The sequence below is a fragment of the Christiangramia lutea genome (assembly GCF_022489035.1).
GTDB lineage: Bacteria > Bacteroidota > Bacteroidia > Flavobacteriales > Flavobacteriaceae > Christiangramia > Christiangramia lutea.
Genome location: NZ_JAKVTV010000003.1, coordinates 1 through 230,686, shown reverse-complemented (window position 1 = coordinate 230,686; position 230,686 = coordinate 1). Strand labels below are relative to the sequence as shown.

Annotated in this window: 219 protein-coding genes, 9 tRNA genes and 2 other RNA genes (1 of these 230 cut by a window edge); 111 read left to right on the top strand and 119 right to left on the bottom strand. The window is 38.7% G+C overall.

Translation table 11 applies throughout. The features are described from left to right. The 6 genes from ML462_RS10430 to recR all read right to left on the bottom strand — a co-directional run. Positions 1-75, bottom strand: the 5' end (the start) of a protein-coding gene (locus tag ML462_RS10430; RefSeq protein ID WP_240713758.1) for a competence/damage-inducible protein A. 1,185 nt of this gene lie to the left of the window's left edge; the window shows 75 of its 1,260 coding nt (coding positions 1-75); it begins with the start codon at positions 73-75; the stop codon falls past the left edge of the window. Further along, entirely contained in the window at positions 75-413 is a 339-nt protein-coding gene (locus ML462_RS10425; RefSeq protein WP_240713757.1) for an Hpt domain-containing protein, read from the bottom strand. Before ML462_RS10425 ends, ML462_RS10430 begins: the two co-directional genes overlap by 1 nt. 8 nt (positions 414-421) lie before the next feature. Then, positions 422-1,036 carry a fumarylacetoacetate hydrolase family protein gene (locus tag ML462_RS10420; protein WP_240713756.1) on the bottom strand — a complete coding sequence of 205 codons (615 nt, stop codon included), beginning with the start codon at positions 1,034-1,036 and terminating at the stop codon, positions 422-424. Beyond that, positions 1,036-1,812 (bottom strand): 3'-5' exonuclease, encoded by a 777-nt coding sequence (locus ML462_RS10415; RefSeq protein WP_240713755.1) that lies wholly within the window; start codon positions 1,810-1,812, stop codon positions 1,036-1,038. The genes ML462_RS10420 and ML462_RS10415 overlap by 1 nt, the downstream gene beginning before the upstream one ends. A gap of 138 nt (positions 1,813-1,950) precedes the next feature. After that, positions 1,951-3,285 (bottom strand): dihydrolipoamide acetyltransferase family protein, encoded by a 1,335-nt coding sequence (locus tag ML462_RS10410; protein ID WP_240713754.1) that lies wholly within the window; start codon positions 3,283-3,285, stop codon positions 1,951-1,953. Between the two features lie 216 nt (positions 3,286-3,501). Then, entirely contained in the window at positions 3,502-4,119 is a 618-nt protein-coding gene (recR, locus tag ML462_RS10405) for a recombination mediator RecR (protein ID WP_240713753.1), read from the bottom strand. 77 nt (positions 4,120-4,196) lie between these two features. Between recR and ML462_RS10400 the strand changes: the two genes are divergently transcribed. Next, complete coding sequence (locus tag ML462_RS10400) at positions 4,197-5,642, top strand: sodium:solute symporter (RefSeq protein WP_240713752.1); 1,446 nt, start codon at positions 4,197-4,199, stop codon at positions 5,640-5,642. Here the strand turns inward: ML462_RS10400 and ML462_RS10395 are convergent. Continuing rightward, complete coding sequence (locus ML462_RS10395; RefSeq protein WP_240713751.1) at positions 5,613-5,975, bottom strand: CoA-binding protein; 363 nt, start codon at positions 5,973-5,975, stop codon at positions 5,613-5,615. The genes ML462_RS10400 and ML462_RS10395 overlap by 30 nt on opposite strands. A 299-nt stretch (positions 5,976-6,274) precedes the next feature. On the opposite strand from ML462_RS10395, the gene ML462_RS10390 reads away from it, so the two are divergent. Further along, positions 6,275-8,635, top strand: coding sequence for a TonB-dependent receptor (locus tag ML462_RS10390; RefSeq protein WP_240713750.1), 2,361 nt, complete (start codon positions 6,275-6,277; stop codon positions 8,633-8,635). A 136-nt stretch (positions 8,636-8,771) separates the two neighbouring features. Here ML462_RS10390 and ML462_RS10385 read toward each other — a convergent pair whose 3' ends face one another. Continuing rightward, positions 8,772-10,397, bottom strand: a complete 1,626-nt coding sequence (locus ML462_RS10385; protein ID WP_240713749.1) for an ABC-F family ATP-binding cassette domain-containing protein — start codon at positions 10,395-10,397, stop codon at positions 8,772-8,774. Between the two features lie 171 nt (positions 10,398-10,568). Here ML462_RS10385 and ML462_RS10380 point away from each other — a divergent pair, with 171 nt between their 5' ends. Further along, a complete protein-coding gene (locus ML462_RS10380) occupies positions 10,569-11,981 on the top strand; it encodes a hypothetical protein (protein WP_240713748.1) in 1,413 nt (470 codons plus the stop codon). A 57-nt stretch (positions 11,982-12,038) separates the two neighbouring features. Here the strand turns inward: ML462_RS10380 and fsa are convergent, their stop codons facing one another. From fsa to ffs, 3 genes are all read right to left on the bottom strand, one after another. Beyond that, a complete protein-coding gene (fsa, locus tag ML462_RS10375) occupies positions 12,039-12,695 on the bottom strand; it encodes a fructose-6-phosphate aldolase (RefSeq protein WP_240713747.1) in 657 nt (218 codons plus the stop codon). A 51-nt stretch (positions 12,696-12,746) separates the two neighbouring features. Next, positions 12,747-13,565, bottom strand: a complete 819-nt coding sequence (locus tag ML462_RS10370) for an SDR family oxidoreductase (RefSeq protein WP_240713746.1) — start codon at positions 13,563-13,565, stop codon at positions 12,747-12,749. A gap of 43 nt (positions 13,566-13,608) precedes the next feature. Further along, an RNA gene (gene ffs, locus ML462_RS10365) (signal recognition particle sRNA small type) lies at positions 13,609-13,707 on the bottom strand. Positions 13,708-13,794: 87 nt separating this feature from the next. Here ffs and ML462_RS10360 point away from each other — a divergent pair. The 3 genes from ML462_RS10360 (at position 13,795) to ML462_RS10350 (ending at position 15,725) form a co-directional block, all read left to right on the top strand. Further along, on the top strand, positions 13,795-14,847 hold the full coding sequence (locus ML462_RS10360; RefSeq protein WP_240713745.1) for a glutaminyl-peptide cyclotransferase: 1,053 nt from the start codon (positions 13,795-13,797) through the stop codon (positions 14,845-14,847). Further along, positions 14,847-15,251, top strand: coding sequence for an acyl-CoA thioesterase (locus ML462_RS10355; protein WP_240713744.1), 405 nt, complete (start codon positions 14,847-14,849; stop codon positions 15,249-15,251). The genes ML462_RS10360 and ML462_RS10355 overlap by 1 nt, the downstream gene beginning before the upstream one ends. Positions 15,252-15,362: 111 nt before the next feature. Then, a complete protein-coding gene (locus tag ML462_RS10350) occupies positions 15,363-15,725 on the top strand; it encodes a DoxX family protein (RefSeq protein WP_240713743.1) in 363 nt (120 codons plus the stop codon). Positions 15,726-15,775: 50 nt separating this feature from the next. Here ML462_RS10350 and glyA read toward each other — a convergent pair whose 3' ends face one another. After that, on the bottom strand, positions 15,776-17,050 hold the full coding sequence (glyA, locus tag ML462_RS10345; protein ID WP_240713742.1) for a serine hydroxymethyltransferase: 1,275 nt from the start codon (positions 17,048-17,050) through the stop codon (positions 15,776-15,778). 110 nt (positions 17,051-17,160) lie between these two features. On the opposite strand from glyA, the gene fahA reads away from it, so the two are divergent. Beyond that, a complete protein-coding gene (fahA, locus tag ML462_RS10340) occupies positions 17,161-18,450 on the top strand; it encodes a fumarylacetoacetase (protein WP_240713741.1) in 1,290 nt (429 codons plus the stop codon). Between the two features lie 135 nt (positions 18,451-18,585). Here the strand turns inward: fahA and ytxJ are convergent, their stop codons facing one another. After that, positions 18,586-18,984: a bacillithiol system redox-active protein YtxJ gene (gene ytxJ / locus ML462_RS10335; protein ID WP_240713740.1), complete on the bottom strand. Its 399-nt coding sequence runs from the start codon at positions 18,982-18,984 to the stop codon at positions 18,586-18,588. 180 nt (positions 18,985-19,164) lie between these two features. Here ytxJ and clpB point away from each other — a divergent pair, with 180 nt between their 5' ends. Continuing rightward, positions 19,165-21,771, top strand: coding sequence for an ATP-dependent chaperone ClpB (gene clpB, locus ML462_RS10330; RefSeq protein ID WP_240713739.1), 2,607 nt, complete (start codon positions 19,165-19,167; stop codon positions 21,769-21,771). A 66-nt stretch (positions 21,772-21,837) separates the two neighbouring features. Here clpB and ML462_RS10325 read toward each other — a convergent pair whose 3' ends face one another. After that, the gene (locus ML462_RS10325; protein WP_240713738.1) at positions 21,838-22,023 is read right to left on the bottom strand and encodes a CsbD family protein; all 186 of its coding nucleotides are present in this window, start codon (positions 22,021-22,023) and stop codon (positions 21,838-21,840) included. Positions 22,024-22,141: 118 nt separating this feature from the next. Here ML462_RS10325 and ML462_RS10320 point away from each other — a divergent pair, with 118 nt between their 5' ends. Together ML462_RS10320 and ML462_RS10315 are read left to right on the top strand one after the other, a co-directional pair. Beyond that, positions 22,142-23,242 carry an esterase-like activity of phytase family protein gene (locus ML462_RS10320; protein WP_240713737.1) on the top strand — a complete coding sequence of 367 codons (1,101 nt, stop codon included), beginning with the start codon at positions 22,142-22,144 and terminating at the stop codon, positions 23,240-23,242. 56 nt (positions 23,243-23,298) lie between these two features. Beyond that, a complete protein-coding gene (locus tag ML462_RS10315; protein ID WP_240713736.1) occupies positions 23,299-23,823 on the top strand; it encodes a SixA phosphatase family protein in 525 nt (174 codons plus the stop codon). Here the strand turns inward: ML462_RS10315 and ML462_RS10310 are convergent. Continuing rightward, the gene (locus ML462_RS10310; protein WP_240713735.1) at positions 23,820-24,581 is read right to left on the bottom strand and encodes a DUF6503 family protein; all 762 of its coding nucleotides are present in this window, start codon (positions 24,579-24,581) and stop codon (positions 23,820-23,822) included. The genes ML462_RS10315 and ML462_RS10310 overlap by 4 nt on opposite strands. A gap of 114 nt (positions 24,582-24,695) precedes the next feature. Between ML462_RS10310 and smpB the strand changes: the two genes are divergently transcribed. Next, on the top strand, positions 24,696-25,151 hold the full coding sequence (smpB, locus tag ML462_RS10305) for an SsrA-binding protein SmpB (protein ID WP_240713734.1): 456 nt from the start codon (positions 24,696-24,698) through the stop codon (positions 25,149-25,151). Between the two features lie 43 nt (positions 25,152-25,194). After that, positions 25,195-27,660, top strand: coding sequence for a DUF5686 and carboxypeptidase regulatory-like domain-containing protein (locus ML462_RS10300; protein WP_240713733.1), 2,466 nt, complete (start codon positions 25,195-25,197; stop codon positions 27,658-27,660). A gap of 260 nt (positions 27,661-27,920) precedes the next feature. Here ML462_RS10300 and ML462_RS10295 read toward each other — a convergent pair whose 3' ends face one another. The 4 genes from ML462_RS10295 to ruvX are packed head-to-tail and all read right to left on the bottom strand — an operon-like array spanning position 27,921 to position 29,839. Then, entirely contained in the window at positions 27,921-28,349 is a 429-nt protein-coding gene (locus ML462_RS10295; RefSeq protein WP_240713732.1) for a DUF5606 family protein, read from the bottom strand. A gap of 58 nt (positions 28,350-28,407) precedes the next feature. Then, positions 28,408-28,998: a peptide deformylase gene (def, locus tag ML462_RS10290; protein WP_240713731.1), complete on the bottom strand. Its 591-nt coding sequence runs from the start codon at positions 28,996-28,998 to the stop codon at positions 28,408-28,410. A 39-nt stretch (positions 28,999-29,037) separates the two neighbouring features. Then, positions 29,038-29,400: a four helix bundle protein gene (locus ML462_RS10285; protein WP_240713730.1), complete on the bottom strand. Its 363-nt coding sequence runs from the start codon at positions 29,398-29,400 to the stop codon at positions 29,038-29,040. Between the two features lie 31 nt (positions 29,401-29,431). Further along, complete coding sequence (gene ruvX / locus ML462_RS10280; protein ID WP_240713729.1) at positions 29,432-29,839, bottom strand: Holliday junction resolvase RuvX; 408 nt, start codon at positions 29,837-29,839, stop codon at positions 29,432-29,434. A gap of 86 nt (positions 29,840-29,925) precedes the next feature. On the opposite strand from ruvX, the gene ML462_RS10275 reads away from it, so the two are divergent. The 3 genes from ML462_RS10275 to ML462_RS10265 are packed head-to-tail and all read left to right on the top strand — an operon-like array spanning position 29,926 to position 32,867. Continuing rightward, positions 29,926-30,741 carry a 2,3,4,5-tetrahydropyridine-2,6-dicarboxylate N-succinyltransferase gene (locus ML462_RS10275; protein WP_240713728.1) on the top strand — a complete coding sequence of 272 codons (816 nt, stop codon included), beginning with the start codon at positions 29,926-29,928 and terminating at the stop codon, positions 30,739-30,741. 9 nt (positions 30,742-30,750) lie between these two features. Next, positions 30,751-31,800 (top strand): glycosyltransferase family 9 protein, encoded by a 1,050-nt coding sequence (locus tag ML462_RS10270; protein WP_240713727.1) that lies wholly within the window; start codon positions 30,751-30,753, stop codon positions 31,798-31,800. Next, the gene (locus ML462_RS10265; RefSeq protein WP_240713726.1) at positions 31,797-32,867 is read left to right on the top strand and encodes a CDP-glycerol glycerophosphotransferase family protein; all 1,071 of its coding nucleotides are present in this window, start codon (positions 31,797-31,799) and stop codon (positions 32,865-32,867) included. Before ML462_RS10270 ends, ML462_RS10265 begins: the two co-directional genes overlap by 4 nt. On the opposite strand, the gene ML462_RS10260 is transcribed toward ML462_RS10265, so the two are convergent. After that, entirely contained in the window at positions 32,860-33,621 is a 762-nt protein-coding gene (locus tag ML462_RS10260; protein WP_240713725.1) for a lipopolysaccharide kinase InaA family protein, read from the bottom strand. The two genes, ML462_RS10265 and ML462_RS10260, sit on opposite strands and share 8 nt — an antisense overlap. Before the next feature lie 122 nt (positions 33,622-33,743). Between ML462_RS10260 and ML462_RS10255 the strand changes: the two genes are divergently transcribed. The 9 genes from ML462_RS10255 (at position 33,744) to ML462_RS10215 (ending at position 41,421) form a co-directional block, all read left to right on the top strand. Then, complete coding sequence (locus tag ML462_RS10255) at positions 33,744-34,643, top strand: polysaccharide pyruvyl transferase family protein (protein WP_240713724.1); 900 nt, start codon at positions 33,744-33,746, stop codon at positions 34,641-34,643. A 163-nt stretch (positions 34,644-34,806) separates the two neighbouring features. After that, positions 34,807-35,055, top strand: coding sequence for a hypothetical protein (locus tag ML462_RS10250; RefSeq protein ID WP_240713723.1), 249 nt, complete (start codon positions 34,807-34,809; stop codon positions 35,053-35,055). After that, entirely contained in the window at positions 35,001-35,366 is a 366-nt protein-coding gene (locus tag ML462_RS10245; RefSeq protein WP_240713722.1) for a hypothetical protein, read from the top strand. Before ML462_RS10250 ends, ML462_RS10245 begins: the two co-directional genes overlap by 55 nt. Before the next feature lie 239 nt (positions 35,367-35,605). After that, complete coding sequence (locus tag ML462_RS10240) at positions 35,606-36,724, top strand: glycosyltransferase family 4 protein (protein WP_240713721.1); 1,119 nt, start codon at positions 35,606-35,608, stop codon at positions 36,722-36,724. Beyond that, entirely contained in the window at positions 36,699-37,268 is a 570-nt protein-coding gene (locus ML462_RS10235) for an L-threonylcarbamoyladenylate synthase (protein WP_240713720.1), read from the top strand. Before ML462_RS10240 ends, ML462_RS10235 begins: the two co-directional genes overlap by 26 nt. A gap of 3 nt (positions 37,269-37,271) precedes the next feature. Continuing rightward, the gene (locus ML462_RS10230) at positions 37,272-38,702 is read left to right on the top strand and encodes a CCA tRNA nucleotidyltransferase (RefSeq protein WP_240713719.1); all 1,431 of its coding nucleotides are present in this window, start codon (positions 37,272-37,274) and stop codon (positions 38,700-38,702) included. A 1-nt stretch (position 38,703) separates the two neighbouring features. Beyond that, entirely contained in the window at positions 38,704-39,720 is a 1,017-nt protein-coding gene (locus ML462_RS10225; protein ID WP_240713718.1) for a COX15/CtaA family protein, read from the top strand. A 33-nt stretch (positions 39,721-39,753) separates the two neighbouring features. Further along, a complete protein-coding gene (locus ML462_RS10220; protein ID WP_240713717.1) occupies positions 39,754-40,266 on the top strand; it encodes an IS1096 element passenger TnpR family protein in 513 nt (170 codons plus the stop codon). Positions 40,267-40,362: 96 nt separating this feature from the next. Continuing rightward, positions 40,363-41,421, top strand: a complete 1,059-nt coding sequence (locus ML462_RS10215; protein ID WP_240713716.1) for a nucleoid-associated protein — start codon at positions 40,363-40,365, stop codon at positions 41,419-41,421. 66 nt (positions 41,422-41,487) lie between these two features. Here ML462_RS10215 and ML462_RS10210 read toward each other — a convergent pair whose 3' ends face one another. Beyond that, a complete protein-coding gene (locus ML462_RS10210) occupies positions 41,488-42,552 on the bottom strand; it encodes a hypothetical protein (protein WP_240713715.1) in 1,065 nt (354 codons plus the stop codon). A gap of 94 nt (positions 42,553-42,646) precedes the next feature. Between ML462_RS10210 and ML462_RS10205 the strand changes: the two genes are divergently transcribed. From ML462_RS10205 to ML462_RS10175, 7 genes are all read left to right on the top strand, one after another. Next, the gene (locus ML462_RS10205; RefSeq protein ID WP_240713714.1) at positions 42,647-43,552 is read left to right on the top strand and encodes an ABC transporter ATP-binding protein; all 906 of its coding nucleotides are present in this window, start codon (positions 42,647-42,649) and stop codon (positions 43,550-43,552) included. Next, positions 43,552-44,388, top strand: coding sequence for an ABC transporter permease (locus tag ML462_RS10200; protein ID WP_240713713.1), 837 nt, complete (start codon positions 43,552-43,554; stop codon positions 44,386-44,388). Before ML462_RS10205 ends, ML462_RS10200 begins: the two co-directional genes overlap by 1 nt. Positions 44,389-44,400: 12 nt before the next feature. After that, positions 44,401-47,181 carry a T9SS type B sorting domain-containing protein gene (locus ML462_RS10195; protein ID WP_240713712.1) on the top strand — a complete coding sequence of 927 codons (2,781 nt, stop codon included), beginning with the start codon at positions 44,401-44,403 and terminating at the stop codon, positions 47,179-47,181. Positions 47,182-47,184: 3 nt separating this feature from the next. Beyond that, complete coding sequence (locus ML462_RS10190; RefSeq protein WP_240713711.1) at positions 47,185-48,792, top strand: T9SS type B sorting domain-containing protein; 1,608 nt, start codon at positions 47,185-47,187, stop codon at positions 48,790-48,792. A gap of 152 nt (positions 48,793-48,944) precedes the next feature. After that, entirely contained in the window at positions 48,945-50,366 is a 1,422-nt protein-coding gene (locus tag ML462_RS16135; RefSeq protein ID WP_240713710.1) for a T9SS type B sorting domain-containing protein, read from the top strand. A 154-nt stretch (positions 50,367-50,520) separates the two neighbouring features. Beyond that, a complete protein-coding gene (gene uvrB / locus ML462_RS10180; RefSeq protein ID WP_240713709.1) occupies positions 50,521-52,524 on the top strand; it encodes an excinuclease ABC subunit UvrB in 2,004 nt (667 codons plus the stop codon). Between the two features lie 93 nt (positions 52,525-52,617). After that, positions 52,618-53,841, top strand: a complete 1,224-nt coding sequence (locus tag ML462_RS10175) for a hypothetical protein (protein ID WP_240713708.1) — start codon at positions 52,618-52,620, stop codon at positions 53,839-53,841. A 48-nt stretch (positions 53,842-53,889) separates the two neighbouring features. Here ML462_RS10175 and ML462_RS10170 read toward each other — a convergent pair whose 3' ends face one another. Beyond that, positions 53,890-54,333: an Hsp20/alpha crystallin family protein gene (locus ML462_RS10170; protein WP_240713707.1), complete on the bottom strand. Its 444-nt coding sequence runs from the start codon at positions 54,331-54,333 to the stop codon at positions 53,890-53,892. 196 nt (positions 54,334-54,529) lie between these two features. On the opposite strand from ML462_RS10170, the gene ML462_RS10165 reads away from it, so the two are divergent. Together ML462_RS10165 and ML462_RS10160 are read left to right on the top strand one after the other, a co-directional pair. Next, a complete protein-coding gene (locus ML462_RS10165; RefSeq protein ID WP_240713706.1) occupies positions 54,530-55,825 on the top strand; it encodes a DUF2254 domain-containing protein in 1,296 nt (431 codons plus the stop codon). Between the two features lies 1 nt (position 55,826). Next, positions 55,827-56,063 carry a DUF1456 family protein gene (locus ML462_RS10160; protein WP_240713705.1) on the top strand — a complete coding sequence of 79 codons (237 nt, stop codon included), beginning with the start codon at positions 55,827-55,829 and terminating at the stop codon, positions 56,061-56,063. A gap of 80 nt (positions 56,064-56,143) precedes the next feature. Here the strand turns inward: ML462_RS10160 and ettA are convergent, their stop codons facing one another. From ettA to ML462_RS10145, 3 genes are all read right to left on the bottom strand, one after another. After that, positions 56,144-57,835, bottom strand: coding sequence for an energy-dependent translational throttle protein EttA (gene ettA / locus ML462_RS10155; protein WP_240713704.1), 1,692 nt, complete (start codon positions 57,833-57,835; stop codon positions 56,144-56,146). A gap of 62 nt (positions 57,836-57,897) precedes the next feature. After that, positions 57,898-58,377 (bottom strand): DinB family protein, encoded by a 480-nt coding sequence (locus ML462_RS10150; protein ID WP_240713703.1) that lies wholly within the window; start codon positions 58,375-58,377, stop codon positions 57,898-57,900. A 10-nt stretch (positions 58,378-58,387) separates the two neighbouring features. Then, a complete protein-coding gene (locus ML462_RS10145; protein WP_240713702.1) occupies positions 58,388-58,567 on the bottom strand; it encodes a CAL67264 family membrane protein in 180 nt (59 codons plus the stop codon). 185 nt (positions 58,568-58,752) lie between these two features. Here ML462_RS10145 and ML462_RS10140 point away from each other — a divergent pair, with 185 nt between their 5' ends. The 4 genes from ML462_RS10140 to ML462_RS10125 all read left to right on the top strand — a co-directional run bounded on the left by ML462_RS10140 (position 58,753) and on the right by ML462_RS10125 (position 63,427). Continuing rightward, positions 58,753-60,381, top strand: coding sequence for an acyl-CoA carboxylase subunit beta (locus ML462_RS10140; RefSeq protein WP_240713701.1), 1,629 nt, complete (start codon positions 58,753-58,755; stop codon positions 60,379-60,381). 3 nt (positions 60,382-60,384) lie between these two features. Continuing rightward, positions 60,385-61,269, top strand: coding sequence for a DUF2927 domain-containing protein (locus ML462_RS10135; RefSeq protein ID WP_240713700.1), 885 nt, complete (start codon positions 60,385-60,387; stop codon positions 61,267-61,269). Beyond that, on the top strand, positions 61,262-62,896 hold the full coding sequence (locus ML462_RS10130; RefSeq protein ID WP_240713699.1) for a M1 family metallopeptidase: 1,635 nt from the start codon (positions 61,262-61,264) through the stop codon (positions 62,894-62,896). The genes ML462_RS10135 and ML462_RS10130 overlap by 8 nt, the downstream gene beginning before the upstream one ends. Before the next feature lie 108 nt (positions 62,897-63,004). Then, complete coding sequence (locus ML462_RS10125; protein ID WP_240713698.1) at positions 63,005-63,427, top strand: DoxX family protein; 423 nt, start codon at positions 63,005-63,007, stop codon at positions 63,425-63,427. Positions 63,428-63,440: 13 nt separating this feature from the next. Here ML462_RS10125 and ML462_RS10120 read toward each other — a convergent pair whose 3' ends face one another. From ML462_RS10120 to holA, 8 genes are all read right to left on the bottom strand, one after another. After that, positions 63,441-64,772 carry a M24 family metallopeptidase gene (locus tag ML462_RS10120; RefSeq protein ID WP_240713697.1) on the bottom strand — a complete coding sequence of 444 codons (1,332 nt, stop codon included), beginning with the start codon at positions 64,770-64,772 and terminating at the stop codon, positions 63,441-63,443. A 40-nt stretch (positions 64,773-64,812) separates the two neighbouring features. Then, complete coding sequence (locus ML462_RS10115; protein ID WP_240713696.1) at positions 64,813-65,343, bottom strand: CIA30 family protein; 531 nt, start codon at positions 65,341-65,343, stop codon at positions 64,813-64,815. A gap of 7 nt (positions 65,344-65,350) precedes the next feature. Further along, positions 65,351-66,448, bottom strand: a complete 1,098-nt coding sequence (locus ML462_RS10110) for an AMP-binding protein (protein ID WP_240713695.1) — start codon at positions 66,446-66,448, stop codon at positions 65,351-65,353. 139 nt (positions 66,449-66,587) lie between these two features. Next, complete coding sequence (locus ML462_RS10105; RefSeq protein ID WP_240713694.1) at positions 66,588-67,502, bottom strand: CPBP family intramembrane glutamic endopeptidase; 915 nt, start codon at positions 67,500-67,502, stop codon at positions 66,588-66,590. Between the two features lie 7 nt (positions 67,503-67,509). After that, positions 67,510-68,544 (bottom strand): o-succinylbenzoate synthase, encoded by a 1,035-nt coding sequence (locus ML462_RS10100; RefSeq protein WP_240713693.1) that lies wholly within the window; start codon positions 68,542-68,544, stop codon positions 67,510-67,512. A gap of 3 nt (positions 68,545-68,547) precedes the next feature. Then, the gene (locus ML462_RS10095; protein ID WP_240713692.1) at positions 68,548-69,228 is read right to left on the bottom strand and encodes a metal-dependent hydrolase; all 681 of its coding nucleotides are present in this window, start codon (positions 69,226-69,228) and stop codon (positions 68,548-68,550) included. Positions 69,229-69,320: 92 nt separating this feature from the next. After that, entirely contained in the window at positions 69,321-70,223 is a 903-nt protein-coding gene (gene menA, locus ML462_RS10090) for a 1,4-dihydroxy-2-naphthoate octaprenyltransferase (protein ID WP_240713691.1), read from the bottom strand. Between the two features lie 3 nt (positions 70,224-70,226). Further along, positions 70,227-71,231 carry a DNA polymerase III subunit delta gene (holA, locus tag ML462_RS10085; protein ID WP_240713690.1) on the bottom strand — a complete coding sequence of 335 codons (1,005 nt, stop codon included), beginning with the start codon at positions 71,229-71,231 and terminating at the stop codon, positions 70,227-70,229. Between the two features lie 83 nt (positions 71,232-71,314). On the opposite strand from holA, the gene ML462_RS10080 reads away from it, so the two are divergent. From ML462_RS10080 to ML462_RS10065, 4 genes are all read left to right on the top strand, one after another. Continuing rightward, positions 71,315-71,764 carry a type I restriction enzyme HsdR N-terminal domain-containing protein gene (locus ML462_RS10080; RefSeq protein ID WP_240713689.1) on the top strand — a complete coding sequence of 150 codons (450 nt, stop codon included), beginning with the start codon at positions 71,315-71,317 and terminating at the stop codon, positions 71,762-71,764. Next, a complete protein-coding gene (locus tag ML462_RS10075) occupies positions 71,761-72,753 on the top strand; it encodes a glycosyltransferase family 2 protein (RefSeq protein WP_240713688.1) in 993 nt (330 codons plus the stop codon). The genes ML462_RS10080 and ML462_RS10075 overlap by 4 nt, the downstream gene beginning before the upstream one ends. 99 nt (positions 72,754-72,852) lie before the next feature. Beyond that, positions 72,853-73,698, top strand: a complete 846-nt coding sequence (locus tag ML462_RS10070) for an OmpA/MotB family protein (RefSeq protein WP_240713687.1) — start codon at positions 72,853-72,855, stop codon at positions 73,696-73,698. Positions 73,699-73,823: 125 nt separating this feature from the next. Then, a complete protein-coding gene (locus ML462_RS10065; RefSeq protein ID WP_240713686.1) occupies positions 73,824-74,924 on the top strand; it encodes a hypothetical protein in 1,101 nt (366 codons plus the stop codon). A gap of 58 nt (positions 74,925-74,982) precedes the next feature. Here ML462_RS10065 and ML462_RS10060 read toward each other — a convergent pair whose 3' ends face one another. The 3 genes from ML462_RS10060 to ML462_RS10050 form a co-directional block, all read right to left on the bottom strand. Then, positions 74,983-75,603, bottom strand: coding sequence for an L-threonylcarbamoyladenylate synthase (locus tag ML462_RS10060; RefSeq protein WP_240713685.1), 621 nt, complete (start codon positions 75,601-75,603; stop codon positions 74,983-74,985). Positions 75,604-75,664: 61 nt separating this feature from the next. Continuing rightward, positions 75,665-75,877, bottom strand: a complete 213-nt coding sequence (locus ML462_RS10055; RefSeq protein ID WP_240713684.1) for a hypervirulence associated TUDOR domain-containing protein — start codon at positions 75,875-75,877, stop codon at positions 75,665-75,667. Positions 75,878-76,204: 327 nt separating this feature from the next. Further along, on the bottom strand, positions 76,205-78,526 hold the full coding sequence (locus ML462_RS10050; protein WP_240713683.1) for an ATP-dependent helicase: 2,322 nt from the start codon (positions 78,524-78,526) through the stop codon (positions 76,205-76,207). A gap of 156 nt (positions 78,527-78,682) precedes the next feature. Between ML462_RS10050 and ML462_RS10045 the strand changes: the two genes are divergently transcribed. Genes ML462_RS10045 through ML462_RS10030 form a run of 4 tightly spaced genes read left to right on the top strand, consistent with a single transcriptional unit; the run spans position 78,683 to position 82,632 of the window. After that, positions 78,683-79,219 carry a DsrE family protein gene (locus ML462_RS10045; protein ID WP_240713682.1) on the top strand — a complete coding sequence of 179 codons (537 nt, stop codon included), beginning with the start codon at positions 78,683-78,685 and terminating at the stop codon, positions 79,217-79,219. A 51-nt stretch (positions 79,220-79,270) separates the two neighbouring features. Then, positions 79,271-80,503, top strand: a complete 1,233-nt coding sequence (locus ML462_RS10040) for an amidohydrolase (protein ID WP_423738480.1) — start codon at positions 79,271-79,273, stop codon at positions 80,501-80,503. Then, positions 80,503-82,098: an FMN-binding glutamate synthase family protein gene (locus ML462_RS10035; protein ID WP_240713680.1), complete on the top strand. Its 1,596-nt coding sequence runs from the start codon at positions 80,503-80,505 to the stop codon at positions 82,096-82,098. Before ML462_RS10040 ends, ML462_RS10035 begins: the two co-directional genes overlap by 1 nt. Positions 82,099-82,110: 12 nt before the next feature. After that, positions 82,111-82,632 carry a DUF7935 family protein gene (locus tag ML462_RS10030; protein WP_240713679.1) on the top strand — a complete coding sequence of 174 codons (522 nt, stop codon included), beginning with the start codon at positions 82,111-82,113 and terminating at the stop codon, positions 82,630-82,632. On the opposite strand, the gene ML462_RS10025 is transcribed toward ML462_RS10030, so the two are convergent. From ML462_RS10025 to ML462_RS10015, 3 genes are read right to left on the bottom strand one after another with little or no spacing between them, the layout of a single operon-like run. Beyond that, positions 82,616-83,539 (bottom strand): patatin-like phospholipase family protein, encoded by a 924-nt coding sequence (locus ML462_RS10025; protein WP_240713678.1) that lies wholly within the window; start codon positions 83,537-83,539, stop codon positions 82,616-82,618. The two genes, ML462_RS10030 and ML462_RS10025, sit on opposite strands and share 17 nt — an antisense overlap. Beyond that, on the bottom strand, positions 83,539-84,441 hold the full coding sequence (locus tag ML462_RS10020; protein ID WP_240713677.1) for a patatin-like phospholipase family protein: 903 nt from the start codon (positions 84,439-84,441) through the stop codon (positions 83,539-83,541). The genes ML462_RS10025 and ML462_RS10020 overlap by 1 nt, the downstream gene beginning before the upstream one ends. Before the next feature lies 1 nt (position 84,442). Further along, positions 84,443-86,557, bottom strand: a complete 2,115-nt coding sequence (locus ML462_RS10015; protein ID WP_240713676.1) for a M1 family metallopeptidase — start codon at positions 86,555-86,557, stop codon at positions 84,443-84,445. 126 nt (positions 86,558-86,683) lie between these two features. Between ML462_RS10015 and recG the strand changes: the two genes are divergently transcribed. From recG to pheT, 3 genes are all read left to right on the top strand, one after another. Next, positions 86,684-88,783, top strand: a complete 2,100-nt coding sequence (gene recG / locus ML462_RS10010; RefSeq protein ID WP_240713675.1) for an ATP-dependent DNA helicase RecG — start codon at positions 86,684-86,686, stop codon at positions 88,781-88,783. Between the two features lie 273 nt (positions 88,784-89,056). Beyond that, on the top strand, positions 89,057-89,962 hold the full coding sequence (locus ML462_RS10005) for a tetratricopeptide repeat protein (RefSeq protein ID WP_240713674.1): 906 nt from the start codon (positions 89,057-89,059) through the stop codon (positions 89,960-89,962). 139 nt (positions 89,963-90,101) lie between these two features. After that, positions 90,102-92,528 carry a phenylalanine--tRNA ligase subunit beta gene (gene pheT / locus ML462_RS10000; RefSeq protein WP_240713673.1) on the top strand — a complete coding sequence of 809 codons (2,427 nt, stop codon included), beginning with the start codon at positions 90,102-90,104 and terminating at the stop codon, positions 92,526-92,528. Between the two features lie 53 nt (positions 92,529-92,581). On the opposite strand, the gene ML462_RS09995 is transcribed toward pheT, so the two are convergent. Together ML462_RS09995 and ML462_RS09990 are read right to left on the bottom strand one after the other, a co-directional pair. Then, positions 92,582-93,163, bottom strand: coding sequence for a DUF4136 domain-containing protein (locus ML462_RS09995; protein ID WP_240713672.1), 582 nt, complete (start codon positions 93,161-93,163; stop codon positions 92,582-92,584). A gap of 142 nt (positions 93,164-93,305) precedes the next feature. Then, entirely contained in the window at positions 93,306-93,848 is a 543-nt protein-coding gene (locus ML462_RS09990; protein WP_240713671.1) for a fasciclin domain-containing protein, read from the bottom strand. A gap of 185 nt (positions 93,849-94,033) precedes the next feature. Here ML462_RS09990 and ML462_RS09985 point away from each other — a divergent pair, with 185 nt between their 5' ends. The 3 genes from ML462_RS09985 to ML462_RS09975 all read left to right on the top strand — a co-directional run bounded on the left by ML462_RS09985 (position 94,034) and on the right by ML462_RS09975 (position 95,276). Beyond that, positions 94,034-94,759, top strand: coding sequence for a hypothetical protein (locus ML462_RS09985; RefSeq protein ID WP_240713670.1), 726 nt, complete (start codon positions 94,034-94,036; stop codon positions 94,757-94,759). 72 nt (positions 94,760-94,831) lie between these two features. Beyond that, the gene (locus ML462_RS09980; protein WP_240713669.1) at positions 94,832-95,077 is read left to right on the top strand and encodes a putative signal transducing protein; all 246 of its coding nucleotides are present in this window, start codon (positions 94,832-94,834) and stop codon (positions 95,075-95,077) included. Then, the gene (locus tag ML462_RS09975; RefSeq protein ID WP_240713668.1) at positions 95,070-95,276 is read left to right on the top strand and encodes a hypothetical protein; all 207 of its coding nucleotides are present in this window, start codon (positions 95,070-95,072) and stop codon (positions 95,274-95,276) included. The genes ML462_RS09980 and ML462_RS09975 overlap by 8 nt, the downstream gene beginning before the upstream one ends. A 36-nt stretch (positions 95,277-95,312) precedes the next feature. On the opposite strand, the gene ML462_RS09970 is transcribed toward ML462_RS09975, so the two are convergent. The 3 genes from ML462_RS09970 to ML462_RS09960 all read right to left on the bottom strand — a co-directional run bounded on the left by ML462_RS09970 (position 95,313) and on the right by ML462_RS09960 (position 98,529). Continuing rightward, positions 95,313-96,323, bottom strand: coding sequence for a 3-oxoacyl-ACP synthase III family protein (locus ML462_RS09970; RefSeq protein WP_240713667.1), 1,011 nt, complete (start codon positions 96,321-96,323; stop codon positions 95,313-95,315). 217 nt (positions 96,324-96,540) lie between these two features. Next, positions 96,541-97,848, bottom strand: a complete 1,308-nt coding sequence (locus ML462_RS09965; RefSeq protein WP_240713666.1) for an ABC1 kinase family protein — start codon at positions 97,846-97,848, stop codon at positions 96,541-96,543. A 9-nt stretch (positions 97,849-97,857) separates the two neighbouring features. Continuing rightward, positions 97,858-98,529, bottom strand: a complete 672-nt coding sequence (locus tag ML462_RS09960; RefSeq protein WP_240713665.1) for a TetR family transcriptional regulator C-terminal domain-containing protein — start codon at positions 98,527-98,529, stop codon at positions 97,858-97,860. Between the two features lie 212 nt (positions 98,530-98,741). Between ML462_RS09960 and htpG the strand changes: the two genes are divergently transcribed. Next, positions 98,742-100,628, top strand: a complete 1,887-nt coding sequence (gene htpG / locus ML462_RS09955) for a molecular chaperone HtpG (RefSeq protein ID WP_240713664.1) — start codon at positions 98,742-98,744, stop codon at positions 100,626-100,628. Positions 100,629-100,728: 100 nt separating this feature from the next. Beyond that, positions 100,729-101,544 (top strand): DUF6503 family protein, encoded by an 816-nt coding sequence (locus ML462_RS09950; protein WP_240713663.1) that lies wholly within the window; start codon positions 100,729-100,731, stop codon positions 101,542-101,544. A 1-nt stretch (position 101,545) separates the two neighbouring features. Here ML462_RS09950 and ML462_RS09945 read toward each other — a convergent pair whose 3' ends face one another. Beyond that, positions 101,546-103,789 (bottom strand): tetratricopeptide repeat-containing hybrid sensor histidine kinase/response regulator, encoded by a 2,244-nt coding sequence (locus tag ML462_RS09945; RefSeq protein WP_240713662.1) that lies wholly within the window; start codon positions 103,787-103,789, stop codon positions 101,546-101,548. A 144-nt stretch (positions 103,790-103,933) separates the two neighbouring features. Here ML462_RS09945 and ML462_RS09940 point away from each other — a divergent pair, with 144 nt between their 5' ends. Further along, the gene (locus tag ML462_RS09940; RefSeq protein WP_240714073.1) at positions 103,934-104,293 is read left to right on the top strand and encodes a DoxX family protein; all 360 of its coding nucleotides are present in this window, start codon (positions 103,934-103,936) and stop codon (positions 104,291-104,293) included. A 3-nt stretch (positions 104,294-104,296) separates the two neighbouring features. Then, positions 104,297-104,881, top strand: a complete 585-nt coding sequence (locus ML462_RS09935; RefSeq protein WP_240713661.1) for an alpha-ketoglutarate-dependent dioxygenase AlkB family protein — start codon at positions 104,297-104,299, stop codon at positions 104,879-104,881. A gap of 4 nt (positions 104,882-104,885) precedes the next feature. Here ML462_RS09935 and ML462_RS09930 read toward each other — a convergent pair whose 3' ends face one another. After that, the gene (locus tag ML462_RS09930; RefSeq protein WP_240713660.1) at positions 104,886-105,668 is read right to left on the bottom strand and encodes a S1/P1 nuclease; all 783 of its coding nucleotides are present in this window, start codon (positions 105,666-105,668) and stop codon (positions 104,886-104,888) included. Positions 105,669-105,788: 120 nt separating this feature from the next. Between ML462_RS09930 and ML462_RS09925 the strand changes: the two genes are divergently transcribed. The 6 genes from ML462_RS09925 to ML462_RS09900 all read left to right on the top strand — a co-directional run bounded on the left by ML462_RS09925 (position 105,789) and on the right by ML462_RS09900 (position 110,759). Continuing rightward, the gene (locus ML462_RS09925) at positions 105,789-106,649 is read left to right on the top strand and encodes an SPFH domain-containing protein (protein WP_240713659.1); all 861 of its coding nucleotides are present in this window, start codon (positions 105,789-105,791) and stop codon (positions 106,647-106,649) included. A gap of 45 nt (positions 106,650-106,694) precedes the next feature. Further along, the gene (locus tag ML462_RS09920) at positions 106,695-107,633 is read left to right on the top strand and encodes an alpha/beta hydrolase family protein (protein ID WP_240713658.1); all 939 of its coding nucleotides are present in this window, start codon (positions 106,695-106,697) and stop codon (positions 107,631-107,633) included. A gap of 3 nt (positions 107,634-107,636) precedes the next feature. Further along, complete coding sequence (locus ML462_RS09915) at positions 107,637-107,807, top strand: type II toxin-antitoxin system antitoxin (RefSeq protein WP_240713657.1); 171 nt, start codon at positions 107,637-107,639, stop codon at positions 107,805-107,807. After that, complete coding sequence (locus ML462_RS09910; protein WP_240713656.1) at positions 107,807-108,616, top strand: HAD family hydrolase; 810 nt, start codon at positions 107,807-107,809, stop codon at positions 108,614-108,616. The genes ML462_RS09915 and ML462_RS09910 overlap by 1 nt, the downstream gene beginning before the upstream one ends. A gap of 66 nt (positions 108,617-108,682) precedes the next feature. Continuing rightward, positions 108,683-109,948 carry a DUF819 family protein gene (locus ML462_RS09905; RefSeq protein WP_240713655.1) on the top strand — a complete coding sequence of 422 codons (1,266 nt, stop codon included), beginning with the start codon at positions 108,683-108,685 and terminating at the stop codon, positions 109,946-109,948. A 55-nt stretch (positions 109,949-110,003) separates the two neighbouring features. Beyond that, a complete protein-coding gene (locus ML462_RS09900; RefSeq protein ID WP_240713654.1) occupies positions 110,004-110,759 on the top strand; it encodes a DUF4369 domain-containing protein in 756 nt (251 codons plus the stop codon). Positions 110,760-110,872: 113 nt separating this feature from the next. On the opposite strand, the gene ML462_RS09895 is transcribed toward ML462_RS09900, so the two are convergent. The 6 genes from ML462_RS09895 to ML462_RS09870 all read right to left on the bottom strand — a co-directional run bounded on the left by ML462_RS09895 (position 110,873) and on the right by ML462_RS09870 (position 114,301). Further along, positions 110,873-110,946, bottom strand: a tRNA-Thr gene (locus tag ML462_RS09895). Positions 110,947-110,952: 6 nt separating this feature from the next. Next, positions 110,953-111,219: a hypothetical protein gene (locus ML462_RS09890; RefSeq protein ID WP_240713653.1), complete on the bottom strand. Its 267-nt coding sequence runs from the start codon at positions 111,217-111,219 to the stop codon at positions 110,953-110,955. 62 nt (positions 111,220-111,281) lie between these two features. Further along, positions 111,282-111,734 carry a peroxiredoxin gene (locus ML462_RS09885; RefSeq protein WP_240713652.1) on the bottom strand — a complete coding sequence of 151 codons (453 nt, stop codon included), beginning with the start codon at positions 111,732-111,734 and terminating at the stop codon, positions 111,282-111,284. A 1-nt stretch (position 111,735) separates the two neighbouring features. Continuing rightward, complete coding sequence (locus ML462_RS09880) at positions 111,736-112,146, bottom strand: 6-pyruvoyl trahydropterin synthase family protein (RefSeq protein ID WP_240713651.1); 411 nt, start codon at positions 112,144-112,146, stop codon at positions 111,736-111,738. Further along, positions 112,143-112,661 carry an isopentenyl-diphosphate Delta-isomerase gene (gene idi, locus ML462_RS09875; protein WP_240713650.1) on the bottom strand — a complete coding sequence of 173 codons (519 nt, stop codon included), beginning with the start codon at positions 112,659-112,661 and terminating at the stop codon, positions 112,143-112,145. The genes ML462_RS09880 and idi overlap by 4 nt, the downstream gene beginning before the upstream one ends. A gap of 68 nt (positions 112,662-112,729) precedes the next feature. Continuing rightward, complete coding sequence (locus tag ML462_RS09870; RefSeq protein ID WP_240713649.1) at positions 112,730-114,301, bottom strand: OmpA family protein; 1,572 nt, start codon at positions 114,299-114,301, stop codon at positions 112,730-112,732. Positions 114,302-114,615: 314 nt separating this feature from the next. Here ML462_RS09870 and ML462_RS09865 point away from each other — a divergent pair, with 314 nt between their 5' ends. Continuing rightward, the gene (locus ML462_RS09865; protein ID WP_240713648.1) at positions 114,616-116,205 is read left to right on the top strand and encodes a peptide chain release factor 3; all 1,590 of its coding nucleotides are present in this window, start codon (positions 114,616-114,618) and stop codon (positions 116,203-116,205) included. 216 nt (positions 116,206-116,421) lie between these two features. Then, the gene (locus ML462_RS09860) at positions 116,422-117,792 is read left to right on the top strand and encodes an alanine/glycine:cation symporter family protein (protein WP_240713647.1); all 1,371 of its coding nucleotides are present in this window, start codon (positions 116,422-116,424) and stop codon (positions 117,790-117,792) included. A gap of 148 nt (positions 117,793-117,940) precedes the next feature. Here ML462_RS09860 and ML462_RS09855 read toward each other — a convergent pair whose 3' ends face one another. The 30 genes from ML462_RS09855 to ML462_RS09710 all read right to left on the bottom strand — a co-directional run bounded on the left by ML462_RS09855 (position 117,941) and on the right by ML462_RS09710 (position 146,514). After that, the gene (locus tag ML462_RS09855) at positions 117,941-118,261 is read right to left on the bottom strand and encodes a DUF3467 domain-containing protein (RefSeq protein WP_240713646.1); all 321 of its coding nucleotides are present in this window, start codon (positions 118,259-118,261) and stop codon (positions 117,941-117,943) included. A 41-nt stretch (positions 118,262-118,302) separates the two neighbouring features. Then, the gene (locus ML462_RS09850; RefSeq protein WP_240713645.1) at positions 118,303-118,758 is read right to left on the bottom strand and encodes a DinB family protein; all 456 of its coding nucleotides are present in this window, start codon (positions 118,756-118,758) and stop codon (positions 118,303-118,305) included. A 71-nt stretch (positions 118,759-118,829) separates the two neighbouring features. Further along, the gene (gene rpoC, locus ML462_RS09845) at positions 118,830-123,131 is read right to left on the bottom strand and encodes a DNA-directed RNA polymerase subunit beta' (protein WP_240713644.1); all 4,302 of its coding nucleotides are present in this window, start codon (positions 123,129-123,131) and stop codon (positions 118,830-118,832) included. A gap of 75 nt (positions 123,132-123,206) precedes the next feature. Then, entirely contained in the window at positions 123,207-127,019 is a 3,813-nt protein-coding gene (gene rpoB / locus ML462_RS09840; RefSeq protein ID WP_240713643.1) for a DNA-directed RNA polymerase subunit beta, read from the bottom strand. A gap of 132 nt (positions 127,020-127,151) precedes the next feature. Then, complete coding sequence (gene rplL, locus ML462_RS09835; RefSeq protein WP_156273609.1) at positions 127,152-127,526, bottom strand: 50S ribosomal protein L7/L12; 375 nt, start codon at positions 127,524-127,526, stop codon at positions 127,152-127,154. Between the two features lie 57 nt (positions 127,527-127,583). Continuing rightward, positions 127,584-128,105: a 50S ribosomal protein L10 gene (gene rplJ / locus ML462_RS09830; RefSeq protein WP_240713642.1), complete on the bottom strand. Its 522-nt coding sequence runs from the start codon at positions 128,103-128,105 to the stop codon at positions 127,584-127,586. A 9-nt stretch (positions 128,106-128,114) separates the two neighbouring features. Beyond that, positions 128,115-128,813 (bottom strand): 50S ribosomal protein L1, encoded by a 699-nt coding sequence (rplA, locus tag ML462_RS09825; RefSeq protein ID WP_240713641.1) that lies wholly within the window; start codon positions 128,811-128,813, stop codon positions 128,115-128,117. Between the two features lie 19 nt (positions 128,814-128,832). Continuing rightward, positions 128,833-129,270, bottom strand: coding sequence for a 50S ribosomal protein L11 (gene rplK / locus ML462_RS09820; protein WP_240713640.1), 438 nt, complete (start codon positions 129,268-129,270; stop codon positions 128,833-128,835). Between the two features lie 73 nt (positions 129,271-129,343). Continuing rightward, complete coding sequence (gene nusG, locus ML462_RS09815; RefSeq protein ID WP_240713639.1) at positions 129,344-129,895, bottom strand: transcription termination/antitermination protein NusG; 552 nt, start codon at positions 129,893-129,895, stop codon at positions 129,344-129,346. An 11-nt stretch (positions 129,896-129,906) separates the two neighbouring features. After that, on the bottom strand, positions 129,907-130,104 hold the full coding sequence (gene secE / locus ML462_RS09810; RefSeq protein ID WP_240713638.1) for a preprotein translocase subunit SecE: 198 nt from the start codon (positions 130,102-130,104) through the stop codon (positions 129,907-129,909). Positions 130,105-130,123: 19 nt separating this feature from the next. Then, positions 130,124-130,196 (bottom strand) — tRNA-Trp (locus ML462_RS09805). A 58-nt stretch (positions 130,197-130,254) separates the two neighbouring features. Further along, a complete protein-coding gene (gene tuf, locus ML462_RS09800; protein WP_240713637.1) occupies positions 130,255-131,442 on the bottom strand; it encodes an elongation factor Tu in 1,188 nt (395 codons plus the stop codon). A gap of 57 nt (positions 131,443-131,499) precedes the next feature. Continuing rightward, positions 131,500-131,571, bottom strand: a tRNA-Thr gene (locus ML462_RS09795). 195 nt (positions 131,572-131,766) lie between these two features. Continuing rightward, a tRNA-Gly gene (locus ML462_RS09790) sits at positions 131,767-131,839 on the bottom strand. Positions 131,840-131,974: 135 nt separating this feature from the next. Further along, positions 131,975-132,057 (bottom strand) — tRNA-Tyr (locus ML462_RS09785). A gap of 200 nt (positions 132,058-132,257) precedes the next feature. Further along, positions 132,258-132,331, bottom strand: a tRNA-Thr gene (locus tag ML462_RS09780). A 103-nt stretch (positions 132,332-132,434) separates the two neighbouring features. Continuing rightward, positions 132,435-132,737, bottom strand: coding sequence for a ribosome hibernation-promoting factor, HPF/YfiA family (gene hpf / locus ML462_RS09775; RefSeq protein WP_240713636.1), 303 nt, complete (start codon positions 132,735-132,737; stop codon positions 132,435-132,437). Positions 132,738-132,771: 34 nt separating this feature from the next. Continuing rightward, positions 132,772-133,662: a tyrosine-type recombinase/integrase gene (locus tag ML462_RS09770; RefSeq protein WP_240713635.1), complete on the bottom strand. Its 891-nt coding sequence runs from the start codon at positions 133,660-133,662 to the stop codon at positions 132,772-132,774. Positions 133,663-133,750: 88 nt separating this feature from the next. Continuing rightward, positions 133,751-133,945: a 30S ribosomal protein S21 gene (gene rpsU, locus ML462_RS09765; RefSeq protein ID WP_026933820.1), complete on the bottom strand. Its 195-nt coding sequence runs from the start codon at positions 133,943-133,945 to the stop codon at positions 133,751-133,753. A gap of 96 nt (positions 133,946-134,041) precedes the next feature. Then, on the bottom strand, positions 134,042-134,197 hold the full coding sequence (locus ML462_RS09760; protein ID WP_240713634.1) for a hypothetical protein: 156 nt from the start codon (positions 134,195-134,197) through the stop codon (positions 134,042-134,044). An 85-nt stretch (positions 134,198-134,282) separates the two neighbouring features. Beyond that, complete coding sequence (locus tag ML462_RS09755) at positions 134,283-135,449, bottom strand: acyl-CoA dehydrogenase family protein (RefSeq protein ID WP_240713633.1); 1,167 nt, start codon at positions 135,447-135,449, stop codon at positions 134,283-134,285. 89 nt (positions 135,450-135,538) lie between these two features. Further along, complete coding sequence (locus ML462_RS09750; protein ID WP_240713632.1) at positions 135,539-136,405, bottom strand: ComEA family DNA-binding protein; 867 nt, start codon at positions 136,403-136,405, stop codon at positions 135,539-135,541. Between the two features lie 13 nt (positions 136,406-136,418). Then, entirely contained in the window at positions 136,419-138,503 is a 2,085-nt protein-coding gene (locus tag ML462_RS09745; RefSeq protein WP_240713631.1) for an amino acid carrier protein, read from the bottom strand. 146 nt (positions 138,504-138,649) lie between these two features. After that, positions 138,650-139,660, bottom strand: a complete 1,011-nt coding sequence (locus ML462_RS09740) for a potassium channel family protein (protein WP_240713630.1) — start codon at positions 139,658-139,660, stop codon at positions 138,650-138,652. Further along, on the bottom strand, positions 139,657-139,887 hold the full coding sequence (locus tag ML462_RS09735; RefSeq protein ID WP_240713629.1) for a PspC domain-containing protein: 231 nt from the start codon (positions 139,885-139,887) through the stop codon (positions 139,657-139,659). The genes ML462_RS09740 and ML462_RS09735 overlap by 4 nt, the downstream gene beginning before the upstream one ends. A gap of 9 nt (positions 139,888-139,896) precedes the next feature. Beyond that, positions 139,897-141,180: a DUF2851 family protein gene (locus tag ML462_RS09730; RefSeq protein ID WP_240713628.1), complete on the bottom strand. Its 1,284-nt coding sequence runs from the start codon at positions 141,178-141,180 to the stop codon at positions 139,897-139,899. A 48-nt stretch (positions 141,181-141,228) separates the two neighbouring features. Then, the gene (locus ML462_RS09725; protein ID WP_240713627.1) at positions 141,229-141,924 is read right to left on the bottom strand and encodes an SGNH/GDSL hydrolase family protein; all 696 of its coding nucleotides are present in this window, start codon (positions 141,922-141,924) and stop codon (positions 141,229-141,231) included. Positions 141,925-142,060: 136 nt separating this feature from the next. Further along, a complete protein-coding gene (locus ML462_RS09720; protein ID WP_240713626.1) occupies positions 142,061-144,169 on the bottom strand; it encodes an alanine/glycine:cation symporter family protein in 2,109 nt (702 codons plus the stop codon). A gap of 48 nt (positions 144,170-144,217) precedes the next feature. Continuing rightward, on the bottom strand, positions 144,218-145,198 hold the full coding sequence (locus tag ML462_RS09715; protein ID WP_240713625.1) for a PLP-dependent cysteine synthase family protein: 981 nt from the start codon (positions 145,196-145,198) through the stop codon (positions 144,218-144,220). Positions 145,199-145,281: 83 nt separating this feature from the next. After that, positions 145,282-146,514 carry an ABC transporter permease gene (locus tag ML462_RS09710; protein WP_240713624.1) on the bottom strand — a complete coding sequence of 411 codons (1,233 nt, stop codon included), beginning with the start codon at positions 146,512-146,514 and terminating at the stop codon, positions 145,282-145,284. A 6-nt stretch (positions 146,515-146,520) separates the two neighbouring features. On the opposite strand from ML462_RS09710, the gene ML462_RS09705 reads away from it, so the two are divergent. Together ML462_RS09705 and ML462_RS16180 are read left to right on the top strand one after the other, a co-directional pair. Continuing rightward, the gene (locus ML462_RS09705) at positions 146,521-147,756 is read left to right on the top strand and encodes an exo-beta-N-acetylmuramidase NamZ family protein (RefSeq protein ID WP_240713623.1); all 1,236 of its coding nucleotides are present in this window, start codon (positions 146,521-146,523) and stop codon (positions 147,754-147,756) included. A 91-nt stretch (positions 147,757-147,847) separates the two neighbouring features. After that, positions 147,848-147,946 carry a PLDc N-terminal domain-containing protein gene (locus ML462_RS16180; RefSeq protein WP_423738479.1) on the top strand — a complete coding sequence of 33 codons (99 nt, stop codon included), beginning with the start codon at positions 147,848-147,850 and terminating at the stop codon, positions 147,944-147,946. On the opposite strand, the gene ML462_RS09700 is transcribed toward ML462_RS16180, so the two are convergent. After that, complete coding sequence (locus tag ML462_RS09700; RefSeq protein ID WP_240713622.1) at positions 147,947-148,438, bottom strand: YkgJ family cysteine cluster protein; 492 nt, start codon at positions 148,436-148,438, stop codon at positions 147,947-147,949. It lies immediately after the preceding gene. Between ML462_RS09700 and ML462_RS09695 the strand changes: the two genes are divergently transcribed. After that, complete coding sequence (locus ML462_RS09695) at positions 148,438-149,139, top strand: class I SAM-dependent methyltransferase (protein WP_240713621.1); 702 nt, start codon at positions 148,438-148,440, stop codon at positions 149,137-149,139. The genes ML462_RS09700 and ML462_RS09695 overlap by 1 nt on opposite strands. 106 nt (positions 149,140-149,245) lie before the next feature. Next, a complete protein-coding gene (locus tag ML462_RS09690; protein WP_240713620.1) occupies positions 149,246-150,016 on the top strand; it encodes a hypothetical protein in 771 nt (256 codons plus the stop codon). Positions 150,017-150,086: 70 nt separating this feature from the next. Here ML462_RS09690 and ML462_RS09685 read toward each other — a convergent pair whose 3' ends face one another. Next, positions 150,087-151,028: an FKBP-type peptidyl-prolyl cis-trans isomerase gene (locus ML462_RS09685; protein WP_240713619.1), complete on the bottom strand. Its 942-nt coding sequence runs from the start codon at positions 151,026-151,028 to the stop codon at positions 150,087-150,089. Between the two features lie 80 nt (positions 151,029-151,108). Here ML462_RS09685 and ML462_RS09680 point away from each other — a divergent pair, with 80 nt between their 5' ends. Genes ML462_RS09680 through ML462_RS09670 form a run of 3 tightly spaced genes read left to right on the top strand, consistent with a single transcriptional unit; the run spans position 151,109 to position 152,588 of the window. Further along, a complete protein-coding gene (locus ML462_RS09680) occupies positions 151,109-151,516 on the top strand; it encodes an RNA-binding S4 domain-containing protein (RefSeq protein WP_240713618.1) in 408 nt (135 codons plus the stop codon). Beyond that, positions 151,509-152,084, top strand: a complete 576-nt coding sequence (locus tag ML462_RS09675) for a TPMT family class I SAM-dependent methyltransferase (protein WP_240713617.1) — start codon at positions 151,509-151,511, stop codon at positions 152,082-152,084. The genes ML462_RS09680 and ML462_RS09675 overlap by 8 nt, the downstream gene beginning before the upstream one ends. 3 nt (positions 152,085-152,087) lie before the next feature. Then, positions 152,088-152,588, top strand: coding sequence for a phosphoribosyltransferase family protein (locus tag ML462_RS09670; RefSeq protein WP_240713616.1), 501 nt, complete (start codon positions 152,088-152,090; stop codon positions 152,586-152,588). Here the strand turns inward: ML462_RS09670 and ML462_RS09665 are convergent. Continuing rightward, positions 152,580-153,101, bottom strand: coding sequence for a shikimate kinase (locus tag ML462_RS09665; protein WP_240713615.1), 522 nt, complete (start codon positions 153,099-153,101; stop codon positions 152,580-152,582). The genes ML462_RS09670 and ML462_RS09665 overlap by 9 nt on opposite strands. A 126-nt stretch (positions 153,102-153,227) precedes the next feature. Here ML462_RS09665 and ML462_RS09660 point away from each other — a divergent pair. The 8 genes from ML462_RS09660 (at position 153,228) to ML462_RS09625 (ending at position 158,586) form a co-directional block, all read left to right on the top strand. After that, positions 153,228-153,300 (top strand) — tRNA-Lys (locus tag ML462_RS09660). Between the two features lie 33 nt (positions 153,301-153,333). After that, positions 153,334-153,406: transfer RNA gene (locus tag ML462_RS09655), tRNA-Lys, on the top strand. 70 nt (positions 153,407-153,476) lie between these two features. Continuing rightward, positions 153,477-153,560: transfer RNA gene (locus ML462_RS09650), tRNA-Leu, on the top strand. Positions 153,561-153,755: 195 nt separating this feature from the next. Then, a complete protein-coding gene (locus ML462_RS09645) occupies positions 153,756-154,658 on the top strand; it encodes a MerR family transcriptional regulator (RefSeq protein ID WP_240713614.1) in 903 nt (300 codons plus the stop codon). Positions 154,659-154,667: 9 nt separating this feature from the next. Then, the gene (locus tag ML462_RS09640) at positions 154,668-156,134 is read left to right on the top strand and encodes a phytoene desaturase family protein (RefSeq protein ID WP_240713613.1); all 1,467 of its coding nucleotides are present in this window, start codon (positions 154,668-154,670) and stop codon (positions 156,132-156,134) included. 1 nt (position 156,135) lies between these two features. Next, complete coding sequence (locus ML462_RS09635) at positions 156,136-156,975, top strand: phytoene/squalene synthase family protein (RefSeq protein WP_240714072.1); 840 nt, start codon at positions 156,136-156,138, stop codon at positions 156,973-156,975. Positions 156,976-156,986: 11 nt separating this feature from the next. Beyond that, complete coding sequence (locus ML462_RS09630) at positions 156,987-157,436, top strand: sterol desaturase family protein (RefSeq protein WP_240713612.1); 450 nt, start codon at positions 156,987-156,989, stop codon at positions 157,434-157,436. Between the two features lie 13 nt (positions 157,437-157,449). Next, positions 157,450-158,586 carry a lycopene cyclase family protein gene (locus ML462_RS09625; RefSeq protein ID WP_240713611.1) on the top strand — a complete coding sequence of 379 codons (1,137 nt, stop codon included), beginning with the start codon at positions 157,450-157,452 and terminating at the stop codon, positions 158,584-158,586. On the opposite strand, the gene ML462_RS09620 is transcribed toward ML462_RS09625, so the two are convergent. The 5 genes from ML462_RS09620 to ML462_RS09600 form a co-directional block, all read right to left on the bottom strand. Further along, positions 158,587-159,147, bottom strand: a complete 561-nt coding sequence (locus tag ML462_RS09620; RefSeq protein WP_240713610.1) for a TlpA family protein disulfide reductase — start codon at positions 159,145-159,147, stop codon at positions 158,587-158,589. An 85-nt stretch (positions 159,148-159,232) separates the two neighbouring features. Beyond that, positions 159,233-161,500, bottom strand: coding sequence for an aconitate hydratase (locus tag ML462_RS09615; protein WP_240713609.1), 2,268 nt, complete (start codon positions 161,498-161,500; stop codon positions 159,233-159,235). A gap of 251 nt (positions 161,501-161,751) precedes the next feature. Next, entirely contained in the window at positions 161,752-162,702 is a 951-nt protein-coding gene (locus ML462_RS09610; RefSeq protein WP_240713608.1) for an AAA family ATPase, read from the bottom strand. Positions 162,703-162,710: 8 nt separating this feature from the next. Continuing rightward, complete coding sequence (locus ML462_RS09605) at positions 162,711-164,159, bottom strand: peptidylprolyl isomerase (RefSeq protein WP_240713607.1); 1,449 nt, start codon at positions 164,157-164,159, stop codon at positions 162,711-162,713. Beyond that, entirely contained in the window at positions 164,122-164,982 is an 861-nt protein-coding gene (locus ML462_RS09600) for a peptidyl-prolyl cis-trans isomerase (protein WP_240713606.1), read from the bottom strand. Before ML462_RS09600 ends, ML462_RS09605 begins: the two co-directional genes overlap by 38 nt. Before the next feature lie 198 nt (positions 164,983-165,180). Between ML462_RS09600 and ML462_RS09595 the strand changes: the two genes are divergently transcribed. Continuing rightward, entirely contained in the window at positions 165,181-165,633 is a 453-nt protein-coding gene (locus ML462_RS09595) for an SRPBCC family protein (protein ID WP_240713605.1), read from the top strand. A 70-nt stretch (positions 165,634-165,703) separates the two neighbouring features. Continuing rightward, complete coding sequence (locus tag ML462_RS09590) at positions 165,704-166,249, top strand: OmpH/Skp family outer membrane protein (protein ID WP_240713604.1); 546 nt, start codon at positions 165,704-165,706, stop codon at positions 166,247-166,249. Between the two features lie 70 nt (positions 166,250-166,319). Here ML462_RS09590 and guaB read toward each other — a convergent pair whose 3' ends face one another. After that, entirely contained in the window at positions 166,320-167,792 is a 1,473-nt protein-coding gene (guaB, locus tag ML462_RS09585) for an IMP dehydrogenase (protein ID WP_240713603.1), read from the bottom strand. A gap of 227 nt (positions 167,793-168,019) precedes the next feature. Between guaB and ML462_RS09580 the strand changes: the two genes are divergently transcribed. Continuing rightward, the gene (locus ML462_RS09580) at positions 168,020-168,262 is read left to right on the top strand and encodes a hypothetical protein (protein ID WP_240713602.1); all 243 of its coding nucleotides are present in this window, start codon (positions 168,020-168,022) and stop codon (positions 168,260-168,262) included. A gap of 1 nt (position 168,263) precedes the next feature. On the opposite strand, the gene ML462_RS09575 is transcribed toward ML462_RS09580, so the two are convergent. The 7 genes from ML462_RS09575 to ML462_RS09545 form a co-directional block, all read right to left on the bottom strand. After that, the gene (locus ML462_RS09575; protein WP_240714071.1) at positions 168,264-170,729 is read right to left on the bottom strand and encodes a TonB-dependent receptor domain-containing protein; all 2,466 of its coding nucleotides are present in this window, start codon (positions 170,727-170,729) and stop codon (positions 168,264-168,266) included. Then, entirely contained in the window at positions 170,710-172,074 is a 1,365-nt protein-coding gene (locus ML462_RS09570) for an HTTM domain-containing protein (RefSeq protein WP_240713601.1), read from the bottom strand. Before ML462_RS09570 ends, ML462_RS09575 begins: the two co-directional genes overlap by 20 nt. Positions 172,075-172,084: 10 nt before the next feature. After that, entirely contained in the window at positions 172,085-173,173 is a 1,089-nt protein-coding gene (locus ML462_RS09565; RefSeq protein ID WP_240713600.1) for an imelysin family protein, read from the bottom strand. A gap of 54 nt (positions 173,174-173,227) precedes the next feature. Beyond that, positions 173,228-174,442, bottom strand: a complete 1,215-nt coding sequence (locus ML462_RS09560; protein ID WP_240713599.1) for a DUF4856 domain-containing protein — start codon at positions 174,440-174,442, stop codon at positions 173,228-173,230. Positions 174,443-174,576: 134 nt separating this feature from the next. After that, positions 174,577-175,440: a hydroxymethylglutaryl-CoA lyase gene (locus tag ML462_RS09555; protein WP_240713598.1), complete on the bottom strand. Its 864-nt coding sequence runs from the start codon at positions 175,438-175,440 to the stop codon at positions 174,577-174,579. Positions 175,441-175,549: 109 nt separating this feature from the next. Beyond that, complete coding sequence (locus ML462_RS09550) at positions 175,550-176,164, bottom strand: LysE family translocator (protein ID WP_240713597.1); 615 nt, start codon at positions 176,162-176,164, stop codon at positions 175,550-175,552. A gap of 3 nt (positions 176,165-176,167) precedes the next feature. Further along, entirely contained in the window at positions 176,168-177,190 is a 1,023-nt protein-coding gene (locus ML462_RS09545) for a quinone-dependent dihydroorotate dehydrogenase (RefSeq protein ID WP_240713596.1), read from the bottom strand. Between the two features lie 112 nt (positions 177,191-177,302). Here ML462_RS09545 and pepT point away from each other — a divergent pair, with 112 nt between their 5' ends. Both pepT and ML462_RS09535 read left to right on the top strand, forming a co-directional pair. Then, on the top strand, positions 177,303-178,544 hold the full coding sequence (gene pepT, locus ML462_RS09540; protein WP_240713595.1) for a peptidase T: 1,242 nt from the start codon (positions 177,303-177,305) through the stop codon (positions 178,542-178,544). A gap of 14 nt (positions 178,545-178,558) precedes the next feature. Beyond that, positions 178,559-179,152 carry a YdeI/OmpD-associated family protein gene (locus ML462_RS09535; protein WP_240713594.1) on the top strand — a complete coding sequence of 198 codons (594 nt, stop codon included), beginning with the start codon at positions 178,559-178,561 and terminating at the stop codon, positions 179,150-179,152. Between the two features lie 180 nt (positions 179,153-179,332). Here ML462_RS09535 and ML462_RS09530 read toward each other — a convergent pair whose 3' ends face one another. The 6 genes from ML462_RS09530 to ML462_RS09505 form a co-directional block, all read right to left on the bottom strand. Next, entirely contained in the window at positions 179,333-179,968 is a 636-nt protein-coding gene (locus tag ML462_RS09530; RefSeq protein WP_240713593.1) for a hypothetical protein, read from the bottom strand. Between the two features lie 135 nt (positions 179,969-180,103). Continuing rightward, a complete protein-coding gene (locus ML462_RS09525; RefSeq protein ID WP_240713592.1) occupies positions 180,104-181,288 on the bottom strand; it encodes a vWA domain-containing protein in 1,185 nt (394 codons plus the stop codon). A gap of 140 nt (positions 181,289-181,428) precedes the next feature. Beyond that, positions 181,429-181,722, bottom strand: coding sequence for a preprotein translocase subunit YajC (gene yajC / locus ML462_RS09520; protein ID WP_240713591.1), 294 nt, complete (start codon positions 181,720-181,722; stop codon positions 181,429-181,431). 8 nt (positions 181,723-181,730) lie between these two features. Then, on the bottom strand, positions 181,731-182,189 hold the full coding sequence (locus ML462_RS09515) for a DUF1573 domain-containing protein (RefSeq protein WP_240713590.1): 459 nt from the start codon (positions 182,187-182,189) through the stop codon (positions 181,731-181,733). Positions 182,190-182,243: 54 nt separating this feature from the next. Then, on the bottom strand, positions 182,244-183,188 hold the full coding sequence (nusB, locus tag ML462_RS09510) for a transcription antitermination factor NusB (protein WP_240713589.1): 945 nt from the start codon (positions 183,186-183,188) through the stop codon (positions 182,244-182,246). Positions 183,189-183,271: 83 nt separating this feature from the next. Beyond that, positions 183,272-184,375: a Glu/Leu/Phe/Val family dehydrogenase gene (locus ML462_RS09505; RefSeq protein ID WP_240713588.1), complete on the bottom strand. Its 1,104-nt coding sequence runs from the start codon at positions 184,373-184,375 to the stop codon at positions 183,272-183,274. Positions 184,376-184,508: 133 nt separating this feature from the next. Between ML462_RS09505 and ML462_RS09500 the strand changes: the two genes are divergently transcribed. From ML462_RS09500 to ML462_RS09480, 5 genes are all read left to right on the top strand, one after another. Then, positions 184,509-186,266, top strand: a complete 1,758-nt coding sequence (locus ML462_RS09500) for an ABC transporter ATP-binding protein (protein WP_240713587.1) — start codon at positions 184,509-184,511, stop codon at positions 186,264-186,266. Positions 186,267-186,341: 75 nt separating this feature from the next. Beyond that, on the top strand, positions 186,342-186,725 hold the full coding sequence (locus tag ML462_RS09495) for a PUR family DNA/RNA-binding protein (RefSeq protein WP_240713586.1): 384 nt from the start codon (positions 186,342-186,344) through the stop codon (positions 186,723-186,725). A gap of 81 nt (positions 186,726-186,806) precedes the next feature. Then, positions 186,807-189,323, top strand: coding sequence for a M14 family zinc carboxypeptidase (locus ML462_RS09490; RefSeq protein WP_240713585.1), 2,517 nt, complete (start codon positions 186,807-186,809; stop codon positions 189,321-189,323). 155 nt (positions 189,324-189,478) lie between these two features. Continuing rightward, on the top strand, positions 189,479-191,269 hold the full coding sequence (locus tag ML462_RS09485; protein WP_240713584.1) for a TrkH family potassium uptake protein: 1,791 nt from the start codon (positions 189,479-189,481) through the stop codon (positions 191,267-191,269). 10 nt (positions 191,270-191,279) lie between these two features. Then, the gene (locus ML462_RS09480; protein WP_240713583.1) at positions 191,280-191,987 is read left to right on the top strand and encodes a potassium channel family protein; all 708 of its coding nucleotides are present in this window, start codon (positions 191,280-191,282) and stop codon (positions 191,985-191,987) included. On the opposite strand, the gene ML462_RS09475 is transcribed toward ML462_RS09480, so the two are convergent. Next, a complete protein-coding gene (locus ML462_RS09475) occupies positions 191,988-192,326 on the bottom strand; it encodes a tRNA-binding protein (protein ID WP_240713582.1) in 339 nt (112 codons plus the stop codon). Positions 192,327-192,391: 65 nt separating this feature from the next. On the opposite strand from ML462_RS09475, the gene ML462_RS09470 reads away from it, so the two are divergent. Beyond that, positions 192,392-192,949 carry a thioredoxin family protein gene (locus ML462_RS09470; protein ID WP_240713581.1) on the top strand — a complete coding sequence of 186 codons (558 nt, stop codon included), beginning with the start codon at positions 192,392-192,394 and terminating at the stop codon, positions 192,947-192,949. Positions 192,950-193,048: 99 nt separating this feature from the next. Continuing rightward, positions 193,049-193,693: a peroxiredoxin gene (locus ML462_RS09465; RefSeq protein ID WP_240713580.1), complete on the top strand. Its 645-nt coding sequence runs from the start codon at positions 193,049-193,051 to the stop codon at positions 193,691-193,693. Between the two features lie 21 nt (positions 193,694-193,714). Here the strand turns inward: ML462_RS09465 and ML462_RS09460 are convergent, their stop codons facing one another. The 3 genes from ML462_RS09460 to ML462_RS09450 form a co-directional block, all read right to left on the bottom strand. Beyond that, on the bottom strand, positions 193,715-194,260 hold the full coding sequence (locus tag ML462_RS09460) for a YfiT family bacillithiol transferase (RefSeq protein ID WP_240713579.1): 546 nt from the start codon (positions 194,258-194,260) through the stop codon (positions 193,715-193,717). 144 nt (positions 194,261-194,404) lie between these two features. After that, complete coding sequence (locus ML462_RS09455; protein ID WP_240713578.1) at positions 194,405-195,337, bottom strand: peptidylprolyl isomerase; 933 nt, start codon at positions 195,335-195,337, stop codon at positions 194,405-194,407. A gap of 195 nt (positions 195,338-195,532) precedes the next feature. After that, positions 195,533-197,164, bottom strand: a complete 1,632-nt coding sequence (locus ML462_RS09450; RefSeq protein WP_240713577.1) for an amidohydrolase — start codon at positions 197,162-197,164, stop codon at positions 195,533-195,535. A 181-nt stretch (positions 197,165-197,345) separates the two neighbouring features. On the opposite strand from ML462_RS09450, the gene ML462_RS09445 reads away from it, so the two are divergent. Beyond that, positions 197,346-198,704, top strand: coding sequence for an amidohydrolase family protein (locus tag ML462_RS09445; RefSeq protein ID WP_240713576.1), 1,359 nt, complete (start codon positions 197,346-197,348; stop codon positions 198,702-198,704). A 75-nt stretch (positions 198,705-198,779) separates the two neighbouring features. Here the strand turns inward: ML462_RS09445 and ML462_RS09440 are convergent, their stop codons facing one another. Continuing rightward, complete coding sequence (locus ML462_RS09440; protein ID WP_240713575.1) at positions 198,780-200,504, bottom strand: TonB-dependent receptor; 1,725 nt, start codon at positions 200,502-200,504, stop codon at positions 198,780-198,782. 26 nt (positions 200,505-200,530) lie between these two features. Then, the gene (locus ML462_RS09435; RefSeq protein WP_240713574.1) at positions 200,531-203,551 is read right to left on the bottom strand and encodes a tetratricopeptide repeat protein; all 3,021 of its coding nucleotides are present in this window, start codon (positions 203,549-203,551) and stop codon (positions 200,531-200,533) included. A 246-nt stretch (positions 203,552-203,797) separates the two neighbouring features. Here ML462_RS09435 and ML462_RS09430 point away from each other — a divergent pair, with 246 nt between their 5' ends. Then, positions 203,798-204,481, top strand: coding sequence for a cell division ATP-binding protein FtsE (locus tag ML462_RS09430; protein ID WP_240713573.1), 684 nt, complete (start codon positions 203,798-203,800; stop codon positions 204,479-204,481). Between the two features lie 714 nt (positions 204,482-205,195). Continuing rightward, positions 205,196-205,942, top strand: coding sequence for a polyphosphate--glucose phosphotransferase (ppgK, locus tag ML462_RS09425; protein ID WP_240713572.1), 747 nt, complete (start codon positions 205,196-205,198; stop codon positions 205,940-205,942). 3 nt (positions 205,943-205,945) lie between these two features. Here the strand turns inward: ppgK and ML462_RS09420 are convergent, their stop codons facing one another. Continuing rightward, positions 205,946-206,191: a YgjV family protein gene (locus tag ML462_RS09420; protein ID WP_240713571.1), complete on the bottom strand. Its 246-nt coding sequence runs from the start codon at positions 206,189-206,191 to the stop codon at positions 205,946-205,948. 145 nt (positions 206,192-206,336) lie between these two features. Then, on the bottom strand, positions 206,337-208,139 hold the full coding sequence (gene typA / locus ML462_RS09415; RefSeq protein ID WP_240713570.1) for a translational GTPase TypA: 1,803 nt from the start codon (positions 208,137-208,139) through the stop codon (positions 206,337-206,339). 360 nt (positions 208,140-208,499) lie between these two features. On the opposite strand from typA, the gene ML462_RS09410 reads away from it, so the two are divergent. Next, complete coding sequence (locus ML462_RS09410; protein ID WP_240713569.1) at positions 208,500-209,051, top strand: hypothetical protein; 552 nt, start codon at positions 208,500-208,502, stop codon at positions 209,049-209,051. Between the two features lie 48 nt (positions 209,052-209,099). Here the strand turns inward: ML462_RS09410 and ML462_RS09405 are convergent, their stop codons facing one another. After that, positions 209,100-209,585 carry a DinB family protein gene (locus ML462_RS09405; RefSeq protein ID WP_240713568.1) on the bottom strand — a complete coding sequence of 162 codons (486 nt, stop codon included), beginning with the start codon at positions 209,583-209,585 and terminating at the stop codon, positions 209,100-209,102. A 129-nt stretch (positions 209,586-209,714) separates the two neighbouring features. On the opposite strand from ML462_RS09405, the gene kdsA reads away from it, so the two are divergent. The 10 genes from kdsA (at position 209,715) to ML462_RS09355 (ending at position 219,036) form a co-directional block, all read left to right on the top strand. Then, entirely contained in the window at positions 209,715-210,536 is an 822-nt protein-coding gene (gene kdsA, locus ML462_RS09400; RefSeq protein WP_240713567.1) for a 3-deoxy-8-phosphooctulonate synthase, read from the top strand. Between the two features lie 195 nt (positions 210,537-210,731). Then, on the top strand, positions 210,732-211,871 hold the full coding sequence (locus ML462_RS09395; RefSeq protein ID WP_240713566.1) for a porin: 1,140 nt from the start codon (positions 210,732-210,734) through the stop codon (positions 211,869-211,871). 17 nt (positions 211,872-211,888) lie between these two features. Continuing rightward, positions 211,889-213,514 carry a BCCT family transporter gene (locus ML462_RS09390; protein WP_240713565.1) on the top strand — a complete coding sequence of 542 codons (1,626 nt, stop codon included), beginning with the start codon at positions 211,889-211,891 and terminating at the stop codon, positions 213,512-213,514. A gap of 2 nt (positions 213,515-213,516) precedes the next feature. After that, positions 213,517-214,371 (top strand): universal stress protein, encoded by an 855-nt coding sequence (locus ML462_RS09385; protein ID WP_240713564.1) that lies wholly within the window; start codon positions 213,517-213,519, stop codon positions 214,369-214,371. Positions 214,372-214,472: 101 nt separating this feature from the next. After that, entirely contained in the window at positions 214,473-216,401 is a 1,929-nt protein-coding gene (locus tag ML462_RS09380) for a TlpA disulfide reductase family protein (protein ID WP_240713563.1), read from the top strand. 108 nt (positions 216,402-216,509) lie between these two features. After that, positions 216,510-217,154, top strand: coding sequence for a hypothetical protein (locus tag ML462_RS09375; protein ID WP_240713562.1), 645 nt, complete (start codon positions 216,510-216,512; stop codon positions 217,152-217,154). Beyond that, positions 217,151-217,462 (top strand): winged helix-turn-helix domain-containing protein, encoded by a 312-nt coding sequence (locus tag ML462_RS09370; RefSeq protein WP_240713561.1) that lies wholly within the window; start codon positions 217,151-217,153, stop codon positions 217,460-217,462. Before ML462_RS09375 ends, ML462_RS09370 begins: the two co-directional genes overlap by 4 nt. An 89-nt stretch (positions 217,463-217,551) precedes the next feature. Further along, on the top strand, positions 217,552-217,836 hold the full coding sequence (locus tag ML462_RS09365; protein ID WP_240713560.1) for a hypothetical protein: 285 nt from the start codon (positions 217,552-217,554) through the stop codon (positions 217,834-217,836). An 11-nt stretch (positions 217,837-217,847) separates the two neighbouring features. Beyond that, the gene (locus ML462_RS09360; RefSeq protein ID WP_240713559.1) at positions 217,848-218,618 is read left to right on the top strand and encodes an oxygenase MpaB family protein; all 771 of its coding nucleotides are present in this window, start codon (positions 217,848-217,850) and stop codon (positions 218,616-218,618) included. Between the two features lie 10 nt (positions 218,619-218,628). Then, entirely contained in the window at positions 218,629-219,036 is a 408-nt protein-coding gene (locus tag ML462_RS09355; RefSeq protein ID WP_240713558.1) for a ribosomal maturation YjgA family protein, read from the top strand. Here ML462_RS09355 and ML462_RS09350 read toward each other — a convergent pair. After that, on the bottom strand, positions 218,994-219,833 hold the full coding sequence (locus tag ML462_RS09350) for an endonuclease/exonuclease/phosphatase family protein (protein WP_240713557.1): 840 nt from the start codon (positions 219,831-219,833) through the stop codon (positions 218,994-218,996). The genes ML462_RS09355 and ML462_RS09350 overlap by 43 nt on opposite strands. Then, positions 219,820-221,043 carry an NAD(P)-dependent oxidoreductase gene (locus ML462_RS09345; RefSeq protein WP_240713556.1) on the bottom strand — a complete coding sequence of 408 codons (1,224 nt, stop codon included), beginning with the start codon at positions 221,041-221,043 and terminating at the stop codon, positions 219,820-219,822. The genes ML462_RS09350 and ML462_RS09345 overlap by 14 nt, the downstream gene beginning before the upstream one ends. 412 nt (positions 221,044-221,455) lie before the next feature. Between ML462_RS09345 and ssrA the strand changes: the two genes are divergently transcribed. Further along, positions 221,456-221,854, top strand: a transfer-messenger RNA (tmRNA) gene (gene ssrA / locus ML462_RS09340). Positions 221,855-221,977: 123 nt separating this feature from the next. After that, the gene (locus ML462_RS16175) at positions 221,978-222,220 is read left to right on the top strand and encodes a GIY-YIG nuclease family protein (RefSeq protein WP_423738476.1); all 243 of its coding nucleotides are present in this window, start codon (positions 221,978-221,980) and stop codon (positions 222,218-222,220) included. Between the two features lie 292 nt (positions 222,221-222,512). On the opposite strand, the gene ML462_RS09335 is transcribed toward ML462_RS16175, so the two are convergent. Then, complete coding sequence (locus tag ML462_RS09335) at positions 222,513-223,205, bottom strand: DsbA family oxidoreductase (protein WP_240713555.1); 693 nt, start codon at positions 223,203-223,205, stop codon at positions 222,513-222,515. A gap of 683 nt (positions 223,206-223,888) precedes the next feature. On the opposite strand from ML462_RS09335, the gene ML462_RS09330 reads away from it, so the two are divergent. Further along, positions 223,889-225,004 (top strand): DUF2914 domain-containing protein, encoded by a 1,116-nt coding sequence (locus ML462_RS09330; RefSeq protein ID WP_240713554.1) that lies wholly within the window; start codon positions 223,889-223,891, stop codon positions 225,002-225,004. A gap of 24 nt (positions 225,005-225,028) precedes the next feature. On the opposite strand, the gene ML462_RS09325 is transcribed toward ML462_RS09330, so the two are convergent. From ML462_RS09325 to ML462_RS09315, 3 genes are all read right to left on the bottom strand, one after another. Beyond that, positions 225,029-225,355, bottom strand: coding sequence for a hypothetical protein (locus tag ML462_RS09325; RefSeq protein WP_240713553.1), 327 nt, complete (start codon positions 225,353-225,355; stop codon positions 225,029-225,031). A gap of 109 nt (positions 225,356-225,464) precedes the next feature. Beyond that, on the bottom strand, positions 225,465-225,611 hold the full coding sequence (locus ML462_RS09320) for a hypothetical protein (protein ID WP_240713552.1): 147 nt from the start codon (positions 225,609-225,611) through the stop codon (positions 225,465-225,467). Positions 225,612-225,692: 81 nt separating this feature from the next. Then, positions 225,693-225,971, bottom strand: coding sequence for a hypothetical protein (locus ML462_RS09315; protein ID WP_240713551.1), 279 nt, complete (start codon positions 225,969-225,971; stop codon positions 225,693-225,695). A 284-nt stretch (positions 225,972-226,255) separates the two neighbouring features. Here ML462_RS09315 and ML462_RS09310 point away from each other — a divergent pair, with 284 nt between their 5' ends. The 4 genes from ML462_RS09310 to ML462_RS09295 all read left to right on the top strand — a co-directional run bounded on the left by ML462_RS09310 (position 226,256) and on the right by ML462_RS09295 (position 230,447). Further along, a complete protein-coding gene (locus tag ML462_RS09310) occupies positions 226,256-228,106 on the top strand; it encodes a tetratricopeptide repeat-containing sensor histidine kinase (protein WP_240713550.1) in 1,851 nt (616 codons plus the stop codon). Between the two features lie 8 nt (positions 228,107-228,114). After that, positions 228,115-228,780, top strand: coding sequence for a response regulator (locus ML462_RS09305; protein WP_240713549.1), 666 nt, complete (start codon positions 228,115-228,117; stop codon positions 228,778-228,780). Between the two features lie 1,073 nt (positions 228,781-229,853). Continuing rightward, positions 229,854-230,135: a type II toxin-antitoxin system RelE/ParE family toxin gene (locus tag ML462_RS09300; RefSeq protein WP_240713548.1), complete on the top strand. Its 282-nt coding sequence runs from the start codon at positions 229,854-229,856 to the stop codon at positions 230,133-230,135. 12 nt (positions 230,136-230,147) lie between these two features. After that, positions 230,148-230,447 (top strand): HigA family addiction module antitoxin, encoded by a 300-nt coding sequence (locus ML462_RS09295; RefSeq protein ID WP_240713547.1) that lies wholly within the window; start codon positions 230,148-230,150, stop codon positions 230,445-230,447. The last annotated feature ends 239 nt before the right edge of the window (positions 230,448-230,686 follow it).

Sequence of the window (230,686 nt, the reverse complement as noted above, 5' to 3'; positions counted from 1 at the left end):
AATGTAGGCTGAATTAGTATCAATGATCTGACCTATAAGAATTTCGTCGCCTATGGTAATTATCTCAGCGGTCATTATAACCCGAAATCACGTTTTAAGGCAATAGAAGCCACATCTACCTTTTTGGTAATTGCTTCCGCTGCCTGCGGCACCTCATCCTTTCTGCGCCCTTGCTTAGACCAGGCTTCGATCACTTTAATCTGATCCATCAGATTCAAGCCGAAAAGCTGAAGGTTAGGCTTCATTTTATGGGCATATTGATAAGCCAGAGAAGGATTATCGTTTCCAATAGCCTCGTTCATCGCTTCTACATCTGGGGGAATTTCTTCAAGGAAAGTTTGTACTACTACAAGCATGAATTCATCATCGCCGCCTGCCATTTCTTTAACTTCGTCTAGGTTATAGTTGCTCATTCAGTTGGTTATTTTACTCGAATTGAAAACATTTTTTGATCCTGCAGGTAACCTGTTAGTCGATCATCAGGAGACACTTTACCAACACCGGCAGGAGTTCCGGTAAATATGATATCACCTATTTTCAGGGTGAAATACGTCGAAATATAAGCAATTAATTCATCAATTTTCCACAGCATGTGGGAGGTATTTGCCTTCTGCACGATCTCTCCGTTTTTTTCCAGGCTAAAATCCAGATCATTGAGATCTCCTAGCTCTTTTTTGTCCAGCCAGTTGTTCCCAATTACTGCAGCACCATCGAAGGCCTTGGCTTTTTCCCAGGGCAAACCTTTTTCTTTCAGTTTTTGCTGAAGGTCCCTGGCTGTAAAATCGATCCCCAGGCCAATTTCATCATAATATTTAGGCGCAAATTTCGCCTGAATGTGTTTACCAATCTTCCTGATCTTAACCAGGACTTCAACCTCATAATGCACGTCATCGGAAAAATCTGGAATAAAGAATGGTTGTTTTTTTAATAATATCGAGGTATCTGGTTTCTGAAAAAGTACCGGATCATCGGGCTTCTCGTTCTTTAGTTCCTCAATATGATCTGTATAATTTCTGCCTACGCAAATGATCTTCATTAGCTAAGTTTATTATTCAGTTTTCTGAGCTTGATCGCAGTCAATACTTTCTTTGTATACAAGGGAAAATCGGCATTCTGGATCCATCCAAAATATCCTGGTTCTTCTTCCAGTACTTTTTCAACATGCTTGCCTTTATATTTTCCGAAAGCAAATACCTCTTTTCCTTTCTTATCATAGCTTATAAAGCCAGCAAAATCAGCAAATTTTTTCCTTGCACTAAAATTTGCCAGCCATTTCATATCATTTTCCAGATCCTCATATTTGTCGAGCTGAGACTTAAGTACCTCGTAGGTGGCTTCTGTATCTGCCTCGGCACCATGAGCACCCTCCAATTCCTTACCGCAATAGAATTGGTAAGCAGCAGACAGCGTTCGCTGTTCCTTTTTATGAAAAATGGTTTGAACATCAACTGCCACAACATTCTTCATTTCAAAATCTATCCCGGCTCGAAGCAGCTCTTCAACCAAAAGCGGAATATCAAATCGGTTAGAATTATAACCTCCAAGATCACATCCTTTAATCAAGTCATGTATCCTATTCGCCAGTTCCTTAAAAGTAGGTTCATTAGCAACTTTTTCATTGGAAATCCCATGAATTGCAATAACCTCAGCAGGAATATCTCTTTCCGGGTTAACCAGCCAGGTATGGCTTTCTTTATTTCCATTGGGATACACTTTTAAAATTGCAATTTCAACTATTCTGTCTTTGGAAATATTGGTCCCGGTAGTTTCCAGGTCAAAAAAACAAATAGGTTTGGTAAGCTTGAGGTCCATCTTTTAAAATTTGGGTAAAGTTAGCATAATTTGAGTTTTTTGCTTCAATTAAAGCAAAATCTAAGCTGCTCTTTTATTCACTTTTCTGAATAAAAAAGCCACGATAAACGTGGCTTCTTTCTTTATATTTCTAGGATTTTAAATCTCTCTGTTTTTATCAAATCCTTCCAGGTACTGAGCAACTCTTTGTACAAACTGCCCACCAAGAGCACCATTTACAACCCTGTGGTCGTAACTATGAGAAAGTATCATTTTATAGCGAATCCCGATGAAATCTCCATCTTGAGTTTCGATCACCGCTGGCATTTTTCTAATAGCACCAAGTGCAAGAATTCCTACCTGAGGTTGGTTGATAATTGGAGTCCCCATAATACTTCCAAAGGTACCAACATTAGTTACTGTATACGTTCCACCCTGAATTTCATCCGGCTTCAGTTTATTCTGTCTCGCGCGGTTAGCAAGATCGTTCACTGCCTTTGCCATACCAACCAGATTTAATCTGTCAGCATTTTTGATCACAGGAACAATCAGGTTTCCATCTGGCAGCGCAGCCGCCATTCCAAGATTAATATTTTTCTTCTTGATCACTTTCGTGGCATCCTCATTCACTGAAATGTTGATCATTGGGAAATCACGTATTGCTTTGGCAACCGCCTCCATAAAGATTGGAGTGAAAGTAAGCTTCTCACCTTCTTTTTTCTGAAATTCAGCTTTGTGCTTGTTTCTCCAATTCCAGATATTGGTAACATCTACCTCGATAAACGATTGAACGTGGGCAGATTTCTGAACGCTTTCCACCATATGGTGAGCGATCATTTTACCCATACGGCTCATTTCGATGATCTCATCTTCTCCTGAAACTACTGGCTCAGGTTGTGAAGAAACTCCTTTTTCTATTTTACTGGTGTCTACAGATTTTCCTGAAGATTTCGTTTTTTGCGGTTGAGAACCTCTATTCTCCACATACCCAAGAATATCATTTTTGGTAACTCTACCCTCTTTCCCAGTTCCTTCTATCTGATCTAATTCTGAAACCGGAATCCCTTCTTCCTTAGCAATATTCTTTACTAAAGGAGAATAGAACCTTGAAGAATCGGAATAATCTTCTCCAGTAGATCCGGATGCTGTCGATTTTGCAGCCTCGACTGTTTCTTCAACTTCCGCTACTTCTGCACTTTCTTCTTCATCTGCAGAAGATTCGTCACCGGCACCCGCATCATCTTCTATTTCTCCATCAGTTTCAATAATGGCAATTGTCTGCCCTACTTTAACTACATCATCAGCTTCAAAAAGTTTCTCTACTAATTTACCGTCTACTTCACTAGGAACTTCACTATCAACTTTATCGGTAGCTATTTCAAGTACCGGCTCATCCATTTCAATCGTATCTCCAACCTCTTTAAGCCAGCTAGTTATGGTTGCTTCTGCAACACTTTCACCCATTTTGGGTAATTTCAATTCAAATTTTGCCATATCGTTAAATCAGATGTGATTTTTGTTGTTTGAGTTGCGAATTTAATCAAAAAACCCCTCATTGAATATTAAAAAATCAATAAAAAAAGTTTTTACTGAATTTCTTACATCAGAGGTAAGAGATGAAATTCCCGCTAAAATTACAATTTCAGCTACGGAATTGAAAAAGATTTTGGCTTTTTTAAGGTTTGGATGCAGTAGCGCAGAGTCCGAATTTTATTCTTTCATGGAATCTTCGAACGGAATTCTGTTGGTGATACTTCTCCCAAGGGTTACCTCATCGGCATACTCCAGTTCATCTCCAACCGAAATTCCTCTTGCGATAGTAGAGGTCTTTATCCCTGTACCTTCCAGTTGCTTAAAAATATAGAAATTCGTGGTATCCCCTTCCAGGGTACTACTCAGAGCAAAAATGATCTCTTCTATCTTACCTGCTTTTACCTTTTCGATAAGAGGTTTGATGTTTAATTGAGAAGGACCAATTCCATCCATCGGACTAATTTTCCCACCAAGCACGTGATAATGCCCTCGATACTGCCCGGTATTTTCAATGGCCATTACATCCCTTATATCCTCAACAACACATACGATTTCTGAAATACGTGACGAATTTGAGCAGATCTCACATAACTCCGTATCACTAATATTATAGCAATTCTTACATAATTTAATGTTAGACCTTAGATTCTGTAAAGCATTAGCCAGCTGAGTGGTCTGGTCTTCCGGTTGTTTAAGTAAATGCAACACCAATCTAAGCGCAGTACGTTTTCCAATTCCAGGCAATTGAGACATCTCATCTACCGCCTGCTCCAGTAATTTTGAAGAAAAATCCATATGCGAATTTATGATTTTTTTGACTGATGAAATTACTTAAACCTTAATTTGTAAATTGCCGCGCAGAACTACTTACTATGCAACCATACCAGGTCCTCATTTTAATAGCTGCCTATTTCGCAGTACTTATTCTCATTTCTTATTTTACAGGACGCGGCGGCAGTAACGCCGAATTTTTCAAAGCCAATAAACAGGCTCCCTGGTATCTGGTAGCCTTTGGAATGATAGGTGCTTCTTTAAGCGGGATCACTTTTATTTCTATTCCAGGAACTGTAGAAACAGATTCTTTTAGCTATTTCCAGGTAGTGCTTGGCTATACCGCTGGTTATGCGGTTATTGGCCAGGTTCTACTTCCTCTTTATTATAAATTGAACCTTACCTCTATTTACACTTACCTGGGAACCAGGTTTGGCAACTCATCATACAAGACTGGAGCCTCCTTTTTTCTTTTATCAAGGGTGGTCGGTGCGAGTTTCAGACTTTTCCTGGTGGCTAACGTACTGCAATTAGTGGTTTTTGACGCAATGGGAGTCCCCTATTATGTTACGGTTACCATCACCATCTTATTGATCTGGCTGTATACTTTTAAAAGCGGAATTAAAACCATTATCTGGACAGATACTCTGCAAACATTTTTCATGTTACTTGCCCTGGGAATTACCATTTATTTTATTTCTGAAGATCTTGGATTCTCACTTAGTAATCTCATGGGATATCTGGCCGAAAGCGAACACTCACAAATTTTCTTTTTAGAAGATTGGAAGAGTAAGGATCATTTCGTAAAACAATTCCTTTCCGGTGCCTTTATTGCAATTGTGATGACCGGACTGGACCAGGATATGATGCAGAAGAACCTTACCTGCCGAAGTTTAAAGGATGCTCAAAAGAATATGTTCTGGTTCACCATCGTACTGGTATTCGTGAATTTTCTTTTCCTTGCCCTGGGAGTTCTGCTTACAGACTACGCGGAAATAAATGGTGTAACCGAAGTTCGTGATGATCTCTTCCCGGCGATCGCCACCAGCGGAGAACTTGGTTTTGCCGTAGCGGTATTTTTTATCCTGGGCTTGATCGCTGCCGCATATTCCAGTGCAGACAGCGCGCTTACCTCTCTTACTACTTCCTTTAGTATAGATATTCTGAATATTGAAGAGAAGTATGATGAAAAGACACAGGTAAAGATCAGGAAACAGATCCATATTGCAATTTCCGTGATCCTTATCCTGGTGATGCTTGCTTTCAAATACGCGATCGCAGATAAAAGTGTGATCAACAAATTATTCCAGTTTGCCGGATATACTTACGGGCCTTTACTAGGACTCTACTCCTTCGGACTTTTTACCAAATGGAAAGTCAAAGATAAACTGGTTCCTGTAATAGCCATCGGTGCACCTATTCTATCTTATATAATTAGCGTGAACAGCCTGAAATGGTTTGGTTTTGAATTTGGATTCTTTATCCTCATCCTGAACGGATTTTTAACCTTCCTGGGCCTAGTACTGCTGCGAAGAAAGCATGACTAACGTACAGGCATTTTCAAAATAGATCCCTTTCTTCTTTAAAAGATCATACAAATCAGGATTCTCGGTTCCCGGATTAAAAATCACTCTTTCTGGAGACAGGGATAGAATATAATCATAGTATTCCTGTTGCCGTTTAGCATTAAGATAAAGGGTAATTGTATCTATATCTTCAAAAGGATATTTTTCAGTTTTAATTTCAACACCAGCAACGTTACCCTCTCTGAGCCCGATAGCAACGGTTGGCTGTTCATGTCTAACGAGCCTGTTAATGGCCAGATTGGAATATCGATTAGGTTTCAATGAGGCTCCCAGAACCAAAGTTTTTTTCTTCATATCTCAAAGTTAAAGAAATTTTAGTGTAACAATCTATCTTATACACAGTCTTTAAAATAAGGTTCCGGACCTTGCGAGATCATCCTATTAATTTTGATGGTTAGTGTTAATAAAGATGATCTTGTTAACCTGCATTTCCTTACGGAAGTGCAGGTTCTTTTTTTGAATTTTTTTGTAACAATCCTATTTCTGGGTCGTCATTATAGTGTAAGGTCATCAAAATGCGGCGCATTGCGTCATATAATTATGCAATACAAAGTACCTTGCAATAACCATTAATCATCATAATCAATCAAAAAATGAAACAGTTATTTCTATTATTATGCTTATTAAGCGCAACCATCAGCCTGGCCTATAACGATCCGGCAGGACAAATCTCCGGAACAGTTATAGACCGGGAACTAAAAGAACCCATACCCTACGCTACGGTGATCATCAATGATGCTGAGGGAAATCTGGTTACCGGAGTTACTACTGAAGAAGACGGTAGTTTCATAATCCCGGGGGTCAGAGCTGGAAAATATGATTTTAGGGTTCAGTTTATAGGATACAAAACCTTCTCTAAGGAGATCGTTCTGGACCGGAATAACACGAAAATAAATCTTGGAGTCATAGAAATGGAACCAGACGTATCCATGCTCGATGAAACCGTAGTGGTGGCCGAAAGAACCACCATAGAACAACGAGTAGACCGTAAGGTTATAAATGTTGGAAAAGATCTTATGACTACAGGGGCAAGTGCATCAGAAATCATGGTTAATGTTCCATCTGTAAACGTAGACCAGGATGGAAACATTTCTTTACGAGGTAATTCAAATGTGAGAATTTTGGTTGACGGGAAACCAACCAATATGGACCCCGCTCAATTACTAAAGCAAATTCCTTCCACCTCCATTAAAAGTATTGAACTTATCACAAATCCTTCCGCTAAATATAATCCGGAAGGGATGAGCGGAATTATTAATATCGTACTGCACAAAAATTCAAATGAAGGATTCAACGGTACGGTGAATACCGGATCTACGCAAGGAGTAAATAATCGCCTTAACGGATCGCTAGACCTAAATTACCGAAAAGGAAAATTCAATCTTTACACGAACCTTGGAACCAATATGGGAGATCGTGAAAATGGCGGTAACATATTCCTTCCTGCACAGGATGCGAGTCAGGAATTCAGAATTGATAATGAACGCAATAATTATTTATATAAAATTGGATTGGATTTTTATATAGACGAAAAAAATACTCTTTCTTTTTATACAAATCAGAACAGATTTTTTGGCGGTCCCGTAGGTTATATAAGCTTTGAAGATCTAAATGATGCCTCCAATAGCTTCACCCAAATTCTGGAACTAAATTTAGACAACCTGAACTCCACCTACAATCTTCTATATGATCATGAATTTGAGAAAGAAGGCCATAACATCCAGGCTGAATTGGACTTTAATGATTTTGAAGGACAGGAAGACACGAATGTTGATTTCGAAGAAAACACCTTTGATTTTCTAGCTTATGAAGAGCTGGTTATGCAGAATAGAAGTAACCTAACTGCGAATATAGATTATGTAAATCCGCTGAATAACACCAGTAAGTTCGAAATGGGTGTTGAAGCAAGACTCCTGGATACAGATAATGATTATAACACCACTAATCCACTATTCTCTGATGCAACTTATCAATATGACCGTGATATCTACAGTGCATATTCAACTTTCAGCCAGAATTTTGAAAAATGGTCTTATCAGGTTGGGGCAAGAATTGAAAACTACCAGGTGAATGCTATATATAACGGCGAAGAAGTGTACAGGGATGATTATGTAACTCTTTATCCTTCCGGTTTTGTAAATTTTAATCAGAGTGAAAAGAATTCCTATCAGCTTAGTTATAGCCGAAGAGTAGATCGTCCTGGCTTTGGACAGTTGAATCCTATACGAGAAGTTGCTTCACCAAGACTTACCGTTGCCGGTAACCCAGAATTAGACCCGCAGTTCACCAACTCCCTTGAATTCAATTATACACGGAATTTCAAAAAGAAAGGAAGTTTAACTGCCGGACTATTTTACAGAAGAACTAAAGACGAGATCAACCAGGTCTTTAACCAGGTTGAAGATGAGCCGGGATCTATTTTCCTTACCTATCAGAATTTTGAAAACAACGATTCTTACGGGTTAGAATTCTCATCCAACTATAAGTTCACCGACTGGTGGAGCACCAATACTTCCTTAGAATTATATGGCCAAACGTTGAAGGGTGTTGCCGGCACCGAATTTATAGAAGTTGAGAATGAGGCTTTCACCTTCAGGACTAACCATAATTTCAGCGCTACTGAGAACCTGACTTTTTCGCTTTTCGGTTTTTACCGCAGTAAATCGAAAGATCTTCAGCTTGATGTAGATGATTTTTACTTTGTGAACATTGGGGCTCGATATACTTTCCTTGAAAATAAGAATGCGACCCTAAGTCTTAACTTCAATGATGTTTTCGATACACAGGAATTCCGTGTTACCGGAGGAAGGCCTTTTCCTCAACAAGGTAGATTTAAGGGTGAAACTCAAACCGTCTATCTTGGCTTTTCCTATAGATTTGGAGGCGGAAAAAACCTTGCCTTTAAAAGAAAGAACCGCGATAATAACGATGCAGGTGGTGGAGGCATCTTTTAAACATATAATTTGATAGCCAGAATAGCCCTTACCCGGTGTAAGGGCTTTTCTTTTTAGGGCAACTTTTACAGAAAAAAATAATAAAAAAAGCCTGAATATCAATTATCCAGGCTTTTACTAATTTTATAATACCAATCTATGCTTCTACAGCATACATTTTATCTCTTTGCTCTTTAATGCTCTTATCGCTCATATATTCATCAAAGCTTAAGTAACGATCTATTACTCCACCAGGGGTTAGCTCGATCACACGATTCGCTACGGTTTGAGCAAACTCATGATCATGAGTAGTAAAGAGAACAGTTCCTTTAAAGTTCTTCAATGAGTTGTTAAAAGCTGTAATAGATTCCAGGTCAAGGTGGTTAGTAGGCTCATCCAGCATAAGAACATTTGCTCTTATCATCATCATTCTACTTAACATACAGCGAACCTTTTCACCTCCTGAAAGTACACGACAGGTCTTTAGCGCTTCCTCTCCACTGAAAAGCATTTTACCAAGGAATCCTCTAATATAAACTTCCTCTCTCTCCTCTTCTGAAGTGGCCCATTGACGTAACCAGTCAACCAAAGTAAGATCGTTGTCAAAATAATCTGAGTTATCTGCAGGCAGGTAAGATTGAGAAGTTGTTACACCCCATTGATATTTACCATTTACAGGCTCCTGTTTCCCATTAATGATCTCGTAAAAAGCAGTTGTCGCTCTGGAATCTTTAGAGAAAACTACAACCTTATCACCTTTTGCAAGATTAATATCTACGTTTCTAAAAAGAGTTTCACCTTCAATACTTGCTTCCAGTTTTTCCACATTCAGGATCTGGTCACCGGCTTCTCGATCTCTTTCAAAAATAATTGCAGGATATCTTCTGCTGGAAGGTTTTATCTCATTGATATTTAACTTATCGATCATCTTCTTTCTGGAAGTCGCCTGTTTACTTTTTGCAACGTTAGCACTAAAACGCTGAATGAATTCCTGAAGTTCCTTTTTCTTCTCTTCAGCTTTCTTATTTTGCTGAGCTCTTTGTCTTGCTGCTAATTGTGAAGACTCATACCAGAACGTGTAGTTACCACTAAAATGGTTGATCTTACCAAAATCTATATCTGAAATATGCGTACAAACCGCATCAAGGAAGTGACGGTCGTGAGAAACCACAATCACCGTATTATCATAATTAGCAAGGAAATTCTCAAGCCAGCTTATGGTTTCATAATCCAGATCGTTAGTAGGCTCATCCATGATCAAAACATCCGGATTTCCAAAAAGTGCCTGTGCTAAAAGCACACGTACCTTTTGTTTACCATCAAGATCTTTCATCAAGGTATAATGAAATTCTGTTTTAATACCAAGATTTGATAGCATGGAAGCAGCATTACTCTCGGCATTCCATCCATCCATTTCTTCGAACTGAACCTGCAGCTCCCCTATTCTATCCGCATTTTCATCAGAATAATCGGCATAAAGGGCATCCATTTCTGTCTTTACCTCGAATAAAGGCTTATTACCTCTCATCACGGTTTCAAGTACAGGATAATCATCGTAAAGGTTGTGATTTTGTTCTAAAACCGACATTCTTTTTCCTGGTTCCAGATGCACATGCCCGGAAGTAGGCTCAGACTTCCCTGATAAAATCTTAAGGAATGTAGATTTACCGGCACCGTTGGCACCTATGATCCCGTAACAGTTTCCCTGGGTAAATGTGGTATTTACCTCATCAAACAAAACACGTTTTCCAAACTGTACAGAAAGGTTTGATACTGAAAGCATAAACAGATTAAATTAATTTTTTGCAAAAGTAGTTATTATCAACATCACTAAGAAAGATTAACGTTTTAAATATTCGTTTTAACGCACACTTAACATAGGCCGGAAATAGCAGCCTATATATTTGTTAAAAAATGAGGTTAACCGAAAAGGCCTCAGGACCTAATACCCCTCATGAAGAATATTATTTTCATCATTGCTGCCATGGCGTTTCTTATCACAGGATGCGATGATAATTCCGGTGATTCAGAATCGGTATATATTGGTGGGCAGATTAACAATCCAGAGACAGATTTCGTAATTATTTCCAAAGAAAATAAAAATCTGGATACGCTTTATCTTGATGAAAACAACCAATTTGGGCAAGATTTTCCGAGTCTGGATAGTGGCATCTACACTTTCACCCATCCACCCGAAAGTCAGATCATGTATGCTGAACCCGGCGACAGTCTTGTGATCTGGTTAAACACCCTTGCTTTTGACGAGTCCCTGAATTTCAGTGGAAAAGGTTCTGAAAAAAGTAACTTTTTATTGGATATGTTTCTGAAGAACAGGAAAAACAACGACCTTATTATCACCTATTACAAGATTGAGCCTGCCGAATTTGCAAGAATAACCGATTCTATAAAATCTAATAGGCTGGACCGGCTCGAAAAACTTAAGGAGAATAATGAATTTTCAGAAGATTTTCTAAAGATCGCCAGAGCCAGTATAGATTACGAATTTTATGACCTGAGAGAGCGATATACATTTTTGATAAAAAAATATTATAACAATTTCTCCGAAAAGATTCCGGATAATTTTAATGATTACAGGAAGGAAATAGATTTTAATGATGCCGAACTGCAGGATTATTATATCTACACCAATCTTATCGATGACTACCTCCGATCAAAATCTATAGAATATTGTGCAGAGAATCACGAGGATCATAAAAGATGCTTCAATTTAAATTCATATAAAAATATTGAAAGGAGGATCTTATTAATTGATTCGATTTCAGATATTGAGCAGCTCAAAAATGAATTTCTGGATCGCCTGGCCACGCAGGCAATTACTATGGCAGAGCGGGAAAGCCGGCTAGATTCAGTTTTAAACCTTCTTGAATCTATAAATTATTCAAATCTTAATGAAGCAAGGCAACTTGCAGAAATTCAAAAGAATTATTTTAACGGAAAATCTTTAAATGAATTTACGGCATTAGACACTAAAGGCAATCTTTTGAAATATAAAAATATTATTGATAGCCCAACTATTACTTTCGGCTGGTCTATATATTCGCCAGCCCATCATCGTTGGCAACATGATATTATATCTAATCTGAAAGAAAAATATCCAGAGATTAAATTCCTGGGTGTAAATATCGATTTAGGAGAACGCGAAGAATGGCTAAGGACACTGGAAACCTTTGGCTACAGTAAAGAAAATGAATTTCAGATTGCGCACAGGTCCACCTCGAGAGAAACCTATAAAAAATATTTGAACAAGGTTTTCTTTGTAAACGCTGATGGCACTATTGTAAAAGGAGATGTCAATTTTGGAAGTCCAGAATTCGAAGGAGAAGTGCTTGAATTTTTAAACAAATAAAAAGAAGGCCGCCTTTTCCAGACGACCTTTTATATCTCAATTATTTTAATCGGAAACCTACTGATTTCCCTTTTTATAATCAGCAAGGAACTTCTCAAGGCCAATATCGGTTAAAGGATGTTTTAACAAACCTTCAATAGACGAAAGCGGCCCGGTCATCACATCTGCACCAATCTTAGCACATTCCAGTACGTGCATGGTATGTCTTACCGAAGCGGCAAGTATTTCTGTTTCGAATCCGTAATTATCATAAATCAAACGTATCTCAGCAATAAGATTCAATCCATCTGTTGAAATATCATCAAGTCGCCCTATAAATGGTGACACATAAGTTGCACCGGCTTTAGCCGCTAAAAGAGCTTGTCCAGCTGAAAATACTAAAGTACAGTTCGTTTTTATTCCTTTGTCACTGAAATATTTTAAAGCCTTTACTCCTTCTTTGATCATAGGAACTTTTACGATAATCTGGTCATGCAGTTCAGCAAGTTCCTCACCTTCTCTTACTATCCCTTCAAAATCTGTAGCGATCACCTCAGCACTTACGTCACCTTCAACAAGATCACAGATCTTCTTATAATGCTTAAAAATATTATCCTTTCCGGTAATTCCTTCTTTCGCCATCAAAGACGGGTTTGTAGTTACTCCGTCTAATACTCCCAGATCCTGAGCTTCTTTAATTTGATCAAGATTAGCAGTATCAATAAAAAATTTCATAGTTGTGTGTTATTTGAATATTAATGAAATATGGTTCTCTAATTACTAAAATTACAATTTATAATGCTTCATGAGCATCTTTTCATATAGTTTATCTGGCAGTAAACCTTTTAACTTTACAGAAAATTTCTGTAGCCTCTCGCCTACTTTGTAATGCACCTTCGGTTCAGGATTTTCGATAATCTTGAAAATTTCCCTGGCCATCAATTCAGGATCCTGCCCTGCATCAACATGTTTGTTCATCAATTCCAGAGTACGGCCATACACTTCCTCATAAGGAGATCCCTTGGTAACCGGGGCGTGGTATCTCCCGGAAGCAATATTGGTCGCAAAATCTCCCGGAGCAACATTGGTCATTTTAATACCGAATTGCTTTAACTCCATACGATATGCCTCGGCCGTGATTTCCAAAGCACCTTTGGTTGCAGAATATATTCCACGATAAGGCAATCCCATATAACCTGCAATAGAGGTCACATTTATAATTAGACCGCCTTTTTGTTCTCGCATGATGGGAACCACATGTTTTATCATGTTCAGCGGACCAAAATAATTGGTCTCGAAAGCTTTCTTTATTTCGATTTCCGGAGTTTCTTCAATTGGGCCCGTAATCCCAACTCCGGCATTATTAATAAGGATATCTAATCTTTGTTCTTTTTTTGAAATCTTCTCTACAGCCTCTTTTATAGAGTCTTCATTAGTGACATCTAATTGCACAAAATTGAAATCTGGGGAAGAATTATTCTCTTTCCTGCTTGTTCCGTATACCTTAAAATTACGTTTGCTTAGATAGGTCGCGACTGACTTTCCGATCCCGGATGAAGCGCCGGTGATGAGCACCACTTTTTTTGAAGATTCCCCATTTTTCATATCGCACAAATATGCAATAAATTTAGGACTTAATAGAAACAAAAAATGGCAAGCGACCCACATCACACCGCTACGACCGCTTACCCTTGCTGCGTTCCCGCCCTGGGGGATTCAGCAGGAGCTGGTTGTGTGGGACTTGCCGGTGCAAATATACAATCTTTGTATATTTTGGCAAGCTTTTTTTAAAGTGAATTGGTTAATTTAGCCTTGCAAATAAGCCAATTTTACAATGAATAAATTTAACTTACTGTTTCTCTTCATTTTAAACTTTTTATTTTTTTCATGCGGAAGCAATAACGGGAATAAAAAATCTGATTTCAGCCTTAAAATTGCCGAAAATCAATCGGAATTTAACCTGAGTGAGAACCTGAAAGCAACGATCCTGAACAAAAAGAACAGAAGTATCGATTCTGTTTCTTTCTTTTTAGGAAATCAATATTTAAATAGTTCGAAAAATGGTGAATTCAGCCTGGAACTTCAAAACGCCTTACTGGGAAATCAAAGTTTAAAAGCGATCGTTTATTCTGAAGAGGGTACAGACACTCTTTCAGAAAATATAAAGATCCTGAACACTGAAGCTCCGACTTTATACACCTACGAAATTGTTAATTCATATCCACACGATATTACATCATACACCCAGGGACTGGAATTTCATGGCGACACTTTATATGAAAGTATTGGCCAGTACGGCAGTTCAAAATTGAGAAAGGTAGACCTTGAATCTGGTGAAGTATTAAAGGAAATCCGCCTGGACGACCAATATTTCGCCGAAGGCATTACTATTCTTGGAGACAAGCTTTATCAGCTAACCTGGCAGGAAGGTCAGGGCTTTATTTACGACCTGGATTCTTTTGAAAAAACCGGCACTTTTGGATACAACCAGAGTAAAGAAGGCTGGGGACTTTGCAACAACGGGGAAAAGATCTTTAAAAGCGACGGAAGCGAGAAGATCTGGATTCTGGATCCGGAAACACTGGTCGAAAAAAGCTATCTACAACCATCTACCAACAAGTCTACTTTTGAGAAATTCAATGAACTGGAATGGGTAAACGGATTGATTTATGCCAATACCTACCAAAGAGATGGTGTCGCTATTATAAACCCAAAAAATGGTGCGATAGAAGGACTGGTGAATTTCAAGAACCTAAGAAACAAGGTTACTCAACACGACAAGCTGGATGTGCTCAATGGCATTGCCTACAATCCTACAACGGACAAACTATATGTTACCGGAAAGAACTGGGACAAGATCTTTGAAGTAAAAATCGTAGAAAAATAATGGATAACAATCCTGAGATCTATGAGAAAAAACTGGTAGTTGAGGAGAAACACCTCGATAAGCAAAGGCATGTTAATAACGTTCAGTATCTTCAATGGGTTCAGGATGTGGCAGAAGAGCACTGGGAAGCGAGAGCTTCAGAAGAGCAAAAATCAAATGTTATCTGGGTTGTGGTAAGACACGAAATAGATTACAAAAAAGAGGCCTTTCTTGGAGCTAATATTTCACTTCAAACTTATGTAGGTGAAACCACACATGTAACTTCGGTAAGACACGTTATCATTAAAGATTCTGAAACCGAGAAACTTCTGGCAGAGGCTAGAACCACCTGGTGTTTACTCAATAAAAAAACCAAAAGACCGGTAAAGATATCTGAAGAACTTAAACGTGTTTTTCAGAAATAACCGAGAAATCTGGTTATCAGAATTTTGTATTTCTTTAAAGCTTTCTGCTAAACTTTGTTTAATCTTTTTATTTAAAGATTAAACATTTCTATATTGAGTAAAAATTCAATTATGGAAATTTTAAAGATTATTCTACAGCTTGTAGTTGGACTGGGAATTTTAAACGTCTGGCTTCTTAGATTTAACAAAGATACCTCCTACCGTGGTGGGGATGCCGGGAGTATGAAAGAAGAATTCAAGGCTTACGGACTACCAGAAACCTTGATCTATATAGTTGGTTTTATTAAAGTAAGTCTTGCCATCATGCTAATTGCAGGTATCTGGATAAAATCGCTTGTTTTTCCTGCCGCCTTGGGAATGGCCATAATGATGCTAGGTGCCATCATTATGCACCTTAAAATCAAAGATACTTTTAAACAAACTTTACCTGCATTGAGCCTTCTCGTTATTTGCGGATTGATCATCTGGTTGTAAAATAAAAAAGCCATTCTGTGGAATGGCTTTTTTATTCAATTTTATAGAAATTACATTTGAAAAAGTGGAAGACCATGCATCATCGCATTCACATCTTTTTTCACTGTTTCAATTTCTGAATCGTTATCTATATTATTAATTACACGATCAATAAGTTCAACGATCTTGTGCATCTCCTCCTCTTTTAAACCTCTGGTAGTCACTGCAGGAGTACCAATTCGAATTCCGGAAGTAACAAAAGGTGATTTATCATCAAAAGGAACCATGTTCTTGTTTACCGTAATATCAGCTCTACTCAAAGCTTCTTCAGCATCCTTTCCACTTACATTCTTATTTCTTAGATCAATTAACATGCAATGGTTATCGGTTCCACCAGAGATCACTTCATATTTTTTATCTACGAATGCCTGAGCCAGAACCTTGGCATTTTTCTTAACCTGAACCATGTAGTGTAGAAATTCATCTGTAAGAGCTTCACCAAAAGCGATTGCTTTAGCAGCGATAATATGCTCTAGAGGTCCACCTTGATTTCCTGGGAAGATTCCGGAGTTCAACATGGCCGACATTTTCTTTAGATTTCCGTTCTTCAGTTTTTCACCAAATGGATTGTCAAAATCTTTACCCATCAAGATGATTCCACCTCTTGGACCACGAAGGGTTTTATGCGTAGTAGAAGTTACAATATGACAATGCGGAACAGGATCACTTATCAATCCTTTAGCGATCAATCCGGCAGGATGAGCAATATCAGCAAGTAGAATAGCTCCTACACTATCAGCGATCTCTCTAAATCTTTTATAATCGATCTCTCTGGAATAAGCAGAAGCACCAGCGATGATCATTTTTGGCTTTTCCTTTTCAGCAATTTCAGCAACTGCATCATAATCTATAAGACCGGTTTCCTTATTTACACCATAAAATACAGGATTATACAATTTTCCTGAAAAGTTTACGGGAGAACCATGGGTAAGGTGACCGCCATGAGAAAGATCGAAACCTAGAAATTTATCCCCCGGCTTCATGCAGGTATGAAATACTGCTGTATTGGCCTGCGAACCAGAATGCGGCTGCACATTGGCATATTCAGCATTGAATAATTCCTTTAGACGGTCTATAGCGAGTTGTTCCACCTGGTCTACCACTTCACAGCCTCCATAATATCGCTTTCCAGGATAGCCTTCAGCATATTTATTTGTTAGGACAGAACCGGCAGCTTCAAGCACGGCTTCACTCACAAAATTTTCACTCGCAATAAGCTCCAAACCATTTAATTGGCGCTCTTTTTCTTTCGCTATTAAATCAAATACTTGGGTGTCTCTTTGCATTACAATCTTTTACGTTAAATATTCGGTAAAAGTAACAAATACATTCGGTTAATTACAGGAAAATAATATATTTGAATCAACTAGATTTTAACAAAAAACCAACACTTTTTATGTCAATTACCGCTAACGATCCAAATAGAAAAACCTGGTTGGATATCCCCGGCGACACCGATTTCCCTATACAAAATATTCCATTTGGAGTATTCCTTACTCGTGATGATGTGATCACTATTGGTACCAGAATTGGGGATTACGCGATCGACCTTGGAGCATTGCACCAATTAGGCTATTTTGAAGGGATCCCACTAACTGACGATATATTTTTACAGGATACTTTAAACGATTTTATCTCAGACGGAAAGAAGACCTGGAGACTGGTTAGAAATCGTATTGCAGATATTTTCGATGCCAATAATTCAAAATTAAAGGATAATCAGAAACATAGAAACACAGTACTTTTCACTCTAGACGAGATCGAAATGCAAATGCCGGTTCAGGTTGGAGATTACACCGATTTCTATTCTTCTAAAGAACATGCTACCAACATTGGAACCATGTTCCGTGATCCAGATAACGCATTACTGCCTAACTGGTTGCATATCCCGGTTGGATACCACGGAAGAAGTTCTTCAATAATTCCTTCGGGAATTCCGGTTCACCGCCCTCAGGGACAAACTAAACCAGCAGATTCTGATGCTCCCGTTTTTGGGCCATCTCAAAGAGTAGATTTCGAATTGGAAATGGCTTTTATCACTACAGATGCGAATCATCTTGGAGAGCCTATACCGGTTGACGAAGCCGAAGATTACATCTTCGGAATGGTTCTTTTCAATGACTGGAGTGCGAGAGATATCCAGAAATGGGAATATGTACCATTAGGGCCATTCCTTGCTAAGAACTTCGCATCTTCAATTTCTCCTTGGATCGTCACCATGGATGCACTGGAACCATTTAGAACTGCCAGCCCAAAACCTGAAAAAGAATTACTTCCCTATTTGAAGTATTCGGGCGAAAAAAGCTTCGATATTAATCTGGAAGTATTCCTACAGCCTGAAGGAGGCGAAGAACAGTCACTCTCAAAATCGAATTTTAAATATCTTTACTGGAACATGAGTCAGCAACTGGCTCACCATACCGTTAATGGTTGCCCTGTTAATTCAGGAGATATGATGGCTTCGGGAACTATTTCAGGTTCTTCTGAAGATTCTTTCGGGTCTATGCTGGAACTTACCTGGAGTGGTAGCAAGCCTATTAAATTGAATGACGGTTCAGAAAGAAAATTTATTGAAGATAATGACACCGTTATCATGAAAGGATTCTGCCAGAATGGAAATTCTCGAATTGGGTTTGGTGAAGTGAGATCAAAATTACTTCCGGTATACCAACCGAAGAAAAAATAAGTTCACAGGAACTATAAAAAAAGCCTCGCATTTTGCGGGGCTTTTTTATTTAGAAGCTGAAACAAGTTCAGCTTGACGTATTTCAATTGCTTTCTTGTCATCCTGAACTTGTTTCAGGATATTTCTGTTTCAATTCTATACTAATTCTTTCAATTTATCTGCAGAAATTCCCTGGTGAGAAGAGTGATGAACCACTTCCCTGTTCTTAAGAACAATTAGCTGCGGACTTTCATGTCTTACCTTAAAACGCTCTGCGATCTCATTAGAAATATCTCTGTGACTAATTAGATCAAGAAAATATAATTTTATGGGTGTGCTTTCATCCAGATCATAATCTGATTCGAACATTCTTAACACCATCCTGCTAATCCCACAACGAGTGGAATGTTTTAAGATCGCCACGGTCTTCTCTTCCGAAGCTTTTTCGATTTCATCTATTTGTTCCATCGAATTTAAATCTATCCAAGGCGTACTACTTTTATTTTCAGAAGTTTCCTTCTTTTCAGAATTGAAAATTTTATCAAATAATCCCATAACATTCTTTTCCGCGAAAATAAAACTAAGTAAATTTAATAGGCCAAAAATATCCACGAATTTTTAATACTATTCAACCAAACTGTCGTTTTGTCGTTTATTTTTTAATAATACACGTCATTTTGACATTTATTTTGAATGGTATATGTATTGCCATATGAATTTCAAAAAACAATACAGATGAACTTTAATAATTTTACCATAAAATCACAAGAGGCTATCCAGCAAGCCCAGCAGCTTGCTCAGGAAATGGGCCATCAGCAGATAGAGAACGAACATATTTTCAAAGCCATTACCATGGTAGACGAAAATGTAACTCCATTCCTGTTGAAAAAGCTGAATATCAACGTAAATCTGTTTACACAGATTCTCGATAAAAGTTTGGAAAGCTTTCCGAAAGTCAGCGGAGGAGATATCATGCTATCCAGGGAGGCCAGTAAAACTGTAAATGAAGCTTCTTCCATCGCCAAGAAAATGGATGATGAATATGTTTCAATTGAACATCTAATTCTGGCAATTTTTAAATCTTCCAGCAAAGTTGCCCAGATCTTGAAAGATCAGGGAGCCACTGAGAAAGGATTGAAAGCAGCGATTGATGAATTACGTCAGGGAGACCGGGTAACTTCACAGAGTGCAGAAGACACTTATAATTCGCTCGATAAATATGCCCGTAATCTAAATCAGCTTGCGGAGGAAGGCAAACTGGATCCGGTGATTGGTCGGGACGAAGAGATAAGAAGAATACTTCAGATCTTATCTCGTAGAACAAAGAACAACCCAATGCTGGTTGGTGAACCGGGAACGGGTAAAACAGCGATCGCAGAAGGTCTTGCTCATAGAATAGTAGATGGGGACGTACCCGAAAACCTTAAGGATAAAAGAATTTATTCTCTGGATATGGGTGCCTTGATCGCCGGTGCAAAATATAAAGGTGAGTTCGAGGAAAGATTAAAATCGGTTATCAAGGAGGTAACTTCCAGTGACGGAAATATTGTTCTATTTATCGATGAGATTCACACGCTGGTTGGAGCCGGTGGTGGCCAGGGAGCAATGGACGCGGCGAACATCCTTAAACCCGCCTTAGCTCGTGGAGAGTTGAGAGCAATTGGAGCAACTACTCTGGATGAGTATCAGAAATACTTTGAAAAAGATAAGGCTCTGGAACGTCGTTTTCAGAAAGTTACGGTTGAGGAGCCAGATACTGAAAGTGCCATTTCCATTCTTCGTGGAATCAAGGAAAAGTATGAAACTCACCATAAGGTAAGGATCAAGGATGAAGCTATCATCGCTGCTGTTGAATTATCTCAAAGATACATTACCAACAGGTTTCTTCCAGATAAGGCAATAGACCTGATGGATGAGGCTGCTTCAAAATTAAGAATGGAGATTAACTCCAAACCGGAAGAACTTGATGTTCTGGACCGTAAGATCATGCAGCTAGAGATCGAAATTGAGGCAATTAAAAGGGAAAAAGACGAGGCAAAATTAAAAGCCCTTCGAGCTGATCTGGCGAACCTGAAAGAAGAACGCAACGATCTTCATGCCCGCTGGATGAGCGAAAAAGAGATCGTAGATAACATCCAGACCGCAAAATCTGAAATTGAAGAATACAAACTTGAAGCTGAAAAAGCAGAGCGCGAAGGTGATTATGGAAAGGTTGCCGAGATAAGGTATGGTAAGATCAAGGAAGCTCAGGAAAGACTTGAAAACTTACAGGAAAAGGTAGCTGAAAATCAAAATGAGAAATCATTGATCCAGGAAGAAGTAACTAATGAAGATATAGCCGAAGTTGTTGCTAAATGGACCGGAATTCCTGTGACCAAAATGTTGCAGAGTGATCGTGAAAAATTGCTGAAACTTGAAGAGGAATTACACAAACGTGTTGTTGGCCAGGATGAAGCGATAATAGCGGTTAGTGATGCTGTTCGAAGAAGTCGCGCAGGATTACAGGACCAGAAAAGACCAATTGGTTCATTCCTGTTCCTTGGTACCACCGGGGTTGGTAAGACGGAATTAGCAAAAGCTCTTGCGGAATATCTATTCGATGATGAATCTGCAATGACCAGAATCGATATGAGTGAATATCAGGAAAGACATTCGGTAAGCAGACTGGTAGGTGCACCTCCGGGATATGTTGGATATGATGAAGGAGGCCAGTTAACCGAAGCTGTAAGAAGAAAACCTTACTCTGTAGTGCTTCTTGATGAGATCGAAAAAGCACATCCTGATACTTTTAATATACTTCTTCAGGTTCTGGACGAAGGTAGACTTACAGATAATAAAGGCCGACTGGCAGATTTCAAGAATACGATCATTATCATGACCTCGAATATGGGAAGCCATATTATCCAGGAAAAATTTGAAAATATCAAAGATCTTGATTCGGCTATGGAAGCCGCCAAATCGGAAGTTCTTGGTTTATTAAAACAGAGCGTGAGACCTGAATTCATTAACAGGATAGATGATATCGTAATGTTCAGTCCGCTTACTCAAAAGGATATCAAAGAGATCGTAGGTCTGCAATTGAAAGGCGTTAAGAAAATGCTTTCTAAACAAAATATTGTGCTGGATGCTACTGAAGAAGCCATAGATTACCTGGCAGCAAAAGGATTTGACCCACAATTTGGAGCCAGGCCGGTAAAAAGGGTTGTGCAGAGAGAAGTTCTAAACAAACTATCTAAAGAGATCCTTGCCGGTAAAATTCATACAGATAGTATTATTTTACTGGATGAGTTCAATGAAGAGCTTGTTTTTAGAAACCAGGAGCAACTTGCTCAAAACGATTAAAATAAATAATTGAAATAAAAAAGGCGGTAGATTAATCTACCGCCTTTTATTGATTTAGATCGAATGCTACCAGCGATCGATTTCTTTCTTCAATTCTTCTTTAGACTTACCAGTCTTCTCTTGCATGCGACCTAGCATCTCATCAAACTTCCCTTCAGAATAGGTTACATCATCATCGGTGAGTTTTCCATATTTCTGCTTGAACTCTCCGCGAATCTGTTTCCATTTTCCTTCAATCTGATCTTCATTCATAACATTTTGATTTAAGTTGTTAATTCATTAAAAGTACCTTTATACCACGGTTAGACCTCCCAAAAAACTCCCATTTTTGTCTTAAACATTTGTTATTTTTGAATCCAAAAAAATTCACATGAGAAATTTATTTATTCTGTGTTGTTTAGCTTTTCTCTTTAGTAGCTGCGCAGTAACTCGTAAAATTGAAAATGAGGATATTTCACTGAAGTTCTTGGATGAATATGTGCTGCCTCCGAATACAGAATTAGACAACACCGTGGTTGGTGGCTTATCGGGTATAGATTATAAAAATGGCAAATATTTCCTAATATGTGACGATGCAGCAAATCCCAGAATTTACCGTGCCTCGATCGAAATCAAGAGGGATAAGATTGAGAAAATTCAGGTAAAGCAATTAATCACTGTTAAAAAGAACAAATTACACTCTGATGAATTTTTAGACCTGGAAGCCTTAAGTTTTGACGAAGACAAGGAAGAGTTCTTTGTAGTTAGTGAAGGTAAAATCGATGACGGTAAAGATCCGGGCATTTTCAAGCTTTCCAACCTCGGGCATATCGAAGAATCCTACTCCATTCCAGTATATTTTAAAGCTGGAAACGAACAGCAGCCAAGAAACAACGGGGTTTTTGAAGGAATTTCCGAAAGTTATGATGAAACAGGATATTGGGTTGCTACTGAATTACCCCTTGAAAAAGATGCCTCTAAACCTAAAATATTTCCATCCAGGTCTCATATAAGGATCACAAAATTCGATAAAAAAAGTGGTGAGGCCGTAAGTCAGTTTTCATACCAGCTGGATGGGATCGCTAAACTTCCCATCAATTACTTTGCTGTAAATGGAGTTACCGAGATACTGGAATATGCCGAAAATAAATTCCTGGTTCTGGAAAGGTCTTATTCAGCCGGATACGGATCCCGCGGAAATACGGTAAAGATCTTCCAGGTAGATTCAAATCAGGCTAGCAATACTTTGGGAATAGATAGATTAAAAGGCGAAGAATATGAAGTTGCTGAAAAAAAACTAATCTATAACTTTAAATCTGTGAGGGATCAGTTATCCGATCGCATCATCGATAATATCGAGGGAATGTGCCTGGGGCCTAAACTGGAAAATGGTAAAAATTCCCTGTTGCTGGTTTCAGATAATAACTTTAACAGCTTCGCCAAACAGATCAATCAATTCATACTCATGGAAATTGATTTTAAGAATTTATAAATTGTAACAAACCTGTTTCCTGAACGTCAAACCTTTCGAAATCTAAATAACAAATCATGGCAGGCATCATCACTATCTTCTTTTCCTTAATTTTAGGAGTCAACAATCCTTCGGAAGAATTAAACATGGAAATCCAGCAAGAACTGGTATCGACTTATTACTTGATTCGCCACGCGGAAAAGGATCGTAGTGATAGATCCAACAGAAATCCAGACCTAACTAAAAAAGGGATGGAAAGGGCGCAGAATTGGGCAGAAGTTTTAAAGAATATCGATTTTGATGCCGTTTACAGTACGGACTACAATCGAACCATGCAAACCGCAAAACCTACTGCAGACGCAAATAAACTGGAGATCATTAAATATGATGCGAACAATCTTTTTGACGAAAACTTCGAAAAAACTACCGCTGGAAAAACCGTTCTAGTAGTCGGTCATAGCAATACGACTCCCCAGTTCGCCAATGCGATCCTGGCAGAAAAGAAGTATGAAGATATCGATGATTCAGAAAACGGAGCGCTTTTTATAGTTCAGGTTTTCGCCGACGGATCTACCCAAAGCCAGGTTCTTTATATCAATTAAGACCTGTCTTTCTTCGGGGTCAATTCTACATTTACACTTTTTGTTTCTATCAAAGACAACAAGTCCAACTCCCGCTTTTCATAAAGACTATCCAGGGATTTTAATGGAATATAGATGTCTTCATATTTGTAATTTTCGTAATCTACAAATCTTATCCCTTCAATGATACGGTGATTAAAAGCCTTTCTGAATCTAACTCCACCGTCGTTTTCTTCAAAATTATAGGCGAGATAATCCACCTCGAAATTCTGCGTATCGATCCAGTACATGTATTCATCTTCATGATCGGTTCCTCCTCCATTTTCAGAAAAAGTCACCTTAACTTCATAATATTCCCTACCGGCTATACTGTCTTTTCCAATAAGTTGCTTGTTCACTGCAGAATCATTCAATCCAAACGGCAACTGAGCGAAATAATGGACTGAATTCACTGAATTACCATACACCACTTTCATTGAATCTGACACCTTAACCAAACTATCATTCATCAGGCGCTTAAAACCTTCGTTATTCAGAATATCATGAACCTCATTACCCAGTGAATCTTGCAGTTTCCTTTCAAGCTGGTACTCTCCACCGTTCCTGATACTTTTATACTTGATATTCCTAAAAACAAAATCAATTTCGGCATTTTCATACCTTTCACCTCCGGCATTCTTGATGGCTTTATCTACGATCTGGCTTACCGAAAGTTCCTCATTATTGTTAGCGCAAGAAGTAAGAAGACCTAATAAAAGCAGCAAATGAATGTATTTCATAACGGGTAATTTGAAAGCTGCAAAAATAAAAATTTTTGTTCAGGAAGCAGTCGCCGGGAAATTTAAATTGGCTTTAGCATGAATTTAGCTTAAAGCTTGTATTTTTGTTGCAATATGAAGAATTCTATCAACATTAAAAACCGAAAGGCTAAGTTCAATTATGAGTTTCTGGATAAGTATACCGCAGGTATAAAACTTGCCGGAACCGAGATAAAAGCCATTAGAGAGGGCAAGGCCAATATTGCTGAAAGTTTTTGTGAATTCAATAATCATGAACTTTTTGTGATAAATATGCATGTTGAGGAATATTCCCATGCCACGCATTTTAATCATAATCCAAAAAGTGAAAGGAAATTGTTATTACAACGAAGGGAATTAAGAAAACTTGAAAAAGAAGTGACCAATTCTGGATTAACGATCATTCCTCTTCGATTATTTATCAATGACCGTGGTTTGGCAAAATTGCAGATCGCCCTCGCCAAGGGTAAAAAATTATATGACAAGAGAGAAACGATCAAAGACAGGGAAAATAAACGTCGTTTAGACCGAATTCAGAAAGAATACAAATAATTTCTGAATTTCTTCGTTCTTCTTTCAACCGAAAATCTTTCAAATGCTGAAAAAGCTATTGGGGTTATTGTTCATGTTTACAATTCCCCAGATGTATGCACAAATTACCGGGACGGTTAAGGACGAAAATGGCCAGCCACTACCCTATGTAAATATTTATACGGAATCTGGTTCAAAAGGCACTACCACTAATGAAGATGGTGTTTACGAGCTTAAAATCGATAATCCCGGAAACTACAGTCTGGTTTATCAATTCCTGGGGTATAAAACCATTAAAAGGAATGTGGAAGCAAACAGCTTCCCGATCAAGATCGATGTGATGTTAAATGCTGAAAGTACCAGCCTGGACGAAGTAACCGTACAAAGCGGAGAAGACCCGGCAATCAGGATCATTAGAAATGCGATTGATCAAAGAAAGATTAATTCAGCGAAACTGGAATCTTTCACCGCCGATTTTTATTCCAGAGGTTTATGGCGTATTAAGAACGCTCCAGAGAAAATTTTAGGTCAGGACGTTGGTGACCTTGGAGGAGGTCTGGATTCCACCAGAAGCGGAATTGTTTACCTCAGCGAAACCATTTCGAAAATCGCCTTTCAAAAACCTGACGATTTCAATGAAAAGATCATCGCTTCAAAAGTAAGTGGTGATGATAATGGTTTCAGCCTGAATTCTGCCCAGGAGGCATATTTTTCATTTTATGAAAACACGCTGGAAATAAACAGCGAAATGGTTTCTCCAATTGCCGAATATGGCTTCAATTACTATCGGTATAAGCTCGAGGGAACTTTCTTCGACGACCGAGGAAATCTGATCAATAAAATCAGGGTGATACCTAAAAGGAAGAACGACCGAATTTTTACCGGTTTTATTTATATTGTTGAAGACCTGTGGCAGATTTACGGAGTTGAATTAACCGCTACCGGACAGGCTATCCAGGTACCACCAATTGAAGAACTTGTCTTCAGGCAGAATTATAAGTATTCTAAAGAGAATGGTCTTTATATTCAAATATCGCAGAGCGTGGATTTCAGCTTTAAGATCTTTGGTTTTGGAGGCGACGGGAGATTTACTGCCGTTTACAGCGATTATAATTTCAAGCCAGATTTTGACGATGAAAGTTTCGGCAGGGAGATCCTGAGTTTTCAGGAACTTGCCAATAAAAAAGATTCGGTATACTGGGAAGAAAAAAGACCGGTACCTCTAACTACAGAAGAAATCGAAGATTATGTAAAAAAGGATAGCATCCAGGTAATTAGAGACAGTAAAAAGTACAAGGATTCTGTTGATGCAGTGAATAATAAGTTCAGTTTTACCGATATATTTTTTGGATATAGTTATGCAAATTCCTGGGAGAACAAATATTTCAGTATTGGTGCTCCTATCACTGGTGTTGCCTTTAATACGGTACAGGGCTGGAATACGAATATTGACATTGGTTATACTCAGAGACAGGGTGAAGACCAGGAGAATTACTGGAAGATCTCTTCCAATCTCAGCTATGGCCTCAGCGAAGATAGGTTCAGAATCAACGGGAGATTTGAAAAAAAATTCAATAATTACTCAAAACCTTATCTAAGAATTGAGGGCGGTGTTTCTACGGAACAAATCAACCATAGAGAGCCTATTTCCCGATTATTGAACAATGCAACAACGATCTTCTTTGAAAGAAACTATTTAAAGCTGTATGAGAAAAGTTTTATAGGAGCCGCTTATGCCCAGGAGATAACTAATGGAGTCCGTCTATTCAATGAAATAAGCTGGGAGAACCGGCAGGCTCTAGTGAATAATACAGATCATGTTTTCATTAATTGGGATGAAAGAAACTACACTTCCAATAACCCACTTGAACCTGATAATTTGGGGAGTAAGCCCTTCGAGGAACATTCATTGTTTAAATTGAATTTTATCGCTGATATTTCCTTTGGCCAGAAATATATGACCTATCCAAATGGAAAATATAATATTGAAGATCCAAAATATCCAAATTTGAAGCTAGGTTGGGAAAAAGGTTTTGGCGGTAGCGAACGGAAATACAATTACGATCAGTTTAAAGCGGAAGTTAGTCAGACCCTTAAATTTGGAAATAAAGGAGAACTAAAATACCTCATCAACGGAGGAATATTTTCCAACGCCGATGATATTAGCCTTGTAGATTACCGGCATTTTGACGGAAACCAGACCAGGATAGGTTTTGGGAGTTATGTAGGCAAGTTCAATCTAATGCCCTATTATGAATTCAGCACCAATAAGAATTATGCTGAATTTCATGCTGAGCACGATTTCCAGGGCTGGGCTCTGGGGAAATTACCGCTTATTAATAAGCTTAATTTTAACCTGATCCTGGGAGCACATCGCTTAACCACGGCAGACAGGAATCCTTATTCAGAATATTCTGTGGGGATAGATAACCTCGGCTTCGGAAAATACAGGTTCCTAAGACTGGATTACGTTGTTTCAGATTTTGGAGGAAGAAGAGATGGTGCCTTTATTTTCGGGCTGAAGTTTTAATTTCAAATCTTATGTCATTTCGAAGAAGTGCAATAACTGAGAAATCTACAAAATTAGAGATCTCTAATGTTGGTCGAGATTACTTTAGACCCTGAAACAAGTCCAGGGTGATGGGAAGTAAAAGAAACCATCATCATGCTGAACTGATTTCAGCATCTTATTTTAAGAATTCTAAATCTAATTCAGAGGTATTATAAAAAAACAAAAAAAGCTGAAATTTTAAAATTTCAGCTTTCATCTATAATGGAACGAATTAGAATCTATTCCTCTTCGCTACTTCCTTCTTCAACTTTTTCATCTTCTTTAGAAAAATCTGAAAAGCCATTCTTGATCAAAATGTTGTACCACTGGAAGATCTTTTTCATATCGCTGGCATACACCCTGTCTTCGTCATAATCTGGTAGTACTTCAGAAAAATAGTTCTCAAGTTCTTTCTTTGAAGATTTGTGACTAATAGTTTCCTCGCCATTCTCTTTTTCCTTGATCTTTTGAAAAACTTCTCCAAGAGGAATCTCCTCGGTATATGTATAAATTGCGATCTCACTCAAAATACTCACATTATGACGCATATTCACAGCGATCTTCTTTCCATCAAGTAAAGATTTTGCAACAAAGCCACCCCTGGTTTGAGCCGTAAGCTCGAATAAACCTGGTTTTCCCGAAATAGCAAGAATTTTATCTAATCCCATAGTAGTTTTTAAATTTAGGTTGGCAAATATCAATTGCCAGAATTAATTATCAAAGCCTTTAACGGGCTTTTTTAGCCAAAGGAAAACGCATTCTATATTCTACATTGATCTTACCCTTGGAAATACTGGCAAGCTTCCCTTTTATCAATCTCTTTTTGAGACTGGAAAGCTTATCGGTAAAAAGAATCCCCTCGATATGATCATACTCATGCTGAATTACTCTTGCCGCGAGACCTGAGTATTTTTCGGTATGCTTTTCCCAGTTTTCATCATAATACTCAATTGTGATATCTGGCTTTCTAAAAACATCCTCACGAACCTCGGGAATACTTAAACATCCTTCGCTAAAAGCCCATTCTTCTCCTTCTTCCTCGATAATCTGCGGATTGATAAAAACTTTTCTAAGGTCTTTTAACTGCTCTTTTTCATCTTCAGGAAGTTCCTCATCCTCGGCAAATGGAGCCGGATCTATCATGAACATTCTAATAGGCAATCCAATTTGCGGAGCAGCAAGTCCAACACCATAAGCATTGTACATGGTATCCCACATATTGTCGATCAATTCCTCAAGTTTTGGATAATCCTTATCTATTTCTTTTGCTTTCTTTTTTAAAACAGGATCTCCGTATGCTACAATTGGTAAAATCATTTCTTTTAATTGAATATTTTATAATTGATATTTTATAATCTATTTCGCCTGGTTGATGTTTTTAATCGCAGTAATTCTAGATGCAATAAATATGCTAGTGAGTTCTCTAGCTTCACCTAATAATATATTAGTTGTTTCATCGCTTCGCAGATTCTCATCTTTAAGAAATTCTATCCAAAAGATACATTCATCAGCTTCCTCAATCACAATCCCCAACTTGGAAACAAATGCTTTCTTAGACTGTCCAAGGCACGCTGCCCTGTAATTGGCCGCAACCGAAGTCGATGATCTAATTAACTGACCTTGAATATGATCTCCAAGTTTATTTTTAGGAAGACCTAATGCCAGTTTAACACATTCATGTGCAAATTTCTTAGAGCGAACTATTAAATCATTTTTCATGAATTATTATTCAATATCCATTATAAAATAATTATTCATACAGCCAGGTCTGCAAAATGATGGTCGCACTAATTTCATCTACTAAAGCTTTATCGCGCCTCTTTTTCTTTTTCAGCCCTCCATCTATCATGCTCTGCATAGCCATTTTACTGGTAAATCGCTCATCTACCCTTTCCAGTGGCATTCCCGGAAAACGTTTGGAGAATTCCTTTAAAAATTCCTGAATATGAACTTCACTTTGTGAAGGCGAATCATCCATCTGCTTTGGTTCTCCAACCAAAACGCGTTCCACCTTTTCATTATTGAAATAGTCTTCAAGAAATTTTATAAGATCTGGCGTTTGAACGGTAGTAAGACCAGAAGCGATCATCTTAAGCTCATCGGTAACCGCTATTCCTGTTCTTTTTGTTCCGTAATCCAGGGCTAAAATTCTGGCCATTTCAAAATTTTAGGCAAAGGTAAGGTTTATATTCGTTTGTCCATAAATATTGCCTTATAGCTGTTATATTTGAAAAAAATTAGAAAATGAATCAGCTAAAAACGAAAATCGAGGCCGCCTGGGGAAACAGGGACCTGCTTCAAGATACAGATACAACAGATACAATCAAAAAAGTAATTGACCTTTTAGACAAGGGTGAACTAAGGGTCGCAGAACCTACTGCTGATGGCTGGCAGGTGAACGAATGGGTTAAAAAAGCAGTTGTGCTTTACTTCCCTATTCAGAAGATGGAGACTCTGGAAGCCGGCATATTTGAGTACCACGATAAAATGCCTCTTAAAAGGGGTTATAAGGAAAAAGGAATTCGAGTTGTACCTAATGCTGTAGCTCGACATGGTGCCTATATTTCTTCGGGCGTTATCATGATGCCGAGTTATGTAAATATTGGTGCATATGTAGACGAGGGCACGATGGTAGATACCTGGGCAACCGTTGGAAGTTGTGCGCAAATTGGGAAAAATGTACATCTAAGTGGCGGAGTTGGAATTGGAGGTGTTTTGGAACCTTTGCAGGCTGCACCAGTGATCGTTGAAGACAATGCTTTTCTTGGATCCAGAAGTATTGTGGTTGAAGGAATTCGAATTGAAAAAGAAGCTGTTCTAGGTGCGAATGTAGTACTTACAGGTTCAACAAAGATCATAGATGTGACCGGGGATGAACCAAAAGAATTTAAAGGATACGTTCCGGCACGGTCGGTAGTGATCCCTGGCAGTTACACCAAAAAGTTTCCTGCTGGAGAATTCCAGGTTCCATGCGCCTTGATCATAGGAAAAAGGAAAGAGAGCACTAATAAGAAGACTTCCCTTAACGATGCCCTGCGTGAATATAACGTAGCTGTTTAGAAATAAGATTTGAAGATACTTGTAATACAAATGAAAATGATTGGGGATGTGCTTACATCCTCAATCCTATTTGAGGCTCTTCGGAAAGAATTTCCAGAAGCCGAATTGCATTACATGATCTACCAAAATACATTTCCTGTTGTTCAGAACAATCCCAATATCGACAGGATCATCATGCCCGAAAAAGATCAGAGCTTAAGAAGTCTGATAAAAAATGCCAAAAATGAGGGATATTATGCGGTGATCGATGTTTACTCCAATCTTCGAACTGCTCTGTTAACCGGGCTTTCCGGGGCTAAATTTAGGATCGCTTACAGTAAAAAATATACAAGACCGCTATGCACTCATGTTTTCAGCAGAAAAATCGAAGCGGAAACCTCTGCCGGTGCGGCAATTGAAAAAAGGCTCAGAATGCTCTCCCCTCTTTCTGATAATTTCCCGAAAGAAATAAAGCCTAAAATTTATCTGAAAAAGGAGGAAGTTGCGCAGGCAAAACAACTTATTACAGATACAGGGATAGATCTTTCTAAAAACCTTTATATGATTGGAGCCTTAGGAAGCTCTCCCCGAAAGACCTATCCACTACCCTATCTGGCTCCACTCCTGGATGGAATTATTGAAAAGACAAATGCAAATTTGTTATTTAATTATATCCCTTCCCAGAAAGATGATATTGAAGAACTTTATAAGCTTTGCCAGCCAGAAACCAGGAACAATATACATCTTGAAATTTATGGAAAAAGTTTGCGTGAATTTCTTTCCCTTACCTACCATTGCGATGGTTTAATTGGTAATGAAGGCGGATCGGTAAATATGGCCAAGGCTTTAAACATTCCAACTTTTGCTATTTTCTCCCCTCCTTTGAACAAAGAGAACTGGAATATTTATGAGGACGGGAAGCGGAACATTTCGGTTCACTTACGAGATTATGACAGTAGTATTTTTAAGGCTAAGCCCGAAAAGCAGCTAAAAAAGGATTGGGAAAGACTTTATAAAGCCTTTAAGCCTGAGTATATCACCGGGGAACTGGATAAATTCTTAAAAATCAATTCAAAATGAAATACCGTTTCCTCATTTATATAAACCACGCCTACGCCATTCCCATCGGCAAACCTTTACAGGAAGAAATTCAAAGACGTGGTTATCAGGTAAAATGGTTTTCTGGATTGGAGGATCCTAAAAACCTGTTTCCCCAAAATGGAGAGTTGATAGATCAAATTCAGGACGCAGTAGACTATAAGCCGCATGTTGTTCTGGCAGTTACCGATACCGTTCCAGATTTTATCTCTGGACTAAAGGTGCAGGTATTTCACGGTTTTCCGGCTAACAAAAGAAAAGGCACCGACCAGTTTACCATACGTGGTTTCTTTGACCTTTACTGCACTCAGGGACCATCGAGTACGGGTCCGTTCAAGAAAAGACAGGAAAAATATAAAAGTTTTGAGGTAAAAGAAACCGGCTGGTCCAAAATGGATCCACTTTTTCCTCTTGAAAAAACTGAAAACGAAAAACCCATTATCCTAATTTCTTCGACTTTTACCAGATATTACAGCCTGGCTTTGAAAGAAGATGTAGTCGCTGAAATTGAAAGGCTTTCCAGGACGGGAAAGTATCAGTTCATGGCGGTGTTACATCCTAAACTCGGAAATGAAACCAGGGAGAAATTCAGAAGCATGGAAAACGAGAATTTCAAGTTTTACGATACTACAGACCTTATCCCTTTATTCAAAAAGGCAGATATCATGTTCTCTGATACTACCTCAGCGATCATAGAGTTCCTGCTACAAAGAAAACCTGTGGTCACTTTCCAGAATAACATGCCGGGATCTTATTTGATTGATATCTCCAAGCCTTCAGAGATCGAGAAAGCTTTCGATAAAGCTCTGGAATATCCTACAGACTTAATCAAGGAGATCGATAAGTTTGCGGAGTTTTCCCAGCCTTTTACAGATGGTAGATCTAGTGGAAGAGTGATCCAGGCCTGTATAGACTTTCTGCATAAGGACAAATCTTATCTGAAACCTAAACCTTTGAACCTGATTAGGAAATATAAGATCAGGAAGCAATTGAATTACTGGACATTAAAAACTTACTCCAAAGCATATACCATCCCTGAATCTAATTAGTCTTTTTCCAGAATTTCAGTTTTTTCTTGATTCTTTTTTTCCGCTGGAATTTTTCCTGGAACTGGTTCGTATAAAACCACATCTTCGCGAACACTTCCGGTTTTGGCCTTCCTATTAACTTTGCATACTCATCGGCCATAATTTCAACCATTTCCTTTTTTGGGGTAAGCCGTGAGAAATTAAGCATTCGTTCTTCAAATGAAAGCTCTTTGAAGTTCATTCGGTTTAGGTCTACCAGAAAAAATTTATAATCCCCACCTTCCTTTTGAATTAACGTGTTTCCTGGAGAATGATCCAGGAACTGGACCTGTTTTTCATGCAAATCGAAAGTAAAACGGGTAAAAGCTCTAAGGATATACTCGTGATCTGGATAATCTGGCTCAGTGACCAGTTCACGATAAGTGAGGTCGTAATGCATTTGATTACTTATATAATAACTTTGCCCAAAGGTTAAAGCATGGTTTTTCTCGAAATATGCAATAGGCGTTGGGGTACCTACAGCTTTGGATGTCAACAGGCTTGCGTATTCAAATGATCTTTGAGCCTTAGATTTTCTGAAAAACCTATAAGCTATTTGGTTTACAAGATTTGGTATTCGAAAAGATTTAATATTGATATCCTTTCCATTTATCTGAACTATTTTCAAGGTATTTCGGGATTGAAAAATAGTTTCTCCTTCTTCATTGAAATTCTTAACCAGGTCGATAATTTCAGCCTGATGATCTTTATATTCCGGTGAAATCTTAAAATTCATGCTTCAAATTTAAAATAATACCGGATTATTCTACTTTTGGAAAGACCTAAAATGAATTATGTTTTATACTTCCAGACTTTAAAAGCAAAAAAATCTCTTAATTTTGAGGTCAACTCACTTATATGGTCAAAAAATTCCTGAATTCCTTAGAAAGGAAAAAATCACGTCGAAGATCTTTAAAAAGGATTCGCAATTCTGTTCAGTCTAACGAAGATGTAATAAACATTCACCGAATTAATAAACAGAATGTTGGTGATTTTTACTGCGCACCTCACCATTATTTCGACAGTCTGAAGAATACTGAACTCGATATCTTTTTATATCGAGAGACTGAAAAGGAAAAGCAAGATCACTTTGTGAACACTATCAATAAAAATTCTTTGATCGTAGGTGGCGGTGGCTTGCTGAACCGCGGGAGTTTTGAGAAGCAAATGAAGTTATTCGAGGAACTTGCACAGAGAGGTAAAAAAATTGTTTTTTGGGGTGCAGGGCACAATTCTAAAAAAACTGGAGATTTTAAAAAGCTCTCCAATTATAACATAGATATATCCAGGTTTGGATTATCGGGAACCAGGGATTTCACAGGCCCAGGGGAGTACGTCCCGTGTGTTAGCTGCATGCACCCGGTATTCGACAGGGAATATTCGGTCGAAAATGAAGTGGGTATCGTGTTTCACACTAAAAGCCTGAAAGATGAAAAACTTCTGCAGAAATTTTCGATTTTACCCAGTAGTGCTAATAACGATGATATTGAAGAATTATCAGGTTTTATTGGTTCCTGTGAACATCTTATCACGAATAGCTACCACGCCATGTACTGGGGAATGATATTAAATAAAAAAGTTACAGTTGTTCCCAACTCTTCAAAATTCTACGATTTCAAATATGCCCCTAATATTTCAACTTTTGAAGACTGCCTGGATGAATATAAAAAGGCCAGGGCATATACCGGCATAAGGGAAGAATCGATTGAAATCAATAAAAAGTTCTACATGAAGGTTGCCGATTATCTAAAACTCTAACAAGTTTTTTTTCCTGAAATATCTACCAACCAACGCCATAATGTTAAACAAAAGCCCTTATATCATTCAAATAGGAATATCTGAAATTAATTTTTTTTTATTTCGGTTAATTATTCTGAAAAAAACGTAAATTAAATTTTATTTACCTATAAAACAGATGATTATGAAAAATTTAATGTTGCTACTATTACCCTGTATCATTCTGTTGAGCTCAGAAATTGTACAGTCTCAGGAAACAGCATACGACCTTAGAGATCTTATTGGTGCAAGGGGGAGTTCTTCAGAAATTGCAATTGAAGACAGAGGTTATGATTTGATTAAAGTTGATAAAAGTTCTGGGCAGATTTACCAGTACTGGTGGAACACAGGAAAGACCGTTGTGCTATTGTTAGAATTGCCGATGGAAGAGTGAAATCTGCAGTTCGAGCCCCAGAGGCCGACTGTGACAAAGGAAGATACTCAGACTCTAGTTATAGAGATCGCGATAGAGGAAGAAATAGTGGAGGAAACCGTAATTATGTTCGTTACCAGGACCTTGAAGGTGAAATGGCTCTACGGGCCTATGATGAATTGGAATATAGAGGATTCAAGGAAGGTAAAAATCACTCGAACGATGGAAAAACTTATCGGGTTTGGTATAATAGCAGGACAGACCAGTGTATTAAAACCCTAAGCGTAAATAAAAGAATTAAGGAGATCATGGAGTCCAACAGATGTTATTAATTCTATTTTTTTGTTAATTCATTTCAGGAATTTAGATAATTCCCATTATTCTAAAAGAAAGTGTTTTTTCAGTTCTGATAGATTTTCATAATTATGCCCTTGTTAAAGCAGGGGCATTTTTTTTAAAAGGTCTGGATTGACAAATGTTATTATCTAAAAATTTCATGAAATTAAAGTAGTTCGAATACTAGAGTTAGGAATCCACATTATATTTACGGTTTCTAAAATCTAACCACCTGGTGAAAAAGTTAAAAATTCTGCATCTATCCGCTGCCAAAAACTGGGGAGGAGGTGAAAACCACCTTTGTAATTTATGCACAGATCTTAAAGATGCTGAACATTATGTTTTATGCCTGAGAAACTCTGAGGCGCATAAAAGACTTCCCAGGCTTGCCATCAGAACAATTATTTCACCTTTGCTGGTGAAATTTGATTTGAGATATGTTTGGAAAATTATAAGGATATGTAAAAAGGAAAAAATAGACCTTGTCCATATTCATGATACCACCGCTCTTACCCTTGCCGTTATGGCAACCTTCCTTTCAAAATTACCTCCTTTTGTTCTTAGTAAGAAGACCTCTTTTCCAATAAAAAAGAGAGAACAAACACTTTTTAAATACAACCATCCCCAGATTAAAAAGATTCTTTGTGTATCAAATTTCACCAAGGAAGTAACTGCAAATTGTATAGTTGAAAGAAATAAATTATCTACGGTTTATCATGGTACCAAAATTACGAAAAAAACCGGATCTGCTATTTCCCTAAGGGAAAGATATAACATTCCGGAAGAAAAGATCCTGGTTGGAACCATCGCAAACCATATCAGGGCCAAAGATCTTGACACCTGGATAGCTACCATAGATTATGTAGTCAACCGGCTGGGGATGAAAAATTTCTATTTCATCGAAATTGGAAAGATCACCGAAAGAACCGAAGATTTCAATCGACAGATCAGGGAAAAGAACCTTCAGGATTATTGTATGTTTACGGGCTTTTTAACGGAAGCTTCAGAATTGATATCCCAGTTCGACATTTCGCTTATGACCTCACAAAGTGAAGGTATCCCACAATTCATCTACGAAAGCTTTTATAACCGAGTTCCGGTGGTAAGCACCAATGTTGGGGGAATCCCCGAAATAATAACAGATGGTGAAAATGGTATGTTAAGCAATCCATTCGAAGCCTCCAGATTAGCAGATAAATTGATAGCTTTGTCCCAGGATAAAGTTCTTCAGAAAAAATTCACTGAAAGGTCGTATAAAAAGCTGATCGAGAACTTTACCACTACAGAAATGGCCAGGCAAACCCTGGCTGAATATAAAAAAGTGCTATATGGAGAAAATAGATCAGGAAGTTAGAAATTGTCTCGAAGTAATAAAAAAAGGAGGTATCATTTTGTATCCCACAGATACGGTTTGGGGAATAGGCTGTGATGCTACCAATGCGGAAGCAGTGGATAAAATTTATCAGCTTAAAAAAAGGGAAGAATCCAAGGCCCTGATCTGCCTGGTTTCTAATTTTAAAATGCTGGAGCAGTACGTGGAAGAAGTGCCAGAAATGGCCTACGACATTCTGAAATATGCTAAAAAACCAACTACAGTGATCTATGATAAACCAATTAGGATTGCAGAGAACCTGGTAGGTGAAGATGAATCACTTGGTATAAGGGTGGTAAGGGATACCTTTTGTTCAGACCTTATCAAAAAAATGAAACGTCCCTTGGTCTCTACTTCGGCAAATGTAAGCGGGCAACCTACACCACAATCATTCGATCAAATCACCCCGCAAATTTTAAAAGGTGTAGACTATGTAGTAAATTTGCAGCGTTCAAAAAAATCACCGCGACCTTCTGCCATCATTAAGTTGAGCAATGACGGTCAGGTGAGTGTGATACGCAAATAACAGATGCCGAAATACCACAATTACAGCAAAGCTTTACATCATAAAATTTTCAGTATAATTTCAGAGGCTGCAGATGAGCTATCTGTAGACGCCTATGTAATTGGTGGTTTTGTTCGCGATCATATTCTTGATCGTGGAGATCATAAAGATGTGGATATTGTTGCGGTTGGCAGTGGAATAGAACTGGCAAAAAAGGTAGCCGAAAAACTTCCCAATAAACCCAAGGTACAGGTATTTAAGAATTTCGGAACAGCGATGCTGCGTGCCTACGACATGGAAATAGAATTCGTGGGTGCCCGAAAGGAAAGTTATCGCCAGGATAGTAGAAAACCAATTGTTGAGGACGGTACCCTGGAAGATGACCAGAACCGCCGAGATTTTACTATCAACGCGCTTGCACTGAAGTTAAATAAAGATGGTTTTGGAGATCTGCTTGATCCTTTTGATGGTTACGAAGACCTCAAAAACAAGATCATTAAAACCCCTTTGGACCCAGACATTACTTATTCAGACGATCCTTTAAGAATGTACCGGGGGATTCGCTTTGCGACTCAGTTGAATTTTATCATTGAAACCGAATCCCTAAAAGCGATCCGGCGAAACAGGGATCGAATAAAGATCATTTCTAAAGAAAGGATTCTTGATGAATTGAACAAGATCATGTTAAGCGATAAGCCTTCCAAAGGTTTTGCTTTGCTTTACAAAACCGGATTATTAAATAAAATACTTCCCGAGCTTACTGCTCTTCAAGGAATAGACGAGGTGGAAGGACAGACTCATAAAGACAATTTCTGGCATACCCTGGAAGTGGTAGATAATATTGCTAAAAATACAGATGATCTTTGGCTAAGATGGGCGGCCTTGCTCCATGATATCGGTAAAGCGCCCACTAAAAAATTCCATAAGAAGATCGGCTGGACCTTCCACGGTCACGAATTCGTTGGCGCGAAAATGGTTTTCAAACTATTCAAAAGACTTAGATTACCATTGAACGATAAAATGAAATTCGTTCAAAAAATGGTGTTAATGAGTTCAAGGCCAATTGTAATTGCAGATGATAGTGTCACCGATTCTGCAGTGCGCCGTCTCATTTTTGACGCAGGGGATCATATCGAAGATTTAATGACCCTTTGCGAGGCTGATATCACCACTAAAAATCCAAAGAGGTTCAAAAAATATCATAATAACTTTAAATTGGTTCGAAAAAAGATCCAGGAAGTTGAAGAGCGGGATCATGTTAGAAATTTTCAACCGCCGGTTAGCGGTGAAGAGATCATGGAAACTTTTGGGATCAAGCCTAGCAGGGAAGTTGGCCTTATCAAAGATGCTATTAAAGAAGCGATCCTTGAAGGTGATATTCCCAATGAATATGAACCTGCCAGGGATTTTATGATCGCTAAAGGTGAAAAGCTTGGTTTAACCAAAGTAGAATAAAATGTACAGGAATTTTGTAAAAGTCTCTCTTATCCTGGTTTACCTGGTTATTATTGCCGGTGCGGTCGTGAGAATGACCGGTTCCGGTATGGGGTGCCCGGACTGGCCAAAATGCTTTGGTTATTATATCCCTCCTACAGAAATTTCTGAAATAGAATTTCAGCCAAACCGGGAATACAAAAAAGGCCAGGTAATTATCGTTGACGAAACTCTTAAAGTAGCCGCGAGCGACTTTGTTTCATCTGAAAATTACGAATCTGCTAACTGGGAGAATTACGAGAAGCACGATTATGCGATCTTTAACCCAACTCACACCTGGGTGGAATATATCAACAGACTTTTAGGTGCACTCGCCGGGCTGGCAGTTTTAATAATGGCTATTTTATCATTCAGTAAGTTCAAATCTCGTAAGAGGATTCCTATTCTTTCATGGATCTGCGTATTCCTGATGGGATTCCAGGCCTGGTTGGGAGCAACGGTAGTATATTCGGTGCTTGCGCCAGCAAAGATCACCATTCATATGGTTATGGCCCTGGTAATTGTAGCTGTATTACTTTACCTGTTGAAAATATCTTCAGAAAAAGAGACAGATCAGTTCAAAACAAAGACATTTCAAACCTTGCTCGCAGTTGCAGTGATCCTGACCCTTATCCAGGTAGTCTTAGGTACTCAGGTTCGCCAATTTGTAGATGAGCAAATACGTAGCCTTGGTTATGACACCAAAGAACTATGGCTAAATGATCCCAATATCACCTTTTACATCCACAGGTCTTTCTCCATAATTGTTCTTGCCCTGAATTTATTTTTATGGTGGAAGAACAGGAAATTAAACCTTAATCTGAACAGAATTAATATTGTAATAGCTTTAATATTGCTGGAGGTTGCAACCGGAATTGCTATGTATAATTTCGACTTCCCCTTTCTGTCCCAGCCTTTACACCTGGTGATCGCTTCACTCCTATTTGGCTACCAGTTTTACCTGTTAATGGAAAGCCAGTATGCTCAAAAGAAGATTTAAAAATTGTAACTTTGCCGCGTTAAAATTTTAATTATGGTTTATAGATTCCGAGTAATTCTCGATGCTGATGAAGATGTTTTCAGAGACATAGAAATGCTTCAGGAAAGTACCCTGGAAGACCTTCATAATACTATCGTTCAGTCCTTTGGATTTGATGGCACAGAGATGGCTTCGTTTTATATTAGTGATGAAGAATGGAACCAGGGCGAGGAGATCCACCAATTCGATATGAGCGGGAACGATACCTCCATAAAACTGATGAATGAAACTTCCCTGGATAGTATTCTTTCTGAAAAACAAACCAAACTTATCTACGTTTACGACTTTCTTAAAATGTGGACCTTTTTCGTGGAGCTGGGACAGATCGCCGATATCGAGGAGGGACGTGATTATCCTAACCTCATGTATGTTCATGGCCAAATTCCAGATAATGCTCCGGAAAAAGAATTCAAAGGAGAAACTGAAGGCTCTCTGAATGGTGATTTTGATGACGATTTCGACGTGGATGGATACGACGATTTTGAATTCGACGAGAACTGGAATTAATCAGATTTTTCTTTTTTACGCCGGTTAATTTCTTCTGAAAAAACTTCTTTCGGAATTCATTTTTTTCAACTTTATTTAGCAAAATTTCAGATATAGATGATCAATCTTTTTAATGCCCAAATCGAATCGCTTTCCATACATCGCGTAGGAAACAAGAATCGTGGTGAAAACATGTTCGTTTCTGCCTCTACATTTCATTTGAATGATGAAATCAAACCTTTGATCAAGGAATATTTTCTGAAACCTTTCCGTGAAAAAGAAGAATCCTATTATCGTTTTCATCATGAAACCGACATAGAGTTCAATGAATTATATAATTTATCGAACCAGATTTTTGACGATCCATTTAACACACATGAATATTCGAAGAAAATTGCTACTCTTTTATACGAACAGTCCACTCACCCACATATTAAAAGCGGTGAAGTGTATGTAGTGTATTTCGAAGGAATGCAATTGGATAATGAAAAAGTTTCCGCGATTGGGATCTTTAAGTCTGAGCTAAAACATGATTTCCTGCAATTCGAGCAGAAACAAAGCAATCTTGAGATGATCGTTCAGCAGGGAGTGAATCTTCAGAAACTGGACAAGGGAGCGATCATTTTCAACAAGAATCGCGACGAGGGTTATAAGATCCTTTCCGTAGATTCAAATAAATATGACACTAAATACTGGTTAGAGAATTTCCTGGGAGTAGATGTACTTGCCGATGAGAATTATTTCACCAAGAACTACCTGAATTTCGCCAAGAATTTCGCGAAGGATGTGGTACTTCCTGCAGAAGACAAGAAGCAGGAGGTGATGTTCATGAACAGAAGCATGGATTATTTTGCCAAAAATGATGATTTCGAAGAATCGAACTATATCAATTCGGTGATCGATAACCCTGCCCTAATTCCTGAATTTCAGAATTATAAAACTGAAAAAGCTCCAAAATACAAGGTTGAAGATCTTACCAATTTCCCTATCGCAAACAAGGCAGTTACAGATGCTCGAAAGAAGATCAAAAATGTGATCACTCTCGACACTAATATTCAGATCAAAATGGATTTTGTAAATGCAGATTCTGCCGAGAAATTCGTGGAAAAAGGTTGGGACGAAGACAAACAGATGTATTACTACCTGGTTTATTTTAATAAGGAAGAGAAAAAATAAACGTCATTCCGAATGAAGTGAAGGAATCACACTCTGTTGAGACTGCTTCCCTTTATTCGCGGTTACCTATTCCAGCAATCGTTGCATATTCACATTTTCATAATTACGCTTCACAAAATCCAGGGCGGTTCTTAGGATCTGTCCCATGGTACTCGCTCGCTTGAATTTCATATCCTTGGAAAATGCATAAAGGTCGTTCCTTAGCTCCTTGACATTCTCCTTGGTAGAAACATGATCATTGATCATACACCTAATTAGCTCCTTATACCTGCTTTGAGTATTGATCATTCTTTTGGCCAGGAGAGACCGTTCCTCCCTGCGATACTGGTCTATCGATGAATCTTCCAGTTTATCTGAAACCAGTTTCACCATAGTATAGTTCTCCTTGAAGAATTGAGGACGGTAGACCTTTAAATTCCCCTCGAAACATTGCTGATCAAAATCGATAGCCCTGATCTGATATTCCACGTGATCGAAATCATGGGTTGGGATCACTACATAATTATAAGATCTCATATCCCCTAACAAGCGTACGGTACATCTTTCATTAAACTTCACGAACTGTTTTGCGATCTGGGTTTGTGCTCTTAAGTCGCATTCAGGAAGATGATCTTCAATAAAGACATCCCCGGGAATTCCTGCAATATGTTCTTCAATAAGGGTGTCTTTATATACCAGGAAATTGATTCGGTGAGGAGAAAGAAGGTGTTCAAATTCAAGACCATAAAGCCTTGAAGCATCAGCCTTTTTTACATAAAAATAGGTAAAACTATCATTCAAAATGTTCCTTACCTTAATTCTGAAAGGTTTGGAATTCCCAAAGGTACAGTAGTCGATCGCATCTACGTTCAGGTAATCCAGGGAATCATCGCTACCATCGGAATGTAGAATGGTATAAACTTTCTTAAGACTATTATCGATCTCGATCCTTTCATGGTCTGGATAATAACAGCGCACCCAAAAGGTATCTTCATCATGTTGATCGTATACCACTATAGACCCTGAAAACCTCAAAAGATCGTCATAGAACACCGGGATTTTAGTGTTGCGATTATATTTTGCCAGATATCGGTTGAAGCGCTCATTTATAGGAAATGCCGGCTTTTTTTTTGACATCAGTTTTTCATCCATGTTTTACCTCGTTTTGCTCAAAATTAAGCTTATTATAGGGAAAGCTGTAACAAAATCCTATTTTAGACGTCGTATTTTAAACATCTAACCAATCTTGGAAACAATTTTAAGTTTAAATAACCTCACTAAAAAATTTGGCGGACTCACAGCTGTCGATAATTTAAGTTTTAGCATTGAAAAAGGGAATGTTTACGGTATCCTGGGACCAAACGGGAGTGGTAAATCCACCACGCTGGGAATGGTCCTGAATGTTGTAAATAAAACCTCCGGAGATTTTCAATGGTTCGACGGAAAAATGTCTACTCATCAGGCTCTTAAAAAAGTGGGTGCCATTATCGAGCATCCTAATTTCTATCCATACATGACTGCGGTGCAGAACCTGAAACTGGTATGTAAAATAAAGGGGACTAGTAAGGATAAGGTATTAGAAAAGCTTGAAATCGTAGGACTTTTAGATCGGAAGGACAGCAAATTCAGAACTTTTTCCTTAGGGATGAAACAGCGTCTGGCAATTGCCTCTGCCCTGCTTAACGACCCGGAAATTCTTATCCTGGATGAACCCACTAACGGACTAGATCCACAGGGAATTCATCAGATAAGGGAAATAATAAGAAAGATCGCAGCCGGTGGAACCACAATTTTATTAGCATCGCACCTTTTGGATGAAGTGGAAAAAGTTTGTTCACATGTGGTAATAATAAGAAAAGGGAAGAAATTATATAGCGGGCCGGTAGATGAGATCATTAATAGTTTTGGCTTCTTTGAATTGAAAGCTACAGATATGCAGAAGCTGGAAGAACTTCTGGGCACTCATCCCAAGATAGGTAAGATCACAACCAAGGAAGAAACTTTAACTGCTTTTCTGGAGGAACCAATGGAAGCGAACGAGATAAACAGTTACCTTTTTGAAAAAGGCCTTTCACTCTCTTACCTGAATAAACGCAAGGAAAGCCTTGAAGAACAGTTCCTGCAATTAACCAACCAAACTGAACAGAATTAATGTTACGATTACTGGAAATAGAATATAACAAATTACGCTATAGCCGCTCGGCAAGGATACTTATTATCACCTATTTTATCCTCATAACTTTTATAGCTCTTATAGCTTCCATAGAATTCAACATTGGTGAAATTGAATTCAGAGTGGCGGACCAGGGAATATTTAATTTCCCTTACATCTGGCATTTCAACAGTTACATCGCTGCTATTCTTAAATTATTCCTGGCCATTGTGATCGTTTCCATGATGTCTAATGAATATAGCAACCGAACCATAAAGCAAAATCTGATTGATGGGCTTAGCAAGAAAGAATTCATACTTTCAAAGTTTTTGACCGTACTGGTATTCTCCGGAATTTCAACCTTATTCCTTTTTATTGTCACTATGATTTTGGGTCTTTCATTTTCTGATTTTAATGAACTGTCCATTATCTTTTCTGACCTGGAATACCTGCTGGCCTATTTTGTAAAACTCACCGGTTTTTTTGCCTTCTGTATGTTTCTTGGAATTCTGGTAAAAAGGTCAGCTTTTGCCTTAGGTTTTCTCGTGGTATGGGCAATATTCGAAGGGATCGTTCATGCGATAATGGAATTTAAATTGTTTAAAGGAACCGATCTGGCTTCCAGTATCATGCAATTCTTTCCTCTGGAATCTATGAGCAATCTAATCGTGGAACCTTTTTCGAGATTGAATGCGGTACAGGCAGCCGCCACTCAAATAGGAAGTGAATTAAATAAAGACTACGGAATTCACTGGTATCAGCTTCTTATCGTAATAGCATGGATAGCCATATTTGTATATCTGTCTTTAATGCTTTTAAAAAAGAGGGATTTATAATATATTGGAGGTTTGGCAGGAGAAATGAGGATTATCTATTTTATCACATGTATTCTCTCCATCTTTATTTATTCCACTACTACAGCTCAACAGGAAGCTGCCAACTGGTATTTTGGGGATGGTGCAGGAATTTCATTCACTACAGGTAATCCTGTTCCTTTGACCGATGGGAGAATTCAAACTATCGAAGGTTGCGCCTCAATCTCAGACAGAAATGGCAACATGCTTTTTTATACAGATGGCTCTACTGTATATGACCGAAATCACGAAGTCATGCAGAATGGCTCTGGTCTTAAAGGAAACGTATCCAGCACACAATCGGCCATCATAGTTCCAAAACCAGCGAACCCGGGGTTCTATTTCATCTTTACCGTAGATAAACCAGATTATTTCAGAGTTTCAAATGATCCTATTGAAGGTGTACATTATTCTGAGGTAGATATGTCTTTGAATAATGGAAATGGAGGGATCATTTCCGGACAAAAAAATATTCACCTTATCACCTACGATCCTTCAGATCCTGTTGAAAATGAATTTAAAAGTTCAGAAAAGATCAGTTCAGTAATCGCCGGGGATTGTATTTCCTATTGGGTGGTTACACAATTCACCAATAAATTCTATTCTTTCAGGGTTACTTCATCAGGAGTTGAAATGAACCCGGTTGTTTCAACAATTATCAACAATTTCAGGCCATTAATTAACGATAATGACCTTAACGTTACCGCACCAGGTTATATGAAAATTTCCCCCGATGGTAAAAAACTGGCTGCAGCTTATAGTGGTACAGCCCTGGGTAGCCCGCGCTCTGGAGGTGGAAAAAAAACAGGAAAGGTGTTTTTATATGATTTCGATGACCTTAGCGGGCAGGTATCTAATGAAAGATTATTATTGGCCAATGCGTACCCCTATGGAATTGAATTTTCGGGTGAATCCAAGAAACTTTACGCTACTTCAAACACCTATAGTCAGGATGATATTCTGCAAAGTGGTGAATTATTTCAGTTCGATCTGGAAGCACCCGATGTACAGGCTTCAATTACACAAATTCACAGCTCCAGAAATGTTGCCGGAGCACTTCAGCTAGCACCTGACGGAAAAATTTACCGGGCCGGCTATCCAACCGATGCCGGCTATGTTTATTGGGATAAACTTTCAGTAATACATGAACCCGAAGAAGATGGAAATGCTGTGGATTATAGACATAATTCATTTGATATAGAACCTAAAAGCGTTAAATTAGGTTTGCCTCCATTTGTTCAGTCCCTTTTCAATACTAATTTCGAATTTGAGAATATCTGCCTTGGAGAAGTAACCGAATTCACTTTGTCTGGAGATTTACAGTATGATTCATTACTATGGGATTTCGGGGACGGTGCCACTTCAACAGACCCCAACCCGACTCATGAATTTGCCGAAGCAGGAATTTATACTGTGAGCCTTACCAGGACATTAAATGGGATTCAAAGGGATCCTGTTTGTGAGGAAGTAACAATATTTGGAATTCCGGAGGTGCCTTCTGGCTTCACGCTAAAGCAATGTGATGAACAGGATGATAATAGTCAGGATGGGCTGGCAGAGTTTAACCTTCAACTCGCCAAAGAGTATCTGGCAGATGGCAATCCCGGGCTTCAGCTATACTTTTATATAGACAGGCAATCTGCTGAAAATGATGTGGACAACCAGAATTCCCTTGATAACATTTTTCGAAATACCATACCAGACCAGGAGATTTTTGTAAAGATTAATGGTTTTGGCAGCAATTGCTACAAGATCACCAGCATGAGGCTTCAAACCACTGAAAGCGTAGATCTCAACTTAAATCCCGCAAGCGGTTGTGATCTTGGAAATGGCGAAGCTGAGTTCAACCTGGATATCATAGAAGAAAATGCGATTATAGACCTTGGGTTAGACGAGGACGTATCTCTTAGTTTCTATGAAAATGAAGGTGACGCTGCCCTTGGTGAGAATCCTTTACCGGAATTATATCAATCTCAGCCAAGAGAGATCTATATTCGTGCTGACAGTGAAGGTTTTTGTTACGGTTTCGGAAAAATGCAACTGGAAACGACGAGTTTACCTCAAACTCAGCAATTCAATGAATTTAGTGGATGCGCTGATATATTCCCGATTGAACTTGGCGCGGAAATGAACATTCCTAATCCGTCAGATTATTATTTTCAATGGAGTACAGGTGAAACAGGAGAAACGATCCAGGTGAATGAAGCAGGGCAATATACTTTAGATCTTATTCTGCGTGAGTCGGGATGTGGAAGAGAGATGACCTATAACATAGAAAAATACGAGCCTCCGCAAATAGACCAGATCGAGATCGAAAATAACGGAAAAGATAATGACCTGAATATTATCACCAATTCCTCTGAGGAAGCCACCTTATTCGCCCTTGATAACCCCAATGGACCATATCAAACAAGTCCTGAGTTCCGGAATGTTCCGGGTGGAAAACATACGGTCTATGTGAAAAATGAACAGGCTTGCGAAGTTGGAGAGGCGAATGTTTTTCTTTATGGATTTCCCGAGTTTTTCACTCCAAATAGTGATGGTTACAACGACCTGTGGAGACCATATGATATCCCTGACCCGGAATACAGATTGAAATTGATTTCTATCTATGACCGTTATGGAAAATTACTGGTACAATTACCTTATAACACCAAAGGCTGGGATGGTAATTTTAACGGCAATCCAATGCCCTCAGACGACTATTGGTTTGAAGTTGAACTGGCTAATGGCAAAGTATTTAAAAATCATTTCTCATTACTGCGTAAAAATTAATAATTGAAACCTTACAGCAATTTAATTTTATTCCTCGCTTTATTTTTTTTCACCACAATAGTGCTGGGCCAGAATTTTGCCAATGATTGTTCCGGCGCCATAAAAATTTGTGGAGATGGAGCAATTTCCAGTAATGCAGACGGAGTTGGAAATCAAGAACTGGCCGGGAGTAATAATTGTTCTAGCCAGGAGCATAACAGTTTATGGCTTGAAATTGAGATCACAAAGGCCGGTACCCTGGGATTCACATTAAAACCAACAAGTACCGCTTTAAATATAGATTACGATTTTTTCATTTTTGGCCCTAATGCATCCTGCGGTTACCTTGGTAATGCCATTCGTTGCTCCACCACCAATCCACTGGCCTCCAATTCTGTTTCTAATTTCACTGGAATGAACGACCAGGAAACCGACACCAGCGAAGGCCCTGGACCAGATGGAAACAATTTTATTAAGTCTATGGATGTTCTCCCCGGGGAAACCTATTTCATCGTAATAGACCGGCCTATTGGTAACAGTCCTTTCGAACTGGAGTGGACAGGAACTTCAACCGTTGGTGGCTTTCCGTTTCCGGAAGGTCCCGAGATCACCAAACCAAATGATCTTGAAACGTGTAATTCTGAAGGCATTTCAGATTTCGATATTTCCAGTACAGCTTCAGAAATTGTAAACCAGAACAATACCAGTCTATCCTATCACGAAAGTCTCGCCGATGCAGTGGAAAACAATGCGGCCCTGGGAAATATATACACCAGCACTATACCTGTAAAAACGATCTATGCAAGAGTAGAAAATGATCTTACCGGTTGTGCAGAAATTACCGAATTTGACCTGCGCATTAACCCGGGACCAACCATAAATGACAGCAATACAATTGAAAAATGCGATCTTGATCTTAACGGAAGTGAAGAATTCGTTCTGTCAGATCTCAATAGCTCCATTCTTGGTGGACTTGACCCAAATAATTTCCAAATCCAATATTTCAGGGATCCCTCCTCTGCTGCAAATGGAACAAACCCCATTTTGTCAGATTACAACTCCTCTGGAAATGAAATCATTTATGCAAAGGTCTCCGAAAAAATGAATCCAAATTGCTATAATATCGCTGAGGTGGAATTAATTCTGAATCTGCCTCCACAAATAGATTCCTATAATATATTTCAACCCCAGGTAAACTCCAATAGCAATACAATCACCCTTAATATTGACAATGCTTCTAATTATGAGTTCTCCATCGGAAATATTGATGGGCCATACCAAACAAGCAATATTTTTACAAATGTTGGTTCAGGATTCAAGACCATTTACATCAGGGATCTAAAAGGTTGCGCTATCGTAAGTACTGAAATTGCCGTGCTTGGGTATAACAATTTTTTTACCCCGAATAACGACGGTATTAATGATTACTGGCAGATCAAAGGGATCACTACTTCCAATAACTTCATTCATATCTTCGACAGATACGGCAAACTTCTGGCTAAACTTAATACTACCGAAAAAGGCTGGGATGGGATCTACAACGGCAGGGATATGCCCGCAGATGATTACTGGTTTCGGGTAACTCTTCAAAACGGACAGGAATTTAATGGACATTTTTCGCTCGTAAGATGATCATTAAAATTGATTAAGCCTTTATAATTCATTAATTTAATGCCCTATACACCTTAGGATTGATTTTATAGCTTTTAAGGCTGAATTATGATCTTAAAAAAACCTAAGTTGTTAAATGAACGTAAGCTTGTTGTGATTGAAAATAAAAACGGGTGAAAACATTTCTTGTTTTATTTCTGGCCTTTCAATTTACCAGTCTTCCCTTAAAAATTTCAGGGCTGGGAGATCGCCCTGTTCTGTTCACTTATCTGGCCAAAGAAAAGACCCGTGCAGAACCACAAATCAATTTCAAGGTAACTAACTATATTTTCCAAAGTACTTCAATAGAGGTCTGCGATTATGAAAGAGGTTTCGGACTTTCCTCCACCGATGGTTTTGCCTCCTTCAATTTACTTCTTGCCTACCCATCCAGAAACTCAGATATTGAGTTCTTCGAAAACAATAATGATCTGCAAAACGGTCTGGAAATAATGTCTCCCGAAAATTACAGGAACACCATAGCCTTCAATCAAACTATATTAGCTAGAAGGACGAATGGAAATGGAACCGAAATTATTGAAGATTTGAATTTGACGGTAATTCCAATTCCTGATGAACCAGTACCAATTGGTGAGTATTATGTATGCAATGCAAATACAGATGGAGGTCCGCCTACTGCAATTTATAATTTTGAAGAAATTGGCAGATCAATTTTCGGAAACGAGGAAGTTACTTTTCACGCAAATATCGATGAGGCCTTCGAGAATGACGAGAATTTCGTTTTCGGGGACGTTTTAGCACAGGAATTGATCGTTTATGTTAGAAAGCAGAATAAATGTGATCCTATATACAGTTTATCACTTAAGATCCTAGAAAAACCAGAAATTGAAATTGAAGATCAATATCAGGTTTGTAGAAACCAGGGTGTCCTGAATTTGGATCTCCCGGAAGAAAATCTATCTTACGAATGGTTCAAGGAAATTGATAATGAACAAATTAACCTGGGTGCAAATTTAGAGATTTCTGAATCTGGAACCTACATCGTGATTGCTACAGCAACTTATAACATCAACAACAGGTTGTATGAATGCGCTACCGAAAAAAGTTTTACCGTTGAGTTTTTAGATAACCCCGAGATTGAAAATGTAGAAGTAACCCAAGGTTCTAATAGTCAGGTTCTCGTACAAATGACTGAACCTGGTGAATACGAATTTAGCACCTCCTATCTCAATAATATTTATCAGGACAGCAATTTATTTACAGAAGTCCCTCCCGGAGAACATGAAATTTATGCTCGTGAAAAAAATGGGTGCGGATTAGATAAGGTTGAAATATCTATTCTGGCTTTTCCTCCCTTTTTTACGCCTAACAATGACGGAATAAATGATTTCTGGCAGGTAAAAGGCATCACCGTTCCTAATTATTCAGTGCATATCTATGACAGGTACGGTAAACTTCTTGTTAAACTTAACTCTAATGAAAAAGGCTGGGACGGGAATTTCAATGGAAGGAATATGCCTGCCGATGATTACTGGTTCCGGCTAAAACTTCAGAACGGCCAGGAAATCAACGGGCACTTTTCACTTGTTAGATGATTATTAAAAAATTGATTAAAGCAGGATAATTGTTTAATTTCGTGGGGCTATGAAATGAGCTGTCGATAAAACCGATCCTTTGGGAAGCCATCGGCGGCGAAACACTTCTGAATTCTCTGAGAGATTATTTCAGAAGCAAAAGAAAACCTGCTGAATGAAGTTTAATATCCAATCAGATTATCAACCTACGGGAGACCAGCCAAACGCTATAAAGCAACTGGTTTCTGGAATAGAGAAGAACGAACAGTACCAGACTTTATTGGGAGTTACCGGTTCCGGAAAAACTTTCACGGTGGCAAATGTGATCGAAGAAGTTCAAAAACCAACCCTGGTTCTCGCCCACAATAAAACACTTGCGGCACAGTTATATTCAGAATTCAAGGAATTTTTCCCTGAAAATGCTGTTGAATATTTCGTGAGTTATTACGACTATTATCAACCCGAGGCTTTTATACCTTCTTCCGGAACTTATATTGAAAAGGATCTATCTATCAATGAAGAAATTGAAAAACTAAGATTAAGCACTACTTCTTCCCTGCTTAGCGGAAGAAGAGATGTGATCGTAGTAGCCTCGGTTTCTTGTTTATATGGTATTGGAAATCCCGTTGAATTCAGGAAGAATGTGGTTTCGATTGAGAGAGATATGGAGATTTCCAGAACCAAGTTTTTACATAGCCTGGTTCAAAGTCTCTATTCCAGGACCGAGGCTGAGTTTAGCCATGGGAATTTCAGAATAAAAGGTGATACTGTGGATGTTTTTCCAAGTTATGCCGATAATGCCTTTAGGATCCACTTTTTTGGTGATGAAATCGAAGAAATTGAAGCTTTCGATCCTGGCACCAATGATGTCATTGAAAAATATGACCGATTGAACATATACCCGGCTAATATGTTCGTCACTTCTCCTGATGTTTTACAGAATGCCATTCATGAAATTCAGGATGACCTTGTAAAGCAGGTGAGTTATTTCCAGGATATTGGAAAAACTTTGGAAGCGAAACGACTGGATGAAAGAACGAATTTTGACTTGGAAATGATAAGGGAACTTGGTTACTGCTCCGGAATTGAGAACTATTCAAGATACCTCGATGGCAGAAAACCCGGCACAAGGCCTTTCTGCTTATTAGATTATTTTCCGCAAGATTACCTGATGGTGGTAGATGAGAGTCACGTAACCATCCCACAGGTGCATGCCATGTTCGGTGGTGACCGATCCAGGAAGGAAAATTTAGTGGATTATGGTTTCAGGCTTCCGGCAGCAATGGACAACAGGCCTCTGAAATTTGAAGAATTTGAAGCTCTCCAAAACCAGGTGATCTATGTTAGTGCTACCCCGGCCGATTATGAGCTTCAGAAGAGCGAAGGTATATATGTGGAACAGGTGATTAGGCCTACAGGTCTTTTAGATCCACTTATCGAGGTTCGTCCAAGCCTGAACCAGATCGATGATCTTATTGAGGAAATTCAGGTTCGAGTTGAAAAAGATGAACGTATCCTGGTCACTACCCTGACAAAAAGAATGGCCGAAGAGCTTACTAAATATCTAACCAGGATCGATGTTCGTTGTCGTTATATACATTCCGATGTAGACACCCTGGAACGGGTTGAAATAATGCAGGACCTTAGAAAAGGATTATTTGATGTACTCGTAGGCGTAAACTTGCTACGTGAAGGCCTTGATCTTCCCGAGGTTTCCTTAGTCGCCATAATAGATGCCGATAAGGAAGGTTTCCTTAGAAGTAACCGCTCCCTAACCCAAACCATTGGTCGGGCTGCCAGGCACGTTGAGGGAAAGGCCATACTTTATGCAGATAAGATCACAGAAAGCATGCAGAAAACCATTGACCAGACAGAATATCGCAGAAGTAAACAGATCGAATACAACAAGGAGCATAATGTCACTCCGACTGCCCTGGTCAAAAAATATAATAATGCCCTTATTAAGGAGAAGCTTGATATTTATGAGCATGAAAAACGGCCTGATCTTAAGGCTGCTGAAGAAGAGGTTGAATATCTGACCAAACCACAAATGGAGAAAAAGGTTCGCGAAAAAAGGAAGGCGATGGAAACGGCTGCAAAAGAACTGGACTTCATGGAGGCTGCACGTTTGAGAGATGAGATTAAAATGCTACAGGAAAAAATTGGTGAAATGAGTTAAAATAAAATCCTGGAAATAAATTTTTTATTCTATATTTAACTCATCCTAAAGCATTTAGTTCTCACTGCAATGACAAACGAAATTTGTTTGTCTATGAAGTTATTTATTATTTCTACTCTGCTGATATTTTATATTTCGGCATATTCTCAGGTTGGTATAGGAAATTCAGATCCACAGGCTCAGCTTGATATATCGGCAACTAGTATAAGTGATCCGGCCGCTATAGACGGCCTTCTTATACCACGAATAGAGAAATTTCCGAATGTAAATCCTGGTATCGGACAACACGGAATGCTCGTTTTTTTAAGCAAGAGCGTTAATAATTTCAGCCCTGGATTTTACTTTTGGGATGGAATAGAAATAAAATGGAAATCTATTGTTTCGGAAACACCTGTAGTAGTCTCTAACTTTTTTAAACCCGGTACTTCTTTAAGTCCAAATAACCTGACAGAACCAATGTACCGCGAGGCCAGTATTGGAATTGGAACTGACCAGATCACCTCCCGGCTACAGGTGGCTATAACTTCAGGTAAAGACCTCTCTCTGAAGAAAGGCCTGGAAGTAGATAATGCCAATTCCGCGACAGATAATCTCACAACTTACGGGATCGTAAATGATAACCGTAGCCAGACCAATGGAAATAAATACGGCATTAAATCGAATGTTGGCGGTGTAGGAACAGGTATTCACTACGGAATATTTAATGAAACCTATCAGAATACGGGAACAAATGACATCTACGGAATATATAACCGCGTGGGCAGAACCTTTGGCGCGAAAAGTAATAACTATGGATTCTATAATGAGATTGGGAGTATCCAGGGAGTAGGGAACATCTATGGTATATACAGCATTGCTCTCGGTGACTCGAATAGCAATGTATTTGCCGCCTATTTTGCAGGACGAGTTGGTATTGGTATTACCCCTGAAACCGAATACGTCCTCCCTTCAAATAGAGGAACAGAAGGACAGATCTTGATGACTAATGCTTCCGGCCAGGTATCCTGGAGCAATGCCGGATTCGAGAACTATTCATCTACCACCAGTACCACAGGTGATTTTGTGATCTCAGATGAAATTGGTTCATTGAGAATAAACAATCAAATCTCGGGATTAGTAATCCCAGCTTCTTCAACTAATAAGGGTAGAATAATAAGACTGATAAACTGGCCTGGAAATTCAGAAAAAAACTTAGTCTTCATGGGATCTGATGATCTTTTTGATGTAAGAACCAACACTAAAGTTCTAAGTATAAAACCACAACAAATACTAACCATTCAAAGCGCCGGTAACCGGTGGATACTTTTAAGTCAATAAAAAAGCGCTCGAAATGAGCGCTTTTTTTAACTAATCAAATTAATCAGGTTACGATATATCTATTAATCTTTTAGCCTGAACTTTTGCTTCTTCTTTCTTTGGAAGAGCAATCTCGAGAACTCCGTTATTATAGGAGGCTGAGATTTTAGCACTATCTACCGAGTCTGGCAAGCTAAATGCACGCTTAAAAGTACTATAGCTAAATTCTTTTCTGGTAAATCTTCCATTCTTATCGGTAGTTTCGTTTTCCTTCTTGACCTCAGAAGAGATAGTCAATACATCGTTATCTAACTCAATATTGAAGTCTTCTTTAGTTTTACCAGGGGCTGCTACTTCTACATTAAAACTGTCTTCAGTTTCCATGATGTTTACAGCAGGAATACTGGTTCCAATACTGTTTACATTTGTAGTTCCCCCTAACCAGTCAGTCCTGAACATATCATCGAAAACTGATGGCAACCAACCTGTTTCATTTCTCTTAATTAAACTCATAGCTTTATGTTTTATAGTTAATTTAATTTTTGAATTCATAAAGATTATAGCAATTCAAATACCAGTTCAGAAATCATGCCTTTTTGTCGTCTTTTACTGAAATATTAATGCCATTTTGTCGTTTTTATTAAATATTTGATAAAAAACTCCTGCTATACTGAGATTCCTTAACTTTAAAAATTGAATCAGCAACCACATGAAACAACTTATAAAGCGGACTATTTCTTTTTTTCATGTAATAGAAAGCAGGATTGCTTTCTATCCTACCCTATTGGCATTCCTTGGTTTCAACTTCGCATTTTTTATGCTCTATCTTGAAAACAAGGGCGTTTCAAAGTATTTAATTGAACATGTGCCGGTATTGGTGGTAGATAATGGAGATACTGCCATGACGATACTAAGTGCGCTTATTAGCGGATTGATTTCTATGATGGTATTCAGCTTTTCAATGGTTATGCTACTTTTAAGTCAGGCATCAAGTAATTTTTCTCCAAGACTCCTTCCAGGACTTATAAGCGATAAAAGGCACCAGGTAATTCTAGGTATTTACCTTTTTACTATTCTTTACTGTATTTTCGTTCTTTTTGCCATTCAGCCAACAGGAGACCAATATCAAATTCCTGGATTTGCCGTGCTACTGGGAATAATTCAGACTGTCATAAGCATTTATGCCTTTATATATTTCATTCATAATATTTCACAAAGTATTCAAATAAGTAACATTCTTCAGAATATATTCAGGATTGCAAAGAAAAGGCTGGACAAACTAATCGATTCAGAAGAGCATCAGTATGACGATTTTCCTTCTTCAGATGACTGGCCGGAATATCATAGTAAAAATAGCGGTTATCTTCAGAATATATCATTCACGAATCTGGTAGATATTTGTGAGTCAGAAGATATTAAAATTCATATCCTCCCTGTAAAAGGAATATTCGTATTAAACGGTATCCCTCTGTTTAAGGCAAGTAAAGAAATAGATGAAGAAGTAGAAAAAAAGATTCTCTCAAACTTCAATTTTTCGAGGGAAGAACTGGTTGCAGATAATTACACCCTGGCCTTTAAACAAATTACCGAAATTATTGTAAAGGCTATGTCTCCAGGAATAAATGACCCGGGAACCGCTATTAATGGAATAGATTACATGACCGAACTTCTTGCTTTAAGAATGCGAAAAAAGGATACCAGTGTAATAATTCGTGATGAAGAAGCTTATATAAAAATTAATACTGTGAATTTCTCTGAATTGCTTCACAACATTATGGCTTCAATTAGAACTTATTGTAAGCATGATATCATTCTGGTACAGAAGTTATTGCTCATGTTCTATTACCTGGAAAAACAGCAGAGTCATGATTCTTCATATTCTGAGACCCTGAGACACGAGGCACAAAATCTCTTAAAGGATGCAAAAGAATCTATAAAAAATGAGCATGATCTAAAAACTGCCACTAACTTGGCATCAAATTTCAACCTTCATATAGAAAACTGATATGGCACTTACGAACAACGATATATTCAAAAAATTACGCGTGGCGCATAAATTGAATAATGATGATATTGTAAAGATCTGCGAGTTAGTAGATTTTAAGGTTTCCAAAAGCGAGCTGGGTGCAATATTTAGAAGAGAAGATCACGAAAAGTATATGGAATGCGGAGATCAATTCCTTAGGAATTTTCTTGACGGGCTCATCATTCACTTACGAGGGCCAATGCCGAAGAAGAAATAGCCAATTAAAATCAAACTATAAAAAAAAGGAGTGTAATTAAATGATTCACTCCTTTTTTATCTAAAACTAATTGAAACTGACTATCTAACCAATTTCTTGTATTTAATTCGTTTCGGCATAATATCTCCACCAAGACGTTTCTTTTTATTCTCTTCGTAATCAGAAAAACTACCTTCAAAGAAATAAACCTGGGAATCACCTTCAAAGGCAAGAATATGGGTACAAATCCTGTCCAGGAACCAACGGTCGTGAGAAATGACCACGGCACATCCGGCAAAATTATCCAGACCTTCTTCCAGGGCTCGAAGTGTATTCACATCAAGGTCGTTGGTAGGCTCATCCAGTAATAAAACGTTACCTTCTTCTTTTAGGGTCATCGCTAAATGCAAACGGTTTCTTTCCCCACCAGATAACATGCTTACTTTCTTATTCTGCTCACTTCCACTGAAGTTAAAGCGACTCAAATATGCCCTCGAATTCACCTGGCGGCCTCCCATCATGATTAGTTCCTGCTCATCGCTGAAGTTTTGCCAAATGGTTTTTTCTGGATCGATATTCGAGTGGCTCTGATCTACGTAGGCAATCTTTGCCGTTTCGCCTACTTTGAAATTCCCTTTATCCGGTTCTTCCTCACCCATGATCATTTTGAAAATAGTGGTCTTACCTGCACCGTTTGGCCCAATAATCCCGACGATTCCGGCCTGTGGAAGGTTGAAGTTTAGATCTTCATAAAGCAATTTGTCTCCAAAAGCCTTGCTTACTCCATTGGCCTCTATCACATTGGTTCCAAGGCGTGGTCCATTAGGAATATAGATTTCCAGTTTTTCATCCATTTGTTTCTGATCCTGGCTAAGAAGTTTATCATAATTCTTAAGCCTGGCTTTTTGCTTGGACTGTCTGCCTTTAGGAGTCATTCTGGACCATTCCAGCTCTCGCTCTAGTGTTTTTTGACGTTTGCTTGCCTGTTTTTGTTCCTGGGCCAATCGTTTTGCTTTCTGATCTAACCAGGAAGAATAATTCCCTTTCCACGGAATTCCTTCTCCCCTATCCAGCTCCAGGATCCAGCCCGCAACATTATCAAGAAAATAACGGTCGTGAGTTACGGCAATTACGGTTCCCTTATATTGCTGCAAGTGATGCTCAAGCCAGTGAACCGACTCGGCATCCAGATGGTTGGTAGGCTCATCCAGAAGCAACACATCGGGTTCCTGTAAAAGTAGTCGACAAAGTGCCACCCTTCTTCTTTCACCTCCTGAAAGAACTGAAATCTTTTTATCTGGCTCTGGCGTCCTTAAGGCATCCATAGCGATATCCAGTTTGGTATCAAGCTCCCAGGCATTACTGGCATCGATCTTATCCTGAAGTTCTGCCTGCTTATCCATAAGCTTTTGCATCTTATCTGCATCTTCATAAACCTCAGGAAGACCAAACATATCATTGATCTTATTGTATTCGTCAAGAACAGCTACAGTTTCGGCCACCCCTTCCTTAACTACTTCCAGTACAGTTTTGTTTTCATCCAGTTCTGGCTCTTGCTCTAGCATTCCCACACTGTAATTCGGAGAGAATACAACATCACCCTGGTAGTTTTGATCCTTCCCTGCAATAATGCTTAAAAGAGTAGATTTACCGGAACCATTTAAACCAAGGATCCCGATCTTTGCTCCATAGAAGAAGCTCAAATATATATTTTTCAATACCGGAGTGTTCGCCTTCGGGAAGGTCTTGGTAACTCCAGACATTGAAAAAATTACTTTTTTATCGTCTGACATATATCTTAAAATTTAGTTTCTTATAATTCAGAACTGCAAATATCCTGAATTTTTCAGAGAATTCAATTATCATAAACTCCCAATAATCTCTGAATTATGAGCAACTGGCCGGTATGATAGGCGGTATGTTCTACTACTAAAAAGATCTCTCTAAGCAAACTGTGTTCATCGGAGTTTAAAACCGTCTTGGTGAGATCGTTATTTTCATCGAGAATTAAATCTTTGAGCTTTTTACGATCCTCGAAATAATCGAATTTCAGGTCTTCCCAAGCTTCCTCGTTTTCAGGCTCTGAACTATCGGGCCAGTAATCGACAGGCCAGTTTCTTTCTTTATAATTTTCAGAAGAAATATATTCCAGGATATCTTTTTGGGCGAAGGCTATATGGAAAAACACTTCGTAAAATGAATATGGTAGTCCCGGAGGCCTCTCACCAATGAGTTCGAACGGAACCCCGTCCAGAAAACTATCTATAGACACATAGGCTAGTCCATCTTCTAGATGTTTTACCAATTGCTCTCTGGTTGCCTTCTCCGAGATCATATAATTTAATTTAAACCCTACCCTTTAAAGCATTAAACACCCAGGAAATAAAAAAGAAGCCTATTCCCGTTACCGAAAAGCCAATTGCATATTCCTTATATTTCAATACACCTAAAAGTACCAGGGCAGCCCCAACTATGAAGGTAAGGAATGCTGCCCATCCAAAAATTGTGTTTTTATTCATCGCCATATATGCAGATTTATTACAATTTTCAAATAATTATTAACGCGACATTAAAGCCGGGAATTCCTCTGATTTTGTATTTTAGCCAAAGTCATTTCTAAAAGAAAATTCCTAAAATTTCTTTGGAAATGAGATTAATTTAAAAATTAATCATATTAAAGTAAACAAATTATTGTAAAAAGCTCAATAAAATGGATATCAACTTCAATAAAAATGAAGATCATAATAAGCTACTGGTTTCTTCACTGAAACAGAAGCTTGCCAAAATAAAATTAGGTGGCGGAGAAAAGCGAATTGAAAAACATCATTCCAAAGGAAAAATGACCGCCCGAGAAAGAATTGATTTTCTTCTGGACGATTCAGAAAAATCTATTGAAATTGGTGCATTTGCCGGTGATGGGATGTATGAAGAACATGGGGGCTGCCCCAGTGGGGGAGTCGTGGTTAAGATAGGTTACGTTTCCGGAAAGCAATGTATCGTCGTAGCAAATGATGCCACGGTTAAAGCAGGAGCCTGGTTCCCAATTACTGGAAAAAAGAATCTAAGGGCTCAGGAGATCGCAATTGAGAACAGACTTCCAATTATCTACCTAGTGGATAGCGCAGGTGTTTACCTGCCAATGCAGGACGAGATCTTTCCCGATAAAGAGCATTTTGGACGTATATTTAGAAATAATGCTGTTATGAGCAGCATGGGAATCACCCAGATCGCTGCGGTTATGGGAAGTTGTGTGGCCGGAGGGGCTTACCTCCCAATAATGAGTGATGAAGCTCTTATAGTTGAAAAAACAGGAAGTATTTTTCTTGCGGGAAGTTACCTGGTAAAGGCCGCGATTGGGGAATCTATCGATAATGAAACTCTAGGCGGAGCTACAACCCATAGTGAGATTAGTGGAGTAACCGATTATAAAGCCATAGATGATAAAGATGCTCTTACCCGCATTCAAAATATTATGGATAAAATCGGGGATTATGACAAGGCCGGATATAATCATAAAAAACCTGCAAAACCGAAAGAGAAACCTGAAGACATCTACGGCATACTTCCAAAAAAGAGAAGTGATCAGTACGATATGCATCGCATAATAGAAAGACTTGTAGATGATTCAGAATTTGAAGAATATAAGGAAGGTTATGGTCAAACCATCATTACCGGCTACGCTCGAATAGATGGCTGGGCAGTAGGAATTGTAGCCAACCAGCGAAAGATCGTAAAGACTAAAAAGGGGGAAATGCAATTTGGCGGAGTGATCTATTCAGATTCCGCAGATAAAGCCACCCGTTTTATCGCTAATTGCAACCAGAAAAAAATACCATTGGTATTCCTCCAGGACGTGACCGGGTTTATGGTAGGAAGCAAAAGCGAACATGGTGGAATTATTAAGGATGGTGCAAAAATGGTAAATGCGGTGAGTAATTCTGTAGTGCCTAAATTCACCATTATTATCGGGAATTCTTATGGTGCCGGAAATTATGCAATGTGCGGAAAGGCATACGATCCTAGGTTGATCGCCGCCTGGCCAAGTGCTGAGCTTGCCGTGATGGGAGGAACCCAGGCTGCAAAAGTTTTGGCACAGATCGAAACCGCAGCCATGGAGAAAAAAGGTGAGAAAGTAGATGAGAAAAAAGAAAAGGAAGTCTTTGAAAAGCTTAAAGCTAAATATGATGAGCAGACCTCAGCTTATTACGCTGCAGCAAGATTGTGGACAGATGCTATCATAGATCCACTGGATACCAGGAAATGGATTTCCATGGGGATTGAGGCGGCTAACCACGCCCCAATCGAAAAAGACTTTAATATGGGAGTAATCCAAACCTGATCCATGAAAAGAATATTCATTATAATTCTCCCGGTTCTAATTAGCTTTTCCTCATTTGGGCAGGATACCATTCAGAAAAAACTGATCAAAAAATATATTCCTCTTAAAATGTATGAGGAACTGATTGGCAAACCTAGCGACACTACGGAATTCAGATATTCAGAGGACGACACCCTTGTAAGTGTTCCGCTCGACTTTGACCCTTTTGAAAGAAGAGGTCTGGTTAAAGTACCTTATGAGGCAAAAGATTCTATTTTTTTAAAACTATATAAACAAGTAGTTTACAACCTTGGAGAAACCGGGAGCTCCAAAGAAAGAATGCACTACTGGAAAGATGATGTTAAGATTTATATTGATGAAAGCGTTCCAGATGACCATGCTAAGGAATTGATGGTTTTCGCAGAAAACCTTGCATCAGATATAGATTCCCTGAATATTTCGAGACAATATACCCGAGAAAAAGCAAATTACCTAGTGTATTATCTTAACAGGGATCATCTAACAGATTATGAACCTAGGATAAATGCTGCCGGAAATGGTTATTATATAAACTGGAATGGGAAGCAACAGATCTATAATGGAAAACTAAAGATCAATACAGAACTGGTGAAATCTGAGTTTGACCAAATTCAACTTTTGAAATCTAATTTTTTCAAGTCACTAGGCTTTTTTAAATCTTCTCAACAATTGCAATGTGGAAGTTTTCTTTCGCCATATCCGGGAGCAAAAAAACTCACGGACAAAGACATGGAAATTCTAAAATACCACTATTCCTATGGTGTTTGTAAAGGAGTTGACCTGAAAACTTTTACTGAAGTAACAAATAGCATGAACCAGAAACTTCAGGAAGATCCGAATGCCGTTTTATATATCGCACACCATGAATAAATTTTTTATCATAATTTGTCTGTTTGCATTTTCATTAGGTAATGCCCAGGTTGTTGGCTCCAACCATTCAGATTACACCCAGGCTGATACCCTAAGAGGTTCTTTAAGGCCTGAAAGAACTGGCTACGATGTCCAGAAATATCACCTAAAACTTAAAGTTGAGCCAGAAAAAAAATTCATTTCAGGTTCCAATATTATTAGCTTTAAGGTGACTGAAGATCTACCAGTGATGCAACTCGATCTTTTTGAAAATATGAAGATCGACTCAATTATTCACAATAATAAATCGCTGCAATATGAACGAAGGTTTAATGCGGTTTTTATTGAATTCCCGAAACCTCTTAAAAAGGGAACTTCAGACTCTATAGAATTCTTTTATCAAGGTAACCCGATAATTGCAGAAAACGCACCCTGGGATGGAGGTTTTGTCTGGGATACCGACGAGGATGGAAATCCCTGGGTTGGTGTTGCTGTTCAGGGAACCGGTGCCAGCCTTTGGTATCCAAACAAAGATCACCAAAGCGACGAACCTGAAGAAGCTCAAATCGATATTGCCGTTCCTAATGGATTGATGAATGTTTCTAACGGTCGTTTGATTTCAGAAAAAGATCTTAAGAACGGATTTACTGAATGGAGCTGGAAAGTGGTGAACCCGATCAATAATTACAACATTATGATCAACATCGGGAACTACAAGCATTTTTCTGAGAAGTATAAGGATCTGGACCTGGATTATTACGTTCTACCCTATAATCTGGAAAAGGCAAAAGAACATTTTAGCGAAGTTAAGGATATGATGGCCTGCTTTTATGAGAAAATGGGCCCTTATCCGTTTATAGAAGACGGCTTTAAATTGGTGGAAACTCCATACCTGGGAATGGAGCATCAAAGTGCGGTTGCCTATGGAAATGAATACCTTAAAGGCTACCTCGGCAATGATCTTTCGGGCACAGGTATAGGTCTTAAATGGGATTTTATAATCATTCATGAATCAGGTCATGAATGGTACGGCAATAGTATCACCTCAAAAGACATCGCAGATATGTGGATTCATGAAGGATTCACCAGTTATACTGAAGCTATTTATACTGAGTGCCGTTGGGGAAAAGTGGATGCGCTGAAATATTTACGAGGCATCAGGCAAAATATTTCAAATACCAGTACAATTATTGGTGATTATGGAGTAAACGCTGAGGGTTCCGGAGATATGTATTACAAAGGCTCCAATCTTCTTAATATGATCAGGAGTATTTACGATGATGATGAGTTATGGTGGGATACTTTCAGAGATTATACTAAAACTTATAAACACCAGACCATCACCACTCAGGAGACAGAAGAATTCTTTAACAATATGACTGAGGTAGACCTGCAACCTGTATTCGATCAATACCTAAGACATGCTTCATTACCAGTATTACAACTTAGACAGGGCGATGATAAGATACTATATCGCTGGAAGGCTGATGTATCTTATTTCAGGATGCCTGTGGATGTTATTATTGATGAGGAAGAGATACGTTTAAATGCTACCCCAGAATGGCAGTCTTACGAAACCGGGGAAGAACTTGATGAATTTCAGGTCAATGATCTTGAATTTTATATAGAAACAGAAATTCTGGATTAACAACGAATTGTATTTCTCGAAGCTCAAGGTACTTTCAAAACCTATTTCAAGCCCCTAAAAACAAGGTTATTTCGTTGTTTTTTAGTAACTTAATGTAAATTTTCCATTATGTTAAGTATTAAATCACTTAATAAATGGGCCAATGCACACACATACTATTGGCTTGACGTTTTGAGAGTTGCACTTGGTGTCTTCTTTTTTATCAAAGGCATTAATTTTATTTCTCAAACGGAAACGCTTGTGGAATTGATTGAACCTCTCAAGGGTTTCGGAGGCATTATGTTGGTAGTTCATTATGTGGCACCAGCGCATCTGGTAGGAGGAATCTTAGTTGCTTTCGGGTTGCTTACCAGATGGGCTTTGATTGCCCAGATACCTATTCTTATTGGAGCTATCCTTATCAATTTTGTAGGTGTAATGAATGCAGCTAATCTAATTCTAGCCTTGATAGTATTAGCATTTACCATTTTCTTTATCTTTTATGGTTCCGGGAAACATTCCGCAGACTATATAATGAAAATGGGATATTAGGCTTTGGCTCTTTTTAATTTTCAGCTTTATCCGAAGGGATTAGCATAAGATCTGTTTGTCTTTTATTTACATATCTGAACCCGTCTTCTCCCCAGAAACCAGCCTCTTCAAGCATAATTCTAACACTTTTCCCCCATTCAGGAATTTCTACTTCAGTATTCAACTCTATGGCGTAAACAGTATTTTCAAAAAGTGGGTAATCTCCGGTTCCCGGCACCCCATCCTGCTGATCCCACATTCCAATGGTGGGGCCTGCTGAATGTCCATAGAGCCCTAAAGGATGCGAATAGATTGAAGGTTTTAAACCTTTTTCTTTTGCCTGGGTAAGGCTTCTTCTTAGGATCTCGTTACCACTTAAACCTGTTTCGAAATTTGAGGTTAGTATATCCTGAAGTTGATTACCCTTCCTAAAGGCTTCCTGTAGAAATTCAGGAGCCTTAGTTTCGTCATCCTTTAATACATAAGCCATTTGCTGGCAATCTGTATTTAAATTCAGGTATGATATACCGAAATCACAGTGCACCAGATCTCCGGGTAAAATTACACTATCCCCATTTTCATCGGAAAAAGCCGCAATATGGTCTACAAGTTTCTCAGAACTTCTTTGAATATCCACGGTTGGATGAAACCAGGTTTCCATCCCCATATTAGTAACTTTCTGGCGCATCCACCAGACCACATCATCGGTTGTGGTAACTCCTGGCTGAATTACATTTGTACTGAAAGCTTCTTTAATAATATCATGAGTAATCTCTACGAGATCACTAAAAATAACCATTTCCCGAAGGGTTCGAGATTCTATCCAGCCGATAGCCAGCTTTTCCGCTGAAACTACCTTGTCATGATATTTTTCAGGCAACGCTTCTATGAATTCATCATAATCGGTTTTTACCAAACCATCGGCGATTCCGAAATTTTCTGAAATATTGATCCCAATTTTTGAAGGTTCTCTTTTCTCGATAATTTCAACCAGTGCCTTCCACTGGTCTGGCTGTTCCTCTTTATTCCAGGCAGATTCAATATTATCTCCAATATTATACCTCGCAATTGCCAGTTTTTCGATTGAATCATTCTTTTGATCTCTATAAAAAACCAGTATTGTTCTGCGACGGGCATTTAACCAAGTAGAAGGCAGCATGGTTCGCAACACAGGATCTTCGTTATATTCCCTTGAAATTATAACCCACATATCGATATCAGAGCGGTCCATTAATTCTGGTAAAAGTTCGTTAAAACGAACGGATAGCACTTCGTCTGCTACTTTAGATCGTTCTCTTTCGGCCAATACCTGTGCATGACTCATTCCAGTACATAGAACGAGGAGGACAAAAAATATTCTTTTCATAAATGGATGGAATAGGAATTAAACCCCTAAGATGAGAAAATTATTCCAATTCGATCTTATCTATTAGCAATTGGAAATCCTCATTTCTTTTATTGCTAATAAGAAAAGTAATCTGATCTAGTTGTGAATGATTGAAATCTGGTTTATTCAATTTCTTACCACGGAAAGTTGGAGACATTTCACTGATGGGAATTTTTACTTCCTGCCATTTACCGGTAGTTTCGAATTCATAATCATATGAATAGTAAACCTTGTCATCATTCTTAATCCTAAGTTGATAATTCTTCCCGTCGCCTTTTAACCTCACTAAAATAAATTTGTTTTCACCGATCTCCATCTGCGGCATATCATAATCTACTGAAACAAACCCACCATTATTTTCCAGAGAAACTGTTCCAGTAAAAACAGCATGGCCGTCTTCATTTAAAAAAAACTCTCCAGTGGAAACTCCTCCCATTACCCGGTCTTCAACAATCGTCCAATTGGAGAGGTTTGAGTTTCTATTAAAATCAAATATGCTTTCCATAAAGAAACCTGTAAGAATTGACAGAAAGAAGATAGCTTTTTTCATTGATGTCCTATGAAACTTTGCTTTTCAAAGTATTCTCTCTGTGTATTTTTCCGTTAGGCGTTTCTTCAAACTTTTCTATGAGATAAATCTTTTTTGGCTTTTCATATTTATCTAGTGATTTCACACCACTTATCTTATCCAGAAGCTCATCAATTTTTTTTTCTGAAAAGTCATCCTCTACGAACAATACGAGTTTATTTCCTAAAGATTCATCTGGCATCGAGGTTACAAAAAATCTATGGTCCAGAACCTTATTGAGTTTTTGCTCGATCTGTTCTGGATGCAGTTTAATACCCCCTGAATTTATCACGTTATCATATCTGCCTTTCCAGAAAAATTTCTTGTAGGTTACTATTTCTACCACATCATTAGTTACTATCTCCTCATCAAGAACATTTGGCGCTTTTATAATGAGACAGCCTCTTTCATCCTGTGCGATGCTCACATTAGGCATTAGTTTAAATGGCCTGTCCCCTTTCCGCTTCTTTCTTGAATTTAGCTTTTTGGCAGCAATATGACTTGAAGTTTCTGTCATGCCATAAGTTTCGAAGATCCTGGTGTCTACATCCTTCAACATATTTCTCAAACGAGGAGAAACCGCACCTCCACCTATTATTAGCTTTTTAACCAAATGTAGTCTAGCTATTGAATTATCCAATTGAAATGGAGTCATTGCAGAGAAATCATAAACCTTGAATAAATTATCTAATGGGTTTGACGATGGTGGAATTGTATCCAGGTCCCAACCCAGGAACATTGCCCTAACCAGCATCATCTTCCCTGCTATATATTCTGCAGGTAAACATAATAAAGCTGTTGTTTTTGCAGGCAGATCGAAAAACCTGGAAGTAGCCAGGGCAGAGTTTACCATATGCTGCTTCTTGAGCCTTATCTTTTTTGGTTTTCCTGTAGATCCGGAAGTATATACTTCTATAAAAGAGGATGGTTTTAACCAATCCAATAAGAAACTACCTATTTGCTGTTCGTATGGCTCTCCTTCCTTGATATAGCTGTATGCTACCTGTTTCAATTCAGAATTGGTAAAGTGCCTTTTGTTCAGCTGAAAGTTGGGATGCGTTTCAGGGATTTTGTAGCTGTTTGGCATATTTAGACAAAAATGGTTAATAAGTAATGACTTAAAGTTAACAAAATGAAATGAAATTCTTAAATATGTTCAGAAACATTTAGGAATTCCAATCCAATCTTGGCACTAAACCAATTTTAACCTATATGCTACAAATATTCTATTCGATCTCCAGGGCCTGAGGTTTTTCAACCTTGCCAAATAATTTCTCTTTCCAGTTCGTCCATTTATACTTTCTTGCCATGATAAACAGAAACAAAGGATAAATTATAAAGACCGGAATCAAGACGTCCCAGCCAGCAGATGGTTCAGATATATCCTTAAAGATCGAATGGGTTTGAAAAGCGGTCCAGTCGGCAGTCACCAGTAAAGCAGTTATCAGGTTATTGGCTGCATGAAATCCAAGAGCGAGCTCGAGACCTTCATCCATCAGGGTCATGATACCCAGCATAAAACCAGTTCCTATATAATAGATCATAATGATATCACCAAGTTTCGTCACTTCAGGATTAAAATAATGCAATCCACCAAAGATCACCGAAGTGAGTATCAATGGTATCCAGCGATTTCTAACCAGGATCCCAAGTCCTTGCATAAGATAACCGCGAAAGAAATATTCTTCGAAACTGGTTTGTATTGGAATCAAAATAACTGATATAAGCAGTAAATACAGGAAAGGTTCAAGCTGGAAATTAATGGCGAAATCCTGCGGATTGGAAAAATAATCAAAGAGGGTCACCACAATATTGAATACAGCAACAAGAATAAAAGCAAACCAAAACCTGCTCCAGTCTACCTCTTTACGGGTGGTTGTTAACGCCTTTAGCGGCTGATTATGGACATACTTCACCCATAAAAACAAGCCTGCAAGAAATATTACAAAAGCTGCGAGGTTTTCAACCAGAACACGGTTTGATCCCTTACGGGCAATCTCATCCCGCATTACCTGTCCAACATCTATATCCATCATCTCAATGAATACGTAATTAAGAGCCATAAGTCCGAAGAATAAAACCGGAATAACTAAATATCGCCAGAATGAATGCGAATACCTGAATGCCTGTGCTATATACATATATTTCCTATAGATTAAATTCCCAGTTTTTGGAGTTATTATATTTAATATTCCCGTTGTTTATTTCCAGGGGGCTATCAAAATTATTGGTATATAAACCACCAGTACCTAGTCCTTGTGGAAGATCAGGATTTAAAGTGTAGGTCCACTGAGAGATGGCATTAAGACCAATATTGCTTTCCAACGCACTTGTGATCCACCATTTTATCCCCTGAGTCTCACAAATCTCCTTCCATTCCTCAGTCCCTTTAAAGCCACCTATCAGGCTTGGTTTAAAGATTACATATTGCGGTTTAATAGTTTGTATCAGGATTTGTTTGTCTGTTACATCGGTTACTCCAATTAATTCTTCATCCAGGGCTATTGGAAGAGGCGTTTTTCTACAAAGCTCAGCCATCTCTTTGATTTGGCCCTGTTTTATTGGTTGCTCTATACTGTGTAATTTGAATTGAGAAAGCACCCCTAATTTTTCCAATGCCTCTTCTGGAGAAAAAGCACCGTTGGCATCAACTCTAAGCTCAATTTTATCTTCAGAAAAATTATCCCTTACAGACTTTAAAATATTAAGTTCGGTTTCAAAATCGATTGCCCCAATCTTTAATTTGATACAGTTGAAACCGGCATCCAGTTTCTGTGAGATCTGCTCTTTCATGAAGCCTTCGTCACCCATCCAAACAAGTCCATTGATTGGTATAGAATCTTTTCTGGCGGTAAATTCTGAAGGAAATAATAAAAAGGGATCTTTTGAATTTAGGCTTTTAAAAGCCATTTCCACCCCAAACTGAATACTGGGAAATTCCCTGAGTTCCTCCCAAAGCATATCTTTCCCTAAATTAATATTATTACAGACCCATTTTAGTTTTTCCTCATAATCTGGACGGTCATCATAGCTCAGGCTTCTCAGGATCCCACATTCCCCTATCCCAAAATTATTCCCATCAGAAATTTTAAGAAACCAGGTCTCTTTTTCAGTAAGAACGCCCCGGGAAGTTCCACTGGGGCGTTTAAAATTAAGTATGTACTTTTTATAGTCTGCTGTCATCTATTACAATTCTATTGCTTCACCTATTTCAAGAAGCATAAGATCCTTCCCTTTTTCATAGAATTTCCTTTTCGCTTCCTCGTGGTCTATTTCTATATAACCAAAAGTATCATAGTGGCAGCCTAAGATCTTATCGCACTCTATAAAGTCACTTGCGATAATAGCATCCTCTACTCCCATGGTGAAATTATCCCCGATTGGTAAAACGGCAAGATCAAGATTTGTTTGCATAGGGATTAGTTTCATATCCATGGTTAATGCTGTATCCCCTGCTATATATACGTTCTTATGCTCTCCTTCTATTACAAATCCTCCGGGTTGCCCTCCATAACTTCCGTCTGGAAAAGAACTAGTATGAATTGCGTTCACATATTTTACCTTACCAAATTCAAAGTCCCAGCTTCCACCATGATTCATGGGATGTACTTCAAAGCCTTTGGCTTCATAATGATTAGCGATCTCATAATTACTCACAATAATAGCGCCCGTATTTTTAGCAATAGCCTCGGCATCCAGCGTATGATCCTGGTGAGCATGGGTAAGTAAAATATAATCGGCTTTTATATCCTTTATATCCACCTTGTCCTTTGCAAGGTCATTACCGGTAACGAATGGATCTACCAATACATTAATATCTCCTATTTTCAATGCCAGGGTATTCTGGCCGTAAAATGTAATTTTCATGATCTAAAAAAAGTTGGTTTTCATAAAAATAAGCATTCACTAAAAAACCAAAATAAGACAGGGTATATAATTTTGTTAAACTTGGCCTATAGCTACCAAAGCAAACCAATTGAAAACAATACTGAAACTCCAAAAGTTGAAAGTGCCACGATCTTAAGTTCAGGATCTAAAAGTTTTGGATCCTTATTATTAAATACCCTGATCAAATGAAGAATTAGTGGAACAAAGGCAAAAATGTATATAAGATCGTTGAGTTCTGAACTACTTGTTACAGAATACATTAAAAAGAAAAACAAGGCGCCTATGATCAAAAAGTAATGATATGCCTTGGCCCTTTTCTCCCCTAATTTTACAACGAGAGTGAATTTACCTGCTTTTTCATCAGATACTCTATCTCGAAGGTTATTCAGATTCAAAACGGCTACACTTAGCAGCCCAATAGATATTGCCGGAAAGATACTGGTGAACTCATGGTCCTGACTATATAAATAATAAGAACCATAAACTGCTACCAGACCAAAGAAGATAAAAACGAAAATATCTCCCATACCCCGATACCCATAAGCTGAATTCCCTACAGTATATTTAATAGCCGAAACTATTGCTGCAACACCCAGAATAAAGAATATTAGAGCTGAAAGTAATTTTTCGCCGCCAAAAGCCGCGTAAATTAGTAGAATAGCAAGAACAAGGGTTGTAGCAGCAGTCACAAACATTGCTTCCTTCATTTCTTTTTGGGTGATTAAACCACTTTGAATGGCCCTTGCCGGCCCTATCCTTTCATCATTGTCGGTTCCTTTGACCCCATCACCATAATCATTCGCAAAATTTGAAAGCACCTGCAATCCTAAGGTGGTACCTATGGCCAGGCTAAAAATAGCCAGATTGAAATATCCTTCTTGCGCCGCAATCGCACTCCCTACAAAAATACCGGAAATGGAAAGTGGCAGGGTTCTAAGCCTCGCGGCATTTATCCAGGATGAAAATTTACTCATTTCTTAGTTCATTATTTTCACCAACAACTCTTTTAAAAGATCTCCCTGGGAAACGTTCGCAGCTCCAACACCTTTACTTTTCACATCGGTTTCCTGAAGTAAACTTATGGCCCGGCTAACTTTTTTCATTGGATAATTTCTGGCTGCCGTAACATAATCACTAACAAAATAAGGATTTACCTTGAGCTGTTTTGCCACTGCACCTTTAGACTTATCATGAAGTCCATGATATTGTAGTATTTGTGAGAAATATGAAAACAAAAGAGAAATAGTCACAACTAAAGGATTATCCTTCGGGTTTTGAGCAAAATAATTGATAATGCGATGAGCTCGTAAGGTATCTTTTTCGCCGATCGCTTTTCGTAACTCGAAATTATTGAAGTCCTTACTTATTCCAATATTCTCCTCGATGATCTCCGGACTAATCGTAGTTCCTTCCGGACAGATGAGCTGTAATTTCTGAAGTTCATTATCTATTTTTCCAAGGTCGGTTCCGAGGAATTCCACCAGCATCTGGGCTGCTTTTGGCGAGATCCCGAATCCACGGCTTTTCATGGTTTTAATGATCCAGTCACCTACCTGGTTTTCATATAAACGTTTCCCCTCAAAAATTACCCCGGATTTAGAGACAGCCTTATGCAGTTTTTTCCTCTTATCTATTTTCTTATACTTATAACAAACCACCAGAACAGTAGTTGGCTGGGGGTTGGCTGCGTAATCAACTAATTTTTCGATGGTTCTGGAAAGATCCTGTGCTTCCTTCACGATCACTACCTGCTTTTCTGCCATCATGGGATATCGCTTGGCATTACTTACAATATCGTCGATATTCGTATCTCTTCCGTAAATAACCATTTGATTGAAACCTCTTTCCTCATCAGAGAGAACATTTTCTGCGATGAAATCAGAAATCCTGTCTATATAATAAGGCTCCTCTCCCATTAGAAAATAAATTGGCTTTATATTTCCTTTTTGAATATCGGTTACAATACTTCTTGCTTCGTCCATAGGGAATTTAGTGCAGATTTAGCGAAGAGGAATTCGATACAAGTAAATTGCAGGGCTGTAATATTCTTTATTACTTTTGAAACATGCAAAAACTGAATTTCCCCTCATATTCGTTTCGGTTCAAAAATAGTCAAAATAAAATAGCCGTTTTTGACGATCTGAGGAAAAAATTTATCATTCTTACCCCTGAAGAATGGGTTCGCCAACATTGCGTGAAATACCTACATTCTGAGAAGAATTATCCACTTAGCCTGATAAATGTTGAAAAACAATTAAAGATAGCCGGTTTAACCAAAAGGTATGACGTGGTAATTTTCGAACCAGATGGGAATATTCAGTTAATCGTGGAGTGCAAAGCTCCTTCAGTAAAGATCACTCAGGAAACTTTCGACCAGATCGCGCGTTACAATCTTAGTTTAAAGGCTAATTATCTCATGGTGACCAATGGCCTTGAGCATTTTTTCTGCCAGATGGATTATGAAAATGAAAATTATGTTTTTCTAAAGGAAATTCCGACATATTCAAGATCATGAAAATAGCAGTAGTCATATTAAATTGGAATGGAAGAAATTTACTGGAGCAATACCTGCCTTCAGTTATGAAATATTCTGAAGAAGCAAAAGTTTATGTAGCTGATAATGCCTCAACCGATGATTCTGTTTCCTTTCTAAAGCAAAAATTCCCAGAAGTAACTATCATCACAAACTCCAGAAATGCAGGGTATGCCGGAGGTTATAATCTTGCCCTGAAATCGGTTCCGGAGGATATTCATATACTTCTTAACAGTGATGTGGAAGTTACCGAAGACTGGCTTGCTCCTGTCCTGGAAGTTTTTAAAAACGAACCAAAAACTGCGGCGGTCCAACCTAAAATCCTGGATTATAAAAGCAAGGATCATTTTGAATATGCCGGAGCGGCCGGAGGTTATCTTGATAAATTCGGATATCCTTTTTGCCGGGGAAGAATTTTCCAGGAACTGGAAAAAGATCATGGGCAGTATAATGAAGATGAATATATTTTCTGGGCAAGTGGGGCCTGCCTTGCTATAAGGAAAAAAGTCTATGATGAAATTGGTGGTTTTGATGAAGATTTTTTTGCGCACCAGGAAGAAATAGACTTATGCTGGAGGCTTCATCATGCCGGTTACCGTGTTAAATATGCCGGTGGTTCAAGGGTTTACCATTATGGTGGCGCCACTCTAGCAGAAATGAATCCAAAAAAAACCTATTATAACTTTAGAAACGGATTATTTTTACTGCTGAAAAACATTGAACCGGGTAAAGTTTTTCTCATCTTACTAAGCAGAATGATCATGGATGGCATTGCCGGTATCAAGTTTATTTTTGAAGGAAAATTCAATCATTTTTTTGCTATTCTTGAAGCTCACGCCAGTTTCTACAGGCATTACGGAAGAATGAGGAAGAAGCGACCTAAAGATTTCATTTTCAGCAATTATTATCTCATCTCTTCTATAGTTTTCGAACATTATCTACAGGGAAAAAAGAAATTCACTGAGCTTTAGAAGAAATTGGAAAATGAAAAGTTAAAATAAGCTTTCCCCTTATTATTTTTTTGATATTTTTGGGGCATTCTAACAAATTAAATTTATAAGAGACGAATTATGAAAAAAATCATGCTTTTGTCGGCAACAGCTGCCATTTTGCTTTCTTCATGTGTTTCACAGAAAAAATACAATGAACTGGAAGCCAAGCAAAGAGAAACTCAGGATCAATTGAATACCGCTACGGTTAAATTGAATTCTTGTCTTGATGAAAAAGATAGAATGAATGAGCAGATTACACGCCTTAATAATACAAATGCTGCCCTTTTAAATAATGTTGGAGATCTTGCTACTCTTTCTAAGAAAGAAGCTGAGAACCTTGAGCGTTCTTTAGAAAGCATTAAAGAAAAAGACCTTGCTATACGTTCTATGCAGGATGCGATGAATAAGAAAGATTCTGTAACTCTTGCATTAGTAACTAGCCTTAAAGGTGCTCTTGGAAATATGAGCGATGAGGATATCGAGATCAACGTTGAAAAAGGTGTGGTTTACGTTTCTATTTCAGATAAATTATTATTCGATAGTGGTCGTTACAACATCACTCCACGTGCGAAAGAAGTACTTGGAAAAGTTGCTACCGTTGTTAAGAACAAACCTAACATCGAGTTTATGGTAGAAGGTCACACAGATAACAAACCAATTAGCACTTCAATGTTCGAAGATAACTGGGATCTTAGTGTGAAGCGTGCTACATCTGTAGTAAGAGTTCTTCAGGATGACTTTGGTGTAGAGCCAGCTCGTATGACTGCTGCTGGTAGAAGTTACTACATCCCGGTTGCTACAAACGAAACTGCTGAAGGTCGTGCTAAAAACAGAAGGACAAGAATTGTTGTTCTTCCTAAGCTAGATCAGTTCTACAGCATGATCGAAGAAGGTATGGAAAAAGCTACTTCTGGTCAGGAGTAAGCAATCCCATCAATAATAATCAAAAGCCTCGCAAAAGCGGGGCTTTTTTTTTAACACATAAAAATCTTATAATCAGGTTTTTATAGTATTTTAGCGGTAACCAACCACACCTAAACTTAGATACTATGAAGAAGCCCGATGTTAGCATTTGGTGTTTTGGTGCGCTTTCATTTTTTTTCACCATTCTATCCTGTCAGGTTGAAGACATACCTTCTGAAAAAAAGGACGTTTTCACCACCAATCCCCAGAGTAAGGTTTTCAAAAATCCACAGTACAATTTTGTTAAACCTAAGACCGAAATTTATAGTTTAAACCAGCTTTATTTCGACGACGGAATTATCAATTCGCCCTGCCCTGTGACCAAATTTGGTGAAATTATTTCTAACCAATTTGATAAACTCATTGAGGATCCTTATTTCGATTTTAGACTTATAAACTATCTATCAGATCTAAACAGAAGATATGTAACCTATTATGAAGGCGAGAACTATTACGGTATAAATGGCGAATACAACCAACTAGCGAATAAAAGAATAAGAGAATTAGAAAAATTTTGGAAGCTTAATCGTGATATCAGGCTCAATGGTCAGCATACTTCAACACTTACAGACCGGGAGATCCTCACAGATATGATAGAAAGTTTTGACAGAACCGTTCGAAACAGAGATCAGGCATATGAAAAGGCCGATGGAATTCTGAAAACCACCTCTAAAAGCGCCAATATACCTGAAAACCCTTTATTTGCAATGGACGCATTTACCAGGTCTAACGGACTTCTGGTAATTGGGGACGGACTTCTGGAAAGCCTCGAAGCCCTAGGAATAGATGGTAAAATTGCTTTCACAGCAATAATTTCTCACGAATGGTGGCATCAGGCTCAATTCGAAAATTCTGATCACTGGGGTTTTATAGATCAATTGGAAACGAACAGTGAAAGATCCAGATTTGCTGAACTTGAAGCCGATTTTGCCGCAGCATATTTTATGACGCATAAAAGAGGAGCTACCTATAACTGGTGGAGAATAAAAGACTATTTCACATTATCATTTAATGTTGGTGACTGCCTGATCGATAGTGAACAGCATCATGGCACACCTACCCAGAGATTGGCCGCCGCTGAATTTGGCTATCAACTTGCCTCTGAGGCCCAGAAAAAAGGATTCATACTGGAGCCAGACGAGGTACACGAAGAATTTGTAAAATGGTATGTTTCGATAATACAGTAAAAATATAAAGAGGCCTATTTGAAAGGCTCTTTTTAAATTTGAAAATGTAACCAAAAAGCTACATAATATCAATACTTCCTTTTCCTTCTCTAATAACTTCAGGTTCTGGTGTGGTTAAATCTATAACGGTTGAGGGAATATTGTCACCATAACCTCCATCTATGACAATATCCACTAGTTTGTTCCATTTCTCAAGAATAAGTTCCGGATCTGTTCCGTATTCCAGAACCTCATCATCATCTCTTATGGAGGTTGAAACAATTGGATTTCCTAAACCTTTTACGATTGCCCTGCAGATATTATTATCGGGGACGCGAATTCCTACGGTTTTTTTCTTTTTAAAGACGTTTGGAAGACTATTCCCTCCCGGAAGAATAAAAGTATAAGGGCCGGGCAAACATCTTTTTAGGATTTTAAATGTTGCCGTATCAATTTGCTTTACATAATCTGAAAGATTGCTAAGGTCTTCACAAACAAATGAGAAATTAGATTTTTCAAGTTTTACATTTTTGATCTGAGCTATCTTTTCCAAAGCCGATACATTGGTGATATCGCAACCAAGACCATAAATGGTATCTGTAGGATAAATTATTAGTCCACCTTTTTTTAGGACGTCTACTACTTTATTAATATGTTTTGGAGCCGGGTTTTCATCATAAATTCTTAATAATTCAGCCATAATTCGTTTTTTTAAAACCTATTAATATTTAAAAGTTGGTATTGACTTTCACACAGACTTATTAATCTGACTTTTCAACTTCGCTTTCCAGTTTTAGAACCTTACTGCCATCATCCTGCTCAATATATAACGCCTTATCACCTTCTTCTCCTTTCCTGGTGATTTCACTACCGTCTATTTGTTTTGTGACTTCTTTGGTATAGGTAGAAATTACTTTTCCCGTGGCGGTTCCGTTTCCCCATTCCCATTTCACTTTACTTCCTTCTCGAATCATGTTTTTTCTTTTCAAGGTAAAGAATATTCAGAAATGTATTGAGGTTAAGTAGTAATTGAAGGCATTTTTTACAGCATTTTTAACAAAATTCAACTTTCCATAATTCAATTTTGAGAACTCGAAGTAAAGATTAAAAGATACTGAAATTGTTTTAAACAACTGTTTTACAGTTACTTAAAAATTTTCATCATACTGCAAAAAAAAGAGACCAGACTGGCCTCTTGAAAAATTGCTTTTTGCTTGGTTTGTGAAATTTAGATAAGTGTAGGGCTCTCTCTAACTATCAAAGCTAATATATGTAAAAAATACACTTTATCATAATTTATTTTATGAGAGCACTTTTAACTTGGCGAAACGGAGTAATAATTTCTTGATTCCTCCCTGTTCAAAATCTATCTCTGCCTTCCTGTCCTGGCCAACACCTTCAATCTTTAAAACCTTCCCTTTTCCAAATCTCATATGCTCAACTTCATTGCCTTCAGAAAGTTCCAAGGTATTTTTAGCTCTTTCTGGTTGAGAAGAAGCCGGTTTCAGTTTTCTGAGTTTTCTTAATTGTTCCTCAGACGGTTTATGTGCAGGTGGCGGAGTGCCACTTTTTGGCTTGGTTTGCCTTAATTTACTTTTATCAACTTCATCCCCGAATATATCGGTATTGATAAGTGGCTTATACTTATAATCATCCTGAGGCACCATCAGATCCAGGTATTGCTCATCGATCTCTTCGATAAACCTACTCGGCTCAGCATCCACTAGTTTTCCCCAACGATATCTTGATAAAGTATAGGTAAGATAAGCCTGCTTTTCTGCTCTGGTTAATGCTACATAAAACAGTCTTCTTTCCTCCTCTAGTTCACTCCTGGTGTTCATACTCATAGCCGATGGAAAAAGGTCTTCCTCCATCCCTACGATATACACATAAGGGAATTCAAGCCCCTTAGCCAGGTGAATAGTCATTAGAGCCACACGGTCTTCATCACCAGTATCATTATCGAGATCTGTAGCAAGAGCAACATCTTCCAGGAATTCAGCCAGTGATCCGCTCGCATCGGCCAGTTCCTTTTGTCCTTCAACAAAGTCGCGAATACCATTCAATAACTCCTCGATATTCTCTATCCTGGCAATACCTTCAGGAGTTCCATCCTTCTTGAGCTCCTGAACAAGACCGGTCTTTTTTGTTACCGTATCTGCAACCTGAAAGGCATCACTCGTCTCATTCATGATCGCAAAACTCTTGATCATGTTTACGAAATTCTCGAGTTTCGTCTGAGTTCCGCGGTTTATATTCAGGTTAAGATTTTTAAGGTTTTCGATCACCTCGAACATAGACCGGTTATGCTCCTTGGCGGCGATAGCAAGCCTGTCCATAGTAGTCATCCCGATCCCCCTGGAAGGATAATTGATCACTCTTTTCAACGCTTCCTCATCTTTAGGATTAAGGATAAGCCTTAAATAGGCAAGTACATCCTTTATCTCCTTTCTCTGATAAAAAGAAAGTCCGCCATAAATACGGTAAGGAATATCTCTTTTCCTCAAGGCATCCTCCATTGCTCTACTTTGTGCATTGGTTCTATAAAGAATAGCGAAGTCACCATTATTTAACTGATGCTGCATCTTATTCTCGAAAATAGAGCTGGCTACATACCTCCCCTCTTCCCCATCGGTAAGCAAACGGTTTACAATGATCTTTGGGCCATCGTCATTTGCAGTCCATACCACCTTATCAAGTTTGGTTTGGTTCTTATCAATGATCGAGTTAGCCGCACTTACAATATTCCTGGTAGAGCGATAGTTCTGCTCCAGCCTGTACATTTGCACATTATCATAATCTTTCTGGAAATTCAGAATGTTATTGATATTTGCTCCGCGGAAGGCATAGATACTTTGCGCATCATCCCCCACTACACATATATTCTGAAATTTATCAGACAAAGCTCTTACAATAAGATATTGGGAGTGATTGGTATCCTGGTACTCATCTACCAGGATATATTTGAACCTGCTCTGATATTTATGCAACACTTCCGGATATCGGTTCAGAAGCTCATTGGTTTTAAGGAGAAGATCATCAAAATCCATGGCTCCAGCCTTAAAACACCGGTCTACATATTCCTTATAAATCTCCCCCAGTCTTGGTTTTTTAGACATGGCATCTGCCTCCTGAAGCTCCCCATTCTGAAAATAAGCCTTTACTGTAATAAGACTGTTCTTATAAGATGAAATTCGATTGTAAACCTGCTTGTATTTATATACGTCCTTATCCAGCCGCATATCTTTAATGATAGCTCTAATCACTGAATGTGAGTCCTGGGTATCATAGATCGTAAAATTGGATGGATATCCAAGTTTATCTGCCTCAAACCTTAAAATTTTCGCGAATACAGAGTGGAAAGTTCCCATCCACAAATTCTTTGCTTCTGAACTACCCACGATCTGTGCGATCCTGTGTTTCATCTCCCTCGCCGCCTTATTGGTAAAAGTTAGGGCAAGAATATTAAAGGCATCTACCCCCTGGTTCATCAGGTAGGCGATCCTGAAGGTAAGTACCCGTGTTTTACCAGATCCAGCTCCGGCAATTACAATCATGGGTCCGTCTTTTTGCAGCACCGGAGCCCTCTGTGCGTCATTTAATCCAGCTAAATAAGCTTCCAAATTTTCTCCGTTTTTAAAAGCTGAAAGGTAACCAAAAAGCATAAAAAAGGAAACCCGATGCCGTGGCTTTTTTAAACAAATCCTTTCCCTTTCCCAAAGCTGATTTATATTTTAATATCTTTAAAATCCTGAAACTCTATATACCTCAAAATTCATATGAACAAATACTTTTTTCTGCTCATTATACTTTTCACATTTTCTTCCTTTTCTCAAAACCTTATTGAAGGAGAAATTATCCCGGAATATGGAAAAACCTATCCTGTTAAATCTCCCGGTTTCAAAACCGATACTGTTTCTAAAATGAAGGTTGTCTTTGATGTAAACAGAAGTTTTGCAGAAGATGAACCTAACAAATTGATCGAAACTGCAGCCAGGTACCTGAACATGCATGAAAACGCTGGTGTTTCACCTGAAAATATGGAAATTGCCCTTGTGATCCATGGAAAGGCTGTTCAGGATGTATTGAAAAATAAGCCTTACAACGAAAGATTTCCCGATGAAGCTGTTAATCCCAATATCCCCTTGATAGAGGCTCTTGTAAACAACGGTGTTCAGGTGATTGTTTGTGGTCAAAGTGCAACTCATTATAAGGTATTCCCAGAAAATTCTGATGATAACGTGAGTTTTGCTTTATCGGCCATGACTGCCCTAGTTCAGCTTCAGAATAAAAATTACAGATTAATAAAATTCTAAATAAACAATATGAGATTCAACCTTTTACTGTTTTCAACAATAATATGTGGAATGGCCTATTCTCAGAATAGCGTTCCTGAAAGGAAATTTAATGATATTGAAGCCCAGGTGATCGAATGGCGTAGAGATTTTCACCAAAACCCTGAACTTTCTAATCGTGAATATGAAACTGCCAAAAAAATAGCAGCTCACCTGGAATCATTGGGCATTGAAACCCAAACCGGCGTTGCCAAAACCGGTGTGGTGGGTATTTTAAAAGGAGATAATCCGGGCAGGACGGTCGCCCTAAGAGCCGATATTGATGCGCTTCCGGTAACCGAGAGGAACGAACTTACTTTTAAATCTGAGGTTGAAACCGAATTTCTGGGATCTAAAACCGGGGTAATGCACGCCTGTGGACACGATACACATACTGCAATACTTATGGGAGTTGCAGAAATTCTTTCAGAAAATAAGGATAAAATAAATGGAACGGTAAAATTCATATTTCAGCCGGCAGAAGAAGGGCCACCACCGGGTGAAGAGGGAGGCGCTAAATTAATGATCAAAGAAGGTGTTCTTGAAAATCCCGATGTCGATGCGATCTTTGGTTTACATATCAATGCAGCAACCCCCGTGGGAACCATTAAATATAAACCTGAAGGTACTATGGCCGCGGTGGAAAGATTCGTGATTAATGTAAAAGGGAAACAGGCACATGGATCAGCTCCCTGGAGTGGTGTAGACCCAATCCTGATCTCGGCCAAAATAATAGACGGGTTGCAGACAATAATTAGTCGGAATGCGGAACTAACAGAATCTGCGTCGGTAATTACAGTTGGTAAAATCACCAGTGGAGTTAGATTCAATATTATTCCTGAATCTGCAGAAATGATAGGTACTGTTAGAACTTTGGATCCGGAAAATAAAAAATTGATTCTTCAGCGTATGAATGACCTTGTTCCTACCATTGCCAAGGCTTATGGAGGTGAAGCCACTATTGAATTTCAGAACAATACTGCCATAACTTTTAATGATCCGGAACTTACCCAAAAAATGGTTCCTACGCTTGAAAGAGTTGCCGGACCCCAAAATGTAGTATTAACGAAAGCTACTACTGGTGGTGAAGATTTCTCTTATTTCCAGGAAAAAGTTCCAGGATTCTACTTCTTCCTGGGCGGTCAACCTCTAAATGCGGAACCAACAAGGCATCATACCCCGGATTTTTACATTGATGAAAGCGGTTTATTATTGGGTGTAAAAACAATGACACAACTTACCCTCGATTACCTAAACCAAACCTGATGCAGGAATTTTTTAACTTCTTAAATACTGTTCCCTGGTGGGCCTGGCTCCTGCTCATATTGTTTATCATTGCTGTCTCAGATATATTTTTTAATAAACAGCATACGATAAGGCATAATTTCCCTGTAGTTGGACACCTAAGGTATTTCCTGGAGAGCATTGGACCGGAATTACGGCAATATATAGTTGCCAACAATCGGGAAGAATTGCCTTTCAATCGTCGCGAACGGGGATGGATTTATGCTTCAGCCAAGAATGAAAATAATTATGAAGGCTTTGGAACCGACCAGGATATTTTTTCTACGCATTATATATTTATCAATAATGCCCTTTTGCCCTATAAGCTACCTGAAGGACATCCTAATATCAAGAATTCAGGGTTGATTCCTTCTGCCAAGGTTATGGGAGCCTGGAACAAACGTAAGCGTCCCTATAGGCCTGCTTCTATTATTAATATTTCAGCAATGAGCTATGGCTCTATATCGGCGAGAGCTATTGAATCCATGAATAAAGGCTGTAAACTGGCGGGTGCTTTCCATAATACTGGCGAAGGCGGGCTTTCCCCCTATCATCTTAAAGGTGCAGATGTCGTTTTTCAAATAGGAACTGGCTATTTCGGGGTGAGGGATGAGCATGGAAATTTCTCGATGAATAAACTCGTTCAACTGGTAAAAGAAAATCCTCAGGTAAGGGCTATCGAGTTGAAGTTATCACAAGGAGCGAAACCCGGAAAAGGTGGAGTTCTGCCGGCAGCAAAAATATCAAAGGAGATCTCTGAAATTAGAGGAGTTCCTATGGGCAGAGATGTAATTTCACCTGCCTACCACTCCGCTTTTGATAACGTAGAAGGCATGCTTAATTTTATAGAGGAAATGGCAGCCGCCACCAGGCTACCGGTAGGGATAAAATCTGCGGTAGGACAACTTAAGGATTGGGAAAATTTAGCCCGTCTTATGCAGGAAAAAGACCACGGGCCAGATTTTATTTCCATCGACGGTGGTGAAGGCGGTACCGGAGCTGCTCCACCAAGTTTTGCAGACCACGTATCCTTACCCTGGATCTATGCTTTTACAGATGTATATAAGATCTTTCAGAAATATAAACTGACAGATAGGATCGTATTCATAGCAGCCGGTAAACTTGGTTTTCCAGCAAAGGCGGCCATGGCTTTCGCTCTTGGAGCAGATATTATAACTGTAGCCAGAGAAGCTATGATGAGTGTTGGATGCATCCAGGCTCAAAGCTGCCATACCAACACATGCCCTACCGGAGTCGCTACCCAGAATAAGTGGTTACAATCGGGTATAAATATTGAAGACAAGGCGATGCGAACTAATTTTTATTTTGTAAAATTCAGAAAGGAATTGCTTCAAATTAGTCATGCCTGCGGTTATGAACATCCCTGCCAGTTCAAAACAGACGATGTTGATATCAATCTAAGTGACAAGAATCTGGCAAAAACTCTGGCAACTACTTTTTCTTACCATAAAGATGAAGTAAATTTCGCCTCAGTTCAGCAGCTTTTGGACTGCCCGCACCTGGGGGGAAACCTCAACCTGGAGAGTTTGAGAGAAACAGAGGATGCGATAGATTAAATTATAGATCAAATGAATGAAACTGAAGTATTAGACTTGCTTTACGGCGTTTTACCAGCGATTGTTGTTGGGCTGGTCTCTTTTTATTTTTTTAATACCTACTCGAAAAATGATGAACAGCGAAGAAGATTCATGCTGCTTCGAGAGAAACAAAAAACCGCTTTACCCATTAGATTACAGGCCTATGAAAGATTAGCCTTATTACTGGAAAGGGTTTCCCCGGGAAAAATACTTTTCAGGGTTAAACCCACTTCTGATGATGCTGGATTGTATGCGAATCTATTAATTGCCAATATTGAGCAGGAATTCGAGCACAACCTGGCTCAGCAGATATATGTCACTAATGATTGCTGGGATTATGTAAAGACTGCGAAAAACGCTACAATAACCTTGATAAGAAAGGCTTCCGAAAAGGGAGATGTAAATAATACCGATGAGCTTCGCCAGGTAATTCTAAAAAGTTTGATGGATAAGCAGGCTCCAACAGATGCAGCCCTTGCTTACATAAAAAAAGAGGTTAAAAGCCTAACTTAAACCAGGACGACTTCGCTGCTTTCTTTTCCATTTCTTTTTTTTCGGCGTATTCATAGCCCTGTTGCCACCATTCGGTCATGGCTTTTTTATTGAAAACTAGGGAATTTTCGGTTAATTTGGTGGGGGTATAGTAAATGTTGAGTTTAACTTTTTTGTTCATTGCAGCAAGCTTCCCTTCAACAATATCATGATACTCCACCTGATCCAATAAAAACCCGAATAGGTTTACCATTAGTGAAAATGGGTTTTTCCCGAGAATCTTGTTGTATTCCATATTCTCGGCCTCAAGAATAATCGCATCTACTTCGGTTGCGCCACGTTTTATGGCTTCCCTTATTGGCACAACACAACCCAGACCTCCATCGGCATATTCAAAACCGTCTTTTTCGGCAAGGCTCATAAATGGAATATAATTGCAGCTTATCCAGATCCAGTCACAGAAATCGTCATATTCAAATTCGTGGATCGATTTATACTCCACACGGTTCTTCGAAAGATTTGATACGGTTACCACTACATCTTCCACCTGGGCTTTCAATTCATTAAAATCCTGGTGAGAAAAGTTTTTCCTGATATTTCTCCTCAGTGCCTTACTTTCTCCAAAAGTCCGTCGCGACCTTATGAACTGCCATACCGTATTCAGGTAATTGATAGTAACATACTCCCTGCCGTCCTTTTTCTTTACAACAAATGGATTAACACTGAATATTTTACGCTGGGTAACATTGGTATAGATATCATAGACTTTCTGAATATTACCTGCCGCCAGGTGTGGAATTAGAAGACTGCCTGTAGAGGTTCCCAGATATAGTTTGTAATTACGCTTTTTCTCCTGAATAAGGTACTGAGCAACGCCGCCGGCAAAAGCTCCTTTACTTCCCCCTCCAGATATTACCAATGCTCGCATTAAGGTTCTATTTGATTCAGTTCTTTGTTTCTGTATTTGGCAAATTCAAAGCCACTCTCCCACCATGCCGTCATTTGTTCCTTATCAAAAATAAGAGAATTCGTGGTTAGTACGGTTGGGGTATAATAAAAATTAAGAATGGCATCATGGTTAGAGGCAGCAAATTTTCCTATCGTGATATTTTGCTTTTCAATACGGTCCAGCATAAATGCGAACAAATTTGTGATAAGGGAAAATACATTTTTTGAGGGCATCCTGTTAAAATAGGTTACCTCGGTTTGCAGTATAATTGCATCAACTTCGGTGGCGCCTCTTTTTATAGCTTCTTCAATAGGAACCATAGATCCCAGGCCACCGTCGGCGTATTCACAACCATTCTTCTTTACCAGGCTCATAAAGGGCGTATAATTACAGGATATCCAGAGCCATTCTATAAATTCTTCATAATCATAATCTTTTATCGATTTATATTCCACCTCATTTAATGAAATATTTGAAACCGTTGTGACTATATCCTTTTTCCCGGCTTTTAATTCTTCAAATTCCTCACGGGTAAAGGTATCTTTCAGCAATTTCTTGAGATTATAACTATCACCAAATGTCTTTTTCCCTTTCAGAAAATTCTTGGCTACATTAAAATGATTTATGCTAATATTTTCCCTTCCATGCTCCTTTTTAATCAGAAAAGGTCGGCTGCTGAAAATACTGGACTGGTTTACTGAGGTAAAAACCTTTTTAACCTTTTCAGCCTTATGCAAAGCGATATGAGAGATAAGCATACTTCCGGTGGAGGTACCAATAAATAGGTCATAATCTTTTTTTAGAACTTCAGTAAGATATTGAGCAACACCACCTGCAAAGGCGCCTTTACTTCCTCCCCCTGAAATTACCAAAGCACGCATATCAACCTGTGATTTTAGATCTCAAATAAGCAGTTTCTTCCTGATCCATATTAGCAGAAAGATCCAGGATTTCCTGCCGGTATTCTTCATTTTTAATAAGTTCTGAAAGCAACTGACGACAATAATTCCTGAAACTATAAGTATGATGCTGAGTCCCTTTTATCAAACTTTTCAAACTAATTTCATTGAACGCTCCTAACTGAAACAAATAGCCAAAAGCATTTTCCCTAAGCTGAAAGGGTCTAGATACATCGGTGTATCCAGCCAGTTCATCATAATATTTCTGATTTAGGTCAGCTTCAAATTCCGGGGTAACCAGACTTAAAGTTAACCAAAGCATACGAATATTTCGATTATAAAATCCGGTTAACTCGCGGGTTTGATCAAGATATTTCGATCTTTCATCAGGGAACTGTTCCCAAAGCTTATAAAGTGCAGCCTCTATGGTGAGGTAAGAATCATCCATCAAAAGGGATTCAAAATCCTTTTTTAGTTCCGTTGGAATTTGTTGCATCGTCATAGCAACAGCCTGTCTTACAAAAACATTATTGGTCTCAAAGGCCTTTTTATACAATAAATTCGAATTAGGTGATTGCTCACCCACCAGTTGATGAACCGCCTCCTGCCCTATATAATCATTCACCGGAAAATCGAGTGCTTTTTCCAAATTTTCATATTTCTGATCCAGGGTCATTTCCCGAAGTGCAGCCAGATCCAGATAATTGGTTATGAATTCCGATTTTTTTAAGGATTCCAGAGACTGGCCTGCCTTAAAAGCAGATTGCAGAATCCAGTCTTCTTTGAATTGGGTAAGATCCTGGCCTGATGCTGATTCTATTTCAGCTAGGAAATTATCGGTTTCTACATTCTTATATTTATAGAGTTCGAGATAATTTTTTACTCCTTCCCGGAATGCTTCGTGACCTACGAGCTCCCTTAAAATATGCAGTGCCCAGGCGCCTTTCTGATAAAAAGTTAAAGAATTTGCTTTTGGATTTAGTAAGGATTCTCCTTTACCAGAGTCACTTAGTTCTTTAAGTTTTTCAGCAGTCTCATATAGTTTCCAGTAATAATAATCCTCACCAAATATCTCCCGCTCTGCAAGCAGAGCATAATAGGTGGCAAAACCTTCATGCAACCAGTGATGCTTTGCCGATTTCTCAGTCACCAGATTCCCAAACCATTGATGAGCCAGCTCATGTGCATTCACATTTACATAATTCCTGTCCTTGAAGCCAACGGAATCTGTCAGGAAAGATTCTGAAAAGATAGTGGTGCCGATATTTTCCATTCCACCGTACAGGAAATCCTGGACAGGCAATTGTCTGTAATTCTGCCATGGATACTCTACACCTATTTCCCTTTCCAAAAAATCGAAAATTTCTTCAGTATGCCGATAGGTAGGTTCGGCCAGGTGTTCATCCTCCGGCTTATAATATAAGTGTATCTTATCTCCTGTGGATGAAGTAACTTCATTGAAGTCAAATTCTCCTGCCGCTACCGCTACCAGGTAACTGCTCATTGGCTGCTCCATATCGAACTTCCACAATCTGGTAGAGTCATTAATTTTATCATTGGAAAGCAGACGGCCATTTGAAACAAGTTCAAATTCTGCCGGAAAGGCAAAACTTAGATCAAATTCGGCTTTCTCATTCATATCATCAAAACTAGGTAGCCAGGTAGATGTATATTTTCCCTGTCCCTGGGTCCAAACCTGTTTTTCAGACTTATCAAGGTCAGAAAATTGCCAGTTAATAAAATACATTCCCGACCCGGGTTTGGCAGAATATTTTAATTCCAGCTTGTTATCCGGAGAAGGTAAAAAATGAGAAATAATGTAGATCCCTTTATCGTCACTTGAGTATTCAACCTCATCGCCGTTTAGAAATACGTCTGTAAAATTCATCTTTTTCCCATCGATGAACAACGTATCCTGTTGTGCCAGAATATCAAAAATAAAGTCTACAGAACCATTAAGCCTTTTTTCCGAAGGCAATATTTCAATTTGAGCGGAAACATTAGTGAAATCGAAAAATTCGGTTTGAGAAGGTCCCTTTTCCTGAGCCTTAATGATAACCGAACAAAAACTAAATAGGATAGCAAGGTTTTTTCGCATGTAAATAAGAGGAATAACTCCTGCAAAATACAAATTTGCTAAGTCAATCCATAAATTTTAAAGTTTAAAGCGCTTCCTCGATATGTGTTTCTATAAAAATCAATAGGTTTTAATATCTTCGTTTTTATGATCCAGAACCTGTTGCAAACCCCTATTGAGTATTTAAAAGGAGTAGGTCCTAACCGTGCCGAGGTATTAAAAAAAGAGCTCAATATTCAGTCTTACCGGGATCTTATCAACTTTTTTCCAAACCGGTATATCGACAAGACCGGTTTTTATAAGGTCGCTCAGTTGCAACGGAACTCTTCAGAAGTCCAGATCGTTGGGAAAATTGTTCACATGAAAATGGTGGAACAAAAAAGAGGAAAACGTCTGGTAGCCGATTTTGTAGACGATACAGGAAAAATTGAACTTATCTGGTTTCGAGGTCATAAATGGATCAAAGAGAATCTAAAGCTGAATACGCCCTACGTGATCTTTGGTAAGACCAATTGGTACAACGGCACTTTTAGCATGCCGCATCCAGAAATGGAATTGGTAGCTGATTATAAAAGGAATCTGCGTCCCGCCATGCAACCCGTCTATCCTTCTACCGAAATGCTGCAAAAAAAGGGAATTACCAACAGGGTAATCATGAAACTCATGCAGGCGGTTCTTCAGCAAACAGGTTTAAAGTTTTCGGAAAGCTTATCCTCTTCTTTGGGAAAAGAATTGAAACTCATCTCCAAAGCAGAGGCTTTATTCAATATTCATTTTCCTAAAAACCAGGAATTACTGGCCAAGGCTCAGTTCCGGTTGAAATTTGAAGAATTATTCTTTATTCAGCTACAGCTTTTGCGGAAAAACATGTTGCATAAGCAAAAAATAAAGGGCTTCAATTTTGACCAGATTGGTGATCATTTCAATCATTTTTATAATGATTACCTGCCCTTCGATCTCACCAATGCCCAGAAAAGGGTGATCAAGGAGATTAGAAGTGACATGGGAAGCGGAGCACAGATGAACCGTCTCCTCCAGGGTGATGTGGGCTCCGGTAAAACTATCGTTGCCCTAATGTCTATGCTTATCGCGCTGGATAATAAATTCCAGGCTTGTCTCATGGCGCCTACAGAGATTCTTTCCATTCAACATTATAATGGATTGAAGGAATTGTGTGAAAAACTAGACCTCAATATTTATCTGCTCACCGGCTCTACCAAAACAGCGATGAGGAGGGAAATACATGAAAAACTGGAGAACGGCGAAATAGATATCCTCATAGGCACCCATGCACTGCTGGAAGACAAAGTGAAATTTCACAATCTAGGCCTCGCGGTGATAGATGAGCAACATCGTTTTGGGGTAGCCCAAAGGGCGAAATTATGGAAGAAAAATCATATCCCTCCACACGTATTAGTGATGACGGCAACTCCAATTCCACGGACTCTTGCCATGAGTTTATATGGAGACCTGGATATTTCTGTGATCGATGAATTACCACCCGGCCGTAAACCTGTAAAGACAGTACACCGGTATGACAGTAACCGGCTTAAAGTATTTGCCTTTATTCGTGATGAGATCAAAAAAGGCAGACAGGTATATATAGTTTACCCACTTATCCAGGAATCTGAAAAAATGGATTACAAGGATCTGATGGATGGTTATGAAAGTATTGCCCGCGAATTTCCCGACAACCAGATATCGATCGTTCATGGGCAAATGAAGCCAGCCGATAAAGATTATGAAATGGATAGGTTCGTGAGGGCCGAAACCGAGATTATGGTTGCAACCACGGTAATAGAGGTTGGAGTAAATGTTCCGAACGCCAGTGTGATGATCATTGAAAGTGCTGAAAGGTTTGGGCTCTCCCAACTACACCAGTTAAGAGGACGTGTTGGTCGTGGCGCAGAACAAAGCTTTTGTATTTTAATGACCGGCCACAAATTATCCAATGACAGTAAAACCAGATTGGAAACCATGACCGGTACTAATGATGGCTTCGAGATCGCCGAAGTAGATCTAAAACTGAGGGGGCCAGGTGACCTAATGGGTACGCAGCAAAGTGGTGTATTAAACCTGAAGATCGCCGATATTGTAAAAGATAACTCCATACTACAGACCGCCAGATTTTATGCTTCAAAAATTCTGAAAGAGGATCCCAACCTCTCAAAAGAAGAAAACCTAGCCATCAAAAATGCTTATGCCCGCCTGGTGAAAAACAAAACGATCTGGAATTATATCAGCTAGAAAAAACCTGAAATAAATTAGCAAATTTTCCACCTCATGGAAATCCGCAATATTCATCCAGACATTGCTGATGAAGTAAACCCGGCATCGTTATGGTTCTTTAAAGATCAATATTGAACATCAGAAGGCTTTTTTGCTTATCTTTAAGTCCCTGCAAATTAAATTCAAATATTTAAATATCAACATCTTAAAATAATTTTGAATTTAATTTTTAACCTATAATGCTACAATCATAAAGTAACCAATTATTTAAACTTTAAAACATTGAAAATTATGGGTGCAATTATCAAATTAAGATGGGGTATCAGCCTGATACTTATCTTCTTCACAACCTCGATCGTGGCGCAAAAAGAAGAACAGGACATGGCCAAAAAGCTTTACGAAGTTTATAAGGATGATGGGGCAAAGGAAGTTCTAAAGGTCTACGAGAAAAACAATGCTAATAAGGATTATGAAGGAATGGCAGAACCATTAAATGTGTTGGCTTACCGTTTAATGCAGGAAGATAAGGACCTAAAGGCCGCCGAGATGCTTTTAGATGCCCAGATCAAGGAATATCCAAATGAGGCCAACCCTTATGACTCCTATTCTGATGTTCTTTTGGAGATGGGTAAAAAAGATGAAGCCAAAAAATACATCGAAAAATCGATGAAAATGGCTAAAGAAAAGGATACCGAGGAAAACCAGCTTGTTCTGGAAGCGGGAAGAGCAAAAATGGCTATCCTCGAAAATAAGGATAAACAGTTAAACTTTTTGGTGGGAAATTGGGAAAATACAACTACTACATTCCAAAATGGAGAAGAATTGACCAGCACAGTAAGTTCTAACAATGTGTCTTTCGATTCCAATGGTTCTATTATGATTGTAGACCACGATGATTCTGGGAAAAATCCTTGCTGCAAACGTGTAATGGTATACGACCCAAATGAAGATGAGTTCGACGTTGCATTTATTAGAAGAAATCAGCCAACTGGAATATGGAACTCAAAGATGCAGTTGAAGGAAGTTGAAAAAGATCATTTTGAATTAACAGAAAGCTACGTGGACAATGATGATAAAGAAGTGAAAGTAAAACATGAAGTGATCAAAAAAGCAAATGATGTCGAGTGGACCACTTATGCTTCAAATGACGGCGAATGGGAAAAAGTTAGAGCCATGACCCTTAAGAAGAAAAATTAAAAATTCTTAAATAACTGACAGACGAAAAAAGAGGTGTAATCACCTCTTTTTCGTTTTAAACATGCCCGCACAAATTTATTTTTCAGATTATGACAAAACCATTCGTAATACTATCTTTGCTGCCTGAAAAAGATTATTCATGAAGATTTCCTATAACTGGCTGAAACAGTTCATCAAACTACCTGAAGACGCTGAAAAAACAGGCGAATTATTAACAGATCTTGGTCTCGAAGTTGAAGGCATCGATAGCTTTCAGAGCATTAAAGGAGGCCTGGACGGCATTGTAGTTGGACACGTGTTAAAATGTGAGGCTCACCCTAATGCAGACAGACTTCAGCTTACCAAGGTAAATATTGGTAATGGCGAGGAAGTACAGATAGTATGTGGTGCTCCAAATATAGGTGAGGGACAAAAGGTACCGGTTGCAACGATTGGCACCGTGCTCTATGACGAGAAGGGAGAATCCTGGGAGATCAAAAAAGGTAAGATTCGTGGGGAAGTTAGTTATGGAATGATCTGTTCAGAAAAAGAACTAGGCCTGGGCCAGAGCCATGAGGGAATTATGGTGATGGATAATGAACTGGTTCCGGGAACCGCGGTTGCTGAGATTTTCGAGGTGGAAAACGACGAAGTTTTCGAAATCGGACTTACTCCTAACCGTGCAGATGCCATGAGCCACTGGGGTGTAGCCAGAGATCTAAAGGCTGGATACCAGCAACAAGGGCAACAACTAGAACTTATCACTCCTTCAGTGAGTAGTTTTCATGTAGACAACCGAAGTTTGAAAATTCAGATAAAGGTAGATGATTCTAATCTGGCACCAAGATACTGCGGTGTTACTTTATCTGAAGTCAAGGTAGCTGAATCGCCAAAATGGCTTCAAAACAGACTTAAGGCGATTGGCATAACTCCTAAAAATAATGTGGTAGACGCAACCAATTATGTGATGCATGAACTGGGTCAACCCTTACATGCTTTCGATGCCGGAAAGATCGCTGGAAATGAAATAAATGTGAAGACCCTAAAGGCTGGATCCAAATTCACAACTTTAGATGAGGTTGAAAGAGAGCTTCACGAAGAAGACCTTATGATCTGTGATGCAGAAAAGCCTTTATGCATAGCCGGGGTTTTTGGAGGAATAGGAAGTGGAGTTACAGAATCTACCACCCAGGTATTTCTGGAAAGCGCCTATTTCAACCCAGTAAGCGTACGTAAAACTGCCAAAAGACATGCAATAAATACCGATGCGTCCTTTAGATTTGAAAGAGGGATCGATATTAATTCGGTAGAATATGCTTTAAAACGCGCCGCCCTGCTAATATCAGAAATTTCGGGTGGTGAGATCACCAGTGATATCGATGACCTTTATTTTAAGAAGATCGAAGATTTCCAGGTTTTTCTAACCTTTGAGAAAGTAAATAAGCTTATCGGGGAAAACCTTGAAGAGGAGACGATAAAATCTATACTGGCTTCTCTGGAGATTAGGGTTAATAATGTAACCGAAACAGGGATGGGATTAACTATTCCGTCCTACCGTGTAGATGTTCAGCGGGAATCTGATGTTATCGAGGAGATCCTTAGAGTCTATGGTTATAACAATATCAAATTTGGAGATAAACTAAGCCTTTCTGTTGCTAATTCTTCAAAGTTTGAGGATTATAAGATCCAGAATCTCATTGCAAATCAGTTAATTGGACAGGGATTTTATGAAACCATGGCAAATTCTCTTACTACTTCAGGTTTTAATAAGCTAACCGAAGGAATTAAGGATGAAAACCAGGTAAAAATGCTTAATCCTCTAAGCCAGGATCTTTCCGTTCTTAGGCAAACCATGCTTTTTTCCGGTCTTGAAGCTATAAGCTACAACATCAATAGGAAAAGAGGCAACCTACGTATTTTCGAATTTGGAAAGACCTATCATTCTTACGTTAGCGGAAGAGAAGAAAATAAACATCTGAGTTTATTCATAACCGGTGAAAAAACTGCCGAAAGCTGGAATACGGCCGCGGGAACCGGAAATTTCTTTTACCTGAAAGGTGTGATCAAATCCATTTTCGACAAACTTGGCATCAAGAATCTTAAAATCAAGGCTGTCAAGAATGATATTTTTTCTGAAGGTTTGCAGTTTAGCGGCAAGAAATCAAAGCTTGTAGAATTCGGAGTTGTGAAAAAATCCATTCTCAAGAAAATGGATATAGATCAGGAAGTAATTTATGCCGATTTTAACTGGGGTGAAGTGATCGAACTGGCTAAAACCCAAAAGACGAGCTTCTCCTCTATTCCTAAATATCCAAGCGTAAGAAGAGATTTTGCACTATTGCTGGACAAATCGGTTTCCTATGCTGAAATCGAACAGATTGCCAGGCAAACTGAAAAGAAAATGCTTACCAGTGTAAACCTTTTTGATGTATATGAAGGTAAAAACCTGCCAGAAGGTAAAAAGAGCTACGCAGTTAGTTTTGTATTCCAGGATGAAAATAAAACACTTACCGATAAACAGGTAGACAAAATGATGAACAAACTACAGTTCAGATTCGAAAAAGAACTCAAAGCTGAATTGAGATAAATAAAAAAAGCTGTGCAGATCGCACAGCTTTTTTGTTTTACTAAAGGTTCATATTAGAATTGATCTTTAAAAATATCATCTATATAAGACCTGATCTGTTTTTCTATCCTTCGGTTTCCAATTTCATCTTCTGAAGTTCCCCTCCAAAGGATCTCATTGGTTCTTCTATCTACAAGATCAATTACAATAGACCTTTCTCTATAAGGGATTTGATCTACCCTTGGGCCATTTAATCGCTGAACGGTGAAATAGTTCTCATACATAAAATCCTGATAATAGGTACCTATATAATGCCCCGGGCGATAATATGCATAGTTCGTATATACCGGATTAGCATTTACAGCTACCTTTTCATCGAACATAGGATGAAAATGCACCAGAATATCCGGGTTTCTTTTGTTAAGGACAAACCCTTCATCTTCCATATTGGCATTAATGGTTTCAACTATGACCTGCTGAATCTCATCATTATCGAAATCCCTGCTTATGATAGTATCTTTGTTTGGCAAATAAGCATAAGAATTATAAGATTTTAATTTTTTCAGGTCATCTTTTGCTGTAGGACCGCTTGAGCCACAAGAGACCATAAACATATTAAATAGAAATATAGCTGAGAGGCATTTAATAATTTTCATAGAATCATTTTTTATTTCCGGCAAAATAACCTGAATGTTATATATTATAAAAGGCATGGCAGGCATTTGACTTTTATTTAACGAGAAAAAGCGGCTACATGCCGCTTCTTCTTAAAATCATTGTAATTCTAATATCCAATTATTATGGTAAAATTACAGTGTCTATCACATGAATTACTCCATTTGAAGCATCAAGATCTGCTGCTGTTACAGTAGCAACATTACCTGACTTATCCTTGATTTTTACTTTGTCACCATCTAACATGGCATAGATTTCTTCACCATTTACGGTCTTAAAAGAGGCTTTACCATTACCTTTTTTAATCGCTTCTACTACATCTGCAGCTTTAAAATCACCAGCCAGTACGTGATAAGTAAGTACAGCCTGTAATTTTTTCTGGTTATCCTTTTTCAGTAAAGTTTCAACCGTACCTTTAGGTAATGCTTCAAAAGCGCTGTTTGTAGGTGCAAAAACTGTAAAAGGACCTTCACTGGAAAGTACATCTACCAACCCGGCCGCTTTTACCGCAGTAACAAGAGTGCTGTGATCACTGGAATTGGAAGCGATTTCAACAATATTCTTAGAACTTGTCATATTCACTTCGGTCTTACTGGTTTGCCCCAGGGCTACGGTTCCTAAAAACATGAACATGGTTAAAACCGTAAATAATTTTAAATTTTTCATAACATCAATTTTTTATATTTTAAAGTTATCATGAAGCTTATTAGACGATTTTAAAAAATGAGCCAATTAGTATAGAATTAACAATTGCAATATGAATTCTGTGGTTTTTCCGCTAATTTTTAAAAGTTCATGAATTGCTATTCTAAGCTTAATTGTCTAATTTAGTGAGGCTAAAGAAAAAGAAAATGAAGCTGAAATTTCCCCGCACTAATATTGAACATCAATTACTTAAAGTTCGCAATAAGAAAACAACCGAAGACCACATCCTTTCAGAAGTACATAAGATTCTGCAAAGATCTGAGGAAAGAGACAGGACGGTTCTTGAAGAAATACAAAAGGGAAGCTATACTGGGAATAATGATTTTGATCCAGATCTTCTGGAAACGAACCGGATCTTCCATATCGATGATATTTACCAAATCTGTATAGATTATAGATTGAGATTTCTGGATTCTAAATTCTTCAAATCTGAAATTCCATACGAAGCTCTTATGGAAATCAAAAAACTTGAAAAAGCACACGAAACCACACTGAGGGGTTTCAAAATCGTAGCACCTTCTAAGCTATTCAAGTTAGAAAATGCCGATGATCCATTATTATTTGCACCTATAGGCAACGATTATTACTACCTTATCCACAAATGGGGAAATGACCTGCATCCATTCAGAAAAGTGATCATGTGGCCATTCAAGACCCTGGAAAATTTCATTGTGCTTTTACTTGTCACCAGTTTTCTTGCAGCACTATTAATTCCAGACGGTTTATTTACTCACGGCCAATCTACCACGGAATTCTTCATGGTATTCTTTTTTGTTTTCAAATGGTTTGCCGGTCTTGCAATTTTCTATGGTTTCAAAATGGGGAAAAATTTTAGTACAGCCATCTGGAATAGTAAGTTCTATAACGCCTAGAAAGTTAATTTCAGTCTAAAAAGAAGACTTGGAAGCTACCTTATTCGTAATTTAGAGCTTAATCTCTAAGTTATGCATGAAGACGACAACTATAAAAGGGTTTACACTGGCCCGGAAACCAATGTTCAATATCTCCAGGAATTATTTGAAAATGAAGGTATACATTCGAGGGTTAGAAATGATTTCGATTCAGGATTGAGAGCCGGTTTTGGAGGTGGCCTTCCGGGGCAGGTTCTTTTATTTGTACTGGAACATGAATATGAAACGGCCGTAAAGATCGCCAGATCCACTTTCCCAAAAGACTTCGAAAATGAATAATGAAGAAATCAAAACTTATGAGGAAAGACCGCAGCGCAATAAGTGGAATCTTATCCTGGGAATTCTATTTATTGGCTATGGAAGCTTTAGATTGTATCAAAAATTACAATTACCCGATTCAGATAATTTCGGAATCTTTCTTGCCGTAGGATTTATCCTTTTCGGAATCTACGATCTTTGGAAATATTTCAAAGGATGAAAATAAAAAAAGCCCTGAGATCTCAGGGCTTTAATTTTACCATTTAATTATTGCACTTCCCCAGGTAAATCCACTACCAAAAGCAGCCAATACCACAGTATCGCCTTCTTTGATCTTTCCTTCTTCCCAGGCTTCAGTCAAAGCAATTGGTATAGATGCAGCCGTAGTATTTCCATACCTCTGTATATTATTATAAACCTTATCATCTGTAAGTCTAAATTTCTGCTGAATAAACTGCGAGATCCTCAGGTTTGCCTGGTGAGGAATAAGCATATCGATATCAGAAACCTCCAGTCCGTTAGCCTTCAAGCCTTCATTAATTACCTCAGAAAAACGCTGAACTGCATTTTTGAATACAAACTGACCGTTCATATAAGGATAGTAAGGAATATCATCGCCTTGAGGATTTTCAGCAATGATCTCTGGAACCCAATGGTTCGTACTCGGCCCTTTTAAAGACAATTCCAAAGCATGTTTACCTTCCGAATGCAGGTGAGTAGATAGAATCCCCTCCCCATTGTGATCACTTCTGGTTAATACTGCCGCTCCTGCTCCATCACCAAATATTACAGACACCGACCGGCCACGGGTTGTAAAATCGAGCCCCCCACTATGGTTCTCACTTCCAATTACCAGGACATTTCGATACATACCTGTTTTAATGAACTGGTCTGCAACTGAAATCGCATATACAAATCCACTACATTGGTTACGAACGTCCAAAGCAGGACAGGTGTCTATTTCCAGCATTTCCTGAACCTGTACTCCACAACCTGGAAAATAATAATCGGGGCTTAGAGTTGCGAATACTATAAGATCTATATCGTCTTTTGATATCCCCGAACGTTCCAGGGCGATCTTAGCAGCTTTCACTCCCATCGTGGCAGTTGTATTATCGTCACCCTTCTTAATATGTCGTCTTTCCTTGATTCCTGTTCTTTCCGTGATCCACTCATCGTTGGTGTCCATCAATTTGGAAAGATCATCATTCGTAACAATATTTTCAGGGACATATTTTCCTAATCCTGCAATTTTAGTCTGATACATGGATAGTTTTTTATGATATTAAAAATTATTCTAATTAAATTTAGGTAAAATGTAAAAAAACCGACGCGCAATATAAGAAAGATTAACATTCTCCTGCTCGTAAAAACGTAGTATTTCTGTAAATAAAAAGAGTCGCAAATAGGCCTATCAAAAAAAAGGAAGCGCGATCACTAAGATGTGACCACGCTTCCTAACAACCTAACCAATAAATCAACCATTAGAGATACACTCTAAAATTTTGAATATCTACTTTCGCTTTAAGATCATGTAATAGATTGTAAAGGCCAAAAAAGGTCCTACTCATATAGAGAAAGTGCCTACTTCCCCTATTTCCATTCATTCTTCGTAATTCAGGGTCTTTCGAATATCTTTCACTTAAATCATTAAGATGTTTCCAAAACTTTTCATCAGTATAATCAAATCTTTCAGACTGAAAAGGGGTTGAAAACATGGTAAACATCTCATGAAACATTTCCGAAAAGAATTCCTTCTCCTTATCTGTATCATTCTCATTTAGTATTTCCAGCTCATACAGTCTATCGTAGAAAAATTCTTTATCATTTAATTTTTCTCTATCGGTTAAAGAGAAATAAGGTTCATAGAAATCATCAGGTATTTGTTTGATACATCCAAAATCTATTGCAATTAGGTTATTTTCATTATCCACCAGAAAATTACCAGGATGTGGATCTGCGTGTACTTGTTTTAATCCGTGGATCTGATACATATAAAAATCCCAGAGTGCCTGCCCTATTTTGTTCGCTAGTTCTTCATCTTCATTCTGCCTGGCAAATTCACTCAAATGTATACCATCCATCCAGTCCATAGTAATAATTCGCTCACTGGATAAATTTTCGTAATACTTCGGAAATTTTAAGTTCGGGATATGGGCGCAAGCTTCTGAAATTTCTTTACTTTGCTTTACTTCCAGAATATAATCTGTCTCTTCCAAAAGTTTACCTTCTACTTCGGCAAAATACTTTTCAGAATCTTTCGCACTTAAATTGAACATCTTAAGAGCGAAAGGTTTAACCATTGCCAGATCTGAACTGATACTTTCAGCAACCCCCGGATATTGGATTTTCACAGCAAGTTTCTTCCCTTCTTTAGTGGCCTGGTGCACCTGTCCGATGCTGGCCGCATTCACCGATTGGGTTGCAAAAGTATCATATAATTCTTCAGGGTATTCCCCATGGTATTTTTTAAAAGTTTTTCTCACTAAAGGCGCGGACAAGGGTGGAACACTGAACTGAGCTAAACTGAATTTCTCCACATATGCTCCGGGTAACAGATTTTTCTCCATGGAAAGCATCTGAGCAACCTTAAGAGCACTACCCTTCAGGCTTTTTAGACCATCATAAATATCACTTGCATTATCTTCATCAAGCTCGTCCCTAGAAAATTCTGGATTGAATGCTTTCTTTCCATAGTATTTAAGATAGTTTCCTCCAATCTTAACTCCCGTAGAAACAAGTTTTCCTGTCCTACCTATTTTTCCTGTTGGTATTTTATCTATTGTTTTCATAATTTCTACCTACGCCATTCTTTCCTTCCATAGGAATTTCCCAAGATCTACTACTCTTTCTAACGGAGTATTATCAAAAAGGTCAAATACGGTATTTACAGATTTCTCTATGGCCACATCTGTACTTTCAAATCCAGCCGAGTTATCGTCCATCCAGAATTTTAAAAGAAATAAAAACTGAACCCATACGCCTTCTGAAAAGATCATTTCATTTTGCTCGAATAATCTCAATGATTTTTCACTATTTCCATCCTGAATAAGGGTTTTTGCATATTTCTTCATACGTCTCCTCAAGTGTTTTAACTGATCCAGATTCTTCAATGATTGCTCATGCTCACTTAAAGCATATAATACGTAACTACGATTAGCAGTAAGCACTTCGAAAAAAGTATAAAAGAATGTCAGCAGCTTTTCACGGTTGGAAAAAGATTTATACTCTTTAGATTTTTCCATCACGCTCAAGCTATTGTCGAAAAACTTTTCCCATATGGTTTTTCTTAAACCTTCAAAACTTCCGAAGTGCTCATAGAAGTCTGCCTCGGTTAAATCATTATCCTTAGCAAATTTGTATACACTTCTTGGAGTTTTTTCATTTTCCAGAACATAATCCATATAAAGAGCGATCATCTGATCTGCATTTGGTTTCTTCTTTACTTTACTATTTCCTGTATTCTTTGCCATAATTTCTAATTCTGATATAAATTTACAACTTTGTTTAATCTTTTTACTTAAAGTTTAAACAATTTAATGTTAAATATTTTCTAGGTATCTGAAATCGATGTTCTTAGACGAGTTCGACAGGATTTAATTACAATCGTGTCAGTTTGACAGCAAATCGTAAATGGTATTTTTTTTGAAATCAGGTGAGTGAATTAAAATTTAAAAATATAAATATGGCAACCGGAAAAATAAATGTATCTGTTGAAAACATTTTTCCGCTCATCAAGAAGTTTTTATATAGTGATCATGAAATCTTTTTGAGGGAGCTTATATCAAATGCAACCGATGCAACCCTTAAATTAAAACACCTGAGCACCCTTGGGGAAGCGAATGTAGATTATGGAAATCCTGTAATTGAGGTAAAAATCGATGAAAAGAACAAGACGCTTCATATTACCGATCAGGGAATTGGGATGACCAAAGAAGAAGTTGAAAAATATATCAACGAAGTTGCTTTCTCTGGAGCTGAGGAGTTTTTAAATAAGTATAAAGATTCTGCCAAAGACAGTGGAATTATTGGTCATTTTGGCCTAGGTTTCTACTCTGCCTTTATGGTCGCCAATAAAGTGGAGATCATTACTCAATCACATAAAGATGAACCTGCGGCTCACTGGGTTTGTGAAGGTACTACAGAGTTCAAATTAGAAGAAGCTGACAAAAAAGAGCACGGGACAGAAGTTATACTTCATATTAACGAAGATGATAAAGAGTTCTTAGAAGAAAACCGTATCCAGGAACTATTGGTGAAGTACAACAAGTTCATGCCGATACCGATCAAATTCGGAACTAAAGAAGAAACTCTTCCTCTTCCTGAAGATGCAGCAGAAGATACTAAACCGGAAACTAAAACAGTTGATAATATCATCAACAATCCTGACCCGGCATGGACAAAGCAGCCAACAGATCTAGAAGAGAAAGATTACAATGATTTTTACCGTGAATTGTATCCTATGCAATTCGAGGAGCCATTATTCCATATTCACCTGAATGTGGACTATCCATTTAACCTTACCGGTATCCTGTATTTCCCGAGAATGGCTCAGGATATGAACATTCAGAAGGATAAAATTCAGCTTTACCAGAACCAGGTTTTTGTGACTGACAATGTTGAAGGCATTGTTCCTGAATTCCTTACGATGTTAAGAGGGGTGATAGATTCTCCCGATATTCCGCTGAACGTATCAAGATCTTATCTTCAGGCAGATGGTGCGGTGAAGAAGATCTCCAGCTACATCACCAGAAAAGTAGCAGATAAGCTGAAGAGTCTTTTCAATAACAACAGGGAAGATTTCGAGAAAAAATGGAACGATATCAAGATTGTTATTGAATATGGTATGCTTACCGAGGATAAGTTCTTCGAAAAAGCTGATAAATTTGCACTTTATCCAACAACCGATGGAGATTTTTATACCTATGAAGAGTTGGAAAATGCGATTAAAGAAAACCAGACCGATAAGGATGGCAATATAGTGATCCTTTACGCTTCAAATGAAAATGAACAGCATAGTTATATTGAAGCTGCTAAGGATAAAGGCTATAAAGTGCTGCTATTAGATTCACCAATCGTGTCTCACCTTCTGCAAAAACTGGAAACTTCAAAAGAGAAAATCTCCTTTGTAAGAGTAGATTCAGACCATGTAGATAATCTAATCAAGAAAAACGATGAAAAGATCTCGAAACTTTCAGATGAAGAAAAAGAAAAGCTGAAAGGTGATTTCGAAAAGGTAATTCCTTCAGAAAAATATACCATCCAGATGGAACCTATGGACAGTAACGCTGCTCCCCTAATCATCACCCAGCCTGAGTTCATGCGTAGAATGAAAGAAATGCAGCAAACCGGCGGTGGTGGAATGTTTGGAATGGGCAATATGCCAGAAATGTATAACCTTGTAGTTAATACAAACCACGATCTAATAAATACAATTCTAAATACCAAAACCGAGAAAAAACAGCAACGTCTAATCAAACAATCTTTAGACCTTGCCAGACTATCTCAAAATCTTTTGAAAGGTGAGGAACTTACCGCCTTTATCAAGAGAAGTTTTGATATGGTGAAATAAAAGTTTGTTCGAATTTAAGATTAAACCGCTTTCTTATTGGGAAGCGGTTTTTTTATTAGGATAAATTTTAATGTGTACATTTAGAAAAAATATAATTCCAATGAAAAAACTAATTTTCTTTTTTGCCGCTCTAATCATATTAGGTTGCAAACAACAGCAGCCTGATAAAAAGATTCCTGTAGAACCAAATGAAGGGATAGGAGATGGAGCTCAACCTCCTAATGTATTTTCATTTTCAGAGAATATTGAAGAAGCGCATAACAAAGCTGCCTTTATGAACAAGGAGGCTATTTCTTTTGACATAAAACTTGAGTTTGGCGGAAAAACCAGGCTGGAAGGAAAAGTTAGTATGACCACTAATTCTACAAAAGTAAGACTGGACAAATCTGATGGATCTTCCATTATATATGACGGAAAAGAGGTTTTTATTACTCCGAAATCAGCAAACGCTGAAGGCGCAAGATTTGATATTTTCACCTGGCAGTATTTCTTTGCCATGCCTTTTAAACTTACAGATCCTGGAACTGTTTGGGAAGAACAGGAAAAACGTGTCTTAGATAGTACAAATTATGAAACCGCTAAGCTCACTTTTCAATCGGACGTTGGTGATTCTCCAGATGACTGGTATGTGGTATATAAAGATCTGGAGTCAAACAGGCTAAAAGCGGCCGCTTACATAGTGACATTTGGTAAGGACAAGAGTAAAGCAGAGGAAGATCCACATGCAATTGTTTACTCCGATTTCAAAACGGTTGAAAATGTATCTTTTGCTACCAGCTGGGATTTCCATAACTGGAACGAGAAAGAAGGTTTTGGTAAAAAATTAGGTGAAGCCAATATCTCGAATTTAAAGTTCTTTAAACCTGAAAAAGCTTATTTTGAGGCTCCTACTGGTGCAAAACCTGTAACAAAGTAAATTAAACTTCTTCCTTATGGCCTTTTAAAAAAAGATTTTTATATACAATCTGGTAGAATTGCTGAACATCATAAGGTTTTATGATAATTCCGTTCATTCCGGCAGATTGAATCTCCTCCCTAATCTCCTCAACCTCAACAGCTGTAAGGGCGAGAATTGGAATGTCTTTATCAAATTCTCTAATTAATCTGGAGGCTTCAAGTCCCGATATACCAGGCATATTCACATCCATGAGAATTAGATCATAGTCTTCATTTTTCACTTTACCTATAGCCTCATTGCCATCACCGGCAACTTCACATTCAAAATCCTTCTTCTCAAGAATTCTCTTGGTAACTACCTGGTTAATGCGGTTATCATCCACAATTAGAATTCGTTTAGTCTTGGAACTCTCATAAACCTGGAATTCCTGAATTTTTGTTGGAGCTTCAGTTTTTAACTGATCTATTTTGAATGTAATGGAAAAACTAAAGGTCGCTCCTTCTCCCTCCCTGCTTACCAGTTTAATTTTCGAGTTAAAAAGTTTAAGTAACCTCTTTACAATTGGCAATCCCAGGCCTGTGCCCTGGTAATTGTAATTAGAATTATTCAGCTGCGAAAATTCCTGAAAGATCACCTTCCTTTTGCTCTCCGGAATTCCAGGTCCGTCATCGCTAATTTCAAAATAGACCTCCGACCTATCTTTTGAAGATCTGGATTGGTTCGCCTTTATAAAAATATTTCCTCTCTCGGTAAATTTTGTTGCATTGCCCACGAGGTTCATCAAAACCTGAGAGAGCCTTACCGAATCACCTATCAAATACTCCGGAATTTCCGGATCTATTTCCAAATGAATCTTATTCTTATTCTGAACCCTGGTAAACTCAAAACTGTTTACAATACTATTCATTAAGTCACGAAGGCTAAAGGATACATTTTCAAGCTTTACCTCATTGGACTCCATTTTATTCATTTGAAGTACATCATTTATTAAGGCCAGAAGGTAATCTGCGGAAAATTTCAGGGATTTAAGGTCGGCCTTATGCTTTTTCAAACTTTTATCTTCCAAAAGAAGGGAAGTCAAACCTATAACACCGTAAAGCGGAGTCCTAATTTCATGACTCACGGTACTAAAGAACCTGGTCTTTAAAAGCGATAATCGCTCTGCTTCCACCTTGGCATCCCTATATTGCACGTTACTAACCTTTAACTTTTCAATTAAATTTTGTCTATCGCGGTTAACCTTATATAAAAAGACTAGAATAAAGATCATCCCTATAGATGAAAAGACCATTACCACCACTTTTTCCTTAGATTTTTGAATGATATCGTCCTGATATTTCTTTTCTCTTTCAGCGATCTCCAGGTTCTTTCTATACTCATTTATATTGAACCTGGCATTAGCGATCTCCATTTCCTTAAGCTTTTCCTTTTCAAAAAGCCGGGAATTGAACTCCATATATTTTTCCTGTGCATCGTAGGCAGCTTCATAATCCCCTTTTTCTGCCAACATATCAGAATAAGCGGCATATACCTCTTCTGCAGCCAAGACCAAGGTATCCTTTAAAGCAAAATCTATGGATCTATTGAAGTAATAACTGGCAGTATCAAATTCCTTCAGGTGGGAATAATACCTACCGTGAAGCATATATATCTGTGAATTAAAATAATCATAAGTCTGCTGTTCGAACTTATCTTCAGCGGGACCTATTGTGTCCATGATAGCAAGAGCTTCATTAAGATAAGGATAAGCTTTTTCATACTGACCGTTGTCCAGGTAGGTCCAGGCAATATTAGATTTCGGCTGAATAAGTTCAAAGGGAATATTCAATTTATTCGCCAGATCGATCACCTTATTGTAATAATCAATTCCTTTATCAACGGTCTCCGGAATTTCCGAATAAATATTCCCCAGGTTATTATATGAATAGAGAATTAAAGTGTCGTTTTCGGCCTTCTGCGCATATTCCAGACCAAAAGTATAATTTTTCCGAGCACGAGCACTATCCTTTAAACTAATATAAATATATCCCAGACTATTATATGCCTTCGAAAGGAAGTAGGAATTATCGGTTTCTTTAGCCTGACTTAACAAGCTGTGAGAATTCTCAACAGCTTGAACATATTGATATTCATCAATTTGATCATGTATCTTTCTTAGAAGAACAATTAATGAATCTTCAGACGCCGGATTGGATTTTTGAGAATATCCCTGACTCGAGAAAATGACACACAGCAATGAGTAAAGAAAATAATTTCTTATCAAAAGTAGGTACAGGTTAAAAGTTAGATTTTGGGTGTTGAAATTACTCTAATTAAAGCACTTACACAACATTTTTTTTGTTTTGAAGCCATCTTTCAGATTTCTACTGTTGAGAAATTCTCTTATCTTCAACAAAAAATATTGTCCATGACCTATCCCTGGCATTTATACCTAATGGCTTTAATGTATGTTATTGCTGGTGTTTTTCATTTTCTGAAACCCAAGATGTATATGAGAATCATGCCTCGTTACCTGCCAGCTCACAAGACTTTAGTGCTTTTGAGCGGTGCCGCCGAAATACTTTTGGGAGTCGGTCTATGCTTCCCTGAAACTAAAGATCTCGCTATTTATGGGATCATTCTTATGCTATTGGTTTTCTTATTAGTGCATTTTTATATGCTCTCTTCTGAAAAGGCAGGAGCTGGATTACCTAAGTGGATTCTTATAGTAAGAATTCCCTTACAATTTATTTTGATTTGGTGGGCCTGGTTTTATTTGAAATTCTAGAATTTGGAAAAGGAGACAATAGATTTTCAGGATGGCGAAATAATCTATTATTCGAATTTCATCCGTCAGGAAAATGCAGATGATTATCTGAAATCTTTGCTTGCATATGAAAAATGGAGACATGATAAAATAAAAATGTTCGGTAAAGAGATATACCAGCCTAGGCTCAGCCAGTTTTTTGGAGAATCAAATAAGGATTACACATACTCCGGTCTCAAAATGAACCCGGTAACTTTTACGAAAGATTTAGAAGAAATCAGGAAGAAATGCAACAAAACCACTAATATAAACTTCAATGTATGCCTAGCTAATCTCTACAGGGATGGCTCAGACAGTATGGGGTGGCACGCCGATGATGAAAAGGAGTTAGGCAAAAACCCAACTATAGCTTCGGTGAGCCTGGGTGCTGAACGTATGTTTCACTTCAAGCATAAATTTATAAAAACGGCTAGGTATAAAATAAAATTAAAACATGGTAGTCTTTTAATAATGAAAGGTACTACTCAGGAATTCTGGAAGCATCAATTACCAAAAACCAAAAGGCAAGTTGGCCCAAGAATTAATCTAACTTTTCGAAAGATTCTTTGATAAGTTATGAATAAATATCATTCAGGATCTTAGCCAGACGAATTCCACCTTTCTGCAATTGATCCAAAACCGTAGGCATGTGTTCATACATATAGGAGTAACCAAGCTTTTCACCATTTTCAACTCCGGCGTAAAGATCTTCAGCCATTGCTCTGGATTCATAGACCCAATCCAGTAATTTCCCTTTTTTGATCGATTTTAATTCAGCTTTAGATAAATTTTTGGTGTTTATAGCCAGTTCGGTATAGCTCATTTGATAAAAATCAATCATTTCACTATCCCATACCCTATGGATATTAGAACCATCATTAAACCATCTCACCTGTATGTCATTTCCACCCTTATCTTCAGCATGTCCCGTGTGGAATGGCTGGTGCAAGTCTCCGACAAAATGAATTAACATCTTTAGATGAAATTCCTTTTCTTCTCGTGTTGAGCTTTTATTTTTTAAAACTTCTACACATTTCCTTATTGCCTGGACCAGGTCTCCTCTTTCGCTTGCATCTTCTAGTTTATATTCCTTTGATCCAGGATCTATATTCACATAATGCCAAGGTCCATATTTTTTATAATCAGGATCGCTTTTTATATCATCGGCATAATTTGCCACAAAAGCCAACCCATATCCATCCAGTAGAGAACTAATTGCCTTTTTAGCTTTTTCTGTTAGATGTTTCTCTGCTATCTCAGCTGTTGCCCTATGTCCTGTTTTACCCCAATCTCCTCCAGAAGCGAAACTAACATTAGAAACGATTATAAAAAATGCGATAAGTAGGAAATTCTTCATATTAATCTGTGATTTTCGGCAAAGATAGTTAAGCTCCAAAAAATAACTCTTAAGATTACTAAAATTTTAAATTTAATATTATATATTTATGATATCATTTTAATATCAATTATCAGAATTATGACACAAGAAAAAACTATTGCAGCTTTTAACGGCTATATTATGTTATTTGTCTTCCTCATCCTCTTTATTGGAAGTATAGCAGCCGTTTTAAATACAGGAAACCCAATCTGGGGAATTGCATTTCTCATCGCAATATTAATCCTTCCGGGACTAATACTGGTTAATCCAAATGAATCCAGAGTATTATTACTCTTTGGAGACTACAGAGGAACTGTAAAAAAGAATGGTCTTTTCTGGGTAAATCCATTCTATACCAAAAAGAAAATTTCACTCAGGGCTCGAAACTTTGACAGTGAACGCCTGAAGGTAAATGATAAACTAGGGAACCCGGTGATGATCAGCACCATTCTTGTTTGGCGTGTCATGGATACTTTCAAGGCTTCTTTTGATGTTGATGACTTTGAGAATTTCGTTGTGGTTCAAACAGACGCAGCGGTAAGAAAACTTGCCAGTATGTATCCATATGATAATTTTGCAGATGAAGGCCTCGACGAAGATATAACGCTTCGATCTAGCATGAATGAAGTGAGCGATGCCCTAGAGAAGGAATTGGAAGAAAGATTGCAAATTGCGGGAATAGAAGTTCTGGAGGCTCGTATTGGTTACCTAGCTTATGCCAATGAAATCGCCAGTGCGATGCTGAAAAGGCAACAGGCTACAGCAATCGTGGCTGCTCGGCATAAAATTGTAGAAGGTGCTGTGAGCATGGTTGAAATGGCATTGGAAGAATTAAGCCGAAAAGAAGTTGTAGATCTTGATGGTGAAAGAAGAGCCGCCATGGTAAGTAATCTTATGGTAGTTCTTTGTGGTGACAGAGATGCTGCACCCGTTGTAAATACCGGAACTTTAAATCATTAGAATTTCCCTTATCCTAATCTCTTTTGACCAAAAAATTGAAGAAACATGAAATACCTATTTATCGCTTTAAGCTTATTTATTCTCTGCCAGCCCGTAAAAAGTCAGGAGACTAATTTCGAGGAAAAGGAACTTAAGATCAATGAAGTTACTGAGGGAACTCTCACGCTACCTGGCTCGGGAGATGCCGAAAGCCTCATAATTTTCATTCAGGGTTCTGGTCCAACCGACAGAAATGGAAATCAATCCATGATGAAAAACGATGGTATGAAGCTGATGGCTAGAGAACTGGCTGCTAATGGCATTGCATCCTTTAGGTTTGATAAGCGAATCTTCAAGATGCAGGAACTAAAACTCAAGGAAGAAAATCTGCGCTTTGAAGATTTTGTCCAGGATGTAAAGGATATCTTGACCTACTTTGAAAATCAGGAGAATTTTGAAAACCTTATCATCGCTGGTCATAGTGAAGGATCACTGGTAGGTATGCTCGCTTCAGAAGAAACAGCAGACGGTTTCATTTCTCTGGCCGGCGCTGGAGAACCTATAGATAATATTATTGTAGAACAGGTTAACAAAATGGCACCTCAGCTCGGGGAAAATGCCCGTGCCGCTTTCGATGAGTTGAAGGAAGATGGGAAAACCACGAATTATAGTCCCATGTTGGAAAACCTTTTCAGAGAAAGCGTTCAGCCATACATGAACAGCTGGATGAAATATGATCCTTCCAAGGAAATAAGATCACTGGAAATTCCAGTTCTTATAATCAATGGCACCTCAGATATCCAGGTAGAACCGGAACAGGCTCAAATGCTTCACGAAGCCAGTGAAGATTCCAGGCTTTTACTAATCGATAAAATGAACCATATTTTCAGAAAAATGGAGAGCGATGATAAACTGGTAAATACAAAATCCTATAATGAACCTTCCAGGCCATTACATCCGGAATTGATCCCTGAAATTACCAATTTTATCAAAGAACTTGAGTAAATTATGGGCAAAAAGAAAGCATTCGCATTAAGAGTAGATGAAGATATGCTTAAAGCTATCGAGAAATGGGCTTCAGACGAGTTTAGAAGTACCAATGGGCAGATAGAATGGATGCTTAACAAAGCTTTGAAAGAAGCCAGAAGACACCCCAAAAATAAAAAGCAGGAAGAATAATGTTCAAGATCATATTTTCAGACATCGACGGCACTTTACTGAACGCAGACCGAGATCTTTCAGAACTAACGATAAACACCATTAAAAAACTCAATCAGGAAAATATTCCATTTATCCTTATTTCCTCCCGAATGCCTTCAGCAATGAGACATCTTCAGAAAAAGATGGACATTGAACATCTCCCCATTATCAGTTATAATGGCGGCCTGATCCTCGCTGACGGAAAGACACTGGATTCAACAGAAATTCCGTTGGAAATTCTTGAAAGCCTTCATGACTATAATTTAGATCATGACGTACATTTAAGTTTATTTCATAATGATGAATGGTATGTTCCACGGGATGATTTCTGGACTCGAAGAGAGATCAATAACACGAAGGTGCAACCGGAATTTCGGGAAAATAAGAAGGTTATTAAAAAGTGGGATGCAGAAGAGAAGGGAGCCCATAAGATCATGGCCATGGGAGAAGAAGAAAAGATAGATAAGATCTTCAATTTCCTAAAGGAAAGTTTCCCGAACGATCTCCACCTCTATCGTTCGAAACCAACTTATATTGAGATAGCTCCACGAGCCATCTCAAAATTAACGGCCGTAGAACATCTGTTAGACCATCATTATAGAATTCCACTTTCTCAAAGCATGGCTTTTGGAGATAATTACAATGATATTGAAATGCTTCGAGGCGTAGGTATGGGGATTGCCGTGGGAAATGCCAAGCCTGAAGTCCTGGAAATCGCCCATATGGTAACCTCTCCCGGGAAAGAGGATGGAGTTGCCAGAAGTATTTCTGAGATCCTTAAAATTTAAGTTCATATGAACCTGTAGCCGGAAATAATAAAAATTGTATTTTGCCGGCGATCAAGAACAAATTTTATGGAAGAATCTACCCTTTTCACCAATGACGCTATTGTTTTTGGACTATTAATGTTAGCCCTGGGCTTTGTTTTTTATACCTCTTCAAAAAAGAATGGATTCTGGGGTAAATTTTACAAAGTGGTACCAGCCTTGCTTATGTGTTACCTCATCCCTGCTATTTTCAACTCTTTTGGCTGGATAGATGACGAAACTTCCCAATTATATTTTGTAGCAAGTAGATATTTATTACCAGCCGCTCTCGTTTTAATGACTCTTAGCATAGACCTGAAAGCAATTTTTAATCTTGGCCCCAAGGCCTTGATCATGTTCTTCTCCGGAACGATAGGTATAATCATAGGAGGCCCTATTGCCATTCTTATAGTTTCGGCAATTTCTCCTGAAACTGTTGGTGGTGCCGGTCCCGATGCCATTTGGAGAGGACTATCTACCATTGCAGGTAGCTGGATTGGTGGTGGCGCCAATCAGGCAGCTATGCTGGAGATCTATGAATACAACCCTGATCTGTACGGAGGAATGGTGCTAGTAGATATTGTGGTTGCCAACCTTCTTATGGCAGGACTGCTAATGGGAATCGGGAAAAGTGACCAGTTAGATAACTGGCTAAAAGCCGATAACTCAGCCATCACCGAACTAAAAGAGAAAGTTTCGAACTACGCCGAGAGCGTTACAAGAAACCCTCAACTATCAGATTATATGATCATGCTCGCGCTGGCATTTGGCACAGTTGGTTTCGCACACTGGGGAGCTGATAATATGTCGGAATACCTGCTTGCTAATTTTGAAGTTTTCAACGATTCAAAAAGCGCCCTTTCCTCCTTCTCATCCCAGTTCTTCTGGATGATCACCATAGCAACCGCTATTGGAATCATCCTGTCATTTACTCCATTTAAATCTTATGAAGGAGCGGGAGCCAGTAAATTAGGAAGTATTTTCATTTATATCCTCGTTGCCACCATCGGGATGAAAATGGATCTTACCATGGTTTTTGATAACCCGGGATTAATTGGAATTGGGTTGATTTGGATGTTGATTCATATCATATTCCTGTTTGGTACGGCAAAAGCTATAAAAGCTCCTTATTTCTTTCTAGCTGTAGGAAGCCAGGCGAATGTTGGCGGTGCGGCTTCAGCCCCTGTTGTTGCAGCTGCCTTCCACCCTTCTTTGGCAACTGTAGGAGTACTACTTGCGGTATTTGGATATGTGGTTGGAACTTATGGGGCAATTTTGTGTACAATTTTAATGCAAATAGCCGCCGGCGGTTAGTAATAAATAGAAAAATATAAGATATTTGCGCTCCTTAAAAATCTGAATTCAAAAAATGAAAAAACTAGCTCTTCTTTTAGTCATATTAATAAGCATCACGGCTTGTTCGGAAAAAGAAAGCAATCTTATTGTGAGCGGGGAAGTAAAAGGTCTTAAGAAAGGAACCTTATACCTTCAGAAGATCCAGGATACTATCTTAGTGAACGTAGACTCTGTAGTTGTTGACGGTGAACCTAATTTTGCCATGGAGACATATATCCAAAGTCCGCAGATCATGTATCTGTATCTGGAAAAAGTAGACAACAATCAGTATGATGATCGTATAGAGTTTTTTGCAGATAAAGGAGAAGTTTCCATCAACACCAAACTGGAAAAATTTGAGACCAGTGCAAAAATCGTAGGTTCTGCAAACCAGGAGAAACTTGTTGAATATCGTAAAATGATTAGCAGGTTCAACGACCAGAACCTTGACCTTATCAAAGAAAGCTTTGACGCTGAAAAAGCCCAGGATGAGGAAAAGTTAATCGAGATAGACCAGAAATACGACCGACTTCTTAAAAGGAAATATTTATATACAGTGAATTTCGCGATCAACAACAAAGATCATGAAATAGCACCTTACCTGGCCCTTTCTGAAGTATTTGACGCGAATATCAAATATCTGGATACAATCTATACTTCCCTTGCGCCGAAGGTTAAGAAATCTAAGTATGGAGAGGAACTAAAGGAATTTTTGAAAGAAAGAAAAAAGCAGGAGAAACTGGAAGAAAAAGTCGAGGAACAAACCGAGGCAGAAAATCAAAATTCTTAGCAAGAGGAAAATATCAGGATAATTTAAGGGATCGAATGATCCCTTTTTTTATGCACGAATATGACTTAGTACATAAAAAAAGCCTCTTCATTTGAAGAGGCTTTTTAACCTTGAGCCGATGGAGGGACTCGAACCCACGACCTGCTGATTACAAATCAGCTGCTCTAGCCAGCTGAGCTACATCGGCAACTTATTAAAGCGCGTTCAGCTTTTCGATCAAAGCATTTGCTTTAGTCTCAAGTTCAGCCTGAACTTCCTTAAAATGTTTTTGTTTATTTTCTACGTCACGACGGTTGATCTTCGTGATCAATTCATCATATTCTTTTATAGCTTCATCTACGATCGCCTCAGACTTAGCCGGGTCTTCTTTTGGATTAGCCATCTGGTGAATGTAGGCAGCATCTATGATGTCTCCCATTACATAATTCACATCTTTTTTAAGCAATCTTTTACTCGCCATTTTCAATAAATTTCGGCTGCGAATTTAAACTATTTTTTGAAAGGAAAATGAATTCGGTAAAATTAATTCTGATTTTTTTTCAGAACGCTTAGAGCCTCGGGCATATGCCTTTTTGCACTCATACTATTGAATTTATGCAGCAGTTTACCTTCTCTATCAAAAACAAAGGTTTCCCGGCCGGGTATTAGCCCCAGCAAATTTGGTTTTACGCCGAAAGCCTGCCTGGCCTTTTTCTCTGGATCTGATAGAAAGATATATGGAAGATCATATTTATTGGCAAATTTTGAATGGGACGATGAAGAATCGGCACTAATTCCTATTACCTCGGCACCCAGATCCTTAAATTCTTCATAGCTATCTCTGAAACTACAGGCCTCTTTTGTACAACCCGGAGTAAAATCTTTGGGATAAAAGTAGACCACAAATGATTTTTCACCTTTCAAAGCCGAAAAATCAAAAGTTTTTCCGTCCTGATCCTTTAATTGTAATTGTGGAACTTCCTCTCCTATCTTCATATTATTCGCCTTTGTAGGTTACAAAATTCCTTGGTGTTTCATAAAGGGTTACTTCAAGGTCATGACCTTCCTTGATCTTACCTCGCAGCTTATTCCATATAACTACTGCTATATTTTCAGCGGTGGGAATTAAATCACTAAACTCCGGTACTTCAATATTCAAATTCTTATGATCGAATGGCTCTTCAACTTCCTTTAAAATGAGATTTTTCAGGTCTTTTAAGTCCATTACAAAACCGGTCCTGGGATCTGGCTGCCCGGTCACAGAAACAATTAATTCATAATTATGCCCATGGTAGTGAGGATTACTGCATTTACCAAAAACCTCAAAATTACGCTCGTCATCCCATTCCTTCCTGAAAAGACGATGAGCAGCATTAAAATGTGCTTTCCTGTGGACCGTTATTCTCATTGCTGTATATGTGAATAATATTTATCAAAAATGATCTTGAACCATTCAGTATAAACATGAGGGTTCTTCTTCATATCTACCTGAAGATCTTCTAATGAAACCCATTTCCAGGCAGCTACCTCATCAGGATTAAGATCTGGTTTTCCTTCAAAATTACCAACAAGAATATGATCGAATTCATGTTCGGTTAAACCATTATCAAAAGGAGCCTTATAAATAAACGATATCGTGTCTTTCAAGTCTGTAGAGAAACCCATCTCTTCCTGCAATCTTCTTTTTCCAGCTTCAATATTGGATTCTCCCTCTCTTTGATGACTACAACAGGTATTGGTCCATAAACCAGGAGAATGATATTTGGAAAGTGCCCTTTGTTGTATCATTAGTTCCTGTTTATCATTGAAAACAAAAACTGAAAAGGCACGGTGGAGCAATGCTTTTTCGTGGGCTTCGATCTTCTCCATGAGCCCTATTTGCTCGTCCTTTTCGTTAACTAAAATTACTTTTTCTTCTGCCATTTTTTTAATTGAGATTCAAATGTACAAAAACAGTGTTTCCTTTCACAAATAAGCTGATTAAGCAAATCCTAAAGTTTTAATCTACCGGTATAAATGTCACAGTTAATGGAAAGAATAAATTCAGACCTGCGGTTTTTCTCGTGCTGAACTTCAGAACATAAGATATTATTCCTGCAATTATTGACTAATTCAGTTTCACCATATCCCCTACCTGAGATCCTGCTCTCGTCCACTCCCAGATTTATCAGGTATTCGCGGGTTACATCAACTCGCTCCTGGGAGAGCCTGAGGTTGTAATCGTCATCTGCTCTGCTGTCTGTGTGAGACCTAATATCTATAAGCAATTCAGGGTATTCCGCCATATAGGCAGCGATCTCATCAAGTTGGCTGGCAGCCTGAGGCTTTATCTCTGCCTTATCAAGGTCGAATAGAATTGGATCCAGATTCAGCATTTTGGCCAGATCATCTCCAACTCGTGCCGCAAAGATCTTATCTCCTTCAAAATTTTGAAAGAGTATAATATTCTCCCTTCTTTTTACCTCTGTGGCGTAGAAACTCCAATTAAAGAATGCTCTCATTGCAGCAATATTCTCTGGAGTTTCTCCAGAAAAATCGTGAGATGCCTGGTACATTACAAGTCCGTTTTCTTTTCTTCCAAAGCCATTCCCGTATACTATAATCGCTCCGGGACCTTTGGAAAGCGACGGAACATCCGGAGCCGAAGGATCTACAATTATGGTTTTAGTGGTTTGCCTCCATACATTAGCCTTTTTCGGGTAGAAAATACGTTCAGATCCGTTGATCAGCGCTTTATCACTTTTCCCTAAATATTGTGAAACAGGATCGGCTGGAAGTTGATGAGTATATGGTGGTGTGGCATACCTGTGCTCATAAAAAGGTATTAGACCGGTAGTTCGGGCTCCAGCCGCTCCTTCAGACAGAAAATTCAATTGTAGTACTTCAGTTGTATCGCCGTTGGGAACCGTTCCGTATAAATTTTCAAGCAGACTTCCAGCATGACATCCCGCCCATATAGCTCCCTTCAATTTTCTATTCCAGAAATACAGGTTTTTATGAGTCTCAAATTTTGGTTGGGCATGAGGCATAACAAAAAGATCATCACATACCCCAAGCTCATCTGGGGTTTTCCAATTTTTAGAATCATAACCTCCATGGGCAGAACCGGGAATTCCAGCAGCCCGAAAATAAGTAAGAGCTATGCTACCATTTTGCTTGTCCAGTGTCCACTTTGGTGCAACTGAAAGATTTGTAAAAACTGGTAATTCCTGATCTTCTTCAAAATAGGTTCCAACTACGCCTCTATTTTCCCAAATTTCGATTCTTTGTCTTAGAGGTTCCGTAATATATGAGACCGGGATAACAAAAGAGCCCGATCTAAAAACCTCCTCTCCAATGACGAAATCGATCCCATCCTTTTGTTTTTCATTATTGATCACCCATTTTACTTCCACCGGAAACTCAAGCAGCAGATCATATATAAAACCATAAGGTTTTAAGGCATTTGCATGGGTTTGAGGAGTTAGCCCCATATTAATTGCATAACTCCCTTTGGCAATTATCTCTTTTCTATTCTGTGAAAAGCTGAAATTGCCATAAAGAAGGATTACCGCAATGAGCATTGCGAATATAGTTCGGTTTTGCAGGGAAAAACCCATAATTTCTTAGCAGGTAATTTTTATAAAGGTCGGACAAAAAGTGTAAAACCCAAATAATTTATTGAGTACAAAAAGATTACGAAACCACTATCATCTGTTTTTCGTAGGTATCTTCGAGTGATGATCGGGAGATCGTTGCTATGAGAAAGTTGATGGGATACGAGTGTGTCCCATCTTTTTTATACTGAGTATAGCCAAATAATAAACGATGAATGCCGGTCTGCATATAGAAAATTCCTGAAAATAATAGTATTTTTGCCGCTCCAATAGCAACAGGAATGAAGCATTATCAAAAAGAGATCAACAAAAGAAGAACATTTGGTATCATCTCACACCCCGATGCCGGTAAAACAACGCTTACTGAAAAACTATTACTTTTTGGTGGAGCGATACAGGAAGCCGGTGCGGTTAAATCTAATAAAATTAAGAAGGGTGCTACCAGTGACTTTATGGAGATCGAGAGACAAAGGGGGATCTCGGTTGCGACTTCTGTACTTGCTTTTGAATATAAGGATATAAAGATCAATATCCTGGATACTCCGGGGCACAAGGATTTCGCTGAAGATACCTTTAGAACTCTTACCGCAGTGGATAGTGTGATCGTTGTAATAGATGTTGCCAAAGGTGTAGAGGAACAAACTGAAAAGTTGGTGGAAGTTTGTAGGATGCGTAACATCCCGATGATCGTTTTTATAAATAAACTGGATCGAGAGGGTAAAGACGCCTTTGAACTTCTTGATGAAATTGAACAGAAGCTGAACCTTACAGTTACTCCTTTAAGCTTCCCTATTGGAATGGGATATGACTTCAAAGGCATCTATAATATCTGGGAAAAGAATGTAAACCTATTCACCGGTGATCCAAGAAAAGATATCGAAGAAACGGTTGAAATCAGTGACCTGAAATCTAAAGAATTAGATGAATTAATTGGTAATGAAGCAGCCGATACTTTAAGAGGCGAATTGGAACTTGCCCAGGGTGTATATCCAGAATTTGACAGGGAAGCCTATCTCGGCGGAAGATTACAACCTGTATTCTTTGGTTCTGCCCTTAATAACTTTGGAGTGCGTGAATTACTGGATTGCTTTATTAAAATCGCTCCTCCACCAAGACCTAAGGAAAGCGACACCAGAGTTGTAAAACCAGACGAAAAAGATTTTACCGGGTTCGTATTTAAGATCCACGCCAATATGGATCCAAAACACCGTGACCGCCTGGCTTTCGTAAAGATAGTTTCAGGGAAATTCGAAAGAAATAAGAATTACCTGCATGTTAGGAATAATAAAAACATGAAGTTTTCTTCTCCAAACGCTTTTTTTGCCGAAAAGAAAGAGATCGTAGATGTTTCCTATCCTGGTGATATTGTAGGGCTTCACGATACTGGGAATTTCAAAATCGGTGATACTCTTACCCAGGGAGAAACATTGATGTATAAAGGAATTCCAAGTTTCTCTCCTGAACACTTTAGATATATTAACAATGCCGATCCTATGAAATCCAAGCAACTGGAAAAAGGTATCGATCAGTTAATGGATGAAGGGGTAGCACAGCTATTTACTCTTGAAATGAACGGTAGAAAAATAATAGGAACCGTTGGAGCACTGCAATTCGAAGTTATTCAATATAGATTGGAACACGAGTATGGGGCAAAGTGTACCTACGAAAACCTGAACGTTCATAAAGCTACCTGGGTTGAACCCGAGGATGAAAAGAGCGAAGAATTCAAGGATTTCAAAAGGGTTAAATCTAAATACCTGGCTAAAGATAAATCTGGCCAACTGGTATTTTTGGCTGATTCTCAGTTCTCTTTACAGATGACCCAGCAGAAATATCCTTCAATAAAATTCCATTTCACTTCAGAATTTTAAGGCTTCAGTAATTTTTAGTTGAGATGCTGAACCAAATTCAGCAAGACAAATTAATTTAATTCAGAAAAATCCGTCACCCTGAACTTGTTTCAGGGTCTTTCCACAAATGCAAGACCAAGTTCGGCATGACATATTTATGTGCAAAACTAAAATTGGTCTATTTAAATCAATAGTTACACCCGCAAAATTTACTATTTTCGGGAGCAAAGTTTCTCTATGTCCCAAATTGATCAGTTTATTGCAGATTTTGCTTCCGCCGTATGGGGAATTCCCTTAGTTATCCTTTTAATAGGAGGTGGAATTTTTCTACTAATTTATTCTCGATTTTTGCCCTTCAGATATCTTGGCCATTCTATCGAGGTTCTTCGAGGTAAATATAACAATCCTGACGACCCGGGAGATATTAATCATTTCCAGGCATTGTCTACCGCTCTTTCCTCCACCGTGGGAATGGGAAATATTGCCGGAGTGGCCGTAGCGATAGCTTTAGGAGGCCCAGGAGCTATTTTCTGGTTATGGGTTAGCGCTGTAGTTGGAATGGCAACAAAATTCTTTACTAATAGCTTAGCGGTGATGTATCGTGGAAAAGATTCTGAAGGAAAGATACAGGGTGGGGTTATGTATTTTATCGTAGAAGGACTTGGAAAAAAATGGAAACCTCTGGCAATATTTTTCGCTGTTTCCGGACTCGTTGGTGCCTTACCGGTTTTTAACGTAAACCAATTGACCCAGGCGATCAATTATATTCTGCTGGAACCAAATAATATTGAAACTGGCTTTATGTCCAGCCTAATCATTGGAATATTCTTAACCATAATAACCACAATCGTAATAGTTGGAGGTTTGGACAGAATTAGTAAAACTGTGTCCAAACTTGTGCCCGCAATGGTGGCACTATACTTCCTTTCTGTTGTGACTATTCTTCTCGTTAATTATGATGTTGTTCTCCATTATTTTGGAATGATCTTTACCGATGCTTTCGCTGCAAACAATTATAAAGGTGATCCATTACTTGGCGGAGTTTTAGGTGGATTGATCTTATTAGGAATTAGACGGGGAGCTTTTTCAAACGAAGCAGGGATCGGAACCGCTACTATGGCTCATGGAGCGAGTAAAACTTCAGAACCTATCCGTGAAGGATTAATCGCCATGTTAGGCCCGGCTATCGATACACTGGTAGTTTGTACACTTACCGCCATGGCGATTCTGGTAACTGGAGTTTGGCAAAGCACAGACGTAAATGGTGTTAGCCTTACCGCCGCCGCTTTTGATCAGGCAATTCCTTATGTTGGGAATTACCTTCTATTATTATGTATTCTCGCCTTCAGTATTTCTTCACTTTTCTCATATTCCTACTACGGAACAAAATGTCTTTCATTTCTAATTGGGGCAGAAAACAAAAAATATTATAACTGGATCTACATTCTAAGTATTATCATTGGGGCGACAACCTCTCTAAGTTTTATTCTGAACTTGATTGACGGATTCTTTGCTTTAATGGCCATCCCAACGATGATCTCAACCCTAATTCTGGCTCCTAGAGTAATGAAAGCTGCGAAGATCTATTTCGCGAAATATACTCCTTGATAATTGATAATTGAATTTCAATAATCATCTTTAATTAGAAAAGAGATTTCTCGCTTCGCTCGAAATGACTTTACAAATCAGGTCATTTCGAATGAGTATAGCGAATGAGAAATCTCTTTTTTATAATAACTATTATCGTCGACTTAAATTAAGCCTGTCCCGTAGGCCCAAAATTCAATGGCAAGGGAGACTTGTCATAATCCCTAATTTCACCGTGAGCCTGTTCGAATTTATTGATATTATCGCCTAATGCTTTTAAAAGTCTTTTAGCATGTTGGGGTGTAAGGATAATTCTCGATTTCACCTTACTTTTTGGTCTGCCTGGCATGATATTCACGAAATCCACTACAAATTCTGAAACAGAATGGTTGATTATGGCAAGATTTGAATAGGTTCCTTCAGCCACCGCTTCATCTAACTCTATATTTATTTTCCCTTTTTGGTTCTTATTTTTTTTATCGTCTTCCATGATTGAGATTTTCTTCAATTTAATATTTATTATCTAAAATTCTATTTCCCTAGTTTATAATACACAAAATCTGATACAATTGGATCTATTCCCTGTGCCCTTAATTCCGTAGCGATCTGGCCACGGTGGTAGGTAGAATGATTCACTATATGAAAAATGATATCCTTTACTACATTCTGATAACTCTCGCCTTTAGTGTTCTTAAAACTCACAATTCTCTCAAGATCTTCCTTCTCAAGAATGTCTAGTGTTTCCTGAAAGTTCTCCTTTTCGAAGGTTTCAAGTTTATCAGCCTTCTGTACTTCCCAGACTTTTATAATATCACTATTACCCTTTAGGCGCTCATTCCATATCTTCTGAGCATTTAAAATATGAGATAATAACTCAATTGCTCTTTCTGGAATCATGAATTCTAAATCTCCATCATTAAACTTTTTAATGATCGCCAGATTGTAATAATGTGAATATTCCAGTAACTCTTTAAAATAATCTTTCATATCTCAAATATCGGTATAAATAAAAAAGGCCCCGCGGTGAGCGGAGCCTTTTTTCTTATTATTAACAGGAATTAGTTATAATTAACTTCCTGTTTTCTCTCAAGCATTTCGTCGAATTCTTCTTTAGAACCAACAATAATGCTATCGTATTTTCTCATACCTGTACCTGCAGGAATTCTGTGTCCTACAATTACATTTTCCTTCAATCCTTCTAGTTCATCGATCTTACCGCTTACTGCAGCTTCGTTCAATACCTTAGTTGTTTCCTGGAAGGAAGCAGCCGAGATGAATGACTTAGTCTGAAGTGAAGCTCTAGTAATACCCTGAAGTACCGGATTTGCAGTTGCCGTGATTACGTCTCTTGCGGTAGCAAGGTTCTTGTCTTCCCTTCTAAGAATAGAGTTTTCGTCTCTAAGATCTCTTGGAGTAATGATCTGTCCGGCTTTCAGCTTTTCAGAATCACCAGCATCTTCGATCACCTTCATTCCGAACAACTTATTGTTCTCATCGATGAAATCATCTTTGTGAACAAGCTGATTCTCTAGGAAGATTGTATCACCCGGATCAACGATTCTTACTTTACGCATCATTTGTCTTACCACAACCTCGAAGTGCTTATCGTTAATCTTCACACCCTGTAAACGGTATACCTCCTGAACTTCGTTCACAAGATACTGTTGTACAGCGTTAGGCCCTTTAATGTTCAGGATATCCTCCGGAGTGATAGAACCATCAGATAATGGCATACCCGCTCTTACGTAGTCATTCTCCTGAACAAGGATCTGGTTAGAAAGCTTAACAAGATACTTCTTAACCTCACCAAGTTTAGACTCAACGATGATCTCACGGTTACCTCTTTTGATCTTACCAAAAGAAACAACACCATCGATCTCAGATACAACAGCCGGGTTAGATGGGTTACGCGCTTCGAAAAGCTCGGTTACCCTTGGAAGACCACCCGTAATATCCCCTGCTTTAGAAGATTTACGTGGAATCTTAACCAAAATCTTACCAACCCCGATCTTCTCTTCATTGTCCACCATAAGGTGAGCTCCAACCGGAAGGTTATAAGAACGAATCACTTCGTCTTTCTTACCAAGAATATGAAGCGTTGGGATCAGTTTCTTGTTACGAGATTCAGAAATTACTTTTTCCTGGAATCCTGTCTGCTCATCGATCTCAACCTGATAAGTAACACCTTGCTCAACGTTTTCGTACTTGATCTTACCGGCGAATTCAGAAATAATTACACCGTTATATGGATCCCAAGTACAGATCACATCTCCTTTTGATACAGTTGCTCCGTCATTAATATTGATCTGAGCACCGTAAGGAATGTTGTTGTTACTTAATACAACTCCTGTTTTCTTGTCTTTTATCTTCAGTTCAGCAGTACGGGAGATCACGATGTCTGCAGTTCCACCATCAGGGGCTTCACCTTTAACAACTTTAAGATCTTCGATCTCAGCGATACCATCAAACTTAGCTTCAAGTTTGTTATCTTCAGAAATGTTACCTGCAATACCACCCACGTGGAAAGTACGTAGTGTAAGCTGTGTACCAGGCTCTCCAATAGACTGTGCAGCAACAACACCAACAGCTTCACCTGTTTGAACGATCTTGTTAGTTGCAAGGTTTCTACCGTAACACTTGATACAGATACCTTTCTTCGCCTCACAGGTAAGTGGTGAACGTACTTCAACACTCTCAATTGGCGCGTCCTCTATCTTAGCAACAATTTCTTCAGTTATTTCTTCATTCGCACCAACAAGAAGTTCATCTGTTGATGGATTTACAACATCATTCAGGGAAATACGTCCAAGGATTCTTTCTCCTAAAGATTCTACGATTTCTTCGTTTTTCTTAAGTGGTCTAACTTCAACACCTCTAAGAGTTCCACAGTCATCTTCATTTACGATCACATCCTGAGATACATCTACCAGACGACGGGTTAGGTAACCAGCATCGGCCGTTTTAAGTGCGGTATCGGCAAGACCTTTACGAGCACCGTGAGTAGAGATAAAGTATTCAAGAATCGAAAGACCCTCCTTAAAGTTAGAAAGAATCGGGTTTTCGATAATTTCACCACCACCAGAATTCGATTTCTTCGGCTTGGCCATAAGACCACGCATACCTGTTAACTGACGGATCTGCTCTTTCGAACCACGCGCACCAGAATCAAGCATCATATATACAGAGTTGAATCCTTGCTTGTCTTCACGAATTCGCTTCATAGCCAATTCAGTTAGACCAGCGTTGGTCGAAGTCCAAATGTCAATTACCTGGTTATAACGTTCATTATTGGTAATAAGCCCCATATTATAGTTACCAATGATACCTTCAACCTGCTCGTTAGCTTCATCGATCATAGATTGTTTCTCTTCAGGGATGATAATATCACCTAGGCTGAAAGAAAGTCCTCCACGGAATGCGAATCCGTAACCAAGTTGCTTGATCTGGTCAAGGAACTCAGAAGTTTCTGGTACACTGGTAATTTTAAGAATCTTACCAATGATCTCACGAAGAGATTTCTTAGTTAATACCTCATTGATATATCCTGCTTTTTCTGGTACTGCTTCGTTGAACAATACTCTACCAACAGTAGTTTCAATAATCTGGTAAACTAATTCACCTGCCTCATTATAATCTTTGGTTCTAATCTTGATTCCTGCATTAAGATCTACTCTCTTCTGGTTGTAAGCAATTACAAGCTCTTCCGCAGAATAGAAAGTTAGCCCTTCACCTTTTACAGTTTCCTCATCTGTAGATTTCTTGTGCTTGGTCATATAGTAAAGACCAAGTACCATATCCTGAGATGGTACTGTAATAGGAGAACCATTTGCAGGGTTCAATATGTTATGAGAAGCAAGCATCAATAGCTGTGCTTCCAGAATAGCTTCTGGCCCAAGAGGTAAATGCACCGCCATCTGGTCACCATCGAAATCTGCGTTGAATGCAGTACACGCAAGCGGGTGAAGCTGAATTGCCTTACCTTCAATAAGTTTAGGCTGGAATGCCTGGATACCCAGACGGTGAAGCGTAGGAGCACGGTTCAATAATACCGGATGTCCTTTTAATACGTTCTCTAGTATATCCCAAACTACAGGTTCTTTCTTATCGATAATCTTCTTCGCAGACTTCACTGTTTTTACGATACCTCTTTCGATCAGTTTTCTGATGATAAAAGGCTTGTAAAGTTCAGCTGCCATGTTCTTTGGAAGACCACACTCGAACATTTTCAATTCTGGTCCTACAACGATTACCGAACGCGCAGAATAATCCACACGTTTACCAAGCAGGTTTTGACGGAAACGTCCTTGCTTACCTTTCAATGAATCTGAAAGGGATTTAAGCGGACGGTTAGAGTCAGTCTTAACTGCTGATGATTTTCTAGTATTATCGAATAATGAATCCACAGATTCCTGAAGCATACGTTTCTCGTTACGTAAAATTACTTCAGGAGCTTTGATCTCCATTAATCTTTTCAGACGGTTGTTACGAATAATTACACGACGGTAAAGATCGTTTAAATCTGAAGTCGCGAAACGACCACCATCAAGAGGTACAAGAGGTCTTAGTTCCGGTGGAATAACCGGTACTACCTTCATGATCATCCACTCTGGGTTGTTCTCACGATTTTTGTTTGCGTCACGAAGTGCTTCCACAACCTGAAGTCTCTTGAGAGCCTCAGTTTTACGTTGCTTTGAAGTTTCGTTGTTTGCCTTATGTCTCAATTCATAAGAAAGATCATCAAGATCGATTCTCTTAAGAATTTCGATAAGACATTCAGCTCCCATCTTAGCGATAAACTTGTTTGGGTCGCTGTCTTCTAAATATTGATTTTCCTGAGGAAGTTCATCTAAGATGTTCAGATACTCTTCTTCAGTTAAGAAATCCATTTTCTTTAATGGTTCCCCTTCTTCATTCTTCGCATTACCTGGCTGGATCACTACATATCTTTCGTAGTAGATGATCATGTCCAGTTTCTTAGAAGGAAGACCTAGCAAATAACCAATTTTGTTAGGTAAAGAACGGAAATACCAGATATGAGCTACAGGAACAACAAGGTTGATGTGACCAACACGGTCTCTACGCACCTTCTTTTCAGTAACTTCTACACCACAACGGTCACAAACGATCCCTTTGTATCGAATTCTCTTATATTTTCCGCAGGCACACTCATAATCCTTTACAGGACCAAAAATACGCTCACAGAACAATCCGTCACGCTCTGGTTTGTGCGTACGGTAATTGATCGTTTCAGGCTTAAGAACTTCACCACGAGATTCCGCGAGGATAGACTCTGGAGAAGCTAAACCTATAGAGATCTGGTTGAACCTCTGTACTGTATTTTTATCATTATTTCTAGCCATACTTATAGTATTCAGTATTGAGTATTCAGTAGAAAGTCACTGCAGACTAGCTACTGAATACTACAAACTATTTTTTTATTCTTCAAGTTTAATATCCAATCCTAGACCTTTCAATTCGTGCATAAGTACGTTGAAAGATTCCGGCAATCCAGGTTCTGGCATTGGCTCACCTTTAACAATAGCCTCATAAGTTTTAGCTCTTCCGATCACGTCATCTGACTTCACGGTTAAGATTTCTCTTAGAGTACTAGATGCTCCGTAAGCTTCAAGAGCCCAAACCTCCATCTCTCCAAATCTCTGACCACCAAATTGTGCCTTACCACCAAGCGGCTGCTGAGTAATAAGTGAGTATGGTCCGATAGATCTGGCGTGCATCTTATCGTCGATCATGTGACCAAGCTTAAGCATATAGATCACACCAACAGTTGCACGCTGGTCGAATCTCTCACCGGTTCCACCATCATAAAGGTGAGTATGACCGTATCTTGGGATTCCTGCTTTATCGGTAAGCTCATTGATCTCATCGATAGTAGCACCGTCAAAAATAGGAGTGGCATATTTCTTACCATTCTTCTGTCCTGCCCATCCAAGAACTGTTTCGTAGATCTGACCGATGTTCATACGTGATGGTACCCCAAGTGGGTTCAACACAATGTCTACCGGAGTTCCGTCTTCAAGGAATGGCATATCTTCCTGACGAACGATTCTAGCAACAATACCCTTGTTACCGTGACGTCCTGCCATCTTATCACCAACCTTCAGCTTACGTTTCTTAGCAATGTAAACTTTAGCCAGTTTAAGAATTCCTGATGGAAGTTCATCTCCAACAGAAATGGTGAATTTCTCTCTCCTCAGGTTACCCTGAAGATCGTTTTCTTTAATCTTATAGTTGTGGATAAGGTCTGCAACAAGAGCGTTAAGATGATCATCTGTAGTCCATGTTCCACTAGTTAAGTGAGTGTAATCGTCTACAGCGTTCAGCATCTTAAGAGTATACTTCTTACCTTTTGGCATTACTTCTTCGCCAAGATCGTTCTGTACTCCCTGAGCTGTTTTTCCACCTATAATAGCGAAAAGTTTCTCAACAAGTTCAGCCTTAAGATTAGCGAATTTAGCATCGTATTTCTTCTCTAATGCCGCAACATCTTCTTTATCCTGTGCTCTCTTACGCTTATCTTTAATTGCTCTTGCGAACAATTTCTTGTTTATAACCACACCACTTAATGATGGAGAAGCTTTTAGAGAAGCATCTTTTACATCACCAGCTTTGTCACCAAAGATCGCACGTAAAAGTTTTTCTTCCGGAGTTGGATCGCTTTCCCCTTTAGGAGTGATCTTACCTATAAGAATATCACCAGGCTTCACTTCAGCACCAACTCTAATCATACCATGCTCATCAAGGTCTTTTGTAGCCTCTTCAGAAACGTTTGGAATGTCATTAGTTAATTCTTCGTTACCTAGTTTTGTATCTCTTACTTCAAGAGAGTACTCATCTATATGGATAGAGGTGAAAATATCATCTCTAACCACTTTTTCTGAAATCACGATCGCATCCTCAAAGTTGTAACCTTTCCAAGGCATAAAGGCAACCTTCATGTTCCTACCTAGTGCAAGTTCACCTGCTTCAGTAGCATAACCCTGGCAAAGTACCTGACCTTTAGTTACCCTGTCACCAACACTTACGATTGGCTTCAGGTTGATACAGGTTCCCTGGTTAGTCTTACGGAATTTGATAAGGTCATAAGTTTTAGAATCATCATCAAAACTTACCATTCTTTCCTCATCCGTACGATCGTACTTAATAATAATCTTATTAGCGTCTACATATTCTACTTCTCCTTCTCCTTCAGCATTGATCAATACTCGAGAATCTGTAGCTACCTGTCTTTCAAGACCAGTTCCAACAATAGGAGAATCTGTTCTTAAAAGCGGTACTGCCTGACGCATCATGTTGGATCCCATCAGTGCACGGTTCGCATCATCATGTTCCAGGAATGGAATCAATGAAGCCGAAATAGACGAGATCTGGTTTGGAGCAACATCGGTATAATGAACCTCTTTTGGATCCACAACCGGGAAGTCACCTTCCATACGTGCAATTACACGATCACTTTCTATAGTTCCGTCATCCTTTAATGGGATATTCGCCTGAGCAATCTTCTTACCTTCTTCCTCTTCAGCACTCAGATAGATTGGCTCTTCTGAAATGTTGATCTTACCGTCTGTTACACTTCGGTAAGGAGTTTCAATGAATCCCATGCCGTTCACTTTTGCATAAACAGAAAGTGAAGAAATAAGACCAATGTTCGGACCTTCAGGAGTTTCAATCGGGCAAAGTCTTCCGTAGTGAGTATAGTGAACATCACGTACCTCGAAACCTGCTCTTTCTCTGGATAGACCACCTGGTCCTAACGCTGAAAGTCTACGCTTATGCGTGATCTCTGCGAGAGGGTTAGTCTGATCCATGAACTGAGATAACTGGTTTGTTCCGAAGAAAGAGTTGATCACAGAAGAAAGTGTCTTCGCGTTGATCAAATCTATCGGTGTAAACACCTCGTTATCACGAACGTTCATTCTCTCACGGATCGTTCTTGCCATACGCGCAAGACCAACACCGAATTGCTGAGATAATTGCTCACCTACAGTTCTAACGCGACGGTTAGATAAGTGATCAATATCATCGATCTCAGCTTTAGAATTAATAAGCTCGATTAAATATTTAACAATGGTGATGATATCTACCTTGGTAAGCACCTGCTTATCCATTTCAACATCAAGACCAAGTTTCTTGTTCATTCTATATCTACCAACTTCTCCAAGGCTGTAACGCTGATCTGAAAAGAAAAGCTTGTCGATAATTCCACGAGCAGTTTCCTCATCTGGCGGTTCAGCATTACGAAGCTGACGATAGATATGTTCTACCGCTTCCTTTTCAGAGTTGGTAGGATCTTTTTGTAATGTATTATGAATGATCGCATAGTCCCCGGTCTGGTTATCCTCTTTATGAAGAAGGATAGTTTTACTTCCGGTTTCAAGAATTTCTTCTATGTGATCTTTCTCAAGTTCTGTATCACGGTCCAGAACGATCTCGTTACGCTCGATAGAAACAACTTCACCAGTATCTTCATCTACGAAATCTTCATACCATGTGTTAAGTACTCTAGCCGCAAGTTTACGACCAAGATATTTTTTAAGTCCTGTCTTAGAAACTTTAACCTCCTCTGCAAGGTCAAAGATCTCAAGGATATCCTTATCACGCTCAAATCCAATGGCACGAAAAAGAGTAGTAACAGGTAATTTTTTCTTACGATCGATATACGCGTACATTACGCTGTTGATATCGGTAGCAAATTCAATCCATGAACCTTTGAAAGGAATTACACGGGCTGAATACAATTTAGTTCCATTAGCATGGAAAGACTGTCCAAAGAAAACCCCCGGTGAACGGTGTAGCTGAGATACTACTACTCGCTCGGCACCGTTGATGCAGAAAGTTCCGCTAGGTGTCATATAAGGGATAGTTCCCAAGTATACGTCCTGTACGATGGTTTCAAAATCTTCGTGTTCAGGGTCGGTACAGTATAACTTAAGTCTTGCCTTAAGCGGTACACTGTAGGTCAAACCGCGTTCGATACACTCCTGGATGGAGTATCTTGGCGGGTCCACAAAATAATCTAAGAATTCTAGTACAAATTGATTACGGGTGTCCGTAATGGGGAAGTTTTCTAGGAAGGTGTTGTAAAGACCTTCATTTCCCCGCTCTTCTGATTTTGTCTCTAATTGAAAGAAGTCCTGAAAAGACTTAATCTGCAGATCCAGAAAGTCCGGATAAGCAGGCTTATTCTTAACAGAAGAGAAACTCAATCTTTCAGTTTGCTTTGCTAACATCAATGGACGGGATTATAATTTATATAAAAAATGCTGCGCTTTTAAACCTTAGGTTTCATATACGCAAAATGGTTTAGACCTCCAGGAGTAATTCCTGAGGTCTAAACCTAAATAATATTGCTTGTGTTAAGCTTATTTAAGCTCAACCTCAGCTCCTGCTTCTTCTAATTGCTTTTTAAGAGCTTCTGCTTCGTCTTTAGCTACTCCTTCTTTTACTGGTTTTGGAGCACCATCTACTAATTCTTTAGCGTCTTTAAGACCTAGTCCAGTAAGTTCTTTTACAAGTTTAACTACTGCAAGCTTAGATCCACCCGGAGCTTTAAGAATTACGTCGAATTCAGTTTGCTCTTCAGCTTCTTCACCACCACCAGCAGCACCGCCAGCAACAGCTACTGCAGCAGCAGCAGGTTCGATACCATATTCTTCTTTTAAAATATCAGCTAATTCGTTTACTTCTTTTACAGTAAGATTAACTAATTGTTCTGCGAAATCTTTTAAATCTGCCATTTTCTATCGTTTTTAAAAAGTTCTTTAATATATAATTGTTAAAAAGTGCGTACTATTTTATCCCTCTTTTTCTGAAAGAGTCTTAAGGATTCCTGCAAGTTTTCCTCCACCTGATTTAAGCGCAGAAACAACATTCTTAGCAGGAGATTGAAGTAACCCAACAATATCCCCGATAACTTCCTCTTTAGACTTGATATTAACAAGCGTTTCAAGGTAGTCATCACCTACATATACAGCTTCTTCTACAAAAGCTCCTTTTAGTAGAGGTTTATCAGATTTCTTTCTAAATTCCTTGATCACTTTCGCCGGAGCATTTCCGGTTTCAGAAAGCATGATTGAGGTATTGCCTTTTAAAACTGATGGAAGGTCTGCAAAATCTTTATCTGCAGCATCCATAGCTTTAGCAAGCAATGTATTTTTAACTACCGATAACTTTACATCAGCTTTAAAGCAAGCTCTACGTAAGTTAGAAGTGGTTCCAGCGTCCAGGCCAGAAATGTCAGCCAAATAGATAGTTGAAGTTCCGGCTAACTGGGCAGTTAAATCTTCTATAACTTGTGATTTCTCTTCTCTTGTCATAATCTTAAATTATTGCTCAGTAAACCTTTTAGTATCTATTGCTACACTCGGGCTCATAGTAGTGGTCATATAAATACTCTTTATATAAACACCTTTAGCTGCCTGAGGTTTCAATTTTACCAGCGTAGTTAATAATTCTCTTGCGTTACCTGCGATTTTCTCAGCATCGAAAGATGCTTTTCCAACAGCAGCGTGTACAATTCCAGTTTTGTCAACCTTAAAGTCGATCTTACCAGCTTTCACATCAGAAACCGCTTTTGCGATATCCATAGTTACAGTACCGGTCTTTGGGTTAGGCATTAAACCTCTTGGTCCTAGAACTCGTCCTAGCGGCCCAAGTTTACCCATAACGCTTGGCATAGTGATGATCACATCAACATCTGTCCAACCTCCTTTGATCTTATCCAGGTATTCATCTAATCCAACGTAATCTGCACCAGCTTCTTTAGCCTCTTCTTCCTTATCTGGAGTTACAAGAGCCAAAACCTTAACATCCTTACCAGTTCCGTGAGGAAGAGTTACAACCCCTCTTACCATCTGATTAGCTTTACGTGGATCTACGTTCAAACGAACTGCAAGATCTACAGAAGCGTCAAAGTTTTCGTTGGAAACTTCTTTTATCAAAGCTGAAGCTTCGGCAACTGTATAAGTCTTGCCGCTCTCAATCTTAGACTGAGCTTCTTTTTGCTTTTTAGTTAATTTTGCCATTTCTTAATATCTTTTTGGATTAAAACGGTGCATTACCTTTTACAGTTATTCCCATCGAACGAGCTGTTCCGGCAACCATTTTCATTGCAGACTCTACAGTAAATGCGTTAAGATCCTGCATCTTGTCTTCTGCAATCGCTTTAACCTGATCCCAAGAAACACTAGCTACTTTTTTTCTGTTCGGCTCACCAGAACCTTTTTTAGTCTTCGCCGCTTCCATCAATTGTACTGCTGCAGGTGGAGTCTTGATCACAAAATCAAAAGACTTATCTGAATACACAGTAATTGCAACTGGAAGTACCTTTCCTTGCTTATCCTGAGTTCTACCATTGAATTGCTTACAGAATTCCATGATGTTCACTCCGGCAGCACCTAAAGCAGGTCCAACTGGTGGTGATGGGTTAGCAGCACCTCCGCGAACTTGTAGTTTTACAACTTTACTTACTTCTTTTGCCATTTTTCAAATTTTTAAATGATCGTTTGTTGAGTGGAAGCTTAAAAAACAATCAAAAAATATGTAACAGTTATTATTAAACTTTTTCTACTTGCATATAGCTAAGCTCAAGTGGAGTTTTTCTTCCGAAAATCTTCACCATTACCTCTAGCTTTCGCTTTTCTTCATTTATCTTCTCCACTGTGCCATTAAACCCATTGAACGGTCCGTCAATAACTTTAATAGTCTCCCCTATTGTGAACGGAATTGCAACATTATCAGCTTTCACAGAAAGTTCATCTACTTTCCCTAACATTCTGTTCACTTCAGATTTCCTAAGTGGCACAGGATCTCCTCCTTTAGTTTCACCCAGAAATCCAATAACTCCATTAATTCCTTTAATAATATGAGGAATCTCTCCGGCAATATTCGCCTGTATCATTACATAACCAGGAAAGTAAACACGTTCTTTGTTCACTTTCTTTCCGTTACGAATTTGAATCACTTTTTCTGTAGGAACTAAAACCTGATCCACAAAATCTTCAAGACCCTGGTGAGAAATCTCCTTCTCTATATAGTCCTTAACCTTATTCTCTTGTCCGCTAACGGCACGAACCACATACCATTTTTTTTCCTTTGCTTCTGCCATCGCTATTTTAATTATGATTTAACCCATTCGAAGTATTGCTCGATAGCTCCACTAAAAAGCGTATCAACACCCCAAATTGCTAATGAAAAAATAATCGAGAACACAGCTACAAGCACTGTAAGCCTTTGCGCTTCAGACCAGCTTGTCCAGGTAACGTGGTTTCTTAACTCGTTATATGATTCTGATATGTAATTACCAATTCCTGCCATTTTTCAAAAAAAATATTTGCACGGGTTGAGAGGCTCGAACTCCCGACACCTGGTTTTGGAGACCAGTGCTCTACCAACTGAGCTAAACCCGTAAATATAAGTGAAGGTACCCCGCTCCTCACGGGATACCTTTATATATTAAGATGATTCTTAGTCTAGAATCTCAGTTACCTGACCAGCACCTACAGTTCTACCACCTTCACGGATAGCGAAACGTAGACCAACATTCATTGCAATTGGCTGGATAAGCTCTACTGTAATAGTAAGGTTATCACCAGGCATTACCATCTCAACTCCATCAGGAAGATTGATAGTTCCAGTTACGTCTGTTGTACGTACGTAGAACTGCGGACGGTAGTTATTGTGGAATGGAGTGTGACGTCCACCTTCTTCTTTCTTAAGGATATAAACCTCTGCTTTGAATTTAGCGTGAGGAGTTACAGATCCAGGCTTGGTAATTACCATACCTCTTGAGATCTGAGTCTTTTCAATACCTCTTAGAAGAATACCAACGTTATCTCCAGCTTCACCTCTATCTAGGATCTTACGGAACATCTCAACTCCAGTAATAGTAGAAGTAAGTTTTCCAGCTCCCATACCAATAATCTCTACAGGATCTCCAGTGTTAGCAACACCAGTCTCGATACGCCCAGTTGCAACAGTACCACGACCTGTAATAGAGAATACATCTTCGATAGGCATCAAGAAGTCTTTATCTACATCACGCTGAGGAAGTTCAATCCACTCATCTACAGCTTCCATAAGATCAAGAACGGTCTTAGACCATTTTTCATCTCCTTCTAGAGCTCCAAGCGCAGAACCTGAAATTACAGGACCATTGTCACCATCATACTCGTAGAAAGAAAGAAGATCTCTTACTTCCATTTCAACAAGCTCTAAAAGCTCCTCATCATCAACAAGGTCAACTTTATTCAAGAATACAACGATTCTTGGAATACCAACCTGGCGTCCAAGAAGGATGTGCTCACGAGTTTGTGGCATAGGACCATCAGTCGCAGCTACAACAAGGATAGCACCGTCCATCTGAGCAGCACCAGTTACCATGTTCTTAACATAATCGGCGTGACCAGGACAGTCAACGTGAGCGTAGTGACGATTTGCAGTCGCATACTCTACGTGAGAAGAGTTAATAGTAATACCTCTTTCTTTTTCTTCTGGAGCGTTGTCGATTTGATCGAACGCACTAGCTTCTGAATATCCAGCTTCAGCTAATACTTTAGTAATAGCTGCAGTTAAAGTAGTTTTTCCGTGATCTACGTGTCCAATTGTACCAATATTTAGGTGCGGTTTGGAACGATCATAAGTTTCCTTTGCCATAATTAATACTTATTTAATCTTAGTTATATATTAGTGTTCAATTTTATACAAAACTAGAGCCAACGACGGGAATTGAACCCGTGACCTCTTCCTTACCAAGGAAACGCTCTACCCCTGAGCTACGTCGGCCAGACAATTGACTGTTTTAAACAGCAATAACCATAAACCTACAAGGGTTTATGGAAAAGATCAGGACCGAGGTAATACTGCCGAGATAACCCATTATTAGATAACCTAATAAACAGCTCAAAATACAAAAGGAATAAAAACCTTTAAATTTGAACTATTCTACGACCGGGGAATATCCTGATTCAATTTATTTAGAGCGGGAGACCGGGTTCGAACCGGCGACATTCAGCTTGGAAGGCTGACGCTCTACCAACTGAGCTACTCCCGCATTTCCATTTCAGATCTAAGTCTCTGGATTATCTCGCTTTGCTCGATGATCCGTTCGGGTGGCCCCGAACACTGATTTTAAAAACGCAATTTTACAAAAGCAAGCTTTTGACAACCGCTTATTTTAAAATCTTTGTGGGGAGAGCAGGATTCGAACCTGCGAAGTCGAAAGACAACAGATTTACAGTCTGTCCTCGTTGGCCGCTTGAGTATCTCCCCAATTTTACCACTATTTCATAGAACCATAGCCGATAAAGCTAAGCTCTGGTGGTTTTTAAAACGGCTGCAAATTAAAGCAAATTATAAGCACCATCCAAAGCATTTTTTAAAATTTCTGAAGATTATTTCTCAATCACTTAAATCACAATGATTTAAATTTCAAATTACCTTCGAAACTTCGGTGTTTTCAGTATTTCAAGAGCCGATGGAGGGACTCGAACCCACGACCTGCTGATTACAAATCAGCTGCTCTAGCCAGCTGAGCTACATCGGCCTTTTATGCCACTTTTTCAGCATAAAAAAGTCCGCTATTTCTAACGGACTGCAAATGTATATAAATATTTCCTTTATCAAAAAATAATTTGAAAAAAATTCACCTAAACATGAGCACTTAATTTTTCTTTACGCTTAATAAGCTGTCGTTGTAATGCATTAACACATTCATCTACACATGCTTCAAATTTATTGCAGGTCTTTTTCACAATTAAATCTCCACCTGGAACACTGATTAAGATCTCTGTAATTTTATTTTCCTTTCCACTCGTGTTCTGCACTTTAAAAAACACATCAGCATAAATAATCTTATCAAAATAGTTTTCTAACTTATCGAGTTTCTTTTGCGTGAAGTCAATCAGTTTTTGATCGGCATTGAAGTTCACAGACTGCAGATTCATTTTCATATCCAGTAGAATTTAATTAAACAAAAAGATTAAATTATTTCTTATTGTTCCGGGGATGAGCCTTTTGGTGAATTTTGCTTAGCTCGGCAATATTGTTGTGAGTATATACCTGAGTCGCCGCAAGGCTGGAGTGCCCAAGTAATTCTTTTACCGCGTTTAAATTAGCTCCCTGGTTCAATAAATGAGTAGCAAACGAATGCCGCAGGATATGCGGGCTCTTTTTTAGTTTGCCAGACACCTCACTAAAATAATTATTTATAACTCTATAAACAAAACTTTCATAGATTTTATCACCGCTCGAGGTTAAAAAAAGATAATCGTTTTCCTCACTTCCCGGAAGCTGTTTTCGCACTTTCAGGTAGGCTTTACCGGTCTCAACCACCGAACCAATCAAAGGTACATACCTTTCCTTGTTTCGCTTCCCAAGAACTTTTAGCACTCTCCCTTCCAGGTCAAGATTACTAAGCTTTGTATTTATCAACTCAATCCTTCTTATTCCTGTAGAATAGAAAAGCTCAATCATGAACCTGTCTCGCGCTCCTTCAAAAGCAGTATCGTCGATATTTTCAAGCACTTCTACTATCTCATTTTCTGAAAAAGGAATCTGTACCTTCTTGGAAGTCCTCAATGCCTTATGCTTTATCAAAGGCGAAACCTCGATCTGCCCGGTTTTTAAAAGAAACCTATAATATGATTTTAGGGAAGATAATTTTCGGTTGATCGTTCTATTCGAGATACCCGATTCCGATAAAGTCACGATCCAACTACGTATTTGAGCATAATTAACTCTCTTCGGCTCTGTTTCAGAATAAGTTTCCTCTAAGAATTCCTGAAATCTACGGAGATCTGCTTCGTAAGCCGTAATGGTGTGAACAGAGTAATTCTTTTCAAGTTGAAGATAATCAAGAAAGGAAGAATAAGGCATAAAAAAACTGTTGATAAACAAAGTTAGCAAACTTTGATCTATCAACAGTTCTATAATTTTAGATCGATCTTACAATCTCTAGATAATACTAGATATCTTCTGCGTCTCTCAGGTGCTGGATGTACTCAGCTTTCTGAATTTGAGCTCTACGCTCTACAGAAGGTTTTGTAAAATGCTGACGATCTCTTAGCTGACGCATAGTTCCGGTTTTGTCGAACTTACGCTTAAAACGCTTAAGAGCTCTATCTATATTTTCTCCGTCTTTAACTGGTATAATTAACATAGTGTCATCACCTCCCTTCTTTTGGAATCGGATGCAAAGATAATGCATTTATATTAACCCCCAATATTTTTATTACTTATTTCATTCTGAATGGCCTCAAAAAAAGATCCCGGGATAACCCAGGATCTTTTTACTTCTAACCATTCTCTGGATATCGATTCTACTCAGACCAAATTTCTGATGAGACGCATCCATATATTCCTTCTGATCGATCACCATTTTGGAGATAATCTTGAAAACAATTTTCGCCAAAATTCTTACTTAGCAGCTGGCTTGCATTCTTTCTGATCGATCACCATTTTGGCGATAATCTTGAAAACAATTTTCGCCAAAATTCTTACTTAGCAGCTGGCTTGTATTCTTTCTGATCAATCACCATTTTGGCGATAATCTCTTTCAGGATTTCAGAAGTTCCACCTCCTATGGGTCCAAGTCTACTGTCTCTAAACATTCTTGCCATTGGATAATCTTCCATATATCCATAACCTCCCAGCATTTGAAGGCATTTATACATTACCTCATCTGCAATTTTAGTTGCCAGCATTTTAGACATACTTGCCTCTTTTACTACATATTCTCCGTCATTCAGTCGTTGAGCTGTCGCGTAGTTGAATTCTTTGATCACTTCCACTTCACTAACCATTTCTGCAATTGAATGCCTCAAGGCCTGGAATTGATCAAGTGTTTTTCCGAAAGCTTCTCTTTCTTTCATATAACCCATCGTATACTCCAAAGCAAACTCGGAACGAGCATGAGCATTAATACCCATAATCAAACGCTCCATTGCAAAATGCTGCATGATATAACTAAAACCTTTACCTTCTTCTCCCAGTAGGTTTGCTTCGGGAACTTCTACACTATCAAAAGCAATTTCAGCAGTATCTGATGCTCTCCATCCTAGTTTATTCAATTTGGTTGCAGAGATTCCTTTAAAATCTTTATCAAGGAGGAAAATACTCATTCCTTTGTTTCCTTTCTCAGGATCTGTTTTGGCAGCAACCACGTAAAAGTCGGCATAAACACCATTTGTGATAAAGGTTTTTGAACCATTGATAACATATTTATCACCTTTTTTAGTTGCAGTGGTTTTCATCCCTGCAACATCTGAACCTCCAAAAGGTTCTGAAACACAAAGACATCCAATTTTTTCACCTTCAATGGCAGGAGTTAAATATTTCTCCTTCAAATCGTGATCTGCTTCCACCTTTACATGAGTCATAGCCAAATAAGCATGTGCCCACATTGCAGCGGCGAAACCTCCGGAATTGATCTTCTGAAGTTCCTCCAGAAAAATTACGGTATAGAAAAGATCAAGACCCATTCCACCATATTCTTCAGGCTGATTCAACCCAAAATATCCCATCTCACCAAACTTCTTCCATATAAATCTTTCTATGGTTCCGGTCTCCTCCCAATTCTCTATATGAGGCACGACTTCCTTTTGCAGAAATTCCTGAAAACTCTTCCTGAACAATTCATGTTCCTCGGTAAAATATCTACTCATCCTAATATTTTTAAACCACTTTTATTTTGAAATAAGTGGTATTTCTGAATTATATTTTTAATAATCTGGATAGCTTTTTATTCCAAATTTTACTCTATGGCCAAATATAATTTAATTCTATCGATTTTATCGTAAGGAAACCCCTCAATTTCTATTAATTCCTCAAAACTAGTAATGCCTTCATGAAGCTTACGATAGCTTATTATTTTTTTGGCAACATCAGCTTTAAAATATGGTATTTCCGCCAACTCGGCTTCAGAAATTGAATTGATATTTTTTATGGTTCTATCAGGTTTTGAAAGTATCTTAAATTTTAGATTAATTCTGGAGATTACTTCAGGCGTTAAGCCATAAACATCATTTAGCTGAACGGGATCCATAAAACCATCGATACTATTTCTATATTTTACAATCCTTTCTGAAAGCACCTCACCTACCCCATTGACTCTTTTAATTTCTTCAGCAGAAGCAGAATTAAGATCAAGAACTACATCGTCTGTTTTGGGATCTTTTACTTCAGATTTGTAAATATTCCTTTTTTCTACCCATTCTGGAAACCTGAAATACGACGAGATCTTTTTCAAAAGACTATCAGACACGCCGGTTACTTCCTGAAATTCCCTGGCTGAGTTCACCCATTTTTCCTGCGCCCTGTAGGCAAGAAGCCTATCAATCTCTTCGACACTCAGGCCTAGCTGATATCCTTTAAAATCTGTCAGGTAATTAGGATTGAACGGATAAATTGTATCCTTTTTATTAATAACAGAGACCTGATTTAAAGAATCAAGTTCTTTTTGGAAAGCTTCAACCTGTGTAGTTTCTGCCGGATCTAACTCAGGTTCAGCGGAGAAATCTACAATGAGGATCACCTGTAGAGTGATAATGGCCAGAATTAAAACAAAAATCCCATTTTGCTGACTTCTGGAAAGCGCAAAATGGGATTTAAAGAATTTCATTATTTAAAAGGACCTAAGAGGCCGCTTCAGCTTCTTTCTTTTCAGTTTTGTGAAATAACTCCCCAGCTTTTAACCTGTGGGTGTATTCCTTAAGATCATCACTAACCTCACCAATCATGAAGTATAATCCGATGATATTAGGGAAAGACATAGCAAGGATCATCATATCTGAGAAGTCAAGGACAGCTCCTAAACTAACAGATGCTCCAACAACAACAAACACAAGGAAAAGAGATTTATAGATCATTTCGTTTTTCTTGCTTTTTCCGAACAGATAAGTCCAGGCTCTCATTCCGTAATAAGACCAAGAAATCATGGTAGAAAAAGCAAAAAGGAATACTGCAGTTGCAAGTACATATGGGAACCAAGAGATCACACTTCCAAATGCAGTAGAAGTAAGTTCAACTCCTCCTACACCTTCAACTTCGTGCATACCGGTAAAGATAAGCACTAAAGCTGTTAGGGTACATACTACCACGGTATCGATAAATGGTTCAAGAAGAGCAACAAAACCTTCAGATGGAGGATAATTTGTTTTTGCTGCCGAGTGAGCAATAGCTGCAGATCCAACACCGGCCTCATTTGAGAAGGCCGCTCTCTGGAATCCAACGATCAAAACTCCGATAACTCCACCTTTTAATGCACTAGGACTAAATGCTCCATCCCAGATCGCAGAAAAAGCAGGACCAATATTTCCGAAGTTCACTCCAATAACCACAAATGCACCAATCACATAAACCGCCGCCATAATAGGTACGATCTTCCCAGTTACTTTTGCAATACTACTAATACCACCTATAATAACAATCCCTACAAGAACTGCTACTACGATACCAAACCAGAATCCATTTCCAGCCAACATCGGGAATTCCCCTGCAAGGATTGAGAAAGACTGGTTAGCCTGGAACATGTTTCCTCCACCAAAGGAAGCACCAATTGCCAGGATGGCGAAGAAGCCGGCAAGAAATTTACCAAGGCCTCTTTTATTTCTTTTTTCAAGACCGTATCTAAGGTAGTTCATTGGCCCACCAAAAACACGTCCTTCAGAATTAATAAACCTGTATTTTACACCCAGGGTACATTCTACGAATTTCGAAGACATCCCTAGAAGTCCCGCAAGGATCATCCACATAGTTGCTCCAGCACCTCCAAGTGAGATAGCTACAGCTACACCGGCGATATTACCAAGACCTACGGTACCAGAAACGGCAGTTGCCAAAGCCTGGAAGTGGGTTACCTGACCTGGGGCGTTTGGATCGTCAAATTTACCTTTAGCAAGTTGTAAAGAGTGTCTAAAACCTCTAATATTAATAAATCCAAGACGAAGCGTAAAGAACAATGCTCCTAGCACCAACCAAACCACAATAAATGGAATATTTTTAGTTTGAGGATCTCCGTTAGGATGTAATAACGCAACCGGCTCATCATATTCTATGCTCGCAAAATACTGAGCTCCCTGCTCAATAACGTCCTCTTTATTCTCTGAATCATAAATGACTTCACCTTCATCAAGAAAATGCTTTAAAGAACCTTCGGCGTTTGCATTAGCTGTAATTTCTTCACCATTTTTAGTAACGATAGCTACAGGATCACCTTCGGTGACATGCTCACCTTCTTCAACCAGCCATTCTTTAAGAACATACTTTACCTTCTCGGTTGCATCCCATTCAGGGGCTTCGATCCTTTTTAAGTCTGCATATACTACCGGATCATAGATCCCAATTGCAGAGAATGGATCCCAGAAAAGCACATTACCCATATTTTCAACTATAGGGGCAAAAGTTCCATTAAAATGTTCGGTAATAGCTTCAGCTTTTACGGTGTAAGATTTTTCAACCGATTTTCCCTGGCTATCGGTAACAACAACTTCATAAGAAATTCCTTCAGTTAGACCTTCAGCCCTGTTAGATTCAAGGCTGGTAGACTGGTTAGACCATTTATATTGATAAGGAGGAGTACCACCGGTTACATCCAATTCGATGAACCCGTTATTAATGACGTTTGAAGGATTACCAATATTGGCTTTTACGTCCAGTTCTTGTGCAGACAATCCAAAAATTGAAAATAAAAAGAACATTGAAAGCAAATACTTTCTCATATAGTTTTGCGTTATTTATTTAAAGTTAAATTTCCAGCCGGTGAATATGCTAAAAAAATGGGCTATATCAAACTTTTGGGAGTTAAATTGTGAATTTATTGTTAAATAGAATTTGAATCTGCAATACCTTTTTTAGCCATCTCATATTATACCGAATAATATTTTTTTAGACTTTCTATTTGTTCCGGTCTTCCAATCATGATCAATTTAGATTCTTTCTCTAGTTTTAAAGAAGGTTCTGGATTTACCACATAAGTTCCGGAAGGTGATTTATACCCAATAATAGAGCATCCTGTTTTTCTACGAATATCGGTTTCGGCAATCGTCTTCTCTATGCCATCTGAACAGACTTTGGTGAAAGGTATCTGTTCCACGTTTATACTATCATGCTCTCCAGAAACTGAAAGGTTATCGAGAAATTCTACCAGGTCTGGAACTACCACCAAAGAAGCCATATGGCTACCTCCTATCCTATCTGGCATGATCACATTATCTGCTCCCGCAAGTTTTAATTTCTTATAACTGTTCTCTTCAGTAGCCCGGCTTATGATCTTAAGATCTTTTTTTAACTGCCTTGCAGAGAGAACAATGAATAAATTATCGGCATCCCTGGGTAAGGCACAAATAAGTGTAGAAGCCCTTTCCACTCCTGCGCTAATAAGAACCTCATCTTCGGTAGCATTCCCAACAATATAAATTAGCCTGTCATCATCGATTCCTTGAAAAACTTCTTCATTATCATCTATGATCACAAAATTCTTCCGGTAATCCAATAACTTTTGAACCGCTTCCTTACCATTTTGCCCGTACCCGCAAACAATGATGTGATCTTTAAAAGAATCAATTCTTTTTTTCATTTTATTACGTTTTAGATTACCAATATTGTTCTTGTTTAGCACGTATTCAGTTATGGTTGATAATCCAAAACCGAAAATAAAAAGTCCAGTAATAATAAATACCGAGGTAAATAGTTTGCCGTAGGTCCCCATTGGCTGTACTTCGCCATATCCCACAGTGCTTATGGTGATAATAGTCATGTACAAGGCATCTATCCAGGTATAATCATATAGGAAGTGAAAACCAATCACTCCGGTTATAAATACCAAAATGATTAACACAACGGCCAGTCTTAATTTTGAATCTATCAGCTCTCTCATAGATCGAATACCGAAGTTCGCTTGGTGTAAATTAGATCTTTCAATTTAAGCCAGAAGGCTAATACGAGGTATACTATAAAGCCAACTCCCATGGTAAAAAACGACGCATATATAAAGAACAACCTTACGTTCTTGGCGCGCATTCCCAATTTATCTGCCATACGTGTAGAAACATAGAACCCATGTTTCTCCAGATAATACCGAATATCAGATATGAAGTTAGACATGTCACAAATTTAAATGTATTTGGGAGACTTTTTCAATAAAGAAGCACCCAATTCACATTGCAGACAGTTATTCAAATTACAATATTCATTTTTTAATTGCAACAGAGCCTGAGACTGCAAGGCATTGCTCGCTGTTCCAGGGCGTAAATCATCAAAGATCTTTATTACTGAATTTTTCTCTGGTTTGACGGCAGAAATAAAATCCTGGATTAACTGCACCTCATCCTTTCCGATATATTTCGCATAACAATGTCGTAGAGGAATAACACAATTTATCAGGATAAGATCAATAAAATTATTTGATAGATTTTTAGTACGGGTTTTATGCTTTTTTCCGAAGTTATAATGTGTTTTCCAGTATTCCGAAACATTAACCTGAAAAAGGGTTCTCAAATCTATAATATTATCGCACTGTATAATGCTCTGAAAGAAGTTATTCTTTTCTGCGTAAAGAGCGGCCAATTGTGCCAACCTGATAGTTGGAAAATTATCTGGTCTTAATCTGAAAAATTGTGGTTTCTCCGAATAGTTATCATTCAATGAAAATTTATTCCTCAGGAAATTATATTCCTCAGATAAGTTTTTCCCATAATTATCAGTCTCCTGCATCAATCCTGCCTGCCCTAACAGCAAAGCTTCCAGTGAGAGTTGTTTTCTAAATAATTTCTGTACGATCCTGAAATCGATATTACTAGCCAGCTGTGTAAAGGATTCAGCATTCACATTCAGGCCAAAACCTCTAGAGAGCATAATAAATAGAACCCACTCCCAATTATTTCCAGTTCCCGATAAAATCTGAAGGATCTTTTCTGATTTAGCTTCCAGTCTTTCGAAATACAGTCTCTCAAGCCAGTGTTGCAACTGAAATTCTGAAAAATCTTTAAAATCGTTCTCGCAATTTATCTGAATATGTTTCTTTTCTAGCAGGGAAAAGTAGGCTTCCAATAGTTCGGCATCAACCTTTCCTTTCAATTCGATGGTTGGAATAGTAGAACCATCCATCCTATATACCTCGACATCATGTACCCAAACTACATGAACAATGACATTATCGTAATTAGGATCGGTTTCGTGATTATGAAAATACCAGTCTGAAGACTTAATATGCATTTCCACATTTCCAGCCCAAAGCTGATCACCTACCTGAATTTTCGCATTGAAGAAATCTGGGCCGGCTAGCTCATTCTGAACTCCCGGATGTACTATATCAATATAGTCCCCGTCTGTGGTTTCTAAAGCTTCGGTTCTAAATTTCCGAAACTTCCAGATATGATATAGAAAGTCTTCCCTCACCTTTCAAATGTATCAAATTAAACAATTGAAAATGAGGGTTATAAAATTTTATTCGGGAAGTTTTTCAGCTACCTGATTTACAATTTGGTCAACCCAGTATTTATACATTAATCCACTTGGATGAAGACCGTCACTAGCAATAAGCTCAGGGTTTTCCCCCGCGTTTCTGGAGATTGGAGTTATATTATAAAAAGGTACATTAAAGTCTGCAGCCACTCTTCGGAAAACTTCGTTATATCTATCGATCTCTGCACTGATCTCTTCCTGATTCGCCGACCCGAATGGAGTATACCCGTAATCGGGAATACTTACCGCAAATACTCCATTCTCCCTGGTTTTTGAATGATTGATCGCTCTACGGAAAATACTACGGAGCTCTTCTTCATATTCCGTGATAAGCTTGCCTTGATATTGATTATTAACACCTATCAATATAGAGACTAAGTCGAAATCCCGCTGAATACTAAGTTCATTATCCATACCTCTCAACAGGTCACCGGTAGTCCATCCGGTTTTGGCGATGATCTTAGGCGCCGCCATTTTATAATTCCTATCTCTAAGCTGCTCGGCGAGTTGCACCGGCCAGCGTTCGGTTTCCATAACACTTTCTCCAATTGTATAAGAATCACCTAAAGCGAGATAGGTAAAATTAGGATTTTCCGGCTCCTGGTTATCGGTTACATCTAAGGTAGAACTACAAGAGAATAAAATAAGACCGAGGAGTAAAAGGTAAATTTTCTTCATATTTCAATTTTATTCCCTGAAAATAGAATATTTGATATTAATGTAAAATAAATCCAACAGGTTTAGCCTTTTCTTAGCAAAAAAAAGCTTCGCCCGGTGAGGCGAAGCTTTTAATAGTTTTAAGCAAGAAATTAATTTAGTCTGCCTTCCTGAATTTTGGATTTATGAATAATTCTCCATTTTTCAGTTTATTCCAGTACTCTTTCATATCTCCCCTAACTTCAGAAGACATAATATACAGTCCGATAATATTAGGGAAAGACATGGCCAGGATCATCATATCTGAGAAACTCAATACGGCTCCAAGACTTACCGAGGCCCCCACTACTACAAAAAGCAGGAATAAAACCTTATAAATGATCTCAGACTTTTTACTTTGCCCGAACAGGTAGGTCCAGGATCTCATCCCGTAGTAAGACCAGGAAATCATCGTGGAAAACGCGAAAAGGAAAACTGCTAAAGCAAGTACAGCAGGAAACCAGGAGATCACGCTACCAAAGGCATCTGCTGTTAATTCCACCCCCTGCATTCCGCCGCCAACTTCGTGCATTCCGGTAAAAATTAATACCAGTGCAGTCATGGTACAAACTACCATAGTATCTATAAAGGGTTCAACCAAAGAAGTAAAACCATCTGCAATAGGATTTTCGGTTTTAGTGGCACTATGAGCGATCGCCGCAGATCCAACCCCGGCTTCACTGGAGAAGGCTGCCCTTTGCAGACCAATGATAAGAACTCCAATAAATCCTCCTTTCATAGCACTGGCAGATAACGCTCCATTGAAAATAGCGGAAAAGGCACCGCCAATGTTTTCAAAATTTACTCCAATAACCACGGAGCAACCCAGGATATAGATAACAGCCATTACAGGTACCACCTTACTGGTTACTCGTGCAATACTGTTAATACCCCCCAGGATAACGACTCCAACCAGCACTGCAAAGCCTATTCCGAACCAGAATCCGTATCCCTGCAAGAATGGAAGTTGTTCGGATACAATTTTGAAGGCCTGATTAGACTGTATCATATTACCTCCACCAAAAGACGCTCCAATTCCAAGTACGGCGAATAACGCAGCTAGAAATTTACCCAGCCCTTTCATATTCCTTTTCTCAAGACCGTAACGCAGGTAATTCATGGGACCACCAAATATTCTTCCATCTTCCTTGATCTTACGATACTTCACACCCAGAGTACATTCTGTAAATTTTAATGACATCGCAAAGAAACCGGCGGTGAACATCCAGAAAGTTGCTCCGGCACCACCCAGAGAAATCGCAACGGCAACCCCGGCAATATTTCCTAAACCAACGGTAGCCGAAACTGCCGTAGCCATGGCCTGGAAGTGAGTAATCGTACCAGGAGCATCTGGGTTATCAAATTTTCCTTTGGCAAGCTCAATTGAATGTTTGAATCCCCTAATATTTACGAATCCAAGCCTTAGAGTAAAAAAGATACTACCCAGGATTAGCCAGATTACAATAAATGGAATTGAATTTTTTCTAATATCTCCATTAGGATGATACAGTGGCTGCGGGTCATCATACTCAACCTGGGCAACCATATGAGCATTCTGCTCGATAACGTCTTCCTTAATATTTGGATTGAAGATCTCATTACCTTCCTGAACCAGGTAATTCAACTTCCCTGCAGCATCAGTAAAAACTTCTATTTCTTCTCCTGAATCTTTTTGAACTATGGCAATTTTATCACCTTCACTTACTGATGAACCTTCAGAGACCAGCCATTTTTTAAGTGTAAATACATTACTTGTAGTTGCATCCCAGTTCGGAACCGGGATTTCCTTCTGGTCTGTATAAACAACAGGATCGTAAATCCCTATAGCTTCAAAAGGATCCCAGAAAAGTATACCACCAAGGAAATCTACCGCTGGTTGCACCTTACTATTAAAAGTTTCGGTAATAGAGTTTGCAGGAATAGTAAAATCCTTTTTTACTGTGTTTCCATCAGAATCGGAAACTGTAACGGTATAATCAAGGCCTTCTACAATACCTTTGGCTTCTTTAGATTCCAAAGCAATATTCTGTTTACTCCATTTGTATTGATAAGGAGGCTGACCACCCTCAACCTTCACGCGGGCTTCTCCGTCATTGATCTCACGTGTAGGATTAATGAGCTTTAATGAAACTTCCATATCTGAAGTTTCGCTTTGCTTATCTTGAGCGTTTGTGAAAAGTGTTATTAAAAAAAATAAACTGGTGAATAACCAATAGTTCTTTACCATATAATTTAAATTTAATTAAACTGAAAGGACCAGATGAATTTGGGGAATTTATTCGATATATCCCATTTTTCTCATCCAGTCGTCATTGTACATTTTCCCTACATAACGACTCCCGTGATCATGAAATAACACCACAACCACATCATCCTTTTTAAAATGATCTTTTAGCTGAAGTAGGCCTTTTGCTGCAGCACCGGCACTATTACCCAGGAAAAAACCTTCTTCCTTGGAAAGCTTCTGGGTATAAACCGCTGCATCCTTATCAGTAACCTTGGTAAATCCATCGATCACATCAAAATCTACATTTTTAGGAAGAATATCCTCTCCTATTCCTTCGGTAACATATGGGTAGATCTCTTTTTCGTCGAAAATACCGGTTTCATGATATTTTTTAAAAACAGATCCGTAGGTATCAATACCCCAAACTTTAATATTTGGGTTTTGCTCTTTCAAATATTTCCCAACTCCAGAAATAGTGCCTCCGGTTCCAACTCCTACTACAAAATGGGTCACTTTCCCATCTGTTTGTCTCCATATTTCAGGTCCTGTGGTTTCGTAGTGAGCTTTGCGGTTGGCAAGATTGTCATACTGATTCACATACCATGAATTAGGCGTTTCTTCAGCAAGCCTCCTTGAAGTTGAATAATAAGACCTGGGATCGTCTGGCTCCACATCAGTAGGACAAACTACAACCTCGCTTCCTACTGCTTTAAGGATATCCATTTTTTCCTTGCTCTGTTTATCGCTCATCACGCAGATCATCTTATACCCCTTAACAATAGCGACAAGAGCAAGTCCCATTCCAGTGTTTCCGGAGGTTCCCTCGATAATAGTTCCTCCTGGTTTCAGCAAACCTTTCTCTTCGGCCTCCTCTACCATTTTAACGGCCATTCTGTCCTTTACAGAATTTCCGGGATTGAAGGTTTCATATTTAGCAAGTACAAGGGCATCGATCTCCTCTACGATCTTATTCATTTTAACCAAGGGGGTGTTCCCTATGGTACCCAGTATATTTTCAGCGTATTCCATTTTCAATTTTTAGGACTGCAAATGTAAAAAATCCTTAAGGCTTATACCAAGGATTAGAGAGGCTTATATTCCGAAGGAGAATATTACTCGAATTTAATTGCCTTTACAGGAGAAATTTTTGAAATAATAAGAGATGGAATTAACAACATGAGAATACACAAAAGCAAGGTTCCAATATTTACAGCAAGAATATAATCCCAGTTCAGGTAAATTGGTACCTCGGTGACATAATAAGTTCGTGGATCTAGTGGAACCACCTTAAAATATTTCTGTATCACAAGTAGACCTACCCCTATCAAATTCCCCCAGAAAAGACCAAGTATGATAAGGTATCCCGCGTTATAGAGAAAAATCTTTCTTATGCTCCAGTCTGCAGAACCAAGAGCTTTGAGAATACCAATCATTTGTGTACGCTCTAAGATCAAAACCAGTAATGCTGTGATCATATTTATTCCGGCGACCAATATCATGATCCCAATGATCAGAGCTATATTGAAGTCGAAAAGCGACAACCACTCGAAAATGGAATAGTATTTCTGACTAATGGTTTGAGTATCCAGAAAGGAACCTGTATTCTCATAAACTTCATTACCTTTTTGATCCAGCTCATCGAAATCATCTACAAAAACTTCGAAATTACCAACCTGGTCATCCTCCCACTTATTGATGCGCTGTATATGTCTTATATCAGCCAGTAGGTATAATTCATCGAATTCCTGGAATCCGGATTCATAAATCCCAACAACTTCAAATCCACGGGCAATAGGCCTGTCACTTTCATCCCTGAGAAAATAAGTAGGAACTCTATCTCCAACCTTAAGTTGAAGCCGGTTAGACAGATATTGAGAAATAAGTATTTCGTCATTCAGTCCTTCCGAAAAATCTGGAAGTCGGCCATTTCTGATAAAATCTTCAAAGTATTCCCAGTTATAATCATCTCCAACCCCTTTAACGATCACACCTTCAAAATCTTCCTCAGTCCTTATTACCCCGAAGATCGTGGCCACGGCTTGTACATGGTCTATCCCCTCAACAGAGTTGAAATTTGGATAAAAGTCCTGGTCTTTTGAAACTGGAATTAGGGATACTTTGGAACTGTTATTATCGTAACTGGAGATATTGATGTGACCATTGAAAGCAGCGATCTTATCTCGAATTTTCTCCTGTAGTCCAAGGCCGGTTGCGAAAGATACAAGCATCATAACAACCCCGATAGCAATTGCCGTAATTGCTATTTTTATTATAGGGGCAGATATGCTACTTTTATATTTTTTAGTGCTGATTAGCCGTTTGACTACAAAATACTCGAAATTCAATATTCTATGATTAAGAGATTGCTCAAAAGTACATTTTTATTCTTTCTTATCGGAATTCTTTCCTGTGGAAACACCAACAAAGGATCTGAGAAATTATCTGAAAATAATTCAGATTCTGAACCAGTACCAAACCAAAATTCAGAAATTATCACTGGTGCAAATCGAACAGAGGAATATTTACCTTTATTAAGAGATAAAAGAATCGGGGTCGTAGGAAACCAAACTTCAGTTATTAAAACCGAAACAGGCGATTATACGCATTTGGTCGATTCACTGGTTAATTTGGATATCGATATTCAGAAAGTATTCGCCCCTGAACATGGTTTTCGGGGAACTGCAGATGCTGGCGAAGTAATTAAAGATGGTACAGACACCAAAACTGGCTTGCCAGTAGTCTCCTTATATGGAAAAAACAAAAAACCATCAGCCGAAACTTTGAAAAAGATCGACCTGATGATCTTCGATATCCAGGATGTTGGTGCCAGGTTCTACACCTATATTTCAACGCTTCATTATTTAATGGAAGCTTGTGCGGAAAATGAAATTTCATTACTCATCATGGACAGGCCAAATCCCAACGGGCATTATATAGATGGTCCTATCCTTGAGTCTGAATTTAGCAGTTTTGTAGGGATGCATCCTGTTCCTGTAGTCCATGGCATGACCATAGGAGAATATGCGAAAATGATCAATGGTGAAAAGTGGCTTAAAAACGGAATTCAATGTGAAATTGAAGTAATTGAAATGAAGAATTACGATCATTCCAAAAAATATTCTCTCCCAATTAAGCCTTCGCCTAATCTTCCTAATGATAAATCTATAAACTTATATCCCAGTTTATGCTTTTTTGAAGGAACCAATGTGAATGCAGGCCGAGGTACAGATCATCAATTTCAGGTATTTGGATCTCCTTTCCTGGATAAGAACTATTTTAATTTTGCCTATACTCCAGAATCGAAAGATGGTGCAAAAAACCCAAAACACCTGGGTGAGAAATGTTATGGAAAGAATCTTACAGATACCGATCATTTAAACAACCTCAACCTGGATTGGCTTATTGAAGCTTATGAGAACACTTCAGATAAAAATGAATTCTTCAACCAGTTTTTCACCAAGCTAGCCGGGACTGAAAAACTTCAGAAACAAATAGAAGAAGGTATGAGCGCTGAAAAAATAAGAGCAACATGGGAACCTGGACTTGAAGATTATGCCTCAACAAGACAAAAATACCTTATTTATTAACGGAAGAAACAACCCTGTCTTTTATCATTTTCATGATCATCTTAGGCATGTGCTTTGTGATCTGGGCTATTCTCGAAATCGTTAAAAATACCTGAGCCTCACTGAAAAAATTATCTGGCTGGTCTATATCTTATTAGCACCCTTACTGGGAACGCTTTTATACGTGATTCTTGCAAGAAACATAGGTTGATCATTTGATCCTTTTCTTCATCTCCTCAACAATATTGAAAGCCGCAGGACATACTGCTGTATTTCTAATGGTGATATTTGAGATCTTATGGAAATCTTTCCTATCTGTATGCGGGTACTCCCTACAAGCTTTCGGACGCTTTTCGTAGATAGAGCAATAGTTATCTTCTCCCAAGAACGGGCATGGCACCTGTTGTAGTACAAAGTCATTATCTTCATCAACTCTCAAATAAGCATCGATGAATTCTCCCGGTTTCATTTTAAAATGACGGCTTATTCTTTCAATATCTTTCTGAGTAAATAAGGGACCCGTTGTTTTGCAACAATTTGCACAGGTAAGGCAGTCGGTTCTGGAAAACTCATCTTCGTGAAGTTCAAGCATTAAAGAATCTAAATTTTTAGGTGGTCTTTTCTTTAGCTTTGAAAAGAACTTCCTGTTCTCCTTCTTCTTATCTTTGGCCCTATCAGGTAAACTCTTAAGAATCTCTTCCATTGGATAAAAATAAGGATATATTCGGCATGGCCATCAAGGCATTTTATGAAGATCATGACAAAACCGATATCATAGTACATTCACCAGATTTCGATGATGATATTATTCCTGTAGATTATCTATTCAGAGATTTTAGTCAGATGCCGGAAATAGAACAAGAAGCGTTAGAATTGAGTAAGGGTAATTTGCTGGACGTAGGCTGCGGTGCCGGGAGCCACTCATTATATCTTCAGGACAAAAAAAATCTCAAGGTTCTGGGCTTAGACACCTCGCCCATGGCAATAGAGATCGCCAGAAAAAGAGGAGTCAAAAATGCGGTTTGCAGAGATTTTTTCAAATTAAAGGACAATAAATACGACACTATTCTCATGCTTATGAATGGAAGCGGAATTATTGGAAAATTGGATAAACTTGGGAATTTCTTCCAGCATGCAAAGACCCTTTTAACTGAAAACGGCCAAATCTTATTAGATTCTTCAGATCTTATTTACCTATTTGATGAGGAAATCACAGAAGATAATCATTATTATGGTGAACTGGAATACAGCGTGAGCTATAAAGGGGTTAAATCTGACTATTTCGACTGGCTTTATATCGACCCCGAATTGCTGAAAGAAAAGGCTGAACAAAATGGTTTTTCCTGTGAAATCATTAAGCAGGGAGAGAACTATGAATTCTTGGCCTGTTTGAGAATGAAATAAAAGCTTCAAAATACCCGGTTAATAAGCTAATATTTCTTTAATAAAGCCAAAAACCTCAACTAAACCGGGATTTTTTATACTTTTGATTCAATTCATATATTTTATCATGATCAGATTTAACAGGTTTTTCCTATTAATTGTCTCGCTCGTTTTTGTGATTTCCTGTTCTACGGAAACTTCAGATAACCCAACGGACAAAAGAGCTCCAAACCTTAAAGTCACAGGTTCTTCAGGCTCAGACCTGTTGAGTGATATGGAATATACTTCAATGAACATTGAGGTTGTATATGCTGAAGGATTCAGGCCTACGGACGAAGCCATAAACCAGTTCAGAAGTTTTCTTGAAGCAAGGACTTTTAAACCTGATGGTATAAAAATTAACCTGCGTTCTACAGAATCTTCAAACAGATCCCCATTTGATGAGGAAGATATTAAAGCGGTAGAAAATGAAACACGAACTCTATACAACGTAGGAGATGAAATTGCGGTTTGGATCTATTTTGCAGATGGAGAAAAGGATGAGGAAAAGGAAAATACAATTACCCTGGGATCCGCCTTCAGGAATACCTCTATTATCGTCTACGGCAAAACCATAAGAGATTTTTCAAACCGTTCCGGCGCTCCAGATAGAGCCGTAATAGAGGCCGCCACCCTGAATCACGAATTCGGACATTTATTTGGACTTGTAAACCTGGGTACACCCCCAGTTACAGATCACGAAGACCAGGAAAATAAAGGTCACTGTGCGGTGGAAGGTTGTTTAATGAGAGCTTCTATCGAGTTTGGAAACGGGGTATTGGATGTTATTGAAGGTTCTGAAATACCGGGACTGGAAGATGCCTGTATTGGCGACCTGCAATCCATTGGAGGAAAATAAAAACTGAATGCATTACAATAAAAAACCCGGAATAATTTCCGGGTTTTTTTATTGCTTGAAAAACTATATTTTAAAAAGTATCCGGATCTAGATAATCTGGAGTACCGTTACCATTGGAATCAGGAAAACTGACAGATCCGTCCTCATTGATTACAATTTCGTCACGAGTTGGGGTTCCATCTCCGTCATCGTCTGGGTCAGAGAAATTTGGAAAACCATCTCCATCGGTATCATCATTATAAATACTTTCATCTTCATCTATATCTTCTGTTAAAGATAGAATTCCATCCCGATCATGATCGGCCTCTTTTGCCTGATACATGTTTATGCTGAAGATAAGTGGAGAATATGCAGGAATAGTGGACTGAGAATTATTGAAATATGCCAGTCCCGAAGGCATCAAAATAGCACCAACTCCAAAATCATTATTCCATTGAATGGTATTATCAGGATTAATGGTATAACCAGTAGCGGCTCTAAATTCTTGAAGTCCTTCTGAAAAACCTTTTACAGGTCCCGGCACTAGGGAAGGCCCGTTAGGACCTTGTACATAATAAGAGGTTAAATTAAACCAGCTTGGTGATTTTAACCTGCTATCAAAAACAACATCATTCAATAACTGTCCTCTGTAGGTTACAAAGGTAGAATCGGCAAAAGATGGTTTAGGCCCTTCCCCTTCTCTAACTACTAATACATATAATAGTTGGTCTACACCTTCAAAGTTAACCGTTTTGGTAACAAGATTCTCAGACTCAATAATTGGAGTTTTATCCTGATTCTCACCAGTGATCGAGTCGAATCTTACTACATAGTCAAAATCTTCTGCCGGATCTTCAAACTCCTCGTAATTATAGAAATGTGAAGACATGTAATCTATTAATGCCTGATCGTCTTCTATGGCCTGTTCACCTCTATCCCTAGGCGGAACAATTTCTGGTGTATCATCATCATTATCACATGAAAAAACAAGAAAAGCCGTTAGGCAAATCATCATTATTTTGTTTAATCTCATCAGAATTTTATTTTGGAGCCGCAAGATACAATATTCTTGTATTTTTGCTTCATTATAAACGTGGATTTAGTGGTCAAATTATGAGAGTTGATAAGTTTTTATGGTGTGTTCGATATTTTAAGACCCGAAGTATTGCTACAAATGCATGTAAACAAGGAAGAGTAAGGTTGGGAGATGAGATCCTAAAACCTTCAAAAGATGTATTTCCAGGGGATCAGTTAAGAGTTCGAAAGAACCAGATAAATTATGAAATTGAAATCCTGGACATCCCAAAAAGCCGTGTTGGCGCAAAACTTGTCAATTTGTATATAAATGATAAAACACCAAAAGAGGCTTTTGAAAAACTAGACCTTCTAAAATATTCAAAGGATTATTACCGCAAGAAAGGAACCGGAAGGCCAACCAAAAAGGATCGTCGCGATATAGACGATTGGTTCGAGAATGCTGCAGATAAAGTTAATAAGGAAAAAAACAAGGAGAATGAATGAAGATTTCTGGTCCCGGCGTTATAAAGAAAAAAATACAGGTTGGGATATAGGATCAATATCAACACCACTAAAGAATTATATAGACCAACTTAGGGATAAGAACCTTAGGATCCTTATTCCGGGAGCAGGCAATTCTTATGAAGCCGAATATCTTTTTGAGAATGGATATAGAAATATAAGCGTGTGTGATATCGCCAAAGAGCCTTTAAGGAACCTAAAAAGCAGGGTTCCCTTATTTCCTGAAAACCAGTTGCTGCAAAAGGACTTTTTTGAACTGGAGAATGAATTTGACCTTATCCTGGAGCAAACCTTTTTTTGTGCCATCCCGGTTGAGAAAAGACCAGATTACGCGAAGAAAGTTTTTGAGCTATTATCTGAAAACGGTACAATTTCAGGCCTTTTCTTCGATTTTGAATTAAAACCAAACGGCCCTCCTTACGGTGGATCAAAAGAAGAATATTTAACGTATTTTAGCCCTTACTTCAAAATAGATATTTTTGAACGCTGCTATAATTCCATTCCTCCAAGACAGGGAAATGAATTGTTTTTTAAATTCAGAAAAAAATAACCGATGAAGGATCGTCATCCAATTTTAGATCAGGAACAGATCAAACATAAGATAAGAAGGATTGCTTACCAGATTTACGAAAGCAATATTGAGGAGCAGGAAATCATAATTGCAGGAATTGCAAAAAATGGATTTATCCTGGCTGAGAAAATAGAGACTGAACTTAAAGAAATTTCTCCTCTGAAAATTATTTTGTGTAAGGTAGAAATGGATAAAAAGAATCCTCTAGGAGAAATTAAGACCTCATTATCCCCAGAGCAATATAAAAACAAGTCGATTATACTTGTAGATGATGTCCTGAATTCCGGCACTACCTTGATCTACGGCGTACGTCACTTTCTGGAAGTACCTTTGAAGCATTTTAACACCGCCGTATTAGTAGATAGAAATCATAAGAAATACCCTGTAAAGGCAGATTTTAAAGGCATCTCCCTTTCAACTTCACTAAGTGAAACAGTAAAAGTCAGCTTCGAAAAAGGAAAAGAGAGAGTTGAATTATTTTAGCCTATCTTCAATTTCATTAATTATTTCCTCAGCAGTCTTTGAATCACAATTAATGATGTGTTGGCTTTGGCTATAAACAAATCCTCTTTCAAAAAGATGTTTCCTGATAAAATCTTCAAGGTCTTCCCTTTTCTTTAAATGACTTATCAAGGGGCGCTTCTCCTTCTCTTTTTCAAGCCTGTTGGTCAAGTTCTCGATATTAAGTTTCAGATAAATCGATTCTATATCTTCAGCTGCTTTAATCAATTCCATATTATCACCATAGCAAGGAGTTCCTCCACCAAGTGAAACAACAACACTTTTTTCCAGCGCTATCATTTCCTTTAGAACCTTAAGCTCCAGTTTACGGAAATAGATCTCTCCTTTCTGCTGAAAAATATCTGAAATTGTAGATTTTTCTCTTTTTTCGATTTCCTCATCAAAATCTATAAATTCTTGCCCAATTCTTTCCGCTAATCGCTTTCCAATAAAAGATTTCCCGGATCCCATGTAGCCCAGTAAAAAAATTTTCATGTGTTAATCTGCTTAAAATGAGTAAAACGCAAAACTATGATAAAATTATAGCAATTTAGGCTTGAAAAATAAATTAATGAGTGTATATTTGCACCCGCATTCGCAAAAAGACGGATGCTTTTTATTGATCTGGTAGCTCAGTTGGTAGAGCATCTCCCTTTTAAGGAGAGGGTCCTGGGTTCGAGCCCCAGCCAGATCACTAAATAAGTTCAAAATATATCGTTTTGTTCAAGATCTGGTAGCTCAGTTGGTAGAGCATCTCCCTTTTAAGGAGAGGGTCCTGGGTTCGAGCCCCAGCCAGATCACTTCTAAGTTCTGCACCGGAATCCCTCCGGTTTTTTATTACCAGCCTATGGAGCTTTTCCATAATCTCAAACCCGAGTGCTGGAATTGGTAGACAGGCATGGTTGAGGGCCATGTGTCCATTAGGACGTGCGGGTTCAAGTCCCGCCTCGGGTACTACTTCATTTTTATTCAATCACTTTTTTTTCCTTAATTAATAAGATCTACTCTTTAATTTAGATTACACCCCTATATTCTTTTCAAGTTTCATTTTTGTTTAATTTTTTAATTTCTTTATTAAACATTTTAACATTTTAATAAAGCTTTTACTTACTTTAATTCTTTAGATTTGTTTAATCCCTATGAAGAATCATGGAACACATTAAACAAAACTTTAGCATAAAAGACCTGGAACACCTTAGCGGGATTAAGGCTCATACTATTAGAATATGGGAAAAACGCTACGATATTCTGAATCCAGAAAGAACAGACACCAATATTAGAACCTATAATGGCGAAAATCTTCAAAAACTTCTGAATATTGCCTTTTTAAACAGCCATGGGTATAAGATCTCCCGTATCTCAAAAATGAAGGAAGAAGAGATCAACGACCTGGTTAAACGAATTTCAGCTTCCTCGAGCGAAGAAAACAGGTCAAAAAACTCTTTTAAGCTTGCTATGATGAATTTCGATGACAGGCTTTTTCAGCAGACTTACAATAAACTAAGAGAAAAGCGAAGCTTTAGAGAGGTGTTCCATGATGTTTTTCTTCCCCTACTCGAAGAAATCGGGCTGCTATGGCAAACAGATACTATAAAGCCTATTCATGAGCACTATATAGTTGAACTCATAAAACAAAAAATTTACCTTAATATAGCCGACCTAAGATCTGAAATGATTAATGAGGAGGATGAAAAACTGTATGTGCTATTCCTTCCAACTAATGAAATTCATGATTTGGGAATTCTTTACCTGAATTATGAATTGCTTAATGCAGGAAAGAATGCTGTTTATCTAGGTCCCAGTTTACCTCTAGACAATATGGATTACCTGATGAAAATCCATAAGAACCTCGTTTTCGTAAGTTACCTTACGGTATCACCGGTAAATACAGATATTCATGAATTTGTAGAAGAATTTCAGGAAAAGATCTGTGGGAAAAAGAACCACGAATTACTTCTTTTTGGCCAGAGAACCAAGGAAATTGACAAATCAAAAATGGCAGAAAACGTAAAAATTCAATCAAACCTGAATGAATTTATAAACCAACTATAAACCTTTACAATGCCCCAGACAATTAAAATAATTGGCTCAGGTTTCTCATCTCTCGCCGCTTCCTGTTACCTGGCCAAAGCAGGCTATAAAGTTGAAGTTTTTGAAAAAAACAGCACGGTTGGTGGCAGAGCCAGGCAATTCAAAAAAGAAGGTTTTACTTTCGATATTGGCCCTACCTGGTATTGGATGCCTGATGTTTTTGAGAGGTTTTTTTCCGATTTCAATAGAAAAACTTCTGACTTTTACCAACTGGAAAAACTCGATCCTGCCTATCAGGTTTACTTCGGAGAAAATGATTCAGTTTTAATACCCGGGTCTTTAAACGAGATTTATAACAATTTCGAAAAAGTTGAGTCCGGAAGTTCTAGAAAACTTGAAAACTTTATAACGAAGGCGAAAGACAACTACGACATTGCGATCAAGGACCTGGTTTATCGTCCTGGGATATCACCGATGGAGTTGGTTACTCCTGCAACCGCAACCAGAATATCTAGATTCTTTACCAACATAAGCGCAGATGTTCGAAAGGATTTCACAAGCAATAAATTGAGGCAAATACTGGAATTTCCTGTATTATTCCTGGGAGCGAAACCAAGTGATACCCCGGCCTTTTATAATTTTATGAACTATGCCGATTTTGGATTAGGAACCTGGCATCCCAAAGGGGGAATGTACAAGGTGATTGAAGGTATAAAGGATCTTGCTGAATCCCTGGGAGTTATTTTTCACCTCAATTCACCCGTAGATCAAATTATCACTGAAAATGGCAAAGCCAAAGGAATCGTGGTAGATGGTCAGGAACACCATGCTGATATTGTCCTTACTGGAGCAGATTATCATCATTCAGAGCAATTATTGCCTGAAGAACTTAGACAGTATTCGAAAGATTACTGGAAAAGAAAGACTTTCGCTCCCTCATCTCTTTTATTCTACGTTGGATTTGATAAAAAGCTGGAAAACGTTTCTCATCATACCCTTTTCTTCGACAGTGACTTTAAAGAACATGCAAAGAATATTTATGACGACCCAAAATGGCCGGAAAACCCATTATTCTACGCGAGTTTTCCTTCGATTACCGATGAATCCTGCGCTCCAAATGACAAAGAAGCAGGCATATTCCTGATACCTTTAGCTCCAGACCTGGAAGATACCGAGGAGATTCGAGAACGTTACTTCAATATTATCATTGATCGTTTTGAAAGAATTACCGGACAAAAAATTAAAAATAATATTATATTTAAAAAGTCCTTTTGTGTGAAAGATTTCAAAGACGCTTATAATTCCTATAAAGGAAATGCCTATGGAATGGCAAATACACTTTTTCAAACTGCATTTTTAAGGCCAAAATTAAGAAGCAAGAAGGTTGAACATCTATATTTTACTGGACAGCTAACCGTACCAGGCCCGGGGGTTCCACCATCCTTAATTTCAGGTAAACTGGCAGCAGGTCTAATCGATAAAAATGAAAAGAAATAATATGAAAGCGCTTTTTGACAATGTATCCAGATCCTGCAGCCGTACGGTTACAAACTCCTACAGCACCTCTTTTTCATTAGCTACGAAGATGTTGGCTCCATCTATAAGACAGGATATCTATAACATCTATGGTTTTGTAAGGTTCGCAGATGAGATCGTGGATACATTTCATGATTATGATAAAGAGAAACTTTTTAATGATTTTGAAAGAGATCTTTATAATGCTATTGAAGCACGTATATCTTTAAATCCTATTCTCAACGCATTTCAGGAAACAGTTCATAAATATGGTATTGAAACAGAACTTTATGATGCCTTCATGAAGAGCATGCGTCTGGACCTTCATAAGTCTGAATACCTAACTATGGAAGAATACCGGCAGTATATCTATGGAAGCGCAGATGTGGTAGGCCTAATGTGCTTAAAGGTTTTTGTAGATGGCGATCAACAGAAATATGAAGAACTAAAAAAGAGCGCGATGAGTCTGGGTTCGGCCTTTCAGAAAGTGAACTTTTTAAGGGATCTAAAAGCCGATTACGAAGATCTTAGCAGAAGCTATTTTCCTAATGTTGATCTTTCCCAATTGAATGAGATGAATAAAGAGCAGATCATTAGAGAAATTGAGGAAGATTTTCATAAAGGATTAAAAGGTATAAGTAATCTTCCGGTCGAGGCTAAATTTGGAGTTTATACTGCTTATATTTACTATCGAAAATTATTACAAAAATTAAAAAGGATTCCATCACTGGAAATAAGAAAACGAAGGATTAGAGTTCCAAATTATCAAAAGGCTGGCCTGCTAGCAAAATCTTATATTTCTTATAGATTGAATCTTATATAAAATAAAGAACGATGAATGTTTTAATATGGATCGCAGTTTTTCTAGGCACCTTTATAATCATGGAAGGTATGGCCTGGTTTACTCATAAATATGTGATGCATGGTTTCCTCTGGAAATTACACAAAGATCATCACAGGAAAGACCACAGCAGCTGGTGGGAACGAAATGACCTTTTCTTTGTTTTTTATGCCCTGGTTAGTATTGGCTGTTTTCTTTTATGGAAATATGAAGATGTTTGGATTGGACTTCCTATAGGTCTTGGAATTCTTGCTTATGGGATCACTTACTTTACCGTGCACGATATCTTTATTCACCAGCGATTCAAGTTGTTTAGGAATGCCAATAATAAATACGCAAAAGGAATAAGAAGAGCCCATAAAATGCATCATAAACATCTTGGAAAAGATGATGGTGAATGTTTCGGAATGCTTTTCGTGCCATTCAAATACTTCAAAAAATAGAGATCTTCGCTAGATGATAACGCCAGATTATTTCTACGCCATTGTTGGCGGTGGTCTGGCTGGTTTACAGTTGGCCTACAGCATAAGTAATGATGTTTTTTTTAAAGGGAAAAAGATCGTCATTATCGATCCTTCAGATAAATCTAAAAATGACAAAACCTGGTGTTTCTGGGAAAATGGTAAAGGTAACTGGGATCATTTAATCCATAAGAGCTGGAGCAAGGCCGAATTCATTTCCTCTGGTGCAAAGGAAACTTTGAACCTTGAACCATATTCCTATAAAATGCTTCGATCCCTGGATTTCTATAGATTCATCAGGGAAAAATTAGAAAAGTCAGAACACGTCACCTTCGCAAAAGATGAAATTGAAAAGATAGACCAGGTCACCAGGACAGCCATTGGCAAAAAAAGAAACTATACGGCCACCCATTTTTTTGACAGTAGACCCCCTGAACATTATCTTAAGGATACAAAATCAACAAAGATATTTCAACATTTTAAGGGCTGGAAGATCAAAACTAAAAATGAGAAATTTGATGATAGGAATTTCACGATGATGGATTACCGTATCAAATATCAGAATTCTACAAGTTTCACCTATGTTCTTCCGGTATCTAAAAATGAAGCCCTGGTTGAATTCACTTTTTTCACGCCCTTCACAGTAGAGGATGATGAATACGACAAATATCTTCAACGCTATATTTCAGATATCTTAAAAATCGAAGATTATAAGGTTATTGAATCGGAAAAAGGCTTGATCCCCATGACCGATTATTCGTTTCATAAACAAAACACAGAATATATCACGAAGATTGGCACCGCCGGTGGCTGGGTAAAGGCTTCGTCTGGATATTCATTTAAAAATACTGAAAAGAAAATAGACCTATTAATCGATAATATTAAAAGTGGCCTGGTTCCTTCTCATAAGCTTCAAAATAAAAAATTCAGAAAATATGACGCTATTTTCCTGGATGTCCTTGAGAAAAGAAATGACCTTGGAGAAGAGGTATTCACCAAATTATACACAAAAAATACTATCCAGGATATTTTCAGATTTCTCGATGAAGAAACAAAAATTTCAGAGGAACTAAAGATCATGAAATCACTGTTCCACCCACAATTTCTGAAATCCTTTTTCAAAAAAATATAATTACTCTGCGATAAGCTTATCCAGAGTTTGCCTGAAACTATCGCTGTTCCAGTCGGCAGAACCAACCTTATCTACCACGATACTACCCTTTTTTGAGATCACATAGGTAGTTGGCAGAGTTCTTCCATCCATGGGTTTCGGAGCTTTGGTAAGCATTTTATAAGAAGGTAAGGTGAAACGCTTCCGCTTCATATATCCATCTACAGTCTCATGTTGTTCACTTGAAACAAATAAGAAAGTAGCCTTGTCTCCATAATCTTCATATAGTTCCTGGAAACTTGGCATTTCAGCGATACAGGGTGGGCACCAGGTTGCCCAGAAATTCACGATGACCACTTGATTCTCAAATTCTGAAAATTCGACACGCTTACCTCTTACATTTTCCAGCACCCAATTATAATCAGCTAATTTTTCTCTGTCTTCTTCATCATTTACTGACGGCGCAAAAGAAATAAGCTTGTTTACGAAGATCTGTATTGGTTTCCTGGTCTGGGGAATGATCATGGCAAGGATGATCACAATAAAAATAATATTAGACCACTGGTTCTTGAATAGTTTCATGGGTTGTGAGACTGAATTTCTGCAAAGTTAAGACATAAAAAAACTCCCTGAAAAGGGAGTTTTCTTTTTATAATTTCAGCTTTAATTAAGCTGCATTTTGCTTTTTGATAAGGTTAAGTGCTGAACCATGCTTATACCACTCGATCTGAGGAGCGTTATAAGTGTGATTTGCCTTAATCGTATCCTTGCTACCATCTGCATGAACGATCTCGATCGTTAATGGCTTGTCTGGAGCAAAGTCTTCAAGATCTACAAAGTTAAAAGTATCGTCTTCCTGAATAAGCTCGTAATCGTTCTCATTCGCGAAAGTAAGACCTAACATACCTTGCTTCTTAAGGTTTGTTTCGTGAATACGAGCGAAAGATTTCACCAATACAACCTTTACACCTAAATGTCTAGGCTCCATAGCCGCATGCTCTCTGGAAGAACCTTCACCATAGTTATGATCTCCCACAACCACAGTTGGAATTCCTTCTTTCTTATACTCTCTCTGTACTGCCGGTACACCATCGTACTCACCAGTCAGCTGGTTCTTCACAAAGTTTGTTTTCATATTGAAGGCATTCACCGCACCAATCAAACAGTTGTTAGAAATGTTATCTAAGTGCCCTCGGTAACGTAACCATGGTCCAGCCATAGAAATATGGTCGGTAGTACATTTTCCATGAGCTTTTATAAGTAGTTTTGCTCCGGTTAGATTCTTTCCGTCCCATGGCTCAAATGGAGTCAATAACTGAAGTCTTTCAGAATCTTCAGCAACTTTAACTTCAACGCTGCTACCGTCTTCCTTTGGAGCAATGTATCCCGCATCTTCCACAGCGAAACCTTTCGTTGGAAGTTCAATCCCTTGAGGTTCGTCAAGCATCACTTCTTCACCATCCTCGTTCATTAACTTATCACGAGTAGGATCAAAATCAAGACGGCCGGAAATTGCAATTGCCGCAACCATTTCTGGAGAACCTACAAATGCATGGGTATTCGGGTTACCATCGGCACGCTTAGAGAAGTTACGGTTAAAAGAGTGAACGATAGTGTTTTTCTCTTCTCCTTTTCTATCTGAACGATCCCACTGACCGATACATGGTCCACAGGCGTTGGTAAAAATAGTTGCATCAAGATCCTCAAAGATCTGAAGCAATCCGTCTCTTTCTGCTGTAAACCTAATTTGTTCAGACCCCGGGTTGATTCCGAAATCAGATTTTGCTTTAACTTTTTTATCTACCGCCTGTTTTGCAATAGAAGCTGCTCTTGTAAGATCCTCGTAAGAAGAGTTAGTACAAGAACCGATAAGCCCCCAATCTACATTGATTGGCCAGTCATGCTCTTTAGCTTTAGATCCCATTTCAGAAATAGGAGTCGCAAGGTCTGGAGTAAACGGTCCGTTAAGGTGAGGTTTCAATTCAGAAAGATTGATCTCGATAACCTCATCAAAATATTGTTCCGGATTTGCATAAACCTCATCATCACCTGTTAAGTGCTCACGAACTTCGTTAGCCGCGTTCGCAACATCTTCACGGTTTGTAGCTTTCAGGTAACGCTCCATAGAGTCGTCATACCCAAAAGTTGAAGTAGTTGCACCAACCTCAGCCCCCATGTTACAGATAGTTCCTTTACCTGTACAAGACATGCTACGTGCACCTTCTCCGAAATATTCGATAATTGCTCCGGTACCACCTTTTACAGTTAGGATACCAGCAACTTTTAAGATCACATCTTTAGGAGCGGTCCATCCGGAAAGTTTTCCGGTTAACTTTACTCCAATAAGTTTCGGGAATTTAAGCTCCCATGGCATTCCTGCCATTACATCAACCGCATCGGCTCCACCAACACCAATCGCTACCATTCCTAATCCACCAGCATTCACTGTGTGAGAATCGGTACCGATCATCATTCCGCCAGGGAATGCATAGTTTTCAAGAACAACCTGGTGAATAATACCTGCACCCGGTTTCCAGAATCCAATTCCATATTTGTTTGATACTGATTCCAGAAAGTCGAAAACCTCACTACTTGATTTGTTAGCCGACTGAAGGTCGATCGCAGCTCCCATCTTCGCCTGGATCAGGTGATCACAGTGAACAGTGGTTGGTACTGCAACTTTTTTCTTACCGGCTTGCATGAATTGCAATAAAGCCATTTGCGCTGTAGCATCCTGGCAGGCAATCCTGTCTGGTGAAAATTCAACATAATCTTTACCTCTTTTGTAAGCTTCGGTCGCCTGACCATCCCATAGGTGAGAGTAAAGTATTTTTTCTGAAAGTGTCAAAGGCTTTCCAACAACCTCACGAGCAGTATTTACTCTTTCGGCCATGTGGCTATACACCTTTTTGATCATATCAATATCGTATGCCATATTCTGTGTGTTTTTTGTTCTAAAAAAGTCTTGCAAAAATAAGGATTTCTAGGGGATTTTGAAAATTAGAAGCAATACTCAGAAATAAGTATAAATAATTTCTGAAATTAAAATTTTTACCTCCAAAAATTCAGTAAAAAGCAATATTCAGATGATAAATTGAGAATTTATCAAAATTTATAAAGGGGATTAAGTATAATGCCTTTTTAGACTGATTATGAATTAGCTGAAATTTCCAGCCTTTAGATAGATCAAAAAAGCTTTCTAATGATCTCTTCCTCGGTAATACCTTCAGCTTCTGCCTTGTAATTCTTGATGATCCTGTGTCGTAGAATTCCAAAAGCCACTGCCTGAACATCCTCAATATCTGGAGAGAATTTGCCATTAACGGCAGCATTGGTTTTTGCAGCCATAATTAGATTTTGAGAAGCTCTTGGTCCGGCTCCCCAATCTACATAATTCTTTATAAGATCTGGCGCACCATTTTGAGGACGGGTTTTCCCCACCAGCCTCACCGCATATTCCACTACATTATCGGGCACCGGAATACGACGTATCACCTTTTGAATATCTGAAATTTCCTGAGCGCTGAATAATGGATCAACTTGCTTTAGTTCATCTGTGGTGGTCGTTTTAACTACATCCACCTCTTCCTCAAAACTTGGGTAATCCAAGTTGATCGCGAACATAAATCTGTCCAGCTGAGCTTCCGGTAAGGGATAAGTCCCTTCTTGCTCTATGGGGTTCTGAGTGGCCAGTACAAAATATGGCAGATCCAGTTTATAATGATGACCAGCCACAGTGACAGCTCTTTCCTGCATCGCCTCAAGTAAGGCAGCCTGGGTTTTTGGAGGAGTCCTGTTTATCTCGTCTGCAAGCAGGATATTGGTAAAAACAGGACCCTTTATGAATTTGAATTTTCTATTCTCATCCAGGATCTCTGCCCCAAGAATATCACTGGGCATAAGATCTGGAGTGAACTGAATTCTTTTAAAATGTAAGCCAAGTGCTTGAGCAATGGTATTAACCATTAATGTTTTTGCTAGCCCGGGTACTCCAATGAGGAGCGAATGTCCACCAGAAAAAATAGAGAGCAGGATCTGGTTCACCACCTCATCCTGGCCTACGATAACTTTGGCGATCTCATTCTTAAGATCACGATGTTTATCTACTAACTTCTCTACAAGTGCAACATCAGACATAGAATACTTTAGTTTTTAACCCAATCACTGGTATAATCACAATCACGGAATTTACCGTTTACTTTAATATAAGTGTCATTGATCTTTTCTTTTTGCCATTCTTCAATAGCATCAAGCTGCTTGTCACGAAGAGCCAGTTCTTTAATTTTCTGAAAATCTGTAGCATAATCTGCTTCATGCTCTGGAATCTTCTTCGTTACCTTTATTATTTTATACTGAGGTCTTCCCGTTCTATCCTGCTGAGTTAATACTAAGGAAACTTCCCCTTCTTCCAGACCTTCAACCTGCTTAAACAACTCAGGATCTATTTTAGTGAGTTCAAATCTTGTATCTCCAGTTCTAGGATTAATCAGTTTACCTCCTTCGCTCTTGGTCTCCTCTTCATCAGAAACTTCTCTGGCAGCCTTGGCAAATTCAAGATCACCGGCAATTATCTTACTTCTTACGGTATCAATTTCCTTCCTGGCAGCTTCAACAGAAGCATTAGTTACATCTGGTATCAGAAGAATATGTCTTAATTCAACTGTTTGTCCCCTAATCTTATCTACCTGAATGATATGGTATCCAAATTCAGATTCAAAAGGTTCGCTAATTTCGCCCTCCTGAAGACTGAAAGCCACGTCTTTAAATTCTTTTACGAAGGCATCTTTTCGAGTTAAGGTTATTCTACCTCCATCTGGCGCAGTCCCCGGATCCTGAGAATACAATACCGCCTTGGTAGAAAAACTAGCACCGTTATCTTCGATATCGGCCTTGAATTCATTTAAACGATCAATAATCTTTTGCTTTTCAGACTCTGGTATTTCCGGTTCGATCACGATCTGTGAAAGTTCCACCTCTGTACCGAACATGGGCTTTTCTTCCATTTTATTGTAGTACTGCCTCACCTCTTCCGGAGTCACCTCGATATCTTCGATGATCTTTTGCTGCATTCTTTGCGTAAGTTGATTTTGCTTGGTAAGTTCAAAAATCTCCTCCCTAAGTTCAGCCTCGCTTTCCTTGTTATAAAATTCCAGGATCTTTTCCATGGAACCTGCTTGCTGCACCAGACCCTGAAGTCTCTGATCTACAATCCCGTTTATCTGGGCATCTGTAATTATTATACTATCCTGAATCGCATGGTGTGCGTATAACTTATTTTCCATTAATGAACCGGCAAGATTACAATCGGTCACCTCTCCGGTAGACATCCCCTGGCTCTGCATATCCTTATACATAAGATCTATGTCGCTCTCAAGAATAATATATTCACCAATAACGGCGGCGATTCCATCTACCTTTTTTCGCTGTACACCCTGCTGATCCTTTTCCACATTTTTAACTTCGGCATCTGGTTGTATAGAAGTACTATCTGTTACGATCACTTCCTGACCGTAACTAATTGTGGAAAACATAACACCCAAGCCTGCTAAAACAGGTTTAATTGAAGATTTCAAATTCATTATTCTTAATTGCATCTTTAGTAATATCTTTTTCTAGTTCCTTAATTAACGCCTGTTTTCGCTTGTTAAGCAAAATTTCGCGTATAGTTGCCGAAGCGTATTCCATGGGTGCCTGCTCATTTCGGCTTAGAACGTCCTTTACGTACACAAGATACACATTTAGCGAATCCTGTAATTCCATAAAATTAGATTTCTTAAGCAGGCTTGATCTATCCTCTACGGAAAGAGGTCCTATTTTGTCATAAACTGTTTTGGTCTTCACCCAAACCGAATCGTTTAATGAATAATTCTTGAACTGAAGGGCCATATTCAAAAGATCCTGTTGATCTTCTTCATTGAATCTCTCGATTTTTCTCTTGATATCATCCAGATTATTGCTGTTTTTGGCAATATTGATATACCTTAATTTAAGCAGATCCTCATTCAGTATAAAGTTCTCTTTATTCTTTTCATAATAATTTTCTACTTCCTCGCGGTTTAAAGAGGTATCAAGATCTCTCAATACCACCGCTTCAGTATAGGCATTAGTGAACAGCTCATTGCGGTAATTGTTCACCAGCTCACCAAATTCCTGTTGCTGGGATTGCGGTAAATTCAATTCAGCGCGATCTATTAGCAACTGTTGGGTTGCCCAGCGGTTAATATAATTTGAAACGATAATGGCACTGTCCTCGGGAGAGGTATTTTCATTAATTAGTGCCTGAATATCATCTTCATAAAGAAAAGATTCATTTACTCTCACCACTACCTTGCGATCATCAGACGGCTGAAAATAGTCACAGCCAACCAAGATCATAGAAAAAAGGGTAAAAATATATCTGCTAAAACTTTTCTTCAAAATCAATTTTTTTAGCATTTCTCAAAATAAATGCCAGAAGAGATCTATTCGGAAAATATATAATCTCTATCCGGGCAAAAATAAGAATTAGTTAAGGTTCTGCAAGCTAATGGCATAACGAAAACTGTAGATTTAAATTATAAATTTTAGAAATATTTAATTCTATCTTATCTTTAAGAGACAACAAATCAATCAATTATGAAATATCAACAGGAAATTGTGATAAATAAGCCTAGAAAAGAGGTTATAGCAAAGTTCTCAGACCCCGAAAATATGAAGCACTGGCAGAAAGGATTTATTTTTATGAAACCTATAAATGGCCAGCTTGGAGAGGAAGGATCACAAAATCTATTAAAATATGATATGGGGCGGCAGCAAATAGAAATGACCGAAACTATTTTAAAAAACGATCTTCCAGATGAATATAGCGCTACTTACGAGGCTAAAGGGGTTTATAATTACCAGGTGAACAGATTTACTCCTACCCTGGAAAAAAGTACCTTGTGGATCACAGAAAATGAATTTCAATTCAGTGGCTTTATGAAACTGGTAGGATGGTTTATGCCTGGAGCTTTTAAAAAGCAATCAAAAAAGTATATGGAAGACTTCAAAGCCTTTGTTGAAGATGGCAAAAGCGTGCTGGACAAGTAATTTTTATTTTGAAATAAATTCTTAGATATATTCTACTCAGGCTGTTATATTTGCGAAAAAATAACACAAAATGAAACGATTAAGTTTAGCGATCCTATTGATGTTTATAGCATTCTCATCAAATGCACAATCTAAGATCGGTACTATTGATGCCGAATATATTCTTTCCCAATTACCTGAAACGGTAGAGGTAAATAAAAACCTGGAAGCCTACAACACAGAACTACAGGATGAATTAAAAACGACCATCCAGGAATATGAAGGTTTAGTAAAAGACTATCAGGATACTGTCGCAGACCTTGATGACGAGGCAAAAAAAGAAAAGGAAGACAAGATCATCGAGCTGGAAAATGATATTAAAGGTTTCCGCCAGAAAGCTTCGGTTATGATGCAAATGAGACAAAATGAATTGAACGGGCCGCTATATGACAAAATAGATGCCGCCATGAAAGAAGTTATCAGCGAAGAAGGCTTTACCCAGATCTTTCATGCCGGAGCTAGCGGACTAGCCTTCTCCAGAGCTGAAGACGATATTACCTTAAAGGTTATGGACAAGTTGGGAATTGAGCCAAAAGAACCACAGCCTGAAGCTGAAAACACAGTAGAGAACAATTAAATTCTCCTGTTTATATAAAAAAGCTCCCGGGTTTCCGGGAGCTTTTTTTATGCACTTATAATAGTTGTTTCTATCTGCTATAATTAGGAGATTCTTTAGTAATGGTCACATCATGCGGGTGACTCTCATGAACTCCGGCAGCGGTAATTCTAATAAATTTACCTGTTTCTTTAAGGGTTTCAACATCCTTCGCTCCGCAATAACCCATCCCGGCCTTCAAGCCACCAATGAACTGGTGAATACTTTCTTCCAGGTCTCCTTTATATGGTACACGACCAACGATACCTTCCGGTACTAATTTTTTAATATCATCTTCAACATCCTGGAAGTACCGGTCTTTCGAACCTTTTTCCATTGCTTCTACAGATCCCATTCCACGGTAAGATTTAAACTTACGTCCTTCATAGATGATGGTTTCTCCTGGCGATTCCTTAGTGCCGGCAAGCAATGATCCTAACATCACACAATCGGCCCCGGCCGCAATAGCCTTAGGAATATCACCGGTATATCTTATTCCACCATCAGCGATCACTGGAACTCCAGTTCCTTTTATGGCTGCAGCAACTTCAAGAACTGCCGAAAATTGAGGGAATCCAACACCTGCTACCACACGGGTAGTACAAATAGATCCCGGTCCTATTCCAACTTTCACGGCATCTGCACCGGCCTCAACCAGATATTTTGCGGCTTCCCCGGTAGCAATATTTCCAACAACTACTTCAAGATCTGGAAATTTCTTTTTTACTTCTTTTAATACATGAACAACTCCACGAGTGTGACCGTGTGCAGTATCAATAATAATCGCATCCACTCCTGCATTTACCAAAGCCTCTGCCCTGTCTACCGCATCACCGGTTACACCAACTGCAGCAGCAACCCTTAATCTACCAAAGCTATCCTTATTTGCCATTGGCTTCTGGGTAAGCTTGGTAATATCCCTGAATGTAATAAGGCCTACCAGTTTTTGATTATCATTGATCACTGGTAGCTTTTCGATCTTATTTTCCTGCAGAATCTCTTCAGCATCATCCAAAGAAGTACCTTCCGAAACTGTTACCAGGTTACTAGATGTCATCACCTCTGAGATGGGTCTATTAAGATTCTTTTCAAACCTTAGATCCCTGTTAGTGACAATCCCGAGCAATTTCCCATTTTCGTCTACAATAGGAATCCCTCCAATACTATGCTCTCTCATAGATTCTTTCGCATCTCTGACTTTGGCAGAAATAGGTAAGGTCACAGGATCTATGATCATACCGCTTTCAGCACGTTTAACTTTACGAACTTTCAACGCCTGCTGCTCGATGGTCATATTCTTATGAAGAACCCCAATTCCTCCTTCCCTGGCCATGGCAATTGCCATACGAGATTCTGTTACGGTATCCATCGCTGCTGAAACGATAGGTACGTTTATAGGAATATTACGGGTAAATTTAGATTGTATACTTACTTCCCTTGGAAGAACTTCAGAATAAGCGGGTACTAAAAGTACATCATCGTAAGTAAGTCCGTCGCCTAGTATTTTTGATTCGTGTGCGGTCATTGCAATTAAGGATTTAATTGCGTGCAAATATAAGGTTTATTACTGAGAAAACGGGTCTCTAAATCATTTAGAGAGGATAATTTTCAGGTATAAAATTCAATATTTACGAAAGCCTGCTCTATGAGCGAAATATGAAAGATTCAGACCTTAATTTTCTGAAATAAAGTTATTTATATTGCTTCTTAAATCGGTCGGTTGTAAATTTAGTGGTACTAAAATTTTAGATCATGAGCATTAGATTAGGAAATAGCTGTATGAATTGTGAGCGCTTTAAAAACAACTTCTGTACAAAACATGAAACCAGTGTTGGCTTCCAGCATACCTGTGACAGTTTCAAAATGAAAGCGGCCATTAAGAACGAACCAAATTGTCTTAATTGCGGCAGATACCAGTCACCTACCTGTGCTAACCCTAAGAAGGCCGCGCCGGGAATGCTCTGCAACCATTGGGCTCCACAGGCTTCTGCCTAGATTACAGTTTTATTTGTAAGGTTGTATACCAGGTTACCGGTTGGGCTGGAATTATTCCAGGCCCAGGATACCCTGTGGCTCTACGGGTAAAATAAGAATTATCCAGCAAATTATTTACACCCACTTCCAGTTTGAATTTTCTGTAACTGTAGGAAGCTGAAAGATCTACGATCCCATAAGCTGGAATTTCTCCCTCAATTCCCCGATTATTTTCGGTCTTGTCTTGTGGTGCATTTGTAGCATCTGTATACTGGCTGGATAAGTATGTATACTGTAAACCAGCCAGAAAATTCTTATAGCCAAAATCCAATCCGGTTTTTAAATTTACCTCCGGAATAAATTCCACTTCATTTCCTTCCACATTCACCTGGTCTGATCGTAAGTATTCAGATTTTGTAAAGGCGGCATTCACGAAGGCATTTAGCTGATAATTCTTTGCCGATTCAAAAAAGCTGTTCCTAATGTCCCATTCAGCAAAGGTCTCCAAACCGTAAATAAATGCATCTCCTATATTGCCCCTGAATCTTACCAATCTACCTGTTTCTTCCAGTTCACCTTGTGCATTAACACGTTCTTCAGGTTTTAAAACTTCTCCTATCCGCTCATTGTATTTTAACCCAAAAATGCTCGCGTCATAAGAAAGGAAATTTTTGATGCGACCACGTATCCCGATATCTGAGGTAAAGCCTTCTTCATCACTAATATTAGGATCTACCTGGAAACTTGGGTTCACTACCCGGATATCATTAAAAGTAACCGATCTGTAATTCTGAGAGAAGTTCGCATAAAACTCATTGGATGCATTCAGATTATAACTACTTCCAACTCCCAGAAGGATAAAACTTCTTTCAAATTTCCGATCGTCCTCAATGGTTTCGTTAAGCAGAACATTATCGGCATTATCGGTGATAATATTCTTGTAAAAACCATCAGCTTCCGTATCTATGTATTCAAACCTGAATCCAGGAGTCACCGAAAAATTATTGGTGATATTAAAGATATTCTCTCCAAAAAAGGCAAGGTTTCGATTGGGAAAATCGAATTCAGACTGCCGCTCGTAATCGGGAAACTGATCTGTAGCAAAGTCAAAATCAGGTAAGGCGGAAGTACTACCCGGACCCTGCTGCTGCTCATTGTTTGCATGGTAATATTTAGTCCCAAGCAGCAACACCGATTCTTCTGCAAAAAGGTCATACCTGGTAAGTACTCTTGCTTCAGCTCCCCAATTCGCGAAATCATCGGTTAAAAGTTCTCTTGGTTCCTCCGGATCATCGGCCTGAGCCACCCTGTTCTGCCTGAAACCAACAGCTTTTCTGCTGGCATTGAGACCGAAAAAATTCAAACTAAGATCTGTCTTTTCCGAAATTTCGTGTTCCAGCTGAAACGCAAAAAGATTCCAGTTCACATCGAACCAGTTCCTTGGACGGTTGCTAAAATCAGGATTCTCGTAAAACTGCGCATCTGTTAAGCCACCCGGTTGCTGAGCGAGGTAATCCAGATAAGTATATTCAAAACTGATCTTGGTTCGGTCATTAAATTTCCATCCCAAATGAGCAAAGGCATTATGGGAATCATATTCAGAATTTGGCCTGAAACCTTTACCTCCTTTATAATTATAATACGTGTAATAGCTCAATTTTCCTATGGTACCACTCAGGCTATTAAAGCTGGTAAAAAGATCATAAGATCCCACTGTTTGCCTGGATAACAGTTCGATCTTTTTATCTGGAACCGGCTCCTTAAAACGAAAGTTAATAAGTCCTCCGAACTGGGTTCCATACTGTAAAGACGCCGCTCCGCGAACCACCTGGATTTCCCGTAAAGCCTCCGGTGGTGGCGTATAATAACTTTCAGGATATCCAAGCACATCTGCTGAAATATCATAGCCATTCTGTCTCGTGTTAAAATTCTGGGTTCGGTTAGGATCTAACCCGCGTCCACCTATATTCAACTGTAAACCCGCATCACCATTATCGTAAATGTTAAGGCCCACCACCTGGCTGTAGATCTGCCGGGCGTTATTAGCGGCCAGGTTTCCGGTAACTTTGTCCATCAGGACCACTTCACTTTTCTTGCCGGCATAAATGGCTGTACCTTCAACTTTTCTAAGTTTCCTCAAGGCGAAGATCTGCTCTCTTCTATTAGTGATCATCACTTCGCTAAGGCTTTCTGCCAATGGAGATAATTCAAAGTTCAAATTTGTATCTCCTTCAATCCTGATCTCCTTTTCTATGATTTCGTACTCGTAGCTAAAAACGGCAAAAACATAAGAACCTTCCGCCAGGGAACTAATCTCAAATTCCCCATTTTCATTAGCAACAGTAAGCTTCCCGGTAGTTTTATTCCAAACTTCGGCATTCGGAACAGCCTCTCCGGTATCTGCAGAAGTCACTTTACCACTCAATGAAAACTGAGCATTGGCGAAAAGGGTTAAAAAGAATAATATACTAAAGGCCTTTAATTTCATCATTAAATGGTAAAATGAATGTTTTACGTTCAAAAGAGTCCGCGAAATTAAGCAAATTAACATCAGGACTTATATAGGGTACACTTTTTCTGCCGTTAAGCCCAACATAACTCTCCACGTATACCTCTATATTTTCGTGTCCCTGTTCCCTGAAATGATCTGCCAGGAAGTGGGCATATTCAAGGATAAAATCAGGCTGAAAAGACATTTGTTTTTCCTGGAAAGGCGTCAAAAAATCTGAATTTGTAACCAGAAATCCTTTTCCAGTTTCAGCATCTACGATCTTAAATTGGGCAAATCCAGCTTTTTCCATTAACATAACTCTCCAGGAAAATCTGAAACCTTCTTCAGTCCAAAAAAGCTCTCCAGGGTACATCAAGTATCTCCAGGGAAACAATAATTGTATAACAAAAAAAGCTCCTACTACAGAAAGCAGGAATTTCCTGGCTTTGGAGTTTGGAAAAAGCAATCTGGAATTGTCAAATCTTTGCCTGTTAATTCTGAACCAGGTAGAAATCGTTTCAAGTATCTTATGGTGAACCTTCGGGCTAAAGAATATTAATGCACTAACGATCATGATATAAGGAAACATCCCGATTGGAAAAAGCACCCTAGTTAGAACATGAAAAACAATGACCATCAGGAAAGCAAAGAGCCTGGTTCGTTTCCATAGTAAAAGGAATGGAATAAAGAGATCGTACAGCATCCCGCTCCAGCTAAATGCATAGGCGACCCATTCCTGTTGCATGAAATCTCCAACTAGAGGCAGGTCATATTTAGAAGGCAACCAAATTTTCAAAGGCATGGCCCGGAACAACCAATCTGAGTTGATCTTGGCCAAACCAGCATAGAAATAAACGATCCCCAGCAATAACTTAATTGAATCTATACACCAGCGGGGAATCTTCTGAAATGATCTTTTTAGGTTCTTCCATGCATCTATTGAAAAGTAGGCGTTCGCCGGAAGAAAGATCATCAAGAAACTCAGAATACTTATGAAATAGTAATGATTAAGATAAGTGGTCTTATCCATGAGTTCGATATAGGTGAAACTCAGGAAAAATATAATGATCGCTATTCGGTATTTGTAACCCAAAGCCACAAACAGGGCTGCAAGACCACAGATTATAAAAAGTAAATAGGTGAAATCGCCAAGCGGTTTCACCCATTCAAATCCGTAATAACTAAAATGAAATTCGGGAAGTATATATAGTTTCTCGATCCAGCCATTTAGCCAGAACCGAATGATACTGGCCAGCATCATTATTCCAAAACCTATACGAAATACTGCCAGGGGAGCAGCATCAGTATAAGAATCGAAATATTTTGCAATGGCCGACCTCATTTAAAATTTTCTAGTCACCATCTGAATCAACATAATCAATACTAATGGACAGTGCCTGCATCATATCTAATTTAAACAGAACAACTCCTTTTTGGAGCTCATCATAAGCCTCCAGCATTTTTGTATTATCTGTTTCAACCTGACGCCTAAGGCTTGCATCGAGATTAGAAGCCTGCGCCTCGATTGCCGTCAACTGGCTCGATATATCGCTGGCAAGTTCACCCCTGTCTAGAAATTCCAGGTACTGCTTGTAACTATCGCCAGAGCCATTTCCGTTATAAAAATCTGTAACACTTTCCAGGGCTTCCAGATAAAGTTCTTTTGAAAGATCTTTTGAGTAGTAAGCCTCTACATTGATTGGCGACGGCGAACCTGTAAAGACTCCAGATGGAAAACCTATCTTTCCTGAGCGAAGAAAAGCCTCATAATACATGACGAACTTATTGGTAAGTTTATCTACAGATCCAGTACTAGAAGAGCTTGTATTACTCACAAAATTATCCCTGTAATCACCTTGCCATGAAGCATTCACTTCTGAAGTTAAAGAATTGATCCTTTGAGCAACATCAACAAGATAATTGCTGTAATTCTCTGATGAATATTTTGTTACGATCTCGGAATCGTTTTCTCCCAGATCATTGAGAAGATAATCCATCGCTGGAAACCCCTGTTCATCAAAACTTGAAGGCAATTCAAGATTGTATGAACCGCTGGATATCTTATCCTCAACCGCGGCAGCATCAAGAGGATACGTATTTAGAAATCTGCGAAATCCAACTTCTTCTGCCTTACCTATATCGAACATAGCTACCGCTTGAAATTCTATGTAGGAATTTTCAAACTCATTCCTCAAAGCAACGAGGTTTTCCTCTGAAGGATCCTGAGTAAAAGCAAGAGTTAATTCTTCAAGTTGTTGAGTAGAAGTCTTAAAATCTGAAAAAGCCGGAATGATAATATTATCAGCCCAGTTTACCAACATTGCTCCACGATCGAAAGAATCGGTTTCGTTCCCTCCACCATTTCCAGAACCATCGTCCCCGGTAGAACAGGCAGTAAAAATAAGGGTTGCGATCAAAATTATGCTAGAAATTCTTTTCATAGGTAAAATATTAAAAACCGGAGCCGATAAAAATCGGGCTCCGGCTAATTGTTTTTATTCTGCTGCTTCTGCCACGGTAAAATCGAATGCAGATGCGATCTCTTCAGAGATACTATCCAGAGTGTCAGGAGTTACATCCCAAAAACCGTTTCCTTCTAATAATTGCTCTTTGAACATATCTATCTTATCCTTAGAAAGGTAAGGCATGTTAGTTCCAGGCTTATTTGTGAATCTTAGGCTGTAAATAAATCCGAAACCTTCAGAAAGATCATGGAAAGCTGCACCGTAGTTGTTAGCTGCAATCGCATTCTTTCCGGCTTGCATATAATAAATTGCTCTAATTGCGATGATTTCAGAAATGTTTTCACGAATAATAGCAACCTGCTCATCTCGTAATTCATAGTCTCCGGCTACGATCGCAGCACGACCTGTTTTAAAAGCCTCGAAAGTTTCTTCTGCGATACCTGCAAAATCCTCATCTCCCTCTACTCTTCCCATATATTTAAAGAGAAGATTATCATTGTTATCACCTAAAGCTGAATTTGGATCTTCAGAAGGAATGGATGGAGCACCGTAAAGATATCCATAAGCCTCATCCCACTTATGCTCCATAGTTGTATAGAACTTTCCGTCTTCAACTATTTTCTGATCGTTATTGGTTTGGTTATCACCTGCATCAAGAACAGCACTAGCCAGGTAATTATTCAACATTTGATCAACAACAAGACCACCAATTAAACTTTTACCAAAGGCCTGATTCATTTCAAAACCTTTTGAATCTACATAACGAACGGCGTCACCATCAGCGATCTGACCAGCTACACCAGGTTCAGCCAGTTCATTTCTGCTGGCTGCCACCACATTCATTTGAACATCGATCCAATTTTCAAAATCTGCTCTAATTTCACTGCTTTCTACGTTATTAGTAGAAAAGTAAAGGTTTGAAGCAGCCACTTTAGATTTTACACTTTTTGAAGATTCATTAAGACTGGCACTTTCAAAAGGAGAGTTCTCATTAGCGAACATATTTGAAAGCATCTCTTCTGTAGCATTATCAAAATCATTGAAATTAGACAATATCTCATCTGTCATTTGAAGTCTTGTGGTTTGACCACTATAACTTACCGTAGAATTATTATCTCTTTCAAAGGTATAATTTGCAGGGATTTCAATTTCGTTTTCTCCTCCGGGGGTTAGAGCGTCATCATCAGATGTACAGGATACAAGAGTTAGACCTCCAATAACTGCCGAAAACAAAAGCTTCTTCATTTTTCTTCTTTATTTAGACTGGTTTAAAATAATTTCGGATGCAAATATAAAAACCCGTTTTAGTTACAACAAGTTTATTTAGATTAATTTTAAATAAACTTTATCAATAACGGTTAGAAAAGCAATAAATCCTATTAATGGTAGGCCTGAAAGATCTTAGAAGCTTCATTGTAGGCAGATTCGAAACTGGTCATTTTTATGTTTGTATCTGCCCTGGTTGAATTGAAGTATGAAAGCATTTTTTCTGAAGGCATATTCCCGGTAAGTTCATCCTTGGCCATAGGACATCCTCCGAAACCCTGGATTGCCCCATCAAATCGATGACATCCTGCCTTAAAGGCAGCGTCTATTTTTTCATGCCATTTAGAAGGAGTGGTATGCAAATGTGCCCCAAATTCGATATTTGGGTATTTAGGGATAAGATTCGAGAAAAGGTAATCTATAATATCGGGTGTGGATGTCCCAACCGTATCAGATAATGATAGAATGCTCACTCCCATAGCCGAGAGTTTTTCTGTCCACTCTCCTACGATCTCCACATTCCATGGATCACCATAAGGATTTCCGAAACCCATACTTAAATAGGCTACAACTTCTTTACCAGTTGAATGAGCGATATCCAGGATTTCCTGTAAAACTTCAACAGATTCAGCGATAGTTTTATGCGTATTACGCATCTGGAAATTTTCAGAAATTGAAAAAGGATATCCCAGGTAATTAATTTCTTCAAATTTCGATGCATCTTCTGCTCCCCTGGTATTGGCCACAATAGCCAGAAGTTTACTTGTGGTTTTAGAAAGATCCAGTTTTGAAAGAACTTCAGCGGTATCTTTCATCTGCGGAATTGCCTTCGGCGAAACAAAACTTCCGAAGTCAATCGTGTCGAAACCACAACGCAAAAGCGCTTGTATATACTGAGCCTTTTTCTCAGTAGGAATAAATTCCCTTATCCCCTGCATGGCATCCCTGGGACATTCGATAAGTTTTACTTTACCCATATGGCCAAAGATAGCATTTTAAAGAAAATTGAAAAACAATATAGTTTTATTGCTAATACTAAATTTCAACAACGAAAATTGAATTAATCGGTAAGGATTTTTCAGCAGATCAAATTAAGATCAGCATGGCGATTAAAATGAAAATTATAAACTGCATCCATTTCATGAAAAAGCCAGATTTTGGATGAGACTTGATATATTTTGAGATTTTACCTGCTGCAACAGCAACAAAACTGAAAATAATCAGCGCCTGTAGCATAAAAAGTGCTCCTAAAATATAGAATTGAGCTACGGTATTACCTTCCGGATCCCATAAAAAGCCTGGAAAGAAAGCCAGGAAAAATATACTAACTTTTGGGTTGAGCACATTCATGACAAATCCCTGTCTGAACAAACGCCCCGGGCTTTTCTGCTTAATACCTTCAGAAGTAAAAGCGATCTCTGGGTCACTTTTATAAACCTGGTAAGCTAGGTATAGAAGATAGATCCCCCCCAGAATTTTTATAATAAGATAAATGGATTCCGATTGCTTAATGATCGCTGAAATACCAAATGCTACCAGGCTTGTATGTATTAAAATACCGCTAACCAGTCCTAGCGCCGTGACTATTCCCTGCTTATATCCAAAAGCCATAGATCTCACCAAGACGTAAATGATATCTGGCCCCGGTGAAAACGTCAATAAAATTGAAGCTGTTAAAAATGGGATGATCTGGTCCAGCATACACTACAGGCCTTTCTCCAGGATCTTTTCGTTAATCGATTTTATTAATGCAGGTCCCTCATAAATAAAACCAGTATACAATTGAATCAGGCTGGCTCCTGCTTCCATTTTCTCAATAGCATCCTCGGCAGTATGTATCCCACCTACTCCAATTATTGGAAATGCCTTCCCGCTTTTTTCTGAAAGAAACCTGATGACTTCGGTAGACCTTTTAGTAAGAGGTTTTCCACTAAGCCCTCCCATTTCATTCTTATTGTCAGAATTTAAACCTTCCCTGGAAATGGTAGTATTAGTTGCGATCACTCCGGCTATTCCGGTCTCTTTTACAATTTCTATAATATCTAAAAGCTGTTCATCGGTAAGATCTGGAGCGATTTTTAAAAGAATAGGTTTGGGATCAGCTTTTTCCGAATTTAGCTTCTGAAGAGTATTTAGAAGTTTTTTGAGAGGTTCTTTATCCTGTAACTCCCGTAAATTTGGAGTATTGGGAGAACTTACATTCACCACGAAATAGTTCACATGATCGAAAAGGGCGTTGAAACTATACACATAGTCATCTACCGCATTATCATTAGGAGTAATCTTGTTTTTTCCAATATTTCCTCCAACCAGAACATTCTTATTTTTCTTCAATCTGGCCACTGTAGCTTCCACCCCCTCATTATTAAAGCCCATTCGGTTAATGATTGCAGAATCTTCTTTCAGCCTGAAAAGCCTTTTCTTTTCGTTCCCTGGTTGTGGTTTAGGAGTTACCGTTCCAATTTCAATGAAACCGAAGCCAAGGGAAGAAAGCTCACGGTAAAGTTTCGCGTCCTTATCGAAACCTGCGGCAAGACCAACCGGATTTTTAAATTTAAGGCCGAAAACTTCTCTCTCGAGACGAGGATCTTTTACCTCAAACTTTGATTGTAAAAATGAAGTGGCACCGGGAATCTTACAAAACTTTCTTAAAAAACTGAAGGTGAAATAGTGTATTTCTTCCGGATCGAACTTAAAAAGTGCAGGTCTTATGAGTGATTTATACATTTCCGCTAGGTTTGTGCAAAAATAGAAGGAATTGGTGAAAATCTATATGAAAACTTAAAAGGTTTTGAAGCAGGACGCTATATGTGTATTTTTGCACTAAATCTAACCCACAATGACCAATAAACAGCATATAATTGATAGGTTTATCAGTTACGTAAAGATAGATACCCAAAGTGATGCTTCCAGCAGTTCTACCCCAAGTACAGAAAAACAATGGGACCTGGCCAGAAAACTGGTTGAAGAATTAAGGGAAATAGGACTTCAGGATGTTAGTATAGATGACAATGCCTATGTAATGGCCACCCTTCCGGCAAACGTACCCCACAATGTTCCAGTAATAGGTTTTGTATCCCATTTTGATACTACTCCAGAATTCACAGGCACAAACGTGAATCCTCAGATCATCGAAAATTATGATGGCAAGGATATCATCCTTAATAAGGAACAGGATATCGTGCTTTCACCAGATTACTTCGAAGATCTGAATCTTTATAAAGGCCAAACCCTTATCACTACCGATGGTACAACCTTGTTAGGTGCCGATGATAAAGCTGGAATAACCGAAATCATCACCGCTATGGAATACCTGGTAGACAATCCGGAAATTCCGCACGGAAAGATAAGGATCTGCTTCACCCCAGATGAGGAGATTGGTCGCGGCGCCCATAAATTCGATGTTGAAAAATTTGGAGCAGAATGGGCCTATACCATGGATGGAAGCGAGATTGGAGAACTTGAATATGAAAACTTCAATGCGGCCCAGGCTATAGTTAAAGTAAAAGGGAAAAGTGTACACCCGGGTTATGCAAAAGATAAAATGGTGAATAGTATGTACATCGCCCAGGACTTTATCAATTCTTTGCCCAGACTTGAAACTCCCGAACATACAGAGGACCGCCAGGGCTTCTTTCATTTGAGCAATATTAAAGGTGATGTGGAGGAGACAGTTCTGGAATATATAATTCGTGACCACGATAAAACCCATTTCGAAGCCAGGAAGCAAATGATGAAAGACCTGGTGAGTGATATTTGCTCCCAGTTTGAACGGGATTGTATTAGCATAGAGATCAAAGATCAGTATTTTAATATGCGTGAAAAGGTGGAGCCGGTAATGCATATAGTAGACCTGGCTGAAAAGGCTATGGAACAGGTTGACGTTAAGCCTATCATCAAGCCAATTAGGGGAGGTACAGATGGAGCTCAACTAAGTTTTATGGGATTACCCTGCCCTAACATTTTCGCTGGCGGACATAATTTTCACGGAAAATATGAGTACGTCCCGGTAGAAAGTATGCAGAAAGCCGCGGAAGTGATCGTTAAGATCGCTGAACTTACAGCTAAAAAATACGAATAATCAATATTTAAAGGATGGCGGTAAAAAATGCTGAAGAATATATTTCCTGCCACCAAAACTGGGAGGATGAATTAAGGCAGCTTCACGAGATGATCCTAACCACCGATCTCAAATCTGAGATCAAATGGGGAGCACCGGTCTATACCCTGGACGGCAAGAACGTGCTAGGTCTTGGAGCATTTAAAAATCATTATGGGATCTGGTTCTTTAATGGAGCGCTGCTAAAAGAGAATACCGCTTTACTGGTAAACGCACAGGAAGGGAAAACAAAGGCGCTTCGGCAAATTCGATTTCAAAAGGGAGATGAGATAAAAACCTCAGTCTTACTGCCGTATATTAAGGAAGCCATATTGAACCAGAGAGAAGGAAAAGAGATAAAACCGAACACAAAAAAAGAGCTGATCGTTCCTCCTGAGCTATCTGATGCCTTCAAAAAGGACCAGGCATTAAAGAAAAGCTTCGAATTACTAACGCCAGGAAAGCAGAGGGAATATGCAGATCATGTCTCTGAAGCTAAAAGAGAACAAACCAGATTAAACCGACTGGAAAAGATCACTCCTATGATCAAAAAAGGAGTGGGCCTGAATGATAAATACAAGAATTGTTAAGTCTACCCAGAGTATTCATTTATAACAGCTACCAACAGTTTAATTATTTTTTTCAGCTCCATAAATTCCTGGGAATAGCTTTGAGCAATTAATTTACTATTCTACTATCTTTAAAAAAAAAAGCAGGATCCTATTTTTAATAAGATCCTGCTTTAAATAAATAATTCTATAAACTTTCAATTAAATGTCATCATCTTCCATATTCTTGGTTCTGGAAAACGGAAGGAATACTTGAATTCCTAAGTTAAGACCTAAAGAATGTTGATAGGTGGTATTCCCTCCACCAACTAAACCGTTATATTTAAAGGTAGCTTCTAAAGCTACAGTTTCGGTTACGAAATAAGAATAACCAGGGCCAAAACCGAAAGCAAATCCGTTAGTGGTAGATCCCTCGTTAACATTCACGCCGGCAATCCCTGCATTGGCTTCACCAAAGAAACGACCATGTTTCAGTAGGTTATCCACTCCCTGTTCACCCGGGCTCAAATAATATCTTGTTAAGGCTTGTATCCCATATTGGAAGGTTTCGGCAGCTTCTCCATCTACTTTGGCAGATCTTGTAAAACCAAGGTTTACCACCCCTCCAATTAAGAAATTATCCTGAACAAAATATCCCCCCTTGGGACTAATACCCAGGTTATAGCCTGCACCTTCATTAAGGCCAAAATTCAATCCAAACAAACTATTGCTACCGGTATTCACTAAACCACTACCAATATCGCTACCAAGCATCACATTTCCTTTTTGGATCTGTGAATATGAGATTGCCGAAAACCCAAGAAAACTTAAGGCACATAATAGTAAAAGTCTTTTCATAATTAGTTTTTTATTCCGTTTACTAAAACGGATGGTTAATAAATTTTATCAATCTAAATATAACCAATTTATTTTCAACTAATTACAATATTTTTTTTACATGACCTCCTTGGAGAACTTAAATTTATAAAAATGCTATTCTGAATACTTACGAATAAGCCGAACCATAAGATCGTTCAGCAATTCTACTTCATATTCGCCTACGCTGGCTTCCAGATGTGGATTGCCAATTCCACTGTCATCGGTGATAAAAACATAAGTTCCATTGGTGGCAATGGAGAAATACCTCATCAGGAACTCTGTTTCCTTATTGATCCCACTGGCGGTTACTGGAATCAATTTTATACCTTTTTCAGAGGCAATTTTTACAGAATTACGAATCTGCCCGATTACCTGTAACTCCTTATGGGGTGGCGCATCCAGTAATAAAAAAGCAATTCTTGTCTTTGCATTGCCCGACCATTGAAGATCGTTCAAAGCTACATTCATAGCCGAATGCACTGCTTCAGGAAAATCTCCACCTCCGTCTGCACGTTGTTGATTGATGAATTGTAATGTTGAGTTTATATCTTCTGTAAAGGCTGAATGCCTGGTCACATAATCATCTCCTTCATCTCTGTAAAACACGGTAGAAGTAAAAATGTTCAAGGCGCTATTTCCGTTTTTCACCCTGGCTATGACGTCTTTAAGGTCATCTTTTAGAAACTCGAGCTCATCTGCCATCGATCCTGTTGCATCCACAATGAAAGATAGTTCCACTCTTTTGGATACATTATTGTTCCCGGTATAAACAATTTCGTTGACACCTTCTGAAAAGTACAATACCGGCTTTTTTGACAATACATCATTCACGTAAAGTTCCAGATCTGAACTCTCCAGATTTTCCTCTTCATAAATACCTGGCCATAATTCTGCAGTTCCAGAATTATCGGTTCTTGAGATCCAGAAGGAATCAGCATTTTCATTTCTAATTTCAACCTTCACATTATTCAGGGGAATGCCAAATTGATCATTCACCTTTACCGAGATCCTTCGCTGTGAATAGAATCCCCAAAGTTCAGCCATACTAGAAAACTCTTCACTGTTTGTTAAGTTCTGCCAGAAATCCCAGTTTTCAAGATCATTCCATTCTGCAGCAGTAATTCTTCCGGCTTCACCTTGTTCTCCTTCAGTTTCTCCATTTCCTGAATCAATTCCTCCTTCAGAAGAATCAGATTCAAAAGTAGAGTCATCTGTGGTTACGTCTCCGGTAACACCTTCAGTTTCACATCCCATCAAAACGAGGATAAATAAGAGGAATAATAGTGCTGATTTCTTCATGATTATTCTATTGGTTAGTGAGTAAGAAGCTTTCATTCAATCAATAGATGCAAAAAAACAGAATTGGTTGCGTAAGCAATTTATAGACAAAAAAAAGCCTCTCAAAATTGAGAGGCTTTCCTGTAATTAAAAAAAATGTTTTATTTCTTCTCCTTCGCAGGTTCATTGAGTTTCTGACTCATTTCCATAGAAATGGAAGAACGATCAAAAGTTATTTTTCCTGCTCCGGTTTCAATTATCACCGAATTATTCTTTTCGCTGAAATCTACGATCTTGCCATGCATTCCACTTTTGGTAACGATCCGATCTCCTTTTTTAAGCTCAGAGGCAAAATTCTTTTCCTGTTTAGCTTTTTTCATTTGCGGGCGTATCATAAAAAAATACACTACCACAAACATTAAAATAATTGGCGCAAACTGCGTTAATTGATCCATATATGCTTTTAGCTAGCGTTTTCGTCAGCTTCTACAAAAGCTTTGATTTTAATTTGCTCTTTTCCTTTTTCTGTATTTGCAGATACAGTCACAGTTTTAGTTACCTGTCCGTTACCAGAACCATTGAACTTTACAAGCATCTCTCCAGATTCTCCAGGAGCGATAGTTTCATTCTTAGGATAGGTAGGAACTGTACAACCACAAGAACTTGAAGCGTTTGTAATCACTAAAGGAGCGTTTCCGGTGTTTTCAAATTTGAAAACGTGCTCCACGGCAGTTCCCTTGGCGATATTACCAAAATCGAACTCAGTTTCTTCAAAAGTAATTTCAGGATATTGAGTAACTTTTGCGTCACGCTCTGCAGATGCTTCTACGTTTTCAGCCTTTACTTTATCTGAAGCGTTATCTTTACATCCGGTGAACAGCATCGCCCCTACTGCCGCAAACATTAAAATTGTTTTTTTCATGGTGAAGTTTTTTTGTTAAATTTCTAATTGATAAAATTAAAGAAAAAATCTTAACTACATAAGACCCCTTCCGGTTTTATTCAGTTTATCTTCAGATTGGTACTCCTTGGATAATTTATCTAATACCCCATTAATAAAAATGCTACTCTTTGGAGTACTGTATTCCTTTGCGATCTCCAGGTATTCATTAATAGTTACTTTCACCGGGATACTTGTAAATTTCAGGAACTCACAAATAGCCATTTTAATAAGAACCATATCTACTTCTGCGATCCTGTCTTTATCCCAGTTAGGTGTTTTCCCAAGCATCTCTTCAGAAAGATCTTCATCATTTAAATAGGTTTTTCTGAAAAGCTTGATCGCGAACTCTTTGTCTTCTTCATTTTTGAAAAGCTGGGTGATCTTCTTCTCCCTTCCTGTAGACTCCTTCAACTTTTGAAGAAATTTTAGAACTGCAGTATTAACCAGTGGCAGGTCATCTACCCAGGTTAATTTCTTATCCTCTAGGTATTCGTATAATTTATCATTTGGTGCAATAATTTCCTTGAAGACATCTATGATAAATTTCTTATCTGCTTTAAAATCGCTATCCCTGGTCTCCATATACTCCTGGTAGGCTAAGCTGTTTCTTAGCTCATTCCAGATTATCGCCACATACTCATCATCCTGTTTCCAGTGATTGATCTTATGCAATTCCAAAGCTTCCTGGATACTTTCGTTTTCATTCAGGATCTGAAAGACCTTATTATCCACAAATTTACGATTGGGGTCCTTCTCTTCGCTGGTTGCTAAATGCTTTTGTTGTGATTTTTCCAGGTAGGATTCTGCGTGTTCTCTTATTTCAGTGATCAGGCTTATTTGAAGCAGAAAAAGATCATACATTTCCTGCATACTCTTTAACAGGAATTTTTCTTCGGTATTAAGATTGTCATTCTGGCTTTGGCTGAACGCGTATAGGGACTGCATTACTTTAACCCTGATATGTCTTCTTGTCAACATAATTGTAAAAGAACTTTTGAAAATTAGAAAGGGCGAAAGTATTCCACTTTCGCCCTGCAAAAATATCAATAAATTAGAACTGACTAATTGAAATTCTGATTTTTTCTGTCTTCAATTCGCTGCTTCGCGATTTTCAAGGCAGCAAAATGAGTTGTAATATCATCTTTAGACGCTTTTTCAAGAATTCTAAGCGTGGTATTATAGATATTTTCAGTCTTACGCATGATTTCCTGACGGTCATAATTTTCCAGCTCAGCGTAAACGTTTATGATTCCTCCAGCATTAATTAAAAAGTCTGGAGCATATACGATCCCTTTCTTCTGAAGTATCTCTCCATGAGCAACCTCATCTGCGAGCTGGTTATTTGCCGCACCCGCGATAATATCTACTTTAAGCCTTTGGATAGTATCATCATTGATAGTAGCACCTAGAGCACATGGCGCATAGATATCCATATCTGCGGAATAAATATCTCTTTCACTGAAAATGTGAGCTCCATGTTTCTTGCTCACCTCCACAAGACGATCCTCGTTAATATCACTTATGTATACTTCGGCGCCATCACCTGTAAGATATTCAACAAGAGTTTCACCTACATGACCAATCCCCTGTACTAGTACTTTCTTACCTTCAAGGTCATCGGTTCCATATTTGAACTTAGCAGAAGCTTTCAATCCCATGAAAACTCCGTAAGCAGTAATAGGAGAAGGGTTACCTGCTCCACCTTTAGATTCTGAAATTCCGGTTACGTAAGGAGTTACTTCTCTTACCGTATCCATATCTGAAGTTTCCATTCCAACATCTTCGGCAGTGATATACTTACCACCTAAAGAATGAACAAATTCACCGAATCTTTTCATAAGTTCCGGAGTCTTATCCTTTTTAGCATCTCCAATGATCACGGCTTTTCCCCCTCCAAGGTTCAATCCTGTGATCGCGCTCTTAAAAGTCATTCCCCTGGACAGACGCAAAACATCGTTTACAGCCTCCCATTCACTGGTATAATTCCACATTCTGGTACCTCCTAATGCAGGTCCTAAAACCGTATTATGAATACCAATAATTGCCTTTAAACCTGTATCTTTGTCGTTGCAAAAAACGATTTGCTCGTGTTCGTCGAACGACACCTGTCCGAATACCGGAGCAGACTTTTTTAGTTCATTTGCATTTAGAACGTCAACTTGCATAATTTGTTGATTTTTAATTTTTTCAGATTTTGAATTTGATCAAAATTCCGAAGCAAAAATAACAATATTTTAAAATTCGGTGATTTAAAACGTGTTAAATTACAGAATCCTCAAATAACCCTAATTTTTCTGAATGAAAAACCTTCAGCATCTCAATAAATATTTCAAGAAATACAAATGGAGATTATTGATTGGTCTGGTAATTACGATTGCCGCCAGGATATTTGCCATTTATTACATTCCCCTAATCGGAAAAAGTACCGTAATAATTGAAAAATGGGTAAACGGAACTGTTACCGATATTGAGACCGTAAAAAGTGAACTGGCTTACAATATTCTTTTAATTGTTGGAACCACTTTAGTGGCAGCATTTTTTACTTTTTTAATGCGGCAGACCTTTATAGTGGTTTCAAGACATATGGAATATGACCTTAAAAATGAGGTTTATCAGCATTACCAGGATCTATCACTGAACTTCTATAAAAAGAACCGTACCGGAGATTTAATGAACAGGATTAGTGAAGATGTTACTAAAGTGAGATTATATCTTGGCCCGGCGATCATGTATAGTGTCACCACCTTTACCTCTACGATCGTGGTACTTATTTTCATGATTCAGGCGGCACCAATATTAACCTTGTGGACGGTTATCCCGTTGCCCATTCTGGCTTTTTCGATCTATAAATTAAGTGTAGCCATACATCAGCGTAGTACCATAGTTCAGCAATACTTATCAAAACTGAATACCTTCACCCAGGAAAGCTTCAGCGGAATTGCGGTAATCAAAAGTTATGGTATCGAACCGCAAACGAATACAAATTTCAACGATCTTTCCAATGGCAGTCGAGATAAAAATATTGACCTGGTAAAGGTTCAGGCATTCTTTTTTCCTTTGATGATTCTTTTAATTGGAATAAGCAACATCATTGTGATTTATGTTGGCGGGAAAAAGATCATTTCAGGGGAGATAGCCAATATAGATGTGTTGGTAGAATTCATCCTTTATGTGAATATGCTCACCTGGCCGGTAGCATCTATCGGATGGGTAACCTCGCTAGTTCAACAGGCCGAAGCCTCACAGGAACGGATCAATGAATTCCTTGGCGAGAAGCCGGAAATTACGAATTTGAATTCTGAGCCAGACGAAATTAACGGTAGTATCGAATTCAAGAATGTGAGTTTCACGTATGATGATACGAATATCACGGCTCTTAAAAATGTCAGTTTCAACATAAAAAAAGGTGAGACTCTGGCGATCATTGGAAAAACAGGTTCAGGAAAATCCACGATTCTTGAATTAATTGGTAGGCTTTATGATGTAGACCAGGGCGAGATCCTTATAGATGGCAGGAAAATTCATGAACTCAACCTTGAAAGTTTACGTGAAAGTATTGGTTACGTACCGCAGGATGCATTCCTTTTCAGTGATAGCATCAGGAACAATATTAAATTTGGAAAGACCGATGCCACTGAAGAAGAGATCGTCCAGGCAGCGAAAAATGCTTCCGTGCATAAAAATATCATTGGCTTTAGCAAAGGATATGATACGGTATTAGGGGAAAGAGGGATCACCCTTTCCGGAGGTCAGAAACAAAGGGTATCTATTGCCAGGGCGATAATTCATGATCCGGATATACTTCTTTTTGACGACTGCCTCTCAGCAGTAGATACTGAGACCGAGGAGGAGATCCTGAATAATCTTTTCCAGATCACCAGAAATAAAACCACCATTATTGTAAGTCATAGGATTTCGTCAGCTAAAAATGCTGATAAAATCATCATTTTAGAAGATGGGCAGATCGTGCAGGAAGGCACGCATCAGCAGTTATTGAACACAAAAGGATATTATAAGGAGCTGTATGCAAAACAGCTAAATGAAAAAGAAATGTGAAATTATTTTGTGAGATGTTAAAAATTTTTAGATTTTTGGACTCGACAATAACAAACCATTAAAGAATCTATTTATATGAGCGACAAGGGAATGATGGAGAAAGAAGAAATATTCTCTAAAGTTTTAAGAGCGGGAAGAAGAACTTATTTTTTTGATGTAAGATCAACCCGGGCAGATGATTATTATCTTACCATCACCGAAAGTAAAAAGTTTACCAACGACGACGGGTCTTTCTACTACAAAAAACACAAGATCTACCTTTATAAAGAAGATTTTGACGGTTTTAAAGAAATTCTTGAAGAGATGACCAACTTCATCATCAACGAAAAAGGTGAGGAAGTAATTAGCGAGCGTCACCAGAAAGACTTCAAAAAGGAGTATGATGACGAGAGTAGCGAAAGCACTCCGGAGAATTCAACTGCTGAGAAATTTACCGATGTAAGTTTCGACGATATATAATTAACTTTTCGATTAGCTATTATCAAACCGCCCTCTTTCAGGGCGGTTTTTTTTATCTTAGATTTCTCAAAAAATAATGCCATGCGAAATATCCTCAGTTTCATTTTAATAATCTCATTTTTATTCAGCAATGCCCAGGAGAAATACGTCACTTTAGATTACTACCTCCCTTCAAACATTTCCTATAATTCTGAAATTCCTACTCCACAAGAGGTGATAGGATTTGTACCCGGTGAATGGCACGTAAGCCACGACCGTCTATTAATGTATATGCACAGGCTGGCCGATGCGTCACCAAGAATTCAGATTGAAAACAGGGGAACTACCTATGAAGGTCGCCCGCTGGTTTTACTTACGATCTCTTCGGAAGAGAATCTGGCTAAACTTGAGCAAATTAGAAAACAACATGTATCCCTTGTTGAAAAAGGATCTGGATCCTTGAATACTGAAGAAATGCCTATTGTAATCAACCAGGGATTCAGCATTCATGGCAATGAACCCAGCGGATCTAATGCCGCTCTTCTTTATGCATATTATCTGGCTGCAGCAGAAGGTGAAGAAATTCAAAATACTCTGGAAAATTCAATAATTTTACTGGACCCTTCATTCAATCCAGATGGCCTGCAAAGGTTCGCCTACTGGGCAAATACCAATAAAAGCAAAAATATTAATCCAGATCCTCAGGATAGAGAATACAGTGAGGTTTGGCCGGGCGGCAGGACCAACCACTACTGGTTTGACATGAACCGCGACTGGTTACCTGTTCAATTACCGGAATCACAGGCCAGGATTGCCACTTTTCATAAATGGTATCCCAATATACTTACAGATCACCATGAAATGGGTTCCAACTCCACATTCTTTTTCCAACCCGGAATTCCCTCCAGGACCCACCCACTTACTCCGCAAATGAACCAGGATCTAACCAAAGAGATAGGTACTTATCATGCCGAGGCCTTAGACAAAATTGGATCCCTCTATTATACCGAGGAAAATTATGACGATTTCTACTATGGTAAAGGATCTACTTTTCCAGATATCAATGGAAGCGTTGGTATTTTGTTCGAACAGGGAAGCTCAAGAGGACACGCGCAGGAGACTGAAAATGGCCTGCTTACCTTCCCATTCACCATTAGAAACCAGTTTACCGCGGCTCTATCTACCCTGGAAGCTTCCCAGGAAATGAGAATGGAATTACTCGATTATCAGCGAAATTTCTTTGAAGAAGCCCGGCAAACTGCCAAATCAGGAGCTTATGCTTTTGGTAGTTCCAAAGATCCCGTAAGTGCTTATAAACTTGCTGAAATATTAAAACGGCATAAAATTGAAATTTATGACTTAAACCAGGACTTCAACGAAGATGGAAAACAATTCAAAAGAGGAACCGCATATATAGTCCCTAAAGCGCAAAGACAGCATAAATTATTAAAGGCTATGTTCGAAAGGAGAACCGAGTTTAGAGATAGTCTTTTCTATGATATCTCGGCCTGGACCTTCCCTTTAGCATTCAACCTTGATTTCGCTGAGGAAGTATCGATGAAAAATGCAGGCCAACCTATCGTGGAACTTAGTAAGCCATCTCCTGCTTTACCCGCTGAAAGTAATTATGCATATTTACTGAACTGGAACAACTACATGGCTCCCAAGGCCCTCAACAAAATTCTTGAAAACGACCTAAGAGCAAAGGTGGCAATGGAAGATTTCTGGCTGGAAGGAACAAATTATGGACATGGTACCATCATGGTCCCGGTTCAGAATCAAAAACTGGATCAGCAGGAACTTTTTGAATTTCTCAGTGAGATCTCTAAAGAAAGCGGTGTTGAAATAACTTCAATTAATACAGGAATGACCCGGGGAATCAACCTTGGTAGCAATCAATTTAGAGCTTTAAAACCTCAAAAAGTGGCAATCATCGTTGGTGTTAGCATCACACCCTATGATGCCGGTGAGATCTGGCACTTATTCGACCAGAGGTATGATATGAAGATCACCAAACTGGATGTAAAAGATCTTGATGAAACCAATCTCAAAGAGTATACAGATATCATTTTGCCATCTTCATGGGGAGAGGGAATCGCTAAAAAGCATGCTTCGAAACTGAAAGACTGGACCAAAGCTGGCGGAACGATAATTGCCTACCGCAATGCCGTAAAATGGATGAAGTCAAATAATTTTATCGAGTACAAATCAAAGGAAAATGAGCTAATCGCAAATAATATCAGTTTTGAAGACCGGGGTGATTTTACCGGTGCCCAGGGAATTGGAGGAGCAATATTCGAAGTGAAATTAGACCGCTCCCACCCTATCGCCTTTGGTTATAAAGATGATAAGATCGCAATGTTCAGAAATACAACAATTTTTATGGAGGCCGATGAGCAAAGCTATAAAAACCCGATTCGCTATACTGAAAAACCCCTTTTAAGCGGATATATTAGCAAGCCTAATCTTGATTCTATTGCGAGTACGGTACCCTTCAAACATAAAAGTCTAGGCAGCGGAGAAGTAATGCTTTTTACCGATAATACTAATTTTAGAGCATTTTGGTATGGCACCAACAAACTCCTCATGAATGCTATTTTCTTTGGTGAAGAGATGTAGCGAAAGAACATAGTTTAGGGAATTTTTAGGATTCTTGTTAGTTTTCTTAAATAACTTTGCTCTGGACTAAAAGCTTCAAAAGAGTCCGGTGGTCTATCTCTCCGGACTTTTTAGGTTTTAAAAGCCATATTCCCTATGCTAAAATCTCATTTTTCGTGAAATTCTCCGGATTCAAAAGCTGGCTTCGTAATGAAAGATTCTTGAGATACCTCAACAGGTTCTCATTCATTCTAAGCTTTATCACAGTTCTTGTGGCGATTTACGATCTGGGGTTCAGGCAGGGTGAATATGAAGAGCAGCAACTGAATTCGTACTATTTCACCATACTGATAATCGGGATCTCTGCGATTCTTTTACGCTATCTTCTTTTCAAAATTAAATTTCGTTTAAAGGTAAGGATCTTCGATTCGCTCCTGGGCATCATTTTCCTTTTGCTTCTTCTGGTAAAAACCGATGGCATACTGGAAAACTTCCCGGCACTGGAGTTTCTAAATAAAATGGCCTATATGTATGCGGCGGCCCTGGTATATTTTATAAGGGAATTTGCTACCGTAGATTTTAGGTTTCAGAAGCAATACCTCAATCCGGCTCAGCTATTTATTACCAGCTTCCTGGGAATTATCTTTCTTGGCTGTGGCCTTTTGATGCTTCCCAAGGCTACACACGAAGGAATTAGTATGCTGGACGCGCTTTTCACTTCCACGAGTGCAGTTTGCGTAACGGGCCTTATCGTGGTTGATACCGGCTCATATTTCACTGTTTTCGGCCAGAGCATTATCCTTTTCCTTATGCAGGTTGGCGGACTCGGAATCATGACCTTTGCCAGTTATTTCAGCTATTTTTTCAGAGGTGAAACTTCTTATCAAAGTCAGTTGATGCTTAAGGATGCAACGAATTCAGAAAAGATCGGTGAAGTATTTGGTGTGCTTAAAAAGATCTTATTTATTACTTTCCTTATTGAATTGATTGGAGCCATTTGGATATACTTGAGTCTTAATAATTCTGAGATCTCGGGTATGGGTGATCGTGTACTTTTCTCAGTTTTTCATGCCGTTAGCGGCTTTTGCAATGCAGGTTTTTCTACCCTGGAAAACAGTTTATATGATCCGGGTTTCAGGTTTAATTATCCTCTTCACCTGGGTATTGCATTTCTATTCATCCTTGGAGGTATTGGATTTCCCATTGTTTTGAACCTTTATAAATATGTGAAATTCAGCTTACATAACCTCATTCTAAATTTCAGGGAAAGGAAGCCATTGCCCAATTCGCCATGGGTGATCAACCTAAATACGCGAATCGTTATCGTAAGTACAGTTGTACTCCTATCTATTGGGAGTGTTGGATTCTACTTTTTTGAATATAACAATACCCTGGCAGAGCATAACTGGTTCGGGAAGATCGTCACGGCATTTTTTGGAGCTGCAACTCCCAGAACTGCCGGTTTTAATACCATTGATATCGGTGCCCTCAACTTTACTACTTTAATGATGCTTTTCATGCTAATGTGGGTTGGTGCATCGCCTGCTTCTACCGGAGGCGGTATTAAAACCAGTACCATAGCAGTAGCTACCCTAAATTTTTTCAGCCTGGCTCGTGGAAAGGACAGGATCGAAGTCTATAAACGAGAAGTTTCCCAGGCTTCCATTAGAAGGGCATTTGCGATCATCTCTCTTTCCTTGATGGTTATTGGATTTTCTATTTTTCTTATCACATCTTTCGACCAGGAGAAGACCTTACTGAGTATTGCATTTGAAGCCTTTTCAGCCTATAGCACCGTTGGATTATCTACTGGAATAACTGCCGATCTATCATCCTATTCAAAAATGGTGATCATTTTTACAATGTTCATAGGAAGAGTGAGTATGCTTACCATTATGATCGCATTACTTCGAAATGTCAAGCATATGAATTACAAATACCCAACAGACGAAATATTAATCAACTAATCATAGAATTATGAAATATATAGTAATAGGACTCGGCGTTTTCGGTTCCTCAATTTCCGAGAAACTGGCAGAAATGGGAAATGAAGTGATTGGAGTTGATATTAGCATGAGTAAAGTAGACGCTATCAAGGAAAAGATCACCCACGCTATCAGCCTGGATGCAACAGATCCTGAAGCTGTAAAGAATCTTCCGTTGAAAGATTGTGATGTTGTGATCGTGGGGATTGGAGAAGATAAAGGAGCAAATATCATGGTAGCGGCCTTAATGAAACAGATGAAAGTAAAAAGGCTTATAAGCCGTGCGGTAGATCCCCTTCAGCGCACAGTACTTGAAACTATGGGTATAGATGAAATAATTCATCCTGAAAGTGAAACCGCCGATCGCTGGGCGCAGAGGTTAAATATGGAAGGTATTGTAGACAGTTTTGAACTAGACAGTAATTACAGTATTGTTGAAACAAGAATTCCCGAGGCTTACCATGAAAAAACGATCAAAGAATTAGGTATAAAAGAAGAGTTCGACATTCTCATCCTCACTACCATGAAGGTTTCTAACACCAGGAGTGAAATGGGTATCGACAAGGAGAAAATGAAAGTAAAGGGAATTGCCAAGGCAGATACTGTTCTCCACAAAGATGAGATCATGGTTCTATACGGTCATAACAAAGATATTAGAAGATTGCTGGAGGAACATAAAAAGTTCAAAGAACAGGTATAATCAGGCTATCCGGCTACCATTAGGCATTTTTTGATCTGGAGAAAGCAATACTACATCCTTTTGATCTCCCAGTACTCCAAGAACCAGGCACTCACTTTTAAATCCGGCAATTCTTTTTACTGGAAAATTGACCACTGCTATGATCTGCCTCCCGGGTAATTCTTCTCTGGTATACCTGCGTGTAATCTGGGCAGAGGATCTTCTCTCTCCTATTTCCTCTCCAAAATCTATCTGAAGTTTATAAGCGGGATCGCGAGCGTCAGGAAAATCTTCTGCAGAAATGATGGTTCCAACTCTCATTTCAACTTTTTCAAAATCGTCCCAGGTAATTTCTTTCATTTTTAGAATTTAAAGGTTTCAAATTAGACAATATTCCGCATTAATAATTAATTTTAAAGAAAAAGATGTCACTTACCCCATCAAACATTATAGAGCTGGGAATGAAAGCTCCCGGATTCAAATTAATGGATACTATTACCGACCATCTGATAACCCTTGAAGAGGTACAAGGCGAAAAAGGTACCGTTATCATGTTCATTTGTAACCATTGTCCATTTGTAAAACATGTAAATGAAGAGATCGTTCACATTGCCAACGAATACAGGCAGTTGGGTTTTGGTTTTGCCGGAATAATGAGCAACGATGTGAATAAATATCCCCAGGACAATCCTGAAATGATGAAAGAACATGCGGCAAAACATCAGTATTCCTTCCCTTATCTATTTGATGGCAGCCAGGAGATCGCAAAGGCCTATGATGCTGCCTGCACCCCAGATTTTTATCTTTTCGATTCTGAACTTAAACTTATTTATCATGGTCAGCTGGATGATAGCCGCCCTGGAAATGGAATTCATCCCAATGGACGCGACCTGAGAGAAGCTATGGATTCCGTCCTGAATAACAGGCCGGTTTCTAAAATTCAGAAACCAAGCATAGGTTGTAACATAAAATGGAAAGAATAATTTAACTCAAACTTCAGGTTTAAAAATTGATATTTCCATAATTTTACAAATCCTATCGATTTAATAGGTTATTAATATTAACTAATAAAATAATTGATTATGAGTGATTTAAAATTAGGTGACAAAGCTCCTAACTTTGATGCCGAGACTTCAGAAGGAAAGATCAATTTTTACGATTATCTTGGAGACAGCTGGGGAATCCTGTTTTCCCATCCTGCAGATTATACACCGGTATGTACCACAGAACTGGGTACCGTGGCCAACTATAAAAAGGAGTTTGAAAAACGCAATGTAAAAGTGATGGCATTGAGTGTTGACGGACTGGAATCTCACAAAGGCTGGATAAAAGATATTAACGAAACCCAGAATACCACTGTAAATTTTCCAATTATAGCTGATGAAGACCGTAAGGTTTCTGATCTCTACGGAATGATCCACCCAAAAGCCGATGATACTTTAACGGTACGTTCGGTATTTGTGATCGCACCGGACAAGAGCATTAAAATGACCCTAACCTACCCGGCGAGCACCGGTAGAAATTTCGATGAGCTATTGAGGGTGATAGATTCTCTTCAGCTTACTGCCTATAATAAAGTGGCAACACCTGCCAATTGGAAACATGGAGAAGATGTGGTAATTAGTCCATCGGTGACCAATGAGGAAGCAGACAAGATGTTCCCAAAAGGTTATAAGGAAATAAAACCATACCTAAGAATGACCCCTGAACCGGAATTAAATAATTAATCTTGAAACAAAGGCTGGTTCTTAAAACCAGCCTTTTCTTTTCAGTAAATTTTGTAAATGAGCATAATGATGCCTTCCGTGCCAGGAATAATGTCCCAAACTTTCCTTTAAGGTATATCTGTAGCCAGACTCCGGATGCACAAAGGTTCTTTCAAAATCTGAATTACTCATATTTTCCAGAAGAATCACCCATTTTCCATGTAAAGCTGTAATGAAATCAATTGAAATTTCCACTGGAGCCAGTTTTGAATCATATAATTCGGCAAAGGATTTTTCATCATAAGCTTTTATGGTTGGTTCATCCTCTGTCAAAGCCCATTTAAAACGTAATAGTGCACTCATATGACTATCGGCGATATGATGTATTAGTTGTTTCAGGGTCCAACCATCCGGGCGGTAGGGAGTATCTAACTGTTCTTTGGAAAGTTTACTTACTGCTTCTCTCAATTTTGAAGGTAATTCGCTGATATCACTTATCCATTTTTGAATATGCTTGGCAGTAATCTTTTCCGGAATTTCTTCCTTTCCTATCGGATATTTTAAAGTATTAATTTCTTCGGTTGTCATATCTAAAAATAAAAAAACGCGCTGAGATTTCAGCGCGTTTTTAAATATATATGATTATGATCTATAGTCATGCTGAACTTGTTTCAGCATCTCGCTTCGTTAAGACCCTGAACCAAGTTCAGGTTGACGCCAGGTTTAAACTAATTACTTTACATCCATCAATTCCACATCAAAAATAAGGACAGCATTTGGAGGTATAACTCCGCCTGCACCTCTTTCTCCATAGGCAAGATGAGAAGGAATCACCATTCTGGCCTTATCTCCTACCTGTAAAAGCTGAATACCTTCATCCCATCCCGGGATCACATGTCCAACCCCTACCGGGAATTCTAAAGGTTTATTCCTTTTATATGAAGAATCGAAAACAGTTCCATCGGCCAGTTGTCCTTTATAATGAACTGAAACGGTTTTGCCTTTTTCAGCCTGTTTCCCTTCACCTTTCTGGATCATTTTATATCGAAGGCCGCTATTGGTCTTTTCGAAACCGGCAGCAAGTTTTTCAACTTCAGCTTCTGCTTTCTTTTTCTCCTCTTCTTCTCTTTTAGCCTTTTCAGCAGTGAAAGCAGTAAAAGCCTGAACGGCATCAAAATTTTCAGCTTCACTACCTTCACGAATGATCTCCAGTTTTTCGATCTTATCTCCCTGCTGGATTTTGTCTACGATAGTCTGGCCTTCCACTACGTTACCAAATACGGTATGTTTCCCGTCTAACCACGGAGTTTCAACATGGGTTATAAAAAACTGGCTTCCGTTCGTTCCTGGACCGGCATTCGCCATAGACAGTTTTCCAGGAGCGTCATGCCTTAGTTCTGGATGAATTTCGTCATCAAATTTATAACCCGGGCCACCTGCTCCGGTTCCCTGAGGATCACCACCCTGTATCATAAAGTCTGGAATTACACGGTGAAATTTAAGTCCGTCGTAATAAGGCTCTCCTTTATCTTTAGGGTCATTCTCTATTTTACCTTCTGCAAGTCCTACAAAGTTGCCAACAGTACCCGGTGTTTTTTCATATTCCAGTTCTACCAGGATCTCTCCTTTGGAAGTATGGAATTTTGCATATAGTCCTTCGTTCATTTTTTTAATTTTTTAAAGGTCCGAATAATATTTAATAGGCTAAAAATGCGTCATTCTGAACTTGTTTCAGAATCTCAGAATATTGAATATCTTTTCAAAGTTGAGACCCTGAAATGAATTCAGGGTGACGGAATAACCATTTTAAGTTCAAACGGATTTCCAATTGATTTTTGATAAAGCGCAAAGATAAAAGGTTTAATTGTTATAAACCTGTTCTCCATTTACAAAAGTTGAGATCACTTTTGAATCTGGAACGCTATCGATTTCAACTTCCATAATATCCCTGTCCAGGATCACAAAATCGGCAAATTTCCCAGGTTCGATACTTCCTTTCTCGTCTTCCTCAAAATTCGAATATGCCGCCCAAATGGTCATCCCTTTAAGCGTTTCTTCTCTGCTAAGGGCCTGATCTCGCATAAATCCAGCTGCCGGGTAATTATCTGTATCCTGCCGGTCTACCGCAGCATAAAAAGTTAAGAATGGGTTTACCTGTTCCACAGGAAAATCGGTTCCCAGGGCAACTATTCCAGCCTGATCGAGCAACTTCTTATAGGCATAAGCCCCTTGTATCCTTTCTGCTCCCAGTCTGTCTTCTGCCCAGTACATATCGCTGGTCGCGTGGGTTGGCTGAACTGAAGGAATGATATTCTTGCTGAAGTAGTTAAAATCTGCAGAATCTATTACCTGTGAATGTTCTATTCTCCACCTTCTGTTTTCGGTACCTTTCAGTAGGCTATCATAAGTTTTTAATACCATGTAATTAGCCGAATCTCCGATGGCATGAGTATTCATCTGATATTCAGACCTAGCAATTCTAGCCGCTGTTTCTTTAAATTCTGAAACTGGAGAGAGTAAAGCTCCAAAATGATTGGATCTGTCTGAATATTCTTCTTTTAAAGCTGCACCTCGAGATCCTAAGGCTCCATCACCATAGAATTTAACCGAACTTACATTAAGCCTGTCTGTTTTATAAGGCGACTTATCCAGGTAGTAATCCAGGTTTTCTTTTGTATTACTGATCATTGCATAGATCCTGATTTTCAGTTTCTCAGAATTATTGAGGCTATCAATTAATTCAATCACTTTTCGGTCTATTCCCGCATCATCTACGGTAGTAAGTCCATAACTAAAGCAGATCTCCTGTGCGTCCAGCAAAGCTTTAGACTGAGTTCTTAGATCTACATCATCAGTTATCTTTTCAATTAATAGCATTGGATTATCTACAAGAATCCCGGTGAGCTTTCCGTCTTTTTGCTCAATATCGCCTCCTTCAAATTCAGTCTCAGTAGTAATATTAGCAGCATCCAGGGCTGCCTGATTCACCAGCATAGCATGTCCATCGATCCTGGTAACGGCTACAGGAGTATCAGGAAAAAGCCTGTCTAGCGTATCTTTTACCGGAAATTCTTTTATTTCCCAGTCATTCTGGTCCCAGCCCCGGCCGGTAATAAAACCTACCGTATTCTTTTGCTGAAATTCAACAATCCTGGTCACTACCTCATCAAAGCTTTTAGTGCCGGTAAGATCCACTCGCTGCTGCTGCATTCCCAATCCGTAAAAATGCGCATGCGCATCAATAAATCCAGGATAAACAGGCTTGCCTGTCGCATCTATACTTTCAACAAATTCATATTTCTCTTTCAGGTTTTCGGAAGTTCCAACCTCCAGGAATTTACCGTCTTTCACAACAAAAGCTTCAGCTTTCCCGAACTGATCATCAACCGTATAAACATTGGCGTTAAATACTAAAAGGTCTGCTTTTTCTTTCTCACTTCCGCAAGAGCAAATCAAAAAACTAAGAATTATCAGGGTAATTATTCTTTTCATAAATCAAATTTTAGAGCCTCAAATTCCGACTTTTCTACGAATTAGAAAAATTAGCCAACAACTGCTTTCAAATTGGCCCTTAATTCTTGAGAAAAGATTCATCAAATATCCACATGAAAGCAGCAAGGGAAATATTCCCTGATTTTATTTGTACTTTTCCAATACCAACAATAGATTTTATATGAAAAGACTTTTTTTCCTTCTTCTCGCCGCCATGATTTCCTGTAATTCAGAACCAGAAGATGTAGATCTTCTTATTACCAATGCCACGGTTCTGGATATAGAGCGAAATAAAAAGTGGACAAACAGGCTTGTCGCCATTCGTAATGACACTATTGTTGCGGTGAAGACCATGCGTAACAGCAATGACTTTTCAGCTACTGAGACCTATGACGCCCAGGGCAGTTTCGTGATGCCCGGACTTTGGGATAACCATGTACATTTTAGAGGCGGAGATAGCCTGGCTTCAGAAAATAAGGATCTATTACCTCTGTTCTTGAAATATGGGGTTACCACCGTTCGTGATGCAGGAGGCGATATCAGCGAATCGGTGTTTATGTGGAAAGAACAGATCGAAAAGGGTAAGCTTGACGGGCCGCGTATATTTTCTTCAGGACCTAAACTGGATGGAAAAGATCCTGCCTGGCCCGGGTCGATTTCGGTAAATTCTGAATCTGATGTTCAAATGGCTCTCGACTCTCTGGAAAAAATGAATGCAGATTTTGTAAAAATATATGATGGAAGCATTACCAAGGAGATTTATTACGAGATCATCAAGGAGGCTGAAAAAAGAAAACTGAAAGTAACCGGGCATATGCCCATGGCGGCAGATGTAACTGAAGCTGTAAAATTTGGATTAGATGGAACGGAACACTTGTATTATGTCATGAAAGCTGCTTCTGGTAAAAAGGATAGTATTGAACAAGTAAATTCTGGCTATTCTATGATCATTCCACTGGCTCAGACTTATAATGATTCTGTTGCAAAAATCGTTTTTGATGAGCTTGCTGAAGAAGAATTTTATGTGACGCCTACACTTTTTATTGGTTCGGTTTTAAAAGAGCTGGCAGATGCCGACCATAGTCAGGATGAATTGCTAGAATTTATTGGTCCGGGGATTCAGGAGACTTACCAGGGCAGGATAATGTCGGCAAAGCGCGCAAAGGAATCAGGTTCCAGCATGCGGGATCATACCGAGGATATTTTCCAGAAAATGATCAGGCCTATGTACAATTCGGGAGTTAGGATTCTGGCAGGTTCAGATTGCGGCCCCTATAATTCCTTTGTCTACCCGGGAGAATCCTTACATCAGGAACTTAAAGCCCTGGTTGATGCCGGGCTAAACACTCAGGAAGCATTGCTCACTTCAATAAGGAACGGCCCAAGATTCTTTGACCTTCAAAGTTCCTATGTTCGGGTGGAAAAAGGCAGAATTGGAGATCTTATTATACTTTCTGAAAATCCTATGGAAAACATTGAAAATCTGAGCTCCATAAATACTGTGGTAACTAAGGGCGAAGTTCTGAATGTTTCAGAATAAATTAAGATAAAACCTTGATCTCAATAAAAAAGCCTTCTTTTCAGAAGGCTTTTAAACTAAATTATTTATAAAATTTTAATCCCAGTCGAATTTATAAGTGGCTCCGGCAAGCACCTGGATTCCCTGAACGTCATAGTCCAGCCACCTTTGGTAATTATTATCTAAAAGATTACTTCCTTTCACAAAAGCCGATAATCTATCATTGAACCTGTAACCCAGGTGTGCATTTGCATCAAAAAAGCTATCCAGGGTCACAATTGGATCGTCAAAAACAAGACTTACCGAGCTGTTTTCGTCTTTACGCTCTCCTACGAAGAACAGGTTAGCCCCGGTATACCATTTTTCAGTGATCTGGTAATCGGCATTCAGGCTGGCTTTCATATTCGGAAGGTTCCAGGCTTCAGCTTCCGCATCGGTGTTATAATCGAAAAATTCACCGTTTACGCCTAACCTGAAATTCCTGTTCACATCCACATTTAATTCTGCGTAGAATGAAAGAGTTTTCACATCATCATAGACTACCCCGAAACTGTTCCCATAAGTATAAGGCTCACCTTCTAAAGTAGCTGCCTCGGCATTCCTTTTGAATAATGCCTTATTAAATTGCGACTGATAGCTGGCTCTGGCATTGTAAGAAACGGCGTTACTTAACTTTCCCTTACCTCCAAGGTATCCTTTATATTCATTATCTGTAGGTTGTATCATTAATGTAGGTGATACATACGGATTTTCCTGGAAGAAATTATAGTAGGTATTTTGCTGTAGGTCTCCATCTACCCCCGCATAAGCGGTAAACAAATCTCCGGCTAACCTGTAACTGGCAGATACCTGCGGATAGATATAAAAATTACCATCGCTACCTTCCACGTCCATTCCGTAAACAAAATTCACTCCAAGATTGATACTAAGGTCATCTCTTAGAATAAGCAGGCTAGGTGCCATATTGAAGTTCATAAACGTATAATCGTAACCGAATTCTGAATCATACATCCTGTCGAAAACACCATTTACGATATCTGCACCTACTTTTGTTGAAATAAGCTCTTCAGCTATTTCAATTTCAAATAGTCCCTCGGCATTAAAATGATTTTCTGCCGTGGAGTATGCATCTCCAGAATGACGAAAACGTGCCTTGGCACTATTGAAAAAAGATTCGTATAACTCGATCTCACTTCCCAGGTACACCGAATAATAGTTTTGAGCGGGATCCAACTGAGCCAATTCAACATTATCAGCTATCACCGTTTCAGGTAAACCATACCAGTTGAATAACTCGTGCTCTGCTCCTACTTCAGCTTCCCAGGAAAGATCCCGGTTTCTTGTACTATAGTTCAGGTTAAGTTCTGTATCATAGAACTTGTCGTCCAGGCGAACATCTTCGATACCACCCTGAGAAGAATTATGTGTTAGAAAAATACCGAAATTACTGCTTCGGTCTATTTCCAGGTTGGAATAGAATTCAGCAAGAACATTTGAATAATTTCCAAATCCAAGAGTCGCATAATTATCATAAACTTTTGGAGGCCTTACTCTCTCTACCGTGGTCGCTCTACCCTTAGCCGGGGTGAAAGTTGAAGCTACCGGTACTGAAAATATTGAATATTGCACCGGCTTCTTCTGGAGGTTTACCGAATCATTCCTGGATGGCATTTCCCTTATCTTATTCGCATCTCTTACCGATGGCGTATAAGGCTTTACCACCGTTACTTTTTCGCTACCAATAGGATCCTGGGCATAAAGGATCCCACTAAATATGAACAGACTAAAGAAAAGATTTTTCTTGATCGCTTTAAATTGCATATAGCAGTGAATCTATTAGATTAAGTTTAGTTATTTGTTTCAACGGAAGAATTGGTCTTGGCTTCCTGGGCTTTGATTCTGGCCAGTTCGGCCTGGGCTTCTTTTACCACTTCCGGATATTTCTGGAAGTTCTTGGTCACGTTCTCGAGGATATAGGTTGCCTGGTAGGCATCATCAAGAGCATAGAAATTCTTGGCCATTAGAACAAGGCCTTTAGCTCCCCATAATTTATATCCCGAAAAGTCTTTAGCTAGTATTTGAACCGCAGCATTGGAAGCTTCATAATTTCCATCCTTATTTTTGAAATAAGCATCATAATAAAGAGCTTCGGCTGCTAATTCACCGGTGGCTGTCTTCTGAACTTCCTTATAGGCTGAACGCGCCTTAGTGTCGTTTCCAGACTGTATCGCCGCTCGCGCTACCATGATGCGGGCATCATTTCTGGCTTCGGCTTCAGCGCTGCTATTGTTTAATACTTTATCAGCATACTGGTTGGCTTTATTGAAATTGCCCGTTTCGTAGTAAGACTTCATCAGGTTTTGCTGGGCGAATACAACGTTTTGCTCATTATCTGCCTGCTGCTCCAATTTCTCTAGTAATGGAAGTGCTTCCGCATAATTCTTTTTCTCCAGGTAGATCTGGGATAACCTGGCCAGAGCCTGCTCGCTAAATTCATTCTTTGGTTTCGAGGTCACATATTTATAGTTTGGAATGGACTTATCAACCTCTCCATTTCTATAATAAAGTTGTGCCAAATAGAAATTGGCGTTTATAGAGTGAATTCCGTTCGGGAAATTCTGAACATATTTCTCTAAATTGGCGATCGCCTTTTCAGTATTATTGTTCAGGTATTGATTTTCTGCAGCTTCATAGGTCGCGTTATCAAGATCTGAATCACTTACCTCCACAAAGTCGATATTCCTTACCCAGTTTGCATATTCGTCTGTTCTGCCAAGATCAACGTAAACATTCCTTGCAGTTGAAACTGCCTGCTTGGCTTCCGGAGTATTAGGATATTCCGCAACCACTTTTCTTAATCTTTCCAGAGCTTTGTTACCTTCATTATTATTGTAATAAATAAGACCCTGTCTCAACATTGCTTTTGGAACCAGAGCACTTTGGGGAACGTCCCTGATAAGCCTGTTATAAGACTGAATCCCCTGGGTTACATTATTTGTAGCCACATAGGTATTTCCCAGTTCATACATCGCATCGTCGCGATATGGAGAACGCGGGTATCTATTGGTAAAACTGTTCAGCTCTTCGATCTTGGTATCGTTACGATCTACAAATCCGTAGCTTATGGCTTTTTGAAAAGCAGCATAATCGGCATTACTTACACCATTATCAATAGCTTTCTGATAAGCTTCCATCGCCGGCCAGTATTGACTGGTTACGTAGTAGGTATCTCCCAATCTTAATAAAGCATCATTCTTCTTAGCTCCTTCAGCATTTGAGCTTGCTGTATAATTTTTAAAATAATTTACCGCCTGGGAATAATCGTTCTTTTTGAAATAGGCATAACCAATATTATAATCCAGGTCGGCATACTCATCTGTGCCTTTAGCCGCACTCATTCCTTTAAATTCCCGGTATCCAAGGATAGCATCTTCCATACGGTTAATACTGTATTCACTTTCAGCCTTCCAGAAAGTAGCTTTCGCGGTGATATTCTGGTCGCGAGGTTCTTTTAAAGCTTTATCGAAATTATTGATCGCGGCCTGGTAATCTCCCTCTTCGAAAAGTTCAAGACCATAGAAATAAGCCACTTTTTGATAAGCCTGCTTATCACTGAAATTTCTGTTATTTTCCAGCAATCTCATCGCTTCCTCGTAATTTTTGGAAGTAATGAAAGAATCGATTAAAAGGCTTTCCAGTTCAGATCTGTTTGCCGTATCAGGATATTTGTTGAGGTAATTGATAAGAACCTGCGAAGGTGATTCATATGAATTTCCTATTTCGTAACTCAGTTTTGCATAATTCAGCATCGCATCCTGCTGGATCTTTGCATCAAATTCCATTTCACTGGCATTCTTGAAGGCATTTAATGCCTGCTGCTTTTGATCTGATTCCAGGTATGATTGGGCCAGGTGATAATAAGCATTCTGAGCGATAGCATTTTTACCATCAATGATCTTGTTGAACTCATTGATCGCCGCTTCATAGTTCCCCTGCTTGTAATAGGCATATCCCAGCTGGTAATAGTCGGTGTTATTCCATTTCCCGCGCATTCCGTTGTAACCTTTCAGGTATGGAATGGCCTCTTCATATTGTTCAAGATTGAAATAGCTTTCCCCAATGATCTTGTTAAGTTGAGGAATTTCCAGACGATTTGCTTTTGGAAGCTGCTCCAGCCCCTGCTCTATGGCTTTTTCAAAATTTCCAAGTTTGAAATTCATATCGGCCTGGAAGTAAGAAAGGTCTTCAGTATATCTGTCGTTCCCTTTTACCTTCTCGAAATATTCATTGGCCTCTTCATAATCATCACCTTCATAGGCGATATATCCAAGGTAATATTTTGCCTGGGCTCCGTATTCTTTTGAATCCCGAACCCTGTTCAGGTAAGTTTGAGCCTCTTCGAATTGATTCGCCCTGAAATAGGCATAGCCGTTATTGAAGTAAAAACGCTCCCGATCTTTCCTGCTCATCGCATTTTCATCCACACGATCATACCATCTTCTGGATAAAGCATATTTACCGGTCTGAAAATAATAATCAGCCACATCGAGATAAGCCGAATTTGTTTTCGTGCTGGTAGGATACCTGGTCACGAAATTCTCCATCAACCTGTCTGCTCCAGGTTGATTCATTCTTACTGCAGCATTGGCAATATAGTAGGCGGCATCTCCCTTGATCTTCTCGTCATCGGTCTCTTCCAGTACCTCATCAAAAAGATTTTGTGCGGCCAGATATTGTTCATTATTATATAATTCCAGAGCACGGTTAAAGTCAACCAACTCATGGGTATAAGCAGCAGATTGCTGACAAACAGCAGAAAATGAGAAAGGTATAAAAGCGGCAAGCAGGTAAGCTCTTTTAAGTGTCATTTATGGTGTTTTAGATTGGAATTCAAAGATAATTTAAAGCTTGGTTCTATAACGCCGATAAAGTTCTATAATTATGTTAATGCAAAAAAAAGTATGCAGGGACATGCTGAAAAATGTATATTTGAAGGCCATTATGGATTTTTAAAAATCAATTTTTTGATCGGTTAGTTTCTGTCTTATCTAAAACGTGCCGGGCAAATATGAACTTTGAATTAATTCAGGATAAAACCTCAAATCGCTAATTTCATGTCTCAACCTGTTCTGGAACTTAAAAATGCAGCTATCTATCAACGCGAAAGCCTTATTTTATCTGAAGTAGATGTTACGGTGAACAAAGGTGATTTTGTATACCTGATTGGTAAAACTGGAACGGGAAAAAGTAGTTTTATGAAAACCCTTTATGGTGACCTTCCTCTTACCGAAGGTGAAGGACATATTGTAGATTTTAATCTACGTACTCTAAAGGAAAAAGACATTCCCTATTTAAGAAGAAAACTGGGTGTGGTTTTCCAGGATTTTAAATTACTTACCGACAGGAATATAAAAGACAATCTTCTCTTTGTTCTGAAAGCAACCGGCTGGAAAGACAAAAAAGGGATGGATAGTAAGATCGACGAGGTTCTTGATAAAGTTGGAATGAAAACCAAGGGGTTCAAATATCCTTACCAGCTATCTGGTGGTGAGCAACAAAGAGTTGCCATTGCCAGAGCTTTGCTTAATGATCCTGAACTTATACTCGCCGATGAGCCAACCGGAAACCTGGATCCACAAACTTCGGTAGAAGTTATGGAAGTCCTACAGGAGATCAGCAAGAATGGAAATACCATTTTAATGGCCACCCATGATTATGCCTTACTACTGAAGTATCCATCCAAAACTTTAAAATGTGACGGGCAACGGGTTTTTGAAGTAGTACAGAAATCTGTTTAAAATTACCGGCACTATCCTGAGACTGCTTCGCTAGGCTCGCAGTGACATGAACTTAACGTCATTGCGAGGAGGCTACGACGAAGCAAGCTCATTCAGCTTACTCCGCACTAAATCAATTAATAAGACTGCCGCGCTACGCTCACAATAATATCAAAAAAGAACGTCACCCTGAACTCGTTTCAGGGTCTCTAAAATATCCTACTTTTTAAAAGATGCTGAAATAATATCAGCCTGACGAAGATGAAAATAAACTGCTTCGCTTTGTTCACAATAACCTCAAAAAGAACCTCACCCTGAACTTGTTTCAGGGTCTCTGAAATATCCTACTTTTCAAAAGATGCTGAAATAAATTCAGCATGACGCAGATGTAAAAACTGCTTCGCTTTGCTCACAATAACATTAAAAAGAACGTCTCCCTGAACTAGTTTCAGGGTCTCTAAAATATCCTGATTTTTAAAAGATGCTGAAATAAATTCAGCATGACGAAGATGAAAAAACTACTTCGCTTTGTTCACAATAACATCAAAAAGAACGTCACCCTGAACTTGTTTCAGGGTCTCTAAAATATCCTACTTTTTAAAAGATGCTGAAATAAATTCAGCATGACATTTTACCTAATAAAGGAAACGAATATCGCTTTGCTCAATAATCCTTTCTAAAATCTTTTCTGAAAAATTTCATTTTTGATAACTTGTATTAACTTCAATTCAATTGATGGAAATACTAGGAATAGATATAGGAGGTTCAGGTATAAAAGGTGCAATCGTAAACCTTCATACCGGAGAGTTATGCACGCCAAAATTCAGGATCCCAACTCCTAAATCCCGAAAACCCGAACCTATGGCGAGAGCCGTAGAGGCGATAATTCAACATTTTGAATACGAGGGAATCGTAGGATGCGGATTTCCCACGATCATAAAAAAGGGAGTCTGCAAAGATGAAGGTAATCTTCACAAAGATTGGGTTGGAGTAAATGTTGAACAACTTTTCGAAAAAACTACAGGCTTTAATTTCACAGTGATTAACGATGCTGATGCCGCAGGATTGGCAGAATTAAACTTTGGTGCCGGTCAGGATGAAGAAGGTTTCATTCTTATGATCACCGTGGGCACCGGGCTTGGCAGTGGCGCTTACTTTGATGGCGAGCTAATTCCTAATTTCGAACTGGGCCAGTTATCCTACAATGAATATGAAAAAATCGAAGACTGGGCAGCCTCTTCAATAAAAAAGAAGGAAGATCTTAGTTATAAAAAATGGGCGAAAAGATTCAATGTTTTCATCAACCATATTTTTAAAGTCCTGAATCCTGACCTTATTCTGGTTGGGGGTGGAATTTCCAAGCACTGGAAGAAATATGACGAATATCTTAAGGTAAATACCAGGCTCGCTCCGGCAAAACTACGCAATACCGCCGGAATCCTTGGAGCTGCTATAGCGGCTAAGAACCTTTACGGCGATTAGAATTTAGGCTTCTGCAGTATTTTTCTTATTGATGAAGAGGTAAAAAAAGTTTACACTAACGATCACAAAATTAGTAATGATCACTGGCCATGAATCCAGCAAGAAGCCATAAACAATAAAGAACAAACATCCTACACTGTTCACATAACGCAAGGTGATAATATTCCTCATAAAAAAAGAAATTCCTACAAAGAAGGAAGCCAGGTAGCCAATCCACTCGGTGACGGAAACTCCTAAAAATTCGGTCATAATCTTCATTTTAATAAAAAAGCCCGCCTTACGGCAGGCTTTGATAACATTATTGTCATATCGACCAAAGGGAGAAATCTCAACTCAATACCATCTTCCAAGAGATCTCTCAGTCGTTTCCCTTCTTCAAAATGACCTTTATAATTTAAATAGCTTTGGCTCTTTTCCTTTCGTTTTCAGTAAGAAGAACTTTTCTAAGTCTCAGGTGGTTTGGAGTAACCTCAACATATTCATCCTTCTGAATATATTCCAATGCTTCTTCTAATGAGAATTTAATAGCTGGAACGATCTTCGCTTTATCATCGGCTCCTGAAGAACGTACGTTAGAAAGTTTCTTGGTCTTGGTAATGTTCACCACCATATCATCCTGGCGTGAGTTCTCACCAATAACCTGACCTTCATAAATATCCTCACCCGGATCTACGAAAAACTTACCTCTATCCTGTAGCTTATCAATTGAATAAGGAATCGCTTTTCCTTTTTCCATAGAAACCAAAGAACCGTTCTGTCTTTCCGGAATTCCACCTTTTAAAGGCTGATATTCCTTATATCTGTGAGCCATGATCGCTTCACCGGCAGTTGCAGTAAGCAACTGGTTTCTTAAACCAATGATCCCTCTGGATGGAATAAGGAACTGAATATTCATTCGGTCACCTTTTGCTTCCATGCTTAGCATCTCCCCTTTTCTCATGGTCACCATTTCCACGGCTTTACCGGAAACATCCTCTGGAAGGTCAATGGTAAGCTCTTCAACCGGCTCGCATTTTACACCATCAATTTCCTTGATAATTACCTGTGGCTGACCGATCTGAAGTTCATAACCTTCACGCCTCATCGTTTCGATGAGAACAGATAGGTGAAGAACCCCTCTACCAAAGACCATAAATTTATCGGCACTATCAGTTTCCTCTACACGAAGTGCAAGGTTCTTTTCAAGTTCTTTATAAAGTCTTTCCTTGATATGTCTTGAAGTCACGAACTTTCCGTCCTTTCCGAAGAATGGCGAATCGTTAATCGTGAACAGCATGCTCATGGTAGGCTCATCGATACGGATGGTCTTCAAACCTTCAGGATTTTCGAAATCGGCTACAGTATCACCAATTTCAAATCCTTCTAATCCAACGATGGCACAAATATCACCTGCCTGTACTTCTTCGATCTTTCTACGGCCTAAACCTTCGAAAGTATGTAATTCTTTTATTCTTGTTTTCTTGATGCTACCATCACGTTTAACTAAAGAAACCTGCTGGTTCTCTTTTAAAGTTCCTCTTTGTAACCTTCCAATTGCGATACGACCGGTAAATGAAGAGAAATCAAGAGAAGTAATAAGCATTTGAGGAGTTCCTTCCAGGTCTACTTTTGGCTCCGGGATATGCTCTATTACCATATCAAGCAAAGGCTCGATATTTTCAGTTTGTTGCTTCCAGTCTTCACTCATCCAGTTATTCTTCGCTGAACCGTAAACGGTTGGAAAATCTAACTGCCACTCTTCCGCTCCAAGTTCAAACATCAAATCGAAAACTTTTTCGTGAACCTCTTCCGGGGTACAGTTTTCTTTATCAACTTTGTTTACCACCACACAAGGCTTCAACCCGAGATCGATGGCCTTCTGAAGAACAAAACGTGTTTGCGGCATAGGCCCTTCAAAAGCATCTACCAAAAGTAACACACCATCTGCCATGTTAAGAACTCGTTCTACCTCACCACCAAAATCGGCGTGACCAGGAGTATCGATAATATTAATCTTGGTATCCTTATAGGTTACCGAAACGTTCTTGGAAGTAATGGTAATTCCGCGTTCTCTTTCCAGATCGTTATTATCCAGGATAAGTTCGCCTGTAGATTCGTTATCACGGAACAATTCACAGTGATGCATAATTTTATCAACCAGGGTAGTCTTCCCGTGGTCAACGTGTGCGATAATCGCGATATTTCTAATAGCTGTCATGTAGCCCTATTTTTAAGGCTGCAAATGTACAGCTATTTTTCACTAAACCATCGCTGTTTTAGAAGATTTTAAATAATTGAATATCAATCATTTTAATCTAATTTTTCTGTATTCAAATAATAGTTTCAATCCCAAAAACATTTAAAACAGTTCAAAAAGTAAAATTCTACTAAAAAAGTTAAGACCGGAATACGAAAATTTCAGGCATCGGACTTGTAGTAGATTGAAATGTAGCTCAGTTAAAAACTACCTGAGATTTAGTCACTGTTAAATGTAAAATCAATTCGTGTTAAATGCCTTTAAAGTTTTTGACCAGCCATTTTCATCATTCTAGTTTTGGGCCAAACAAAATACATTTTTATGAAAATTATCAAAGGATTATTCCTGTCTATTCTAGTGATGGGATTTGTAAGTTGTGATGACGATGATGACAACGAGAATATGGAAGAAATGATGTCTTATACGGCTCAATTAGGAAGCCTGAACGATTCAGGTGTTTCAGGTACGGCAACGGTAAGTTTACAGGGCGATGAAATAACTGTGAATATAATGGCTCAAGGAATGACGCCGGAAATGACTCACCCTCAACATATCCACGGATTAAGTGATGCTAATGCAAATGCAACCTGCCCACCTGCAACCGCTGATGAGGATGAAGACGGAATTATCACAATTCCTGAAGGAGCTCCATTTTACGGAGAGGTTCTTCTTCCGCTAGAAGATTTTCCAATGGCCGATGCTGAAGGAAATATTTCTTATGAGCAAACTTTTATGCTTGGCGAGAATGGTATGCCTACTGCTGAAGAACTTGCCGATCTTGAAAACAGAGTTATTGTACTTCACGGTATTGATAACGAGGGAGAATATGTGGCTACTATTCCGGCAGCATGTGGGGAACTAATGATGAATTAAAAAGTTCTGTTATAGAAGTAGAAAACCGCCTCTTCGGCGGTTTTTTTTCTAATCTTCATCGGCACTGGGTCCATAAGTGGCCGGGACCGAGATATCGAGCAACCTGAAATATACGCCAAGCTGCGCCCGGTGATGCGGGAACTGGTTCAGTACCATCGCCTGTAAAACGTTGAACTTGGGCATTTCGAAGAGCGTCTCCCCTTCCCTGGTCATCCTCCAGGTCCTGTGAAATTCTTCATCTCTCTTTCGTAAGGAGGTTTCTGCCCCTGCTGTATTTTTCTTTAATTCTTTAATAATATCTTCAACAGTATCGAAGTCTGGCGAGTTATAACCCTTTAGATCCAGAGATTCAGCCTCCATAGTACCGGTGATCCATGCAGGTATCTCTGCCAGGTGATTGGCAATCTGTTTTATAGTCATCGACTTTTCGTGAGGCTTCCAGTCCATATGCTCTTCTGGGATTCTTTTGAGGAATTTTTCAGTTAAAGCAACTTCCTGCTGCAGTTGCGGAATTAAAAATTCATGAATTTTCATAGTTGGCTAATTAACATTTCACAAGTGTCTAATTTACAGTTTTTTACATTTTTAATTGTAATAATACTCTATTCTTCTTAATTGCAACCGGCGATTAATTCAATTATCTTTGCTTCAAATTCTGAAAAAATGAAGCTGAATAAAATTCCAAATATAAAACACGCCGATTCTGACAATTTCTTTCTACTCTCCGGTCCATGTGCCATCGAGGGTGAGGAAATGGCGCTTAGGATTGCTGAAAAAGTTGTTTCTATCACCGATAAATTAAAGATCCCGTATGTCTTTAAAGGTTCCTTTAAAAAGGCCAACCGAAGCAGGATAGATAGTTTTACCGGCATTGGTGATGAAAAGGCACTTAAAATTTTGCGCAAGGTTTCCGAAACCTTTAATGTTCCTACAGTTACTGATATCCATGAAATTAGTGATGCTAAAAAGGCCGCTGAGTATGTTGACGTTCTACAGATTCCCGCATTCCTGGTAAGGCAAACAGATCTTGTGGTCGCTGCTGCTGAAACAGGAAAAGTTGTAAACCTTAAAAAAGGTCAGTTCATGAGTCCAGACGCGATGAAACACGCTGTTACCAAGGTGACCGACTGTAATAATGAACAGGTGATGGTTACAGACAGAGGAACCATGTTCGGCTATCAGGATCTAATTGTAGATTTCAGGGGTATTCCTACCATGCGTGAATTTGCACCTACAGTACTTGATGTAACTCACTCACTTCAACAACCTAACCAAAGCAGTGGAGTTACGGGCGGAAGACCAGATATGATAGAAACTATTGCCCGCGCCGGGGTAGTAAATAATGTAGATGGGCTTTTCATTGAAACACATTTCGATCCGGCCAATGCAAAGAGTGATGGAGCCAATATGCTGGATCTGGCTCATCTCGAAAAATTGCTAAGCAACCTCACAGAAATCAAAAAAACTGTTAATTCGCTTAAATAAATTTTATCTGAAATCGTTATTTCAAAGGCTTCCGGTTCAGGAGGCCTTTTTTGTTCTGTAGCCTGATGAATGGTATATTTTAGAGGAAATTTTGGAGACTTCAATTAAATTAAAGTATTCTTAAATTTTTTCAGGTTTTTCGTTTCAGAAAGGATTCTAAGGTAACTTGAGTGGAATAACTAATCCTGGGACCCTATGAAACAGCATTATTCCTCTATCTGCATATTTTTTTGGCTTGCCTTGGCCTTATTCCCTACTCAGATTAACGCTCAGGAAAAGCCGAAGGTAGATTTTGGTGGAGCATTGCGTTTTAACTATAATTTATCTTCCTGGAAAGAAGGACAAAAAAATCGCGGTGGTGATTTCGGTTTTGATCTTTTCAGGCTGGATGTGACAGGATCTTATGAAGGCCTATTCACAAGATTTGAATACAGATTCTACTCAGATACCTTTGGAGGTAATTTTCTGAAGGAGGGAACCGTGGGATATAATTTTGATGAAAAAAATACAGTAGAATTTGGTCTCATCAAGGTTCCCTTCGGTATAGAACGCTATAATTCCCATAATTTCTTCTTCAATTTACCCTATTATGTTGGTCTGGAAGATGATTATGATATGGGAGCCGCTTTTACACATATCGGCGAGAAACTGGAATATCATCTAGGGTATTTTAAAAATGCTGAAGAAGAGATTTTTGGGGATGCCTCAGAGCATACTTCCAGCAGATATGCCTACGATATTGTTGGTCGCAACAAGGAGATTCATCAGTTCAATGCTAAGATTGTATATAAACCACTAAAAGATCCTTCTCACAAAATAGGGGTTTCCGGGCAATATGGAGGAATTTATAACCTGGACACAGAAAATATTGGAGATCGCTACGCTTTCGCCTTGCATTATCAATATAAAACCGAGGATTGGTTTATTAAGGCACAAGGTCTCACAGCGTCTTTTAGTCCCGAAAACGCTGTGGGTGAATCCAGGCAATCTATCATGATGGGTGCTTTCGGGGCTCCATATGAAGTAGCGACAGAATTTGAAATTTACAATGTTGGAATTTCCCGAATCCTGGATATTAATACCAAACTCGTTAAACACATCGAGGTATACAATGACTTCGGGTATATGCGAAAAAGAAATTCGGGCTTTGAAGATTCTTTTATGAACGTGGTTGGTATGTTGTTTAGTTCGGGTCCCGTTTTCTGTTTTATAGATTACGCCGCCGGGTATAATCACTCCTGGCTGGGAGGAGATTACGTAGACGACTTTGCAGTTGGAGATCCCGATGCTAAATGGGAGGCAAGATTTAATATTAATATTGGCTATTATTTTTAATAACTGAATAAATTTTTATGGCAGAGAAAGTTACCAGAAGTGACGAAAAGAAATCGATCTTTGGTTTGAAGGTAAACGGACCGGTCTTTTTTACATCGTCCATTTTTATTGTTGCAAGTATTGTTCTAACCCTTGTGTTCAGGAAAAAAGCCGAAAGCTTTTTTACCGATCTTCAAACCGGTGTGGCCGAGAATGCCGATTGGTTTTTTATTCTCTGTATTAATTTATTCCTGGTGTTCCTGATCTATCTCGCACTTGGTAGATTCGGAAAACTTCGTATAGGAGGACAGGACGCCAAACCTGAATTTAAAACACTCTCCTGGTTCGCCATGCTATTTAGTGCCGGAATGGGTATTGGTTTATTGTTCTTTGGAGTTGGAGAACCGGTGATGCATTTTAACACCCCTCCCACCGCCGATCCTCAAACCGCAGATGCCGCCAGAGAGGCTATGAATTTCACCTTTTTACATTGGGGTTTTCATGCCTGGGCCGTTTATGCACTGGTGGGACTTTCTTTAAGTTATTTCACGTACACTAGAGGACTTCCTCTTACCATAAGATCAATTTTCTATCCTTTCTTAGGTGACAAGATCTATGGAAAAATTGGAGATGCGATTGATATATTTGCGGTCCTGGCAACCCTTTTTGGCCTGGCCACATCACTCGGATTTGGAGTACAACAGATCGCTTCAGGATTAAATCACGTTTTCGACCTTCCTGCCGGGATCACAACACAGGTAACGATAATTGCAATTATCACCGGTATTGCTACAATGTCGGTAGTTCTTGGAGTAGATAAAGGAGTAAAAGTATTGAGTGAATGGAACATGAGAATTGCCGTAGTATTGCTAATTCTCGCATTAATACTGGGACCAACCATATTTATCTTCAGGTCATTTGTGGAAAATACCGGGAGCTACCTATATAATTTCTTGGAAATATCAACCTGGAGTGAAACTTACTCCAATGGATCCTGGCAGAATGACTGGACCGTGTTTTATTGGGGATGGTGGATTGGCTGGTCTCCGTTTGTTGGTATGTTCATAGCACGTATTTCTAAAGGTAGAACCGTAAGAGAATTCATTTTAGGAGTTTTACTGGTACCTTCTCTGGTTACATTCTTCTGGATGTCGGCTTTTGGTAGTGTCGCCATAGACCAGATCATGGAAGGAAATAACGTTCTTAACGAAGCAGTGAACGATGATATAGCGACAGCTCTATTCGTTTTCTTCCAGGATTATCCGCTGTCCATGGTAATTAATATCGTCGCCGTGTTGCTAATAGCAGGATTCTTTATAACCTCCTCAGATTCCGGGTCGCTGGTAATAGACAGTCTTACTTCCGGAGGAAAAATAGATGCGCCCGTAGGTCAAAGAATCTTCTGGGCGGTTACCGAAGGGTCGGTCGCGGCCGTACTTCTAATTGGCGGAGGATTACAGGCGCTGCAAACAGCCACCATTGTTACCGGATTGCCCTTTGCCCTCATTTTGCTGGTGATGTGCTATTCTCTTTATAAAGGTTTAAAAGAGGATTTCAGGAAACTTCAGGAAAAGAAATCTGAGAAACAAATGGAAAATTACGAGGAGATCGTAGCCGAGATCGTAGAAAAAAGGAATTTAGAAACTTCAGAAAAAAACGAATAATCATGAAAAGCATCAGCAGGATACTGGTTGCATTAGATTTAACCAGTATAGATACAGACCTTATCCAGTATGCTTCCTTCCTATCTGGACTTATCAAGCCAGAAAAGATCTATTTTGTTCATAATATTAAGAAATATGAGATCTCTGATCTTTTTCAGGAACAGCTGAAAAGACTGGATCTGGAAAAGATGATCAGCGAGGAACTTGAAGACAAGGTTGCCAGAAATTTTGATGCCGATGTGGAACATGAGGTACTTATTTCAGAAGATCCCTATACCGAATCGCTGGTAAATTATGTTGTTCAGAAATATGCCATAGACCTGGTTGTGGTAGGTAATAAGGTCAAAGATCATGGGACAGGAGTGGTTTCTGAAAAACTAATGAAACTTTTGAAATGCGATATTCTGTCTGTTCCGGCGGAACCAGGTTTAAAGCTAAAGAGCATCTGGGCAGGAACCGATTTTTCAAAGGAATCTGTTAAAGTATTTCAGGTGGCTGCCTATCTCTTAGAAATAAATGAAGCAGCCGTAAGCGCGGTGAACATTTTTAATGTACCTGTTCAGTTTACTCCCTACCTAAACAAAGAGGAGATGATCCCTCGAATTGAAAATCATACCCGGGAAAAATTCGAAAAATTCCTAAAACGACATTCGATCACGGGATGCGACAAAAAGATCATACGTGGCAGAGATTCCAGTGTAGCGGAAAACCTGTCGAATGAATCGGAAAAAGCTGGAGCAGATCTACTTATCGTCGCTGATAAAGGAGGAAATGTATTCTCTTCTCTATTAGTTGGTTCGGTGACCGATGAACTTTTTGACCGTAGTCTTAAAATTCCGCTTTGGGTAGCCAAATAATTTACACGAAAACGTTAGTCGTCGAATAATCTGAACGAAGTTCCTCTAAGTGCTATAAAATGAGTAGTTTTATTGGTCATGAACCAATATTAAACCTATTTATGAAGAATTTCATTCAATTACTGGCCTTCTCAGCCATGGTTACCTTTGTCTCCTGTGGAGAAGATTATTCTGAAAAGGAAGAGGGCATGGAAATGGGAAAACTTTATATTTCCAAGTCCAAACCACAACCCGGAGAAACTATTAATATCAGGTATTCCGGTGAATTTAACCAGAAAACCGAAGCTACCGTAAATTATCTTGTAAAAACTAAGCATTATCCGGTAGATCTTGAATTTCGAGATTCAGCTGGTACACACTACGCTAGTTTGAATATACCAGATACCATTCAGGCCATTGCATTCAACTTTAAGAATAATGATATTTTCGAGTCGAATAACCGCAAAGGTTATGTGATGCCTCTTTACGATGAAAATGGCGAACAGGTGAAAGGCGCCTTAGCTTCCAGAGGTTATTACTACACTAACCAGGCAGACAGATACAATGTTAAGGTTGAGCCAGATTCAGTACTTGTACTAATGGAAAAAGAACTGGAAAAAAATCCAGAACTGGAAAAGGATTACGAAGCGTCTTATGCCGAGGTACTTCTAAAATCTGATCGAAAAAAAGGGCTGGAATATATAGATAAACGTATCGCAGACTATTTTGGCCGAGATAGCCTTGAGACAAAAGGAATAAATTCTCTTTACCGGTTGTATGAGATCAAAGGCGCAGACAAGGAAAGTGATTCATTGAAAGCGATCGCCCTGGAAAAATACCCAAAAAGCAATGTAGCTCAAATGGACCTGGTGATGAAGGCGGTACGGTCTAAAGATCTGGAGGAAAAGGTAAATAGCTTCAAAAAATTCGAAGAACTTGGGATCGATAATGAGAATTTCCGGAATGTGATGCTACGTTACATCGCTATGGCCTATGCTAAAGAACAGAACTGGGAAGAATTTCAGAAATATGTGAATAAGATCGATACGGAAACTACAAAAGCCGGTTTATATAATAGTGTCGCCTGGGAATTAGCAGAAAAAGGTGAGGAACTGGAAAAGGCTGCAGAACTATCGAAAGAATCCCTTGAAATCCTTCGTAAGAGTGAAGGTGATTATGAGAATAAACCAGATTACTATTCCAGAAAGCAGTATGATAAATCGCTTGCCTTCAGTGAAAGTATGTATGGGGACACTTATGCATTCACTCTTTATAAACAAGGGAAGATTGAAGAAGCGATCGCCATTCAGGAAAAGGCTTTAACCGATGAATCCTCTTCTGATATGACCACACGTTACGTGGAATATCTTATTGAAGCTGGTGATTATAAAAAAACCCTGGACAAGGCAGAGCAGTTTATCATTGAGAACCGCGCTGAATCAGAAATGAAAGAATACCTGAAAAAGGCATATTCTGAAGGTGATAACGATGATGATTTTGATGCTTACTATGCATCGCTTGAAGAAAAAGCTATGGAAAAAGCAAGGGAAAATCTTCTGAAGGAAATGTTAGATGAAGAGGCTCCCTCCTTCCAGCTTACAGACCTTCAGGGTAACGAAGTAGCTCTTAGTTCTATGAAGGGTAAAACCGTTATTCTTGATTTCTGGGCAACTTGGTGTGGACCATGTAAAAAGTCTTTCCCCGGAATGCAGAAAGCAGTTGAAAAATATGCCTCTAATGAGAATGTAGAATTTCTTTTCGTAAATACCTGGGAACCCGGTGAAGACCGGGATGAAAAGGTTTCCGATTTCATCGAAAAAAATGATTATGATTTTCATGTGATCATGGATGAAGTTGTAGCTGACGGTAGCCGTGACTTCACAGTAGTTTCAGACTATGGGATTAATGGAATTCCTACCAAGATCATTATAGGGCCTAAAGGGAATATAAATTTCCGAAAAGTTGGGTATAGTGGTAATAATGAAAAAATGCTGAAAGAGATTGGTTTAATGATAGAGTTAACTCAAAAAGATTCACAGCCAGAAGCTTAAAAAGCTTAGAAAAATTAAAGCCTCGCTATAAGCGGGGCTTTTTTTATGCTGAATTTATTTTTTTCATTCAGAAAAATAAACTTACTTTGTTTTTCAAAGTACTTTAAAATGGAAAATAAAAAGTATCTGGACGATCTAAGCGAGATCCGGAATATGATGAACCGCTCCTCCCGATTCATTTCTCTAAGCGCACTTGCCGGAGTTTTTGCAGGGATTTATGCGATCATTGGTGCGATACTTGCCATCAGCATTCTTGCCGGCGGTGGGTCGATTTACGAAGAGAATTACAATGCGGTGGTTGCAAGTAATATTAGTACCGAAGTGATTCAGCAATTAATACTGATTGCTTTAGGCGTTCTGGTCTTGGCAATTGGTACCGCCATTTTTCTTACTACCAGAAAAGCAAGTAAGAACGATCAGAAAATTTGGGATCATACCAGTAAACGGCTACTAATTAATTTTTTTATTCCGCTTTTCTCTGGAGGGCTATTTTGCCTGGTCCTTTTGCAATACGGACTTATCGGGCTTATCGCGCCGGCCATGCTTATTTTTTACGGCCTGGCTTTAATTCACGGAAGTAAATATACTTTTGCCGATCTGAAAAGTCTTGGATATGCCAACCTGTTACTCGGGCTTATCGCTACCCAGTTCATTGGCTACGGAATCTATTTCTGGGCGATTGGTTTTGGGCTCTTTCATATTATTTACGGCATCTGGATGCATAATAAATATGACAGAAAAACCGCTGAATGAAGAATATTATAAGCAATATTAATAAGGCCTTCGATCATCGTATCCGGCTTGGGATCATGAGCGTGCTTATGGTGAATGAATTTGTCGATTTCAAAACCCTGAAGGAGCTTTTGGGAGCAACCGATGGTAATGTGGCCAGTCATACTAAGGCTTTAGAAAAACAGAAGTATATTATTGTTGAAAAATCATTTATAGACCGCAAACCGAATACGCGATATATCGCTACGGCAAAAGGCCGGAAGGCTTTCCAGGAACACCTGGATGCATTGGAAAAGCTATTGAAAGCCGGAAATGAACTGAACAAATAAATCATTCATGAATTAAGCACTATATTTTTTTATCAATTTACTTTGAATTTCAAAGTACTTAATACTAAACCACTTTTAAATTTAAAATTATGAAAACAAACAGATTATTAATTGTCTTTTTGATCGTGGGAGCTATCCTGCTCATCCCATTCCTCGCCATGCAATTCGATACCGGAGTTAACTGGTCTGCCTTCGATTTTATCGTAATGGGAATCCTGTTACTTATTACGGGAATTGCTATCGAGCGTGCACTGAGCATGGTTTCTTCAGCTAGAAACCGACTTATCATTTGCGGGATCATACTAATGGCTTTTTTACTTGTTTGGGCCGAGCTGGCGGTAGGAGTTTTCGGAACTCCATTTGCAGGTAGTTAAACTAAAAAATCATGGATTATTTCGTTAAAAAAGATTCGATCGTAAGGGAAATCTGGGGAAAGAGCGATACAATATTGTTCATTTTCGCCGGAGCTTCCGCCGAATTCGCCCTCAACAAAGGTGTGGACTGGCTTTTCTATACCGGCAGATTACCAGAAGATCCTTTAGGAAGACTATTTTCTACCGTAGAATACGCAAGGAAAATAGTATTTTCTCCTAAACATGAAGCGGAGACAGCTATTCAAAAGATCAACACCATTCACGCTTCAGTGGAAGGAAGTCGGGGTAAATCGATACCGGACTGGGCATACCGGGATGTTTTGTTTATGCTAATCGATTATTCCATACGGTCCTGCGAAATCCTGAAGCGCCCTCTTTCCTATTCCGAAAAGGAAGAGGTCCTCGAAGTCTTCCACAGGGTGGGCAAAGGAATGCATATGAGGGAACTACCCAACTCGTTCGAAGACTTTAAAAGTATGAGAAAAAATCATCTTGAACAGCACCTGGCTTACGGAGATTTCTCGAGGGAACTCTACAGGCAGTACCGAAAACACCTCGGATATTTTAGGTATCGCCTTCTCATCGAAACCCAGATCCTGATATGTCCGAAAACGGTAAAAAAGATCATGTTTTTCAGGAAAGTTTCTGTGTTATCACCCCTACTCTTTTTCTACCGGTTCAGCAGGAAGATCAACCTGGACTGGTTGCTGAAATCTCTAATCCTGCCTTCAGAATATAAAAGCCAGATCAAATCTCTAAACCATCATCCTAATCACATTTAAATCTCTAAGCTTGAAAAGAGATAAGAAACTACATTATTTTCTTGGCTTTTGCTTTTTGCTTCTGGTCGAAGTCCTGATCGCCATTTATATAAAAGATGATTTTATTAGGCCTTACCTAGGCGATTTCCTCGTCGTGATCCTGCTCTATTGTTTTTTGATGAGCATTACCAGATTTTCGATCATAAAAGCATTAAGCAGCGTGCTTCTATTTTCATTTGCAGTGGAATTCTTCCAGCTGATCAACATCGTAAAAGTTTTGCAATACCAGTTGCCCGAAATCTTCTTTATCATCCTGGGGAGCAGTTTTTCAGTTTTGGATCTGCTGGCTTATAGCCTCGGAATTTTTCTCGTAGGTTTTATCGAATTTTACCGGACTTATTCTTCGGGAAATTCCACCTCTACCATTACTGGCAAATGATCTGAAGGATAGCGCAAGTCTTTGGAATCGCTTAAAACCGCGTATTTCTTCACTTTCACTTTCTCATTGCTGAAAATGTAGTCTATCCGGCGGGTAACAGGTTCGCTAAAGTTATAGCCATTAAATGTTCCCTCCGGTCCGAAAGTATTTTCGGCCTTGTCTTTAGAATCAGCCAAAAATTCTGAGATCATTTTTATTTCTTCGGAATCTGGCTCCAGGTTAAAATCACCCATCAGTAATACCGGGAGGTTGTCCTTATTCAATTCTTTGATCTTTGAAATGATCAATTTTGAACTCTCTTGACGGGCCTCCGTTCCCACATGGTCAAAATGGGTATTGAAGATCCAGAACTTCTCTCTGGTTTTTTTATTCTCAAAAAGTGCATAGGTACAAACCCGGTTAAAATCGGCATCCCATCCCCTGCTTACCTCATCTGGAGTTTGAGAAAGCCAGAAAGTATCTTCTTTTAAAACTTTGAAATTGTCCTCTTTGTACAGGATCGCACTGAATTCTCCTTTATCTCCTCCATCCCTTGCTTCACCAATAACTGCGTAATTTTTGATATTTTCTGAAAAATGATCCAGCTGAGACTTCACTGCTTCCTGCATTCCCAGTACATCCGGCTCATAAAAATTGATCTGGCTTGTGATCCAGTCTTTCCGCTTGGACCAGCTGTTCTCACCATCATTTTCGTTGGCATACTTGATATTGTAAGTCATTACCTGGGTCTGTGCCATCATCGTAAGGCTAAGAAGAAAGAGTACCCCGGTTAAAAAAATAGATCTAATTGTCATCATTATTGTGCTTTCCGTTTACATAATCCTGAAGGTAAGAATATAACGGAGTTAATTTTCCATCTTTTGTCATCCGAGCTCTTCCCAGAATTCCATCTTTATCTTCATTAAAAAATGCAGGAATTACATGCTCCAGGAACATCTCCCCAAAGCCTTCACTGGCATCTTTGGGCAGCTCGCATGGCAAATTATCTACCGCCATAATTGCAATAGCCTTAGGATCCTTAAAATCTGCTTCGGAACCTGTTTTCTTGTCGTAGCCGTAAAAAGGTTCAGCGATGGTGGAAGGCCTGATGGTAGATGCTACCGGACCGGCAATATCACAGGAGATATCGGCTACATATTTTATTCGGAAATCCTTGTGGCGAACATCGTCCTTTGAATAAAAAACTGGTGCTCCCTGTCCGTAAAAATGCCCGGCGATAAAAACATCGCTGGTCTTGGCGAATTTCATAAAATCGGAATCATAATTTTCAGGGACATTATAGAACTCCTTGCGGCTACCTTCAGCGCCGTCCTTTCTTTTTGCGTAGTCTAACACATCGATATGACAAAATACCGGCTGATCGAATTCGTTGACCAGGTACGTTTCCGGGTTTACTTGTTTCATTTTTAAATGCTCCAGAATTTCCCTCGCTCCATGTGCCACTTTTCCACTACCGGTAAGCACGAATTTATAAAGTGGCAATTCGATACCGTCCAGTTCTTTTAGCATAGCATCCAGATCTGGCAGGTCTTCGGCCTTGGGTAACTGGAATTTGTTTTCCTTGACACCGATAGCCCGAATTCCGTTATAGGCACCCACCAGCCCGGCATAACGACCAAAACCTATGAGCCTGGCCTTATTTTTATCGGTGATCACCTCATGATCGTATAATTCTATCGTTCTTGACAGAATTTCACGAAGCAGGTCACGATTATATGGCTGCTTTTTGATGGTATGGGAAAAGAAAAAGTACTTTTTGTCAGGTATCAAATTCGGGATCGGTACTTCTTTTACTCCCAGAAGTACGTCGCAATCACTGATATCTTCGGAAACTTCAAAACCTGCTTTTCGATATTCATCATCGCTAAATATCCTGATATCAGAACTTTCCACTTTAAAGGAAGCTTCCGGAAATTTGGAAACCACCTTTTTAAGCATATCGGGAGAAAAAACCACTCTCCTGTCTGGTGGTGTTTTTCGTTCTTTGATCAGGGCGAATTTTATCATTTATGGTATAGGTTTTGCGTAGTTTAGTAGTGTCTCAAAGATATAAATTTAATTGAGTATCTTTGCTGGCCCGATTGTAAACTACAGTCGGATTTCTTTGACCCTTCGCCTACGCTCAGGGTTCAAGAATTTTGAAATATTGAAAGGGTTATGCTGTCCTGATAAATCGGGAGTTTCAGCATTTCCATAGGTCCTGAAACAAGTTCAGGACGAATTCGAACTGGTTAAAACCTAACAATTTTAACCGTTCTCATTCGCGTTAGGGATAGCAGCGGAAATCCTTTTTTTAAGTGCTGAGCTTGTCTAAGCACGACAAAAAAGATTGCAGCGAATAGCCCGACCCCGCCTGAGCGGGGTAACGCCCGCATAATTATTACAATTATTGCGGCAAAGAAGATGTTCATTATTTTATGGGGTCGACTTGGTTTTGACAGCGAGTCTAATTGAGTTGTAAGCACGTAGAGCGCTGGGATATAGCTCTTAAATCTCATGTTTCACACTTTTTTAAACGGCGAGAATAACTACGCCTTGGCTGCGTAACCGAATTATAGTACGTTACCTTAATCCCTGCTAGGCAGGGAACCAAGATGTCTCGTGAAAGCCTTGATTTACGGCGTTCACATTAGAGGCACCGATAAAGTAAATATAGGGAGCTCAGGGCCTTGATGAGTTCCTGAAATTTAAACGAGGATACGTGTAAAGTTGGTGGTTTTCGGCCGGCTTTGCATCGACAATTAAGTGAAAACTAAACGTGTAGAAAGCAGCTGAATTGCTTGTTTGGACGAGGGTTCGAACCCCTCCGACTCCACCTTCGCTCGCCGAAGCTCATTTTTGAGCGAAGGCGAGCTTTTTTATTCTATCACCTTTCCTTATTTTTAATCTACTTTTTTTATTGCGAGCTACGGGGACGCAGTCCACTATCATTTTAAATAGAATGGATACCCGGATTGTTTATTTATTAGAATGTTCTGACAAAACAATCTATGTGGGTTGCACCTCTAACTTCCAACGCCGTTTCCAGGAACATTGTGCAGGAAAAGTGAAATCTACTAAACAAAGATTGCCGGTTTTTCTTGTTACCCAAATTCATTTTAATGATAAGTATAAAGCCTATGCCTTTGAAAAATATTTGAAAACCGGTTCTGGAAGAGCCTTTCTCAATAAAAGGTTAGTCTAAAGCAGATTTTTGGTTTTATGACCTTTGGACTGCAAGAAAAACCGGATGCTATTACGGGGTGGGAGTGCCTGGTTGAGGCGCAGTCAACCTCTTCGCTCGCCGAAGCTCATTTTTGAGCGAAGGCGAGCTTTTTTATTCTATCATCTCTCCTTATTTTTAATCTACTTTTTTTATTGCGAGCTTGCGCCTCTAATAAAGCTTAGGCGCACGTGGGCGGTGGACGGAGGTCCAAGATGCAGTTTAGATCAAGTTGATTGGTATAATAGCCTATTTAAATATGGCAAGGGGTTTTTTAGTCACAATTTTCCTCGCTGGTACACGAATCCCCTTCAGAGATCTTAAGTTCGGAATTCTTTTCCTTCCAGACCGTTTCTAAAGTCTGAAGGAAAGTTTCAACTGGCTGGGCCCCGGAAATGGCATATTTATCATCAAATACAAAAAATGGAACTCCTCGAACACCAATATTCCTGGCCTCCATCTCGTCCTGCTTCACTTCATAAGCATAGGCATCAGAATTTAAAACCTGCTTAACCTCTTCAGCATCCAGGTCTATAGACGTTGCAACCTCTAATAGAACGGAGATATCATCAATATTTTTTCCGTCTTCAAAATGAACTTTAAACAGAATTTCCTTAATCTCGTTCCCTAAATTCCTCGTTTTAGCAAATTGAATAAGGCGGTGTGCTTTAAAAGAATTCGCCAGGATCCCTTCCTGAAGATTCATTGAGATACCTGCTTCCTCTGCCATCTTTGTAGCTCCGCTGAACATCTGCAGCGCCTGCTCTTCACTCACACCTTTAGCCTCTATGAAATACTCCAGCATTGAGGTATGGGGATCGGTTTTTAAGGATGGATCGAGCTGAAAGCTTTTCCAAACGATTTCTACTTTGTCTTTATTTGGAAATTGTTCCAGGGCATCTTCAAATTTTTTCTTTCCTATATAACAGAAAGGACATCTAACATCTGACCAAATACTTACTTTCATATATCGCCTTAATTTTCAATAATTACCGGGCTGACTAGTTAACCCGGGTCAAATTTACAACAAGTCTGCCAGAATGCGGATACTGGTGGCTTGGATTCCGACTATTCCTGTTGAAGTGAATCACTCTTAATTATATTTCATTTAAAATTCCATACAATCAAATTCAAAATATGACTATTGTTATTTCTAAGAATAATTTTCTGAATGATTAAATGGCAAATTTGAAAGAAAAAAATAAGCACCCATTCTGATTTTTGATTTTACTTCCCATAGAGCTGTAGGCATTTCCTTTCTGAAATTGGTTCGAATAAAATTTCGCGATAAGAAGTACTTATAAGAAGCGCAACGGTTTATGTAGCCTGTTTAGCCCTAAATTTTATCGGTTTTGGAAGAAAGGAAAATGCGAAGGTAAATTAATCAGATCGAGGCGGTTTTTCAGCGACTCTATAATATTGCGACATATTTTATCGCCCTATCTTGGTTAATTTGTTCTGAACTTCTAAATACACAGAATCAACTTTTTATATCTGCTCCGACTCAAAAGAAAATATAGATAAATTCCTTTCCCCTGAAATATCTGATAAAATCCTGGTTCCGCCTTTTCCATAAGCTCTCTTGGATTAAAGTCAAAGCAAATAACAGGATGAAGTTTTTATCCTAAATTTGGCGCTACTAGATCCAGTATGAAAAGAACTTTAGTAAGATATAGAAATACTGCTTTTGGAAGGTTTGTTTTTCGCAATCAAAAGTACGCTCCCATTATTTTTTTTATGGGTGGTTTTATTTTTGACACCCTTACCCTGGGGCGAATAGATCGCGTTTACGATACGGTGGTACTTTGTTCGCATATGACCTTATTGTCCATAACGCTTTATTTATTCAATACCGTGGATGAAGACAAGTTGGAAGGAAGTTTTATTGAACGTTATTCCGAATATTTCCCGCTAGCCATACAGTTCTTCTTTGGCGCACTTTCAAGTGCTTTTGTCATCTATTTTTTCAGAAGTGTGTCCATGTCAAAAACCATGTTTTTTTTCATACTGCTGGTGATGCTCTTATTTGCAAATGAGTTTCTTAAAAGGAAGATCTCCAACAAATATCTTCAGTTCAGTATTTATTTTTTTATCAGTTTTACCTTTTTCGCCTTTATTATTCCCACGCTGACCAAGGAAATGAATACCTTCATTTTCATCATTTCGGGGCTTATTAGCTTGGGGTGTACGCTAGCACTCATCACATTTATTTACAGTTCAAGCCCAGGCACAAGAGCTGAGATAAGTCTGAAAAAACTGATCGGTCTTATCCTTTCTATCTATATATCGATCAATGTTTTTTACTATTTCAATCTTATTCCACCGGTTCCGCTAGCTATGGACACAGGTTTGGTGGCTCATGATGTGCGAAAAATAAATAACGAATACATCGTTACTTACGAGAAGAATCCATGGTATATATTCTGGCGTAAACATGACGTCACTTTTCATCATCAGGCAGGTGAGAGAGTTTATGTGTTCACTTCTGTTTTTGCACCTACAGATTTAAAAAAGTCCATTTTCCATAGGTGGAAATGGTACAATTCAGAAAATAGAAAATGGGAAGTTACCGATGATATTGATTTTGAAGTTGCCGGTGGGCGTGATCGTGGTTTCCGGGGATATACCTATAAAAATAACCTTAAAGAAGGCCAATGGAAGGTTGAAGTAATAACAGAAGAGGAACTAATCCTTGGGATTGTGGATTTTGAGATTAAAAACACTGCTGAACCTCATAAAGGAGGAATGGTAAAGAAATCATTTTAACAACTATCATCTCATTACTATCTTTTATAACCCACTGTGAGTATCGGAACTATGTCTACAATGATATACTTCCGCCCGATACCGTAATATAATTCTGTTTCTGTCTCTTTCCTCGAAATTTATAGTTACGTATTTACTCAATTGAATTTTACATTCTACCTTTCCCAGGTCTATGCTATTAACTATTTTCAATTCCAGAGTAGCGAGAATAACATCCGGGCTAGCTACATGTAAACACAACTCATAGCCTCCAAAAGTTCCTTCTTCCAGGTTTGTCCTGTTGCCATAATTGCGTTCTGCGACTATGTGCTGGTGTTGTTCTTCGGTGAGGGTTATCTCTAGTTTTCTCATATTGATTTTAATTAAAATACAAGACTACAAATAGACTACGACAAAATGTGTCGTAAACAGAAAGGAACCCGATCATTGACCGGGCACCTCTTCTATTATCTTTAAAATTCTATAATTCAGAAGTAGAACTAAATTCTTTTGCTGATAGATCCTGAACAATTCCATTTTTCATATCCAGATATTCATCTTTAGAAATCTCTTCATATTCTTTAATATTACCTTCTTTATCAAGTTTTGCGATTGAATATTCCGGCATTTTTTCATTGCTAGCCAGTGACGGATCCATAAGCGGAGTACCTTCAACAATTATTTTAGACTGTCCGTATAAAATTGCCCATCAGGATTTTGAGTAAACTACTCCATCAACTAGGGCTACAGCTCCGGGAGTGGATTCAATCGCGCGATCAATTGCCTCTTTTAAATGTGGCCTTCCAAAAGGTATGAATAAAATTATATGAGCTTTATCTACTCCTTCATTCCTATTTGTATTTCGAGTGAAAGTGCTGGCTCTGGAAAGATCTACATTTTTAGTTGAAATGATTGTAAAATCAGTAATACGATAAGCACAACTTGAAAGTAGAATGCAAGCCAAAAGTAAAAGGGTAATTTTTTTCATGAAAAATTTAGATAAACCATTTCAATCCCTAAAATGGAGTTAGTATTTCAAAAACGTGAGATTGTAATTAGAAGATCAGCTCTGAAATTTTAATTAACGTTTCAGCGGCAAACCTAAATGAACCACCTCTAAATTTTGTACGGTTTTCCGTAAAGGGGTGTCTTATTTTAGTGAACTAACTAGAAACATTTTTTATTTATTTTCGCTTTATGAACCTACGCCCCCTGCTTCATCTTTTTGGTATTTTATGTTTCCTGTTGCTATGCTCCTGCACCCACGAAAAAATGTCTCCTGATCCTATACAAACCAAGCAGGATTCTTCTTTTTATTATTTTGAGAAAGGAAAAAATTCTGAAGGGATCCGCGAGAAAATCTCAAATTTCAACAAAGCTCTTCGGATCATAAAAAATGAAAAGGATACGCTAATAACCGATATACTTGATTACAAAATATATTATCATAACCGGATCAAGGAATATGACAGTTCGCTTTATTTTTCAGATAGTCTAATCAACTCCGCAACAACACAAAAGGACACCGGCCAGATCGCTAAGGGATACTATCGAAAATCGATAGTTTTCAGGTCCCTTAAAAAATATGACCAACAATTTGAGAATGCTTTTAGAGCAAGTAAGTTCGACTTAGCAATAGGTGACACTTCCAGTGCCGGCAGAAGATTATCTGAAATGGCTTTTGCTCAAAGTCTCACGACCGATTATATCGGCGCTCAGGAATCGGGAACCGAAGCTTTAAAATATCTTTCTGAAGAAGATTCTTCCTATATAAGCAATGCTTACAATACCATTGCTACGGCATACCGAAACCAGGGATTTTATCAGGATGCGGTCAAGGAATGGAGAAATGCGCTCAAATATGCAACCACCATCCGGGATAGTCTCAGCAACCTGAATAACATCGCACTTACTCTTCAGGACCAGGAAAAATATGATGAAGCCTTGAAAATTTTTGAGGATATCATCGAAAGATCTAACGAAACCAATAAAACTTCAAAAGCAAGGTTCATTGATAATTATGCCTATACAAAATGGTTGCAGGATTCTTCGGCAATTGTCATAGACGAACTATTACAGGCGGTGGAATTCAGGAGGAGGGAAAATGATCAAAATGGACTTCTGGCGAGTTATGATCATCTTTCAGATTATTACCAGTTCAAAAGTAAGCGGCTTTCCAGGATTTATGCCGACAGTTTATTGCAGACTGCTCAAAATACCAGTAGCAAGACTTCACAACTAAATGCACTTCAAAAGCTAATTCAACTTTCACCTTCAAATGAGATAAAGAATTTATCCAAAATCTATATACAACTGAATGATAGCATTAGGAAGGAGAATATTCGGGCTAAAAATTTCTTCGCGAAGATCAGGTATGATGAAAAACAAAAGCAGGAGGAAATTAGATCCTTGGAAGCAGAATCTAGCGAACAGCGATTACAAACCGAAGAATTAAAAAATCAAACGATCATTCTATCCCTGGGTGGAATGCTGATCCTGGTGAGTAGCGTATTCGGTTTTTATTATTTAAGGCAGCGACACGAAAAGGAAAAAATTCAGGAAGCTTATAAGACCGAATCCAGGATTTCTAAAAAGATTCACGATGAACTGGCTAACGATGTCTATAATGTAATGGGTGGCATGCAGAACATCGCGCCAAATCACTTGATGGATAAACTGGAGCATATCTACAAGCGCACCCGTAATATTTCCAGGGAGAACAGCAGTATTCATACAGGCGATAATTACCTGCCCCATTTGGTCTCTACGCTTAGTTCTACAATTTCCGAAAATACGAGACTTATTCTCCGAGGTGAAGAAACTATTTACTGGAATAACATTAGCCAGGAGAAGAAGATCATCCTTTACAGGGTTTTGCAGGAAATAATGATCAATATGAATAAACACAGCAAGGCAAGGTTGGTGGCCATCATATTTTCTGAAGAAAAGAATTCATTGAAGATCCAGTATACGGATAATGGTATTGGGGTAACAAAAACAAACCTTAAATCTGGTAATGGAATTCAAAATATGGAAAACCGTATTTTTTCTATAAAAGGAAGACTTAATTTTGAAATCGAACAGGAAAAAGGATTAAAAATTTTCATCCAGATTCCAATATAGTAACCGGCATGTTTAAAAAAATATTAGTAGCAGAAGATATGGACAGTATCAACCATGCCGTTGCATCTGTTTTAAAAGAACTAAATATCCCGGAAGTAGCCCATGCCCAATATTGCGACAAAGCCTGGCTGCTGGCAAAAAAAGCTTCTCAGGATGGAGAGCCTTTTGATCTGCTCATCTGTGATCTTTCGTTTAAAGATGATCACCGCGAAGAAAAGATCAAAACTGGAAAGGAATTGATCGCGATCTTAAAATCTGAAAATCCTGATCTCAAGATCCTGGTGAATTCAATAGAGGATCATCCACAATCTGTTAGAGAGCTTTGGGATTCCGGGAATATCGATGCCTATGTTTGTAAAGATCGTCACGGACTTAGAGAGTTAAAAGCTGCGATTTTTTGTTTGAATGATGGTGAATCTTATAATTCACCTTCCATCGAAAAGATCCTGAAACAAAACAATGTGCTGACTTTAAATGATTTTGAAATTAATATTGTAAAATTTCTGGCCAATGGATTTACCCAGGACCAGATAGAACAAAAATTGAAAAGTCAGAACTTAAAACCTAATAGTAAAAGTGCCATTGAAAAACGTTTAAAGGAATTAAGAGACGAATTCAACGCCAATACCAATCCGCATCTTATTTCGATCATGAAGGATCTACAACTTATCTAATAATATAATATGCCAGACCTTAAAAGGTGAATTGGGTAGGGTCGATTTACTAACCTAGGCTGGCATATTTTTTACCATCTTTTAGCTTAAAAGTGTCTTCATAATAAGTTGAATTTTGTTCAAGTGTAACTAATCCGGTGATCAATTTTTTACAGCCTCTTGAAAGCCCTGCAAACTCAGCATAATTTTAAAAATGGTCGTTCCTTCAGACTCCACTTTTTGAGTGCTAAACTCAATCAAAAACCCCGGAATCCTGGGATTTACCGGTTTTTTTCATTTTCAGGTGAAAAAATGGGTGACCATTCAATCATTGAGTTTCCCCTATTTAACCCAGATTATAAAGGCCACTAAAACCTAGGCTTATCCCGGAGAGGAATCCTATAAAAGTGTATATTCGTTCTCATATAACACGTTACCTCTAATTACTCCGACAAAAACGAAATCTGAACTTCATTAGCTAAAATTAAAAAAGTGCTGAACGAAATTTGCCTAATATTGTTTTCTTTAAACTGAATTTCAACTAAAAATAAAAAGATCAAAAGGAAAATTTAAAAAAATGCTTTTCATATTTTCCACTCTGACTGGAAAAAATACAAAACGAAATTTGCCTAAAATCAACTTCATTCTATTGGGGATTTCAACTTGAAAAATAAATAATCAAAAGAAAAATTCAGAAAAGAAAAAAAAGAAAAAAACTGAATTTCAAAATTCTAACTCCGACTAAAAAAACAAAAATTTCCTAAAAAAGAATACAGGAAAGAACGTGTTTTCTTTTAATTCTGCTAACATTCATAATTTTTGTTGTTGTAGCGCAGCGATGGTCGTTTTTAGAGCTTACTCAAACGTGTCGTAACTAGAGGTAACAACGGTTCATCGCCAATAAGCGGCACCGTTAGAAAGAAAATAATTAACTTGACCAACGAATCAATACTAAGCCGACAACTCCGCGTCCCTTACTCCGCCAACTGGCGATAACCGAGACCGTTAGGCAGCATAATTTTATCGTGCTCGGAACTTCTTATTTTTAAATTTTTACTTATCTTTGGCGTTAGTAACGTAAAACAAAATTATTTGTGATAAAATCATTTGCAGATAAAGAAGCTGACAAAATTTGGAATGGAACCCAATCAAGAAAGCTTCCTGCTAATATCCAAAACGTAGCAAGAAGAAAATTAAGAATGATAAATAATGCTCAAAATATAAATGACTTAAGAATTCCACCAGCAAATCATTTAGAAAAACTAAGTGGGAATTTAGAAGGTTTTCATAGCATTAGAATTAATAAACAATGGAGAATAATGTTCAAATGGGAAAATGACAATGCCTTTGAAGTTCAAATTATTGATTATCATTAAAAAGATAAAAAAATGAAAAAGTTAGAAAATATACATCCTGGAGAAGTTTTAAAAGAAGAGTTTTTAGATCCAATGGAAATAACTGCTTACCGACTTTCCAAAGAAACTTTTATTCCTCAAACTCGGATTAGTGAAATCATTAAAAAGAAAAGAAGAATTACAGCAGATACAGCACTACGACTTTCAAAATATTTTGGAACAACTGCTAAATTTTGGTTGGGATTACAAGATGATTATGATTTGGAAGAAGAAAAGAATTTAAAAGAGGCAGAATTTAATAACATAAAACCGTTAGAAAATAACGCTGCCTAACAACGGCTCATCGCCAATAACGGGTATCATCGAAAAAGTGTAATTTTAGAAACCAGGAAATAGAACAAATAAGCCGACAACTCCGCGTCCCAACTCCCGCAACTGGCGATAGCCGAGACCGTTAGCTAACATTTTTTAGAAAGAGTGAAATTAGGAGAAATCATATTCTATTTAGCAGTTTCATTAATTGGAATAACCTTTTTATATCAACTTTTAAAGATCATGCTTAAGGGAACTAA

Excerpts from the sequence above, each read along its gene's own strand:
- ML462_RS09325 (WP_240713553.1), bottom strand. The coding sequence starts at position 225,355 with ATGAGAAAACTAGAGATAACCCTCACCGAAGAACAACACCAGCACATA.
- ML462_RS10160 (WP_240713705.1), top strand. The coding sequence starts at position 55,827 with ATGGCACTTACGAACAACGATATATTCAAAAAATTACGCGTGGCGCAT.
- ML462_RS09370 (WP_240713561.1), top strand. The coding sequence starts at position 217,151 with ATGAAGAATATTATAAGCAATATTAATAAGGCCTTCGATCATCGTATC.
- ML462_RS09865 (WP_240713648.1), top strand. The coding sequence starts at position 114,616 with ATGAAGCATTATCAAAAAGAGATCAACAAAAGAAGAACATTTGGTATC.
- ML462_RS09525 (WP_240713592.1), bottom strand. The coding sequence starts at position 181,288 with ATGAAGAAATCAGCACTATTATTCCTCTTATTTATCCTCGTTTTGATG.
- ML462_RS09685 (WP_240713619.1), bottom strand. The coding sequence starts at position 151,028 with ATGAGATTAAACAAAATAATGATGATTTGCCTAACGGCTTTTCTTGTT.
- ML462_RS09455 (WP_240713578.1), bottom strand. The coding sequence starts at position 195,337 with ATGAACGAAGGACTATATGCAAAATTCCATACTTCCAAAGGAGAGATC.
- yajC (WP_240713591.1), bottom strand. The coding sequence starts at position 181,722 with ATGGATCAATTAACGCAGTTTGCGCCAATTATTTTAATGTTTGTGGTA.
- tuf (WP_240713637.1), bottom strand. The coding sequence starts at position 131,442 with ATGGCAAAGGAAACTTATGATCGTTCCAAACCGCACCTAAATATTGGT.
- ML462_RS09305 (WP_240713549.1), top strand. The coding sequence starts at position 228,115 with ATGTTTAAAAAAATATTAGTAGCAGAAGATATGGACAGTATCAACCAT.
- ML462_RS09740 (WP_240713630.1), bottom strand. The coding sequence starts at position 139,660 with ATGAGAGAGCTGATAGATTCAAAATTAAGACTGGCCGTTGTGTTAATC.
- recG (WP_240713675.1), top strand. The coding sequence starts at position 86,684 with ATGATCCAGAACCTGTTGCAAACCCCTATTGAGTATTTAAAAGGAGTA.
- ML462_RS09665 (WP_240713615.1), bottom strand. The coding sequence starts at position 153,101 with ATGAAAATTTTTTTACTGGGCTACATGGGATCCGGGAAATCTTTTATT.
- ML462_RS09950 (WP_240713663.1), top strand. The coding sequence starts at position 100,729 with ATGAAAAAACTAATTTTCTTTTTTGCCGCTCTAATCATATTAGGTTGC.
- ML462_RS10210 (WP_240713715.1), bottom strand. The coding sequence starts at position 42,552 with ATGGATGAAAAACTGATGTCAAAAAAAAAGCCGGCATTTCCTATAAAT.
- pheT (WP_240713673.1), top strand. The coding sequence starts at position 90,102 with ATGAAGATTTCCTATAACTGGCTGAAACAGTTCATCAAACTACCTGAA.
- ML462_RS09605 (WP_240713607.1), bottom strand. The coding sequence starts at position 164,159 with ATGCAATTAAGAATAATGAATTTGAAATCTTCAATTAAACCTGTTTTA.
- ML462_RS10325 (WP_240713738.1), bottom strand. The coding sequence starts at position 22,023 with ATGAATGAAGATCAGATTGAAGGAAAATGGAAACAGATTCGCGGAGAG.
- ML462_RS09640 (WP_240713613.1), top strand. The coding sequence starts at position 154,668 with ATGCCCCAGACAATTAAAATAATTGGCTCAGGTTTCTCATCTCTCGCC.
- ML462_RS10385 (WP_240713749.1), bottom strand. The coding sequence starts at position 10,397 with ATGCTTTCAGTATCAAACCTTTCTGTACAGTTTGGAAAACGTGTTTTG.
- ML462_RS09675 (WP_240713617.1), top strand. The coding sequence starts at position 151,509 with ATGAATGAAGATTTCTGGTCCCGGCGTTATAAAGAAAAAAATACAGGT.
- ML462_RS09440 (WP_240713575.1), bottom strand. The coding sequence starts at position 200,504 with ATGCAATTTAAAGCGATCAAGAAAAATCTTTTCTTTAGTCTGTTCATA.
- ML462_RS10275 (WP_240713728.1), top strand. The coding sequence starts at position 29,926 with ATGAATCAGCTAAAAACGAAAATCGAGGCCGCCTGGGGAAACAGGGAC.
- ML462_RS09755 (WP_240713633.1), bottom strand. The coding sequence starts at position 135,449 with ATGAGTAGATATTTTACCGAGGAACATGAATTGTTCAGGAAGAGTTTT.
- ML462_RS10400 (WP_240713752.1), top strand. The coding sequence starts at position 4,197 with ATGCAACCATACCAGGTCCTCATTTTAATAGCTGCCTATTTCGCAGTA.
- ML462_RS09490 (WP_240713585.1), top strand. The coding sequence starts at position 186,807 with ATGCGAAATATCCTCAGTTTCATTTTAATAATCTCATTTTTATTCAGC.
- ettA (WP_240713704.1), bottom strand. The coding sequence starts at position 57,835 with ATGTCAGACGATAAAAAAGTAATTTTTTCAATGTCTGGAGTTACCAAG.
- ML462_RS09635 (WP_240714072.1), top strand. The coding sequence starts at position 156,136 with ATGAAAGCGCTTTTTGACAATGTATCCAGATCCTGCAGCCGTACGGTT.
- ML462_RS10125 (WP_240713698.1), top strand. The coding sequence starts at position 63,005 with ATGTTAAGTATTAAATCACTTAATAAATGGGCCAATGCACACACATAC.
- ML462_RS09360 (WP_240713559.1), top strand. The coding sequence starts at position 217,848 with ATGGATTATTTCGTTAAAAAAGATTCGATCGTAAGGGAAATCTGGGGA.
- rpsU (WP_026933820.1), bottom strand. The coding sequence starts at position 133,945 with ATGTTAATTATACCAGTTAAAGACGGAGAAAATATAGATAGAGCTCTT.
- ML462_RS10030 (WP_240713679.1), top strand. The coding sequence starts at position 82,111 with ATGAATGAAACTGAAGTATTAGACTTGCTTTACGGCGTTTTACCAGCG.
- ML462_RS09480 (WP_240713583.1), top strand. The coding sequence starts at position 191,280 with ATGAAATATATAGTAATAGGACTCGGCGTTTTCGGTTCCTCAATTTCC.
- ML462_RS09625 (WP_240713611.1), top strand. The coding sequence starts at position 157,450 with ATGATAACGCCAGATTATTTCTACGCCATTGTTGGCGGTGGTCTGGCT.
- typA (WP_240713570.1), bottom strand. The coding sequence starts at position 208,139 with ATGACAGCTATTAGAAATATCGCGATTATCGCACACGTTGACCACGGG.
- ML462_RS10065 (WP_240713686.1), top strand. The coding sequence starts at position 73,824 with ATGAAGAAGCCCGATGTTAGCATTTGGTGTTTTGGTGCGCTTTCATTT.
- ML462_RS10045 (WP_240713682.1), top strand. The coding sequence starts at position 78,683 with ATGAACAAATACTTTTTTCTGCTCATTATACTTTTCACATTTTCTTCC.
- ML462_RS09575 (WP_240714071.1), bottom strand. The coding sequence starts at position 170,729 with ATGAAATTAAAGGCCTTTAGTATATTATTCTTTTTAACCCTTTTCGCC.
- ML462_RS09560 (WP_240713599.1), bottom strand. The coding sequence starts at position 174,442 with ATGAAGAAGCTTTTGTTTTCGGCAGTTATTGGAGGTCTAACTCTTGTA.
- rplL (WP_156273609.1), bottom strand. The coding sequence starts at position 127,526 with ATGGCAGATTTAAAAGATTTCGCAGAACAATTAGTTAATCTTACTGTA.
- hpf (WP_240713636.1), bottom strand. The coding sequence starts at position 132,737 with ATGAAAATGAATCTGCAGTCTGTGAACTTCAATGCCGATCAAAAACTG.
- ML462_RS09915 (WP_240713657.1), top strand. The coding sequence starts at position 107,637 with ATGGGCAAAAAGAAAGCATTCGCATTAAGAGTAGATGAAGATATGCTT.
- ML462_RS09390 (WP_240713565.1), top strand. The coding sequence starts at position 211,889 with ATGGCAGAGAAAGTTACCAGAAGTGACGAAAAGAAATCGATCTTTGGT.
- ML462_RS09365 (WP_240713560.1), top strand. The coding sequence starts at position 217,552 with ATGAAAACAAACAGATTATTAATTGTCTTTTTGATCGTGGGAGCTATC.
- secE (WP_240713638.1), bottom strand. The coding sequence starts at position 130,104 with ATGGCAGGAATTGGTAATTACATATCAGAATCATATAACGAGTTAAGA.
- fsa (WP_240713747.1), bottom strand. The coding sequence starts at position 12,695 with ATGAAATTTTTTATTGATACTGCTAATCTTGATCAAATTAAAGAAGCT.
- ML462_RS09725 (WP_240713627.1), bottom strand. The coding sequence starts at position 141,924 with ATGAAGAAAATTTACCTTTTACTCCTCGGTCTTATTTTATTCTCTTGT.
- ML462_RS10025 (WP_240713678.1), bottom strand. The coding sequence starts at position 83,539 with ATGCGAGCATTGGTAATATCTGGAGGGGGAAGTAAAGGAGCTTTTGCC.
- ML462_RS10225 (WP_240713718.1), top strand. The coding sequence starts at position 38,704 with ATGTACAGGAATTTTGTAAAAGTCTCTCTTATCCTGGTTTACCTGGTT.
- ML462_RS10020 (WP_240713677.1), bottom strand. The coding sequence starts at position 84,441 with ATGCGTGCTTTGGTAATTTCAGGGGGAGGAAGTAAAGGCGCCTTTGCA.
- ML462_RS10150 (WP_240713703.1), bottom strand. The coding sequence starts at position 58,377 with ATGATCTCGGAGAAGGCAACCAGAGAGCAATTGGTAAAACATCTAGAA.
- ML462_RS09680 (WP_240713618.1), top strand. The coding sequence starts at position 151,109 with ATGAGAGTTGATAAGTTTTTATGGTGTGTTCGATATTTTAAGACCCGA.
- ML462_RS10355 (WP_240713744.1), top strand. The coding sequence starts at position 14,847 with ATGGATAACAATCCTGAGATCTATGAGAAAAAACTGGTAGTTGAGGAG.
- ML462_RS09445 (WP_240713576.1), top strand. The coding sequence starts at position 197,346 with ATGAAAAGACTTTTTTTCCTTCTTCTCGCCGCCATGATTTCCTGTAAT.
- ML462_RS09295 (WP_240713547.1), top strand. The coding sequence starts at position 230,148 with ATGAAAAAGTTAGAAAATATACATCCTGGAGAAGTTTTAAAAGAAGAG.
- ML462_RS10265 (WP_240713726.1), top strand. The coding sequence starts at position 31,797 with ATGAAATACCGTTTCCTCATTTATATAAACCACGCCTACGCCATTCCC.
- rplJ (WP_240713642.1), bottom strand. The coding sequence starts at position 128,105 with ATGACAAGAGAAGAGAAATCACAAGTTATAGAAGATTTAACTGCCCAG.
- ML462_RS09855 (WP_240713646.1), bottom strand. The coding sequence starts at position 118,261 with ATGGAAGACGATAAAAAAAATAAGAACCAAAAAGGGAAAATAAATATA.
- ML462_RS09345 (WP_240713556.1), bottom strand. The coding sequence starts at position 221,043 with ATGATAAAATTCGCCCTGATCAAAGAACGAAAAACACCACCAGACAGG.
- ML462_RS09590 (WP_240713604.1), top strand. The coding sequence starts at position 165,704 with ATGAAACGATTAAGTTTAGCGATCCTATTGATGTTTATAGCATTCTCA.
- ML462_RS09925 (WP_240713659.1), top strand. The coding sequence starts at position 105,789 with ATGACACAAGAAAAAACTATTGCAGCTTTTAACGGCTATATTATGTTA.
- ML462_RS09380 (WP_240713563.1), top strand. The coding sequence starts at position 214,473 with ATGAAGAATTTCATTCAATTACTGGCCTTCTCAGCCATGGTTACCTTT.
- ML462_RS09385 (WP_240713564.1), top strand. The coding sequence starts at position 213,517 with ATGAAAAGCATCAGCAGGATACTGGTTGCATTAGATTTAACCAGTATA.
- ML462_RS09885 (WP_240713652.1), bottom strand. The coding sequence starts at position 111,734 with ATGAAGATAGGAGAGGAAGTTCCACAATTACAATTAAAGGATCAGGAC.
- ML462_RS10140 (WP_240713701.1), top strand. The coding sequence starts at position 58,753 with ATGGATATCAACTTCAATAAAAATGAAGATCATAATAAGCTACTGGTT.
- ML462_RS09770 (WP_240713635.1), bottom strand. The coding sequence starts at position 133,662 with ATGCCTTATTCTTCCTTTCTTGATTATCTTCAACTTGAAAAGAATTAC.
- ML462_RS10035 (WP_240713680.1), top strand. The coding sequence starts at position 80,503 with ATGCAGGAATTTTTTAACTTCTTAAATACTGTTCCCTGGTGGGCCTGG.
- ML462_RS09405 (WP_240713568.1), bottom strand. The coding sequence starts at position 209,585 with ATGAAAATTCATGAATTTTTAATTCCGCAACTGCAGCAGGAAGTTGCT.
- ML462_RS09530 (WP_240713593.1), bottom strand. The coding sequence starts at position 179,968 with ATGAAAAGACTTTTACTATTATGTGCCTTAAGTTTTCTTGGGTTTTCG.
- ML462_RS10110 (WP_240713695.1), bottom strand. The coding sequence starts at position 66,448 with ATGCCAAACAGCTACAAAATCCCTGAAACGCATCCCAACTTTCAGCTG.
- ML462_RS09690 (WP_240713620.1), top strand. The coding sequence starts at position 149,246 with ATGATCAGATTTAACAGGTTTTTCCTATTAATTGTCTCGCTCGTTTTT.
- nusG (WP_240713639.1), bottom strand. The coding sequence starts at position 129,895 with ATGGCAGAAGCAAAGGAAAAAAAATGGTATGTGGTTCGTGCCGTTAGC.
- ML462_RS09570 (WP_240713601.1), bottom strand. The coding sequence starts at position 172,074 with ATGAGGTCGGCCATTGCAAAATATTTCGATTCTTATACTGATGCTGCT.
- ML462_RS09310 (WP_240713550.1), top strand. The coding sequence starts at position 226,256 with ATGTCTCCTGATCCTATACAAACCAAGCAGGATTCTTCTTTTTATTAT.
- ML462_RS09720 (WP_240713626.1), bottom strand. The coding sequence starts at position 144,169 with ATGGTAAAGAACTATTGGTTATTCACCAGTTTATTTTTTTTAATAACA.
- clpB (WP_240713739.1), top strand. The coding sequence starts at position 19,165 with ATGAACTTTAATAATTTTACCATAAAATCACAAGAGGCTATCCAGCAA.
- rplK (WP_240713640.1), bottom strand. The coding sequence starts at position 129,270 with ATGGCAAAAGAAGTAAGTAAAGTTGTAAAACTACAAGTTCGCGGAGGT.
- ML462_RS10315 (WP_240713736.1), top strand. The coding sequence starts at position 23,299 with ATGGCAGGCATCATCACTATCTTCTTTTCCTTAATTTTAGGAGTCAAC.
- ML462_RS10250 (WP_240713723.1), top strand. The coding sequence starts at position 34,807 with ATGAAAAATTTAATGTTGCTACTATTACCCTGTATCATTCTGTTGAGC.
- ML462_RS10080 (WP_240713689.1), top strand. The coding sequence starts at position 71,315 with ATGCAAAAACTGAATTTCCCCTCATATTCGTTTCGGTTCAAAAATAGT.
- ML462_RS10395 (WP_240713751.1), bottom strand. The coding sequence starts at position 5,975 with ATGAAGAAAAAAACTTTGGTTCTGGGAGCCTCATTGAAACCTAATCGA.
- ML462_RS09410 (WP_240713569.1), top strand. The coding sequence starts at position 208,500 with ATGAAAATTATCAAAGGATTATTCCTGTCTATTCTAGTGATGGGATTT.
- ML462_RS10215 (WP_240713716.1), top strand. The coding sequence starts at position 40,363 with ATGATCAATCTTTTTAATGCCCAAATCGAATCGCTTTCCATACATCGC.
- smpB (WP_240713734.1), top strand. The coding sequence starts at position 24,696 with ATGAAGAATTCTATCAACATTAAAAACCGAAAGGCTAAGTTCAATTAT.
- ML462_RS09465 (WP_240713580.1), top strand. The coding sequence starts at position 193,049 with ATGAGTGATTTAAAATTAGGTGACAAAGCTCCTAACTTTGATGCCGAG.
- ML462_RS09905 (WP_240713655.1), top strand. The coding sequence starts at position 108,683 with ATGGAAGAATCTACCCTTTTCACCAATGACGCTATTGTTTTTGGACTA.
- ML462_RS09960 (WP_240713665.1), bottom strand. The coding sequence starts at position 98,529 with ATGGCAAAGAATACAGGAAATAGTAAAGTAAAGAAGAAACCAAATGCA.
- ML462_RS09435 (WP_240713574.1), bottom strand. The coding sequence starts at position 203,551 with ATGACACTTAAAAGAGCTTACCTGCTTGCCGCTTTTATACCTTTCTCA.
- ML462_RS09750 (WP_240713632.1), bottom strand. The coding sequence starts at position 136,405 with ATGAAATTCTTTAAATCCCATTTTGCGCTTTCCAGAAGTCAGCAAAAT.
- ML462_RS09320 (WP_240713552.1), bottom strand. The coding sequence starts at position 225,611 with ATGCCGGAATATTCAATCGCAAAACTTGATAAAGAAGGTAATATTAAA.
- def (WP_240713731.1), bottom strand. The coding sequence starts at position 28,998 with ATGATTTTACCAATTGTAGCATACGGAGATCCTGTTTTAAAAAAGAAA.
- ML462_RS10135 (WP_240713700.1), top strand. The coding sequence starts at position 60,385 with ATGAAAAGAATATTCATTATAATTCTCCCGGTTCTAATTAGCTTTTCC.
- ML462_RS09475 (WP_240713582.1), bottom strand. The coding sequence starts at position 192,326 with ATGAAAGAAATTACCTGGGACGATTTTGAAAAAGTTGAAATGAGAGTT.
- ML462_RS09870 (WP_240713649.1), bottom strand. The coding sequence starts at position 114,301 with ATGCTCATTGCGGTAATCCTTCTTTATGGCAATTTCAGCTTTTCACAG.
- ML462_RS09980 (WP_240713669.1), top strand. The coding sequence starts at position 94,832 with ATGCATGAAGACGACAACTATAAAAGGGTTTACACTGGCCCGGAAACC.
- ML462_RS09330 (WP_240713554.1), top strand. The coding sequence starts at position 223,889 with ATGAAAAGAACTTTAGTAAGATATAGAAATACTGCTTTTGGAAGGTTT.
- ML462_RS09990 (WP_240713671.1), bottom strand. The coding sequence starts at position 93,848 with ATGAAAAATTTAAAATTATTTACGGTTTTAACCATGTTCATGTTTTTA.
- ML462_RS09920 (WP_240713658.1), top strand. The coding sequence starts at position 106,695 with ATGAAATACCTATTTATCGCTTTAAGCTTATTTATTCTCTGCCAGCCC.
- ML462_RS10230 (WP_240713719.1), top strand. The coding sequence starts at position 37,272 with ATGCCGAAATACCACAATTACAGCAAAGCTTTACATCATAAAATTTTC.
- ML462_RS09335 (WP_240713555.1), bottom strand. The coding sequence starts at position 223,205 with ATGAAAGTAAGTATTTGGTCAGATGTTAGATGTCCTTTCTGTTATATA.
- ppgK (WP_240713572.1), top strand. The coding sequence starts at position 205,196 with ATGGAAATACTAGGAATAGATATAGGAGGTTCAGGTATAAAAGGTGCA.
- glyA (WP_240713742.1), bottom strand. The coding sequence starts at position 17,050 with ATGCAAAGAGACACCCAAGTATTTGATTTAATAGCGAAAGAAAAAGAG.
- ML462_RS09745 (WP_240713631.1), bottom strand. The coding sequence starts at position 138,503 with ATGAGAAAGTATTTGCTTTCAATGTTCTTTTTATTTTCAATTTTTGGA.
- ML462_RS09595 (WP_240713605.1), top strand. The coding sequence starts at position 165,181 with ATGAAATATCAACAGGAAATTGTGATAAATAAGCCTAGAAAAGAGGTT.
- ML462_RS09620 (WP_240713610.1), bottom strand. The coding sequence starts at position 159,147 with ATGAAACTATTCAAGAACCAGTGGTCTAATATTATTTTTATTGTGATC.
- ML462_RS10075 (WP_240713688.1), top strand. The coding sequence starts at position 71,761 with ATGAAAATAGCAGTAGTCATATTAAATTGGAATGGAAGAAATTTACTG.
- kdsA (WP_240713567.1), top strand. The coding sequence starts at position 209,715 with ATGAAGCTGAATAAAATTCCAAATATAAAACACGCCGATTCTGACAAT.
- ML462_RS09350 (WP_240713557.1), bottom strand. The coding sequence starts at position 219,833 with ATGATGACAATTAGATCTATTTTTTTAACCGGGGTACTCTTTCTTCTT.
- ML462_RS09495 (WP_240713586.1), top strand. The coding sequence starts at position 186,342 with ATGAGCGACAAGGGAATGATGGAGAAAGAAGAAATATTCTCTAAAGTT.
- ML462_RS10295 (WP_240713732.1), bottom strand. The coding sequence starts at position 28,349 with ATGGGATTAGATAAAATTCTTGCTATTTCGGGAAAACCAGGTTTATTC.
- htpG (WP_240713664.1), top strand. The coding sequence starts at position 98,742 with ATGGCAACCGGAAAAATAAATGTATCTGTTGAAAACATTTTTCCGCTC.
- ML462_RS09565 (WP_240713600.1), bottom strand. The coding sequence starts at position 173,173 with ATGAAAAGAATTTCTAGCATAATTTTGATCGCAACCCTTATTTTTACT.
- nusB (WP_240713589.1), bottom strand. The coding sequence starts at position 183,188 with ATGTTGACAAGAAGACATATCAGGGTTAAAGTAATGCAGTCCCTATAC.
- ML462_RS09705 (WP_240713623.1), top strand. The coding sequence starts at position 146,521 with ATGATTAAGAGATTGCTCAAAAGTACATTTTTATTCTTTCTTATCGGA.
- ML462_RS10390 (WP_240713750.1), top strand. The coding sequence starts at position 6,275 with ATGAAACAGTTATTTCTATTATTATGCTTATTAAGCGCAACCATCAGC.
- ML462_RS10200 (WP_240713713.1), top strand. The coding sequence starts at position 43,552 with ATGTTACGATTACTGGAAATAGAATATAACAAATTACGCTATAGCCGC.
- ML462_RS09555 (WP_240713598.1), bottom strand. The coding sequence starts at position 175,440 with ATGGGTAAAGTAAAACTTATCGAATGTCCCAGGGATGCCATGCAGGGG.
- recR (WP_240713753.1), bottom strand. The coding sequence starts at position 4,119 with ATGGATTTTTCTTCAAAATTACTGGAGCAGGCGGTAGATGAGATGTCT.
- ML462_RS09985 (WP_240713670.1), top strand. The coding sequence starts at position 94,034 with ATGAAGCTGAAATTTCCCCGCACTAATATTGAACATCAATTACTTAAA.
- ML462_RS10260 (WP_240713725.1), bottom strand. The coding sequence starts at position 33,621 with ATGAATTTTAAGATTTCACCGGAATATAAAGATCATCAGGCTGAAATT.
- ruvX (WP_240713729.1), bottom strand. The coding sequence starts at position 29,839 with ATGGCCAGAATTTTAGCCCTGGATTACGGAACAAAAAGAACAGGAATA.
- ML462_RS10285 (WP_240713730.1), bottom strand. The coding sequence starts at position 29,400 with ATGAAAAATGATTTAATAGTTCGCTCTAAGAAATTTGCACATGAATGT.
- ML462_RS09860 (WP_240713647.1), top strand. The coding sequence starts at position 116,422 with ATGTCCCAAATTGATCAGTTTATTGCAGATTTTGCTTCCGCCGTATGG.
- ML462_RS09515 (WP_240713590.1), bottom strand. The coding sequence starts at position 182,189 with ATGAAAAAAACAATTTTAATGTTTGCGGCAGTAGGGGCGATGCTGTTC.
- menA (WP_240713691.1), bottom strand. The coding sequence starts at position 70,223 with ATGAGTAAATTTTCATCCTGGATAAATGCCGCGAGGCTTAGAACCCTG.
- guaB (WP_240713603.1), bottom strand. The coding sequence starts at position 167,792 with ATGACCGCACACGAATCAAAAATACTAGGCGACGGACTTACTTACGAT.
- ML462_RS10220 (WP_240713717.1), top strand. The coding sequence starts at position 39,754 with ATGGTTTATAGATTCCGAGTAATTCTCGATGCTGATGAAGATGTTTTC.
- ML462_RS10070 (WP_240713687.1), top strand. The coding sequence starts at position 72,853 with ATGAAAAAAATCATGCTTTTGTCGGCAACAGCTGCCATTTTGCTTTCT.
- ML462_RS09715 (WP_240713625.1), bottom strand. The coding sequence starts at position 145,198 with ATGGAATACGCTGAAAATATACTGGGTACCATAGGGAACACCCCCTTG.
- ML462_RS10380 (WP_240713748.1), top strand. The coding sequence starts at position 10,569 with ATGAAGAATATTATTTTCATCATTGCTGCCATGGCGTTTCTTATCACA.
- ML462_RS09965 (WP_240713666.1), bottom strand. The coding sequence starts at position 97,848 with ATGAAAACAATAGATAAAATACCAACAGGAAAAATAGGTAGGACAGGA.
- rplA (WP_240713641.1), bottom strand. The coding sequence starts at position 128,813 with ATGGCAAAATTAACTAAAAAGCAAAAAGAAGCTCAGTCTAAGATTGAG.
- ML462_RS10005 (WP_240713674.1), top strand. The coding sequence starts at position 89,057 with ATGGGTGCAATTATCAAATTAAGATGGGGTATCAGCCTGATACTTATC.
- ML462_RS09930 (WP_240713660.1), bottom strand. The coding sequence starts at position 105,668 with ATGAAGAATTTCCTACTTATCGCATTTTTTATAATCGTTTCTAATGTT.
- ML462_RS10350 (WP_240713743.1), top strand. The coding sequence starts at position 15,363 with ATGGAAATTTTAAAGATTATTCTACAGCTTGTAGTTGGACTGGGAATT.
- ML462_RS10360 (WP_240713745.1), top strand. The coding sequence starts at position 13,795 with ATGAATAAATTTAACTTACTGTTTCTCTTCATTTTAAACTTTTTATTT.
- ML462_RS09395 (WP_240713566.1), top strand. The coding sequence starts at position 210,732 with ATGAAACAGCATTATTCCTCTATCTGCATATTTTTTTGGCTTGCCTTG.
- ML462_RS10300 (WP_240713733.1), top strand. The coding sequence starts at position 25,195 with ATGCTGAAAAAGCTATTGGGGTTATTGTTCATGTTTACAATTCCCCAG.
- ML462_RS09910 (WP_240713656.1), top strand. The coding sequence starts at position 107,807 with ATGTTCAAGATCATATTTTCAGACATCGACGGCACTTTACTGAACGCA.
- ML462_RS10255 (WP_240713724.1), top strand. The coding sequence starts at position 33,744 with ATGGTCAAAAAATTCCTGAATTCCTTAGAAAGGAAAAAATCACGTCGA.
- ML462_RS10145 (WP_240713702.1), bottom strand. The coding sequence starts at position 58,567 with ATGGCGATGAATAAAAACACAATTTTTGGATGGGCAGCATTCCTTACC.
- ML462_RS10370 (WP_240713746.1), bottom strand. The coding sequence starts at position 13,565 with ATGAAAAATGGGGAATCTTCAAAAAAAGTGGTGCTCATCACCGGCGCT.
- ML462_RS09975 (WP_240713668.1), top strand. The coding sequence starts at position 95,070 with ATGAATAATGAAGAAATCAAAACTTATGAGGAAAGACCGCAGCGCAAT.
- ML462_RS10410 (WP_240713754.1), bottom strand. The coding sequence starts at position 3,285 with ATGGCAAAATTTGAATTGAAATTACCCAAAATGGGTGAAAGTGTTGCA.
- ML462_RS09890 (WP_240713653.1), bottom strand. The coding sequence starts at position 111,219 with ATGGCGAGTAAAAGATTGCTTAAAAAAGATGTGAATTATGTAATGGGA.
- ML462_RS09970 (WP_240713667.1), bottom strand. The coding sequence starts at position 96,323 with ATGTATCAGACTAAAATTGCAGGATTAGGAAAATATGTCCCTGAAAAT.
- ML462_RS10310 (WP_240713735.1), bottom strand. The coding sequence starts at position 24,581 with ATGAAATACATTCATTTGCTGCTTTTATTAGGTCTTCTTACTTCTTGC.
- ML462_RS09545 (WP_240713596.1), bottom strand. The coding sequence starts at position 177,190 with ATGTATAAATCACTCATAAGACCTGCACTTTTTAAGTTCGATCCGGAA.
- ML462_RS09645 (WP_240713614.1), top strand. The coding sequence starts at position 153,756 with ATGGAACACATTAAACAAAACTTTAGCATAAAAGACCTGGAACACCTT.
- ML462_RS09580 (WP_240713602.1), top strand. The coding sequence starts at position 168,020 with ATGAGCATTAGATTAGGAAATAGCTGTATGAATTGTGAGCGCTTTAAA.
- ML462_RS09505 (WP_240713588.1), bottom strand. The coding sequence starts at position 184,375 with ATGCAAGTTGACGTTCTAAATGCAAATGAACTAAAAAAGTCTGCTCCG.
- ML462_RS10055 (WP_240713684.1), bottom strand. The coding sequence starts at position 75,877 with ATGATTCGAGAAGGAAGTAAAGTGAAATGGGAATGGGGAAACGGAACC.
- ML462_RS10425 (WP_240713757.1), bottom strand. The coding sequence starts at position 413 with ATGAGCAACTATAACCTAGACGAAGTTAAAGAAATGGCAGGCGGCGAT.
- ML462_RS10170 (WP_240713707.1), bottom strand. The coding sequence starts at position 54,333 with ATGAGTTTAATTAAGAGAAATGAAACAGGTTGGTTGCCATCAGTTTTC.
- ML462_RS10015 (WP_240713676.1), bottom strand. The coding sequence starts at position 86,557 with ATGCGAAAAAACCTTGCTATCCTATTTAGTTTTTGTTCGGTTATCATT.
- ML462_RS09420 (WP_240713571.1), bottom strand. The coding sequence starts at position 206,191 with ATGACCGAATTTTTAGGAGTTTCCGTCACCGAGTGGATTGGCTACCTG.
- uvrB (WP_240713709.1), top strand. The coding sequence starts at position 50,521 with ATGAAGTTTAATATCCAATCAGATTATCAACCTACGGGAGACCAGCCA.
- ML462_RS09995 (WP_240713672.1), bottom strand. The coding sequence starts at position 93,163 with ATGAAAATTATTAAATGCCTCTCAGCTATATTTCTATTTAATATGTTT.
- pepT (WP_240713595.1), top strand. The coding sequence starts at position 177,303 with ATGACCAATAAACAGCATATAATTGATAGGTTTATCAGTTACGTAAAG.
- ML462_RS09470 (WP_240713581.1), top strand. The coding sequence starts at position 192,392 with ATGTCACTTACCCCATCAAACATTATAGAGCTGGGAATGAAAGCTCCC.
- ML462_RS09630 (WP_240713612.1), top strand. The coding sequence starts at position 156,987 with ATGAATGTTTTAATATGGATCGCAGTTTTTCTAGGCACCTTTATAATC.
- ML462_RS09375 (WP_240713562.1), top strand. The coding sequence starts at position 216,510 with ATGGAAAATAAAAAGTATCTGGACGATCTAAGCGAGATCCGGAATATG.
- idi (WP_240713650.1), bottom strand. The coding sequence starts at position 112,661 with ATGGCAGAAGAAAAAGTAATTTTAGTTAACGAAAAGGACGAGCAAATA.
- ML462_RS09430 (WP_240713573.1), top strand. The coding sequence starts at position 203,798 with ATGTCTCAACCTGTTCTGGAACTTAAAAATGCAGCTATCTATCAACGC.
- ML462_RS09315 (WP_240713551.1), bottom strand. The coding sequence starts at position 225,971 with ATGAAAAAAATTACCCTTTTACTTTTGGCTTGCATTCTACTTTCAAGT.
- ML462_RS09900 (WP_240713654.1), top strand. The coding sequence starts at position 110,004 with ATGAAAAAACTAGCTCTTCTTTTAGTCATATTAATAAGCATCACGGCT.
- ML462_RS10420 (WP_240713756.1), bottom strand. The coding sequence starts at position 1,036 with ATGAAGATCATTTGCGTAGGCAGAAATTATACAGATCATATTGAGGAA.
- ML462_RS10105 (WP_240713694.1), bottom strand. The coding sequence starts at position 67,502 with ATGTATATAGCACAGGCATTCAGGTATTCGCATTCATTCTGGCGATAT.
- ML462_RS09735 (WP_240713629.1), bottom strand. The coding sequence starts at position 139,887 with ATGTCTAACTTCATATCTGATATTCGGTATTATCTGGAGAAACATGGG.
- ML462_RS09670 (WP_240713616.1), top strand. The coding sequence starts at position 152,088 with ATGAAGGATCGTCATCCAATTTTAGATCAGGAACAGATCAAACATAAG.
- ML462_RS10095 (WP_240713692.1), bottom strand. The coding sequence starts at position 69,228 with ATGAAAATTACATTTTACGGCCAGAATACCCTGGCATTGAAAATAGGA.
- ML462_RS09940 (WP_240714073.1), top strand. The coding sequence starts at position 103,934 with ATGACCTATCCCTGGCATTTATACCTAATGGCTTTAATGTATGTTATT.
- ML462_RS10165 (WP_240713706.1), top strand. The coding sequence starts at position 54,530 with ATGAAACAACTTATAAAGCGGACTATTTCTTTTTTTCATGTAATAGAA.
- ML462_RS09550 (WP_240713597.1), bottom strand. The coding sequence starts at position 176,164 with ATGCTGGACCAGATCATCCCATTTTTAACAGCTTCAATTTTATTGACG.
- ML462_RS10235 (WP_240713720.1), top strand. The coding sequence starts at position 36,699 with ATGGAGAAAATAGATCAGGAAGTTAGAAATTGTCTCGAAGTAATAAAA.
- ML462_RS09535 (WP_240713594.1), top strand. The coding sequence starts at position 178,559 with ATGGCGGTAAAAAATGCTGAAGAATATATTTCCTGCCACCAAAACTGG.
- ML462_RS09500 (WP_240713587.1), top strand. The coding sequence starts at position 184,509 with ATGAAAAACCTTCAGCATCTCAATAAATATTTCAAGAAATACAAATGG.
- ML462_RS10415 (WP_240713755.1), bottom strand. The coding sequence starts at position 1,812 with ATGGACCTCAAGCTTACCAAACCTATTTGTTTTTTTGACCTGGAAACT.
- ML462_RS09610 (WP_240713608.1), bottom strand. The coding sequence starts at position 162,702 with ATGTCTGATGTTGCACTTGTAGAGAAGTTAGTAGATAAACATCGTGAT.
- ML462_RS10100 (WP_240713693.1), bottom strand. The coding sequence starts at position 68,544 with ATGACAGCAGACTATAAAAAGTACATACTTAATTTTAAACGCCCCAGT.
- ML462_RS10175 (WP_240713708.1), top strand. The coding sequence starts at position 52,618 with ATGAAGTTATTTATTATTTCTACTCTGCTGATATTTTATATTTCGGCA.
- ML462_RS09700 (WP_240713622.1), bottom strand. The coding sequence starts at position 148,438 with ATGGAAGAGATTCTTAAGAGTTTACCTGATAGGGCCAAAGATAAGAAG.
- ML462_RS10320 (WP_240713737.1), top strand. The coding sequence starts at position 22,142 with ATGAGAAATTTATTTATTCTGTGTTGTTTAGCTTTTCTCTTTAGTAGC.
- ML462_RS10115 (WP_240713696.1), bottom strand. The coding sequence starts at position 65,343 with ATGAAAAAAGCTATCTTCTTTCTGTCAATTCTTACAGGTTTCTTTATG.
- ML462_RS10120 (WP_240713697.1), bottom strand. The coding sequence starts at position 64,772 with ATGAAAAGAATATTTTTTGTCCTCCTCGTTCTATGTACTGGAATGAGT.
- ML462_RS09460 (WP_240713579.1), bottom strand. The coding sequence starts at position 194,260 with ATGACAACCGAAGAAATTAATACTTTAAAATATCCGATAGGAAAGGAA.
- ML462_RS10060 (WP_240713685.1), bottom strand. The coding sequence starts at position 75,603 with ATGGCTGAATTATTAAGAATTTATGATGAAAACCCGGCTCCAAAACAT.
- ML462_RS09615 (WP_240713609.1), bottom strand. The coding sequence starts at position 161,500 with ATGGCATACGATATTGATATGATCAAAAAGGTGTATAGCCACATGGCC.
- ML462_RS09850 (WP_240713645.1), bottom strand. The coding sequence starts at position 118,758 with ATGAAAGATTATTTTAAAGAGTTACTGGAATATTCACATTATTACAAT.
- ML462_RS09450 (WP_240713577.1), bottom strand. The coding sequence starts at position 197,164 with ATGAAAAGAATAATTACCCTGATAATTCTTAGTTTTTTGATTTGCTCT.
- ML462_RS10040 (WP_423738480.1), top strand. The coding sequence starts at position 79,271 with ATGGCCTATTCTCAGAATAGCGTTCCTGAAAGGAAATTTAATGATATT.
- ML462_RS16175 (WP_423738476.1), top strand. The coding sequence starts at position 221,978 with ATGGATACCCGGATTGTTTATTTATTAGAATGTTCTGACAAAACAATC.
- ML462_RS09880 (WP_240713651.1), bottom strand. The coding sequence starts at position 112,146 with ATGAGAATAACGGTCCACAGGAAAGCACATTTTAATGCTGCTCATCGT.
- fahA (WP_240713741.1), top strand. The coding sequence starts at position 17,161 with ATGTCAATTACCGCTAACGATCCAAATAGAAAAACCTGGTTGGATATC.
- ML462_RS10130 (WP_240713699.1), top strand. The coding sequence starts at position 61,262 with ATGAATAAATTTTTTATCATAATTTGTCTGTTTGCATTTTCATTAGGT.
- ytxJ (WP_240713740.1), bottom strand. The coding sequence starts at position 18,984 with ATGGGATTATTTGATAAAATTTTCAATTCTGAAAAGAAGGAAACTTCT.
- rpoC (WP_240713644.1), bottom strand. The coding sequence starts at position 123,131 with ATGGCTAGAAATAATGATAAAAATACAGTACAGAGGTTCAACCAGATC.
- rpoB (WP_240713643.1), bottom strand. The coding sequence starts at position 127,019 with ATGTTAGCAAAGCAAACTGAAAGATTGAGTTTCTCTTCTGTTAAGAAT.
- holA (WP_240713690.1), bottom strand. The coding sequence starts at position 71,231 with ATGGACGAAGCAAGAAGTATTGTAACCGATATTCAAAAAGGAAATATA.